Here is a 230,686-nt window from a genome sequence, read left to right as displayed (position 1 = left end):
CTACCACAAGCGCTTCCAGAAAAAGCAGCAACTGAAAGGCCACCGCGGGGTTATCAAAGTGGGTCGCCCCCAGGTGACGATGCCTAAACACTAGAGCCTGTTCTGTACTCTAGCTAAATTTGGGCATGGCAAAAGTAGCGCATTACCCGAGCGACATTTCCGATGATGAATGGGCCTTTGTGTGCCCCTATTTGTGTTTGATGCGCGAAGACGCACCTCAGCGGGAGCATCCCTTGCGGGCGCTGCTCAACGGCTTGCGCTACCTGGCCCACACGGGCTGCCCCTGGCGCTACCTGCCCGGCGACCTGCCACCCTGGTCGGCCGTTTACCAGCAATGGGAACGCTGGCGCGATGCTCGCGTGTTTGAACGTATCGTACAAGATTTGAACGAGTTGCAGCGCGTGCTGCTGGGGCGGTCGGCCACGCCCACGGCCGTTATTTTCGACGGGCGGACCCTGCAAAGCACGCCAGAGAGCGGGCACCGGGCGGGTTACGACGGCGCAAAGAGGCGCAAGGGTAGCAAGGCCCACATCGCCGTCGACACCCTGGGCCAGTTGCTGAGCGTCGTCATCACGCCAGCCAACGAACAAGAGCGGGCGCAAGTGGGCGAGTTGTGCCGGCAGGTGCAGGAGATTACGGGCCAAACCGTGCAGGTAGGCTTTGGGGACCAGGGCTACACGGGGGAAGACCCGGCATACGAGGCCGCCGTGCATGATATTGACTTACAGGTCATAACCAAGCCCGAAGGTCAGACGGGTTTCGTCCTGTTGCCCCGTCGCTGGGTGGTCGAACGCAGTTTTGCCTGGTGCAGCCGCTTCCGGCGACTGGCCCGCGACCACGAACGCTTGAGCCAGACCTTGCAACAGCTGCATTTTGTCGTTTTCGCCTGTATTATGCTCGCTAGGCATGCTAATAGTGCATAACAGGTTCTAGCCAGGCTTCACGCTCGGCTTGGCTCCCCGAAAAAGCCCCTGGATGTAAGTAGCAGAACCTTACTACTTACATCCAGGGGCTTTTTTTGGTGCCGGCCTGGTATCCACGTAATTCCTAGCGGTCGCTCAGGTGCTCGGCTTTCCAGCGCATGGCCGATTGCACGCGGGTACGCCCGCTGGGATGGTCGAAGAAAATCATTTCTTCGAGCGGGGTTGGGGCTATTTTGCGGTATTCGGAGAGCTTCATGGCTACTGCCGCAAAGCCGTCGGGCTGGCGCGCGGCATTCAGGCCAAACATATCGGCTTCCTGCTCACTCGTGCGCACGATGGTATTGGTTAGCGGCGTAGCCAGCAGGCTTGCCACCGAAAACAGGGCTACCAGCAGCGGCAGGCTGCCCACGTCGGCCAGCCCGGCAATGCCCCACCGTGGCCCATAGCGCGCCACCAGCCAGCCAAACGCCCAATCGACCAGCCGGAAGGCTACCGCCAGCAGCACGATGAAGAATACCAGCATTTTGGGAATGTGGTTTAGCACGTAGTGGCCCAGCTCGTGGCCCATTACGGCTTGTATCTCAGCCGGTGTGCAGCGGCGCAGCAGGTTGTCGTTGAGCGATACCCGAATAGTGCTGCCCAGGCCGCTGACATTGGCACTGATGCGCTTGCTTTGCTTGGAAGCGTCGAAATAGTAGACGTTATCGGCAGGCACGCCGTCGGCGCGAGCCATAGACAGAATACCCTCGCGCACGGGCCCGGCCGGCACCGCCGTGTATTTATTGAACAGTGGGCTGATAAACACTGGCCCCACCGCCACCGAGATAACCAGAAAAGCGCCCACAATAGCCGTGCCCCACAGCCACCAGCTGCGCCCGGTGCGCCGGATGGCTGCATACAAGGCCACTACCAGCAGACTGCCAAATACCACCGACAGCGCCAAGCTGGTTAGTGTTTCGCCCAGCCAGGCCCCGAAAGTCAGATTGGAGAGGCCGTAGCTGTGCTCACGCACGTAGCCTTCGTACACCGTCAGGGGCAGGCTAAGTACGAAAGAGGCCAGCAGATACAGCGCCGCGTACGCCCAGGTACGCAGCCACGGCCGGGGCAGCCGCCCCACCAGCCCGCGCAGGTGGCGCGACAAGCCCAAGCCCAGAAATATTCCCGCCACCCCCAGCGCATATACCACGTTCCAGAGCTGCAGCCAGTAGCCGCCTTCAAAATAAGCGTCGGACCTCGCTTTTTGGGCCGGCGTCAGGGTATCGAGGTAGTGCTGGGTGGCGGCCTCTACGTTAAAGGCGGGCCGGGCACGGGCCGTATCGGCCGGAGACGCCGCCCGCGCCGTCATAACACTTAGCACTAAGGCCAGCATTAGTAGCAGATTACGCATAGAAGCAGAAAGCATTAGCTAAAAGCGGCCCACCGGGCTTCACGCCGCAAGCTACTGCCAGCAGCTATATTTCCTACAGCTTTAAAGCATTGTGTTTTCTATATATTCTCGTTAAAAAAGCCGCCGCCCACTAATGGGCGGCGGCTCAATCAAGGTGCAGTTGGTGCCCCGTTGTTAAACTGCTGCGGGTCAGCCTACCACGAGCCGCTGTTGTCGTCGGTGCTATCGAAGCCACCACCGCCGGTGTCGCCCGATGAAGTATCATCATACGACGAGTTATCGGAAGAAAAGTAATCGCCCGACGAGTTAGAGTCGTTGCCCGAGAAATAGTCTGGGGCGTTACTCGTGCTGTCATTATTATCGCCTCTCGACGAGAAATAATCGCCGGCCGCGCCGGTGCCGGCGGCTCCGGCTGCAGTACCGGCTGCGCCGGCACCGCTTGTATTATCGAAGCCGTGCCCGATTCCGCTGCCCGACTCGTGGCCCGAAGCCATGCGGTTGCCGAGGTAAGCACCAGCGGCCGCGGCCGCGCCGGTAGCCAATATGCCGCCCATACCGCTGCCGCTGCTGCCCTGGGCCGGTGCGCCATAGCCTGGCCCGGCATTACCGCCCTGGTTAGGAAAAAAATTAGGCTGATTCGGCTGGGCGGGCCGGTTGGGCTGATTAGGGTAAAAGTTGGGGGTGCCGCCGTTAGTAGCTGCCGGGGCGCTGTTGCGCCGGAACAGGCGCAGCAAAAACCACAGGATGCCGCCAACTACCAATGCCCCGATGAGCAGCGTGCCCATACCGAGGCCCGACGAAGCCGACGTCGTTGTTTCGGTTTGCTGCACGCCGGCCGGGTCGGGGGCCGAGGACGTCTGCATGGCTGAGGCCGTATTGGACGTGTTGTCGGTCAGCTCGCCACTGGTGGCCGCCGCTGCTGCACCCGTCGAAGCCGGGGCTGTGCTAGCCGTACCGGCCGTTTGCTTGCGCGGGTCCGAGCTTGGGTTGGCGGTTACCATCAGCGTGTTGAGGCCCGCCCGCAGGCCGGCAAAGTAATTGCCCTGCTTGAAAGCCGGCGTCATTTGCTGGCTGATAACGCGGTTTACCACCTCCGGCGTGATGGAGCTGCGCAGGCCCGAGCCCGGCTGAATACTCACTTTGTGGTCCTGGGCGCTGAGCAGCACTACCAGGCCGTTATTTTTATCGCGCTGGCCCACGCCCCAGGCCGTGCCCAGCTCGCGGGCATAGTCGGCGGCCGGGCGGCCGCCCAGGCTCGGCACCGTTACCACCACCACCTGGGTACCGGTTTTTTCGGCGTAGCTGCGCAGGCCGCCGTCCAGCTTTTTAGCATCAGTTGCGCTCAGCAGGTTGCCCTGGTCGGTCACGAAGGTAAAGGGCACCGGCCGGGCCGGCAGTCCGCTGGTAGCTTGGGCCGAGGCCTGCTGGCCCAGCCCCGCGCCCACTAGCAGCAGGGCAAACAACAAAAAGCGATACATGGCAGGAAAGAAAAATGGTGAGAACCTTGGCCTTCTACGGCACAACCCGCCACTTGGCTGCCTGCCGATAAGCTGAACCACCAACGCGAGCAGCGGCAAACTACCCAACGCCATTCTGCACTTACTGCCGGGCTTTGCCGTTGTAGGTTTGCAGCAAAGTAGCCAGCCGGCCAATCCCATCGGGCCGGCAGCTGCGTATCTGCCTTCCGGAAATTTGGCTTATGCAAGGTGCAGAAGTCCGCTGTAGCTGCCCTTTGGTGATGCGGCCCCGCTCCAGCGGCCGTTTCGCTGCGAGTAACCAGTTGGTTTTCTCTCCTTTATGCTCCTTCCCAAATTTGCTCCTCCGCGTACCTTCCACGCCGAGCTGAAGCGCCGTACCACGCAGTATTTTCAAACCACCGGCAAGGCCCAGACCGGCAACGGCGCCCTGCTGGGCAAGGCGCTGCTGCTGGTAGGCAGCCTCATAGCCCTGTACATTCACCTGGTTTTCTTTACGCCGCCGACGGCCTGGGCCCTGCTGGAATGCGTGCTGATGGGCACCGTGCTGGCCCTTATCGGCTTCAATGTGATGCACGACGGGGCGCACGGCAGCTTTAGCCGACATGCCTGGCTCAACCGCTTTGCCGCCTTCACCCTCAATGTACTGGGTGGCAGCAGCTACATGTGGGATGCCAAGCACAACACCGTACACCACATGTACACCAACATCGATGGCGTCGACGATGACCTCGACATCCGGCCCTGGATGCGCCTGACGGCCGAGCAGCCGCGCCACCGCGCCCACCGCTTTCAGCACCTGTACTTTGGGTTTTTTTACAGCCTGCTGTACATTTCCTGGATTTTTATTACCGATTACCAGAAGTATTTCTCCCGCCGCATCGGCAGCGTGGCCCTCAAGCCGATGACGACCAACGACCACCTCATTTTCTGGGGCTTTAAGCTGCTGAATCTGGGTCTTTACGTTGCACTTCCACTATATACTGTCGGACTTATGCACTGGCTCGTCGGCTTTCTGATTATGGCGGCAGTAGCCGGCTTTGTGCTCAGCATTGTATTTCAGCTGGCGCACACCGTGGAGCAAACCGCTTTCCCGACGCCGCACGAAACTACCCGCAAGCTTGAAGACGAGTGGGCCATTCATCAGCTGCGCACCACGGCCAACTTTGCCACCGACAACCGCCTGATTAGCTGGCTGGTGGGCGGGCTCAACTTTCAGGTCGAGCACCACCTGTTCCCCAAAATCTCGCACGTTCACTACCCCATGCTGAGCAAAATCATTCGGCAAACCTGCGAAGAGTTTGGGCTGCCTTACCAGGAATATCCTAAGATGCGCTACGCCGTGGCCTCGCACGTAGCGTTCCTCAAACAGATGGGCCGGGCGTAAGAGGCGCCGCTATTTATTTTTTATCGCCGCCATCATCCTGCCCAGGTCGGCGCGCTGGTACACCTTGCCGCGCGCCACTACGGCCACTATTTTCTTCACGTTGGCGATGTTAGTCAGCGGGTTGGCGGCCAGCAGCAGCAAGTCGCCGTCTTTGCCTTCGGCTACGCTGCCGCTGCGGGCGGCCACGCCCATAAACTCGGCGCCATTGAGCGTGGCGGCCCGCAGGGCCTGGGCGGGGGTGAGGCCAGCCTGCACCAGCAGCACCAATTCATCCTGCAGCGAAGCGCCGGGGTAAGTAAACGAGTTGAACGGCCCGCTGTCCGAGCCGGCCAGAATTGTAACTCCCGCCGCCTGCATCTGCGGCACCAGGGTCATAAACCGGGCTTCCAGCTTTTGGGTAAATGCCCGGGCCGCGGCCGACTGCTGCCGGGCGCTACCCAGGCGCTTGGCATACGTAGCCTGAATTTTGGGGTCGATGTAGGCCAGCAGCGAGTCGTGGGCATGGTTGTTCTCACCAAGTTCGGCCAGCGTTTTGCCGATGGCCAGTGTAGGCACGGCCGCCGTGTGGTGGCTGGCCATGAGCCGGAAAATGCGCTGGGCCGCGGCCGGACTATACGTATCGTACACGGCCGGCAGCATCGCAAACAGCCCCAGCGGCTTGGGCGTACTCAGGCTGTTGCGCACCAGCGCGGTGAGGCTGTCTTCCTTACTTGAACAGGACTTGAACACATAGTACAGATGCTCGGTAGCATCGAGGCCCCGGTTTACCGCCTCGACCAGCGTAACGGAGTACGGCATGTGGCCGGTGGTTTTCATGCCCCGCTTTTCAGCCTGCGAGATAGTTTCGAGGTAGGCATCGCCCGAAATCTTGCTGTCGTAAATCTTTACAAAGTCCACCCGCAGCTTTTGCAGCGAGTCGAGCGCCCGGCTCACCTGCGCGGGCGTCACCACTTCGAGCGAGCCGGGCCAGGTGGCGCCGGGGCCATCTATTTTGGGGCCCGAGGTGAAGATACGCGGCCCGGCCAGCGTGCCGGCGTCTTCCTCACGCCGCCACTCAAAAATGCGGGGCGTGATATCGCCGCCGCAGTCGCGCACCGTGGTAATGCCGTGGGCCAGGTACAGCGTGAGGCTTTTTTTGTTGGCCGCCGCCAGGCTGTCGCCGCCCCGGAAGTGGACGTGCATATCCCAGAGGCCCGGCAGCAGGAAGCGGCCGGTGCCGTCCAGCTTTTTCCGGGCCTGGTAGCGGGCCTGGCCCGCCGGCCCCACCCGCACTATTTTGCCGGCCTTTACGGCTACCGTTTGGTCGGGCCGCAGCTGCCCGGTGGCCACGTCCACCACATTTACGTGCTCGATAAGCAGGTCGAAGGTTTCGGCCGGAGCCGGCCGGCGGGCTATGCCCGCCAGCAGGGCCGCTACGGGTAAGCCCAGCAATAAGTGCGTGAATCTCATGGCGCGAAAGTAGGCTACCCGCCAATAACACGCCTCAGTTCTTGCCTTCGCTCAGCTTCTGCGCCAGGGCCTGCGGCACCCCCGCGCTGTTGAGCAGACCACTTACCAGGGCCTGGCGCCACAGCACAAACACGGCGAAGCGCAAGTCGCGGTTGGTGCGCAGGCGGCCGGGCGCCAGCCGCCCATTGGCGCGCGGGTTATTTGCACGAATAACCAGGGCATTGGCCACGCCCGACTCCAGCCGCGTCAGCAGGTTGGTTTTGATACCGGTGGGCTGGCTTTTGACAAATTTCAGGTGCAGGCCCGAATACTCGGCCCACATGGTGCCATCGGCCTTTTGCAAGTCGGCGTGCAGGGTAAAGCGCATCGTTTTCAAATCGCCGCTGCCAAACTCGAACAGCCGCGTCGGGCCAATCATAGGGTTGAGAATGGCAAACGGCGCGGCCCCGAACGTGCCCGTTACCTCGTGGCGACCGAGCGGGTCGAGCAGCGGAATCCGCAGCTGCAGCTGCAGCTTACACTGCCCCTGCAGGTAGGCCGTGGCCGTGCCCGTCAGCGGCTGGCTGCTAGTCATGCGGCGCGGGTCGTTGCTGAGGTTATGCAGCTCGCCGCTCATCTGAGAGATAATAATGTGACCTACCACGGGGCTGCGCGGACTGCGATAAGGCGTGCTGATAGTACCGGCATCTACCTGCACCTTATTGATACTCACCAGCAGCGGCACGCGGCGCACGGCCAGCGGCGTGAAGACAGATGGTTGCCGGGGCAACGGGGCGCGGCCGTCGCTGGCAATCTCCACCCAGGGCCGCTCCGCTACCAGTGTGCCAACCAGCAGCTCATGCTGCCGCAGCAGCCGGCCAAAATCAAGCCCCAGCAGGCGCAGGGCAGGCAGCTTTACGGTGAGGTGTACCGATTGCTCGCCCTTGCGCCGGTCCAGGTCGGCCGCCGATACGGTGGGCTGGATAGCCAGCCCCCGCAGGCTCAGCTGCTGGCGGCGGGTATCCAGCCGCAGGCCCTGACAAGCCAGCTGGTAGAAGGGAGCATCGTAGGTAGCCGTGATAAGCCCCGTGGCCGCCCGCCACGCCCGCGCATAGGCCAGGCGGTGCGGGTCGCGGGCGGCAGCGGCATCTACGCGCAGCTGCTGGGCCTCCAGGGTAATATTGCGCACCGTAGGGTTGAGGCCGGCGCCCGCCGCCTGCACCTGGCCGGCCTGCACCCGCAGGCTGGCCAGGTCGGCCCGGCGCAGATAGGGTGCCAGCCGCTGGTACAGGGGCTGGGCCGCAGAGGCGGGCACCGGCCCCTGCACCAGCGGCCGGTAAAGCGTCAGCGAATCGGCCAGAAAGCGCTGCTGATGCTGCAGCACCGCCGTTTGCCAGCCGCTGAGCGCCAGGTGGGGCAGCCACAAGCTGGTTGGCTGCCGGCCACCGGTAACCACTCGCACGGAGTCGAGCAGCAGTCGGCCAGCCCGCAGCCGGCCCTGCGTCAGCTCGGCGACGGTGCCGGGCAGCCGCAGGGCCGCGCCGCGCACCTGGGCGGTAAGGCTGGCGGCGTAGGCAGTGCGGCGCGCATCGGCAGCACCGGCGGCACTCAGCAATACATTGCGGGCCAGCAGGGTGGCGCTATTTACGTCGGCCAGAGTATCGGGGCCGGCGGCGTAGCGGGCCCGCAGGTGGCGCACGGCCACCAGCCCCAGGCGCAGGCCCGCTAGCTGCTTGGGTAAGTAGGCATAAAGCGGCTGCTTATCGGCTACCATTTGCCGGGGCAGGCCAGCCGGCAGCTCCAGCGATACGTCACTTACCACCAGGCTGTCGATGGGCACCACGCTGCCGCGCAGCAAAGCCAGTATGCCTACGCCACTCAGCTGAATATCAGCCGCCGACAAGCTTACGTGCGGCAAGCCGGGTGGCCACCCGCCGGGTTTTTCAGGAGCTGGCACCAGTTGGGCGCGATGAATTCTCAGGCTCCGGCTCCACAGCCCGACGCGCAGCTCGCCGATGCGCAGCCGATAGGCTCCGTGGCTTTGCCGGCTTACCTGCTGCCCAAGCTTACGCACCAGCCAGGGGTCAAGCAGCCGGGCCGCCACCAGCCCGGCCAGCAGCAGGCCACCGGCCAGCAGGGCGGCCCAACGCCAGAAGTGGCCGGGGGCAGGCCCACGCTTGGTGCCGGGCGATTGAGTGGAGACGAGCATAAGGCGGCGAATAGACTGCCCCTACGCTAACCCGGCCGCCGTGGCCGGGCGAGCAAGCCAAATTTTGCTTTTTTACCTAAAAATCCGGTTTTAAGCAGTTTTGCGCCGCTCAGGCCGGCTGCTCCACCACGGCGGGCTCCACGCTACGCTCGAAGCGCAGACGGCCGTTCACATCGGTTCCTACCGACGCAAACCCATTGCGGAGCAGCACCTTTTGGGAGGTGAGGTTTTCGGGGGGCGTGTGGGCTACCAGCTGGTGCACCAGGCCGGTTGCGGCGGCCTGGTGCACCAGGCCCGCCACCAGCTCGCTGCCCAGGCCCTGCCCGCGCCAGTCGGCAGCGATGGAATAACCCAACTCAACTACACCGGCCGCATCGGGCGGGCCCATAAAGCCGCCCGTGCCTACCAGCGTGCGGGGGATGTCGCCTTCGGCTTTGCGCAGCGCGTACCAGTTGTACCAGCCCGCCGCATCGCGGCCCCCGGCCGTAAGCTTTTCCAGAAAATACTCCATCGCGTCGCGGTCGTACTCGCCGGGTGGCCAGTCGGTAGGCAGCGCGGCCCCCAGCAGGGTTGGAAAATACTGCGGCTTGTGCAGCTCGGCCGTGAGCAGGGCCCGGCTCGCGGCCAGAATAAGCAAGCGGGGCGTGTGGGTGATGAGGGGAATCATAGCCAGCCTATACGGCAGGCCCGGCCGCAGCGGCTACGTAGCCGCCGCGGCTAGTCAAACATATAGCGACTGCGATATTCCGGTGCCGGTGGCAGCGCTTCGCCGGCCAGCTCGAGCAGGGTAGCTTCTATCATGTGGCTCATAGTATTCAAGGCCAGGTCGTTGGGGCCAGTGCCAAAGGGCTCCTCAATCTCGCGCATAATGGCATCGAGGGCCATAAACGTATAGGCTACGAACACTACGATGAGCGGCGTGAGCCAGCCCGTACTATCTACCAGCCCAAACGGCAGCAAAAAGCAGTACAGGTACACCGTGCGGTGCAGCATGACGCTGTACGTGTACGGAATGGGCGTGCCGGCCAGCCGCTCGCAGCCGCCCACAATGTCGGAGAGCTGGTTAAAGTTGTGGTCGAATGCCAGCTGGGTCGTGGTGTCGAGCTGCCCGGCCTTGCGACCCTGCTGCACCCAGCGGCCCAGCTCCAGCAGCAGCAGCATGGGCCGATAGGTGGCCTGGTGCACGGCCTGCGCCAGCGGCGCGGGCAGCAGGCGCGTCAGGTCGGGCGCCGGGTCGGTATGCCGCAGCTGGTGCTTCAGAGCGTAGGTAAAGGCAATGAGCAGCCGCACAAAAGGCCGGGCCGCCGGCTCGCCGCCCGGCGGGCTGCTCAGCGTGAGCGCCTGCCGGGCCAGCGAGCGGGTTGTATTCAGCAGCGCGCCCCACTGCTTGCGGCCTTCCCAGAAGCGGTCGTAGCTGGCATTGTTGTAAAAGCCCAGAAAGATGGCCAGCGTAACCCCAAACAAGGTAAACGGCGCGGCCGTGAGCGGCACCTTGTAGTGCATTAGCTGCCCGTGGCCCAACACTACCCCCACCGAAAGCACCAGCAGCGCCAGCAGGCGCGGCAGTATCTGGGGCAGCACCGAGCCGTGCCACACGAAAAGCAGCCGCAGCCAATTGTCTTTCTCACGAATTATCATGGTGGAAGCCAAGCAGTTAAGCCATCCCGAACCAGCACTGGCTTTGCAGGGCGCAGGCAGCTTTGCGCGGCTACGCCACCGACGCTTTATCGCCGAGCGAAAATTGGCGCAGCCAGCTCCGGGCCTCCTCGATATCAGAAAACACTTCTGCTTTGAAGGCGGTCAGCTGCTGATAAAACTTTATGGCCGATAAATCAGCCATCGACTCGGGGGTGCTAACCATCGCAAAATGGGTAAGACCCGCTGCTGCCGCCTCAGGGGCCCAGGTATTCACCACCCAATCCATGGAGTGCTCCCAGGGGCCCAGCACCGAGCGCGTATCGTTGAGCACCGCGTGGTAGCCCCACTTGGCCAGGGCCGCGGTGTAGGCGGCGGCACCAGCCTGAATGCTCTGGCTGGTAAGGTAGCCCATCCAGTTTACGTCAATCCAGCGGTTGAGAGGGTCGGGCTCAATCACCAGGTACGTCCGGCCCAGAGGGCTCTTTAATTCTTGGCGCATACTTAAATTAATTCGGATTAGGTGCCGTGGCCAGTACTTCCTTAAGCCACTCCTTGGCCTCCTCCAGGGTGGGTACCGCGCGGGTATAAAAAGTATACTCGGTACTCTGCATGACGTTGGTTACGTACTGCTGCGCCGAAATTTTACCGAACACACTCTCCGCCTCTACGATGGCAATGTAGCGTACGCCCGCCGCATAGGTACGGGGGTTCCAATCAGTGTGCAGCCACTGCTGGTCGTTGGGCTTAATGGCCCCGAGGCCGCGCGAATCGGCTATCCAGCCCAATGGGCCGGGCCGATGCCGGCACTCGGCAATATAGTAATCCAGCGTTGCATTCATCAGGTAGTGCAGCTGCTCGCTATTGGCAAAGCCAAACCACCGGATAATGATGCAGGGAACTTCAGAGTCTAAATAAATAGCTCCATACGATTCCGTTTCAAGCGCAATTTCACTCATATGGTATCCGTATACGGGTTTCCTTCATCAAAGATGGGACTTGATGCGGTCGACCCAGTTACCCGGCCTGCGGGCCAGCACAAAATTAGCCAAGCACCCAGGTATCTAATCCAGCCAATCAGCTTATTTCCACCAGCCCGGTGGCTGACTATGTCGGTAAGCACCGGCATGAGTAGCGGAGCTTTCAGCCAGAAATTCGTCGCGCACGCAGGACTGGCCCGCGGCAGCAGACAAATAAAGCGGCCGGGCAGGCTGGCATCGCCATACTCACCAAAGGTGCCGACCTGCTGCGCTTGCTCGACCGCTTTGACTCGTCGCCCCAGGTACTGTAGCTTATCTGGGGTAATACTTCAAACGAGCGGCTGCAACGAGTGCTTCTCCCGGTACTGAGTGCGCCCTACCCGCCAGCCCCAAAACCCGCCAGCCGCTACCGGGGGCGGCAGCGGCTGGGTTTTTAGTGCGATTCGCCGCCCTGGCTACCAGGGGCTAATGCCTGTTTCCGGCGCGTTATCGTCGCTGAAAAACTGGCTGGTGGGCCCATCGGGGCCCAGCGTGGCGGCTTTTACCAAGCGGGCGGCGGCGGCCTGCACGCTGCCGGGGCCGCTGTGGTGGTTGAAATCGGTGGCGGTATAGCCGGGATCCACGGCATTCACCTTGAACGGGGTATCGCGCAGCTCGTAGGCCAGCATGATGGTGTAGGCGTTCAGGGCAGCCTTGGAGGGCTGGTAGGCGGCACCCTTCACCGGGTAGTATTTCCAGCTCGGGTTGGTGTGCAGCGTGAGCGAGCCCAGGCCCGATGTGACGTTGACGATGCGCGGCGCGGGCGACTGCCGCAGCAGGTCGAGAAACGCCTGCGTCACCCCGATTACCCCAAATACGTTGGTGTCAAACACCTCCCGGATGGTGCTGAGGCTGGTGCTCGAAGCCGGCTGCACCATGCCGCCCAAAATGCCGGCATTGTTGATGAGCACGTCGAGCACCGGCGTTTTCTGGCCCAGGGCCGCGCGGGCAGCGGCAATGGAGTCGCTGCTCGTTACGTCGAGTTGGATGGGCTCGACCTGGGTGAGACCTTCGGCCTTGAGCTGGTCGACGGCCTGCTGGCCGTTGTGGGTGTCGCGGCTGCCCAAGTACACATAGTAGCCTTGCTGGAGGAGCTGCCGGGCGGCTTCGAAGCCGATGCTTTTGTTGGCGCCGGTAATGAGAGCGGTTTTCATGGTTGCTGTTAGTCAAATAATTAACAGCACAAAATTACCCTACCCTGGCGGCGCGGCTGGCACCCATTTCGCGGTACTACTGGTACATTTTGCGGATGCTGACCCGGTACTCGGCCGGCGTCTGGCCGGTTTCGCGCTTGAAAAAGCGGTTGAAGTACGAGGCATCCGAAAAGCCCAGGTCGAAGGCCAGCTCTTTGAGCGACTGCGGCGTGTAAAACAGCAGGCGCTTGGCTTCCAGCACCAGGCGCTCGTGCAGGTGCTTGATGGCCGACTTCCCGCTCTGGGCCTTCACCACCTCGCTCAGGTGCCCCGCCGAAATGTGCAGCAGCTCGGCGTAGGCACCCACCTCGTGCAGTTCGCGGAAATTTTCCTCGATATGGGCCTGGTAAGCTTTTAGCAGCCGCTGGTCGGCCGAGGGCTCGCCGCCCGGAAACTGCTCCGTGTACAGCCGGCTCAGGTAGGTGAGCAGCACCAGCAGGTAGGCGCTCAGCAGCTGGTGCTGCCACTCGCCGGGGCGCTGGTACTCGGCTTCGAGCTTCAGCAGCAGGTCGTCTACCACGGCTTCATCGGCCGCGGGCAGGCGCAATTCGTGTCCGTGGTGCGGGTTCTGGATGAGTGGCAGGCTGCGCAGGGCCGCGTTTTGCTGCAAGGCCAAAAACTCCTTCGTGAACTGGAGCCGGGTGCCCCAGAAGGGCGTCGGCTCCTCCTTCACCAGCAGCTGGCTGGGACTCGAAAAGTACAGCGCGTGGTCCTGGCGCACGTAGGGCACGGCATCGACCCAGTGCCGGCCGCGCGTACGCTTCGTAAATACCAGCATATAGTAGGCCTTGCGGTGCGGCAGCAGCACGTCGGCCTCGTAGGGCAGCTCACCTTCCGAGCGCACGAGGGAGAAGCAGCTGCTCCCGCTTAGCTCGTCTGGCTCAAACGGGTATATAGGTATCGGCGGCCGGCTAGTGAGCGTCTGCATAGCCCAAATGTAGGGCCGATGCGGCTGGGCTAGTCGCGGCGGGCGCTTTGCCCACCCGGCCCAGGTGCGTATCCTGGAAAGCGGTGGCGTATTTGAGGCCGTAGCCCAGCAGCCGGTCGAAGGCGCTGTGAAACAGCAGCACCGTGCCGGCCAGCACCAGTAGGGGCAGCCCCAGCAGCCACCCCGCTACGCCTACGGCTATTGCCGTGGCCTTGTGATGCACCAGGTTGTAGCTGGCGGCGCCCACCCGCGGGCCGGCCAGGTAGCCCAGCATGCTCAGGTCGGGCAGCAGAAAAGTGGCGGGCAGCACCCACCAGGCAACGGGCAGGTGGGCGAACACAAACCCGGCCAGCAGCATTTCGGCCAGCTCTTCAAGTTTCAGCAGCGATTTCATGGGAGTAATCGGGGGAATTGGATGGTGAAAATCAATACCCAAAATTCCGCCCCTCGCTAGCCCCCCGACGATAACAAAAGCTAAGAAAATCCAGCGCCCCACCCCTAGCGCCCCCGCGCCACCCGCGCCCGAATGCGGCTCAGCGACACGGGCGTGACGCCGAGGTAATTGGCCACCAGGTGCTGCGGAATGCGCTCCAGAATCTTGGTTTTGCCGCTGGCCAGCAGCGCCCGGTAGCGCTCCTCGGGCGAGAGTATCAGCTGCTCGGTGAGGCGGGCATCGGTGCCCAGCAGGTGGTACTCGGCCAGCACCCGGCCAAACCGCTCGTAGGCCGGGCACTCGTCGTAGAGCTGCCGCAGCACCGCGTAATCGAACACCACCAGGTCCGTATCGGTCAGGGCCTGAATGTTGAGCTGGCTCGGCTGGCCCAGCAGGCAGCTCAGGTAGTCGGCCAGCAGGTGGTTTTCGAAGAAGAAATAGGTGGTGCGCTCCTCGCCACTCGGGCGCAGGTAGTACAGCCGACAAGAGCCCTGGAGCAGCAGGGCTATTTCGGGCCGGTAGTTGCCGGCCTGCACAAAGTGCTGGCCCCGCGCCACGTGGGCCGGGCGCACGGCCCCGGCTAGCAGTTGCCACTCGGCCTCGGTGAGGGTGGGCACGAAGCGGCGCAGGTAAGCAAGCAACGGGTGCATAGGCAGGCACCAAAACTACTGCGCGGGTAAATAACCAAATCTCAATGGCTCCCGATGGCGCGGGGCTCTGCCCCATGCCATCGGGGCGCTAAACCAGGCGCCACAGCTACTGCGTGGGTAGGCGGCCAAGGCTGGTGCTTGCTAGTACTTACCCCACTCTCCTACTCCCATGCAAACACTCCAGCCGCTACCAGACATAGCAACGGCTAGCCGCAGCTCGCTGTTGTGGTATGGCTTAAACAGGCTTCAGCGGCTTCCCCGCAAAGGGGTTGGGCTGTTGAAACTTCTCTTTCAGCTTCGCATTGGCCTGCTTGGTCACGGGGCTGCCGTGCCCAAAAACGGCTTGGTCAAACGAAAACCCGGCAGCTTTCAAAATGCTCTGCCGGCCCAGCGCCATATCCTCGTACACGGTGCTGTAGGCCAGCCCCGACATATTGGCGCAGATATCCCCGGCAATCAGCACCCCATCCTGCTCCAGCAGCAAGGCGATGTGCCCCGCGCTGTGCCCCGGCGTATGAATGACGCGCACGCCGCCCGCCACCGGAATCACGTCGTTGTCAGCCACCCGCTCGTCTATTTTCACGGCAGGAATTGCCCGCGCCACTTTCTTAATAAAGATGTTAAAAATCAGCCAATTCCTTACGCCTGGGGTCAGGTAGCGGGGCCGCTCGGCTCCTCCTTGCTCCAGGGCGGCTGCCTCATCGGCGTGTGCATACACGCGGGCCCCCAGGCGCTGTTTTAGGTCGGCCGCGCTGCCGGCATGGTCGGGGTGCCAGTGCGTAAGAATAATCTGCTTGATGGCGTCCGGATTTTTACCTCCCTTGCGGATAGCCGCAAACAGCTTCTCGGTGCTGCCCGGCACGCCGGTATCGACCAGTGTCAAGTCCTTGTCTTCGATTACAAAGGCATTGGATGCGCCCAGGCTGATTTGGTAGAGCTGCTTGCTAATCTGTTTCATAATAGCGGGTAGTTACTGGCTTTCTGGCAGCTAAGCTAAGAGCGACTAAGGTATAAAGTGCGCCCGGCCCGCTAGCCCCCAAAAACACGCCAGCCGCTGCCGAGGCGGCAGCGGCTGGTGAGGCAACCAATAATTAAGCTACGAAGCCTGCTTGTACTCGGCAGTTGGTGGCAATTTGCCCATCTTCTTCAAATAGGCAAATAGCTCGCGTTTAGTAAGCGGCCCGCTGATGCGGCCCGCTTCCCATTCTTCGGGGGTTTTGCCATTCATCGAGAGCTCACTCGGTTTCTTCGGCGAGTCGTCGGAGGATAACGTCTTGGATGGTTTCATAACTAGGGAGGTTTACGTCATCGACAACGAGCTGCTGCCCGGTGATGGGTAAAATAACGGAAATAAACTTGCGGCGGTTCGTGTAGCCGGTTACCTCAATTTGCCCATTGGCCTGTAGATACGTTTGGGCACGCTCCGATACTTCTATCAGGTTGGTTATCTCATCTAGCTCAATACTGACGCTATGTAGCCAATTCAAATTGAGCTTACCAAAGTCAATATCGTAGTTCGTGAACATAGCGCAAAGCTACCATCCTACTAGCCCACCGCCGAAGCCGGAGTTTCCATGCGGCTAAGTTACCAAGTGCGCCTTGCCCGCGAGCCCCGAAAACACGGCAGCCGCTACCGGGGGCGGCAGCGGCTGAGAAACTTAAGAATTCAGATGCGGATTAAGCAACCTGCCGCCACGGCTGCGCGATGGCGGCCACTTCAGCGGCGGGCAGAGTTAGCACAGCTTGCGTGTGCCCATCAAGGCCAATAAACTCTACTTCGTAGGCCTCGCCTTGGGCATGCACTAACACAACTGTACCAAGCGCGCCCGCTGCCAATCCACATTCGAGGTGGTCTTTTTGCAGCTGCACAGTGTCTAGTTCAACGAAGGGTTTCATCAGCGGTCTAGTAAGTGGGCGGTGATTAGCAAAACGTGGATACCCGGTGATTGTTCCATCCACACGGTTCGGATGGGGTACTCTCGGCCGTTGGGGGCTAGCAGCGGGCCATCTACCACAAACTTAACGCCGTAGGGCGACGCTTTTTCCTCCGTCACGGTACCGCTGTGGCCGTGCGCTACCAAGTCGGCTATCAGTTGCTCGTAGTGCTGCCGCGAATACCCTATACCTAGGAAGAACCGCGCCTTGGCCCCGCCAACCGGGTGGTCAGGATTCAGCAAGTAATCCTGCACCTTATTGGGTGCCCCAACTAGCGGCTTGTCGTGAAGCGTCATGCGGCAAAACTACCGCCCCGCTAGCCCGCCGCCGAAGCCGGCGTTTCCAGGCGGCTAAGGTACCAAGTGCGCCCCGCCCGCTAGCCCCAAAAACACGGCAGCCGCTACCGGGGGCGGCAGCGGCTGGGGATGCTTAGTGTTACTGCCACAAGGCTTCCTGTTCCCACCCCACTGGAAAACCCATTGCCTGCACAGGTACGGAGGCAAACGTGCTGAATAGTGCCTTCATTTCCTGTATAAAAGCAGTACCCTTTTGCTCATCAACTGCCCGCAACAAGTAAACAAGACATGCTAGCAGACCATACAGATTGGCATTCGTCTGAGGAACGGCAGTTAGCCAAGTGTTTGCTGCCTTTATAGATAGCACTGGCTTTACAGTCAGCTTACGGTTCCAGGTGCGGCTGTGGTGTGCGCAGCGATTACGCAAGCTGCATAAAGCCGTTATCCAACTCACCAATACTGGCTGGCCCACGCCAAAAAATCGAGCTACATCGTTGGTAATAGCCGGGCGCAAATGACTGAGCACTTTTGAGAGTGTACCGAACGAAACCACCTCAAACACCATCCAGGCAGGTGGAAGCGCGGGCGACGAATACGTATGATAGTAGTGCTGAATAAACGTTTCGCCCGAGCGCTTCACTTCCTTACGAATGTGCCGGATGTTGCCGTTGTGAATATCCTGGCCCTTATGGTCGCGCCGGCCTAGCGTATACTGCCGGTCCTTGTACCAGAACGGCCCCGCTTTCAGTGCCCCCTGATAAGCCAGCTGCGCACGTAGCGCAATTTCAATCGGCACTATTCCCTTGAAGAGCAGAAGGCGCAACGCCTCATCGAAATGGTCAAGGTCCAGTACTTCTTCCAGCGTAGTGCCTGCCCGAAACTGGTGCCCAGCACCCCCTTGAAAGTAAAGAAAGTACCCCGCTAAGCGATAGTAGCTCAGACGTCCCAGTTCCCGCTCGGCAGCGCCTACATTGGCAATCTGCAAGCCTCGGCTTACCAACAGACTCACTTGGTCAGTTAGCGTCAGCGCGGGCTTTCTATACTTCATAAAAGGGCAAAAAATAACCCGCCTGGTGCGCGTAAGTCGTGAAACCTAGAGGCGTGGCGGGTTTTGTTGTTGCAAATATAGAACGGCTGGCCACGAAAACAAGTTTCGCCCCACCCGCTAGCCTCCAAAAACACGGCAGCCGCTACCGGGGGCGGCAGCGGCCGGGAAAACTTACGATGCTTGCTTTAGTGCGGTACCGGGTGGCACCTTACCAGTTTTTAGCAAAAATGCCAGAAACTGTTCCCGCGTAAGGGGGCCGCTTACGTGCCGACGCTCCGCTTCTTCTACCAACTCGCCTCGGCTAGTGTAATCAGCTGGCCTAAGCGGCGAGGAATTGATTAATGACGACTTCTCTAATTCGGCCATAGCTGGGGAGATTTACGGATTCAACTACTACAGTGTGTTCGGTCAGCGTGAAGGTAACGGTCACGAACTTATGCAGCTTCGTGTAGCCAGTGATTTCATACTCGCCGCCTTCGCTTATATACAGCCAGGCTTGGGCTGATAATTCCAATAGCTCGTTCAATTCCTCCAACTCAATACGGACGTTGTGCGCCCAGTTGAGGTTGACTTTGCCGAAATCGACTTCGTAGCTTTCAAACATATACAAATGTACCGCCCCGCTAGCCCGCCGCCGAAGCCGGCGTTTCCAGGCGGCTAAGGTACCAAGTGCGCCCCGCCCGCGAGCCCCCGAAAACACGTCAGCCGCTACCGGGGGCGGCAGCGGCTGGGGATGCTATTATTCAAGTCTTGGATAAATACTACTTTGAGCAGAAGTAGACCTTGTCCATACCAGAAAGTTTTTGGCTCTTTAGCCGCGACTTTTCTGATTTGCTCACTAACTCTTCGATTCGCTGGTTAGCAATTCTAATTTTCGCTGATGGGTCGAGAAGTAACAGCTCGCTCAAGATTGTCTGTTTTGCCGTGGTTTTCATGGTTCTTCTCCTTAGTTATCTTCCTTTGCGAAGTTGGTGGCGGGACAATTGGTGGGACAATATTAACAGATTTTTCGTTTACAAACGACTCCCCTGGCAAAATGTTGTCACCTCCCTCAGCTTCCCCACTCCCTGCTTCGACAGGTTCCTCCTCTTGAGCGGGTGCTTCTACAAAGCCAACATAGCTTGTCCTGTCACCAGAAAATACCATATCGATAAGCAGATTAGACAGCTCTGTAAGCTTCTCCCGGTAGTCAGGACCTAGTTCTTCGGAAGCAACTACCACTTGAGGAAGCAAAAGCTTCATTATGTCGTAGTCGATGACATAGCCGTGGTCAGGGCAACTATCGACTAGATAGTCGGTCAGTTGATACGCTTTTTCTGGAGTAATACCAGGACTGAACTGGGCAAGAATCTTTTTAGCGTACTGACCGCCAATATCAAGAATTCTCCTTTTTTCGCCAAGGCGATACGGGTCAATCTGCTTTAACAGCGGCAGATAGAAAGTACTTGCATTTTGCAAGAGTTGCTTGGCCAACTCTATCTTATTAATTCTAATCTTGCTGTGTTCGTACAACCTTAAATAGGTAGTTTCGAACAGGTTCTTAAACCGCGTTTCTATACGGCTTAACGAGTGCTCATCGTTTAACGCACTTTCAGTCAGCATTTCTGGACTATCATCGCGCTCCTTAGCAAGTTGAGCATCCAGCGGACCAAATTCGCCGAATTCGTCCATAATGATTCTCGTCCCACCCAACGAGAGCAATGTAGCCGCGCTCTTAGCCCAAAATGGTACGACTATATTAACCGTTTCAAAATTCTTCCTCAAGGTCCGAATTATGCGGTAAGCAGCATCTGCTAACCCACCAGGTGAGTTAATGATAAAGTCGATTTCTTTTACCGAGGGATTAAAGCTTTTAAACTCAATGACCGCTCGGCGCACATCCATCATGCTACTATGGTCCACCCCATCTAGGAACAAGAACTGTGGAACTTGACGTACCTGGCCTAATTCAAGAATCGCCGTGAAAATTGCTTCCATTTTTACCGCCTTTAGATTGTATTGCAAAAATACTATTTAAACTCCTGATATACTCTTCCCCTACGACCCGCAGGCCTCGCAGGCGTCCGGGTTATCTAGCGAGCAGGCCATGTCGCTTTGGTTCTGGGCGTATAGGGGCTCCAGGGTTTCGGCGGCTTGCTTTTCCACCGTGAACTTGATGGCGTCGGCGGCGGCTTTGGTGCGCAGGTAGTACATGCCGGTTTTGAGGCCGCGCTTCCAGCTGTGGAAGTGCATGCTGGTGAGCTTGCCGAAGTTCACGTTTTGCACGTGCAGGTTCAGGCTCTGGCTCTGGCAGATGTAGGCGCCCCGGTCGGCGGCCATGTCGATGATGGTGCGCTGCGAAATCTCCCACACCGTCTTGTACAGGTCTTTGATGTGCTGGGGCACCCTAGCGATGTTCTGCACCGAGCCATTGGCCGCGATGATGTCCTGCTTCATCTGCTCGTTCCAGAGGCCCAGCTTCACCAGGTCCTTCAGCAGGTGCTTGTTCACCACCATAAACTCGCCGCTGAGCACGCGCCGCACGTAGATGTTGCTGGTGTAGGGCTCAAACGACTCGTTGTTGCCCAGAATCTGGGCGGTGCTGGCGGTAGGCATGGGCGCCACCAGCAGCGAGTTGCGCACGCCGTGCTCCATTACCTGGGCGCGCAGCGTGTCCCAGTCCCAGCGGCCCGACTGCGGCGTCACGCCCCAGAGGTCGAACTGGAACTTGCCCTGGCTGAGCGGCGAGCCGGGGAAGGTTTCGTAGTGCCCGTCCTTGATGGCGAGGTCCTTCGAAGCCGTCATAGCCGCGAAATATATAGTTTCGAAGATATCCGTGTTCAGGCCCTTGGCCTCGTCGCTCTCGAAGGGCATGCGCAGGGCGATAAACGTATCGGCCAGGCCCTGCACGCCCAGCCCGATGGGCCGGTGGCGGAAGTTGGAGCGCTCGGTTTCGGGCACCGGGTAGTAGTTCACGTCGATTACCTTGTTCAGGTTCAGCGTGGTCTGGTAAGTCACCTCAAACAGCTTGTGGTGGTCGAAGGTCACGTTGCCATGGCTGTCTTCCACCAAATAGCGGGGCAATGCCAACGAGGCGAGATTACACACGGCAATCTCATCCTTATCAGTATATTCCATTATTTCCGTGCAGAGGTTGCTCGACTTAATCGTGCCTAGGTTCTGCTGGTTGCTCTTGCCGTTGGCGGCATCCTTGAAGAGCATGTAGGGCGTGCCCGTCTCGGTCTGGCTTTCCAGAATGGCAAACCACAGCTCCTGCGCCTTGATGGTGCGGCGGCCGCGGCCCTCGCGCTCGTACTTGGTGTAGAGCTTCTCAAACTCGGGGCCCCAGGTGGTGTCGAGGCCGGGGCACTCGTGGGGGCACATCAGCGTCCAGTCGCCGTTGGCCTCCACGCGCTTCATGAACAGGTCGGGCGTCCAGAGGGCGTAAAACAAGTCGCGGGCGCGCATCTCCTCCTTGCCGTGGTTCTTTTTCAGGTCCAGGAACTCGAATACGTCGGCGTGCCAGGGCTCCAGGTAAATGGCGAAGGCGCCCTTGCGCTTGCCGCCGCCCTGGTCCACGTAGCGGGCCGTATCGTTGAAGACCTTCAGCATCGGCACCAGGCCGTTGGAGTTGCCGTTGGTGCCTTTGATGTAGGAGCCCGTGGCGCGCACGTTGTGCACGGCCAGCCCGATGCCGCCGGCCGACTGCGAAATCAGGGCGCAGTCCTTCAAGGTGTCGTAAATGCCCTCAATTGAGTCGTCCTTCATCGTGAGCAGGAAGCACGACGACATCTGCGGCTTGGGCGTGCCGGCGTTGAACAAGGTCGGCGTGGCGTGGGTCATCCAGCGCTCCGACATCATATTGTAGGTCTTGATGGCCGACTCAATATCGTCCTTGTGAATGCCCACCGACACGCGCATCAGCATGTGCTGGGGCCGCTCCACCACCTTGCCATCGAGGCGCAGCAGGTACGAGCGCTCCAGGGTCTTAAAGCCGAAGAAGTCGTAGTTGTAGTCGCGGTCGTAGATGATGGCCGAGTCCAGGGTGTGGGCGTGCTTGTGAATGACCTCCCACACGTCCTTGGCAATCAGCGAGGCGTTGTCGCCGTTCTTGGGGTCTTCGTAGGTATACAGCCGCTTCATGGTGCTCGAAAACGACTTCGAGGTCACCTTGTGCAGGTTGCTCACCGCGATGCGCGCCGCCAGAATCGCGTAGTCCGGGTGCCGGGTCGTGAGCGAGGCGGCGGTCTCGGCCGCCAGGTTGTCCAGCTCGATGGTCGTCACGCCGTCGTAGATGCCGTCGATGACCTTTTTAGCCACTTCAATCGGCGACACGAAGTTTTGATTCAGCCCGTAGCAGAGCTTCTCAATACGGGCGGTGACTTTGTCGAACTTGACCGACTCGCGGCGGCCATCGCGTTTGATTACGAGCATATTATCTAGGGTGCTAGGGTGAGCAACGAATACTAAATAGAAGCTGCCGTGCTAAAGGCAGTGGCTTTCAAAGCTGGAAATTAGTTCCTAAGTTTCGGGACACAAAGGGAAAAATTTAGAAGTTTTCCACACAGCCTGAAAATGAGGGCGCGGGGCCGTTTTTCGGGAAAACAGCCAGGTAGCGTCTCGAATTATGCAAGTACGATGACGTATATTCTAGGCGCTTTACTAACCAGTGGTTGGGGCACATCATCGCCGAAGAATCCAGTTCGAAAGCTTTGCACAAGCAGACTCCGAATAGTGCATTGCTCTTCTTCACGTACATTAGCTGCAATTGACATCTATACAACCTGCAAATGACTGCTATCCCTTTCCAAACTACTACTGCCACTATGGTTACCCTACTCGGCGGCCCGTCGATGATGCCGCAGCCCGTGCGCAACAGTCTCGACTTGATGCGCGCCGCTGTAGCTGGGGTACCCGTGGCGGCAGTGCGGCATTTGCAGCGGCACCTGCGCTTTACCAACCGGGAAATGAGCGAAGCACTTTCCATCTCAGAAAGTACCCTAGCCCGGCGCGAGCAAGCTCACCGCACTCTGACCCGCGATGAGGCAGAGAAAGCCATCCAACTTTCGGCCGTAGTAGCCAAAGGCCTCGCCGTATTTGAGAACGAAACAGACTTCCACCGCTGGCTTCAGCTCGAAAACCCAGCACTGGGTGGCGAACGCCCGCAGGCACTGCTAGCGTCAGCGCTGGGCCGCGAACAAGTACTGGAAGTGCTGGGCCGGATTCAATGGGGAATTTTCTCTTGATAATGCTTTATCAAAGAAGTAGCTGGCTACCGCTGCTTTGTTTTGTAGTATCAGCCAGCACCACACACCCTTTTCCTGCCTGGCACCCATACCTACAATGAAGCTCTATCGCTTCGGCAAGCAGCCTTACATCCAAGATACCACCGGGCAGGGCGGACTCTATCATAGTGGCCGTTGGCACCGGCAGGGAACACCCATTCTCTACACTGCTGAACACCTGTCGCTGGCTAAGTTGGAGATGCTGGCCAATTCGCCCATATTGCCAGTCGATTATTCGGTGCTAACGCTGGAAATACCGGCTACTGCCTCTATAAAGCTGCTTGAAGCCGCCGACTTACCTGCTGACTGGTACAGCCTCCCCTATCCGCCTGAGTTGGCTGCCATTACCGAAGCGTGGATTAAAGAAGGAAAATACTGGCTCCTACGCGTGCCCTCAGCACAGTCGCCCGCCGAGCATAACTACCTGCTCAATCCATTGCATCCTGAGCACCAGAATTTGCGAGTGGTGTCAATAGAGCTCCACCCGTTTGATGCGCGGCTGAAGTAAGACTTTAGCGCGGATTCTGGGTCAGTATACACATTTTGCCAGCCTGGCTCCCCCTCTCCTTTTCGGAGAGGGGGCCGGGGGTGAGGCGAACGCAAGAACAGAACCCGTACACTGACCCAGAATTCGCGCTAAAGTCTTACTTACAGTATTTCCTAATTGCCTCATAAGCTCCTGCATAGCCCAGTTCTCCTGACCTGCTAAAAGCTATACAGCTCTCTTGTCCCATACCTAACTCACTTTCAGCAAGACCTATTTGGTAATAAGAAATTGCGTTCATTTCATTTGTAAAATATTCAATATCCTTACTCCAATAAATTTTACTGGTAACCACTTTAATACTTATTGATTTCACTAAATCAGCGATACCACTTTGACGGTCACCTAATTGAATCTTTAATTGACCACGATTTGCGTAAGAAAAATGAAGTTCTGCAGAGTTCTCTTTACACATAGAAATGGCTTGTGTATAGTAGGCAACTGCCTTTACCAAATCACTTTCACTGGTCGCTAACTTTTCAGTGGTTATAGCCAGTCTGTAATAAGTTGTGTCACTTTTTTGTGCATTCACAATAAGTGGCACAAATCCAAGCAGACCGAGTAGAATTTTTTCCATAGTTGCTGGCTCACAAGTATTGCGAAATGCAGCGAATAACTAGACTATCAGAAATTCCCTAAAAATCCTCGTCGAGCGAAAACATGTTGTCGGCCCGCTCGCTCATCACCCCCGACTTCTGGTACTCGGCCACGCGCTTCTCAAAGAAGTTGGTTTTGCCCTGCACCGAAATCATCTCCATGAAGTCGAAGGGGTTAGATGAGTTATAAATCTTGGCGCAGCCCAGCGACACCAGCAGGCGGTCGGCCACAAACTCGATGTACTGGCTCATGGTGCGGGCGTTCATGCCGATAAGGCTCACCGGCAGCGCGTCGGTCACAAACTCCTGCTCAATCGTCACCGCGTCGCGGATAATAGCCTGCACGCGCGCCTCGGGCAGCTTGTGTTGCAGGTAGCTGTAGAGCAGGCAGGCGAAGTCGCAGTGCAGCCCCTCATCGCGCGAAATCAGCTCGTTCGAGAAGGTAAGGCCGGGCATCAGGCCGCGCTTTTTCAGCCAGAAAATCGAGCAGAACGAGCCCGAGAAGAAGATGCCTTCCACGGCCGCAAAAGCGATGAGGCGCTCAGCAAAATTCTCTGAGTTAATCCAGGTCAGCGCCCACTGGCCCTTGCGCTGCACGGCGGGCACCGTTTCGAGCGCGTTGAAGAGGTAATCCTTCTCCTTAGGGTCTTTGATATACGTATCAATCAGCAGCGAATAGGTCTCACTGTGAATGTTTTCCATCATAATCTGGAAGCCGTAGAAGCAGCGCGCCTCGGGCATCTGCACTTCCTGCATGAAGTTGATGGCCAGATTCTCATTCACGATGCCGTCGCTGGCCGCGAAGAAGGCCAGCACGTGCTTGATGAAGTGGCGCTCGTTGTCGTTCAGGCCGTTCCAGTCTTTCTGGTCTTGCGAGAGGTCGATTTCCTCGGCCGTCCAGAACGAGGCTTCCGCCTTTTTGTAAAACTCCCACACCTGCGGATTCTGGATGGGAAAGAGGACGAAACGGTTGGGGTTTTCGGCGAGGAGAGGCTCCATAAAACGTAACGGTTTGCGGGGTTAAAAGGCAAGCAAGCTAGCGGGCTAACCGAATCCACTGGCGGTTGTTCAGCCCCCGCCCGGCTGGTTTCCAAAGATACCCGTGCAACCTCATAGCTAAAAGCAGCGTTTATACTTCCCTGCTTTCCGTCAGCTGTCCAGCTCAGGCTGAGTAACGCATGAACCAAACGCGTTAAAACAGCCGATTCATAGCTAGTTATCCACATTATAAGTGTGGATAAAGTCAGTTGTCCACAAAAACAGGAGCACATCAGGCACTTTCTTGTTTTCAGCTACTTAGCTACTAAAGTCTAAAAAGTACTTTAAGCAGCGCCATTTTTAGGGAGTTAATGAAGATTAACGACTTAGACTTGCTTTTACCGAAAAGCTACCGTACTTTTGCGTTCCCTTTTGAGAAACCACCAGCGGAAATAAGATGTACGCCATTGTCAATATCGCCGGCCAACAGACTAAGGTTGAGGCTAATAAATTTGTTTACGCCCAGCGTCTGGCCGGCAATGTCGGTGACTCGGTAGAGTTGGGCAATGCCCTGCTGACCGATGATAACGGCACTATCAGCATCGGCGCTCCCGAGCTGAGCGTTGCTGTAAAAGGCACCATCATGGCCCACGTCCAGGGCGACAAGGTCCTGGTATTCAAGAAGAAGCGCCGCAAGGGTTACAAGAAGCTGAATGGCCACCGCCAGCAGTTCACCAAAGTAATGATTAACAGCATTGGCTAAGGCCAGTTAAAAATTAAGAGTTAGAAATAGACCCTGCAATAGCGGGCCAGCCTATTTTAAATTCATGATTTTTAATTTTTCAATATCTCAACAACATGGCACACAAAAAAGGCGTCGGCTCGTCTAACAACGGCCGTGAATCGCATAGCAAGCGCCTCGGCGTGAAAATCTTCGGTGGTCAGTCGCTCATCGCCGGCAATATCATCGTGCGTCAGCGTGGTACCAAGCACCACCCCGGCATCAACGTCGGCATCGGCAAAGACCACACGCTGTTTGCGCTGGTCGATGGCACGGTGCAGTTCAAGAAAGGCCGCGACGAGCGTTCGTTCGTATCGGTAGTACCGGCCGCTACGGAAGCCGCTGCTGCTTAATTGCCGCTTCGTTTACCGAAAAGGGTTGCTTCGTCAGAAGCAGCCCTTTTTGCGTTGGTGCTGACTCGGCCAGGCTCTTTCTGAAGTCAGTACCCATGGAGCAGCCAGCCGGCAGCGCAGCAAACGCCTGGCTTTCAATTGCCAAAGTAGAGCCGAATATTTACCTGACCGCCCAGGTTCCAGTGGCTGGTGCCGCCAAGGCGCTCAAAATTATAGTAGGCCGGAGCCAGCATCCCCGCCCCGGCATTGAGGTCATACAGCAGGTGCGGGTGCAGGCGGTGCTGCACCCCCCAAAGCACATACACGCCGGGCGTAAGCGCAGCGGGCGTGCTGCGCCTGCGGCCACCGCCCATAACCACCACGCCGGGAGCCGCCAGCTGTTCCCAATCGGCGCTGCCTTCCAGGGTCAGGTAGCGGCCAAATACGGGCGCCGCCTGATGCGCGTGGCCGTAGTAGTAGCGCACCCCTATGGCCAGCGAGGCAGCCGGCAGGCCCCCACGCTGGCCGCCCCGCCGCCGGGCAGCAGTGTAAGTAGTTAGCATATCGGCCTCAAACTGCGTGTAGAAGCTGGCGCGGGGTGCCACCCGATACTCGGCACCAAGGGAAAGCGGCAGCAATAATTGCCACGACTGGCTATCGTGCGTGTAGCGCAGGTGGGTAAGGCGCAGACCGGCCTTTAGAAGCAGCTTCGGGGGGTGCTGCACCGAATCGGCGGCCGGCTGCTGCGCCTGGCCGCGAGCGCCCGTAGCCAGTAGCAGGCCACTACCTAAGATGGTCGTCAGTAAAAAGTAGCGTTGCCCCATCAGCTTATAAAATAACGGGTTATAATTGCCGCTAATTTACTGATTTATACTTGGAAAGCACACGGGCCGGCATTTTTTATTTACGGCTGCGCCAGCTCATTCAGTATGCGGCTCACCTGGGCGGCGTGGCTAACGATAAGAAAATGCCCCGCGCCGGCCAGCTTAAAGTCGACAGGGGCGCTCCCGGCCGGCAGCAGGTGGTCGCGGGAGCCGTGCAGGCGCACTACGGCCGGCAAGCCGGGCCCGCGCCAGGCCAGCAGCTGCGCAGTGGCCCAGCGAGCGAAGCCGGGGTCGGTATCGCGCAGTATCTGGCGCAGCAGCCGAAACTCGCAGCCATCCCGCGCCCCAAAAAACCACTGCGCCAGCCGGGGCAGGCGCCCGAGCAGCCCGAAGGGCACCAGTCGATGCAGGCCCGTGGCCCCGGCCAGGCGCAGCAGCAGTGGCAAATCGGTCGGGCTGCCGAGGCTGGAAATGAGCACTACCCGCGCCAACGGCCGCAGGCGGCCGATTTCCTGGGCCAGCAGGCCCCCAAATGATACGCCCACGACCCAGCACGGCTGCCCAGCCGGCACGGCTTCGGCCAGGCGGGCGGCGTAGTGAGCCAGCGGCTCAGTAGGAGTTTGCGGTGGCAGCCACTGGAGCACCCGGCTAGGGGCCTGCAGCCGCAAGCGCCGGAAAACCCGCTCGTCGGCGCCCAGGCCGGGGATAAGATACCACATTGGCTGCTTGGGGGCCAGCTGTCATTGCGAGGGCCACGACCAGCCGACTTATCGCGGGCTACGAGTTGAGGCGGGCGTAAATACCTTCCAGATAGAATATATTGTGCGGCTGGGGGTCATCGGCCTCGTCGGCATCGGCCGGAAAAGTGACTGCCAGCTTAAGCGCCACGCCGGGCAGCAGCACGGGGGGCGACTCCTCGGTCGTGTATTCGAGCAGGCAAGGCCACTGCTCGGTGGAAGCCAGCGCATCGGCCACTTCCTCGGCCAGGGCCTCGGCGCGGTCGCCGGCTACGCGCAGCAGCGTGTCGAGGTCGTGGAAAGGCAGGCCGAGGTGAAAAAAGTGGTCGTCGTCTTCGCGAAACGTAGTTGCCCACACGGTTACGTCGTCGGTATTATCGAAGACAATGGCCGTAATGTGGACCTGCTCCACAAAAAAGTCGTCGTTACTAACCAGGGCATCGCTCAGAAGCTTCACGGCTGCGCAGGGGAATTTAAGGTGCAAAAGAAAAGCGGCGGCCCGCCCGGCTGCCGCCGCAAGCTACACTACGGGGGCCGGCACATCGGCAAACAGCGCCAGCGTAATGTGGTCGGCCAGCAGCTTGCCGGCATCGGTCAGGCGCAGCACATCGCGCTCCAGCGTGGCCATGCCCTGCGCGGTGAGGCTGGCCAGGTAGTCGGCCCGCCCGGCCAGCAGGTTGAGGTCCAGCACGTCGCGTAGGTAGGCCAGGTCGCAGCCCCGGCTGGTGCGCAGGCTGGTGAGCAGGTACTCGTTGGCCTGGTCTAGCGGCGAAAGGATTTCTACGGTGAGCGGCACTTCGCCGCGCTCCAGCACGGCGGCCACGTACTGGGGGTTGCTGGCCACGGCATATTGCCGGCTGCGGCCGTCAAACGAGTGCGCGCTCGGGCCCAGGCCCAGGTAGGGCACGCCGCGCCAATAGTTGGCATTGTGGCGGCTCTCGCGGCCGGGCTGGCAGAAGTTGCTGATTTCGTACTGCTCGTAGCCATGAGCGCGCAGCTGGCCGAGCATTATTTCAAATTGCCGGGCCACAAACTCCTCGGGCGGGGCCACGAAGGTTCCCTTTCTGAGGCGGCGGCCGAAAGCCGTATCGGGCTCAATAGTCAGGGCATAGGCCGAAACGTGCGGCACGCCCAGCTCAAAGAGCCGCGCCAGGTCTGCTTCCCAGATGGCGTGGCTGGCGGCAGGCACGCCGTAAATCAAGTCAACTGAAATGTTCTCAAAGCCGGCCGCCTGGGCCTGCCGTACGGCCTGCCCCGACTCCCGGGCCGAGTGGGCGCGGTTCATCAGGCGCAGATGTGGCTCGTGGAAGCTCTGCAGCCCAATACTGAGCCGGTTGATTGGCGAGGCCGCCAGCTCGGCCAGCTTGGCGGCGGTGAGGTCGTCGGGGTTGGCTTCGAGGGTGATTTCAGCTCCGGATAATATAGTAAAATTACTATTTATTGCCGCAAAAATCCGTCGCAGCTCCTCCCCCGTCAGCAGAGAAGGCGTGCCACCCCCAAAATAAATTGTTTCAAGCGGGGCATCGGGGTCGGGCAGGTAGCTGCGCCGCAGGGCCATTTCCTTGAGTAAAGCTTCCACAAACTGCCCTTTCAGCCCCATTGAGGTGCTGAAGTGGAAATCGCAGTAGTGGCAGGCCTGCTTGCAGAACGGAATGTGGAGGTAGAGGCCAGCCATATGCGGAAGGGAAACGCGACTTTTGCGGGGCAACAACCGTCGCCCGCCCATGATTCAACAAAAATCGGGCTTCTGAAATTAAAATCGGGCCGGTGCGTTTGCTTTTCGACGATGGCCCGACTCGCTACCCTTCTTTGCTGGTGCTGCTGGCTGGCGCTGGGTGCCGGGCCGCTGGGGGCTCAGACGCCGGCCGGCGCGCCTGGCGTAGCTGTGCCCAATGTGCCCCCGCTGGCCTCGCCCCCACTGCCCCCTGCGGCTCCGCCGGCCGCGCCAGCCGCTACGCGCCGCCCAGGCAATGTGCGCGTGCTCAAAATTGAAGCCGAGCCGGCCGGGCGGGCGCTCGTGCGCCACCTGCACCCGCGGGCCACGGTGCCCGACTCGCTCACCGCCCTGCGCACGGTGCGCGAGCTGGTGCTGGCCCTGCAGGCCGATGCCTATCTCACCGCCTCGGCCGACAACATCCGCTGGGGCCGCGACACGGTGCGCGTGCGCCTCTACGTGGGCGAGCAGTTTCGCTGGGCCTACCTGCACAACGGCAACCTCGGCGATGGTCTGCTGACCCGCGCCGGCTACCGCGAAAAGTTTTTTCGCCGCACGCCCTGGCGGCCAGCCGATTGGGTAGCCTTGCAGGAGCGGGTGCTGACGGAGGCCGAAAACCAGGGCTACCCGTTTGCCACGGTGGGGCTGGATTCGGTGCGTTTCAGCGGGCATGACATTGCCGGGCGGGTGGTGCTCAAGCGCGGGCCGGTGGTGTATTTCGATTCCCTGCAAGTCATTGGCACCAGCAAAACCAAGAAGCGGTTTCTGACGCAGTACCTGCAGATACCACCCGCCACGCCCTACAGCCAGCAGCGGGTAGACGCTATCAGTGCCCTGCTGCGCCAGCTGCCCTACGTGCGCCTGCGCGCCGAGCCCGAAGTGCGCTTTGCCCGCAACCGCGCCCGGGTATATCTGCTGCTCGACGAGCGCTCGTCGAGCCAGTTTGATGCCATTGTGGGCCTGCTGCCCAATACCGACGGTACCAGTGGGGTGCAGTTTACGGGCGACGTAACCATTGCCCTGCGCAATATGCGGGGCGGCGGCAAGCAGGTAGCTTTGCAATGGCGCAAAACCGATGCCCTCTCGCAGCTGCTCGATGCCAGCTACCTGCACCCCAATATTTTTGGTACGCCGCTGGAAGTCGGCGGCACCTTTAATCTCTATAAGCAAACCGGCAACTACCTCACTATTAAGCCGCGCGTGCAGGTGAGCTACCCCACGGCGCGGGCCGGGCGACTCTCCTTCTATGCCGAGCAGCAAAGCTCGCGCCTGCTGCTCGACAGCCTGGGCTATGTTGCTATCAATAACCAGAACGTGCTGCCCACTTACGTCGACTCCGGCTATAACTCTTATGGCATTGGCTACTCGCGGGCCAACCTCGACGACCTGTATTTTCCGCATCGGGGCCTGTTTTTTAGCGCGCAGGGCGGCGTAGGCACCAAAACCGTGCGCCGCAACGCGTCTATTAGCGAAAGCCTATATAATGGCCTGGCCCTGCGCTCGACCCAGTACAGCTTTGGGGCACGGGCCGAGCACTACTGGGCCCTGAGCCGCCAGGCCGTGCTGCTGGTGCGCCTGCGGGGCGAGGGCTTGTTCAATCAGCAGCTTTTTCTCAACGACCTCTTCCGGCTGGGCGGCCTCAACTCGCTCAGGGGCTTTAGCGAAAACCAATTCTATACCAATGCTTATGGCGTGGGCACGGTCGAGCTTCGGCAATTTACCGGCCCCGAGGGCTACGTATTCGTTTTTGCCGACCAGGCGCTGCTGCAAGCCTACAGCTACCAGGCAACGACCCTGGGCGCTCACACCCCCGATACCCCAACCGGCCTCGGCGCGGGCCTGAGCTTTCGTACGGCGGCCGGGCTCTTCCAGTTTGTGTACTCGGTGGGGCGGTCCGGCTTTCTCAACACCGGCTTCTCACTCGCCAGCTCCAAGATTCATTTTGGCCTGACGAGCCGGTTTTAGCAGTTCCGAAAGTACTCGGCATGCCACCTACCCTGCCACTTAGGCGGCTTTTCGGCCAGCGTGGCAGAGGCAGGCTAACCTACTGCGTAAAAAGTAGCCATATCGACTGAACAGCAGCGGAGTTAGCCCGTTTTAGAAGCTGGTACGGGGTTTGAGTTAGTCAGGCCGAAGCCACCTAATAAGGCTGCCCGTTATGAAACTTATCAGCCGCGAATTTATCCGTACTATCGCCCCTCAGCTCGACTTGCTCAATACCATCGGCGGCGGCGTGGCGCAGCCCAAGCTGCACGTAAACAAGCGGCCCAAAGGCGTGGTGCTGCACGTAGCCATGCCCAGCGTGCCGGCCGAGAGCTTTCACGTCGTACTAAAAGACAGTCAGCTTACCGTGTATGGCGAGTATAAGCATGGTCCCGAAGACCGGCTGGCCGCCCCACTCTTCGTGCAAACCCTCGACTTGCCCCGCAATCTCGACCTGGCCAGCATCAATGCCAGCCACGAAAACGGCGAGCTGCGCGTGGCCATCCCGTTCCGGGATGCCACCAGCCGGGAGATTGACATTCAGCCGGGCAGCTAAGGCCGCCTGGCGCGTTGATACGGCCGGGGCCGACCGGCCACTCCTCCCCGTCTATAACGCCGGGACCGACCGGCGCCCGTTGGTTTTTCTACGAAAAAGCCTCTGCGATGAGCAGAGGCTTTTTTATGCCAGGCAAGACTAATATTCACCAAACAAGATATTAAAAACCCAATTCGACCTCCTTAACAACTTGGGTATGTTAAAATAATTTATAAAATTATAAATAACATTTTTAATATATTAATATTAATAAACGTCAGTAAAACAGCGGAATAAGCAGCCCGAACCCAACCAGCAGGCTCAGATAAAACCAGCCCATTACCTGGCCGCGGTAGCGACGCGGCAGCTTATTGCTGAGCACCAGCACCGCCGCGATAACCACTGCCAGGTGCAGTACCAGAAAAGCCACCGTTTTCACCCAGTTGCTGACGATGGTATTTTCGGGCTGATACTGGTCGGCCTCGCCCAGCCCGGATGTGAGGAATTTCAGCAGCTGAAACGCCGCCGTTTCGAAGATAAGGAAGCTGGCAAAGCCAACCAGCAACGCCAGGGGGCCGGATTTTTCGCGCAGCTCAGCCATAGGCCAGACAGAATATAGAATGGGCGAAAACCTAGGGTAACGGCCGGTTCAGCACTTCGGCGGTGCGCAGGCGGATGTACAAATCCTCCACTTTGGCCCGCGCCCAGGGCGTACGGCGCAGGAAAGTCAGGCTCGACTTCACGCTCGGATTAACGGCAAAGCAGTTTAGTCGCAGGCGCTCGTCGAGGCCCGGAAAGCCGTAGTGGGCTACCAGATAGTCGAGGATAACGGCCAGCGTTACGCCGTGCAACTCGCGGATAAGGTGGCCGTTAGCATCGCGGGCATCGGGCATAGGAATAGCAGCTAAGGGGAACCAGCAGGCCACCGGTTGGCATTGCGGCTGCAAGCTACGGCACCCGCCGGCATACGCGCAGCCGGCCGGCGTACGTTATTTTTGGCTCGCTGCCCATGCCCGACCCTGGTTCTCCCCTGCTTGCTGCCCCGGCCCTGGTGCCGCGGCCGGCCCCGCGCCGGCCCTGGCGTCGCTGGGTGCTGGCGGGGCTGCTGCTGGGGCTGCTGGGCAGCAGCGCCTACTATCTGCGCCATCAGCGGCAGCTAAACCGCTACGCCCGCCGGGCCTGGGCCACGCTCACCATGCGCTACCTCACCGGCCACGAAAGCACTCCGCTGCTGGCGGGCTATTCGGTGCACGGGATTGACGTATCGGCCTATCAGGGGCATATCGACTGGCCCAGGGTGGCGCAGCAGCAGGTGCGGTTTGCGTTTATTAAAGCCACCGAGGGGGCCACGCTCCGCGATGCCCGCTTTGCCCGCAACTGGCGCGAGGCACGGGCGGCGGGCATTCTGAGCGGCGCGTATCATTATTTTCAGCCCAACCGCGACGGCGGCGAGCAGGCCGATTTATTTATTGACACGGTTCCGCTGCGGCCCGGCGACCTGCCGCCCGTACTCGATGTGGAGGCGCCCCGCTTTCACGACGTGGCCGAGCTGCGCAGCGAGATACGCCAATGGCTGGAAGCGGTTGAGGCGCATTATAAAGTGAAGCCCATCCTGTACTCCAACTACGCCTTTTACCGGCGCTACCTGGCCGGGCATTTCGACGATTACCCGCTGTGGCTGGCCCACTACGAGGTTGAGCGCCCCGCACTCCCGTCCGAGCGCTGGATTATCTGGCAGCACTCCGATGAGGCCTACGTGCCCGGTATTCGCGGCACCGTCGATTTCAACGTGTTTCAGGGTAGCTACGCGGCGCTGGAGGCGCTGCGCATTGCTCCGCCCGCCCCGCCACCCGCCAAAAAAGCCGCCCGGCCCAACAGCTTTCGCAAGCTGCTGAACCGGGCGGCCGAATTAGTAAGGCGCTAGCCTAAAACCTACATTTTGGTCTTCGTCTTCTCGTCGGTCATCTTAGTTTTCTGCATCTTGCCGTGCATTTTGCCTTCCTTCATCTTGCCGTGCATTTTGGTGTCGGCCATCTTGCTGTCAGCTGCAGGCGCAGTCTGGGCAGCCGGAGCAGGCGTAGTCTGGGCATGAGCAGAGAAAAAAAGACCCGACAGCGCGAGGCCAGCAGCGAGTTTCAACGTATTGTTCATAATAGGGGGGAAAGAAAAAAGGTGAAAACTTGGTTTCGCCTCAAAGATGAGCTTTTATTTTCATTCCTCAAGTGAAGTCTGCATGAAGGATATAATTATGCTTTCTCCCTTTCGCATGCTTTCAGGCAAACTTCTCGCCTTTAGCATCTTATTGCTAGGGATTTCCGGCTGCGGCAGCAGCAAATCGGCCTTTACCCAAACCGGTGAGGGCTCGTACTACGCCGATAAGTTCGCGGGCCGGGCTACGGCCAGCGGCGCGCCCTACCGGCCGGGCAAGCTCACCGCCGCTCACAACACCCTGCCCTTCGGCACCAAAATAAGGGTAACGAATGTGCGCAACGGCCATTCGGTGAAAGTGGTCGTCACCGACCGCGGGCCGCATGCCAAAGGCCGTATCGTGGACGTATCGAAGCGCGCGGCCCGCAAGCTCGACCTCATCGACGCCGGCGTGGTACCCGTGAAGCTCAAAGTGCTGCGCATGGGCCCGGTGGCGCGCAGCAAATAATTTATTTATCATATATAATTACTATCAAATAAAAACGGCCCCTGCCGGGTGGCAGGGGCCGCTGGGTGCCATCTTCGCAGCATGAATATTCGCAAGCAGCTAATTTGGGCTCCGCCGGTCGGGGCCAACCGCTTTACCGCCCTCAACAGCTTTGTGCACGCCGCCGAGGACGAAGGCTGGACCGAAGCCGAGGTGCAATTCGTCATCGACGAAGTAGTGGAGGCCACCGACGACGCCGCCGGCCTGGAAGTGCTGCTGAGCTACACCCGGCGACCTTAGTGACCGGCTTTTGCTTTGGCTTTAGCAGCTTCCTTTTCGGCTTTTTCGCGCTCTTTCTCTACTTTTTCACGGGCTTTTTCCAGCTCCTTGCGCTTGCCGGGGTGCTTCAGGTCGTAGGCCACGAGCTTGCGCACGCTGTCGGCTTCCACCATCTCGCGCTTGCTGGTGAGGCGGCCGGTGAGCGACACGTAGTCGCCTTCGGCCATTTGCGAGGTTACGCCTTCCACATTGGTAATCTGACCTTTAGTAGTAATCAGGGTACCATTCACCAAGCGCTTGTCCTGCTCAATGGGCGCGGTGCGGCCCAGTTCCGTCAGAATAACCTGGCCATTCTGCATGGTGAGGCCATCCTTGGCCATTACTCCGCTCGTTTTGGGGCGGGCAGTGGGCGCAGCGCCCGTATGGCGCGGCGCTACCACCCGGCGCGGCGCTACTGCGCGGCGCAAGGGGTCGGTATCTGGCGCGGCGGGCGCGGCCGGGGCAGGCGTAGCAGTGGAGGCTGCCGGGGCAGGCTGCGTCTGGGCCTGGCCCGCACGAGCCAGCAACAGCGCACCACCAAGCAGCAGGACTTGCGTAACTACTTTCATCGGATTTAAAAAGTATTGTAGGAGAAAAAGGCAGTGTGCGCGGGCAAACAGGAAAAGTGCCATGTTATGCAACGCAGCAGCTAAGTACGTTTTTTGGTTGCGGCTGGCTTTTACCAGAATACTGAAAAGATGCTGGCTATTTGCAAAATGCAAATTTACTCCACACCCCACACTTTTGCGAGTCCCAACACAAGCAGCCTCGCCTACGTTCAACTAAGGCAGCGGCCACGCATCTTGTCCTGACCTTGCTTTTTCTATAAAATGGACTATAAAGATTATTACAAAGTATTGGGCGTTGACAAAACCGCAACGACCGAGCAGATTAAAAAAGCCTACCGCAAGCTGGCCCGGCAGTATCATCCCGATGTGAACCCGAACGATGCCACGGCCGAGCAAAAGTTTAAAGAAGCCAATGAAGCCAACGAGGTGCTTTCGGACCCCGAAAAGCGCCAGAAGTATGACCAGTTGGGGGCCGCCTACCAACGTTACCAGCAGGCGGGCGGCGGGCGCGGCCAGGGCACCGGCGGCTTCGACTGGAACCAGTATGCGGCGGGTGGCGGGGCCGGGGGCTTCGCTGGCAGCCAGTTTGGGGGCGAGGGCGAAGATTTTTCTGATTTCTTCAGCTCGCTGTTTGGCGGTATGGGTGGCGCGGGGGGGCGCAGCAGCCGGCCCGGCGCGGGCTCCGACTACCAGGCCGAGCTGGAGCTGACGCTGGCCGAGGCCTACGCGGGCGGGCCGCGGACGATTACCGTTAACGGGCGCAATCTGCGCCTTACCATTCAGCCGGGCGTGGCCGATGGGCAAACCATCCGGCTGCGCGACCAGGGAGCCCCCGGCCGCAATGGCGGCCCCAATGGCTCCCTGCTAATCACCTTTCGGATTGCTCCCGATGCCCACTATGCCCGCACCGGCGACGACCTTACCCAGGATGTGCCCGTGCCGCTTTACCGGGCCCTGCTCGGCGGTGAGCAAACGGTTGAGACGCTTGGTGGACCAGTCAAAATCAAGCTTAAGCCCGAAACGGCCAACGGCAGCCGCCTGCGCCTGCGCGGCAAAGGCTTTCCGGTATACCGCGAGGCCGGCAAGTTTGGCGACCTCTACCTGCGCCTGAACGTGCAGCTGCCCACTAATCTCACCGACGAGGAGCGGGCGCTTATTCAGCAGCTGGCCAAGCTGCGTTCTATAGAATAATTTTACTATATATATTCGGACTAATTTATTCACAGAAGGCATTCTGACAATCAGCCACCGACACTTAGCAACTCTATGGAAACCCGCGTTTTGCTCCTTACTTATCAGGAATGTGACACTCGCTATGGCCTGGGCCGCGCCGAGCTGCACCAGTTCGTGGAACTGGGCCTGCTGCGCCCGGCCCCAGCCCCCGATACCCTCGAAGTAGAGGAGCCCGACGAACTGCTGCCCCGGCTGGCGCGCCTGCACCACGGCCTGGGCCTGGCTCCCGAAGCCATCGACCTGGTGCTGCTCATGCGCCAGCGTGTGTTGGGCCTGCAGGCAGCCCTGGCCCGCGAAACCGCCCGCGCCCGCGAGCTGGAGCATTTCCTGCGCGGCCTGGGGCCAATAGAGGAATTGTAATAGTGGCCAGTCCGCCTCGTCCGCTGACTTGGAAACCGCTCTATATTGCTTGTCATCAGCGAATATACCGGCTTTTACCGCAAATCAACCCCATGCAGCAGCGCAGATTTGTTACGTGGCGCTCACCGCCAGCGCGAGCAGCAGGCCGCCCAGCGTAGCGCCTAGCTTGGGCCAGTTGAGGCGGTGCTCGGGGCTGGTTTCAAACAGGATTGTGGTCGAAACGTGCAGAAACGTGCCGGCTACGAAGCCCAGCAGCGCTGCATAAATACCACTGCCCAGCAATTGCTGAAGCACTATATAATTGCTGAATACCAGCCCGGCGGGCGAGGCCAGCGCAAACACCAGCAGCCACGGCCAGGCCCGCCGGAGCGAGCCCAGGCGCAGGCGTAGCAGCGTAGCCAGGGCCACCGCCGCCGGCACGTGGTGCAGCGCAATGCCCAGCACCAGCGCGTAAAAGTGCTGCCCTACTTCGCCGCTGCCAGCCCCACGCACCAGAATGCTGCCCTCCAGCAGGGAGTGCACCACCAGTGCCAGCACCAGCAGCAGCGGCACGCGGCCCCGTTCCGTGGCATCCGGCGCATGTACGTGGCCGTGCTCGATGCCCTGTGAAAGCACTTCCAGCAGCAGCTGGCCAAAAAAACCCGCCAGCACCCAGTAGCCTACGCGCTGCGGCGCCTCGGGCAGCAGCGTCAGGGCCTCAGGCAGCAAATGCGTGATGGTGAGCGTGAACAGATAGGCCCCGCTAAATGCCAGCAGCGGCTTAACCCACTGCCCGGTGCGCACGGCGGGCACCAGGCTCACCATTGCGCCAGCCACCAATACGGTCGCCGCTAATAAAAGTACTGCAATCCACATAGGGCCATTAAACAGAAACTGTTGCAGCAATGTTGCGAATTAATTCGCAACATTGCTGCAACAGTTTCTGTCGGTTGATGTCAACCGTCGGCACTAGCTTAGCACCTGACTGGCTTACTGCGCCGGAGCGTTAGCCGGGCCCTCACCGGGGTTGGGATTAAAGCTTGGGTCGGCTCGGCGGGTAGCTTCGCTACCACCTTTTTTCACGGCAGTGCCTTCCTGGGTATCGGCCGTCATGGCAGCACCAGGAGCCGGCGGAGCCTGCTTTTCGAGGTCCGTACCCGAGCTAACGGGGCGGCTGATGGCTGCGCCCTTTTCCTGGCTGGGCGCATAGGCCGTATTCTGGTCGAAGTTGTCGCTGACGCGGGTTCCGGGAGGAACCATATCGAGCGATACCTTATTCTCGGGGCGCCAGTCAGACGGCTCACTGCTGCACGAGGCAAGTAGCAGAACGGCAGCGGCGGGAGCCAGGTAGGAAAGCAGCTTTTTCATACGGGGAAAATTCTTACGGAAACTAAAGATTGTAACGTCAGAAGGGCCTGTATACGGTCGTTATCAGGCCTTGGGGGTATCAGCCAGCAGACCTTTGCGGCGCAGCAGCGCCTCAAATAGCTTGCGGTCGTTGTCGTTGTTGAACAAACGCAGCGGCAAATGTAGAAACACCGGCACGTCAAACGTGCTGGCAATCCAGCGGCGCCAGGGTGCCAGCTCGGCAGGTGGTGCGGCGGGCTTCAAATAGAGCAGAAAGGCATCCGGGTCGCGGCGCACCCGCCCAATCTGGTCCCAGGGCAGCGCCATGGCCCGCTGCTCACTCTGGCGCAGAATCAGCTGGCGCTGGTCGGCCTCGTAGTTCATGCGCTCAAACAAGGGCTTGCTTTGCTCCATCTGCGTTACGCCGGTTACCAGCGACGAGCGCACCAGCACAAACAGCGCGGCCAGCACCACGCCCAGCAGCAGCCACCACCACGAATGCCAGATGGCCGCCGGTAGCACGCCCAGCGCAAACGGAATAAGGGCATACCACCACTGCTTGCGCCACACCTCGCCCATCGCAATCCGGGTGTAGGTATTGGGGTCAAATTGATATTTCTTGGTCTTGATGGTGCCGGGCAAAGACTGCGGCGCCTGTTGCTGGCGATAGCCGCTGCCACCGCCGCGTTGGTTGGGTTGATTCATATATACTGGTTAATTTAATATTGGCTAATGGTCAATTATGGGCAAGAGCTACGTCGAATATCAAGGCATTAACCATTAAGCAATTAATTATTAACTTAATAGGCTTTCAGGCTCAGGTCCAGGATGCTGGCCGAGTGCGTGAGCGCCCCTACCGAGATATAATCGACGCCCGTAGCCGCTACTTCGGCAATGGTTTGCTCAGTGATGCCGCCACTGGCCTCGAGGGGCAGGCGGCCGGCTACCAGCGCCACGGCCTCCCGCAGGGCCGGGGGCGGCATGTTATCGAGCATAATGCGGTCGATGCCGCCAGCGGCCAAGGCCTGCTCTACCTCGGTCAGGGTGCGGGTTTCGACTACGATGGGCAGTTGGCGGCCGGTGCGCCGCAGGTAGTCGTGCGTGGCCGCAATGGCCGCGGCTACGCCGCCCGCATAGTCGACGTGGTTATCCTTGAGCATTATCATGTCGAACAGCCCGTAGCGGTGGTTGACCCCGCCGCCAATGAGCACAGCCCATTTCTCGCAGATACGAAAGTTGGGCGTCGTCTTGCGCGTGTCGAGCAGGCGCGCTTTGGTGCCGGCCAGCTGCGCCGTCAGGTTTGCCGTGTAGGTAGCAATGCCGCTCATTCGCTGCATACAGTTGAGCACCAGGCGCTCAGCGGTCAGAATACTGCGGGCCGGGCCCTCCACGGTAAAGGCAATATCGCCGTGGCGTACCCGCGCGCCATCTTCGAGCTGCACGGTGAGGGTAAGGCCGGCATCTACCTGTTTAAAAATCAACCCTGCGAGCTGCACGCCGGCCAGTACGCCTTCGGCTTTCACCAGTAGCTTGGCGCGGTTGCGGGCCTCGGCCGGAATGGCGGCCAGGGCCGAGTGGTCCCCATCGCCCACATCCTCGGCCAGGGCCGTGCGGATAAACGTGGTGAGTGCTTCGGACGTGAGGTAAGGGGCGGTAGTAGCTGACACCCCGCAAAGGTACGCCGGCCGGCCGGCGCATAAAAAACCCCGGTTGCCAGCAGCAACCGGGGAAAGCCCGATTATTCTTTGGTGAAGTCGAGTGTGTCTATCGTGGGCGTGCTCTGCTTGGGCTTGAGCTTGATAAACACCTGATAGTTGCCATTGCGGCCTACGTAGTGGCCGATAGCGTAGGGAATACCTTCGTTGCTGGCTCCCTGATGCACAATATCGAAGCTGGCCGGCGGGTTTTTGGTGAAGAAATTCTTCATAACCAATTCGGTTTGCGTGGCGTTGTAGCTCTGCTTGTCGCCATCGAAGCCCACTTCCACGGAAGGGGCCAGGTATTGCGCCAGGCTACGCGACGAGCCACTGGCAATAGCCGAGCGCACGGCGGGCAGCTGGTCAGCCGCCTGCGCCTTGCCACTCAGCACAAAGGCCATAAACAGGAAGCTAACTAAAAATACTTTTGTAAAAATTATTTTCATAAAAACAAGCTTCGCGAGCAGGTCGGAGGCGCTTGGTGAACAATAAGCCAAAACTATGCCAGCCGCAGCTAATTTGAAGACATTCTGAAGTTGTAAGCCTTGGCCGGCCCTACTACGATAAGAAGAGGCATTAGGGTGCGGGGCGTACTTTTGCTGGCATGAACAAGCAGGTGCTATTAGTTATTCTGGATGGGTGGGGCATCGCCCCGAACGCGGAGGTTTCGGCCGTTGATAAGGCACAGACGCCTTATTTTCACGAGTTGTTGCAGCGCTTTCCGCATAGCACGCTGCAGGCCTCGGGCGAGGCCGTGGGGCTGCCGGAAGGCCAGATGGGCAATTCCGAAGTAGGCCACATGAACATTGGCGCGGGCCGCGTGGTAGACCAGGAGCTGGTGCGCATCGGCAAGGCCATTCGGGAGCGCAAGCTGGGCCAGATACCCGCCCTTAAGGAAGCGCTGGACTATGCCCGCCTCAACAATAAGCCACTGCATCTAATTGGCTTACTGTCGGATGGCGGTGTGCATTCGCACATTGAGCACGTAAAGGCGCTGTGTACTATTGCCCACGAGGCCGATGTGCACAAGGTATTTGTGCACGCCTTTACCGATGGCCGCGACACCGACCCCAAGAGCGGCGTGCACTTTGTAAACGACCTGGAGCAGTACAACGAGCGCACGGGAGCTAAAATCGCGTCTATTGTGGGGCGCTACTACGCCATGGACCGCGACCAGCGCTGGGAGCGGGTCAAAATCGCCTACGACCTGCTGGTAAACGGCGTGGGCACGCCTTCGCAAAACCTGATTCAAAGCGTTCAGGAGCAGTATAAAGAAGGGGTTACGGATGAGTTTCTGAAACCAATCGTGAAAATAGGGGCCGACGGCCAGCCGCTGGCCACCATTCAGGAGGGCGACGTGGTGCTGTGCTTTAACTTCCGCACCGACCGGGGCCGCGAAATCACGGAGGCGCTTACGCAGCAGGATTTCAACGCCTACCAGATGCACCGCCTGAACCTGCATTACCTCACCATGACGAGCTACGATGCAACGTTTGTGGGCGTAACGCCGATTTTTGAGAAAGACAACCTCGATAACACACTGGGCGAAGTGCTGGCGGCGCATCATAAAACGCAGATTCGCATGGCCGAAACGGAAAAGTATCCGCACGTAACCTTCTTTTTCTCGGGCGGCCGCGAAAAGGAGTTCGCCGGCGAAACGCGCATCCTGCGGGCCTCGCCCAAAGTGGCGACCTACGACCTCGCCCCCGAGATGAGCGCCTACGAGCTGCGCGACGCGCTGGTGCCCGAGCTGCAAGCCAACTCGGCCGATTTTATCGTCATCAACTTCGCCAACCCCGATATGGTGGGCCACACCGGCGTGTTTGAGGCCGTGGTACGCGCCGTGGAAACGGCCGATGCCTGCGCGCATGATGTGGTAGAGGCCGCCCTGGCGGCCGGCTACGCCACTATCGTGATTGCCGACCACGGCAATGCCGAGTTTATGCGCAACGAGGATGGCTCGCCCAACACGGCGCACACCACCAACCTGGTACCCTGCATTCTGGCCGATAACAGCTACCACGGCACCCTGGCCAGCGGCAAGCTCGGTGACATTGCCCCAACCATTCTGGAGCTGATGGGGGTGCCCCAGCCTGCTGACATGACCGGCCAGAGCTTATTGCGGCCGTAACAAACGGGCGGCTTTTTTATTTTACGCAGCATCCCGCCGTGTTGAAACGCCGCGTTTGGCGGCGGTCTTCACGGCGGGATACTTCTTTCTATGAGTTGTAAAACGAGCTTCTTTTTTGCTGCTGGCTGCTTGCTGGTGCTGGCCGGCTGCGGCCAGGGCACCACGGCTACTGAGGAAGCCGCGCCGGGAGCGGCCCACTTGAAGGGGCCTTATTTTGATATGCGCGGCTTGCTCGATGCGCAGGCCAGGCAGCTGGCCACCCAGCACCGGGGCGTACAAAAGCAGGTGAGCCTGCGCGGGGGCGCTACCGAAACCGTGCAGGTGCCTGAGGTAAAATGGGCCGATGAGCTTCAGATTTTTTATCAGGCCGACATCAACAAAGCCGCCCTGCGCGGGGCGTATGCCGTCGACTCGGCCCGCCTGCCGGGTGGCGAGGTGCGTCATAGCTACCAGCTGCGGCCGGGCCACGACAACGCGCCCGTGCTGCGCCTCGACGTAACGAGCCAGGCCGGGCAGCCCCAGGCCATTCGGGCTACGCTGCGGCAGGATAACGCGCTGTTTTTCGGGCAAAAAGACCTGCGGCTGACGTTGCAAAATGGTCAGCTGAGCCAGTACAGCGCCCAGGGCGTGCAGAAGCTGCTGCTGTTCGATACCCTACGCTACCAGACGGCGGCACGGGTGCTTTAACCGCCCGCCTTGGGCTGCTTAGGGAGGCTCGCCCGACGGCTGCGCGGGCTACTCGCCCAGCAGCGTGGCAACCACCCAGCGGCGGCCACCGTGGCGGCGGTGCTCGCCCAGGCACACACCCTGCCAGGTGCCCAGCAGCAGCCGGCCGTCGGCGATGGGCACCGTGACCGAATTACCCAGCAAGGCGGCTTTGAGATGGGCCGTCATGTCGTCGGGGCCTTCGAGGGTATGCTGAAAATAAGGCGCGTTATCGGGGGCCAGGCGGCGAAAATACTCCTGAAAATCGCGCCGCACGGTGGGGTCGGCGTTTTCGGTGATGAACAAACTGGCCGAGGTGTGCTGAATAAAGAAATGAGCGGTGCCCACGCGCATAGCTTCCAGCTCGGGCAGCTCACTCAGCAGCAGGTCGGTGATGAGGTGAAAGCCTTCGGCCACGGCCGGCAAGCGTAGTCTTTTTTGAATATATTTCATACTCACTATTTAGCCTGCTTACTTGGTAGCCCGGTAGGCTCCCAGGTCGGGCGTGCTGGCGTTGCGGGGCAGGTTTAGCAAGTCGCGGGGGATGAGCGGCGGCACGGCATTTTTGCTGGCCAGGGCGGGAGAGTTTATGCCCAGGCGATAGTCGTTGCTGGATACCGTATTGATTCTCACAAACATCGGGTCCTTATTCAGGATATTACCTAGCCCCGTCTGGGCCAGACCAGGCGCATTAGCAGCATCGGTGCTGGCTTTGTAAAGCTGGGTTTTGAGCAGGGAGTTTTTGATAGTTACCGCTGCTTTGTAATCGGCATAGTTTTCCAGAAAAAGCTCATCGTCAATCGAGCCCCACACGATGGAGTTAACTACGGTAAGTGTTTGCCCATTGGTATATTTTACCGTGCCATCCAGCGACATGTTGGTAAAAGCCAGCGAGGCGGTTTTGCGAACTGCCGACACAGCCGGGTAATTAGCTATCGTGCAATAATTCAACGCGATGGAGCTGGCCCCATAGCCGAGCACGGCATACTCGTAGCAGTCCGACAACAGCGTATTTTCCAGCGTCACATCGCCCGATACACTCAGCACGCCCGCGCCCGACAGGCCCAGGTTGCTGGCCGCCGCCGCCGCACTTACCCCCGCGCCGGAGATATAGCGGATAACCGAATTCTGAATCGTCACATCGGGCCGGAAGCTCTGGCTCTGCGGTGTTGGATTATACAGGAAAGCGCCAAAAGTCGCATTCTGAATGAGGGCGTAGCGAATGACATTGCCCCGGCTGCTGGCGTCAAACTCAATGCCCGTCCACTGGCCGGGCGCGGTGGCGTACTGCGTTTCGCCGCTCCGGTCGCCCATAAAGCGCACGATGTTGGCGTTGGTCGCCTTCACCGTGTCGGTGGGGCCGGTACCGGGCATGTAGTCGGCGGTGCTATTTACCAGCAGCGTGCCTTGCACAATCAGCCGGGCCCCGGCGTGGGCATAGACGCGCGTGCCCGGCTTAATGCGCAGCGTGCAGCCGGCCGGCACCACTACCTGGCCATAGAGTACGTGCGGCCGGTCGTTGGTCCACACCTCACCGCAGGGCAGCGCGGCATCCTGGTGCAGGTAGATATTCTGGCCGAATGAGCGCAGCAGCACGTGCTGGTCCTGGCCGTTGGTGCGGAAGTTCAGGTTTTCCTGCACCACCAGGTTTTTGGCCAGGCCGTTCTGGCCGTTATCCTTGAGTAGTGCCCGCACTAGGATAAGCAGACTATCGTTGCCCCGAATAAACAGGTTGGTAGCCGTCTGCTTCAGGTCGCCGTTGATGAGGAGCGTGTAGGGTGAAGTGGCCGGGCTATCGAGGCTCACCAGGTCTACGTTTACCGCTTTGGGGTTGCGGTTGTACACCCACAGGCGTTTAGTAACCGTGCGGATGGTCGTAAAAACCGTGTCGAACTTCACCGTATCGGCCGAAAAAGCCAGCCCGCCGGTGGTTTGCAGCTCTTCCTCGCGCGGCTTGCAGCCGGAGATAGTCAGGCTGGCAATACCGCTAAGCAGCAGGAAGACGGGCAGTAGGTAGCGAATTTTAAGCACGATAGGGTAACGCGGAAAAGTCGTCTGTCAGTACGAGCGCAGCGAAGCAATCGCATCAGAACAAGCTAAGCGAACGACGGGCGCGGCGTTCGTTCGGGGGCGATTGCTTCGCTGCGCTCGCACTAACAGACGGCTTTTCGCTTTTACGATACGCCTACTTTCAGGCGCTCGGCACTTTCGGCCAGGCGCAGCTGCTCCACAAAGTCGTCGATGTTGCCATCCATCACGTTGGGCAGGTTGTGCACGGTGTAGCCAATGCGGTGGTCGGTCACGCGGCCCTGCGGGTAGTTGTAAGTCCGGATTTTATCGGAGCGGTCGCCGCCGCCAATCATACTCTTGCGGATAGCGCCTTCGGCTTCGTTTTTCTTAGCCAGCTCAATCTCGAAAATGCGCGAGCGCAGCACGGCCAGCGCTTTATCAAAGTTTTTGAGCTGCGATTTCTGGTCCTGGCACTGGGCCACGATGCCGGTCGGCAAGTGCGTGAGGCGCACGGCCGAGTAGGTCGTGTTGACCGACTGACCGCCGGGGCCGGAAGACATAAACAAGTCCTTACGGATATCATTCATATCCAGGTCTATATCAAATTCCTCCGCCTCCGGCATTACTACGATGGAGGCGACCGAAGTGTGGATGCGGCCCTGGGTTTCGGTGGCCGGCACGCGCTGTACGCGGTGCACGCCGCTCTCAAACTTGAGCTTGCCGTACACATCTTCGCCCTTCACGGCCAGCACAATTTCCTTGTAGCCGCCGGCCGTGCCTTCCATGGCATCTACCAGCTCCATTTTCCAGCCCTGCTTTTCGGCAAAGCGCAGGTACATGCGCTGCAGGTCGCCGGCAAAGAGCGAGGCTTCGTCGCCGCCGGCCCCGGCCCGGATTTCCATAATCACGTCTTTGGAATCGTTGGGGTCTTTCGGAATCAGCAATTCCTTGATAGCTACCTCCATGCGGTCGGCCTCGGGCAGCAGCTCGTCGAGCTCAGCCTTGGCCATCTCCCGAAAGTCCTCGTCCTTTTCGGTCGACACGACCTGACGGGCGCCTTCTATATTACTGAGCACCTGCTGGTAGGCGCGGTACGCAGTCACAATTTTACCCAGTTCCTTGTACTCCTTATTAAGGGACTTGAAGCGCTTCATGTCGCTCATCACCTCGGGCTGCATCAGCTCGTGGTTCACGGTTTCGTAGCGCTCGCGGATGGCTTCGAGTTTATCCAGCATTTTGTGGTCGGAAAAAATAGTCAGTAGTTTGCAAAGATACGGCTTGGTAACAACGTCCTTTGCGGTCGGCGTTCCGCGCCAAATTCTTTACGCTGCCTGGGGTTGTCTTTCCCACCCATCCTATGCCTCCCTCCTACTGCGCAGCCAGCGGCCAGCCAGCCGCGCGTTCGACCCCTGTTGAGTATGCAAGTTTTGAAGTTTGGGGGCACATCGGTAGCCTCCGCCGAAAACATTGGGAAAGTGATTGCCATCGTGACGAGCGCGCTGGCCCAGGGGCCGGTGGTGCTGGTTGTGTCGGCGCTGGGCGGCACTACCGACGCCCTCATCAGCGCAGGCCGCACCGCCGCCGCCGGCGATGAAACCTTCCGCCAGACGCTGCGCCAGCTCGAAACCCGCCACCTCACCGCTGCCGAGGCGCTACTACCCACCGCCGAGGCCCAGACCGCTATTCAGCCCTGGCTCACCGCGCAGTTTACCGAGCTGGCCCTGCTGGCCGACGGCATTTTTGCCCTGGGCGAGCTGTCGCCGCGCACCCTGGATAGGCTGATGAGCTATGGCGAGCTGCTGTCGTCGCGCTTGGTAGTGTCCGCTTTTCAGGCGCGCGGCACATCCGCCGCCTGGGCCGACAGCCGGCAGCTCATCCGCACCAACTCGCGCTTCGGCACGGCGCAGGTAGATGAAGAAATCACCCGGCGCCAGGTTACGTATTTTCAGCAGGAAAACCCAGCCAGCCTGTGGGTAGCGCCCGGCTTTATTGCTGCTGATGCCGAGGGCCACACCACTACCCTGGGCCGGGGCGGCTCCGACTACACGGCCGCCCTCCTGGCCGCGGCGCTGGGCGCCTCAACCCTCGAAATATGGACTGATGTGAGCGGTATGCTCACCGCCGACCCGCGGCTGGTGCGCTCGGCGCGGCCTATTCCGCACATCAGCTATGAAGAAGCAATGGAGCTATCGCACTTCGGGGCCAAGGTGCTGTATGCGCCCACGGTGCAGCCCGTGCGGCAGCGCGGCATTCCGCTTTGGATTAAAAACACCTTTGCGCCCCAGGATTACGGCACGCTGGTGGAGGTGGCCCCGCCGCGCAGCATCGGCGTGGTGCGCGGGCTGTCGAGCATCGGCCACTTGGCCTTGCTCAACCTCGAAGGCAGCGGCATGGTGGGCGTGCCGGGCTTTTCGGCGCGGCTGTTTGCGGCCCTGGCCCGCGCCTACATCAACGTGGTACTCATCACCCAAAGCTCTTCGGAGCACTCCATCTGCGTGGGCGTGAGTGAGGGCGACGTGCCGGCCGCCCGGGAAATAGTAAATGAAGAGTTTGCCGGCGAAATTTCGGCCGGCCGCCTGGAGCCGCTGCGGCCCGAAACGGGACTAGCCATCGTGGCGCTGGTGGGCGACAATATGCGCAACCACCCCGGCATCAGCGGGCGCTTGTTTAGCGCGCTGGGGCATAATGGGGTCAATATCCGGGCCATTGCCCAGGGCGCGAGCGAGCGCAATATCTCGACCGTCATCCGGGCCGATGATGTGCGCAAGGCCATCAATGTGCTGCACGAGGAGTTTTTCGAAGCCACCTACAAGCAGGTGAATCTGTTCATCCTGGGCCCCGGCAACGTGGGCGGCAAGCTGCTGGCCCAGCTGGCGCAGCAGCAGGCGTATCTGCGCGACAAGCTGGCGCTCGACCTGCGCGTGGTGGCCATTGCCAACAGCCGCCACTGCCTCGTCAGCGAAGAGGGCGGCCTCGACCTACGCACCTGGCCCGAAGATTTAGATAAAGCTGCTAAGCTCTCGCTGGCTGAGCTGACGCAGCTCATTATTGACAAAAATCTAAGAAACTCTATATTCGTCGACGTCACGGCCAACCCGGCTGCCGCCGGGCAGTACGCGCCGCTGCTGGCCAAAAGCGTGGCCGTGGTGGCATGTAATAAGGTGGCCGCCTCGGCCGACTATGCCAGCTACCGCCAGCTCAAGCAGCTAGCCCAGGATTTCAACACCAGGTACCTGTTCGAGACCAACGTGGGTGCGGCGCTGCCCGTCATCGGCACGCTCGGCGACCTCACCCGCAGCGGCGACGTGGTGCGCCGGATGCAGGCCGTGCTCTCGGGCACGCTCAATTTCGTATTTAATAACTACGATGGCACCCGGCCCTTTGCCGAGGTAGTGCGTCAGGCCCAGGCCGAAGGCTATACCGAGCCCGACCCGCGCCTCGACCTCAATGGCTCGGACGTGGCCCGCAAAATCCTCATCCTGGCCCGCGAGGCCGGCCAGCCGCTGGAAATGAGCGATGTAGCCAACGAAAGTTTCCTGCCCGCGAGCTGCCTCGAAGGCGACGTGGCAGCCTTCTACGCGCAGCTGGCAGTGCACGAGGCGCACTTCGGCGCCCTCTACGACGCGGCGGCCGGCCAGGGCAAGCGCCTCAAGTTTGTGGCCCAGTACGCCGACGGCCAGGCCTCAGTGGGCTTGCAGCAGATTGCGCCCGGCCACGACCTCTACGAGCTGCGCGGCAAAGACAACGTGGTGCTTTTCTACACCGACCGCTACCCCGAGCAGCCGCTGGTGGTGAAGGGCGCGGGGGCCGGGGCGGAAGTCACGGCGAGTGGGGTGTTTGCGGATATTATTCGCGCGGCACGGCTGTAGCGTGGACTATGGGAGTCCGCGCGTGAGTCGGTTTCCCGCACTAGCTGCATAGCAATTGTCTGATTGTTTACTCGCGGACTCGCAGAGTCCACGCTATAAGTTTATGCCCCTCCCCTCCTCCGTCACCGTTCACGCCCCCGCCACCATTGCCAACGTCGGCTGCGGCTTCGACGTGCTGGGCCTGTGCCTCACCGCGCCCTACGACACCGTACGCCTAACGCGCCGCGACCAGCCGGGCCTGACCATCCGGCACCTCGACGACTACGACCTGCCCACCGACCCCAGCCGCAACGTGGCCGGCGCGGCGCTGCTGGCGCTGCTGCGCGCCGTGCCCGAGCCGCTGGGCTTTGAGGTGGAGATTACCAAGGGCATCCGGCCGGGCAGCGGCATTGGCAGCAGCGCGGCCAGCGCGGCGGGCGCGGTAGTGGCAGCCAATGCCTTGCTGGGCAACCGATTCAGCCCCACGGAGCTGATTGACCTGGCCATGTACGGCGAAGCTGTGGCGTCGGGGGTGCGCCACGCCGATAATATAGCTCCTGCCATATATGGTGGCTTTACCCTGGTGCGGGCCGTGCTGCCCACGCTCGACGTGGTAGCCCTGCCGGCCCCGCCGCTGTGGGTGGCCGTGGTGCATCCGCAGTTTGAGGTGCAAACCAAGGAGGCCCGCGCCGTGCTGCCGGCTACCGTGCCCCTGGCGCTGGCCGTGCGCCAGTGGGCCAATGTGGGTGGCCTGGTAGCTGGTCTTTTAACCACTAATTGTGAGCTGATTAGCCGGGCCCTCGAAGACTACATTGTGGAGCCGGCGCGGGCCGCGTTGCTGCCGGGCCTGGGCGAAGCCAAACGGCGCGCGCTGGCCGCCGGCGCGCTGGGGGGCGGCATCTCGGGCTCGGGACCGTCCATTTTTATGCTGAATAAAACCGAAGCTACCGCCCACGCCGCCGCCGAAGCGCTGGGTAGCGTGTACCGCAAAATGGGCATCGATTTCCACCTGCACGTGGGGCCGATAGCCAGCCAGGGCGCGCGGGTAGTAGCTTAAATGTGAAATATAGTAAATGTGAAAATGTGGCTGACCTACACCTGCACCTCAAAAACCCAGCTGCCCTTGAGGCTTAGCCAACGCCTCAATTTTCACATCCAGCACATTTTCACATCTCCACATTATTAAATTATGCAGTACTATAGCCTTAGCCGCCAGTCGCCGCCCGTTGATTTTCGCACGGCCACCATTGCCGGGCAGGCTCCCGACGGCGGCCTGTACTTCCCCGAAGCCATCCCGCGGTTTTCGGCTGACTTTCTGCAGAGCCTGCCGGCCCACTCGCGGGCCGACATTGCCTACACCGTCATGCAGCCCTACGTAGGCGCTACCATCCCGGAGGCCGACCTGCGCCGCATCTGCGCCGAAACGGTCGATTTTGACTTTCCGCTGGTGCCAGTGGCGGAGCGCATCGGGGCGCTGGAGCTTTTTCATGGCCCCACGCTGGCGTTTAAAGACGTGGGGGCGCGGTTCATGAGCCGCTGCCTGGGCTACTTTTCGCGGGGCGAAACCAAGCCGGTGACGGTGCTGGTGGCCACCTCTGGCGATACGGGCGGGGCGGTGGCGCACGGCTTTTTGGGCGTGCCGGGCGTAGAGGTGGTTATTCTTTACCCGGCGGGCCGGGTGAGCCCGCTGCAGGAGCTGCAGCTCACCACCCTGGGCCAGAATATTACGGCCCTCGAAGTGCAGGGCAATTTCGACGACTGCCAGCACCTGGTAAAGCAGGCGTTTCGGGATGAGGAGCTGACCCGTCGCCGCCCGCTCACGTCGGCCAACTCAATTAATGTGGCGCGCTGGCTGCCGCAGCAGCTCTATTATCTTTTTGCTATGCAGCAATGGCCGCCCGCCGCGCCCCCGGTGGTAGCAGTGCCCAGCGGCAACTTCGGCAACCTTTGCGCCGGGCTGCTGGCCCACGCCTCGGGGCTGCCGGTGGGCCACTTTATCGCGGCCTGCAATGCCAACGATGCTGGGGCCGAATATCTGCGCACTGCGATATTTACACCCCGGCCCGCCGTCGCGACTATCTCTAACGCGATGGACGTTGGCCACCCCAGCAATTTTATCCGGATTCTCGAGCTGTTTAAGCATGAGCACGCCGCCCTGAGCCAGTTGCTGAGCGGCTACACGGTAAGCGATGCCGACACCCGCGCCACCATTCGGCGCGTGGAGGCCGAGCACCACTATCTGCTCGACCCGCACGGCGCGGTGGCTTTTTTTGCGCTGGAAAAATACCTGGCCGAGCACCCGGCCGCCGCGGGCTTCCTGCTGGCGACGGCGCACCCGGTAAAATTCCCGGAAGTAGTTGAGCCGCTCATTGGCCGCAAAATCGACCTGCCGGATTCCCTGCATTATCTACTGGCGAAGCCTAAGCACAGTGTTTTGCTGCCACCCAGCTACGCGGCGCTGCGCGGCTGGCTGCTGCGCTAGCGCAACCTTCAGCCCGCCAAAGCAGTTGCCGAAGTATGGTTGTGTCGAAACTCAAGCTCCTTCTCCCCGTCTTCCTGGTACTGGCAGCCTGCCGGCCCGACCAGGTAAAGCACCTGCCCGGCACCAAGCAGATAGCCGAGGAAACTGCCAACTGGGAGGCTATCCGTATTACCCCCACCGACTTGCTGCACGCCACGCGCTGGGCCGGCGACTCGCTCACGGCCTACGCCGATACGCTGCTGCGCCGCACCCTGGCCCGCGAGCTTAAGCGCGGCAGCCTGAGTCAGGCCGCCAGTTTTTGCCATCCGCAAAGCTACCCGCAGGTCGATTCGATGGCCCGCAAGTGGCAAGCCCGCCCGCGCCGGGCCGAGTGGCAGACGACGAATACAGCGCCTGCGGCCGCCATTGCCGCGGCGGGCCTGCGCCCCGACACCATGCGCCTGATTGGCCGCCCCGCCGTCGATACGTTTTTCTACCAGCGGCCCATCACCCTAAACAATAACCTGTGCCTGCGCTGCCACGGCCGGCCCGGCCACGACCTCACCGCGGCCGAAGCGGCCCTGCTGCAACAGCAGCACCCCGGTCTGAAATCGGTCGGCCGCCAGCCGGGCCAGGTGCTGGGCGCGTGGCAGCTTACCCTGGAGCGCAGTGGCGTGGCGGAGTTTTACACCATGAAAACCCGCAAGAAGTGGAAAGAGCACAAGATGCCCAAGCTGTTTTAAGCGCGGCATCCACGCGTGTACCGGAGAAGCTGGCGATATTTAACCTACAGTACCGCCATATAGCATTCCGGAACATGCAACACTTCAACTGTAAGTATTTAATTATCAAATCCCTGGTTAGCAGTATCCTTTGGCTGCCGGGTGCGGCCTGGGCGCAGGCCCCCGTGGGTCCAGCCGCAACCACCGTAGCCCTGACCGAGTGTGTTAAGGTTATTAAAGGCGACAGCATGGCGTTGTACTATGACAAAAGCTACGTGCTTACGCCCATTGCCTGCGCCTCGGTATGCCGCCTCACGCGCATCGACCCCCAGGGCAATTTTGACGGCGAAGTGCGCGACTATACCGGCCCTGGTAACAAGCTGCGGTACCGTCAGCATTACCGGCATGGGCAGCGGGAGGGCGCTTACGAAAGCTTTTATCTCAATGGCCAGCCGGCTATCCGGGGTGCTTTTACACAAGGGCAGCCAGCTGGCACCTGGGTATTCTGGTACGCCAACGGTCAGAAGCAGCAGGAGCTGGAATGGCTGAGCCCGAGTGAGCCCCGCCTGCGCATCGTAGCCTATTGGGATTCGACTGGCCAGCAGCTGGTAACCGCTGGCAACGGCCGCTGGAGCGGCATCATGCCCGACCTGCACCGCCAGGTTTCGGGACCCGTGGTGAATGGCCTGGCAAACGGCATATGGGAAAGCCGCGACCCGGCTACCAAGCAGCTGCTGACTACCGAAGTTTACCAGAATGGGGTGTTTAAGAACGGTAAAGCGCTCGATGGCAAATACCCTGGCCCTTATAAAGACCAGGCGCTGTTGCGCCCGAGGCTCAGCGACCCCACCGGCCCGGCCGAGCAATTTAAGGTAGGAACCAGCTGCGCCGCCCGGCTGGCCAGCTACCAGCAGAATATGGCTTTGCGCAATATGGTGCTGGTGCCGCCCAAGCCGCCCGGCGATGGCAACACGTACCTCAGCCGGCTAATGACCAAGCTGTCGGAACAAAATCAAATGCTTCAGAATATCCTGCGCGATGATGCTTACCGGGCTACTATCGAAGCCGATATAACCGAGCTGGGCGTACTTACCGGCTTCGAAGGTACCGACCCGTTTATCCGCGGCGTGTTTGCCAATACTGTCCCTGCACTGGGCAACTGGAGTGCTGCCACTGCCAACGGGCAAGCTGTTCCGGGTCGCGCTACCTTCGAAATCAGCGTATATAGCAATCAGCTGCAAGTGCGTGCTCATTGGAATATCAAGCAGCCGCTGCCTGCAAAAATGCTTACGACTTCTAAATGATATTTTTATTATACAATAAACATATTCAGAAAACGGCAAACCTAACAAGCAACGACATGTCCATGTGACGTTCATATTAACCTAGAGCAGTTTCTAAATCCGGGTATTAGGCGGGCTGCCGGCCCAAAACCGGCAGCCCGCACCAGCCAAGCTGTACCCGGACCTGAAATTTGCGCTAGATGGACTTCCTAAATAGCTTCAGTATCAGTTCCCCCTTTTTACGCTAGCAGGCAGACTGCCTTTATTTTATTATGCCTAGTGCTACTTCTCCCATTATCATTATCGGCGCGGGTATGGCCGGGCTGGCCTGCGCCAACTGGCTGCACCGCGCCGGCCGGCCGGTACTCGTGCTCGAAGCTGCGGACGCCGTGGGAGGGCGCGTGCGCACCGACATCACGCCCGATGGGTTTCGGCTTGACCGCGGCTTCCAGATTTTGCTGGCCAACTACCCCGAGGCCCGCCGCATGTTCGACTATGGCGCGCTGAACCTGCGGGCTTTTCGCTCGGGGGCAGTTATCCGCCTGGCCGACGGGCGGGAAACTACGCTTGAAAATCCGCTTCAGGCACCGTTGCGGGCGTTTGAGGCGCTGGCCTCCCCCATCGGCACGCTTAAGGACAAGCTGCTGATTGGCAAGCTGGCCTCGCAGCTGGCGGGCCGCTCACCCGAATTGCTGCTGGCTCGGCCCAGCCTGACCACACTGGATTACCTGCGTCGCTTTGGCTGGAGTGAGCAGATTATCAACTCCTTCTTTAAGCCCTTCTTCGGCGGTGTATATCTTGACCGCGAGCTGAACACCGCCAGCAACTTCTTTGAATTTATTTTTCAGCAGTTTATGCAGGGGCCGGCTACGGTGCCGGCCCTCGGCATGCAGCAGCTGCCCGAGCAGCTGGCGGCCCGCCTGCCGGCCGGCAGCATACGCCTCCAAACACCCGTAGCGGCCGTCGCGGATGGTGGCCGCCTGGTGCACCTGGCCAGCGGCGAAACCCTCGCTGCCGCGGCAGTAGTACTGGCAACCGATGGTCCGTCGGCCGCCCGCCTGCTCGGAACCCCTGCTTCGGCTGTGCCGGCTGCCCGCCTCACTACCTGCACGTATTTTGCTACTGCGGGCGCGGCCCCCAGCCACGGCCGCCGCCTGCTCCACCTCAATGCCCAGCCCCGGGCCCTGGCTCACAATGTAGCCTTTCCGGCTGAAATCAGCCCGGCGCTGGCTCCCGCCGGGCAGGGACTGGTATCGGTAAGCACCCACGGCGAGCATGGTCTTTCAGAAGAAGAGCTTACGGCGCGCCTGCGCCAGGAGCTGGCCGCCTGGTTTGGGCCGGTAGCCAACATGTGGCGACACCTACGCACCTACTACATTCCGCAGGCGCTGCCAGTATATAGTCCTGGCCAGCCCGCCCAACAGGCCTTACAAGTAGGCGATGCGCTGTTTCGCTGCGGCGACTGGGTCAGCTACCCTTCGCTGAACGCGGCCCTGGGTACCGGCCGGCAGGTAGCGGAATTACTAACGAGTTCTTCTTAATTCCAAACTTGCGCTATACCAGCGCCACCAGCGCTTGCAGCAGCGGCGCCGGCCGCTCGGCCAGCCAGGCTACGCACTGCGTGAGAACGACGTTTTCGCCGCCCGGCACGCGTAGCGGCCGGGCGACCACGCCCGGCACTTGGCTCAGGTCGAAAAACGAGGGCACGAACGCCACACCCAGCCCCAGCCGGACGAGGTTGCTGAGCAGTTCCAACGACGAAACTTCCTGCACGATGGCCCCGCGCCGGCTGAAGCCGGCCTGCTGGCAGAGGTGCTCAATCTCGTCGTACACCGGGTGCAGCGGCCGGCTGATTTCCACCCATTTCTCGTGGGCCAGCGCTTCCAGCGGCACTTCGGCCAAGCCGGCCAGCGGGTGCGCCACGGGCAGCGCCACCGCCAGGCCGCCCTGGCCGAAGGGCCGGGCCGCCAGTTCGGGGTGCAGCAGCGGCAACATGGTCAGGCCCAAATCGATGCGCCCGGCCACCAGCGCCTCCTGCACGGCCCGGAACGTGGGCAGCTCGTGCAGGTGAAACTGCACGTCGGGAAAGCTCTCGTTGAAGCGCTGCACAATGCCCACCAGCCGGTCGGGCCGCAGCAGCTGGTAATAGCCCATCTCCACCGTTTTTTGCTGCGAGCCCACGCGGCGTACGTTTTCGACGGCCTGCCGGCTGAGGTGCAGCAGATGCTGGGCCTCGGCCAGAAACGCCGTCCCGGCCTCGGTGAGCACTACCCGGCGCTGGCGCGTACGCTGCTGATGGTCGAATAGCTCCACGCCTAACTCGCTCTCCAATAGCTGTATCTGCTGACTTAGCGCGGGTTGCGATACGCACAGCTTCTCGGCGGCGCGACCATAGTGCAGGGCGGTGGCAACCTCGGTAAAGTAGCGCAGCTGACGTAGTTCCATGCGGCAAATCTCCATAAGAAAATCTTATTGGCAACATAAGGAACCGATATTGGACAAGCGGGCTAACGGGCGTTAGTATTGTGCAGTCAATAAGCATCTTCCCACCCCCTTATCTTCTTATGGAAACCCTCGTCGCCCAGGAGCTGCAACAGCGCGCCACCACCGATTTCCTGCCCTTGCTGGGCACCGACTACCTCGAATTTTACGTCGGCAACGCCAAGCAGGCCGCGTACTACTACAAGGCGGCATTCGGCTTCCAGACCGTGGCCTACGCCGGCCCCGAAACCGGCGTGCGCGACCGCGCCAGCTACGTGGTGCAGCAGGGTAAAATCCGGCTGGTGCTCACCACCGCCATGCACTCCGACCACGAGATTTCGCAGCACGTGCGCCAGCACGGCGACGGCGTTAAAATTCTGGCCCTGTGGGTTGATGATGCCTACGAAAGCTACGAGAAAACCATGAGCCGCGGCGCCCGCAGCTACCAGGAGCCCCGCACCCTCACCGACGAGTTTGGTGAGGTGCGCACGGCCGGCATCTATACCTACGGCGAGACGGTACACCTGTTTGTAGAGCGCAAGAACTACCACGGCGCCTTTCTGCCCGGCTACGTGGCTCAGAAATCGGATTTCAACCCCGGCGAGGTAGGCCTGCTTTACGTGGACCACTGCGTGGGCAACGTGGGCTGGAACCGCATGAACGAAACCGTGAAGTGGTACGAGGACGTGATGGGCTTCGCCAATATATTAAGCTTTGACGATAAACAAATCACCACCGAGTACTCGGCGCTCATGAGCAAGGTGATGAGCAACGGCAACGGCTACGTAAAATTCCCTATCAACGAGCCGGCCGAGGGCAAGAAGAAGTCGCAGATTGAGGAATACCTTACCTTTTATGAAGGCGAAGGCGTGCAGCACATTGCGGTGGCTACCAACGACATTATCAGCACGGTGCGCGAGCTGAAAGCGCGCGGCGTGGAGTTTCTGAACACGCCCGATAGCTACTACGACAACCTGCGCGCCCACGTCGGCAACATCGACGAAGATGTGGAGGCGCTGCGCGCCCTGCGCATCATGGCCGACCGCGACGAGGAAGGCTACCTGCTCCAGATTTTCACCAAGCCGGTAGAGGACCGCCCCACGGTATTCTTCGAAATTATCCAGCGCAAGGGGGCCAAGAGCTTTGGCGCCGGCAACTTCAAGGCCCTGTTCGAGAGCCTGGAGCGCGAGCAGGACCGCCGGGGCAACCTTTAATAATGGTTAATTACTCAATGGTTAATGAGTAATTTCTTTGTTTAACAGGCCGCTAGGCTGCGGAACGAAAGAACTACTCATTAACCATTAATCATTAAAAAATTAACCATTAAAGAAATGCCTATCTACCACAAGCTTGGCCGGTTGCCGCACACGCGCCATACGGTGTTTGAGAAGCCGGGGGGCGGCTTGTACTACGAGCAGCTGTTCGGTACCATCGGCTTCGAGGGAATGTCGTCGCTGATGTACCACCTGCGCCGGCCTACCACGGTAAAGGAAATCGTGGGGGAAACTGACCTCACGCCCAAAATCGCGGTTGAGAAAAGTATCAAGGCGCGGCTGCTGAAGGGCTTCGAGGTACCGCCGCAGGACGACTACCTGGCCGCCCGCACGCCGGTGCTGGTCAACAGCGACGTGCACATTGTGCTGGCCGCGCCCCGCCACTCGCTCACGGCGTATTTCTACAAGAACGCCGATGCCGACGAGCTGCTGTTCATTCACCGGGGCACCGGCAAGCTGCGCACGCAGCTCGGCAATATCGCGTTCGAGCCGGGTGATTACCTGCTGATTCCGCGTGGCATTATCTACCAGATTTCGTTCGACTCGGAGGATAACCGCCTGTTCATTGCTGAGTCGTTTCACCCCATTTATACGCCCAAGCGCTACCGCAACTGGTTTGGCCAGCTGCTGGAGCACGCGCCCTACTCGGAGCGCGATTACAAGCTGCCCACCGAGCTCGAAACCCACGACGAAGAGGGCGACTTCACGATTAAAATCAAGAAGCAGGGCGTGCTGCACGAGCTGGTGTACCCCTCACACCCGTTCGACGTAGTGGGCTGGGATGGCTATAATTATCCCTACGGGATGAATATCCGTGATTTTCAGCCGATAACCGGCAAGGTGCACCAGCCGCCGCCCGTGCACCAGCAGTTCGAGACCAAGGCCTTCGTGGTGTGCTCGTTCGTGCCCCGGCTGTTCGACTACCACCCGCAGGCCATTCCCGCGCCCTACCATCACTCCAACATCGACTCAGATGAGGTGCTATACTACGTGGATGGCAACTTCATGTCGCGCAACAACATTGCCCAGGGCCACATCACGCTGCACCCCGGCGGCATTCCGCACGGCCCCGCGCCGGGCGCCTACGAGCGCAGCATCGGCAAAACCGGCACCGACGAGTGGGCCGTCATGATTGATACCTTCCGCCCGCTCATGCTCACCGAAGCTGCGCTGAAGCTCGACGACGGCCAGTATTATAAGTCGTGGCTGGAACCCGCCACCGCTCCGCCCGCGGGCGAAGGCCAGCGCCTTGAACGCATTGAATAACAACGCTTTTTGCCTTTTCCACTCCGCAGCGCGGGCCGGCCGGACAGGCCGGCCCGCTTTTTAGCTTTTTAGTAAGTGCCTGATTACATGAAAGATTTACTCGCTCAATTCGAGCAGAAACGCCCCGAAATCGTTTTTGAGTGGCAGGACCCCGAAACGGAAGCCGAAGGCTGGGTGGTGATTAACTCGCTGCGCGGCGGGGCGGCCGGCGGCGGCACCCGCATGCGCAAGGGCCTCGACAAGCGCGAGGTCGAGAGCCTGGCCAAAACGATGGAAGTGAAGTTTACTGTCTCCGGCCCGGCCATCGGCGGGGCCAAGTCGGGCATCAACTTCGACCCGCAGGACCCCCGCAAGCGCGGCGTGCTGGAGCGCTGGTACAAAGCTGTCATTCCGCTGCTGAAAGCCTACTACGGCACCGGCGGCGACCTCAACGTGGATGAGATTCACGAAGTAATTCCGCTTACCGAAGACTACGGCCTCTGGCACCCGCAGGAGGGTGTAGTAAATGGCCACTACCGTGCCACCGAGCCCCAGAAAATTCAGAAGCTCGGCCAGCTGCGCCAGGGCGTAGTCAAGGTGCTCGAAGACGCTACCTACACGCCCAGCCTGGCCCGCAAGTACACCGTGGCCGACCTTATCACCGGCTACGGCGTGGCTGAAGCAGTCCGTCATTACTATACCCTCTGGGGCGGGCGCTCAGTGGCGGGCAAGCGCGTTATTATCCAGGGCTGGGGCAATGTGGGCGCGGCGGCGGCCTACTACCTGGCCAGTCAGGGCGCGCGCATTGTGGGCATCATCGACCGGGCCGGCGGCCTGCTGCGCCCCGCAGGGCTGAGTCTGGAAGAGGTGCGGACGCTGTTTCTGGGCCGCGACGGCAACGCGCTGCACGCGCCCGACTTGCTTTCTTTTGAGGAAATAAACCAGAAAGTCTGGACCACCGGGGCCGAGATTTTCGTGCCGGCCGCTGCCTCGCGCCTCGTGACGCAGGCGCAGGTCGAGGCCCTGGTGAGCGCCGGCCTCGAAGTAATATCGTGCGGAGCTAATGTTCCCTTTGCCGACCCGGCCATCTTCTTCGGCCCCACCGGCGAGTGGGCCGACGCGCACTGCGCCGTCATCCCCGACTTCATCGCCAACTGTGGTATGGCCCGCGTGTTTGCCTACCTCATGGAAACGGGCGCCGAAATCACAGACCAGGCCATTTTCTCTGATACCTCGCGCATCATCGAAGCCGCCCTGGCCCGCACCCGCCAGCAAAGCGCCGAAACTACCGGCATCGCCCAGCGCTCATTCGAGATGGCCCTGCGGCAGCTGGTGTAGTTTTGCTTGATTTTTAATTGTCTGTCATGCTTGGTTCGTCAGCATGACAGACAATTTTATTTCGGACTCCTAAGCATTTATTGAATGGATAATCCTCCCGCCCTTCGCACGGTCGAAGTGACCCGCTACATCACGCCCCTGCGCGAAGGCGGCTCGCTGCCCGCGCTGGTCGAGGCCGACGACGGCTTCCTGTACGTGCTGAAGTTCCGGGGCGCGGGCCAGGGCATCAAGGTTCTGATAGCCGAGCTGCTGGTGGGCGAGCTGGCGCGCACACTGGGCCTGCGCGTGCCCGAGCTGGTATTTGCCGAGCTCAGCGAAGCTTTCGGCCGCACCGAGCCCGACGAGGAAATTCAGGACTTGCTACGCGCCAGCACCGGCCAGAACCTGGCGTTGCACTTTCTCTCCGGCGCCAGCACCTTCGACCCGCTCGTAACGACCGTGGACGCGCACCTGGCCTCGCTCATCGTCTGGCTCGATTGCCTTACCCTGAACGTGGACCGCACCGCCCGCAATACTAACATGCTACTCTGGCACAACGAATTGTGGCTGATTGACCACGGCGCGGCACTCTACGTGCACCACACCGGCCCCCAATGGGTGAAGTCGGCCACCCGGCCCTTTCCGCAGGTAAAAGACCATGTCTTGCTGCCCCAGGCCACCGCGCTGGCAGCCGTCGATGCTGAATGCCGCGCCCGCCTCACGCCCGCCGTGCTCGCCGGCCTTATCGCTGCTATCCCCGACGAATGGCTCCAGGAGCCCGACCTCACGGCCGCCGAGCAGCGCGCCAACTACCAGCAGTTTCTGGAAGCGCGCCTGGCCGTTTCTGCCACCTTTACCCAGGAAGCCGACCATGCCCGCCAAGCACTTGTTTGAGTACGCCGTGCTGCGCGTGGTGCCCCGCGTCGAGCGCGAAGAGTTTTTAAACGTAGGGGTTATTCTATATTGTGCCGGTCAAGGCTTTTTACAAGCCACTGGCGAGTTGAACAGCGCTCGCCTGCAAGCCTTCTCCAACGCGCAGCTCGACCTGGCCGACCTGCGCGAGCGCCTGCGCTCGTTCCAGCGCATCTGTCGGGGCCGCGCCGAGGGCGGGCCCATCGGGCAGCTGCCTATTGCCTCCCGCTTCCGCTGGCTCACGGCGCAGCGCAGCACCATTGTGCAAACCTCTCCCGTTCACCCCGGCCTCTGCGAAGAGGCCGCTGCTACCCTAGCCCGGCTGCACGCCGAGCTAGTCCAGTAATCCAGCCTATCAGCTAAATTTCACCTGTTCAGCAGCTTAGCTGCCAGCCGCCGTCCGCCACCACCGAAATTCCAACTGCCTCCCCGACGCTTGCAGCTACCGAGCCAACCCACACCCGCACCACATTGTCCGGCAGTTGGACCTCCACTTCGTAAAAGCTGCCAAAAAAGCGTATCGCCCGCACCTGCCCCGTTACCCCGCCAGCAGCCGGCACTAGGCGAAACTGCTCAGGTCGCACCAGTAATGGGCCGGCTCCGCGGGCGTGGGGAGCCAAAAGCAGCTTGTCAGCTCCATTTATGAGATTGTAATCGCCAAAAAGCCCGGCCGTGTATTCATCTACGGGCCGCTGGTATACTTGCTCGGGCGAACCCTCCTGTACTACCTGGCCCCGACGCAACACCATAATTTTATCGGCCCAGGAAAGTGTATCGGCAGCATCGTGCGACACCAGCAGGCAAGTAATACCCAACTGCTGCCCTACCGCCTCCACAATGCGCTGCATTTCCTGCTTGTGCCCCCGGTCGAGGTTAGAAAAAGGCTCATCCAGTAATAATAGCCGCGGCTCTCCCACCAATAGCCGGGCCAGCGCTACCCGCTGCTGCTCGCCCCCCGATAGCTGGTCGGTGCGCCGCCCCAGCAACTGGTCGATACGACATAGCTTAAAAAGCGCCTGTGTTTCAGCTCCTGGCCGCTTGCTGGCATACTGCAGCACCTGCTCCACGCGCAGAAATTTGGGCAAATCCGACTTTTGCGATAGATACGCTACCCCCGGATGCCCCGGCACCAGGGCCACGGCCGGCCCACGCACCTTGCTGCCCGCAATGCGCACTTCCCCGGTACTAGGCTCCACCAGCCCCGCTATTATCTGCAATAAGGTGCTCTTGCCAGCCCCGCTTTCACCGGTCAAGGCCAGCTTCTGCCCCATCGGCAGGCTAAAGCTCAGCGTAGACAGTACAGTAGCTCCCCGCTCCTCCAGACTAATACCTGCTACCCGAACCAGCTCCATATAAAAGAATTACCATGCTAAACCACCTGTTCCGTACTCAATTGCCACCGTTGGCAACCTACCTACTCACCAAAAGTAGGCCCCGGCTAAGTAGGCGCCCAGCCAGCATTTATACAACCCACTCATTCCCTAGCACCACCTCACTAATAGCCCTACCCGAAGCTACTCCAGGCCTAGCCCGCAGCCGACACCTTATACCTTATCACTACTCACCTCCCTGGATTCAACAGTGCCTCTAGCAAACAGCGCAACTTTCAAAAGTTTCTCACCCAGCTTTCAGGCACTTAGCGTAGCCTCGGGCAAAACTTCGTTGCCACAAGCTGCCCAGCCCGCTAAAAGCAGTACCTTTGCAGTCCCAAACGGCAACCGGCCCACTGGGAACGCTCAAAAGCAGCCGCCTCAGAAAAATCTTTCTCTGCAAAGGAACTCTGGAAAAGGCCGAGATGTCTGCTTTACCGGACCGCAAAAACAGCCACCGCAAATTTATTTTTGCCCAAGCTGTAAGAATCTAAAAAAAGCTTCTTACCTTTGCACCCCGCTTTAAAAGGAAGTAGGCAAGATTTAGAAAAACAAAAGTAAAAAGCAATAATTTTTTACTTGAAACTTGGAAAGTCAGAAAAAATAGCTACCTTTGCACTCCCAATTAAAACAGGGTCTTGCAAACGACAAGAAAAGGCTTGGTAAAACCAGCCGCCGAGTTACTTCAACAGGAAGTAACACATGTTCTTTGAATGTTGGAAATAGACAAAATAGGTAGGCGCTTGCCTGTTATGCGTTGCTTCGGCAAAGCAACAGGGGCAAGCAACTAAGCTAAACGAATTAGATTACAAACGTCAAATAGAGCACAGGGCAAGCACTCGACAACGTCCCTATTTAGGTAGTGGATTAGGAATATTTTACAATGGAGAGTTTGATCCTGGCTCAGGATGAACGCTAGCGGCAGGCCTAATACATGCAAGTCGAACGGGGTGTAGCAATACATCTAGTGGCGCACGGGTGCGTAACACGTAACTAACCTACCCACATTTGGGGGATAGCCCGCCGAAAGGCGGATTAATACCGCATGATACATGTACCCGGCATCGGGTGTCTGTTAAAGATTTATTGAATGTGGATGGGGTTGCGGGTCATTAGCTAGTTGGGTGGGTAACGGCTGCCCAAGGCGACGATGACTAGGGGAGCTGAGAGGCTGGTCCCCCACACGGGCACTGAGATACGGGCCCGACTCCTACGGGAGGCAGCAGTAGGGAATATTGGGCAATGGGCGAGAGCCTGACCCAGCCATGCCGCGTGCAGGACGAAGGCTTTCTGAGTCGTAAACTGCTTTTGACAGGGAAGAATAAGCACTACGTGTAGTGTGATGACGGTACCTGCAGAATAAGCACCGGCTAACTCCGTGCCAGCAGCCGCGGTAATACGGAGGGTGCGAGCGTTGTCCGGATTTATTGGGTTTAAAGGGTGCGTAGGCGGCTCTTTAAGTCCGGGGTGAAAGCCCGCTGCTCAACAGCGGAACTGCCCTGGATACTGGAGAGCTTGAGTACAGACGAGGTTGGCGGAATGGACCGAGTAGCGGTGAAATGCATAGATACGGTCCAGAACCCCGATTGCGAAGGCAGCTGACTAGGCTGTTACTGACGCTGAGGCACGACAGCGTGGGGAGCGAACAGGATTAGATACCCTGGTAGTCCACGCCGTAAACGATGGATACTCGCTGCGGGCTAAAGATTGTCCGTGGCTTAGGGAAACCGATAAGTATCCCACCTGGGGAGTACGCTCGCAAGAGTGAAACTCAAAGGAATTGACGGGGGCCCGCACAAGTGGTGGAGCATGTGGTTTAATTCGATGATACGCGAGGAACCTTACCTAGGCTAGAATGCGCGTGACCGGCTCAGAGATGAGCCTTTCCTTCGGGACACAAAGCAAGGTGCTGCATGGCCGTCGTCAGCTCGTGCCGTGAGGTGTTGGGTTAAGTCCCGCAACGAGCGCAACCCCTATGGTTAGTTGCCAGCACGTAATGGTGGGGACTCTAGCCAGACTGCCTGCGCAAGCAGTGAGGAAGGCGGGGACGACGTCAGGTCATCATGGCCCTTACGCCTAGGGCGACACACGTGCTACAATGGACGGTACAGCGGGTAGCTACTGGGCGACCAGATGCCAATCTCGAAAAGCCGTTCTCAGTTCGGATCGGAGTCTGCAACTCGACTCCGTGAAGCTGGAATCACTAGTAATCGCGCATCAGCCATGGCGCGGTGAATACGTTCCCGGGCCTTGTACACACCGCCCGTCAAGCCATGAAAGTCTGGTAGACCTGAAGCTGGTGCTCCGCAACGAAGCCAGTTAGGGTAGAACAGGTAATTAGGGCTAAGTCGTAACAAGGTAGCCGTACCGGAAGGTGCGGCTGGATCACCTCCTTTCTGGAGCTGCCTTGTGCTCGACGTTTGTTAAGTTAACTTTAGTAGCTAACAGCTGCTTATTTTGTCTATTTCCTCCATTCAATATTATTAGAATTATAGGCCAAGCCTATAATTCGCCTCACTACCAATTGGGTAGTAGACGTTCTTTGACGTAAGGGAAAACAAGAGAGAGAAGTACAAAGCGGGCTGTTAGTCACAGACTAGCAGCAGTTCTTCTACACGTCGAGTGTAGAGAATCGCAAGCGAGAAGTAAGTAAGAGCACACGGGGGATGCCTAGGGTCTCAGAGGCGAAGAAGGACGCGATAAGCTGCGATAAGCTCGGGGGAGGGGCACATACCCGTTATATCCCGAGATGTCCGAATGGGGCAACCCCACTGGTTGAAGACCAGTGACTCTTCTTTTCGGAGAAGAGGGCAAACGTTGGGAACTGAAACATCTCAGTACCGACAGGAACAGAAAATAACAATGATTCCCCAAGTAGTGGCGAGCGAACGGGGAGGAGCCCAAACCAGGGCGGTTACGGCCGCTCTGGGGTTGTAGGACCACGCCATGTGATTAAATCGAGTTAGCTGAAGTGTGTGGGAAAACACGCCAGAGACGGTGAGAGCCCGGTAAGCGACAATTCTGATTTACGCTAGTGGTATCCTGAGTAGGGCGGGGCCGGAGAAACCCCGTCTGAATCCAGCGGCACCATCCGCTAAGGCTACATACTCCTGAGACACCGATAGTGAACCAGTACCGTGAGGGAAAGGTGAAAAGAACCGCGGATAGCGGAGTGAAAAGAACCTGAAACCGTGTGCTTACAAGCAGTTAGAGGACTTTTGTAGTCTGATAGCGTGCCTTTTGCATAATGAGCCTACGAGTTACTCCTCCCTGGCAAGGTTAAGCGCTTGAAGGCGCGCAGCCGCAGCGAAAGCGAGTCTGAACAGGGCGCGTAGTCAGGGGGGGTAGACGCGAAACCTAGTGAGCTACCCTTGAGCAGGATGAAGGAGCGGTAACACGCTGTGGAGGTCCGAACCAGTTTCCGTTGAAAAGGATTTGGATGACTTGAGGGTAGGGGTGAAAGGCCAATCAAACTAGGAAATAGCTCGTACTCCCCGAAATGTATTGAGGTACAGCGTCGTGGTTAGGTTTGTTGGAGGTAGAGCTACCAATAGGACTAGGGGGTGTCAGAGCCTACCGAATCCTGATGAACTCCGAATGCCAGCAAATTCATACACGGCAGTGAGGCCTGGGGTGCTAAGGTCCCCGGCCGAGAGGGAAAGAACCCAGACCCGCCGCTAAGGTCCCTAAGTTCTAGCTAAGTTGAACAAAGGAGGTCCAGTTGCTTTGACAGCCAGGAGGTTGGCTTGGAAGCAGCCATTCCTTTAAAGAGTGCGTAACAGCTCACTGGTCGAGCGACCGGGCATCGATAATACGCGGGCATCAAGCTAGGCACCGAAGCGCGGGATTTACACTTTGTGTAAGTGGTAGGGGAGCATTCTGGTTGCGGAGAAGCCGTCCTGTCAGGGCATGGTGGAGCGTCCAGAAAAGCACATGTAGGCATGAGTAACGATAAAATAGGTGCGAAACCTATTCGCCGATAGACTAAGGTTTCCAATTCAACGCTAATCGGAATTGGGTTAGGCGGGACCTAAGGGAGAGCCGAGAGGTGTACCCGATGGCAAGCCAGTTGATATTCTGGCCCCCGGACTAGGAAGTGATGCAGGGACGCAGGAATGAAAGCAGCGCGAGCGGACGGAAGTGCTCGTTAAAGCCCGTACCTAATGACAGAGTAGTGAAGTACGCTCAGTTAGGGGAAAGGTGATAGTACCACACGGCCTTCGGGCCACGTGGATAGTCTGCCTAAGGACTGCCAAGAAAAGCTGCTAAACGTTGTATCCTAGCTCGGCCCGTACCGCAAACCGACACAGGTAGTCAAGGAGAGTATCCTGAGGCGCTCGAGTGAATCACGGCCAAGGAACTCGGCAAAATGGTCCTGTAACTTCGGGAGAAGGGACGCTTCCTCTAGTAATAGAGAAGCCGCAGTGAAAAGACCCAAGCGACTGTTTAACAAAAACACATGGCTTTGCTAACGCGTAAGCGGACGTATAAGGCCTGACACCTGCCCGGTGCTGGAAGGTTAAGAGGGGAGCTTAGTCGCAAGGCGAAGGCTTGAATCGAAGCCCCAGTAAACGGCGGCCGTAACTATAACGGTCCTAAGGTAGCGAAATTCCTTGTCGGGTAAGTTCCGACCTGCACGAATGGTGTAACGATTTGGGTGCTGTCTCAGCCGTGAGCTCGGTGAAATTGTAGTCTCGGTGAAGATGCCGAGTACCCGCCACGGGACGGAAAGACCCCGTGCACCTTTACTATAGGTTGCCATTGGTGATGGGTTCAGTATGTGTAGCATAGGCGGGAGGCGTCGAAGCGGGGGCGCTAGCTCTCGTGGAGCCAACGTTGAAATACCGCCCTTACTGTGCCTGTTGCCTAACTCTAGGTTTCTTAGAGAACAGTGGCTGCTGGGTAGTTTGACTGGGGTGGTCGCCTCCAAAAGAGTATCGGAGGCTTTCAAAGGTCCGCTCAGTACGCTTGGTAACCGTACGTAGAGCGCAATAGTAGAAGCGGGCTTGACTGTGAGACTGACTAGTCGAGCAGGGTCGAAAGACGGATATAGTGATCCGGTGGTTCCGCATGGAAGGGCCATCGCTCAAAGGATAAAAGGTACGCCGGGGATAACAGGCTGATCTCCCCCAAGAGCTCATATCGACGGGGAGGTTTGGCACCTCGATGTCGGCTCGTCACGTCCTGGGGCTGGAGAAGGTCCCAAGGGTTCGGCTGTTCGCCGATTAAAGTGGCACGCGAGCTGGGTTCAGAACGTCGTGAGACAGTTCGGTCCCTATCTGTGGTGGGCGTTGGATGATTGAGAGGACCTGACTTTAGTACGAGAGGACCGAGTTGGACCAGCCGCTGGTGCGCCGGTTGTCCCGCCAGGGGCAGCGCCGGGTAGCTACGCTGGGAGCAGATAAGCGCTGAAAGCATCTAAGTGCGAAACTCACCTCCAGATGAGTCATCCCAATGAAAGGTTCGTGGTAGACGACCACGTCAATAGGCCGCAGGTGTAAAGCTGGAAACAGCACAGCTGAGCGGTACTAAGGAACCGAGAACTTACGCTTGGCCCACTCAGTCTTTCTACTTCTTTCTCTTTTCCCTTATGTCAACGGTATTGCTGCCTGTCCCTGAACCCGACAGGCAACGCCAGCAATGGTGGCTTTAGCCCGGGTGTTCACCTCTTCCCATTCCGAACAGAGTCGTTAAGCCCCGGTGCGCCTATGGTACTGCCTTCACCGGTGGGAGAGTCGGTCGCCGCCAACTTTATAACCCAAGCCCTGCTTACCCCGCTTTCCCCAGCGCGTAAGCAGGGCTTTTGCGTGTGTACCCTTTACTACAGCCCGCCCTGGCTACTCCCTACTATTGACGCTAAGGTTGGAATTTGAGGCCTGAATATAGTATAGCGGAAGTGGAGTAGCTGCTGTTGAAGCGGGCTGCCTGCCCTATACATTCACTATGGCTTTGCCCAGCAAGTGAGGCGGGCGAAATGGCCCATATGGAACCGTCGGATACGTAGAGGGCCGATGACAACTATACAGAGAGGCCAGCCACGCGGCCTATAGCCACGCGCTTTCTGCCAGCTACACGGCCTGCTGCCATAGAGCGCTTATGAATGCGCGTTCGTACCTTTGCTGCATCAATTCCTTTTGTCAGAAAGGATTGTTTTTATAACGAGGCGCGGAGAGACAGGCTCGATGAAACGCCGGCAACCTTGGCTTGTGCCAAACGGTGCCAACCGAAGGCTGGCGCACTACGCGCCGGCAGTATAAAAACAACACGCCGTGCGCTCCCTTCTCCCCTACCCCGCCCCGCTTCGCAACTTAGCCCGCCACTCGTGGGGCTGTTGTAGCTGTGGCTATTAAGCAGGCTACGCGACACTGCCGGCCGCCGACTGGTTAAACTGTCGGCACCTTACTCAGACGGATTAATCGCATAATATATTAAATTTAATATATTATAGCTCCGAACCTGGACCTTCCCGGGGCTGTTGCTGCCGTAACCCCGCGCGTGCGCGGCCTATTGGGCTTTTGCTTTGTTCCCTCTCACTTTTTTCTTGGTTATGTCGCTTACTTCCAAGCCGATTGGCATTTATTATGAGCACCCCGAGTGGTTTAAGCCACTGTTTGCGGAGCTGGACCGCCGGGGGTTGCCCTACGAAAAGATTGACGCTGCCCATCATCTGTTTGACCCTACGGAAGCCGAAAGCCCTTACGCGCTCGTTGTGAACCGGATGAGCTCATCGGCTTATCTGCGCGGGCACGGGCAGGGTATTTTTCATACCGCAGGCTTCGCCACGCACCTTGAAGGGCTGGGCGTACGCATCATCAACGGCTCGGTAGCTACCAGCATCGAAACCAACAAGGCCAGGCAGCTGGCGCTGTTTCGGTCGCTGGGCTTGAAATACCCTAACTCGCGGGTAGTAAACCACGCCTCCCGGGTACCTGATGCGGCCCGCGAGCTGCGCTTTCCTATTGTGGTGAAGGTAAATATCGGCGGCAGCGGCGCGGGTATCATTCGCTTCGATACTATTGAGGGCGTCGAGGCTGCTGTAGCAGCAGAGCAGATTGACCTGGGTATTGACCAGACGGCCCTGGTGCAGGAATACGTGACGCCCCGGGGCGGCCATATTCACCGCGTAGAAACGCTGGATGGCAAGTTTCTGTACGCCATGAAGGTGTACACCACCGGCGAGAGCTTCAACCTGTGCCCCGCCGAGATATGCCAGATTCCGGAAGCACCGTCGGCTGATTTCTGCCTGACGGAAGCGCCTAAGAAAGGTATTCAGGTAGAAGCCTTTACGCCACCGGCCGAGGTAATTGCTGCGGTGGAGCGCATTGTGGCTGCTGCCAAAATAGACGTGGGCGGCGTAGAGTACCTGATTGATGACCGCACCGGCGACGTGCTGTTTTATGATATCAACGCCCTGTCGAACTTCGTGGCCGACGCCGTGAACGTAGTGGGCTTCGACCCGTACGCCCGTTTCGTGGACTATCTCGAAACGCAAGTACCGGCCGCCCCGGCCGCCGTATCTGCTCACGCTGAAACCGCCCTGGCTGTCTAGTTATGCGTTATGGTTATTGGATGCCCGTGTTTGGCGGGTGGCTGCGCAACGTCGAAGACGAAAACATGCGCGCCGACTGGGACTATGTGAAAACGCTGGCCCAGCGTAGCGAAGAGCTAGGCTACGACCTTTCGCTCATTGCTGAGCTGAATCTCAACGACATAAAGGGCGAAGAGGCCCCATCGCTGGATGCGTGGAGCACGGCGGCGGCCCTGGCGGCCGTTACCAAAAAGATTGAGCTGATGGTGGCCGTGCGGCCAACCTTTCACTCACCGGCTTTACTGGCCAAGCAGGCCGCCAACATCGACCACATCAGCAATGGACGCCTGTCGCTCAATGTTGTGTCGTCGTGGTGGCAGGATGAGGCCAAAAAGTATGGTGTGCACTTTGAGCAGCACGACGACCGCTACGCCCGTACTGCGGAGTGGCTGCACGTGGTAGATAACCTCTGGAAGCAGGACCACTTCACCTTTGAAGGCAAGTTTTATAAGGTGACGGATTCTATTCTTCAGCCCAAGCCGCTGTCGCGGCCGCGGCCGTTTTTGTACGCGGGGGGCGAATCAGAGGCGGCTAAGAATCTGATTGCCAAGCAGTGCGATGGCTACGTGATGCACGGCGACGACCCCGCTGCCATCGGACGGCGCATTCAGGACCTGAGCGAGCGCCGCGAAAAGCTGGGTTTGCCGCGTATGCAATTTGGGGTGGCCGCCTATTCTATCGTGCGAAACACCGAGCAGGAAGTAAAGAAAGAGCTTGACCGCATTACGAACGTGCAGGGCTCGGCGGCAGGCTACAAAAACTACCAGCAGTGGCTGGCCGGCACCCAGCTCGAAAACCAGGTGTCGCTGCAAGACTATTCGGTGTCGAACCGGGGCCTGCGCTCGGGCCTCACCGGCACGCCGGCGCAGGTGGCCGACCGTATCGCGGCTTTTGAGGCGGTAGGCGTCGATTTGTTTTTGCTGCAATGCAGCCCGCAGCTGGAAGAGATGGAGCGCTTTTCAGAAGCTGTCATTCAGGTGCTGGCGTAAGCGGGCCATAACATACAATTTTATATATATTCACAAAGCCTTCGGAACTTCCCTTCCGGGGGCTTTGCTGCTTAACGCAAGGGGTAGCCAGCAACGCCTCCCCTACCGTGCGTAGCGGGGCAAGCAACCTACAAACTGGTGGAAAAGGATGCCGAGCAGGCTGTTTTTATAAATAATTAGCAGCGTTTCGCCAGTGCAAACGTTTGCGACAACCTACGGCTGCCAATGCGCAGAAAGCCTTGCTTAATATTGACCCCGGTAATGACCGCGCCAGACTGGTGCGGGCTGGCCGGCTGGCTTCTTCTCTGGCCGGAGCCTGGTAAAAACCCTCAAAAAGCCCTTAGTGGACATGACTAAAATTAAAGTAGCCAACCCCGTAGTAGAGCTCGATGGCGACGAGATGACGCGCATCATCTGGAAGTTTATCAAAGACAAGCTGATTACGCCGTACCTGGACCTCGACATCAAATACTATGACCTTGGTATTGAGCACCGTGACCAAACCAATGACCAGGTAACCATTGACTCGGCCAATGCCATTAAGCAATACGGCGTGGGCATCAAGTGCGCTACCATCACCCCCGATGAAGAACGCGTGCAGGAGTTTGGCCTGAAGCAGATGTGGAAGTCGCCGAACGGCACTATTCGCAACATCCTGGATGGCACGGTTTTCCGGGAGCCGATTGTGATGAGTAATGTGCCTCGGCTGGTTCCGAACTGGACGGCGCCCATCTGCATTGGCCGCCACGCCTTCGGCGACCAGTACCGCGCCACCGACTTCGTAACCAAGGGCAAGGGCAAGCTCACCATCACGTTTACGCCCGAGGATGGCGGCGACGTGCAGTCGTTTGAGGTATTTAACTTCAAAAACGACGGCGTAGCCCTGGCCATGTACAACACCGACGAGTCGATTCGGGGCTTTGCGCACGCCTGCTTCAACCAGGCCCTGATGAAAGGCTGGCCGCTGTATTTGTCTACCAAAAACACCATCCTGAAGAAGTACGATGGCCGCTTTAAGGACATCTTTCAGGAGATTTACGAGCAGGACTACCTGGCTAAGTTCAAAGCCGCCGGCATCACCTACGAGCATCGTCTGATTGATGATATGGTGGCTTCGGCCCTGAAATGGCACGGCAACTTTGTGTGGGCCTGCAAAAACTACGACGGCGACGTGCAGAGCGACACCGTAGCGCAGGGCTTCGGCTCGCTGGGCCTGATGACCTCCACGCTCGTAACGCCTGATGGCACCGTGATGGAGGCGGAAGCCGCGCACGGCACCGTAACGCGCCACTACCGCGACCACCAGGCCGGTAAGCCCACTTCGACTAACCCCATCGCTTCTATCTTCGCCTGGACGCGCGGCCTGGAGTTTCGGGGTATTCTGGATGGCAACCAGGAGCTTATCGACTTCTGCAAAGCCCTCGAAGCCGTGTGCATCGAAACTGTAGAAAGCGGCAAAATGACCAAGGACCTGGCCGTGTGCATTCACGGCAACAAGGTGGAGCACGGGCGCGACTACCTCTACACCGAGGAGTTTCTGGAAGCGCTAAACGAAAATCTAAAAATTAAACTGGGCAAGTAGGCGGCCGGTAGCTCCGCCTGTAAGCTATCTGAAACCCAGATTGAGCATCCGGCCCAGCTTACCGGAGTACGACGGGCTTTAGACGAAGAACACTCTTTTCGGTTAAGGTCGGCAGATTTGTCCTTCCCACGAATGCAGAAAGCGTCGGCCAGCAGGTCGGCGCTTTTTGGGTATTTGCCTGCCCGTTGTAGTATCCGCGCCTGCTCCGGGCAAATTATTGAGCTTGCTGGCGACCCGGCTGACTTGGAAGCCGGGTAAGAGCTTTCTTATTGAGGCAGTCCGACGTGGGGAAGCGTTAGTTTTGTGCAGTAGTCGCCATCAAGACGAGGACTACTGCTATGATAAGAGGCAGCTGCCTGATGGCACGCTGCATATCAGTCGGCTATTTCTCGAATAAGCAAAACTTTCCCTCAACACAAAGGTAGCTTTCATTATTTAACTGCAGGTTAAGCAATTATCACCTTATTGTTGCTTTTTTAATACGAAACTCCCCCCTCCTTGATTGCCTCTTTTAAAAAATGGGCGCTGCCCGCAGCCTTGTTACTGAGCGCCGAAGCAGCGCGTGCACAAGGTGCGCCGGTGGCAGTGCCGGCTAGTTTGAAGGACGGCTTGAAAATGTACCTCACCGCCGACAGCGCTACGTTCCTGAAGCTGAACTTTGTGGCGCAGGTGTGGGCTCGCTACAACGACAGCAACCCGGGCACTACCGTAAATGGTGAGCTGGCCTCTTCTACAACCGATGTCGGGATTCGGCGGGCGCGGCTGGTGCTCAGCGGGCAGCTCACTCCGCGGGTGTATATGTTTGTGCAGTTTGGTCAAAACAGCTTCTCGTACCTGTCGCCCCGCAAGGCGGGAGCTTTTTTTCACGACATTACCGTCGATTATGCGGTGGTGAAAAAAGCCTTGAGCCTGGGCGCGGGCCTCAATGGCTGGAACGGCCCGAGCCGCTACGCCAATTCGAGCGTCAGCAGCCTGCTGACACTGGACACTCCCTTGTTTCAGGAAACTACCAACGATGTGAATGACCAGCAGGTCCGTAAGCTAGGGGTATATGCGAAGGGCAAGCTGGGCAAGCTGGACTACCGACTCGCCATTGGCAAGCCGTTTGTAACGCAAACCGCCTCGCCGGCACCAGACCCGCTGGGCCGCAACTCGACGTTTTCGACGTTAAACCCGCACGCCGAAACCCACGGGTACCTGATGTATCAGTTTCTGGACCAGGAAAGTGATGCTGCAGCCTCCAACGTAGGGTCTTACCTGGGCAGGAAGCGGGTATTTAACATTGGGGCTGGATTTGTGCACCAAGGCAATGCCATGTGGCACACAACTGCTACCGGCGATACCATCAGCCAGGCTCTCAACCTGCTGGCAGCGGACGTCTTTTATGACGCCCCCGTTAACGCGGCCAAGGGCACGGCCGTGACAGCCTATGGGGGCTATTATCACTACGACTTCGGCCCTGGCTACCTGAAAAATGCCAGCGCGATGAACCCGGCCAACGGGGTCAAAAGCAGCGTGGGCTCGTTTAACGGCCCCGGCAACAGCTACCCCTCACTGGGCACCGGTCATGTGCTGTACGCACAGGCAGGGTACCTGCTGCCGCGTGGCCTGCTGGGCAGCTATGGGACGCTCCAGCCTTATGCATCAACCCAGTATGCCCGCTACGACCGCCTCGCCGACCCCATGGTACTCACCAACCTGGGGGTCAACTGGCTGCTCTACGGCAATACCAGTAAGCTTACTTTTAATTACCAAAACCGCCCGGTATTTACCGCCCAGCACAACGGAGACATTACGGCTACTGACCGCAAAGGAGAATATGTGCTGCAGTACCAGGTGGCGTTTTAGCGAAAACGCTAAAACCAGCGAGGAGGTAGGTATTGCCGACCAGACATGAAGTCAGCGCCTCGCGCCTACTGCATCACATTGCGCGGGTCGGGCACGGGCTTCATTTCGTAGTCGTGCGGCGGCTGGGCACCCGCCAGGTTCTGCACAAAGTAGTCCCAGCGGCGGCGCGTCATGTAAGGCGAGTAGACGCCGTAGCCGTGCGCCGCGTTTGGAAACACCACCAGGTCGTAGCTCTTGTTGGCTTTGGTGAGGGCCTCTACCACGAGCATCGTATTGGAGGAAGGCACGTTGTCGTCCATGAGGCCGTGGGCCAGCATCAGCTTGCCTTTCAGGTTCTTGGCGAAGATGGCGTTGGCCTGGTTATCATAGTTGGTGGTGCCGTCGGGGTTGGTTTTTAGCAGGCCGATATAGCGCTCGGCCCAATCGTCTTCGTAGTTGCGGTTTTCATGGTTGCCCGACTCCGAAATGCCCACTTTGAAGAAGTCAGGGTAGCGGAACATGGCCGCTGCCGTGGCGTAGCCACCACCCGAGTGCCCCCAGATGCCGGCCCGCTCCAGGTCAATATACGGATACTTTTGCGCCAGCTGCCGCATACCAGTCACTTGGTCTGAGAGCGTGTTTTCGGCCATATTGCCGTAGCAGGCATCGTGGTAAGACTTGGAGCGCAGCGGGTTGCAGCTGCCCTCAATCACCACTACCACAAAGCCCAGCTCGGCCAGCGCCTGGTTGTCGCCGCGCGCGGCCGAAAACGACCAGCTGCCCACGCCCCCACCCTGCGGACCGGGGTAGATATAGTTTATAATCGGGTATTTTTTGGCCGGGTCCAGCGTCGTGGGCGTAAACATCAGGCCGTAGAGGTCGGTCTGGCCATCCTGAGCTTTCACCGTGATGGGAACGGGCGCTTTCCAGCCGGTGGCCGTGAGGCGCGAAATATCGGTTTTCTCTACCGGTAAAACCAGCTTTCCATCGGCCCCGCGCAGCACGGTTGCGCCCGGCTTGTCGGGCTGCGAATAGGTGTCGAGAAAGTAGCGGCCCGAGGGCGCCAGCGCCACCTGGTGGTTGCCGGCCTCGGGCGTGAGCAACGTCAGGTTCTGGCCATCGAGCCCAATGCGGTAGAGCTGGGTGAAATACGGGTTGCCCGGCTCGCGCCCATCGGCCAGGAAGTAAAGCTGGCACTTGGCCTCGTCTACTCGCAGCAGCTGCGTCACCACAAAGTTGCCCTTGGTAATCTGATGCTTCAGCGTGCCGCTGCCCGCGTCGTAGAGATACAGGTGTCCCCAGTTATCACGCTCCGAGTACCAGATAACCTCCCTGGTTTTGGGCAGGTAGCGCCAGTTGATGGCATGCTGGCCCGATTCGTACTGCGTGGCCACGGTTTCGGCAAATACGTCGCGCACTGCGCCGGTGGCGGCATCGGCCACGCGCAGCTTTTCCTGCTTGTGGTCGCGTGAGGTCGATACAAAAGCCAGCTGGCTGGCGTCGGGGCTCCAGTCTACGTCGTCGAAGGTACCGCTGCTCGAAATATCATCCGACAGCGACCCACGGTGCGGGTCCGGGGCTACTTGCAAGCGCACCACCTTGGGGCTGTTCACTTCAATAATCACCCGCTCAATCAGGGCAATGTCCTTGTCGCCGGCCAGCGGGTACTTCCACGTTTTCAGCGTGGGGTGGCCTACGTTGGTAGTCACCAGGTACATGTCGCCCACGGCGCGCTGGTCTTGCCGGAAAGTGGCGATTTTGCGCGAGTCGGGCGACCAGCGCAGCACCGGCTGGTCGCTGTGGGTCCAGCCGGCATTGTCGGTGGCGTAGCCGTAGTCCCTGGCGCCGTCGGTGGTGAGCTGGGTGGCCTGGTTGGTTTTCGTGTCGCGGACCCACAGGTTGTAGTCCTTGATGTAGGCGGCCAGCCGGCCATTGGGCGACTCTACTTCGTTCTGCGCGTTGGGGCCGGGCTGGGCATCGCCGGGGCTTAGCTGGCCGCTGCCGAGGTTGTACTGCCAGCTTTTACCGGCGGCAGTGAAGGAAACCGACTTTTCATCGGGCGAAAAGGCAAGGTCCCGAACCGGCAGCCGGCTGGCCTCATAGGTTTTGCCGCTGGCCTTAGATAGCGCCGCGGCCAGCCTGGCGTGGTCGAAAGCGGCCGTGCGGGTTTTGCGGACCGGGTCAACCAGCACAAACTCGCTACCCTTGGCCGTCAGTACGCGGTACCAGAAGCGGTCGCCCGGCAGCCAGTGGGGCTGGCCGGGGCTGCCATCTACCAGGGCCTGGGTATTGTAGCCCATAAAGCGCTCCGCGCGGGCATAGTCCTGGTCCGTAAGAACGGGCCGCTCCTGGGCCGTAGCCCCGGCAATACTAAAAAGCGTGGCGGCCACAAGGCCCGATACGTACTTAAACATAAGCTTGGCATAAGTTGCGGGCGAAAGGTAGCACGGCGCTCCCCACCTGGCCGGGTGACTGCCTCGCTACCGGGTCTTTCCTGGAGCTGGCCGGTGCCCGCCGGCCGCTACCTGCGGCAAATAGTCGCCTGCGCGGCAGCAAGCGATGCGCCCGGCTGGCTTCGGTATTATAGTATATTTATTATATATTAAATAAATTATATTAACACCTTGCTGACAGGCTACTGAGCAGTTTGGTACAGGCTTTCCGGCAAGCCATGTTGGGTCTTATCACCCGTCAGCTCCCAGAACATGACGCCGCCGAGGTGCTTTGCCCGCGCGTACCGGGTTTTAGCCGGATGGACTGCGCATCGTCGAAGGAAGCAAATTCCTGTTGGCGGGCGCTATAGGCATAGGGAGCCTGGGCCACGCCATTGCGGTAAGTGACGAAGCCCCGCGCCGGCGACAGACTATCGGCAAAGTCCTTGTAAGCAATTGTTGTCCTGAATTTACCGGCTTGCCACAGGCCCTGATTGGCGGATGCGACCCCGCCAAACACCCGGCCGTAAAAGGCGGCCCCAATAACAATCTTGCCTGGCGCTACGCCAACCGAATCGAGGTAGCGGACGCCGTAATCAACCGATGCGCGCTGCTGCGGGGTAGCATAAAGGGCTCACTCTTCAACGGGCGATGGGGCCGGCGTTTCTGCTACGTCGGGCTGGGCAGGTACCTCCTGAGCCAGCGACTCCCGGATAAAGCCTTGCTTGAGGTGCTCATAGAGGGAGTGCGGGTCGACTAAGGCGGCGACCGCCTGAGCCAGCATAGCCCCGAGCAGCAATTGAAAAATAGCCGAGTGCCGGTCTGTCATCTCCAGCACCAGGATAGCGGCCGTGAACGGCGAGCGGACCACCCCGGTCAGAAAGCCGACCATGCTGACCAGGATGAGCAGGTTGCGGTCGAGCACCGGCACCCCGGCCAACCGCGCCAGGCCATCGCCCAGCAGTGCCCCCGCGCTCAGCGAGGTGGCAAACACGCCGCCGGCCCCGCCGCCACTATAGCTGAGCACCATGCCCACAAAGCGCGCCGGAAACAGGTAGCCGGGGGTAACGCCGCTGTTTTGAAACAACAGCTGATTGATAATCGGCTTGCCCGTGCCGATTCCTTCGCGGCCGACCAGGTAAGCCAGGCCGCCCATCAGCACGCCACAGCCCAATACCCAGCTTAGTTGCGCCGCCAGGGTTGTGAAGCGGCGGCGGTACTGCCCCACGGCCAGCAGCGCCTTGGCAAAAAGCGCCCCCGCCAGCCCGCAGGCCAGCGCACAGCCCATAGCCAGCACCTGAAACCAGCCGCCCGGAGAGGTCACCTTCGGAAAGCCCAGGTAGAGGTAGGAACCCAGAAACTGCTGAGCCGTGAGCCCGGCGATAATAACGGCCGCGAACACAGCCAGGCGAAAGCGCGACAAGTGAATCTGGGTGAGCTCCTCAACCACGAACACGATGCCCCCCAACGGGGTATTGAAAGCGGCCGCCAGGCCCGCTGCCCCGCCCGTTACCAGCGCAATCTGGCGCGAAAGGTGTGGCCAGCTGGCCGGCTGCAGGCGGTTGATAGTGCGGAATATAGCGGCCGATATCTGGATAGTGGGGCCTTCGCGCCCGATTACGCCCCCACCCAGCAGCAGCACGACGCTGCTCACAACCTTGACGGCAGCAACCCGCAAACTCAGCAAATACTCGGTGTGCCGGTGCTGGGCGGGGTTGGATAGCTCGATACCGGCCATGACCTGCGGGATACCGCTTCCCCGCGCCGCAGGTGCCAGGTAGTACACCAGCGCCCACGAGAGCAGAAAGGCCAGCGGCGTGAGCACAAAGGCCAGCAGGGGCACGCGGCCCAGCCAGTCAAAGCTGAGTTGCTCGGCCCAGACAAATATCCGCTCATACCCTACGGCTACCAGGCCGGTTAGCAGGGAGGCAATCCAAAACGGCAGACTTTGCAAAATGAGGCGCCGCACCCGCGGGGTATACAGCCGGCGAATCAGGTGCTGGTCGAGCCAGGCAAGCACGCGCGCGTAGTGAGAGTGTGGGATAGAATCGGACATAAAAGGGATAAGTGCCGCGGGGCTGTTGGCAGCCCGCACGGGCCAGCGTGGGCTTTAACGGGTGCATACGTAAAGTAGCCAGCCCAAAACGGACAGTTTCCGATTTCCTACTTTTTATGAGGTGCCTGAAGCAGCCAGCGCCAGATGATGCAGCAGCTGTAGCAGAGTGGTGCCTGAGATTGGTAGAGCTGTATGGTTTGCGGGAAGGCTCCCATTGAACGCGACTTCAAACCGACGTATCTTATCAGACTGTCCGTTCTTTGTCTAACTTCTAACGCACCCCCTTAGCTGGAGAGCATCAAAAAGTGTGGAGCAGCGGTCAATGGCCGGGCTTGCGCTAGCAGGGAGCAAAAGGCCGGCGACCCCAACTGCTCCACACTTTTTGATGCTCTCAAGTGTGCGGCCTTGGTTAAAAGTTTGGAGAGGTTACAGCAGTCCAGCCAGCGAATTGCCACACAAGCATGAAGCATAAAAAGGAGGCGTTCTGATGCCGGCTACCCACTGCCTTTTAGTGGCTGCTCGCCCGACAAAACGCGGTATCCGAAACTCATAGGGGCAATTGAGGTACCCGGTAGGCACTTTTGGCAGCTTGCGGATACCCTGAATCGGGGGTGCAGGCCAACCCTATAACAGCTGTACCAAACTTTTTCCCAAGGCCAGCGCTGCAAGCCGCCGCTAGTGCTCAATAAATCAATTGATTATCCTATTAGCATGTACTCCGCCCTGTATGCGGCGGCGTGCCGCGTTCTACTTCTGGGCCTGCGTGTCTGCGCCCAGCAGGCGAGCCAGCTGGGCTTGCATAGTGAGCAGGCTGGCGTGGTCGGCCGCGTTTTGCTGCTGCAAGGCCGCATTGCGGGTTTTGAGGGTTTCGACCTCCGCGCTCAACTCCTGTACGGCCTGCACCAGCGGCATCACAAACTGGGAGTAGGCCAGCGAGTAGTGGTCGCGGGCATCAGTGGGGACGTGCACCCCGTCGAAGCGGTAGCCCAGGCCGTGGGCGGCCCGCTCCACCTCCTGCGCCAGGAAGCCGGTTTGCACGGCGGCGGCACTGTCCGGGGTACAGCCGGTGGACAGCACCCCGGTGCGGGTGAAACGCTCGAGTTTAGGGCTATCGAAGCGGTAGGTAACGGGCCGCAGGCGGTTGATAAAAGCTAGGCCGGGCACATTGGCCTGCACCTGATACTTGAAGCGGGCATCGGAGGGGAAGGAGTAGGCCACCTGCCCCTCAATGGTGGTAACGGCCGTGTTGCCGAGGTGCACGGTGTTATTGGTTGAGGCAATGGCGCCGTTGCCCAGGGCTGTAGTGTTGACAAGATTGCCACTACCCGGGCCGGCACCATAGCCCAGGGCGGTGTTACTGCTGCCTGTCGTGTTGTAATTGCCGCTGCTGGAGCCGCTGAACACGTTGTTGGTGCCGGTGGTGTTGCTCACGCCGCTGGTGGAGCCGCTGAAGGTGTTGTTGATGCCGGTGGTGTTGCTCACGCCGCTTTGGTAGCCGCTGAACACGTTACCACCGCCCGTCGTGTTGCTACGGCCGCTGAAGGTGCCGCTGAAGGTATTGCCAAAGGCCGTTGTGTTGCTTGTGCCGCTTAGGTAGCCGGTGAATACGTTGTTGGTGCCGGTGGTATTGCTCGCGCCGCTGCTGCTGCCGCTGAAGGTGTTGTTGATGCCGGTGGTGTTGCTGGCCCCGGCCTGGTAACCGACGAACAGGTTGGCGTGGCCCGTGCTGCTTTGCCCCGCCTGGTAGCCCAGAAAGACGCTATTGCCACTCGTGTTCTGGCCCAGATTCAGCCCCCCGTCAGCCCGCACACCCACGCCCACCACGGCGCCTACATCGGCCCCGCTGCCCGTGAGCGCGCCGCCCACGGCCAGTCCGCCGCCCACCGTGCCGTTGCCGTCCACGTTGAAGCTGGCCCCCGCCTGCGGGTTGGGTTGGTTGCGCACGAAGCTGCCGCTGCTGGCTGGCACGAGTTGCTGCCAGGCGGCGCCATCGTAGTAATAGAACCCCGCCGGACTACCCGTCTGGTACACCACCAAGCCCGTAGCGGGACTATTCACGTTACTGGTGGCGGCCACGCGCGGCAGCAGCAAGCCCCTGCTCGTACTCACGATGTCGAGGGCGGCCGAGGCATCAGGCAGGGTAGTGCCGATGCCCACCGAGCCGGTCTGGGCCTGGGCGGGGAGCAGGCAGGCGCCGCTTACTGCTAGCAGGAGCAGCAGGCGTTGGAGGAAACAAAAGAAGAAATGCTTCATAGAGCGTTCGCTGAGGTACCGCGTCGGAATGGGTAGGGTGGTAAATTCTCGCAATTTACCTGCTGACAGCTTGCTAACCGGCGTGGCCGGCCGAAGTAGCTCCGCTTGATATGGTCCGTAAGCTTAGCGCCGTCCAGCAAACCTGCGTAAAGCTGAGGTAGATGTTTTCCCTCTTTATTCAGCCACACCTTAAGGGAGATTACTACGCTAGGTAGGACCTCTACTGGGGGAGTCATGCGCTTGACCTGCTGACCTCCTCCCATTTACTGGGCCGGTTGAAAGTAGAGCATCAGTGTACGCTTCCCCATTCGATAAGCCAGTGGTAGGCAGAGGTTAAGCCGCTTGTTTAAATTCGATAGGGGTCATAAAATTCAAGGCTTGGTGGGGCCACTGGGTATTATAGTCGTGCCGCCACTCGTCGACCAGCTGGCGCACATGGGCCAGCGAGCGAAATAGGTGGGCGGCGAGCAGTTCGCGGCGAAACGAGCCGTTGAAGCGTTCGATGTACGCATTCTGTGTCGGCTTGCCCGGTTGAATCCAGTGCAGGATAATGCCCTGCTGCTCACACCAATCACTCAATTTGGTGCTGATGAATTCAGGGCCGTTGTCGGTGCGCAGCTGCGTGGGGCAGCCATGGCACTCGACTAAGCGCGTCAGTACCTGCACGACGCGACTAGCCGGCAAGGAGAAGTCAATTTCCACGCCCAGCAGCTCGCGGTTGTAGTCGTCGAGCACGTTGAGCGTCCGGAACCGGCGGCCATCGGTCAACACGTCGCTCGTAAAGTCGAGCGACCAGCACACGTTAGCTGCTTCGGGCACCGCCAAGGGCTGCTTGACGCGGGCTGGCACCCGCTTTTTCAGGCGCCGAGGCAGGTTAAGGGCCAGTGCCCGATAGATGCGTAACGTACGTTTATTGTTGATTACCAGTCCGTTTTTGCGCAAGCGGTGATGCAGCTTCCAGAAACCCCAGCCTGGATGCCGCCCACTTAACGCCCGCAGGGCCTGCTGCACGGGCTCGTCGTTACGCCCGTGCCCCACCGGGTGATAGCTACCACGGGCGAGTCCCACCAGGGCACACGCCCGGCGCTGGCTCCAGCCTTTATCTACTAAGCCCTGCGCTGCTTGGCGTCGCGCCGCAGGGCTACTTACTTTTTTCGCAGTATCTCCTTGATAGCCTGGTTTTCTAAGCTCAGGTCGGCGAACAGCTGCTTAAGCTTGCGATTCTCCTCTTCCAGATGCTTGAGCCGGGTAAGCTCTGCCACGCTGGCCCCGGCATACTTGCTTTTCCAGGCGTAGAATGTCGCTTCGCTCAACCCGTGCTCGCGCACGATTTGCGCTACTGTCTGCCCGCTGGCTTGCTGTTGCAGAATGGCCACAATCTGGGCCTCGCTGAATCGTCCCTTTTTCATTTCTCAGTCGTCAGGTAGTGAAAGTTACGCCTTTCTTTGCTCACAACTGGCTCATTTATCCGGGAAGCGTACACCGGCACGAACTGCAAAGCATATCGCTAATGATAGGTCGGCCGTCAATTGCTACCACGAATTCCGGGCAGGTGCGCTACCGGGCTACAATAGGCGTGGCCCGCGACCGGCCACCACGTAAGCGGTATCTTACCCCACCCGGTTCTTCTTGAAATTTTCAGCCTGCCCGAAAATCTCCCCATACACCTCGTCGCGCTCCACAGGCGGGTAGCCAAACTCATCGAGCAGTAAAATTAAGCCCACCTTCAGGGCTGATTTGATGTCTTCGCGCTTATTCCAGTCGGGAAAGCGGGCTTGCTCATCCAATAGGGCTTTGATGGCTTTGGCCAGCGAGATTAGCTTTTCCTCGGGGTAACGGAAATCGTATTTGGCGCACAGGGCAAGCAGGATGTCGTAGAAGGCTTTTTCCTCGAAGTCGATACCCAGGATGTCGCCGGCTGAAAACTCGTTCTGGACTTCCCAAATCAGATTGGTGAGCTGCTCGGCTATTTCCTCGTAGACTTCGCTGCGCAGGATGTCGTTTTCGTCGCGCTCGTTGTAGCGGGCTACCAGGGCCTGCATCTTCTTGGTGAAGTCGATGCCTTTCACCTGATTCACCTTGCGCATCTGGCCGATAACGCGAGCTAGCAGCTGCTGAAGCAGCTTTATCTTGGTGTTAGGCAGCTTGATTTTTTCGATTTTTGCCAAGTAATCGGCGTCGAAAATATCCTGCTCGGTGTCGCCGTCAGTCCCAAGCTTGATGATTTCCTCCACGCCGTCGCTAGCCAGGGCATCCTGAATCATCTTGCGCACCTGGGCGCTCATCTGGGCCGTGTCGGGGGCGTCGCCTTTGGTGAGCTTGAACACGATGGAGCGGACCGCCAGGTAGAAATGCGTCAGGTCGCGCTGGGGCTGGGTGAGTTTTTCGCTGCCGGCGCAGATGTCGTAGGCGGCTTTCAGGCGCTTTACCAGGCCCATGAAGCGGGTTTCCTGCTCCTTGGTCAGCTGCACGAACTCGGCGGCCATATTGAGCGTGTGCAGCTGCTGCAGCGCGGTGCCGGTGAAATACTTGGTGCTGTCGAAGCGGTGGAACAGGCGGGCCAGTAGGTCCAGATGGTCGCGGACCACTACCAGCGACTGGTCAATTTCTTCGAAATTCCGCTCGTCGCCCTTGTTGTACTTAGCCAGCGCCAGACCCATCTGACTTTTGAAGCCGATGTAATCGACCACCAAGCCCTTGTTCTTGCCCTCATAGGTGCGGTTTACCCGCGAAATGGCCTGAATCAGGCTATGCTGCTGAATGGGCTTGTCGATGTACAGGGTATCGAGGAAGGGCACGTCGAAGCCAGTGAGCCACATGTCCACGATGATGGCGATTTTGAAGTTGGACTTCGCGTTTTTGAACTGACGGTCCAGCTCCTTGCGGTACTCCTTGGTACCCAGCAGGTCGTACATGTCCTTGGGGTCGTCCTTGCCGCGGGTCATGATTAGCTGAACCCGCGCCATGGGCTTCAGCTCACGCTTTTCCTTGTCGGTCAGCTCGGCCCCTTCTTCGGCGGCCAGCACTTCGGCCCAGGCCGGGCGTAGGGCGATGATGTTCTGGTACAGAGCGTAGGCGATTTCGCGGGAGCTGCACACGAACATGGCTTTGCCCTTCACGGTGGCGCCTTCGCTCACGCGCTTTTCGTAGTGCTGCACGAAATCGGCAGCCAGTACGCGCAGACGCTTGGGGTCGCCGAGGATGGCCCGCATCTGGGCGGTTTCTTCCTTGCTTTGCTCGATTTGGTAAGCGTTGGCCCCGTCTTCGGCGGCTTGCGCGTAGTAGCGCTCTATCTTTTCCAGCTCGTCGTTGTGCAGGGCTACTTTGGCGGCGCGGCCTTCGTACACGATGCGCACGGTGATTTCGTCCTTCACCGATTCGGTCATGGTGTACTCGTCCACCACCGGGCCGAATACGTCGAGCGTGGCATCTATCGGGGTGCCGGTGAAGCCCACGTAGGTGGCTTGCGGCAGCGAGTCGTGCAGGTACTTGGCGAAGCCGTAGGTTTTGGTGACGCCGGCGGCCGTCACGCGCACCTTCTGCTCTAGGTTAACCTGGCTGCGGTGGGCTTCGTCGGAGATGCACACGATGTTGGCGCGGCGGCTCAGCAGCTCGGTACCTTCCGTGAACTTGTGGATGGTGGTGAGGAACACGCCGCCGCTCTGGCGGCCGGCCAGCAGCTCGCGCAGGTGTTCGCGGCTTTCCACGCTCACCACGCTCTGGTCGCCGATGTAGCGCTTGGCGTTGGTGAACTGGCCGGCCAGCTGGTCGTCGAGGTCGGTGCGGTCGGTGATGAGCACCACGGTGGGGCTGGCAAAGTCCTCGCTGCGCATGAGCAGCCGCGTGAGGAAGAGCATAGTGTAGCTCTTGCCGCAGCCGGTGGCCCCAAAGTAGGTGCCGCCCTTGCCGTTGCCGGCGGGCTTACGGGCCGCCCAAATCTGGTTGTACAGCTTGTGGGCCGCGTAGTACTGCGGGTAGCGGCACACCACTTTCTCGTTCCGCTTCGAGCTGTCGGGCAAGTAAATGAAGTTGCGGACGATGTCGCGCAGGCGGGTGCGGTCGAGCATGCCCTCCACCAGGGTGTAGAGGGTGTTGATGCCGTCCACGTCCTGGGCCAGGCCGGCCACGCGCCGCCAGGCGTAGTAAAACTCGTAGGGAGCGAAGAAGGAACCAGCCTTGTTGTTCACGCCGTCGGAGATGACGCAAAAGGCGTTGTACTTGAACAGCTCCGGGATGTCGCGCTCGTAGCGCACCGTGAGCTGCACGTAGGCATCATGAATGGTGCAGTCGGGCTGAATGGCCGTTTTGAACTCGAACACCACCAGCGGCAAGCCGTTGACGTACAGAATGCCGTCGGGAATGCGCTTCTCGCTGCCCACAATTTCGAGCTGCGTCACGAAGCGGTAGATGTTGTTATCGGCCGCGGCGGCGTAGGCCGGCGCGGCAGCCTCGGCGGCCAGGTGGGGCAGCTGGTCGAGGGCGGGCTGCTGCTGGCGCGTGAGGCCGGCGTAGTCGAGCAGCTGCACCCAGATGTCTTTCTGGTCGGGGTTGTCGCGCTTGAGGATGAAGCCATCGGCCAGCAGCCGCATCACGGCCTTATTGCTCTCGTAGAGGTCGGAGGCGGGCAGGGCGCGCAGCTGCTTCACCACGGCCTGGGCCTCGGCCGGGTTAAGGCCTTCGGCCGCGTAGTGCTTCAGCAGAAACGCCCGCAGGTCGGCTTCGAGCAGCACCTCCTCGGGGGCGCGAGCCAGGGAGTAGCCCAGCTGGTGCGGGTAGCCCTGCTTCTCCAGCAGCTCGCAGAAGGCTTCTTCCAGCTTGGCTTCGATAAATTTCATCTCAGGCGAAGGAAAGGGCTAGCTGCGCGGGACCGGTAGCGGCGGGCTTGGATGCGGATGGCGCGGTTTCGATGGTGGCGAGCTTGGAAAGGAGGAGGTTAGCCAATGTATTCAATAGAGAATTCTGTTTTGTCAGATTTTCCCTGTTGTCTACAATGATTTTTAACTCGGTCCGCTCCAGTAATTGATGGGCAGGATTTAGAATCGAAATTTTTTCGATAAAATTCTTGCTCAGATTTTCCTGCGCCCCGCCAATTGCCTGACTGCTTATAAATTCTTGATTATGCAGCAGGTGATAATACAGATAAGCCGAATGAATGGGATTTTCGCAAATCATCCCACAACAAGCTTGATTGGTTGCAGATACAAATTTCAGTAGCCCAATGTCGCCAGCATTAACACCATACATTGACATCAGTACCGTGTCTTTAGGGAGCAGTTTGGCAGAGCTATTTTTCAGCCCATCGGTCGATATATATTCTTCAGCAGCTAGAAGAATATTGTTCTTTATCTCACCGGTTTTTAGCCAAGGAACATCATTCCTATCCCAATATGCGTCAATGTCCCGGCTAGGCGTACCACCTGACTTCATATCAACGCAAAATTGCTTTACGTTGATTACCTCCCACCCCTTCGGAATTTCCCCCAGCTCACTATCCTCCATTTCGCCGCCGCTGCTTTTGTAGGGCTGGCCGGTTTCATTTGGAAACTCAAACTCCACAAACCACTGCTTATAAATGGCCTGGGCCGTGGTTTCGAGGGTTTGAATGAGCTGGTTGTTGAGGGCAATGCGGTTTTGAATGGTGTGATATTCAGCGACGATTTCCCGCTGCTTGGCAATAGAGGGCACTGGCAGCCTCAGGTTTATAAAATCCTCCCATTCGAGGCTGCCGCGCACACCCCCTACGGCGTGAAAACAAGCTTCGCGGTCAAATTCCTGACGTGTAAACCACATCATCAGATATTCGGGCAGCAGCTCATTTTCGTCAATTACCTCAAAAACCGGGTACGCCTGCGAGATAATGGCTTCATCCACCTCTTTGAGCAAGGCAACAGGCATTTTCTTGTCCCGCCGCACCTGCATAGTGCTGCACGCGAACTGGTTTTTGCGGATGATCTTATAATTCTCCATATCGGTGCCGATAATGTTGGCCACCGATGGAATGAATTGCTTGGAGATGCTGAGGCCCAACAGTTGCGTTACTCTCAGCCCTCTGTTGCGCACATCTACCAAACGGATAAACTTCCCAATGGGCTCATAGTTCGATTGCATAGCCCAGCTCTTTGAATACGTTCAACAGGTCTTTTTTCGATTGGGCTTCGGCTTGCAGCAACGTGGCAAACTCGGTTTGCAGCCCGGCCATCTGCTCCTCAAAGTCGATGTATTCATCCCGGTTCACGAACGGAATGTACTTGCTGGGGACCAGCGAAAAGTCTTTGGCGGCTACTTCGGCGGCAGTGGCGGCGTAGCAGTATTCGGACACGTTCTCGTAGCCTTTGTCTGTCTGCTGCCAGTTGTGGTAGGTGGTGGCAATATCCGTGACGTGCTGTGGGGCAAACTGGATAAACTTCTTCTCGAACGGCTCGCCAATCTGCCGCAGGTCCATGAACAGGATTTCACCCGTACGGTCACGGTAGTGGCGGGTCTCATCGCCCACTTCACGGGTACGCTCCCGCTTGTTCTTGTTCAGAATCCAGACTGTAACGCTGATGTTGGTGGTGTAAAACATGTCCTGTGGCAGAATCACAATGGCCTCCACCAAGTCATTATCAATAAGCTTGCGGCGAATCTTGTATTCCTCGCCGCCGCCGCTTAGCGCGCCGTTGGCCAGGATGAAGCCGGCCACGCCGTTGTCGGAGAGCTTGGCGGCTATGTTCAGAATCCAGCCGTAATTGGCATTGGAGCGGGGCGGCACGTCGTAGCCCAGCCAGCGGGCATCGTCGGTAAGCTCCTTTTCGCCGCGCCAGTCCTTCTGGTTGAAGGGCGGGTTGGCCATGATGTAGTCGGCCTTAAGGTCGGGGTGCTGGTCCTGGCCGAAGGTATCGGCCGCCTTTTCGCCCAGGTTGGCCCCGATGCCCCGGATGGCCAGGTTCATCTTGGCCAGCTTGTAGGTAGTATTGGTGTACTCCTGCCCGTAGATGGCTACCTTCTGCTTGTTGCCGTGGTGGCTCTCGATAAACTTGATGCTCTGCACAAACATACCGCCCGAGCCACACGCCGGGTCGTAGATGATGCCCTCGTAGGGCTCAATCATCTCGGCAATCAAGTTTACGATGCTGGCCGGGGTGTAGAACTCGCCCTTGCCCTTGCCCTCGGCCAGCGCAAACTTGCTCAGGAAGTACTGGTACACCTTGCCCACCACGTCCTGCTTCTTGTCCTTGAGCGTGTCGATGTTGCTGATTTCATCCACCAGCGCCGCCAGCTTGGTGGGGTCCAGCCCGAGGCGCGAAAAGTAGTTGTCGGGCAGCGCGCCCTTCAGGGCCTTGTTGTCCTTCTCAATGGTGTGCAGCGCCGTATCGATGATGAGCGCCAAATTACCCTGCTTGGCATTATCCTGTATTTCTTCCCAGCGCGATTCCTTTTTCAAAAAGAACACGTTGTGCATGTTGTAGAACTCAGGCATTTCGAGGTACTTCTCGGGGCGGCCCTCGTCGATGAGCTGCTGGCGGCGCTCGGCAAACTTGTCGGAGGCAAACTTGAGGAACACTAGCCCCAGCACGACGTGCTTGTATTCGGCCGGCTCCACGGAGCCGCGCAGCTTGTTAGCCGATTCCCAAAGAGATACTTCGATGGCTTTTTCTTTGGCCGGTTTTTTCGGTGCTTTTTCTCTTTAGCCATTATAGGGCTGAATAGGTAGTTATTGCTAAAAGGGAAGAGGCTCCAGCTAATGACTGGATGCTTATTTCGGAATGAATGCCGTGATTTAGACTCCGCTCAGAAATTCCTGCCCGCGCTGGGTAGTCTGGTAGCGTTGATTGGGTGAGCTAGGAATATCAGGTAGCGTCAGCGCTAACAGGCCGCGCTGAATGAGCGCATCGGTATAAGTAGTCTTGAACTTGCTGCGGCTGCTAAATCCTAGCAACTGCATCGCCTCGGCCAGTGGCTTAGGCTCTAGGCACACGAAGAGGGTGGCCGCAAAATGCCGCATTTTTACGGAAAGCAGCCTGTTCCCTTTTTGGGGCGGGCTTGTATCCTGCCATTCGGCAAAAGTGGGTATTTCGTCATCTGGGCCGGTTTTATCTAGGTTTAGCCTGTGCCCTTTTCTCATCCAGCCTGTACCCAATTCGTAAAATAATCGTTCGGGGTCGTCAAGATGAGAACGTAGTGATTCACCCACGGCCAGCTGCCGGGCGGCTTGCTGGTCGGCCTCGGCCACCCGCAGCTGCAGGCGGTCCAGCCACAGGTCGGCAACTATCCCGAGGGGATACACCGCCAGCGGTAGAATAGTCTGAAACACGTTGCCATCGACAAAGCGGGGCACTGCACCACGCACATATTGCGGCAAATATCTGGTGACGTTGAGAATGCCCGAGCCCAGCTCATCAACGCGCCCCAACTGCAAGAAGAACTTGGCAATGCTAGGGTTTTTTGGGTAAGGAGCAAAATTGTCAAGCTGGACGGGTCCTGAACCGTGGTGCGGGACGTTGGCATTTTCAGCCTCCACCCGGTCAGCGTAAATAACCAAGGTAGTAGGCCGGGCATTGGTGTACTCGCGATGCACCAGGATATTGGCCACCACTTCGCGGAATATCTTATCGCGCAAACTAACCCGCGTAGTGCCTTCCAAATGAAAGGAATCGGGCAGATGCTTGCCGATGAACTCCATCACTTGCACGTAGGTCTCAATCAGGTTGGTACGCACGTCGAGTCGGTCATCGTAACGCTCCACGTTCTGGCGACGCACCAATACATCGACGCGGTGATGCGGCACAATCTGCGTAATCACCTCATCTTGGCCAAATAGGAGCGCTGCTGCTAGCGTATAACCTTCTTTACCGGTCTGGTAATCGCGCTTAAAAAGGCCAGCTTTAGCAAGCATTTGCTGGTCGCCGAGCGCCAGCCATGGGTGTTCCGGGTTGCGGTTAGCCATCAACCGGCGCACTTTAGGAAACAAGTCAGCCCTCAAGTCTTCAAAGCGCAGGTGCTCGTAGAGAGTGCCTTCGGTATAGAAGAGCTTTTTACGATTGTAAAGCTCCGCAATCCGGGCGGGGTCGGAAACACGAAAGTCGCCATCCTCACTGCGGTCGTATACAGCTCCCTTGGTCCGGTGCAACTGCGAATCGGCTACTACTTGGACGCACAACACTATTTTGCCTTCGACCACTGCCTGCGTAGGGAACAGTACGCAAGCAGGGTCCAGCTTTTCAGAGTTGTTAGATTGGGTTGCGATGTTATTTCGGATAGCTTCTACTGCTTCCGGCTGTACTCCGAGGATAGTACCATCGTTTTCTACACCAAGCAGAATCGTACCCCCGTCACGGTTCAGGAAGGCACAAGCGGTTTCGAAAAACGTCTCCGGTAGTGCGTAGGCAGCCTCCTTAAATTCTAGGTGAATACTCTCGCCCTGCGCAACAAGCCGACGTACTTGCTCAATAGTCATTAGAAGATAGAAGGTCCTGGTAGAAGTAGCGTAGCTACAGTCGCAAGGTACTGTTAGAGCAAACTTCAGGTTTGTGTACAGGCTATAACGTACATTCCGTTCATGAAAGCTTATTCTACTGACTTGCGCGAACGCGTGGCGGCCGCTTGCCAGCAAGGTAGCCGCACGATTGGCGAAGTGGCCGCGCAGTTCAGCGTGTCGGATTCGTTTGTGCGCAAGTTGCGCCGACGCCAGCGCACGAGCGGTTCCGTGGCTGCTTTGCCGCAACGCAGTGGGCCAGCGCCGTTTCTGAACGCGGCGGCCCAAGCGCAGCTGGCGGCCTGTTTGCGCCAGGAGCCCGATGCCACGTTGGCGGAATTGTGTATTTGGCTGGCCGCCATCGGCGGTCCGGCAGTGAGCCAGACCACACTCTGGCGGGCGGTGCAGGCACTGGATTGGCGGCGAAAAAAAAGAGCGTCCATGCCGCCGAACGCGACACGCAACGGGTGAAGGAGCTGCGCCGAGCTTTTGTAGAGGCGCTGCAAGCCGAGGATTTTACCTGTTTTAAGTTCGTGGACGAGACCAGCACTAACCTGACGTATTGCCGCCGCTACGCCCGGGCCGAAGGCGGGCAGCGCGCCCGCCAGGCCACGCCCCTGCACGGCGGGCCCAACGTGACGCTGGTGGCGGCGCTGACGCCGAACGGGTTGCAAGCGGTCATGACCCTGAGCGGGGCCGTCAACGGGGACGTGTTTGCCGCCTACCTCGACCAGGTGCTCGGCCCCACGTTGCGGCCCGGCGACGTGGTCGTGCTCGACAACCTGCCGGCCCACAAAGTGGCCGGGCTGACCGAGCTCGTCGAAGCCCGCGGGGCCCGCCTGCTGTATTTGCCGCCCTACTCGCCCGATTTCAATCCCATCGAACTCGCCTTCAGCAAGCTCAAAACCTGGCTGCGCACCGCCCAGGCCCGCACCCGCGAGGCCCTGGAAAGCGTCATTCACGACGCCACCAATTGGATAACTGAGCTCGACGCGAAAAACTGGTTTGACCACTGTGGTTATCATGTACACTAACCTGAAATCTGCTCTAAATGTTACCCAATTTGGTAGAAAGGGAAAGTAGTTGAACAGCTATTTTAACACAAGACAGTAACTCAATCACCGCAAGCTGCAAATAGCTTGTTTAAACCAAAACCAAAACAGCCACTCAGACTTTCATCTAAGTGGCTGTTAATCAATGAGCGAGAAACGAGGCTCGAACTCGCGACCCTCAGCTTGGGAAGCTGATGCTCTACCAACTGAGCTACTCTCGCGGGGTGTTTGGTAGGGCAAAGGTAGGAAAGAGGCAGCGAATCGCAAGCGCGGGAACATCGCGCGGCGGCCGGGGGTTTAGCTACTGCTTATGCCGCGTCGTCCGCCTTCCCGTCGTATTCTTTCGCCTGCTTCGCGCCGTGTGGTCGCCGGGCTGCTGATTGCCGCCGGCATCTTGTTATTTCTGGGGGAACTGCTGCGGCTTTACGTCTTGCTCTACGACTGGCGGGCGCTCGGCGTGCTTGGCGCCCGGCCGCTGGCGGCCGTGCTGCTGGGGCTGGGGGCGGGCGTACTCACCAGCTATGCCGGCTGGCGCGTGGGCACCAGCCGCTAGCCGTGGCGGCGGCACAACTGGTCGGGCGGCTGCACCTTTGCAGCCAGTATGTCTTCTCCCCTGCGCATTTCCGTGGCTAAAGCCAACCTGGCCACCGCCACCCGGCTGGCCGAGCTGGGCCGCCAAACCTTCCAGGAAACCTTCGCGGCTACCAATACGCCCGCGGATATGGCTGCCTACCTGGCCGAAACCTATAGCCCCGCATTGCAGCTGGCCCAGCTGCAAAACGCCGATAATACCTTCCTGCTGGCCGAGATGCAGGGCCAGTTGGTGGGCTACGCCCTGGTAGCAAAAAACTCGCCCCTGGGCCTGAGTGCCGCAAGTGCGGCCACGGCCCGGCAGCTCGAAATCAAGCAGCTTTACATTGTGGAAGCATGGATTGGTACCGGCCTGGGCGCGGCCCTGATGCGGCGCTGCCTCGACCTGGCGCAGGCCGAAAGCTGCACGGGCGTGGTGCTGGGCGTGTGGGAACACAACGAGCGGGCCAAGGCTTTTTACCAGCGCTTTGGCTTTCGGGAAGTGGGCGAAGTGGCCTTTAAGCTAGGCCAGGATGTGCAGCGCGACCTCATTTACCGTAAAGGGCTGGCCGGGCGCCCAAGCTAAACCCGTTGGCCAGGCCGACACAGCATATGGCGAAGCGCAGAATTATATTTTATTATTTATTTTTATGCATGGCGTGGGTAGCGGGCTGCCAGAGCCGCTCCGACCATCCCAGCCGCACCGCCGCGCTGCCCCTGCCTACCGGGCACTTTGTGGGTAGCCTGCAAGCCCCAGGCCACCCCGAGCTACGCGCCGCGCTGGAGCTGCGCCACCCAAGCCAGGGCCACTACGATGCCGAATTGGTTTTGCCCGAGCTGCCCAACCTGAGCTTTGTAGCCGATACGCTGACTTTTGACCACGACACCTTGCAGCTGGCACGCCCTGGCTTGCCCGGCGAGGCGCTGAAGCTAATCAGGCAGGGCGATTTCTGGCGCGGTACGCTACGCCTCGACTCGGCCCGCTACCCCCTGCTGCTGGTACGCCGGGGGCCGCCCGAGCCGGCCGTGTACCGCGTGCGGCGCGATGAGGTGGCCGGCACCCAGGGCCAGGCCCTGCTGTTCAGCCCCGCCGACGAAAGTCTGCCCGGCCTGGCGCTGGCGTTTTTCCCGACGCCCGCCACGGCGGCTACCGCGCCGGGTTGGGCCGATGCCCTGGCCCGGCAGGGCCATACCGTACTGCTGCTGCCGGCGGCCGATACGCTCACGGCGCCGGCGCTGGCCAATGCGTTGGCCCTGCTGCGCCGCACGGCGGGCGTCGATACCGCCCGCGTAGGAGTTTGGGTAACCGGGCGGCGGGCCAGCAGACTACCCGAGCTGCTGGCCGAAAACTCAGCTTCGCGCCCTTCCTTCCTGCTTATTCAGAATATGCCGGTGCCACCGCTGGCCACGCGCCGCGACTGGCGGGCGCAGGCCCAGCGCGGCCGCTTGCTGGCGCTATACGACCCGGCGCTGCCCAGGGCGGTAGTAGCCGGGGGCCGGGCGCTGCTCGGCAGCCAGCGCGTGCGGCAAGGGCCGGAGGCTTATCTGCAAGCGCAGGTAAGCGCCTGGCTGCGCGACCGCTAGCGCTTAAAGCAGCAGCAACCCCTTCTCGCGTAGCTGCTGCCAGGCCGGGCTTTGCAGGAAGTCCTCCCAGCGGCCGGCCCCGGCGGGGAAATCGGCCGCCGCTTCTTTAAGCAGGATTTTCGTTTCATAGCCAGCGCTCAGCTTCGTTAGGAGCTGATGCAGCCAGGGGCCAATGGCTTCGGTGGTTTTTACCTCAAAGTCTTCGGCCTGTTCGTAAAAAGTGAGGACGGCCCGCGTGGCTTTTTTATCCTGCCGGCCGGCGGCCGCCTGAGTGTCGAGGCGAAGCTCGGGCGCGTTGCCGAGCCAGAACAGGCGCCGGTTGGGCTGAGTAAAATCAGACTTGGCTGCCGCTGACTTTTGGCTGCCGGGCTCGCTGAGCGCCTGCTGAATAAGCTGACGCGGCACCGTGGGGCGCGGCACCTTAAAATCGAACCAGAAGCTCAGCGGCTCGCGCAGGGCCACGCCGTGCATATAGTTGTAGAGGCTTTTAGCCAGGCCGGGGCCGAAGCTTTCATGGTCGGTGCCCAAAGGGTCGTCGTGCCAGAGGTCGTTCCAGGCGAAGGGGCCGGGCTCGGGGCCGATAGCCGCCACCTGGTACTTGGCGGGGTTCTTTCCCACGGGCGAATGGGCGGTCATGGAGAAGCGATGCCAGTAGCCGCTTTGTACAATGCCGGCTTCAAACAGCTGCCGCACCACCTCCAGCGAATCCACTGTTTCCTGCGCCGTCTGGGTCGGGAAGCCGTACATCAGGTAGGCATGCACCAGCACGCCCGCCTGGGTAAAGCCCTGCGTAACGCGGGCGACCTGCGCGATGGTCACTCCTTTTTCCATCAGCGCCAGCAATCTATCCGAGGCTACTTCCAGCCCGCCGCTGATGGCAATGCAGCCCGAGGCGGCCAGCAGGCGGCACAGGTCGGGCGTGAAAGTTTTCTCAAACCGAATATTGCCCCACCAGCTGATGCTCACGCGGCGGCGCAGCAGCTCAATGGCCAGGTCGCGCAAAGCCAGCGGCGGGGCAGCTTCGTCCACAAAGTGAAAGCCGGTCTGGCCGGTCTGGGCCACCAGCTGCTCAATTCGGTCCACCAGCAGCGTAGCCGGCGCCGCTTCGTAGCGGCCAATGTAGTCGAGCGTCACGTCGCAAAACGAGCAGCGCTTCCAGTAGCAGCCGTGCGCTACGGTCAGCTTGTTCCAGCGGCCATCGCTCCAGAGGCGGTGCATGGGGTTCAGCACCTCAATCACCGACAGGTAGTCGCCGAGCTTGAGGTCGGAGTAGTCGGGCGTGCCCACCTCGGGGTGCGGCACGTCGGGGTGCGGGTGGTTAATGTATTCAACCTGGCCCGCCTCATTTCTTAAAAACGTGCGCTGCAACAGCTCGCGGCCATCCATCTGCTTCTCAGCACGGTGCTCGTTTTTATGCTGCAGATACTCAAACAGGCGCAGCCAGGGGCCTTCGCCATCGTCGAGCGTCAGATAGTCGATGTAGTCAAAAAAACGGGGCTCCTTCAGCCCGCGCAGCTCGGTATTGGGGTAGCCGCCGCCCATTACGGTTACGGTTTGGGGGCTGACTTCCTTCGTGCGCCGGGCCAGCCGCAGGGCGGCGTAGAGGTTGCCGGGAAAGGGCACGGTAAAGCCCACAATATCGGGCTGCACCTCGGCCAGCAGCTCATCGAGCAGCTCCAGCAGCAGGGTATCGACGAGGTTGGGCGCCGCTTGCAGGGCTTCGTGGAGCGGGTCGAAATGAGTGGCCGACATGGCCAGGCTTTCGGCGTAGCGCGAGAGGCCAAACTGCGGGCCCACGGTTTCCTTCACGAGGTCGGCCAGGTCTTCCAGATACAGCGTGGCCAGGTGCCGGGCCTGGTCGGTGAGGCCCATCGTGCCGAAGGCCGCTTCGAGGTCGGCCACGTTGTCGAAGCGACTGGCTTCGGGTAAAAACCGGCCGTGGCAGATGCGGGCCGCCAGGGTAAGGTCGCGGTTTTGCAAAAACCGGATGGCCGGGCCGATAGTGGCCTCGTAGCGGTGGCGCAGGCGCAGCATCCGGCGGGCATTATCGCTGAGGTGGTAGTCGCCAGCTTCGATTTGGTTGAATATGCGCGCCAGGCCAGCCTTCGAAAAAAGCCGGAGCACCAGTTCCAGGCTCAGGTCGGCCTGCCGCACCTGGTAGCCGCGCCCGCCCAAAAACCCCTTGATGTAGGCGGTGGCTGGGTAGGGCGTATTCAGCTGCGTGAGCGGCGGAGTAAGAAGCAGCAGGCGAAGCGGGGACGTTGGCACGGGACTACAAACCTACGGCAGGCCGCAGAGGTTCGGCCGGGCTCCTGCCGCAGCGGGCTCGGCAGCCGGGGCTGGTTAAATATAAATAATTTACTATATTCAACCAGCCGCCTCCGCCAAAGGTTTTTACCCGGCCACCGTTTGCCAAAGCAGAAAAATATTCAGCCCGATAATCAACCCGGCTACCGCCCAGGCCAGCAGGCGCACCCAGGGCTTGTTCACAAATACGCCCATCTTGAGCTTGTCGCTCGTGAAGAGCACCAGCGGCACCACCGCAAACGAGAGTTGCAGCGATAGCACTACCTGGCTGAAAATCAGCAGCTGGCCGGTGCCTTTTTCGCCGTAGAGCACGGCCACCACCAGCGCCGGCACCACCGCCACCAGCCGCGTAATGAGCCGCCGCACCCAGGGCTTAAGCCGCAGGTTCAGAAAGCCTTCCATCACAATCTGACCGGCCAGGGTGCCGGTGAGCGTGGAGCTTTGGCCCGAGGCCAGCAGGGCAATGGCAAACACGACGCTGGCCGCCCCTGCCCCGAGCACCGGGGTCAGCAGCTTGTGGGCATCGGCAATGTCGGCCACGTCTTCGTGACCTTTGCCATGAAATGCCGCGGCGGCCGTCACCAGAATAGCCGCATTGACAAAAAACGCCAGAAACAGCGCCACCGTCGAGTCGATGGTCGCAAACCGGATGGCCTGGCGCTTGCCAGCCTCGGTGGGCTCAATCTGGCGCACCTGCACAATGCTGCTGTGCAGGTACAGGTTGTGCGGCATCACGGTGGCTCCCAGAATGCCGATGGCTACGTAGAGCATGGCCGGGTTGGTGACGACTGCGCGCTGCGGCACCAGGCCACGGGCCAGGCCCAGCCAATTGGGATGCGAGGCGAGTATCTCGTAGAGAAAGCAGACGAATATTAAAAAGATAAGCCCGGCCACCAGGCTTTCAATTACCTTGAAGCCTTTGTTTTGCAGTAATAAGACCAGTAGCACGTCGAGCGTAGTAAAGGCCACGCCCCAGGGCAGCGGCAGGCCAAAGAGCAGGTTGAGCGCAATGGCTGAGCCGATAACCTCGGCCAGGTCGCAGGCGGCGATGGCGATTTCGCACAGCACCCACAGGCTGATGGCAACGGGCCTGGAATAGTGGTCGCGGCAGGCCTGGGCCAGGTCGCGGCCGGTTACGATGCCCAGCTTGGCCGCCAGGTGCTGCAAGAGCATGGCAAACAGGTTGGAAACCAACACTACGCTCAGCAGCGTGTAGCCAAACCGGGCCCCGCCGGCCAGGTCGGTAGCCCAGTTGCCGGGGTCCATGTAGCCCACTGCTACCAGCAGCCCTGGCCCCCAATAGGCCCGAAACCGCTGCCAGAAAGTAGCCCCGGCGCCCGGCATTACGATGCTGGCATGTACCTCACTCAACGAGTTGCTGCTGCGGGCGTGGCGCCAGCCGGGCTCGGGCCGGGCCGGGCCGGCTGGCGTGCTAACGGAAATATCGACGGGTAACAACGCGTGGTAATTCGAAGAGTTAAACAAAGCTAAAAACCATTTTTAGGCTAGTCTAAAAATATTTTTAAACCAATCTAAATACTGTTTCCCGCCTAAAAAGTTGCTGCCGGGCTGTGGTGCCGGAGGCCATGCACCGGGCTACTCTGCATGGGCGTGCCGACCTTTACGGCGGCTGTTGCCCCCAACTCTGCTTTTTATGTCCGCATCTCCTGGCCTCAAGCGCCGCCTGGGCCTGCTCTCGCTCGCGGTGAGCGTGGTGCTGGTACTTACCAAGTTTTACGCCTACCGCCTCACCCACTCGCAGGTGGTGCTGACGGATGCGCTGGAGAGTATTATCAACGTATTTACCAGTGGCTTTGCGCTTTACAGCCTCTACCTGGCCGACTTGCCCAAGGATGAGAATCATCCTTACGGCCACGGCAAGGTAGAGTATTTATCGATTGGGTTTGAAGGAGCGCTGATTTTTATTGCCGGCGCATTTATTCTCTATAGCGCTGGCCTGGGCTTGCTGCATCCTCACCCCGTGGCGCGGCCCGACTGGGGCGTGGCGCTGCTGGCCAGCACTTCGCTTGTCAACTTCGGCCTGGGTTTGTGGCTGATACGGGCCGGCCGGCGCGTGCAGTCGGTAGCCCTGGTGGGCGATGGCCAGCACCTGTACGTCGACGCGCTCACGAGCATCGTTTCGTCGGCGGCGCTGGTGCTGGTGCATTTTACCGGCATTATTCGCTTCGATGCCGGCGCGGCGCTGGGGCTGGGCGGCTTCATTCTGTTCAACGGCTATAAAATGCTGCGCAGCGCCGTGGGCGGCCTGATGGACGAAAGCGACATTGCCACCGTGGCCGAAGTTATTGCCGAGCTGCAGCGCCTGCGCCGCCCCTGCTGGATAGATGTCCACAACCTGCGCGTGCAGCGCTACGGCGCCAACCTGCACATCGACTGCCACATGCAGATGCCTTATTACTACTCGCTGGAGCATATTCACCGCGAGCTGCACGAGATTGAGGAGCTGATTCGGGCCCGCTTTGCGGCAGTCGAAGTAGAGATGTTTGTGCATGCCGACCCGTGCTCCTTTGCCGCCTGCTCGCTGTGCCACATGCCCGACTGCCCGGTGCGCCACCACGCCTTCGAGCACGAAGTAAGCTGGGACGTACACAACGCGGTGAAAGACGAGCGGCACCACCTTTTAGGCGCGTAAGGGGCGCACTTTGAGTAGCAGAAGCTCACCTGGCCGGACTGGTCCACTTACTGTCTTTCAGGCGAAAGCGCCAGGGCAGCGCCACGGCTTCGGGGCCGGCATACTCCAGCCCCACGCGGGAGCTGGCTATAATAGCTTCTTTTTCATATAGTATACCCGCGTCTTCTATCCAAAGCAGAGGGCCGCTGAGGGGTTCGCCGTTCAGGGCGGGCGTGAGGCCCAGCGCCTGGCTGAGCAGCGCCGGGCCAGCGGTAAGATTGCGGGCCGGCCGGGCCAGCCCCCGGCGGCGCAGCATTACGTCGATTCCGGTGAGCGGCTCAATGGCCCGGATAAGCACCGCGTCGGGGTGCGCGGCGTCGTGGGTGGTGATATTAAATAGCGCATGAATGCGATATACATTGTATAAATACGCCTGGCCGCCAGGCTGATACAATGCCAGTGCCTGCTTGCGCTTGCGCTGCAGGTGCAGCGTAAGCGACGGGTCGCCCTCGTGCCGGTAGGCCTCCGTTTCGACGATGCGGCCGGTAGTCAGCTCGCCGTCGATGCGGGTGCAAAGGTGTTTGCCCAGCAGCTCACGGGCAATGCTGAGCACATCGGGGCGCTGATAAAAAGTGCGGGGAAGTACCAAGAGTGGGCCGGTAAAGCGCCGGCTGGGCTGCCGAAGAAAAGACGCTGCGAAGCCTGGGTATGTACGCAAAACGCCACCAGCCCGGCGGCAGCCCGGCCAGCCCCACGCACTTTCCGGGTGCAAAGCACTTATCTTTGCCCCGCCACGGTGACCAGACTCCTACCCACGGAGCGAGGTTGAAAAGGGAATCCGGTTCGATGCCGGAGCTGTCCCCGCAACTGTACGCGCTACATCGGGGTGGGCACCCCAAGCCACTGCCGGCGTTGGTTATCAAGTTGATAATCAGCGCAGCGGGAAGGCCGCCCACCCGGCAGCGCAAGCCAGGAGACCTGCCAGGGCACTCACAGGTTCAGCGCTCGCGGAGGACGAGCGGAGACAGAGAGCGACTGCTCGGCGCGGCCCCTGGGGAGCCGCGCGGCGCAACGGCTTTCGGCCTCAGCCCCGGCGTGGTTTTTGGCTTCGGCCCAAAGTTTCGACAGGGTTTTGGACTGAATTTTCAGCTGAAAATTTAGTTCGTGTTAATTTTTAACTTTCTTTCTGCCAGTAGCCCTGGTGGGCGGTGCCGGTGGCAGGCGTGCGCGCTGGTAGCGCTGGCGGCCAACGCCAGCACCGCTTACTGCCAGACCGCCCCGCGGGCCGACACCCTTACCACGCGGCGGCACCGGCTGCCCGAGGCGCAGGTACGCGGCGTGCGGCCCGAGCGCTTTGCCGTGGGCAGCCGGCGCCTGGAGGTTGATTCGGCGGTGCTGGCGCAGTACAGGGGCGGCACAGCGGCCGACGTGCTGGGCGCACGCGAAGGGCTGTATATCAAGAATTACGGGCCGGGGCAGCTGGCAGCCATCTCGCTGCGCGGCACATCGGCCCAGCACACGGCCGTGCTCTGGAATGGCTTGAATATTACGCTGCCCACGCTGGGGCAAAACGATTTGGCGCTGCTGCCCGTCAGCGGCACTACCCAGCTGGCGGTGCAGGCCGGCCCGGCGGCAGCGCTCTACGGCAGCGGCGCGGTGGGCGGGGCCATCCTGCTGCGCACTGACCCCGACTGGCGGCCCGGCCTGCGGGGCAGCGTGCAGGCCGATGCGGGCAGCTTTGGCCTGCATGGCGGTAGCCTGGAAGCCCGCACGGCCAGCGCAGGGGTGGCGGTGCGCGTAGCGGCCAGCTACCGCCACGCCGATAATAACTACCCCTACCTGCTGCGCGAGCCCGCCGGACTGGTGCGCTACACCATGCAAAACGCGGCCCTGCGGCACCAATGGAGCTTCAGCCCCGACCTGGCCTGGCGCGTGGGCGCAGCCGGCGAGCTGACCGCGACCGTGTGGCTGACCGATACCGACCGCGAGATTCAGCAGGGCACCGGAGTAGCGGGCTCTAATGCCCGTGAGCTCGACCAAAGCCACCGCCTGGTGCTGGGCTACCGGCGGGCTACCACGGGTGGTGGCCAGTGGAGCGTGCGCGGCGCATGGTTTGAGGATATTATCAATTACTCCGACCAGGGGGCGGTCAGCAACTCGCGGGTGCGCACCACCCAAAGCCAGGCGGAGTACACGGCCCCGCTGGGCCCGCGGGCCAGCCTGCGCCTGGGCCTGGAGGCGCAGCACTTTGCGGCCGTGGCCGATGGCTACGGCCCCGAGCCGATAACCGAAAACCGGGCCGCCGCTTTCGCGCTGCTGCGCTACGACCCGCGCCCGGCGCTGCGCTTATCGGCCAACCTGCGCCAGGCGGCGCTGCCGGCCGGGCTGGCTCCGCTCGCGCCTACCGTGGGCGCCGAGTGGGACCTCTACCAGGCAGCCGCCACCGACTCACTGGCCGCCACCCGGCCGGGCCTCACCCTGAAAGCCAGCGCCTCGCGCACCTACCGCGCCCCTACGCTCAACGAGCGCTACTGGCAGCCGGGCGGCAACCCCGATTTGCGCCCGGAATCGGGCATGGGCTACGAGCTGGGCCTGCGCCACCGGGCGCGGCTGGCCCCGGCACTGGCGCTCGAAACCGAGCTGACGGCTTTTCACCAGCTCGTTGATAATTGGGTGCAGTGGCTGCCGCTGGGGCCGGGCGGCACTTATTCGCCGCGCAACCTGCGCCAGGTGCGCAGCCAGGGCCTCGAAGCCAGCACGGCGCTGCGGCTGCGCCGGGGCCGCTACCGGGCAGCCGGCCGGCTGGCTTACAGCTTTACCCAAACCCAGAAAACCCAGGACGTAGCCGCCGACACCGACCCCACCGGCATTCAGCTGGCCTATGTGCCGCTGCACCGGGCCACGCTCACCACCGACCACCAGTGGCGCGGCTGGCTGGCCAGCGCGGCCTACACCTTCACCAGCTACGTGTACACCGATGCCTCGGGCGACGGCTTTCTGCCGGCAGTAGGGCTGCTTAGCGCTACGCTGGGCCGCAGCATGGCGCTGCCTGGCCGCACCAGCCTCACGCTGCTGCTGCAAGGCACCAACCTACTCAACCATAGCTACGAGAGCTACCCGGCGCGGCCCGCGCCGCCGCGGGCCTGCACGGTATCGCTACGGCTTAATTATCACTGATTATCAATTCCTTACTTTTTCTGGCCGATTACTTCCGGCACTTTTTTTTATGAAAAAATCTTTGCTCGTGCTTTTGCTTGGTGGCCTTGCGCTGGCGGGCTGCGACCCCAAAAGCAACCCCACCCCCGCCGTGCCGGCTACTACCGGCGTGTATATTCTTAGTGAAGGCCAGTTCCAGAAAGGCGACGGAGCAGTCAGTGCGTTCGACAAATCGACCAAAACCCTGGCCGTCGATGCTTTCGCCAGTGCCAACGGCGGGGCCAAGCTTGGCGACGTGGTGCAGGATATGGGTATCGTGGGCCAGCGCGGCTACATCTGCGTGAATGCCTCCAACAAAGTAGAGGTCGTGAGCCTGCCCGATTTTAAGTCCGTAGCCACGCTGCGCAATATTCGGCAGCCACGATATTTCGCCGCTACTTCGGCCACGCGGGGCTACGTTAGCTCGTGGCGCGGCCCCTACACCGGCTACCTGCCCGGCAAGGTGATGGTGCTCGACCTGACCAGCAACACGGTTATCGACAGCATTACGGTGGGCCGCTGCCCCGAGCGGCTGCTTGCCCTCAACGGCCTGCTCTATGTGCCTAACAGCTACGACAATACCGTATCGGTTATCGACGCAACAACCAACAAAGTAACCTCAACTGTGACCCTCACAGCCGGACCGAAAACGGTGGTAGCCGACCAGGCCGGCAACCTCTGGGCCCTGTGCTCGCAGCCCTACGGGGCCAGCAGTACGCCACCGGCCGCGCTGGTGCGCTTCGCACCGGGCAGCACCACGGCGCAGCTAACGCTGCCCTTTGCCAGCAGCGGCCCGGCCCAGCTGCGCATCAGCCCCGACAAAACCCAGCTCTACTACAGCTACAACGGAGCTGAGTACCAGCTAAGCACCACCGCCACAGCCTTGCCCGCCACGCCCTTCATCCGGCGTAATTTCAACGGCTTTGGCATCGACCCCCGCGATAACACTATTTTCGGCGCTATCTCAACGGGCTATACCACCAACGGCCGCTTTCTGCGCTACCCGGCCGCCGGCGGCGCACCCATCGACTCGTTTGAGGTGAAGGTGGGTCCCAACGGCTTCGTATTTAATTAACCCAGCTTAGCCGGCAGTCTAAGCAAAAGCGGGTCGCCCCACCGGGGCGACCCGCTTTTGCTTAGGCGGCAGTCAAGGGGCATGTTAATCTGCCACTCCGTCGCGGTTGCGGTCGGTCGAGCGGCCCGACTCCTTATAGAGCTGCTTACCAGTGGGGTAATGCGTGGTATCGCGGCTGAGGCCGGCCGCGAGCGAGTCGCCATTGGGCGTGCCCTGGTGCGGACTGGCATACTCTCCTTTAACGGACCCCATCTCGACATTGACAGACCCCGGTTTGGCCTTATCGCTACAAGCGCTAAGCAACGAGGAACAGGCCAGGGCCAAACCCAAAAGGCGATAAGTGCGGCTATTCATAAAGTCTTAAATACTAGGTTGGCTGCTCAGCAAGCAGCCGGCAGTGAGGAAAAGTGGCGCGCTAAGGTAACACCTGAGTTAAAATACACCGTCATTTGGGCCCCGGCCCCCCATAAAAACCGGACTCGCGGCAGGTGCCCACGCGATACTAGCGACCGCCGTAATAAATTTGTGGCCTCATGGCCCGCTCCGCTCCTGCTCCCCTACCGCTGTCTCAACGCCTGCGCCGCCGCCTGGGTGCCTATAACTGGCGGCGGGTAGGCATCCTGGCGGCTATCAGCTTTGTATTGAGCAGCAGCCTGATAGGGTACTTATTCGGAGTAAGCGACCGTTTTTTTGGGCGGCTTGGTGCAGCCTTTTTTCTGGGATTTTGCCTGTTAGCCATTACTTTTCTGGCCATAATTCCGTTTATAGGCTGGGCTACTACGCACTGGTTTGGCAAAGGCTGGTCGGGCGGCCCTACCCCACCCCCGGCGCGTCGGACCAGTCTGCCGGCTCGTCGGCCGTCGGCACCACGCACTTCTACCACTTTACCCTAATTCTATTCCGTGAAAACCACCCTGCTGCACATCAAAAACATGGTTTGCCCGCGTTGCGTTGAGGCGGTTCAGAGTCTGCTGGTTAAGGCCGGCTACGAGCCCACCGATGTCACGCTTGGCCGCGCCCAGCTAGCGCCCAGCACCCCCGTCGACCCCCGCGTGGTAGCCCCGCTGCTGCGCGAAGCGGGCTTCGACGTGCTGCTCGACCGGGCCGAGCAGCTGACCGAGCAAATCAAAGCTGTGTTGCAGGAGTACCTGGAGCACCTGCGCACCGCGCCGGCGCCCCTCACCACGTCAGCCTTTCTGGCCGACCGCTTTGCTACCACCTACTCGCATCTGAGCAAGGTATTCTCGCGCACGGCCAACCTGACTATCGAGAAGTACCTCATTCGCATGAAGATAGAGCGCGTGAAGGAGCTGCTCAGCTACGGCGAAATGACGCTGGTGCAGATTGCCGACCAGCTGCGCTACAGCTCGGGCCAGCACCTGAGCAACCAGTTCCGGCAGGTGACCGGCCGCTCGGTAAGCGAGTTCCGCCGCATGCTCCAGCCCGAGCGCCTGTCGATGGATGCGCTAGGGTAGGCTTGTGCATGCACTACCAAAAAGGCCTTGCTTGCACAAGCAGGGCCTTTTTGGTAGGTGACAGCTTTGATGGAGACAGGCGCTAGGCTGCGTAGGCGCGGCAAGCTTCCAGGCACTCCTGGCAGGCCTGGGCGCACTGCTGGCAGTGGCTGTGCTGGTGCTTGGCGCACTCATCGTGGCACTTCTGGCAAAGCTCGATGCACTCCTTGATAATGTGCGGGGCGTGGGGCGAATTGCGGGCGATAAAAGCGGCCGTGAGCCGGCAGATATCGGCGCAGTCGCGGTCGGTACGGATGCAAGGCACCATCACCTGAATGTTATCTTCGCCCAGGCAGGCATCGGCACAGTATTCGCAGGCAGCTACGCAGCGGGCCAGGGCATCGAGCAGGGAGCGGTAATCGGCAGGAGCGTTTTTCATAAAACAGTGGGGTAAGTAGCCGCTGGCCTTCGTGGTCAGCGCGTGTCTGTTGTACGACGCAGGCTAGCCCGATGGTAGTATAAGGTACGGGCCTGGCACGTGCAAAATCCGGGGCTAGCCGGGTGTACGCCCGAATTGAGGGCCCCTTCTGCCCTAAACCTTGCCGGGTGGGCAGGCTGCTACGGGCAGGGCTTTGCCGTTATAATGCGTAGTTGATTACGCGCACTCAGAGGAGAAAAGCTGCTTACTTAGCGGCAGAGGCGCCAGCCCTGGCCCAGCATACCCCACGGCCAACGCCGTGCCGCCCGCCGCGCCACAGTGCTCCTAGCCAGCTCCACCACCAATACCAGCTACGCGCACCACATGGCCGGCATGGCTATGAGCGGAGTGCCCGGCATGGCCATACCCGGCATGAGCCGCGCCTACTCGCGCAGTCGGTGCCGAACGCTGGGCGGCCCCAGGCTAAGCGTAGGTGGCCAGCTCACGGGCCAATTTGCATGAGCGCTATTACTGCGCCTTAGCGCAGATTCGGGGCCAGTGCACATATTTTACCAGACTGGCTTCCCCTCTTCTTTTCATTCCGCGCATCAAGCAGCGTAGGGGCTCGTGAGCGAACGCAAAAACAAAATCCGTACACTGGACCCGGATTCCGCCTTAGGCGGGACGGCGGGCTACGGCAGCAAGCAAACAGCTTCCCCTGGCCTCGGTGTACGCGCAGCCTGGCGCGCCGCGAATGAAGGCGTTGTAGATACTCCCTGCTCTACGCATGCGTGATGGCGGGCAGTATGCAAAAATATCCCAGCTTACTCTACCACTATTCGCTGAGCCTGCGTGCCGCTGCGCACCAGGTACACGCCGGCCGGCAAGCCGGCCGGCAGCGACACCTGGCCGGTGCCGCTGGCATCGGCCGATGCGCGCTGCACGAGCTGGCCCGTCACGTTATAGACCTCAACTGCGGCCTGCGCTGCGATGCCGGTAACGGTAAGCTGCGCGGCTGCGGGGTTTGGTGATACTTGCAGCCCGCCCGGCCAGAAGCCTGGCTCGACGGCCCGCACCGGTGAATAAGCCACGCGCCCCCCGATATCTACCTGCCGCAGCCGATAATAGACCACGGGGCTACCGGCAGGCAAGGCGGCATCGGTCAGGGCGTAGGTATGGGGCAAGGCACTGCTGCCGGCACCAGCTACCTGCCCAATCTGGCTGAATAGCTGGCCGTCGCGGCTGCGTTCCACCACAAAATAGTCATTGTTCAGCTCGGTAGCCGTTGTCCAGCTTAGCTGCACGGTGGCAGCACGTTGGATGGTAGCCGTAAAGCTGACCAGCTCCACAGGAAGCGGGGAGCTGCTGCCAGTCAGGTAAAACTCGGAAAAATGGTCGGCTACTGTTACGTTGGCCACAAACCAGGGGGCTCCGCTGGGGATGCTCGCCGGAGCGGACAGGGCCCGGAACTCACCCGTGGCGCTATTATTGCTCAGGTCACAATCTTCATTGGGGCCGCTGTATTGGGTGGCATGAAGGCTCGCCAGCGTTACGGTGGGGTCGGCAGCCTGCAAACGGGCAAACTCACTGTTCAGCCCGAAGAATCGCAGCGCTACCGTGCGGCCATCGAAGCGCCCGCCACTGGCCGTGAGGTGAAAGTTGCGGTCCAGATACTTGCGGCCCTTGGCATCCTGGCGTACGGGCGCGGCTGGGTCAGCAGCCAGCATATCGACGGCCAGGTTGCCGAGCGAAGCGCCGGTATAGCTGTAGGCCAGCACTACCTCCCCCGAAGCGGTAAGCAGATAATGCCACTGCCCATCGTTGGTACTGGCCGTGGCGGGTACTACCGATGCGCAGGTAGCCAGCAAGCTGGGGGTATACACATTCAGCACCGTAAAAGCCGGCGCACTCGCGCTTACGCCGCTACTTGTCCCAACGACTACGCTGCTGCTACCCGCGGCCAGACTACCCGGCACGGTTACCGTGAGCGAAGTGCTGGAGTTGAAGACCACGTTGGTGGCCGCCACCCCCCCAAACGACACGCTGCTAGTAGCCGCGAAGTTGGTGCCGGTGAGCGTTATGGTAGCGCCCGGCAGCTCGGCGCCGGGGCTGATGGCGGTAAGGGCCGGGGCCAGCGCCAGCTTAAAGATGCGCAGGGTATTGTCGTTACACGTCACGTAAGCATAGCTGCCGACGACAGTAAGGCCCGCCGGCGTGGCGCTCGTGCTGATGCTACCCACCGAAAACGGCGCGTTGGGATTGCTGAAATCCAGCACCTGAAGCGTGTTGACCGAACCTTGGTTGAGAACGTAGCCGAAGTGGTCGTCTACCATCGTCAGCACCCCGGCCGAGGCATCCAGCGTCAGGCTTCCTTTCAGCACGGGCGTCGGGCTACTGATATTGAGTACCTGGAGCAGGGGAGCCGATGGCGTATTGAAGTTCAGCACTGCGCCCAGCGTGCTGCCCACGGCAACCGCCCGGTTGCTGTTCGGATAAATATCTGTGCCAACCAATACTTCCCCACGCTTGGGGGCCGTGGTTGGCGTCAGGGTCATCACGTTTACCGGCGCGTAGCTGCTGCTGGCTGCGAGGGCGACACTCCCATTCACGGCAAAGGCAGTGGGGGTGTAGTGTCCGGTACTCGAATTTTGCCTGAGCACGGGGCTGGCCGGGGCGCTCAGGTCTACCACGGCTACCGTCCCGGCGCCACCGCCGAAGTTATCGCTCAGGGTGTAGGCCGTAGTACCCGTCATCCCCAACCCCGCCACATTATTACCCGGAATGTTAATGCTGCTTAGCTGCGGCAGCGCGGTAGTTGGTGTAGTGGCATCATACGTTGCCAAAGTCGATACCTGCACGCCATTGCGTCCGTACTGCTCGTTCAGGTTTAATACCGTAACCAGGTTGCCGGCCGCCGCCAGGTAGTGTGGGTAGGTGTTATCTGGTAAAGCCGTAACGGATGCCAGCGCCGGTGCGGCCGGAGTACTGATATCGAAAGCCAGGATGGCACCCCCATTAGTACCACCCTTACTGTTAAGCACATAAGCATAATTACCGACAACCGCCACACTGGTCGGGCTATTGCTGCTCACCGGGCTGGTAGTAGCAGTCGTACTACTCCCTACCAGTGTCAGCGGCCCGGCACTGGCGGTCAGGCGGGCCGGGTGCGCGGCTGCCGCAAGGGCAGGGAGGACGGTGGGCACGCTGGCCTCCACCCTTGCGATAGCCGCGCCGGGAAGTGCGCCAGCCCAGGCAAGCAGCCACAGGCTGGCACCCAGGACGAAGCGGGTTCTAAAAGTAGACAGGCTCCGGGCTGCCAGTTGGGCGTAATTGTAAAGAGGCACCATGCAGAAGATGAAGAAATAAAGAAGCATACTACGTCCCTTCTGCAATAATTGCGCAAACGGCGGTATTACTCATTGCAAAGATAATCAAAACAATGCGCGGAGGTTATTGCCCTGGTATTTATATAATAACATTACAATGCAAACTTTTATAATATTATTATATAAATACTGGCTTACCTGCTCAACCGATTTTCAGAAGCAAGCCGCCCGGCTGCGCAAGTGTGGCAGGGCGGCTTGGGCTACTAATTCAGGCAATGCGCTACACCAGCCCTTTGGCCACCAGGTACTCGGCAATCTGCACGGCGTTGGTGGCGGCCCCTTTGCGGAGGTTGTCAGCTACCACCCACATATTGAGAGTGTTGGGCTGGGTTTCGTCGCGGCGCAGGCGGCCCACCAGCACGGCGTCGCGGCCGTGGCTGTCTTTGGGCATGGGGTACACGTTTTGCGCGGGGTCGTCTACCACCTCCACGCCCGCAGTGCGACCCAGGATATCGCGCACTTCGGCGAGGTCGAAATCCTGCGCAAACTCTATATTCACCGACTCGGAGTGGCCGCCCATCACGGGCACGCGCACGCAGGTGGCGGTGACGCGGATACTATCGTCGCCCATGATTTTCTTCGTCTCATTCACCATTTTCAGCTCCTCTTTGGTGTAGCCGTTGGGCTGAAACACGTCGATATGGGGCAGCACGTTCAGGTCGATGGCGTGCGGGTAGGCGGGGCTGGTCACGGTCTCGCCCGCCCGCTCCTGCAGGAGCTGGTCAACGGCTTTTTTGCCGGTGCCGGTTACACTCTGATAGGTGCTGACGACGATGCGCTCGACCTTATATTTTTTGTGCAAGTCGTTGAGCGCCACTACCAATTGAATAGTTGAGCAGTTGGGATTGGCAATAATTTTATCTTCCTGGGTAAGCACCGCCGCGTTTACTTCGGGCACTACGAGCTTCTTGGTGGGGTCCATGCGCCAGGCCGAAGAGTTATCGACCACCACGGTACCTACCTCCGCAAACCGGGGCGCAAACTCCAGCGACACGCTGCCGCCGGCCGAGAAGATGGCAATGGCTGGCCGGGCCGCGATGGCCGCTTCCATGCTCACCACCGGGTAGTCTTTGCCTTGAAAATGAACCAGCTGGCCCACCGATTTGGCCGAAGCTACCGGCAGCAGCTCGGTTACGGGAAAGCGGCGCTCGGCCAGCACTTTCAGCATTTCGGTGCCCACCAGGCCGGTGGCACCCACGACAGCAATCTTCATGAGGGTAGCAGTTAATCAGCTCGTTAGTCGGGCAGCTGCGCGCCGGCCGCTAACGGGCAAATGTCGGAATAAATTCGTTACTTAGGCGCTAAAATTCAATTCGACTATTTTTTAATGAAGCAGCTTTACACTCTAGTACTTAGCCTATTTACCTTATTGCCGCAAGCCGGCCAGGCCCAGCTCGCCGAGACGTTTGCCGATGGCAATTTCACCCACAACCCGGCCTGGAGCGGCGACGTGGGCAGCTTTATAGTGACCAGCCAGACCCTGCAAAGCAACGGTCCGGCCGTTACGGGCACCCAGCTCCAGCTCGTGACCCCGTGCCAGGCCAGCATCGGCACTACCTGGGAATTCTGGGCCAATCTGAAGCTGGTCACCTCGTCGGGCAACCTGGCCGATGTGTGGCTGCTGGCCTCGCAGGCCGACCTCCGGAGCCCGGCCACCAAAGGCTACTTCGTGCGGCTGGGCGGCACCGGGGGCAAGGTCAGCCTGTTTCGCAAAGACTCGGCCCGCACGGCCGTGGCGCTTATCGACGGGCAAAGCGGCAGCCTCAGCACTACCAACAACCTGGTGCGGGTGCGCGTAACCCGCTCGGTGCAAGGGCAATGGACGCTGGCCCGCGACCTGAGCGGCGGCCGCAGCTTCGGGGCCGAGCCCAATTCGCCGGCCACCGACAACACCTATCAGCGCAGCGCCGCGGTAGGCGTGTCGCTGCTGTACTCGTCGGCCAATGGCCGGAATTTTTACTTCGACGATTTTTTTGTGACCGATACCACGCCGCCGCTGCTGGTACGGGCCGTCGCCGTGGATGCCCGCACCGTGGACGTGGTTTTTAACGAAGCCGTAGACTCTGCGGCCGCCAGCCAGCCGGCGCACTACCGGCTGGCTACGGGCGCAGTACCGGCCACGGCCCAGGTATCGGCGCTCAACCCGGCCGTAGTGCGGCTGACTTTCATGACAGATTTTTTCAGCACTAACCGGCTGGAAGTGCAGCAGGTAGCCGATTTGTATGGCAACCTCGCGGCGGGGCCGCTGGCGGCGACTTTTGCGGGCGTGCCAGTGGCCCCCAAGCCGGGCGAGCTGCTCATTACCGAGATAATGGCCCGCGAAACGCCGGTGGTGGGCCTGCCCGCGTCGGAGTTTGTGGAGCTTTATAATAATACGCCCGGCAAAGTACTGAGTCTGCGCGGGGTGCGCCTGCTGAAGCCCGGCAGCAGCACGGCCGCCGTGCTGCCCGATACCGCCCGGCTGCTGCCCGGCCAGTACGCCGTGGTGTGCGGCAGCACGCGCACCGCGCAGTTTGCGCCCTATGGCAAGGTGTATGGGCCGACCAACTTCCCCTCGCTCACTAATGCCGGCGACCAGCTGGTGCTGCGCGGCCGCGACGGCACTACCCTGTTTGAAGTAGCCTACGCTGATACCTGGTACCGCGACCAGCGCAAGGCCGCCGGCGGCTGGACCCTCGAAATGCTCGACCCCGCCAACTACTGCGGCGGGGCCGAAAACTGGCAGGCCAGCCAGGATGCCAGCGGCGGCACGCCTGGCCGCCGCAACAGCGTAGCCACCGCCAACCCCGACCGCACGCCGCCCACGCTGCTGCGCGCCGTGGCCCTCACCGCCAGCACCATCCGGGTGTATTTTGGCGAGAAGCTGGACAGTGTCGCGGCCGCCAACCCAGCCCTCTACGCCGTGCAGGGCAGCGCCAGCACGGTACCGGCTGTGCGCCGCGCTGCGCCGCTCGGCCCCGATTTCCGGGCCGTTGACCTGGCCGTGAGCCCCGCCCTGCAACCCAGCCAGCCCCTGACCGTGACCGTAGCCCGCGCCACCGACTGTGCCGGCAATGCCAGCGGGCCGCTCCGCGCTGCCAACGTGGCGCTGCCCGAGGCCGCCCAGCCTGGCGATGTGGTAGTAAATGAGGTGCTGTTCAACCACGCGCCCGGCGGCGTGTATTTCGTGGAGCTGCTCAACCGCTCGCTGTGCTACCTCAACCTGCAAGGCTATCAGCTTACTAACCAGAAGGCTGCCGGCACTGGCACGGCCGTTATCAGCCCAAATAGCCCGTACATACTGGTCCCCGGCCAGCTGGTGGCGCTCACTTCTGCTCCCGATATTCTGCAAGCGCAGTACCCCACGAGCAGCGACGCGGCGGCGCTGCTGGCCGTAAGTGGCTTTCCGGCCCTGGACAATAGCGCCAGCACTATATCGCTGTACGACCAGCGCGGCACCGAGCTCGACCATTATGAGTACGCTAAAAGCCAGCACCTTAGCCTGCTAAGCTCCCAGGTGGGCGTGTCGCTGGAGCGCATTCGGGCCGCCGGGCCGAGCCTGGCTGGCAACTTTCACTCGGCGGCCAGCGCGGCGGGCTCGGCCACGCCCGGCCGCCCCAACTCGCAGGCCCAGGATGCGGTGGGCAACGGCCAGGAGCTGAGCCTGGTGCCCGAGCTGTTTACGCCCGACGACGATGGCCAGCAGGATTTTACTACCCTCAACTACCAGCTCGACCAGCCCGGCTACGTGGGCTCCGTAACGGTGTATAATGCCCTGGGCCAGCTCACGCGCCGGCTGCTGCGCAACGAAAGCCTGCCCACCGCCGGCTTCGTGCAGTGGGATGGCCTGGATGAGCGCGGCCGCAAGGCGGCCATCGGATATTATATAGTATTTATTGAATTATTCAGACCCGGCGGCGAGCGGCGCGAGTATAAGAAAACCGTGGTGGTGGGCGCGCGGCTGTAACGGCCAATGAATAGCACGGATGCCAGCGCAGCTCCCAGGTTGGTCTACGGCTTGCGCGTCATCGCTTTTTTATTCAAATACTGGCATTAATTAACTTATTTGCAAAGCCTGAAAATAAACTGTATATCTTTTTGATTATCAGTATTTTTATGAGCAGAAAAACACCGTAGTAAAGTCTGATTGCGACAACTATTTAGTTGGCAGCAGCACTGGCGTATGGTAGGTTTGGCTCATTGAATTCAGCTGGCTGCCGCCTGCGCTGTTTGCGACCGGGTGAGGCCGGAGTAACGGCGGCAGTTCGGGGCGCTGCTGACCAATTGTCTCTTTTTCCTTTCACCTTTTCTTTTCCCCTTTTCCACGCATGAAAAAAAGATTATTGTGGCTACTCGTACTTATCGGAGCCCTGAGCGGGGGCACTACCCGCAGCTGGGGCCAGGCCAGGCGGCGCTCCCGCAGCAATTGCCGAATGCTGACGTGGGCAACCCGTGGAAGGAGCTTTGGGCTTCGCTGGCGGGCCTCAACCCGGACCGTATTCCGACCGGGGTGCTGCTCAACCGCACGGTTCAGCTTAGTAACCCGCACCGCTACGCCGGGCTAGGCGACACGGTGGCTTCCTATAGCACATTTGAGCAGCAGTACTGGCAGTTTTTTCACTCTGCGCTTGACACTACGCAGTTGACTTCGCTGGCCTCCTTACGCCAACGCGTAGCCCAGCGCACCCAACAAGGGGGCCTACCGCTACTGATGCTGAGCTACAGCTATAATGAGCTGACTGGCACGGCCGCTCGGGATAATCTTATTACCATCGACTCGGTAAACGGCCGGGTGTTCGACGGACCCGACATGAGCCGGAGCCCGTATACCAGCGGGCAGTTCTTTTCCGTCGCGCTGCCTACCCCTACTGCTACCGGTACTTTCAGCCTGTATGTGGGGCCCGAGTTCTGGCTGGGCAATACGGCGGCTCCAAGCTCCGTGCTTCTGGATTTTGGCGATGGGTGGGGCGCCCGGACCGTTGCGATGGGCAGCACGATACAGGTGCAGATTCCGACTGATACTCCGGTTAACACCACTCCGCAGCGGGTGCGGACTAACACCGGCATCTTCCCTGCTGACCCCATAACGCCCATTCAGATTCCGGCTCCCACCCTGGCCAGTGGAAGCCCCTTGCAGGTAACTAACCCGACTACAAGCGCCAGCGCTGCCGGAAGCTTTATATGGGGACCGCCCAATATTCCGAGCCTGCTGCCCGACCTGGCGCTGGGCCTGGTAGCGCAGCGTGCCTGGCCGGGGTATGTTTCCAATCACGGCGTTCACTTCCTGGACAATACTGGCACCCGCGCCACAGCCATTGCCTGGATAAAATACGCAGCCGGCAACACCAGCGGCAAGCTGCGCCGCCCGCTGGTATTTGTGGAAGGTATTGACTTCGACAGCTACCGCAATGGCCATCACTTCGCGGGTAACCAGCCTATTGCGCAGACCGGGCCTATTCCGCTCAGCCAGTTTACTACGTACCCGCTGTCGGCCGGTGGCTTTCGCAACGGGGCAGCCGGCTGGAACGAGGTGACGGACTACAACAAGGACTATCCTTCTCTGGAGAAATTTCCGGACCTGCGCGCGCAGCTACAGGCCTCGCAGGCGCTGCCCGATGGCTCCCAGGCCCCTGGCTATGACATTATCTACCTCGACTTCTCGGACGGAGCCAGCCTGATTCAGGACAATGCCATGGTACTGGTAGAACTATTGCAGTGGATAAACCAATCGACTAACCGCACCCCCGACGCCGAGGAGACGATGGTGATAGGGGCCAGCATGGGTGGCCAGGTGTCGCGCTTTGCCCTGGCCTGGATGGAGCAGCAGGGGCTGTGCCACAACAGCAAGCTCTGGATATCATTCGACTCGCCCCACCGGGGAGCAAATATCTCGCTGGGTATTCAGCACATGTTCGACCGCCTGCAGGGTATCTGGATTGGGAGCAGCAGCGCCGAAGACGTAGTGCAAAATAAGCTGTTGCGGGAAGCTACCGAGCAGATGGTCTTATTCCACTTTAGCCAGGATGCTACTACTTTGCGCCAGCAGTGGCAAAGCTGGCAAACCTCGGCCGGCAGCTATCCCTCACTGCTGCGAAAGGTAGCCATTGCTAACGGTAGTGGCCAGGCTGTGCCGCAAGCCGGCATGTACCCCGGCATCCTGCTGTTAAGTACGTCCCAGGCGGTTAGCACCTTTCTGACCGGACCAAACTTTGCCTACGCCCTGCCGGGCACCAGCAGTCTGGGGCACGACAACGTGGTGTTTCGCTACCACAAGCCCTATACGCTCCACGATAACTACCGCTACACGTACTGCGACCCTACCTGGAGCTACTTCGACCAGGCCCCCGGCTCCTTCCGCAGCACCTCGACCGATGCCGAACAGCAGTCGGACGGCGACCTGGTGTCCGAGTTTCCCTCCCAAACCTTCATGGCTACCATCAGCGCCCTCGATATTCAGGATGCCGGCGGGTTTAACCGACCGAATCTGGCGTACAATGTCCAACAGGAGATTCCCCTTAGCAATCTTCCAAATCGAGCCAAATACGCTTTTGATGCCTATTTTGCAGCAGGAGGTACCAACGAGCCGCACATTCAGCTAACCAACGGCCAGCCCTCGACGCAAGGCAACCCCTCGTACACGACCGACAACAGCACCTGGATTCAGAACGAGCTGCGCGAGTCGGCGCACCGGATGCCCGCCACCCTTACCGGCCCCTACAACTACGGCAGCCCCTACCGGCACCTGCTGCCCTCGGTGCAGGTGAACAGCGGCGGCCGGCTTTACCTCAATAACCCCGCCCTGCCCGCCAGCGGCGGCACTACGGCCACCCAGACAAGCCCTACGGCCGGCCTCTTTGAGGTGTATACCTCCAACTGCGCCACGGTGGTGCAGGTGAACAATGGCGGGCAGGTGCTGGTGGGCAACACCAGCACCTACCCGGCCCGGCTGGGCATGGCGGCCAACAGTCTGCTCGACCTGAGGGCCGGCAGCCGCCTCGACATCGGGCCGGGCTCGATGCTGCGCATCGCGGCCGGGGCTACCCTGGTGCTGCGCGCCGGCACGACCCTGAACCTGAACGGCCTGCTGGTGGTAGATGCCGGCGGCTACGTGTGCATCGAGAACCCGGCCAGCCTCGTAACCGGCCCCACCGGGCAGCTGAGCCTGAGCCCGCAGGCCAACTTTTTTGCCAACCCCGCCCTGAACCTGACCGGCCTGGCCTGCCAGGCCTGCCTGACCCAGGGCTACCTCACCCTCAACGACGGCAGTACCCCAGCGGCTACGTGCGCCCCCACCAGCGCCGTGTTCAGCATCAGCGCCAGCCAGGGCACCCAGGGCCCCTACACCTGGCAGGTGAGCCAGGGCACCATCGACTCGGGCCAGGGCACGAGCCAGATTACCGTCTCGGGCCTGCCCTTCCAGGCCTACACCCTGCAAGTGCAGGTGAGCGCGCCGGCCTCCTGCGCCGGGGCCGCCGACCTCACCCAGCAGCTCAGCCAGAGCTACTACACGCGCAGCCCCGACGGGAGCTTCTGCACCAACGACGGGGCCGACTTTGCCGCCCTCTACCCCAACCCCGCTACCGATGCCGTGGAGGTACACCTGACGGCCGCCACCACGACCAGCGCCGCGACCGCGCCCCTCACGGCCCGCCTCTTCGATGCTTACGGCCAGCCCAGGGCCGAGCAAACCAGCCACGGCGAGGCCGTGCTGCGCCTGAGCACCCGGCAGCTGCCGGCCGGTCTCTACTTCGTGCATCTGGTGCGCAAAGGCACCGTGATAGGCCGCCAGCAGCTCCGCATTGAGCGCTAAACGCAGGCTAGTAGTCAGGCCGGGCAACCCCAGCCTGACTACTACAATATCTTCTTCTCTTATTTCCACTCAGCTTACGCTATATGAAACGTCATTCCTTTTTCTCGTTCGGCTGCGGCCTCTGGCTATTGTGCCTATTGCTCACCGGCTGCCACAGCACCGACCCGACTACCGGCACCACTACGGTAAGCGGGCAGGTGGTGACGTACCAAACCAACAAGCCCGTACCCAACGCCACGGTGCAGGTCTATCACCTCAGTTCGGGCGGCGGCTACGTGCCCGTGGGCACGGGCTTTCCGGCTGATAAGCAAGGGCATTTCGCCTTCGACTTCAACGCCGACAACAAGTTTGGCTATTTGCTTATGGCTTCTGCGCCTCCTGGCTATATCACCGACTGGGGCCGGGCACCCAGCCTCACGGCTGGGCGTGCTAACGGAGACATCACTATCCCAACTTATGCCCCAGCCTGGTTTAAGCTCCAGCTTATGAATACCTCACACTTAAAAAGGTATTCTATTACCATACAAGGCTATTCAGGCTCTGGCGAGTTAATTTATAACCCTAAAGATACTGTCCTAATTCGTCCCACTCAAGCTATTGGAGTTAAGACATCTGTCGCGTGGGGAATCATAGACCAAGCAACCGGCAGTTCATCGCAAGGTTATCAAGAGGTAAAGCCTGGTCCGCTCGACACTGTGGCCGTGCAGATTCCCTTCTAACCGATGCGCTCCCTCCTTCCCCTCTGGCTGCTATGCCTATTGCTGGCCGGCTGCCACAGCACGGACCCGACCATCGGCACCACTACGGTAAGTGGGCAGGTGGTGACCTACCAGACCAACCAGCCCGTACCCAACGCCACGGTGCAGGTCTACCACCTCAGCTCGGGCGGCGGCTATGTACCCGTGGGCACTCCCTTCCCCGCCGATAAGCAGGGCCATTTTGCCTTCGACTTCAACGCCGACAACAAGTTTGGCTACCTGCTCATGGCCTCTGCGCCCCCCGGCTATATCACCGACTGGGGCACCGCCCCCAGTCTCACGGCTGGGCGTAGCAATACGGACGTGTTGCTCCCCGTGCTTGCCCCCGCCTGGGTTAGAATCCAATTGGTCGATGAACCGCCAAAGAGTCAGGTAGTAGTTCATACTCAAGGTTATGAGGGCTCTGGGGATACATTTTATTATCCAAAAGACACAACTGTGGTTCGTCCACTTTTTGCGGGCTCTGATTCTGCGGTATTCTGGTGGATTGATGAACAAGGACAGATAAGGTCTGATAATAAACATTTTCAATCCAAAGCCCTCGACACGGTCACAGTTCGCATTCCCTTCTAACCGATGCGCTCCCTCCTTCCCCTCTGGCTGCTATGCTTACTGCTCGCCGGCTGCCACAGCACGGACCCGACCACCGGCACCACTACGGTAAGTGGGCAGGTCGTGGAGAACCAGACCAACAAGCCTGTGCCCAACGCCACCGTGCAGGTCTATCACCTTAGCTCGGGCGGCGGCTACGTGCCCGTGGGCACTCCCTTCCCCGCCGATAAGCAGGGGCATTTTGCCTTCGACTTCAACGCCGACAGCAAGTTTGGCTACCTGCTCATGGCCTCTGCGCCCCCCGGCTATATCACCGACTGGGGCCGGGCGCCCAGCCTCACGGCTGGGCGTACGAACAACAATATTACTATCCCAACCTACGCCCCCGCCTGGGTCAAGCTCCAGCTTGTCGATGAGCCTCCTAAAAGTAGAATAAGCATTTACTTGTCCGGCTATGAAGGGAATGGTGATAGATTGTATTACCCACGCGATACTACCTTAATCCGGCCGAAACTCGCAAGTTTACCAGGGGAAATAGTTTGGGCGATAACAGAGAATGGTATGGACCGGCAGTCTTCGCAAGTCATCAACCCTGGTCCCCTCGACACGGTCACGGTACGCATTCCCTTCTAACCGATGCGCCCCCTACTTTCCCTCTGGCTGCTGTGCTTACTGCTCGCCGGCTGCCACAGCACGGACCCGACCACCGGCACCACTACGGTAAGCGGGCAGGTCGTGACGTACCAAACGTAGTAGTTCCCAGGTTAGGGAGCGGGGCGAAAAGCCAGCAGCCCGCCCCGCTCCCTAACCTGGGAACTGTTTTATTGCTTTTTGCAGCTAGTACCACGGCGGCTGGCTGCTCCATTAAACCTTGGCCGCTGATTAGCCTCCAACTGCCATGAACGCACAGCAGCTCCAGCATTTGTATTGGCGGGCCGGCTTCGGGCCGCGCCCCCAGGATGTGGCCGCCGGCCTCAGCCCCAGCAAGGCCCTGCGGCAGCTGCTGCACGAGGCCCGCACCTACGAGCCCATTACGAGCGCCGCACTTTCCTACAACGACCCCCAGGGAGCCGTGATGGCCGTGCCGGCGGCTCCGGCTACCTTGGCAGCCGGGCCGGCAGCGGCAGCGCCCGCGCCCGCCAGCTCGGCGCAGCCGGGCACCCTGAGCCCGGCCCGGATGGACGCGCCCCCGGCGGCCGTAGACGCGCTGCGCCCGCGCTCGGCGCTGGCCCTGCGCCGCCAGGGCGTGCCGCAGCTGCGCCGGGCCGACCTCACCCCCGAGCAGCGCAAGCTGCAAAATGAGGCCATCCGGGATGCTTTTATTGGCATGAGCACGGCCTGGATGGATAAGATGGCGACTTCGCCCGGCCAGCTCCGCGAGAAGGTAGCGCTGTTCTGGCACGGGCACTTTGCCTGCCGCACCCGCCGCCCCGACGACAGCCTGGCCCTGCTCAATACCATTCGGGAAAAGGCGCTGGGTAAGTTTCCCGACCTGCTACTGGCCGTGAGCCAGGAGCCGGCCATGCTGCAATTTCTGAACAACCAGCAAAACCGCAAGGAGCATCCCAACGAGAACTTCGCCCGCGAAGTAATGGAGCTCTTTACCCTGGGCCGGGGCAACTACACCGAAAACGACGTAAAAGAGGCGGCCCGCGCCTTTACCGGCTGGAGCTACGACGCGCAAAGCCGCTTCACGTTTCGGGAGCGCCAGCACGACGCCGGCCCCAAAACCCTGCTGGGGCAAACCGGCAATTTCGGGGGCGAAGACGCGCTGCGCATTATTATGCAGCAGCCGGCGGCGGCCACGTTCCTTGTGACGAAGCTGTACCGCTTCTTCGTGAACGACGTGCCCAACCCGGCCCACATCGAGCCGCTGGCCGCCGCTTTCCGCAAAAGCCACTACGACATCGGCGACCTGCTGGAGCGCATGTTCTCGGCCGACTGGTTTTACGAGCCGGCTGCTATGGCCACCATTATTAAGTCGCCGGTGGTGTTGGTGGCGGGCCTGCGCCGCACCCTCAACCTGAAGGTAGACAACGACAGGCAGCTGCTGGGCTACCAGAAAGCACTGGGCCAGACGCTTTTTATGCCGCCCAACGTGGCGGGCTGGCCCGGCGGCCGCGCCTGGATAGACTCGTCGTCGCTGCTGCTGCGCCTGCAGCTGCCGAGCATTCTGTTTAAAAATGCCGAGTTTGCCGTGCGCCTCAAAGACGATGAGAACGACATCACGCCCCAAACCACCGGCAGGGAGCGCACGGTAAAAACCACCGAGACTACCCACCTGCCGCTGGCCCCCATTCAGCAGCTGCTGGGCGGGGCACCACCGGAAAGCCAGCCGCAGCTGCTGGCCGATTTTCTGCTGCAAGCCCCGCTGCGCCCCGAAAACCTGGCCCTGGTGCAGCAGGCCGCCGCCAAAGCCGCCACGCCCGAAGAGCGCCTGCGCAATACGCTGGTGAGCTTGCTGAGTCTGCCCGAGTATCAGCTGGCATAGCAATGTTTTGTCGCGCTGTCAGTGCGTGACTGTGAAGCCTTAAAGGGTCGCTTTTAAAATATTAATAATATAGTATATTATGCAACGCCGCGACTTCCTCCAAGCCTCTGCCCTGGCCAGCACCTTGCTGTTGGTGCCCAAGTTTTTGCACGCCCTCGACCGGCCCGAGAACCAGCTGGCGGCCCGCCTGCGCGATGCGCCGGGCGGCGCGGCGCGGCGACTGATTGTGGTGCAGCTCGGCGGCGGCAATGATGGCCTGAATACCATCGTGCCGTTTCGCAACGACCTGTACTACAAGGCGCGGCCCACGCTGGCGCTCCGCGAAGCCGATGGCCTGCTGCCCGTGAGCGACGAGCTGGCGCTGCACCAGTCGATGAAGGGCCTGAAGGGCTTGTTTGACCAGGGGCAGCTGGCCATCTGCAACGCCGTGGGCTACCCCAACCCCGACCGCTCGCACTTCCGCTCGATGGACATCTGGCAGAGCGGCTCGGGTTCGGAGCAGCTGCTGAGCACCGGCTGGCTGGGCCGCTACCTCGACAGCAACTGCGCCGGCGGCGCGCCCGCCTACCAGGCCCTCGAAATAGACGATACGCTGAGTCTGGCGCTGAAGGGCGCGCAGCGCAACGGCCTGGCGCTTAAGAATCCAGGCAAGTTTCATCAGCTTACCCAAAGCCGCTACCTCAGCCGGCTAAGCCAGGAGAAGGCGGCCGCGCCGGCGGGCTCGGAGCTGGATTACCTGTACAAGACGCTGGCCGAAACCGCCTCGTCGGCCGACTACTTATACGAGAAGTCGAAAATCCACAACAGCACGGCCACCTACCCGAACACCGACTTTGGCCGCAACCTCAAAACCACCGCCGAGCTTATCGGCTCGGGCGTAGAGTCGCGGGTGTACTACCTGGCCTTATCGGGCTTCGACACCCACGTGGGGCAGCACGGCCGCCAGGCCCAGCTGCTGGGCGAGCTGTCTGATGGCCTCGCGGCCCTGGCCGCCGACCTGCAGAAAAGCAGCGAGTGGAACAATACCCTGGTGATGGTTTTCAGCGAATTTGGCCGGCGCGTGAGCCAGAATGCCAGCAACGGCACCGACCACGGCACCGCCAACAACGTGTTTCTGCTGAGCGGCGCGCTGCGCAAGCCCGGCCTGCTCAACCAACCCGCCAGCCTCCAGGACCTCGACCAGGGCGACCTGCGCTACCAGCTCGACTTCCGCAGCCTCTACGCCAGCATTCTCACCGATTGGCTCGGCGCCGACGACAAGCTCGTGCTGGGCCCCGGCATTGAGAAGCTGGCCGGGCTGGTTTAAAAGAGTTGTGAGTTATGAGTTAAAAGTTATGAATCAGGGGATAAGCTGGTCTTACCAACTCATAACTTTTAACTCATAACTCTTTTAAATCGGCACGTTAAACCCGAAGCCGTAAATCAGCTGGCCCGAGCCGAAATGGTGCGTAACGCGGCCCAGCCGGTCGGCCCCGATGTAGCTGTTGGTGTAGTTAGCAAACGCGCCCTGAAAGTCGGTATTCAGGAAAAAATAGCGGTAGAGCTCCAGGCGCAGGCCGCCGCTGGCCCCTACTACCCAACCTTCGTAGTGAAAAGGCCCCTCGGCGTGGCTGGTAAATATAGAGGAAATGGTATATGATATCATGGGGCCGCCGCCCACCTTGCCCACGGCGCTCAGGGTTACGTGGCGGCCGGCCGTGAGTTCGTGGCGCTTTACCAGGTTCACCATCAGGTAGTTGTTGCCATTGGTATGCTGCAAGTGCACAAAATTGGGCGTCACAAGCGTGTCGCGGTCGAACTTAAAGCCCCGGATTTCACCCGACACGCGCATCACCTGGTTGTCATCGACCACGTACTTGAGGTGGTTCCAGCTCACCTCGATTCCCAGGTCGTGCTTGTCGTGAAACATGTAGCCCACCGTGAGGTCGTACTGCGGCACGGTCAGGTTGTTGAGCTTCCAGAAGTCGCTCATACTGGGATGGTCGTGCGCTACGGCGTTGTGAAAGGTAAAGTCATAGTCATCCGACTTATCATTCTTAAAGCGAATATCCGATTTGGTATACCAGTCGCGGTTGTAGCTCCAGTTGAGGTATAGGCCGCCGTGGTCGCCGGGCAGCGCCGGCACGCCGGCCAGCGTAGCAGCAGGGCTAACAGGCGTAGTTGAAGCACCCTGGGCCTGGGCAACCGCTGCGTTGCTTAAGCCCAGCAATAAGGCTAGTGACAGTAAATAAGTAGTCATTAGAAATCAATCAGTAAACCGGAATTTATAGTTAAGGCCATACGAAGTTACTGTCGAGGCAGCGTATAGCCGAGGCTATGCCGGTAGACTGCGCCGCACAACCCGGTTTATTCGGGCCGGCATATGCTTAGCGCTGGGGCTGCATGAACTTGCCTAAGCTATATTGGGCCACGACTATTCACCAGCTATGCGGCATTTTTTTATTCAGCGGCTGTGCCGCCAGACGGTGGCCTGTTTCTCAGTCCTCTTTTGGGGGCTGGCAGCCTTTACCACACGTGCGCAAACGGCACCGGCCATGGCCCTGCTTGGCAACGACCCCACCGCTACGGCCTACACCGGCCCTCGCTTTCCGGGTGGACCCGACTCGTTGCAGGCTCTGCTCACGCGGGTGCAGCGCCAGGCCGGCCCGGCGCTGACTGGCGAGGTTTTTCTTCGCCTGGAGCTGGACGACCAGGGGCGGACTCAGAAATCTTATTTTTTGATGCCGCCCGCCGGCTCACCGGCTTTCGCCCTCACTTCTATGCCGGCAGTGCAGGTACTGGCCAGCCAGCTGGAGCAGCTGCTGCCCGCCTGGCAGCTCGGTACCGGTGCACCCGGCCAGAATAAATCAGCTCCCACTACCGTAGCGCTGCCTTTAACCTTTGGACCGGCTTTGGTGCCTCCGGCGCTCAATTACAGCGAAGAGAGCCCTACATTTCCGGCCCAGAAATTTCAGGGGCGGCCGGTATCCAGCCTTAGCTATTACGTGCAAACCCAGGTACGCTACCCCGTCGACGACCTGCGGCACGGCCGCCAGGGGGTAGTGTTCGCCTATTTTGAGGTGAGCGAGACCGGCGCACTGGAGCGGCGCCGCATCGTGGGCAGTGTCAGCCCCACCCTGGATGCGGAAATCCTACGCGTGCTCAACTCCCTACCCAATGCCCTGACCCCACCCCGCCAACAAGGCCGCCCGGTACGGGTAGGCTACGTGCTGCCTTTTACTTTCAGGATTCAATAGGCCACCTCCTTCACGCTGCAAAAACCGCCCCGGCCAGCGCCAGCACGGCCTGGCGGGTGGCCTCGGGCTGCTCCAGGTACGCCTGGTGGCCGCTGCCTTCCAGGAAGAGCGCCGCGCCCGTGGGCGCCAGCGCCGCTTGCGCAATAGAGTCGGCCAGAGGCACGGCCACGTCGTGCCTGCCAGCCACCAGCAGCACCGGAAAATGGGCCGTACGCAGCACGGCCGTGCGGTCGGGGCGGGCGGCCATGCCGCGCAGCGCTCCGGCAATAGTTGCTCCGGGCGTGGCCTTGCCAATGTCTTCGAGCAGGGCCAGGGCTTCGGGCAGGCGGTCGCGGTTGGCGGGGGCGAAGAGCGGGCGCACGAAGCTGTCCATAAACTTTTCAAGGCCGTGGCGCTCCACGAAGCCGATGTTTTTCTCGCGGTTCTGGCGCTTCTCGTCGGTGTCGGCGTAGGCCGTGGAGTTGAGGAGAGCCAGGCCGGCCACGCGGTCGGGGTAGCGCTCGGCCAGGGCCAGGGCCACGTAGCCGCCCATGCTGTGGCCCACCACCAGCACCGGGCCGGGGCAGCCTTTCTGGTCGAGGTAGCTGACTACGTAGCGCGCCTGGGCTTCCATGCTGAAGTCGGACACGGCGGCACGGTTGGTGCCGTGGCCCAGCAGATTGGGCGTGAGCAGGCGGTAGCCGGCCGGAAAAGGCCGGGTGAATTCCGTCCAGACCTCGCGGCTTTCGCCGAAGCCGTGCAGGAACAGGATGGTGGGCGGCGGAGCAGTAGACATAGCAATACTACCTTGCGAGCGGCAAGACTTGAGGCCAAAACTACGGTATGATTTCACGGCAGCGCTACCCGTTACTATTCGCCATTGGGCTGGGGCTGGTTTATGCGCTGGTTACCCACTGGCTATTTGACCCAGGCCATATTTACCAGCTCTTCGCTAACACCCCCTAAGCCTGGCCTTTCTGGCCGTAATTTCCCCGGGGCCTGAGGGCCGTTTCTGGCCGTGCTTAGCTTAGGCTTCATTATAAGCGAGCTTCGGCAGCGCATTTTGCCGGTGCTGAATCACCGCGGTGAAGTACGGAGCTAAGCGCGGCCCCGCGCAAGCCCCCATTTTCACCTGCCTCGTGGCATCGTTCCTATATGCTTGCTACCCTGCTGCGCTTTCTGCACAAACGCTTTCTGCTGACCGAAGACATGGCCGACCCGGCCGAGATTCGGACCTACGTGGAGACAGGTATTCCGTTTCAGGGCACCAACCTGTGGGTACTGCTTTTCGCCATACTGGTGGCTTCGGTGGGGCTGAACGTGAACTCGACGGCCGTCATTATCGGGGCCATGCTCATCTCGCCGCTCATGGGGCCCATCGTGGGCATTGGCTACGGCGCGGCCACCATGGAGCAGGCCCTGATTCGGCGCGGCCTCAAGAGCCTGCTCACGGCCACGGTACTGAGCCTGGTGGTGTCGGCGCTTTACTTTCGCCTCACGCCCCTTACCGACGCCGGCTCCGAGCTGCTGGCCCGCACCCAGCCCTCTACCTGGGATGTGCTCATCGCCTTGTTTGGCGGAGCCGCCGGGGCGGTAGGCCTTACCCGGCGCGAGCACAGCAACGTGATTCCGGGCGTGGCCATTGCCACGGCGCTCATGCCGCCGCTATGCACAGCCGGCTACGGGCTGGCCACCGCGCACTGGGCCTACGCCGGCGGCGCACTGTACTTATTTTCAATTAACTGCGTATTCATCAGCCTGTCTACTTTCCTGGTAGTGCGCATTCTGCCAGTACCCCGGCACACGTTTGACAGCCCGCGGCGCACCCGGCGCGTGCGGGTCATCATCTGGGGGCTGGCCCTGCTCACGGCCGCACCCAGCGTGTACCTGGCTGTTGGCATTGTGCGCGATGACACTTTCACCCACAACGCCGAGCGCTTTGTGGACGAGCAGCTGAATCAGCCCGGCACCTACGTGGTCACGAGCCGCATCTTGCCCGGCCCGCGCACCATCAACGTACTGCTGGCCGGCCAGCACCTCACGCTTGGCCAGCTCCGCGCCGCCCGTGCCCGGCTGGCCACCTACCGCCTGCAAGGCGTGCAGCTTACGGTGCGCCAGGGCCTGGCACGCGTCGACTCGGCCGATGCGCAGGCCATGCGCTCCAGCCTGCTCGAAGACCTGCGCAGCCGTAATGAGCACACCCTGCTGACCTACGAGAGCCGCCTGGCCCAGCTGCAACAGCTGCTGGCCAACCGGCCCGATACCCTGGCACCCCGCCTGCCAGCCGCCGCCACGCTGCTGCGCGAGGTGCAGGCTCAGCACCCAACCGTGCGCCAGCTGGGCCTGAGCTACCTGGTGCGGCCGGCCGCCGACTCGCTGCGCGCCGACACCACCGTGGTGGTGGCCCTGGGGGTGCGCCACCCACTGCCTGCCCCCGAGCAGCAGCGCCTGGCCGCCTGGCTGCGCGTGCGGCTCGGGGGCCGCCAGCCCGTGCAGCTGCTGACCACCCCCGAGCCGCCGGCCCATTAGCCCGCCCGCTGGCGCAACCCGCCGCACCTTTACTTGACTTTTACCGAAAAGTGGGGTCAGGCCCAACCTTCTCCCACTAGTTGCAGTTGGGGGAAGTGCTGACTGCAAGCTTTTCTTCAATCCTTTATCTCCTCGCCTTATGCGTTTCTTTTCTCCCCGCTACCTGCTGGCCGTGCCTGCTCTGGCCGGCAGCCTGGCGCTGCTCGCCAGCCAGACCAACGTCACGGTAGCCCCCGACCCCGACAATGCCGGCCTGAAGCTGCCCGCCGGCTTCGGCGCCCTCAAAGTGGCCGAAACCGGCGGCCGGGCCCGCCACATCGCCGTCACGCCCCAGGGAATTATATATGTAAAGCTGAATAAAGTAAAAGACGGTAAAGGCATCCTGGAGCTACGACCCCAGGCCAATGGCAAAGCCACCGTGACGGGCGGCTTCGGAGACTACGGCGGCACGGGCATGTACGAGAAAAACGGCTACCTCTACGCCTCGTCCGACCACGCCGTGTACCGCTACAAGCTCGACGCCAAGGGCGAAGTGACCGACCCCACCAAGCCCGAGCTGCTGGTGCGCGGCCTGAAAGTGGGCAGCCAGCACGAGTCGAAATCCATCGTGCTCGATAACGCCGACAACCTCTACGTCAACATCGGCGCCTACGCCAACGCCTGCCAGGAGCAGGACCGCACGCGCGGCTCGAAGGGTATTCCGAACTGCCCCATTCTGGACTCGGCCGGGGCATCTGGCAGTTTAAGGCCGATAAGCTCAACCAGCGCTACCCCGATGGCATCCGCTACGCCACCGGCCTGCGCAACGTGGTGGGCCTGGATTGGAATTCGCAGGACAACCAGCTCTTCGTGATGCAGCACGGCCGCGACCAGCTCTCCGATAACTGGCCCCAGTTCTACACCGAAAAGCAATCAGCCCAGCTGCCTGCCGAGTGCCTGTACGCTCTCAAGAAAGGCGACAACGCCGGCTGGCCCTACCTCTACTACGACCAGCTGCAACACAAGAAGATGCAGGGCCCCGAGTACGGCGGCGATGGCAAAAAAGAGGCTACCGGCAACTACATCGACCCGGCGGCGGCCTACCCTGGCCACATGGCGCCCGATGGGCTGCTCTTCTACACCGGCACGATGTTCCCGGCCAAGTACCGCAACGGCGCCTTCATCGCCTTCCACGGCTCCTGGAACCGTGCGCCCGAGCCGCAGGCCGGCTACTACGTGGTTTTTCAGCCGTTTAAGGATGGCAAGCCCAGCGGGCAGTGGGAAGTATTTGCCGATAACTTCTCGGGCTCGGCGGAGAAAACGGCCAGCGGCCGCGCCGACCACCGCCCCTGCGGCCTCGCCCAGGGTCCCGATGGCTCTCTTTACGTGAGCGACGACCAGAAAGGCACCATCTACCGCATCGTGTATACCGCTAAGAAATAATGACTTTCAAATCAGCTTTCCTGGCGCTAGCCTTGGCCGGCGGCGTGCTCTCGCTGCAAGCCCAGCACCGCCCGGCCCCGAAGAAAACCAGCACCAAAGCCAATCCGGCAATGGCCGCGTCTCTCACACGTGGCGCGGTGGTGTATAAGAACGTGTGCATCACCTGCCACATGGCCGATGGCGGCGGCGTACCCAACATGAACCCACCGCTCAGCAAAACCAGCTACGTGCTCGGCGACAAGGCCAAGCTGGCCCACATCGTGCTCGCCGGCCTGGCCGAGCCCATCGAAATCGACGGCAACGACTACAAGCAGCACATGCCCGCCCAGAACTACCTCACCGACCAGCAGATAGCCGACGTGCTCACCTACGTGCGCAACAACTTCGGCAACAAAGCCAGCGCCGTGCAGGTGGCCGACGTGAAAGCCGTGCGCGCCACGCTGCCCAAATAACTTATTTTTCGAATATTTACGCGGCGGCTCCGGCAACGGGGCCGCCGCGTTGTAGTTTTGGGCCTATTAACTAATTATCAACCTAAATTGATTCCTGATGCTTGAGAAAATCACAATCCGCAATTTTCTCCGCCTATCGGAATTTCATTTATCCAACGTAGGCAATATTAATTTAATTATTGGGGAGAACGATACGGGTAAAACGGGTGTGCTTCGACTATTATATGCGGCTAGCAAATCACTAGAAATTGTTAGTCGTAGTCGTTACGCAACCACTAAATCACCACTTTTCAAAAATACTTTCAGTGAAAAGCTCGATACCGTTTTTCAGCCTCGCGTTACCACTGGCATTGGTTCTCTTGTAACCAAAGGAAGTAAGGAGAAGCTTAGCTTAGAGCTAACTTTTAGTACAGTTGATGGACTTAAGCCACACTTAGTCGCTTCGTTCACAGAGTCGGCGCGTACTACTGTAGCTGATGTCAATGAGCATTTGGAATTGGCTGATGCTAGTTTCAATGCCCTTTTCATACCGGCTAAAGAAGTCTTAACTGCCTTCCGAGCTATTCGGTTCACCCGTGACCCAAACGATTTATTAGGATTTGATGACACTTACCTCGACTTAATCAATAGCCTAGATGTGCCAACTGGTCGGGGTGACTATGCCCAGGCATTGAAGCGCGTTAATACTGCATTAGAAGAATTATTTAGTGGTGAAATCCGTCAAACTGAAAAAGAGGAGAGGTTCGTTTTTTTCAAGGGCAAACAGGAATTCCCAATGGCTCTCACGGCAGAAGGCATCAAGAAAATTGGTATCTTGACTACGCTCATCCGCAACCGCCAGCTTCATAAAGGCACCATTCTATTTTTAGACGAACCCGAAACTGCTCTTCACCCTAAAGCCATCCGCGCCCTAATGGGTATGCTGGTAAACTTGGCAGAAGCTGGCGTACAGATATTCCTCACTTCGCATAATTACTTCGTGGCCAAACAACTTGTCATTTGTGCTCAGCAAAATCCTAAGCTTAGTATGCAATGCTGTTCGCTAGTACCACAAGCTACAGATGGCCTAGTACAACCTATGTTTTCTGATTTACGGGATGGCTTACCGGCTAATCCTATTGTAGATGCGGCGCTTGAAATGTTTGACCAGGAAATAGCTGCCGCACTGAGCAAATGAAACAAAATTTCACCATGCCATTTACCGAGTCAGCGATTACGCTTGACCTGACCGGCTATGAATATTTTGCTTTTGAAAATTGTGTTGGCTACCAACGCCGCTCTGCTCATAACCTAGGTGAAATGGATATAGGCTGGTATGAGCCTAGCAACCAACATCTTTACATCGCTGAGCTAAAGGACTATTCTGTTTGGCTGCAAGCCACCGAACCTAAACTAGGCAACCGGGCGGTTGATTTATTTCATAAATCTCTATCGGTCATTGCGATGCTTACTGCCGTGCGTACTGCCCTCGCCTCTAGCCTAGATATTGACGCATGTTTACCACCATCTTGGCCGCGGTCTAACCCTGCACACTTAATTCATATAATCCACTGTGCGCCAGCCGACGAAATAAAATTATCATTCGTAAATGACAAGCTTAAGGAGATTATGCGCCCCCAGTATCTAGAGCTTTTCAATATTGTTAATTGCCTTGTAATCTCTCATCGACAGGCGAAGACTGCGTTCCCGGACATCATTAGCTAGCGTAGCACACCATAACCTTTCGCCCCGCCCCGGCTTATAAAACCTGCACTCACCCCGCATTTTATCTGCTAATGGCCGCTCCCTCCTTCCGCCGCGTTTTCCAGGTTATTGATGGCAACAAAAAAGCCGTTGGCGACGGCTTCGACGTGACCAGCCCCATGCCGGGGCCGCGCATCCGGCAGCTGAGCCCGTATTTGCTTATCGACCACATCGGGCCGATGCAGATTGCGCCCACCGACACGCCGCTGGGCTCGCCGCCCCATCCGCACCGGGGCTTCGAAACGGTGACCGTGGTGTACGATGGCTACCTCGCTCACCGCGACACAGCCGGCCACGATGGCACCATCGGCCCCGGCGACGTGCAGTGGATGACCGCCGGCGCCGGCCTGCGCCACGCCGAAATGTACGACCGCGACTTTGCCCGGCGCGGCGGCACCCTCGAATTGTTGCAGCTGTGGGTGAATATGCCGAAAGCCGATAAGCTGGTAGCACCCAAGTACCAGGAGCTGCGGGCGGCCCGCATTCCGAGCGTGCCGGTGCCGGGCGGCCAGGGCAGCATCCGCGTTATTGCGGGCAGCTATGGTGGGGCGACTGGGCCAGCCAGTACGTTTTCGCCCCTCACGCTTCTCGATTTGCAGCTGAGGAAAGCCGATGACTTCGTGCTGACGCTGCCCGCCGCCTACAACGTGGGCCTCTACGTGGTGCGCGGCGCGGTGCTGGTCAACGGCGACCGGCCCGCCCACACCCACCAGCTCGTGGTGCTGGGCTGGAACTCGGCCGACGTGCAGCTCACGGCCACTGAAGACAGCCTCGTGCTGGTGCTGGCCGGCGCGCCCATCGAAGAGCCGCTGGCTACCTACGGGCCGTTCGTGATGAATACCAATGAGGAGCTGATGGCGGCCATTGCCGACTTCGAGAGCGGCAATATGGGCAAGTTTCCGGAGGACGAGTAAAGGCGTTTTCACTCGGCCTACGCGTAATCAATAATGAAAAAAGAACGTCATGCTGAGCTTGTCGAAGCATCTCTACCGCACCGCTTCCAATGACGCGATAGAGATGCTTCGACAAGCTCAGCATGACGCTTTTTTTAATGGCTGATAATTATAACCCGCCCAACTAAGCCCGACGTAACCTGCTCACCAGGCCAGCGGTATGCTGAAAGACCCTTTCTCTTTTCCGCATGACTACCGACCGGCTGACTTCTGCTTCTTCCCGCCGCGATTTCCTGCGCAGGCTCTCGCTCGGCGCGGGCGCTACGCTGGCCGGCACTTCAGTGCTGGCCAGCCCGCTCACTTGGCTGGCGCCCTACCGCAAGCTGGGGGTGGCGCTGGTGGGCCTGGGCAACTACAGCACCGGCGAGCTGGCCCCGGCCTTGCAGCAAACCAAGTACTGCCAGCTGGCGGGCGTGGTTACGGGCTCGCCGGCCAAGGCGGCGCAGTGGCAGAAGCAGTACGGTATTCCGGCCAAAAACTGCTACGACTACCAGACCTTCGACCGCATGATTGACAACCCGGCCATCGACATTGTGTACGTGGTGCTGCCCAATGCCTTGCACGCCGAGTACGTGGTGCGGGCGGCGCAGGCCGGCAAGCACGTCATCTGCGAAAAGCCAATGGCGACCTCAGTGGCCGATGCCCGGCGCATGATTGCGGCGATGGAAAAGGCCGGCAAGAAATTCAGCATCGGCTACCGGCTGCACTTCGAGCCGCACAACCAGGCCATGATGCGCCTGGGCCAGACGCAGGCGTATGGCAACATCACCCGCCTGGCGGCCGACAACGGCTTCAAATTCAACAACGGCACACCCTGGCGGGTAAATAAAAAACTTAGCGGCGGCGGCCCGCTCATGGACATGGGCATCTACTGCCTGCAAGGCTGTCTCTATACCAAAGGCCAGGTGCCGGTTTCGGTCACGGCGAAGTTCACTCCCGAAACCGGCACCGGCTACTTCAAAGAAGTGGAGGCCGGCGTGAGCTGGCAGATGCGGTTCGCCGATGGCACGGTGGCCGACTGCCGCACCAGCTACACCGAAAACATGCAAGGCCGCCTGCGGGCCGACGCGGCGAATGGGTGGTTTGAGCTGGAGCCCGCCTTCGGCTATGGCGGACTAGCTGGCCGCACCAGCAAGAATGATGGGCTGCTCAACCTACCCAACATCAACCAGCAGGCCGCCCAGCTGGACGATTTTGCCCAGTGTGTATTGCTGAACAAGCCCACCCGCGTGCCCGGCCAGATGGGCCTGCGCGACGTGCAGCTGCTCGAAGCTATCTACCGCGCTGCCGAAACCGGCCATTCGGTTTCAACCAAAGACGTGGTGCAGCTCATCGACCGCACCAACACCCACTAGCGCGTCGGCACCGGAAACTTCCTGAACAGCTCGGCCACGCCCTCGTCAATCTGCCGCGCCGACTTGCTGGTGTTGCGCGAGAGCACGCGGGTGGTAGTGCCCTGCCACACCTGCTCTTTGCGGGCGGCATCCACCAGCTCGATGGTGGCGGTGCCTTCCTGGTACTGGCCCGTCACGACTTCCTGCGCCTGCCAGTGGTAGTTGCGCTGGCCGATGTACTGCGGAGCTCCGTCGGTGCGGAAGTCAGTTTGTCGGGTCTGGTCTTTCTGCTGGGTTACGATGCCAATATTCACCCACAGGTCGGGCTGGGCAGCCCGCCGAAAGCCCCGGCTTTCCAGCTCGTGCGCCACGGCCCGCTTTAAATCAAAAATACCCGAGCCCGAATGCTGAAAAGCAGAATCGTTGCGGGCCGTTTCGTCCATAAAATTGTACGTCTGGTAACTCGCCAGATTAACGCCTGTTTTCTGGTCGGTCTGCGTCAGCTGCTCGGCCGAGCAGGCGCCGAGGCCCAGCGCCAACGCCAGCAAGGGCATTTTAAGAAACTTTGGGAGCGTACGCATAGCAGCTTGCCTAAGAGGAATGACAAAAGCCGAGCAACATAGTTTTTAGTGAATATTCAGCCAATGCCTCATCTATTCAACAAACCCTATGTTGCCCGGCTTTCTCTAACGCGCATCGGCGCTTTGGCGTTACGCCGCCTTTAGCTTGTCGAGGGCCGCCATGTCTTCGGCCGAAAGCTGAATATCAGCAGTTTTCATATTCTCTTCCAGATGTTTCACCTTTGAGGTGCCGGGAATGAGCAGGATATTGGGCGAGTAGTGCAGCAGCCAGCTCAGGGCAATCTGTTGCTGAGTAGCACCGTGCTTTTGGGCTACGTGGTCGAGCGCGGCCAGGGCCTCGGCGTTGCCGCCCGCCAGCGGAAACCACGGAATGAAGGCCATATGCTGCTCGCGGGTGTAGTCGAGCACGGCTTCCCACTTGCGGTTGTCGACGCTGTACATATTCTGCACCGACACGATTTCGACGAACTCCCGCGCTTTCTTAATCTGGTCCACATCGACTTCCGAGAGGCCAATGTGTTTAATCAAGCCGTCTTTCTGAGCCTTTTGCAGGAAGCGCAGCGTATCCTCAAACGGCACCTTGGGGTCGACGCGGTGCAGCTGGTATAAGTCAATCTGGTCGAGCTTGAGGCGCTTGAGGCTGCCGTGCAGCACTTCTTCGAGGTGCTTGGGGCTGGCATCCATTGGCCATTGGTCGGGGCCGGTGCGCAGCAGCCCGCCCTTGGTACCGATAACCAGGCCCTGCCGGTAAGGATGCAGCGCCTCGGCAATCAATTCTTCCGACACGTTCGGACCGTAGCTATCGGCAGTGTCGATAAAATTCACGCCCAGTTCCACGGCGCGTTTCAGCACCCGGATAGACTCGTCGTGGTCCTGGGGTGGGCCCCAGATACCTTTGCCGGTGATGCGCATGGCCCCGTAGCCGAGGCGGTTCACAGTAAGGTCGCCGCCAATGGTGAACGTGGCGGGGTAAGCAGTGGTAGTAGCCATTAGTGGAAAAGGAAGTAAGTATGAACGCCACCAGCCGGCCGAGGCCCCGCTGGTGGCGTTCAGTAAGACAATTCCAATCGGGCTATTGTTTGGCCTGGCAGCCGGGCAGCCAGCTTCAGCAGAGGCCAGGGGTATGGTCCCGGAGGATGGTGGGGACGCGAATAAAGTTACCAGGATTTTTTCGCCATTCAGCATAAACAGTTTCGTTGGGGGCAGGTAGGAGGCCTTGTTCTGCCGACGGCCGCCGCTGGTGCGCCGAGCCGGCGGCTGACCGGTCAGTGCCGACACTCCTGCAAAACAACCTCTTTATGTGCTGGCGCCGGGTAAGACCGGGGTAGCCCTGTGCCCTGTCATTCCGCATCGCCCCCGCCTTTGGGGAAGCGCAGGCTCCAGTGGGGATGCCCTACCCGGATACCGCTACGCCCAGCCTGGATTTTACGGTGTTCTTGATGACATCTTTAGAGTCCGCGCGTCTAGGCCATCGCATGTTTATGCGATACCGCCGCGCTGAAAGGGCCGGTACCTTTGTCGGGTTGTTAGGTGGGAAGCGTGATTTCGGGGCCGGGCGCCGACCCCGTTGCGCTTTTCCGCGCACCTGAAGCACCCGGCCACCCCCTAAGCCAGGCACTTGCTCCTTATCCACCACTACTGTACGCTTTATGACTACTTTCTCTTGCTGGCTTGTCGCAACGTTGCGCCAATGTTTTCTTGGCCGGCCGGTTGGGCTAGCGGTACTGCTGCTGGTATCCCTGGTCAGCCAGGCCGGACTGCCGTCGGCCCGCCGCCTGCCGCCCAACGGCCAGCTTGCCGCAGGCAGCGCCCACTCGCTGCTGGTGAGGCCTGATGGCAGCCTCTATGCCTGGGGCGCCAACGGCAGCGGCCAGCTCGGCAATGGCAGCACCACCACCAGCAGCACGCCAGTGGCTGTGAGCTCGGGGGCTATGCCCACCGGCACCCGCCTGGTCCAAGTGGCGGCCGGCAAACTGTTTTCGCTGGCCCTGGCCGCCGATGGCACCGCCTACGCCTGGGGCGACAATGCCAGCGGCCAGCTAGGCAATAGCACCACAGCCTCCAGCCAGGTACCCGTGGCGGTGAGCTTGCCCACGGGCGGGCGCTTCGTGCAGGTAGCCGCCGGGCAGCTGCACGCCCTGGCCCTGGCCGCCGACGGCAGCCTCTACGCCTGGGGCGGCAACACCAGCGGCCAGCTCGGCAACGGCACCACGGCCCCGAGCACGATACCGGTGTCGGTGAGCCAGGGCGCCGCCCCGGCCGGCACTCGCTTTGTGCAGGTGGCGGCCGGGGCCACGCATTCGCTGGCCCTGGCCACCGATGGCACCCTCTACGCCTGGGGCGATAACACCAGCGGCCAGCTCGGCAACACCTCCAACACCAGCAGCAGTACGCCGGTGGCCGTGAGCCAGGGCGCCGCACCGGCTGGCACCCGCTTTGTGCAGGTGGCCGCCGGGCAGGGCTTCTCGCTGGCCCTGGCTGCCGACGGCACGGTCTATGCCTGGGGCCTGAACAGCGCTGGCCAGCTCGGCACCACTACCCCCGCTTCGAGCAACGCCCCGCTGGCGGCGGCCATGCCGGCCGGCACTCGCTTTGTGCAGGTGGCGGCCGGGGCCATGCATTCGCTGGCCCTAGCCGCCGACGGCAGCCTCTACGCCTGGGGCGACAACGCCAGCGGCCAGCTGGGCACCAACAACGCCCCCACCGGCAGCCCGGTGCCGGTGGCCGTGAGCCAGGGCGCCGCCCCGGCCGGTCTGCTCTTTGGGCAGGTGGCGGCCGGCAGCCAGGCCGCGCACTCGCTGGCGCTGGCGGCCGACGGCATGCCCTACGCCTGGGGAACCAACGGCAGCGGCCAGCTGGGCAGCGGCTCGACCACGCTGGCCACCACGCCGGTGGCGGTAGCCGGGCTGGTCCAGCCGCGCGGCTACGTGCAGGCCGCCGTGGGCAGCCGGCACACGGTGGCCGTGCAAGCCAGCGGCGTTCTGGGCGCCTGGGGCAGCAATACCCACGGCGAGTTGGGCAATGGCACCACCAACAGCACCGCCAATAGTACGCCCGTGGCCGTCGGGCAGGGCGCCATGCCTGCGGGCACGCGCCTGGTGCAGGTAGCGGCCGGCGACTTCACCACCATAGCCCTGTCCGCTAGCGGCACAGCCTACACCTGGGGCTATAATAACTTCGGCCAACTAGGTAACGGCAGTACCACCAGCAGCAGCACGCCGGGGGCAGTGAGCCAGGGGGCCATGCCCACGGGCACGCGCCTGGTACAGGTGGCGGCTGGTCCCTCGCACATGCTGGCGCTGGCCGCCGATGGCACGGCTTATGCCTGGGGCTCGAATAGTAGTGGCCAACTGGGCAACGGCACTACCACCACCAGCAGCACGCCGGTAGCCGTGAGCCTGCCGGCCGGTGTGCGCCTGGTGCAGGTGGCCGTCGGCAGCAGCTACTCGCTGGCCCTGGCCGCCGATGGCACCGCCTACGCCTGGGGCTTGAATAGTAGTGGCTACCTGGGCAACGGCAGCACCACTAGCAGTAGCACGCCCGTGGCCGTGAGCCAGGGGGCAATGCCCACGGGCACGCGCCTGGTGCAGATAGCGGCCGGCAACTACCACGCGGTGGCGCTGGCCGCCGATGGCACTACCTACGCCTGGGGCCAGAACATCTACGGCCAGCTGGGCAATGGCACCACCACCACCAGCACCACGCCAGTGGCCGTGAGTCAGGGGGCACTGCCGGCCGGCACCCGCCTGGTGCAGGTGATGGCCAACAACTACATTTCGCAGGCCCTGGCGGCCGATGGCAGGCTCTACACCTGGGGCTATAATACCTACGGCCAGCTGGGCATCAACTCAACAACCAATAGCACGACTCCGGCGGCCGAATACAGCGGCCTGACGCAGTGGCGTGGGCTGGCGGTGGGGCCGGGGGCCAACCACGCACTGGTGCTGGGCCAGAGCGCGGCGGTCTTTATGGCTGGTTACAACAGTCTTGGTCAGCTTGGTGATGGCACGACCACCAACTCACTGGTCTACATTCGCAACCAAGCCCCGCTGCCGGTGGTGCTTACCGCCTTCACGGCCACGGCCGCCGGGCCGGCGGCCGTGCGCCTGGCCTGGGCCACGGCTTCGGAGAAAAGTAGCGATTTCTTTGAGGTAGAGCGCAGCCCCGATGGCACCAGTTTCGCGCGCATCGGCACGTTGGCGGCCGCGGGCAGCAGCAGCAGCCCCCACCACTACGAGCTGCTTGATGCCGCTCTGCCCGCTGGCGCGGGCACCGCCTACTACCGCCTGCGGCAAGTAGATATCGATGGCACGCTCAGCTACTCGCCGGTGCGGGTAGTGACGCTGGCTGCCCAAGCCGGCCTGGCCCTGTACCCCAACCCGGCCACCGCGCCGGGGGCCACGCTCAGGGGCGCGCTGCCCGGCACGGTGGTGATGATGTACGACGCGCTGGGCCGCCTCGTGGCCTCGGCCCCGGCCGATGCGGCGGGCACGGCCGCGCTGGCGCTGCCGACCGGGCTGCCGGCCGGCGTGTACGTGGTGCGCGCCGGCGCTCATGCCCTGCGCCTGGCGGTAGAGTAGCCGCTGCGACCGGTTAACCAAAACTGCCACCGGCGGCGTGTAAAGCCGCAAGCAGGGCTCACCCTTGTGGCACTTAATGAAGCCTCTGGCCGCATGGCCAGAGGCTTTTTCGTGAATGTTATAATGTTATAAGAGGGGTACTTGCGCCATGCTTCCCCGTTGCAGCGGTCAATCTTTGTTGTGCGACACGCGCCAAACCCGGCAGAAGCAGACGCAGTAAGTTCAGGCCGCCTGTAGCTCGTCCGCGCGGTAGCAATCACAATAGCCGTTATCGAGGTAGTAGACGTTGATGCGGTGGACCAAGCCAGGGGGCTACCTTCGGGTGGGAGGTGCAGTACCGCTACCAGTTTGCACCTCCCGGCAACCCGCAAGGCAACTACCAACAGCGCCAATGGGGCTGGTTGGTACCCGGGTCGGTGTACGGCTGCAACGCTACCTGGCTGCTTCAGGGGTGGTTTGTCGAGGCAGGCTTGTCGGCACGCTCGTACACCTGCTTGCCCCCAAACATGCCTTCCCCGGTCAGCTGCACCAGGCCACGCTCGCGCGAAATCACGAATTCGCGCCAGAACTCATAGTCGCTGACGCCATAATAATCTTCCTGAAAAGCCAGCACGTACAACAGCTCGCCAGCGTCCGTGCGCTTTATTTCGCGCAGCTCAGTAGTTACGGTATTCCACTTGTGCGCCCAGCTGTAAGAAGATAAACACGTCCACTTGGTGCCGACGGCCGCGCCGAAGCGAAAGAAAGTGCCTTCCAGCCGCCCTGAGCCGAGGCTATCGAGCAAACGGGCCCGGCAAGCCGCTGGCACGAAGTCGTATACCACGAGGGGCATGAGCAGGCTATCGCCAGCCAGCCGCAACCGGAATGGCAGCGGGCCGCTTCCAGCAGGCTTTTTGCCCATCTTCTCTTCGAAGGCAGTATAGCTTTTCCCGTTCACTTGCGCCTCTTGCCGGGTAATGACCAGCGGGCTGAAACTCCCTCGAAAATGCGGACGACTACCTATCACCTTAAATCGGGTAACAGGTGCCATCTCCGGAAAAACCAACGGAGCAGCCTGCCCCCACGCTGCTCCGCAACTCATTCCGAGCAAAAGCCCAAGCCACCAGCGGCACTTGGGCTGTTGTAGGGTCGGGCAGGCTAGCGGCATTAGACCATTACGGACTCGCGGGCCACCACCTGGGCGCCCAGCTCGCGCACGGCCTGGGCAATACCCTCAGCATCGAACCCACACTCTTTATAGAGCTGGTCCTGGGTGCCGTGCTCCACCACGCGGTCGGGGATGCCGAGGCGGCGCACGGGCAGGTGCTGGCCGTGGTCGGCCAGAAACTCCAGTACTGCCGAGCCGAAGCCGCCTTGCAGGCAGCCATCTTCCACCGTTACAATGGCGCGGTAGCGGCGGGCCACGGCCAGCAGCATTTCCTCATCGAGCGGCTTGCAGAAGCGCAGGTCGTAGTGGCCCGCGCTGAGGCCTTCGGCGGCCAGCGCCTCGGTGGCCTTCACGGCATAGTTGCCGATGTGGCCGATGCTGAGGATGGCCACGCCGCCCGCCTCGCCTTCGCGCACCACGCGGCCCGTGCCGATGGCCACCCGCTGCAAGGGCGTGCGCCACTCGGGCATTACCCCTTCGCCACGCGGGTAGCGAATGCTGAACGGGCCGGCATTTTCGGGCAGTTGGGCCGTGTACATCAGGTTGCGCAGCTCCTGCTCATTCATGGGAGCCGACACCACGATGTTAGGGATGCAGCGCAGGTAAGCCAGGTCGTAGCAGCCGTGGTGGGTGGGGCCGTCGGCGCCGGCAAAGCCGGCGCGGTCGAGGCAGAACACCACGTGCAGATTTTGCAGCGCCACGTCGTGCACCACTTGGTCGTAGCCGCGCTGCATAAACGACGAGTAGATGTTGCAGAACGGCACCAGGCCCTGCGTAGCCAGGCCGGCCGAGAACGTCACGGCGTGCTGCTCGGCAATGCCCACGTCGAAGGCGCGCTCGGGCATGGCCGCCATCATAATGTTCAAGGACGAGCCGCTGGGCATGGCCGGCGTCACGCCCATTAGCTTATCGTTGGCCTGGGCCAGCTCGACGAGGGTATGACCGAACACGTCCTGGTACTTCGGTGGCTGGGGCTTATCAGGGGTTTTACTATATATTTCGCCCGTAATTTTATCAAACAAGCCCGGCGCGTGCCACAGCGTCTGGTCTTTCTCGGCCAGCGCGTAGCCTTTGCCCTTCACCGTTACGCAGTGCAGCAGCTTGGGGCCGGGAATACTTTTGAGGTCGTTGAGTACGGCTACCAGGTGCTGCACGTCGTGCCCGTCCACGGGCCCGAAGTAGCGGAAGTTCAGCGCCTCAAACAGGTTGCTTTGCTTGAGCAGCGTAGCCTTCATGGCGGCTTCTACCTTGCGGGCAATCTGCTGGGGGTTGGGGCCAAACTTGCTGAGCTTGCCCAGCACGTTCCAGAGCTCGTCGCGCACTTTGTTGTAGGTGCGCGAGGTCGTGATGTCGGTAAGATACTCCTTGAGCGCGCCCACGTTGGGGTCGATGCTCATGCAGTTGTCGTTGAGCACCACAATCATGTTGTTGCGAATAGCTCCAGCCTGGTTGAGCGCCTCAAAGCTCATGCCGGCCGTCATGGCGCCATCACCAATCACGGCAATGTGCTGGCGGTCAAACTCCTTTTTATAATCGGAAGCCACCGCCATGCCCAGCGCCGCCCCGATGCTGGTGCTGCTGTGGCCCACCCCAAAGGCGTCGTACTGGCTTTCCGACATTTTCGGGAAGCCCGACATGCCCCCGTAGCGGCGGTTGGTAGGAAAGCGGTCGCGCCGGCCGGTCAGGATTTTGTGGCCGTAGGCCTGGTGGCCCACGTCCCACACCAGCTGGTCGTAGGGGGTGTTAAAAACGTAGTGCAGGGCCACCGTGAGCTCGACCACGCCGAGCGAGGCGCCGAAGTGCCCGCCGTAGATGCTCACCGTGTCGATGATAAAGTCGCGCAGCTCGGTGCTTACCTGCACTAACTGCTCGGGGGCGAGCTTTTTAAGGTCGTCGGGCGAGGATATCGCCGCCAGGAGCGGGCCGGGTTCAATTATCATCGGGGCAGGCAGAAGAGAGAGCGCAGTAGCTAACCGCTAAGCAGGCTAAAAGATTGGCCCGCCGCCCCCAAAGGTACGACAAGGGTGCGCGGGCGGTTCTTACGGACCGACCTTTGCGCCAGCCTTTGGTCGGGATAATACTCGTTCTCGTCGGCGAATCAACAAAAACCGGCTGCCAGGTGCAACCATTTCTGGTTAATTACGCACTTTGGCCGTTATGAATTTTATGAGCAAGAATACGCTACCCACAGCTGGGTTCCTTACCGCTGTTTTATTAGCCAGCCCCTTGCTGGGCTACAGCCAGGCCGGCGGCCGGCCGGCCACAACGGCCGCCGCGCGCAGCACGGCGGGCCGGCTCTCGGGCACCGTAACCGATGCTGCTACGGGCAAGCCGGTATCGTACGCCACCGTGAATGTAATCAACCCCACCACCAATAGCCCCGTGAACGGTGGCGTGGCGGGCGACGATGGCAAGTTTGTCCTGCCCGTGCCGGCCGGTACCTACCGCGTGGAGGTAAGCTTTATCGGCTACCAGACGCAGGTCCGCAACAACATAGTGGTTCCGGCCAGCGGGGGCAACGTGGCCCTGGGCACGGTAGCGATGGCCGCTGCGGCCCAAAAGCTGGGCGAAGTAGTGGTAACCGGCAAAAAGCCGCTCATTGAGGAGCGCGTAGACCGTACCATCTACAACGCTGATGTGGACAAAACTACCGCCGGCGGCGATGCCACCGATGTGCTCAAGCGCGTGCCGCTGCTGAGCGTGGACCTGGATGGCAACGTGAGCCTGCGCGGCTCAAGCAATATTCGGGTACTGATTAATAACAAGCCCTCGACCATCGCGGCCAGCAGCGTGGCCGACGCGCTGAAGCAGATTCCGGCCGACCAGATTCAGACCGTGGAGGTGATTACCTCGCCCTCGGCCAAATACGATGCCGAAGGCTCGGGCGGCATTATCAACATCGTTACGAAGAGTGACAACCTGCGAGGCGGCTCGCTGGGCATCAATACCAGCGCGGGCATGCGGGCCAGCAACCTGGGCCTGAACGGCAACTACCGCAACGGCAAGTTTGGCGTCTCGCTGGGCGGCTTTGGGCGCACCAGCTACAATCAGCCGGGCAGCTTCGAGAACACTCAGAATAGCATCAGCCTGACCAATGGCGACCGCACCACGGTGGAGCAGTCGGCCGATACCCGGCGCCGCGATGCCTTTGGGCGCTACACGCTGGGGCTGACCTACGACTTCGATAAGCATAACTCGCTGGCCGGCTCGCTGGCCTACGGCGTGCGCAACTCCGACAACTACCAGGATGGGTTGCTGAGCCGCATTGGCACTAACGGCGGCTCGCTGACCGCCAACTCGCTGCGCGATGTGGTTTCGACCAATCAGTCGAACACCATTGATGCTAGCCTCAACTTTACCCACACCTACCAAACCGAGCAGCGCGAGCTGAGTATACTGACACTGTTTAGCCGCAACAATCAGACGAACAACTTCACCAACAGCGTATTTGACCCCAGCGACCTGTCGAAAGGCAAGTATCTCGGCCAGCTGGGCAACGACAACAACAGCTACAACCAGGAATCCACCGCCCAGCTCGACTACCAGACGCCCACCGTCAAAAATCAGCTGCTGGAGCTCGGAGCCAAGGACATCGTCCGGCGCGTGAGCAGCGACTACAGCTACTTCTACGACCCGTCGTTGCAGCCACCTGCCGGCAGTGCCTCGCTCAACAACTCGTTTCTCTACCGCCAGAACATAACGGCCGCCTACGCCACCTACACCATCGGGCTGCCTAAAGGCTTTACCCTGAAACCGGGCGCGCGCTTCGAGTACACGACCATTTCGGCCGACTTTACCAATAACAAAGGCGTGCTCACCAACACTGCTATTCCCAACTACGGGGTGCTGGTGCCGAGCGTCAACTTTTCGCGCAAGCTGGAAAACGGCAACGTGCTGAAGCTGTCGTACAACCGCCGTATTCAGCGGCCATCGCTGCAGTTCCTCAACCCCAACGTGCAGGCCAGCAACCCGCTCAACGCCTCGGCCGGTAACCCCACGCTGCGGCCCGAGTACACCAACAACTACGAGCTGGGCTACAGCACCACCGTAAAGCAGAAGGTGAATCTGAACCTGACGGCCTTCATGCGCAATACCACCGGCGCTATCCAAACCGTGCGGGTGCCCCTGCCCGACTCACTCAACCCCAACCACATCCAGGGCGCGCTGCTAAGCACTTTCCGCAATGCGGGCACCGAAAACGCTTATGGCGGCAGCTTCTTCGCGGGGGCCAACTCGGGCAAGCTCTCGCTCAATGCCAGCACGGATGTATACTATGCCGTGCTGCGCAACAACGATGAAAGCAAGCTCTATAACTCCAGCAACCAGGGCTTTGTGATAAATGCCCGGGCCTTCGGCTCCTACGACCTGGGCAACAGCTATTCGCTGCAGCTCTTTGGCTTTTACCGGGGCCAGCAGGTGCAGCTCCAGGGCTACCAGAGCGGCTTTGGTATCTATAGCCTGAGCTTGCAGAAGAGCTTTGCCGAGAAGCGGGGCAGCATCGGCTTCGGGGCGGAGAACTTCTTCACCGGCCAGATTCGCATCCACACCGACGTTTCGACGCCTTATGTCGACAGCTACGAGTACAACGGCACGAACGTGCCCATCAACGGCCCGGTGCTGACCCAGAACAGCACCAACGTTATTCATAACCTGAACTTTAAAATTAACTTCAGCTACCGCATTGGCAAGCTGACGGCCGGCGACACCGGGCGCCGCGGCAAGGGCGTCAACAACGACGACCTGAAAGAAGGCGGCGATACGGGTGGTGGCCTGGGCGGCGACCTGGGCGGCGTCGGCGCTGGTGGTGCTGGTGGTGCCGGCGGCCAGGGAGGCGGCCGGCCAAACGGCCAGGGTAGCGGACGCCCCGGTGGTTATCCGGGCGCCGGGCAGCGGCCCGGCGGCGGGGGCCGTCCGGCCAGCGCTACCGACTCCACGCGCCGCACCATTCCGGCCGACTCGCTCCAGCAGTTGCGTAACCAGGCGGCCTACCCGGCGGGCACTACCGGCCGCCCGGCTTCCGCCGCGCCCGGCGCTACAACTCCGGCCAGCCCTGGCCTGCCCGCTACCCAGCAGCCCGCCGACAGCTCGGCCGTGAAGCCCCGCACGCCGGCCGCCGCGCCCGTCAACAGCACGCCGGCCAATGCGCCCTCGCCGGGCACTACCTCGCCGGGCGGCATCACCCCGGCGGGTAGTCCAGGCGGGCGCCCGTAGCCGGCCACTTGCTTTAATGCTCTGATTAAAAAGCCCTGCCGCAGCACTTGCGGCAGGGCTTTTTCAGGAGCCGGCAAGCGGGCCGGGCAAGCGGCAGTATTTTTGCCCGACCTTTCCCTGCCTATGCTGCCAGCCTCGCCTACTCCGCCCCCAGCCCATGCCCGCCAGGAAGCCGACTTAATGCGGCAGCTTCGGCCGTCGCGCATTGTGCTGCCGGCGCTGATTGGGCTGAGCGTAGTAGCCTTTCTGTTTTGGCGCTCCTACAAGCCCGGCGACCTCGCCCCGCTGCTTCATGCCAAATGGCAATGGCTCTTTATCACGCTGCTGGTGCTCTGGGCCCGCGACCTGGGGTATATATATAGAATACGCAGCATCTCGGAGCGCGAGCTAAGCTGGCGGCAGGCCTTTTCGGTAATTGTAGTCTGGGAGTTTGCCTCCTGCGTGCTGCCTTCGGCCGCGGGCGGCACGGCGGCCGCGCCGGTCATTCTCACCCGCGAAGGCATTCCGCTGGGCAAAGCGCTGGCCTACACCATCGTAACGGCTTTCCTCGATAACCTCTACTATGTCCTGATGGTGCCCCTGGTGGTGTGGCTCGCCGCCGATGGCCTGTACCCGCACGGCCTGCAGTCGGCATTTGTGCAAACGCTACGGGTACTATTCATTTTCAGCTATGTAGCCGTGTCGGCCTACGCGGGCCTGCTTCTTTACGCCTTGTTTGTGAATCCGCATTCGGTGCGGCGGTTGCTGGTGCGGCTTACTTCCCTGCGGTTCATCCGGCGGTTTCGGCGGCTGGCTTACCGCCAGGGGCAGGAAATGGTTAATGCCTCGGCCCAGCTGCGCGATGCGGGCGCGGCCTACTGGTGGCGGGCCTGCCTGAGCACGGCTTTTGTGTGGACGGCCCGCTACGCCGTTATCGGCTGCCTCATCGCCGCTTTCGCCCCCATGACTACCGGCACCTTTCTGTTCATCTTCGCCCGCAACATCACCTACAAAGTTATTCTGCTGCTGGCCATTACGCCGGGAGGCGCGGGCATTGCCGAAGGCGCATTTCCGACGTTCTTCGGCCGCTTTATGGGCACGGCTGCCATGACGAGCTTCCTGGTGCTGCTCTACCGCATCGTGACGTACTACTTCTACCTGGCGCTGGGTGTGGCCTACCTGCCCCGCTGGCTCGCTGGCCGGGGCCATAAAAAAGGCCCCGCCCCGATAACGGAGCGAGGCCAATAGGCGGGCATAAGCCCTTCGTAATCAGCCAGTACGTGCTACTTTGCTTTCAGCATCAGCTTGGCCCCGCTGGTGCCTACCAGCGTCAGCTTGCTGTCGGTCAGGGTTTCTACGTTAAACGTGTTGCTGGTAGGGCTGCCCTCAGGAGTGAGGGTAATGGTTTTGGCGGCCTGGTCGAATGTGTACTTGCCGCTTTGCGTGCCGGCATACGTGCCATTCGAGGCAAAGCTTATCTCCATGTCCTGGGCAGCGGCATCCTGCTTCACTTTATCGCCGGCGGCATCGGTCTGCTTGTCGGTTACCCACACTTTGCTGCTTGAGCCGTAGAGCATGCTCACGCCCTCCACTTTGCCTTTATCGCTGCCACAAGACGAAACCATAACTAGCAAAGCCAGCACACTCAGCAGCGAGGCAAAATAAGACCGGAAAGAAACGGGTGAAAGATTCATGAGAAAAGGGGAAAGGGTGTGAAGAAAAGCGGCGTTGGTATGGCTGTGCTTACGCATCCTTATTTTTTTAGTTATCCGTGGTAACCCTATCAGTCCGCCGCCGTAAAAAGCTCACCAAGGCACCCTGCCCGCCTGGGCATTCTGTTCTCTTTCACACTCATTTAACTGCACTTGTCGCATGGGCCTGCTCGATTTTTTAAATAATGAGGGTGACAAAAAGCCCGCTGCCCCCGCGCAGCCGGCTGCTGGCACCGGCGCTGGTACCGACTTTTTCGGTAACAACGCGGCTGGGGTTACCCCTGCCGCTGCGGGCACTACCTACACGGTTGTAAGCGGCGACTCGCTCTCCAAGATTGCTAAAAACCACTACGGCGATGCCGCCAAGTGGCACCAGATATACGAGGCCAATCAGGCCATCATCGGCAGTAACCCCGACCACATTGAAGTGGGCCAGGAGTTAACCCTACCTAGTATCTAGGTACTTTTTGCAGAAAAAAGGTGAGAAAAGCCACTCCAGCATTGGGGTGGCCTTTTTGTTTATAAACGACCCCGGTCTTCCCGGCCCTGTTTCGGATGTTCGCCGGCTTTTCAGAATTATTCCGCAGCTTTCAGCAAAAAAATTTGCGCAACCGGTCGCTGCCCCTATCTTTGCGCTTACCAAACCGGTACTCCCCCGCAGCAGGCGGGGCAGTTATTGTAAGTTTTATACAGAAGCGGCGAGAGATTAGGCTCCCTGACCCGCTGGCAACCTTCACTAGCTGAAAGGTGCCAATTCCTACCCCGGCAGCTGCCACGCAGCCCGGGGGGCTATAAATCGAGTACCATGCCACACGCATTCTCCTCCGCTGTCTTCCCCGCTTCCGGCACTTTCGTGCGCGGCCGCGGCCACCGTTCCCCTTCTGCTTTGGCCGGCTCTGGCAGCCCCGCCCGGCGAATGCGAATGTGCTGTTGTTGCCAAGGCTAAGCCTTTCGGCCCGGCACTCCCTTTCCTTCTTCGCGGGTACTAATTACTGCGGGCCGTGCGTGAGCAGGCCGGCACCGGGGCGCGCTGCGCCACACACCGTTAGTTATGCGCCTCATAATCAGCTTTTTGATTACGGAAGAAGTTTTCCGAAAGTAGTAGCCAGGCTTTCTCTACCTGATTTCCAGCTTACTCACTTTTTAATTTCTTCCCCCTCATGGCTACGCAGAAACTGCATTTCGACACCCTTCAGCTGCACGCCGGGCAGCAGCCCGACCCCACCACTGGCTCGCGGGCAGTGCCCCTGTACCAGACTACCAGCTACGTGTTTAAGAACGCCGAGCACGGTGCCAACCTGTTTGCCCTGAAGGAGTTTGGCAACATCTACACCCGCTTGATGAACCCTACTACCGACGTATTCGAGCAGCGCATTGCGGCGCTCGAAGGCGGCGTGGCGGCGCTGGCCGTGGGCTCGGGGCAGGCAGCACAGTTTATTGCCCTCAACAACATTCTCCAGGCCGGCGACAACCTGGTTTCCAGCTCGTTCCTCTACGGGGGCAGCTACAACCAGTTTAAGGTGGCTTTCAAGCGCCTGGGCATTGAGACGCGCTTTGCCGACGGCGACGACGCCGACAGCCTGGAAGCACTCATTGATGAGAAAACGCGCGCTATCTATGTCGAAACTATTGGCAACCCCAGCTTCAGTGTGCCTGATTTTGAGCGCATTGCAGCCGTGGCCAAAAAGCACGACCTGCCGCTGGTAGTTGATAATACCTTTGGGGCGGGCGGCTACCTGTTCCGGCCCCTTGAGCACGGCGCCCACATTGTGGTAGAGTCGGCCACGAAGTGGATTGGCGGGCATGGCACCAGCATTGGGGGCGTGATTGTGGACGGCGGCACCTACGACTTCGGCAACGGCAAGTACCCGCAGTTTACCGAGCCCAGCGAAGGCTACCACGGCCTGGTTTTCAACGATGTGTTCGGTAAAAACGGACCGTTTGGCAATATTGCCTTCATCATTCGCGCCCGCGTGGAAGGCCTGCGCGACTTCGGCCCGGCTATTAGTCCGTTCAACTCCTTTTTGCTGCTGCAAGGCGTCGAAACCCTGAGCCTGCGCGTGGAGCGCACCGTAGAAAACGCCCTGAAAGTGGCGCAGTGGCTGGAGCAGCACCCACAGGTGGCCAGCGTCAACTACCCTGGCTTGCCCAGCAGCCCGCACCATAAAAACGCGGCCAAATACCTGAAGCGGGGCTTCGGCGGCGTGCTGTCGTTTGCGCTGCACGGCAGCAAGGAAACTGCCTCTGCGCTTATCGACAACCTAAAGATTATCAGCCACCTGGCCAACGTTGGCGATGCCAAGACGCTCATCATTCAGCCTTCGGCTACCACCCACCAGCAGCTGAGTGAGCAGGAGCAGCTGGCCTCGGGCGTGACGCCGACGCTGCTGCGCCTATCGGTCGGCATCGAGCACTTCGAAGATATTCGGGCCGACCTGGAGCAGGCCATAGCCGCCGCTACCAAGGCCGCCCCGCAGGGCGAGGCCGACGAAGCCGCCGCTGTTCCGGAAGCGGTAGCCGAGCACGCCCAGCCGCTGGAGGTGTAGCCCGAGTTGCTGGCCCGCAGTGGGCACGGAGGCTTCTGAAAAAGTCCCCGTGCCCGCTGCGGGCTACGTTATTTTGTTAGTATATGAAAAATAATATATTATTACTACCGGACCCTTTCCCTCTGGAAAGCGGCGCGACGCTGGCCGGCGCTCGGGTAGCCTACCGCACCTGGGGCCAGCTCAACGCGGCCCGCGACAACGTGGTGTGGGTGTGCCACGCCCTTACGGCCAACGCCGACGTGCTGGACTGGTGGGCCGGCCTATTCGGAGCAGGCTGTTTTTTTGACCCGGCTAACTGGTTTATCGTGTGTGCCAACGTGCTGGGCTCGTGCTATGGCAGCACTGGCCCCCTCAGCCCCGACCCCGCTACCGGCGCCCCGCGCTACGAGGAGTTTCCTTTGCTCACCATCCGCGACCTGGCCGCCGCGCATGAGGCGCTGCGCCAACACCTGGGGCTGGCCCGGATTCATACGCTCATCGGTGGCTCGCTGGGCGGGCAGCAGGCGCTGGAATGGGCCGTTGCGCAGCCCGAGGAGATGCAGCACCTGGCCGTTATCGCTACCAATGCCCGGCACTCGGCTTGGGGCATTGCCTTCAACGAAGCACAGCGGCTGGCCATCGAAGCCGACCCTACGTACCTGGCGCACGCTGAGCAGGGCGGTAGCGCGGGCCTGCGCGCAGCCCGCGCTACCGCCCTGCTCAGCTACCGTGGCTACGAGGCGTACAGGGCCACCCAAACCGATGAGGCCGACGACCCTCGCCTGCGCGACTACCGCGCCAGCAGCTACCAGCGCTACCAGGGCGATAAGCTCGTGGCCCGCTTCGATGCGTATAGCTACGTCGCCCTTAGCCGGGCCATGGATACGCACCACCTAGGCCGCCAGCGCGGTAGCGTGGCCGCCGCGCTGGCCCGCATCCGGGCGCGCACGCTGGTTTTGGGGATTACATCCGATGTGCTGTTTCCGCTTAGTGAGCAGCGCGAGCTGGCAGCCGGTATTACCGGGGCCACCTACGGCGAGTTGGACTCTGGCTACGGGCACGACGGCTTCTTACTGGAAGTCAACCAGATAGCCCAGCATCTGGAACACTTCTATGCCGCGCAGCTCGCGGCGGCTGAGTAAGCGGCACCGGAAATCCAAAAGGATTTGAGTGGGGAAAAGCACGAGGCTTTATTCGCCGCAGCTACTCGAATACCACCCGCGTGGGAGTTTGCCCGGCAAACCGCAGCGAGTAGATACCGGGGGCCAGACTGCCGCGCAGCAGCTGCAGCTGCTGGGACTGGGGCTTCAGCTGCTGCACTACGCGGCCGGTCAGGTCGATTAGCTGCGCTTCGCCGAGGTCGCGCCAGTTTTCGGGCAGGGCAAGCTGCACCGCGTCGCGGGCGGGCGTGGGATAGGCGAAGGCAATAGGCACCGCCGGACTGGCCGTACGCGTTGCCAAAGCCGTACCGGGCAGCCGCAGCAGCGGCCGTAAAAAGTCGCGCACGGTCCAGAAAACCGTGTCGGCGTAGGCGGCATTGGTTTCAAAAGGAACGTGGTCGGCCCCTTTTAGCGGCCGCAGGGTATTGCGGATGCCCACTGCCGTAGCGCGGGGGTTGAGGCGACCGCTGCCATACACATACTTAGGTGGCAGCAGCGAGCCAATGCGGCCCTGCAAATACGGAACCGTCGCATCGCGGGTGCCGTGTACGCTGCATAGCGGCGCGTTACCGGGCTCTATGATGTTCGGGCTTTCGGTAGCGCCGCTTAAGCTGAGCACGGCGGCCACGGCGTTGCTGTAGCCGGGGTTGCCGCTGGTGCCATCCACGCCCCCCAGCGCCGTGAGGTCGAGGTAGCTGGGCACTTCGCTGGCTTTATCGAGATAGCCGGTTTCGAGGGCCGCAAAGGCGCCGGCCGACGAGCCGCTCACAATAATGTAATTACTGAATACTCGATACATACGCGCCGTGGCGGCATCTTTGCGAAAGAACCGCACGGCGGCTTTCATATCCTGGGCTCCCCGCAGGGCGGCCTGCGCAATCTTGGGCGTATCGGCCGGCGCGGCAAAGCCCGTGAAGGCAAAACCAAGTCGGTATTCGATGCTCGCCGTCACGTACCCCAGCCTGGCCAGGCGGGTGCAAAAAGCTACCGGGTAGCTATCCATTTTGCTGCCCGCTACAAAGCCGCCGCCGTGGGCAAAGATGATAAGCGGCCGGCGCTTTACGGTATCGCCGGCGGGCTCATAGATGTCCATCATCAGCTGCTGGGTAGTGCCATCATACTTGGTAGCCGAGCCGTAAGCAACGTTGCTCGTGACGGTTACATTCGAAAAAACCGGCCGGTAGTAGCGCCCGCCGGTGGTGTCGATGGGTGCCAGCTGGGCCGAAGCCAGGCGCGGGGCTGCCCCCAGCAGAAAAGTCAGTAAAAAGTAGAGCAGTCGTTTCATAGAGATAAATGTCGCCGCTGCGCGACCAGCCTGAGCGTGAGAAGAGTAAAAAGGTCCGTAACTGCCAACGGACGTTTTGTACGCAAGGTTGGCCTGCTGGCTAGGGTTTGTGTATGAACTTTGGCCCCTCAGCTTCTACGACGTGTTTATGCCCTCAATTGCTCCTCCTTTTTTGCAAGCCGGCCAGCGCGTGGCCATCGTGGCCACGGCCCGCAAAATCAGCACGGCCGAGGTCAGCTTTGCCCGCCAGCTACTCACCAGCTGGGGCCTGGAGGTAATATTGGGCGAGAGTATTGAGGCTACCCACCACCAGTTTGCCGGTGAGGATGCGCTGCGCCGCCGCGACTTGCAGCGCCAGCTCGACGACCCCGGCATTCGGGCCATCTTGTGCGCCAAAGGTGGCTACGGCACGGCCCGGCTGGTCGATGAGCTGGACTTCAGTCGCTTTGCCGAAAGCCCGAAATGGCTAGCCGGCTTTTCGGATATTACCGTGCTGCACAGCCATTTACTGCGCCTGGGCTACCAGAGTATTCACAGCGTGATGCCGGGGCTGTTTGGCCAGGCCGGGGGCGAGGCTGCTGTGCAAAGCCTGCGCCGCGCGCTGTTTGGCGAGCCGCTTCGCTACGACGCTCCGGCGCACCCGCTTAACCGGGCCGGCACCGCCCAGGGCGAGCTGGTAGGCGGCAACCTCAGCCTGTTGCATACGCTCACGGGCACTTCTTCGCAGGCCAGCTTCACGGGGCGCATCTTATTTCTCGAAGACCTGGATGAGTACCTCTACCACATCGACCGCATGCTGCTGCACCTACACCGCAGCGGGCAGCTAACTGGCCTGGCCGGACTGGTAGTCGGCCATTTTTCGCAGATGCGTGACAACGCTATTCCTTTCGGCCAGACGGCTTATGAGATTATCGACCACTACGCCCAACGCTATAGTTTCCCGGTAGGCTACGGCTTCCCTACCGGCCACGAAGCTGATAACCAGGCCCTGATAATAGGCCGGGCCGCCACCCTCACGGTAGGCTCCACGGGCAGCCACCTGCTTCAATAGACTTTTTCCTATATTATTTGCGCGCCTTCCGCAGGGCCTGGGCCACGGCACCGGCTACCAGCCCACCAAAGGTGTACCAGGCTACGGTCATGGCCTGGGTTTGGGGCGTGCGGTTGCTGGGGGCCTCGCCCAGGCCCAGTGGGCCGGGCAGCAGCACGCCTCCCACCCCGGCCGCTGCGCCCAACAGCAGCCCGCGCCGCAGGCTATGCCTGCCACTACCTACTACGGTGTAGTATAACCCGTTGCTTACTATATCGCCGAGCATAGTGGCCGTGTAGAGCGTACCGCCGTCGGGCTGGGGCAGGTCGGCCAGGCCCAGTACTTTGCGCAGGCCGCGCTCGCCGAGCACATCCATGCGTGGCGCATCCTGGGGACGCAGGCGGCGGGCGGTTTCGTGCAGCAGCGTAAGCGCGGCGGCCCCGGCAAAGCCGGCCGCCAGAGAAGGCAGCATTTTCATAGAGGTTATGTAAGGAGTTTCCAGTGTCAGACGTACCACAGGCAGCGGGGTTGCGTAAAATTTCGGCAAGGGTTGCGCCGCGACCAGCCGGCACCCTATATTTGCAGCCCAAACGGCGCAGGCCGGCCCAGGGAAATGCCGATTTAGCTCAGCTGGTAGAGCAGCTCATTCGTAATGAGCAGGTCGTTGGTTCGAGTCCAATAATCGGCTCACATAGCAAACCCGGAAAGCAACCTTCGTTTAGAAGCTGCTTTCCGGGTTTTTGCGTTTGAGTCATTTGGCACGAACAGGGGTGCATAAGGTGCTTATTTCTCGGCGTCACGACACCGTTGACAAACCATATTTCTTGAGAAAATTAAAGTTTTATTATGCTGAATACTAATTCCGAAAAACGTGTTTTCAGCAGCAGCTATACTTTTACTGAATTTGGCGGCCAACTGGTATTTAAGTAAAAACATGCCTAAAATAGCTGACTTCCGGCCTTTTACTCGGCTAGTCAGCTAGCAGAGCCATTATTTCAACGATAATTCAGGAGTTTTGAGCGAGAAACAGCAACGCGCTCGCTTGGCGTTTGCGGCTTGGGTGTATGTTTGTAACCTGAAAAGGTGTTCCCACCCCATCCTGTTTTCTTTCTATTCTTTTTTGCACTCCTCCCGTGTCAATCGAACTAGAACTCGCCTCTGCTCTGGCCGCTGCTCCCGGCTTTTCGCCCGCCAGCCGGCCCGCTCCCACCCGCCCCAGCTACGACCAGGTTGTGCTGCCCGGCGATTACCCCGACCCGACCGTTTTTAAGGTGGGCGATACCTACTGGGCCAGCGCTACTACGGCCGAGTGGGGTGCCATCTTCCCCCTGTTTACTTCTAAAAACCTACTGGACTGGGAGCTGGTTGGCCACGTTTTCCCCGATAAGCTTCCCGATTGGGCGGGCTCCAACTTCTGGGCCCCCGAGTTTTACCAGGAAAACGGCCGCTTTTACGTGTACTACACGGCCCGCAAGAAAGGCGGGATGCTGTGTGTGGCCGTGGCCAGCGCCGACCGCCCCGAAGGGCCTTACCACGACCACGGCCCGCTGGTGGGCCAGGAAGCCGGCTCTATCGACGGCTTTGCCATGCCCGATGAGCACGGCGACCTCTACCTCATCTGGAAGGAGGATGGCAATAGCATTCAGCAGGATACGCCCATCTGGGCGCAGCGCCTCAACGACGAGCGCACCGCCCTTATCGGCGAAGCTACCGAGCTGTTTGGCAACGACGCCAGGTGGGAAGGCCCGCTGGTAGAAGGCTCGGCGCTGGTGCGCCACCAGGGCTGGTTCTACATGTTTTACGCCGGCAACAGCTGCTGCGGCAAGGGCTGCAACTACGCTACCGGCGTGGCCCGCTCGCGCCACCTGCTGGGGCCCTGGGAAAAATATTCGCAAAACCCTATATTAAGCAGCAATACCACCTGGAAATGCCCCGGCCACGGCACAGTAGCCGAGCTGGATGGCCGCTGGTTTTTGCTGCACCACGCTTATTTTGCCCAGAGCCACGAGTTTGTGGGTCGGCAGGGCCTGCTTAGCGAGTTTACCTGGAATGCCGACGGCTGGCCCGAGTTTGTGCGGCGCAGCCCGCAGGCCCTGCCCATTACCGATATGGGCCGCCTGCATATTGCCGAAGAATTTGCCGGCGCAGAGCTGGGCCTCGAGTGGCAATGGCCGCTGGGGGCAGCGCGCCCGCGCACTGCCGTGCACCAGGGCCAGCTGCGGCTGGGGGCGAGCCCGGTACGGCTGGGGGCGGTGGTGGCGCGGCGCACGCACGTAGCCTCTTATAAAGCCGCTACAACCCTCCATTTTGCCGATTTGCCGGCTGATACCTTCGCGGGCCTGGCCGCGGTCGGCGACCCTTACAACGCCCTGGCTCTGATGGCCGGCAACGGGCAGCTGCAAGTGTGGCACCTCAAAAGCGGCAAGCAGCACTGCCTGGTGCAGGAATTTGTGGCGCCCTGCGCCACCATTACCCTGCGCCTCGAAGTGTGGGGCGGGCAGCGCTACCGCTTCGCTTACAGCACCGATGGCGCTACCTGGCAAGCCCTACCCACCGAAAATTTTACGGTTAATGGCACCTACCTGCCGCCCTGGGACCGGGGCGTGCGCGTGGCGCTGGTAGCCCAGGGCGCCGAGGACAGTACGGTAGTATTCAACAACTTTATCATGCGCAGCCAGCGCTAAGCTGGCTGCGCATGAGCTTGCCTTTTAGAATGCGGCGCGCGTAATGCCCAGCTCCAGGCCGCGCAGCTCGGCCAGCCCGCGCAGGCGGCCGATGGCCGAGTAGCCGGGGTTGGTTTGCTTGTGCAGGTCATCGAGCAGCTGGTGGCCGTGGTCGGGGCGCATGGGCAGGCGCACCTGGCGCTGCTGCATCACGGCAATCAGCTCGCGCATCACGGCGTACATATCTACATCGCCTTCCAGGTGGTTGGCCTCGTAGAAATTGCCCTCCGCATCGCGCTGGGTGCTGCGCAAGTGAATAAAGTGAATGCGGCCGGCAAACTGGCGCACCATGGCGGGCAGGTCGTTGTCGGGCCGCACGCCAAACGAGCCGGTGCAAAAGCACAGCCCATTGCGCACCGAGGGCACCGCGTCGAGCAGGGCCTGCACGTCGGAGGCGGTGCTTACCACCCGCGGCAGCCCCAGAATGGGGTAGGGCGGGTCGTCGGGGTGCAGGGCGAGGTTCACGCCCACCTCCTCGGCCACCGGCACAATAGCCTGCAAGAAAAGTATTAGATGGTGGCGCAGCCGGGCGGCATCCATGCCCTGATAGGTATCGAGCGCCGTCTGAAACTGGGCGAGCGTAAAGCTTTCCTCGCTGCCCGGCAGGCCGGCAATCACGTTGCGCTCCAGCTGCTGGCGCTCGGGCGCGCTCATGGCCGCCAGGCGCGACTCGGCGCGGGCCAGCTCGGCGGCGGAATAGTCGTGCGCGGCGCCCGGCCGCCGGAGCAGCAGCGCATCGAAGGCGACGAAGGCGGCCTTTTCAAAGCGCAGCGCCCGCGAGCCGTCGGCCACCGGAAAAGCCAGGTCGGTGCGCGTCCAGTCGAGCACTGGCATAAAATTGTAGGTAACCGTGTAGATGCCGCAAGCCGCCAGGTTACGAACAGACTGCTGGTAGTTCGCAATGTAGTGCTGGTGGTTGCCGGTGCGGGTCTTGATGTTTTCGTGCACCGGCACGCTCTCGACAACGCTCCACGTCAGCCCGGCCTGGCGAATAATCTCCTGGCGCTCACGGATATCGGCCACCGGCCATACTTCGCCATTCGGGATATAGTGTAAAGCAGATACTACGTCGGTTGCGCCGGCCTGGCGGATATCGGCCAGGCTTACCGGGTCGTTGGGGCCAAACCAGCGCCAGCTTTGAAGAAGAGGCATGAGGAGTATGCGTATGTTTAATCGACCGTCCGGCTTGCCTGGTCAGACCAGCAATCTTAGTTAGCGTCGTATTTCAGGGCCTGCTGGCGGTAATATTCCTGCAAGACAAAAAACGCTTTCTTCTTCGTGCCATCACTGGAAATCAAGCCTTTCCGATTGAAGCCCTGCTGAAACACCGGGTGCTGCCGGCGGGTGGCCCGAAAGTCGGCCAGAATCCAGGGCGTCATGCCGCGCAGGCCAGGGATGCCACTCAGCATTCGGAGCTGATTTACGTAGAGCGCTTCCTGGTACTCCTCGCTCCAGCGGGTGTCGGCATCGCCGTGGTAGCCGGCCAGCGCATCGCCCCCAAACTCGCTGATGATAACGGGCTTATCGTACTTAATAGCGAACTTGAACTGGGTAATCTCGCTGGGCTTGCCGCCCCAGTACCAGCCGGCATACTCGTTGAAGCTGGTGAGGTCCAGCTCGGCCCCGAGCGGGTCGTCCACGGTCACGGCGTAGCCATCGCGGCGCAGCTCCAGCGCCGCCGACACCAGGCGGGTATCGTCGAGGCTGCGCGCTTTGTGCACCAGGCTGGTCATAAACTTGAGGCGCGGCGCGCTGGGCGGCGTTTCATTGCCCACCGACCACACCCCGATGCTGGCGCGGTTTTTTCCCACCGAGATGAGGTCAGTGAGCTGGGCTTCGGCGTTCTGGTAGGTGGCCGGGTTTTCCCAGGCAATGGTCCAGTACACCGGCACTTCGGCCCACACCAGCAGGCCCATCTCGTCGGCCAGGCGCAGCATAATTTCGTTGTGGGGGTAGTGGGCCAGGCGCACGTAGTTGCAACCCAGCTCCTTGGCCCAGGTCAGCAGCATGCGCAGGTCGCCCTCGCCCCGCGCCCGGCCCGGAATGAGCGGGTTCTCATCATGCATCGAAATGCCGCGCAGGAATATGGGCTTGCCATTAAGCAGAATATCCTGGCCCCGCGTCTGGATGGTGCGGAAGCCGATGCGGTCCTGCACCACGTCGGGGCCACTGGCCAAGCTCACGGCATAGAGCTTCGGGCGCTGGGGCGACCACCGCTGGAGCTTTTTAGCCGGCACGCGAAACGTGGCACGGCCGTCGGTGTCAGTTTTGAGAGTTTGCCGAAGGCCGGCCTCGGCGATGGTGAGCGTAACCGTCTGGCCGGCCCGCTCATCGCCAGCGAGCTGCACGTAACCGGCCAGCGTGGTCGGGTCATTTTTGGCCAGCTGCACCTGGTAGTCGGCAATGTACGTGGCCGGCGTTTCGGCAATAAACACCTCGCGGGTGATGCCGCCGTAGTTCCACCAGTCGGTATTGATGGTTGGCACGGCGTCGGCGTGGCGGGTATTATCGGCCTTGACAATGACGAAGTTATCACCCGTCTGGCTCAGCTTATCGGTGATGTCGTACTGAATGGGCGTGAAGCCGCCCCGGTGCATACCCAGCTTTTTGCCATTCAGGTAGATATGCGCCTCGTAGTTGACGGCCCCAAAATATAGAAAATACCTTTTATTTGCCTTCGGAGTCAGCGTAAAGCTCTTTTTATACCAGATGGTGCCTTCGTAGTACAGCAGCCTGGAGTCCTGCGAGTTCCAGTCGCCGGGCACCTGCAGCGTGGCCGCCTGGTCGAAATCATACTCAATCAGCTCGGGCTGCTGCTTCGAGCTGGGCTTTTGGTTGTCGTAGTAGCCGCCCTTACCCGAGGGCGACTGGTCGAAGGCCTCGCGGCGGTAGTCGTAAAACCCTGTCTCGTACGGGTCAATGATGTAGTTCCAGCGTCCGTCGAGGCTGAGCACGCTTCGGCCGGAAGCATGCTGGAGCAGTGGAGTCTGGGCCCGCAGGGGGCGGCCCGTGAAGGTGCTGGCAAGCAGCAGTACTGCGGTGGCCGTCCTTAGCAGGAAAGAGTAAGTCATGGAAAAAAAGGCGGGCAGTGACAGGCAGTTCCGGTATCTCCTCAGCACCGATGGCTGGCCTTGTATGGCAGAAAGTTGTTTAAAATTAAGGGCTGGGCTTTGCCAGGAGCGGCAGAGCTGTTTTCTTTACCCCATGTCAATGCCTGAAATTACTTCTTCTGCTGGCTTCAGCCGGGTGCCGGGCTTGCTGGTGCTGGCCGGGCTTTTGCTGATTACCACCGTCCGGGCCGTGCCGCCGGGGGCGGTAAAGGTCGAAATCAGCCATGCCAATGGCCGCTACCAGCTCCTGCGCGCGGGCAAGCCTTACTTTGTGCGCGGCGCGGGCGGCAGCCAGTTCCCGGAGCGCATTGCCGCCTACGGCGGCAACTCCATCCGCACCTGGAGCACCGCCGAGGCCCCGCAGGTATTGCAGGCCGCTCATGCCAATGGCCTGACCGTGATGATGGGCCTCGACGTGGCCCGCGAGCGCCACGGCTTCAACTACGACGACCCGCAGGCCGTGGCAGCGCAGCTCCAGAAGGTTAAGGCCGAAGTACTTAAGTACAAAGATGACCCGGCCGTGCTGCTGTGGGGCATCGGCAACGAGCTGAACCTGGAGTACACCAACCCCAAGGTGTGGGACGCCGTGAACGACATCGCCCGCATGATTCATGAAGTCGACCCCAACCACCCGACTTCGACCGTCCTGGCCGGCCTGAATGCCCGCGAGGTAACCCGCATCAAAGCCCAGTGCCCGGCGGTTGATATTTTGTCTATCAACACGTACGCGGGCCTGGCCGCCATTCCGCAGCAGGTGCGCACTACCGGCTGGACCGGCCCCTACCTCGTAACCGAGTGGGGGCCCACCGGCCACTGGGAAAGCCAGCAGCTGCCCTGGAAAGCCGCCGTGGAAGAAACCAGCAGCCAGAAAGCGGCCGTCTACAAAAGCCGCTACGAGGCTTCTGTAGAGCAGGACAAAACCCAGTGCCTGGGTACTTACGTGTTTTTGTGGGGCCAGAAGCAGGAGCGCACGCCCACCTGGTACGGCATTTTTACGGAAGACGGGCAGGAAACGGAAGTGGTCGACGTGATGCAGTACCTGTGGAGCGGGCACTGGCCCCGCAACCGCGCCCCACACCTGGCCTCCCTGCGCCTCAACGGCCGCCAGGCCGCCGATACCGTGTACCTGAAAGCCAGCCAGCCCTATCCGGCCGCGGCCGTCGTCACCGACCCCGATAAGGACCCGCTGACGTATCGCTGGGAGCTGCTGCCCGAAAGCACCGACCTCAAAAACGGGGGCGACCGCGAGAGTCGCCCCGCCCCGATTGCGGGCTTGCTGTCGGCCGAAAGCGCCGGCAAGGCGCAGCTGCAAGCGCCGGCCAAGGCCGGCGCCTACCGCCTGTTTCTGTACGCGTCGGATGGCCACGGCAACGTCGCAACCGGCAATATTCCTTTTTATGTAAAGGCGCAATAAGGCTGCGCCAGGTTTCTTCCATCCGTACCGAAAGCCGGCCGGGCCCAACCTCGCCCCACCCGGCGCGTACATAGGGGCTTCCTATGTCAGCATCCTCTTCTTCCAAGCTCTCCCTTTATGGCGGTATTGCCGCCAACGTAGCCATTGCCGTCAGCAAATTTGTAGCGGCCTACCTCACCGGCTCGTCGGCGATGCTCTCCGAAGGAATTCACTCACTGGTTGATACCGGCAACGGTGGCCTGCTGCTGTATGGCCTGAGCCGCAGCCAGCGCCCGGCCGATGAGCAGCACCCATTCGGCCACGGCAAAGAGCTGTATTTCTGGGCGTTGATTGTGGCTGTGCTCATTTTTTCCATTGGCGGCGGCATGTCTTTTTACGAAGGCATCCAGCACCTGCGGCACCCTGAGCCGCTCGAAAACCCACTGTGGAACTATATAGTACTGGGGGTATCTATTTTTTTTGAGGGCGCCGCGGCGTGGCTGGCCATTCGGGCCCTGCTGGAAAAGCGGCTGGCCGGCAGCAGCTTCTGGCACACCCTGCGCACGAGCCGCGACCCGGCCGTGTTTGCCTCGGTGCTCGAAAACGTGGCGGCCGTAGCCGGCCTGCTCGTTGCCTTGCTGGGCGTATACCTGGGGCACTTGCTCCGTAACCCCGCGTTCGACGGGGCGGCGTCCTTGGTCATCGGCCTGCTGCTGATGGGCGTGGCCGTATTGCTGGTGTCGCGCACCAAAGCGCTGCTGGTGGGCGAAGGCATCACTGCAGAAGCCGCGCAGCAGGTGCTGGCGCTGGCCCGCCAAACGCCCGGCGTAACGCTGGTGCGCCCGCCCCTGACGATGTACCTCGCCCCCGACGATGTGGTGCTGGCGCTCGACGTGGAGTTTGATGACCACCTCACGGCCACCCAGGTTGAGGGGGCGGTAGAAGCCGTGCAGGACGCCATCCGGACTGAGTTTCCGGAGTTTAAGCGCATTTTTATTGAAGCCAAGTCGCTGGCCGGGCGCGTATAGCGCGGGTGGTTTCCAGCTCCCTGGCCTCTATTCATTCTTTTGTATATGAAACCATTACGAACAGAAACACCCTTTAAATCCTTTTGGTGGGGCGGCTACGAGTGTACCGACCAGCTCAACGCCTTTGGCAACCGGGTCGACTTTCTGCCCCTCACCGGCCACCTGCCGCTGCTCGACGAAGACTATGCCGACCTGGCGCAGTTCAACGTCAAGACCGTGCGCGAGGGAATTCGCTGGGCGATGATTGAGAAAACGCCCTACCAGTACGACTGGAGCACGGTAAAAGTCATGCTTGATGCGGGGCAGCGCCACGGCATTCAGCAGGTGTGGGACTTGTGCCATTTCGGCTACCCCGACGACCTGACGCCGCTGCACCCCATGTTTGCCCGGCGCTTCGCGGCGCTCTGTCGGGCATTCGTAGACTTTTACCGCTCGGAGCGGCCCGAGGGTACGCTCATCGTGACGCCGATTAACGAAGTAAGCTTTATGTCGTGGCTCGGCGGCGACGCCCGGGGCACCTCGCCCTACTGCGTGGGCCAGGGCTGGGAGGTAAAGTACGGCCTGATGCGTGCCTACATCGAAGGCAGCTGGGCCCTGCGCGAGGCCGACCCCGGCATTCGCTTTCTCAGCACCGAGCCCCTCATCAACATCGTGCCCCCGCCCAACCCCTGGCTGAGCCACCAGCGCGAAGCCAGGCGTATGCACCGCGACCAGTTTCAGGCCACCGACATCCTGGCGGGCCGCCTGTGCCCCGAGCTGGGCGGCCACGAAAGCCTGCTCGACATCGTGGGCTTCAACTACTACTACGACAACCAGTGGCAGCTGCATCCGCACCGCCACCTGGGCTGGAACGACCCCGTAATGGACCCCCGCTGGGTGCCGCTGAGCGAGCTGCTGGCCCAGGCTTATAAACGCTACAAGCGCCCTTTCGTGGTAACCGAAACCAGCCACCCGGGCGTAGACCGTCCCCTGTGGTGGCAGATGATTGGCCGCGAGTGCGCCAAGACCCTGAGCAAGGGCCTGCCGCTGCTCGGGGCTTGTATTTACCCCATCATAGACCGCCCCGACTGGGATTTCCTGGACAACTGGCACCGCTCGGGCCTCTGGGATGCTGAGCTGCGGCCCGATGGCCCACCCCGCCGCGTGCTGCACGAGCCCAGCGCTGAGGCACTGCGCGCCGCCCAGGCGATGGTGCAGCAGGCGCAGCCCACTAGGGTGAAAGCCGCCCAGCTCGTGCTGGGCTAAGAAGCCAAAACACTCTTTTTCAGGACTTACATAAGATTACCTGCTGGGCGGGCTATTTTGTGTAAGTCCTGTTTATTTCTACGCCTCCTCTTGCCTTACCTTGCGGCCTTATGGACGCGCTCGCCTATCTGCACTCTCCCATTGGCACGCTGGCCCTGCACGCTTCCGATGCGGGGCTGCACGCCGTGCAGTTTCTTGACCCGGACGCGCACGCCCCGACGCCCGCCGCTGGCCTGGCGGCTTGCCTGCAAGAGCCCTACCGCCAGCTGCAAGCGTATTTTGGCAGGGAGCTGCGCGAATTTGACCTGGCCTGCGCCCCGCGCACCGGCACCGATTTTCAGCGGCAGGTGTGGGCCGCGCTGGGCAGCATTGCCCACGGCCGCACTGCCTCATACCTCGACATAGCCCAACGCCTGAACAACCCGAAATCGGTGCGGGCCGTGGGCGCGGCCAATGGCCAGAATCCGCTGGCTATCGTGTGGCCCTGTCACCGCGTTATCGGGGCCGATGGCTCGCTTACCGGCTACGCGGGAGGGCTGGCGCGCAAGCGCTGGCTGCTGGCCTTCGAGCAACCTCAGCGCCAGGGCGCACTCTTTGGCTGACAATTGTTTTCGGGCTTTTTTGTGACTGTCTTTTACAAACGCAGCACAGCAGTTGAGTTTCCTCTTTCCCTTTTTTCTATGAAATACCTTTTCCCGACTTTCGCGCTTGCGCTGCTGGCCGCCGGGCCGGCCGTCGCGCAAACAGTAGCTACCATCAAGCCCCTGCCCTACCCACAGACGCGCAAGGTGGATACCGTCACGACGTACTTCGGCACCAAGGTGGCCGACCCCTACCGCTGGCTCGAAAACGACCAAGCGGCCGATACCAAAGCCTGGGTGCAGGCCGAAAACCGGGTGACGCAGGATTATCTGGGTAAAATCCCTTACCGCGAGGCCATCCGCGAGCGGCTCACCAAGCTCTGGAACTACGAAAAATACTCTTCGCCTACCAAGGAGGGCAAGTACACCTATTTCTCGAAGAATACCGGTCTGCAAAGCCAGTACGTGCTGTATAGGCAGCTCGGCGCGGGCGCGCCGGAGGTGTTCCTCGACCCGAATACGTTCTCGAAAGACGGCACCACTTCCCTGGCCGGCATCGAGTTTACGCACGACGGCAGCCTGGCCGCCTACCAGATTTCGGAAGGCGGCTCCGACTGGCGCAAGGTTATCGTGCTGCGTACCGCCGATAAGCACATCGTGGGCGATACGCTCAAGGACGTGAAATTCTCGGGCCTGGCCTGGAAGGGCAACGCCGGCTTTTACTACAGCAGCTACGACAAGCCCAAGGCCGGCAGCCAGCTGGCCGGTAAAACCCAGATTCACAAGCTCTACTATCACCAGCTGGGCACGCCGCAAAGCACCGACAAGCTGATTTTTGGTGGTGAGAAAAGCCCGCACCGCTACATCGGGGCGCACCTCACGGAGGACGAGCGCTTCCTCGTCATCACCGGCGCGAATACCACCAGCGGCAACGAGCTGTACGTGCAGGACCTGAGCAAGCCCGGCAGCGCCATTGTGAGCGTAGTGCCCGACGAGCAGAGCATTTCGCACGTGGTGGAGAACGTGGGCAGCAAGCTCTACATCTACACCAATTACAAAGCGCCCAACTTTCGGCTCGTAACGGTGGAGGCCACCGCGCCCAGGCAGGCCAACTGGCACGACCTCATTCCGGAAACCAAGAATGTGCTCAGCGTATCGACCGTGGGCGGCAAAATTTTCGCTACTTACCTCAAAGATGCGACCTCGCTGGTGGAGCAGTACGATATGAGCGGCAAGAAAGAGCACGCCATTCAGCTGCCCGGCCTGGGCTCGGCCAGCGGCTTCAACGGCAAGAAGGCCGAAAAGGAGACGTATTACACGTTTACGTCTTACATCTATCCGCCCACCATTTTTAAGTACAACATTGCCACGGGCACATCGAGCGTGTACAAAAAGGCCGGCGTGGCCTTCGACCCCAGCAAGTTTGAGTCGAAGCAGGTGTTTTACACCTCCAAGGACGGCACCCGCATTCCGATGCTGCTTACCTATAAAAAGGGTCTTGTGCTGAACGGCAAAAACCCCACGCTGCTCTATGCCTACGGCGGCTTCAATATCAGCGTCACGCCCAGCTTCAACACGTCCAATATCATTTTGCTCGAAAATGGCGGCGTGTATGCCGTGCCCAACCTGCGCGGCGGCGGCGAGTATGGCGAAACCTGGCACCTGGCCGGTACCAAGCTCCGGAAGCAGAATGTGTTCGACGACTACATAGCCGCTGCTGAATATTTAATCAAGAATAACTATACCTCGAAGGACTACCTCGCCATCTCGGGCGGCTCGAACGGCGGCCTGCTCGTGGGCGCTACCATGAGCCAGCGGCCCGAGCTGTTTAAGGTGGCTTTCCCGGCCGTGGGCGTTATGGATATGCTGCGCTACAACCAGTTTACGGCCGGCGCGGGCTGGGCCTACGACTACGGCACGGCCCAGGACTCGCCCGAGATGTTTCAGTACCTCTACAAGTACTCGCCCTACCACGCCCTCAAGCCGGCCGTGTACCCGGCCACGCTCATCACCACCGCCGACCACGACGACCGCGTGGTGCCGGCGCACTCGTTTAAGTTTGCTTCGCGCCTGCAGGAAGACCAGCAGGGCCCGGCCCCGGTGCTCATCCGCATCGAAACCAAAGCCGGCCACGGCGCGGGCCGCTCCACGGCCCAGGTTATCGGCGAGCAGACCGACAAGTGGGCTTTCCTGTTCGAGAATATGGGCCTGAAGTACCCCATGGCCCAGTAGCGCACGGCTGCGAAAGCGCCTATTTTTAAACCTCATGCTGCGCGGTGCGCAGCATGAGGTTCTTTTTGGGGCCTTACTGAGCTAATCTTTCCAGCTCGGCATACAGCTGGTTTTTCTCAAACAAGAGCTGCGTCACCATCCCGATATGCTTCTTGCCGGGCAGCACGGTGTAGCGGGGTGCTTCGCCCAGCTGCGCCAGCCGCTGCCGGAACTTCTCGCCGCTGCTGCTAATACTTGGGTACGTATCGCCGCCGATATATATACTAAACGCCGGAGCCCCGGCCCGCATATGGTAGAGCGCCGAAGCCTGCCGCCACACCGCCGGGTCTTTGCTGAAGGGCACCAGGTACTGTGCATCATTAGGATACTGCATCTTGGTGAGGTAGTCGAGCATGTCGAGGCCGGCCGGGTCGTCGAGCAGCACCGCGTGGGCGGCGTGGGCGGGCAGGCCGTGCCGGGCCAGCAGCGTATCGGAGCCCGTGGCCAGCAGCGCGGCCAGCCCGCCCCCGGCCGAGTGCCCCATGAGGACGATGCGGGCCGGGTCGCCGCCATACGCGCTAATGTGCGCCACCGTCCAGGCCAGGGCGCGGGCACAGTCGTCGGCCTGCTGCGGCACCAGCACCTGCGGCGCAAGCCGGTAGCTGATAACCACGCCCACAAAGCCCCGGCGGGCCAGCCGCCGGCCAATAGCCCGGTACAGAATATCGTCTTTGCTGCCGCTGTTCCAGCTCCCGCCATGAATAAAAAGTACCACCGGCCGGGCCGCCGCGGCTTTTTTGGTAGGCTGGTAAATATCGAGACGGTGGCGCCTGGCGTCGAAATCGGGGGCGGAGGCCGCTACGTAGGGCACATCGGCAATGCGGTGGCTGCTGCGAGCCACGGCCCACTCGTTGGCCAGCAGCAGGGTTACGGTAGCCAGCAGCAGGCCCAGCGGCGGTAGGGCGAGCCGGCGAAAAGAAAGCTTCATAAAGGGCTGAAAAGCCGGCACGGCCGGGTGGTAACCAGGCACTCTTAACACGCCGGTAATAGTAGTTGTCGGGCTTTCTACGTAAATTACATAATTCGGCCCTTTTTTACCAGCCTTCCTCTCCTATGCGACCCTATACCTCCTCTCCCACGTCGACCGTTACCACTGCCCGCACGCGCACCCACGAGCTTCAGCTCTGGACGCCCTGCTTCACGGCCGTAGCGGCTGGCACCAAGCCTTTCGACGTGCGCGAAAACGACTGCGACTTTCAGGTCGGCGACGCCTTGTTAATCAGGGAATATGACCCCGACACTCACATTTACAGCGGCCAGACGCTCCTGCGCTGGGTTAGCTACGTAATGCCCGGCGGCGCCTTTGGCGTGGAAGCCGGCTGGTGCGTGCTGGGCCTGGGCAGCATAGCGCCGCTGCCGCCCGGCATCACCGACACCCGCCTGTGGTAGGCAAAGCGCGCCGGCAGGCAGTGGCAGGCGCCCTTGCCGCCGGTGCCTGCGGCGTCCTTTTCCTACTTCCTTCGCTTCGCCTTATTTTTGTCTGGCCCCGGCTTAGCCGTTTTCCTTTTACCAGACTTTCTAACTAGCTATCTACGTGTTTTTTTGGCTAACTCCCGGTGCCCGGCGCGGCGCGGCTCTCCTCTTGTTATTAGCGGCGCTCGGGCTGCCGGCCCACGCCCAAAAAGGCAGCAAAAACACCCCGCCACCGGCGGGACCGCAGCGCTTGCAGCCGCTTTTTGGGGGCCTCACGCTGGCCCAGGCGCAGCAGCTGGTGGGGCCCGCCGTGCTGGCCGATGTAGACCGCAGCTTTCCCTCGCGGCCCGAAGCCAGCAAGTTTTTCAGCCAGAAGGGCTATGAATATCTACAGGAAAACCAGCCCGATACAGCAGTAGTGCGCTTTAACCTGGCCTGGGTGCTCGACCCCAAAAACCCCGAGCCTTACCGGGGCCTGGCCGTGGTGCTGAGCCAGCGGCCCAATACCCCTACCGAAGCCATTCAGGCCCTGGTGCTGCAAGGCCTGGCCGTAGCGCCCACCAACCCGCTGCTGCTCACCGATGCCGCCAATACCGCGCTGGGCCGCTACGAGCAAACCAAGAAGAAGAAGGAGCTGACCCAGGCCAGCGACTACGCCCAGCGGGCCCTGCTGGCCGACTCTTCCAATGCCAACGCCTGGCAAACGCAGGCGCGCGTGCGCTACTACCAGGAAAACTACGCCGGGGCCTGGAAAGCCCTCCATAAAGGGCAGAATCTCAGCCTATCCAGCCTCGATTTTCAGTTCCTGACCGAGCTCATGGCCAAGCAGCCCGACCCGGAAGGGAAGTTTAAGTAATGGTCAATGGTTAATGTTGTTCTGTAATCCCTAGGTCCAGCACAACACTAACCATTGACCATTAAGTCATTAATCATTAAAACAGTCCGGCTGCTACGCGGCGAATAGACTCCGCTTTGCCCATTGAGTAGTAGTGCAGGCAGGGTACGCCGTGGGCCATCAGCTCGCGGCTCTGGTTGAGGCACCACTCGATGCCGACCTCGCGGGCGGCGGCGTTGTCTTTGGCCTGGTGAATGGCCTCGGCCAGCGCCTCCGGAATGCTGAGGAAGAACGCGCGCGGCAAGCCAATAAGCTGGCTTTTAGTGGTTAACGGCTTGAGGCCCGGAATGATGGGTACCGTAATGCCCGCCGTCCGGCAGCGCTTCTCAAACTTGAAGAATTCCTCGTTGTCGAAAAACATCTGGGTCACGATATAGTCGGCGCCCCGGTCTATTTTTTCCTTCAGGAAACGAATGTCCGAACCCATATTGGGCGCCTCGAAATGCTTTTCCGGGTAGCCGGCCGTGCCAATGCAGAAATCGGTGCACAGAATCGGCTCCGCGCCTTCGGGCTGGTACTGCTCGTCGTGGTCGTGGTAGCGGCCGTGGTTGAGGGCCGCAATCTGGCTGATGAGGTCGCAGGCGTAGGTGTGGCCATCGGGGTGCGGCTGAAAGTGGCCTTCGCTCTTAATTGGGTCGCCGCGCAGGGCCAGCACGTTATCAATGCCCAGAAAGTGCAGGTCAATCAGCGCGTTCTCGGTTTCTTCCTTGGCAAAGCCGCCGCAGATAAGGTGCGGCACGGTATCTACATCAAAGCGGTTTTTGATGGCCGCGCAGATGCCCACCGTGCCCGGCCGCTTGCGCACGGCCTTGCGCTGCAACAACCCGCCCGGCCGCTCGCGCAGCACAAACTCCTCGCGGTGGTACGTGACGTCAATAAATGGCGGCTTAAACTCCATCAGCGGCTCGATATTCGCAAACAGGCTGTGGATATTTTCGCCCTTGCGCGGGGGCAGCACCTCAAAGGAAAACAGGGTTTTGCCGTTGGCACGGCGCAGGTGTTCAGTTACTTTCATACACGTAGCGCGGACTCTGCGAGTCCGCGCGTAATAACGTTCGGGTGATGACACGCGCGGACTCGCCGAGTCCGCGCTACATTAGGCCGGGTCGTAGTTCAGGTTCGGCATCAGCCAGCGCTCCAGCTCGGGCAGCGGCATTTTTTTCCGTTCGGCTATATCGGCCACCTGGTCGCGCCCGATTTTGCCGAGGCCAAAATACCGGGCGGCCGGGTGAGCGTAGTACAGGCCGCTCACGGCCGCCGTGGGGTACATGGCCAGGTTTTCGGTGAGCGTAATACCCGTCTGCTTCTCAGCGTCGAGCAAGCGGAAAAGCGTAATTTTCTCGGTATGGTCGGGGCAGCCGGGATAGCCGGGCGCCGGCCGGATGCCCCGGTACTCCTCCTTAATCAGCGCCTCGCCGCTCAGGTTCTCATTGGGCGAATACCCCCAGAACTCTTCCCGCACGCGCTGATGCAGGCGCTCGGCAAAGGCTTCGGCCAGGCGGTCGGCCAGGGCCTTTATCATGATGCTGGAGTAGTCGTCGTGGTCGGCCTCGTACTGCTCAATCAGCTTCTCGATGCCCAGGCCGGCCGTTACGGCAAAGCCGCCGAGGTAGTCGGCCCGGCCGGTTTCTTTCGGGGCTAAATAATCAGAAAATGCTATATTATGCACGCCGGGCGCCTTTTCGCCCTGCTGGCGCAGGGTAAAGAACTCGTCGCGCACCTGCTGGCGGGTATCGTCCTCGTACACCTCGATGGTATCGTAATCGACGGTGTTGGCGGGCCAGAAGCCCAGCACGGCGCGGGCCGTGAGGCTCTTGTTGGCAATGACTTCGGCCAGCATCTTCTGGGCATCGTCGAAGAGGCGGCGGGCGGCCTCGCCCAGGTTCTCATCGTCCAGAATGCGCGGGTAGCGGCCCTTCAGCTCCCAGGTATGGAAGAAGGGCGTCCAGTCGATGTAGCGGGCCAGCTCGTCGAGCGGGTAGTTATCCAGCACCTGCGTACCCAGGAAGCTGGGCCGGGTGATGGGCGCCGTTTCCCAGTCGGCCCGGAAGCCGTTTTGGCGGGCGGCTTCGATGCTGAGGTAGCTTTTCTCGCGCTGGCGGCTGGCGTGGTCTTCGCGCAGAGCCTGGTACTCGTCGCGGATGGTCTGGGTATAGGCCGCTTTGCCCGAGCCGAGCAGGCTGGCCGCCACACCTACTGAGCGCGAGGCATCGTTTACGTAAACCGCTGAGCCCGAGTAAGCGGGCGCAATCTTCACGGCCGTGTGCAGGCGCGAGGTCGTGGCCCCGCCGATGAGCAGCGGCACTTGCAGCCGGCGCTTTTCCATCTCGCGGGCCACGTACACCATCTCATCGAGCGAGGGCGTGATGAGGCCGCTCAGGCCGATAATGTCGGCCCCCTGCTTCTGGGCTTCGTCCAGAATGCGCTCCAGCGGCACCATCACGCCCAGGTCCACGATGTCGAAGTTGTTGCAGGCCAGCACCACGCCCACGATGTTCTTACCGATGTCATGCACGTCGCCTTTCACGGTGGCCAGCAGGATTTTACCGGCCGTCTGGCGCTCCTGGCCGCGCTTGTCGGCCAGCAGGTAGGGCTCGAGGTAGGCCACGGCTTTTTTCATCACGCGGGCCGATTTCACCACCTGCGGCAAAAACATCTTGCCGGCTCCGAACAGGTCGCCGACCACGTTCATGCCGGCCATCAGCGGGCCCTCAATCACATCGAGCGGGCGGGCCAGCTGCTGGCGCACCTCCTCGGTGTCCTGGTCGATAAACTCGGTGATGCCGCGCACCAGGGCGTGCTGCAGGCGCTCGGCCACGGGCAGGCTGCGCCAAGCATCGGCCACCACTTCTACTTTGCCTTTCTGCTTCACCGTTTCGGCAAAGTCCACGAGGCGCTCGGTGGCATCGGGCCGACGGTTGAGCAGCACGTCTTCGCACAGCTCCAGCAAGTCTTTCGGAATCTCGTCGTACACCGCCAGCTGGCCGGCGTTCACGATGCCCATATCGAGCCCCGCCCGGATGGCGTGGTAGAGGAAGGCCGCGTGCATGGCCTCGCGCACCACGTCGTTGCCGCGGTACGAGAAGGAGATATTACTCACACCGCCGCTGGTGCGCACGCCGGGCAGGTTCGCCTTTATCCACTTCACCGCCGCGATAAAGTCGAGCGCGTAGTTGCGGTGCTCTTCCAGGCCCGTGCCCACGGTCAGGATGTTCGGGTCGAAGATGATATCCCCGGCCGGGAAGCCTACTTCCTGGGTCAGAATATCATACGAGCGCTGGCAGATTTCAATGCGCCGCTCGTAGCTGTCGGCCTGGCCGTTTTCGTCGAAGGCCATCACCACCACGGCCGCGCCGTACTGGCGCACCAGCCGGGCGTGGTGCCGAAAGCGCTCCTCGCCCTCTTTCAAAGATATGGAATTTACTATACTCTTGCCCTGCACGCACTTCAGCCCGGCCTCAATCACGCTCCACTTCGAGGAGTCAATCATGATGGGCAGGCGGGCAATGTCGGGCTCCGAGGCGATGAGGTGCAGGAAGGTCGTCATCACGGCCTCCGAGTCGAGCATGCCCTCGTCCATGTTGATGTCGAGCACCTGCGCACCGTTTTCTACCTGGTCGCGGGCCACGGCCAGCGCCGCCTCGTAGTCGCCCGCCCGAATGAGCCGCGCAAACGCCCGCGAGCCCGTCACGTTGCAGCGCTCGCCGATGTTGACAAACAGGCTCTCGGGCGTGATGTTGAAGGGTTCGAGGCCGGCGAGGCTAAGCGACGTATGCGGATTGAGCGTCGCCCCATCCACGAGGCCATCCACCGACACTTCAACACTTTCGGAGGCCACCGTCCGCGCCGGGTACTTAGCGGCCAGCTTTTTCAGCTCGGCAATGTGCTGGGGCGTGGTGCCGCAGCAGCCGCCCACCACGTTGAGCAGGCCTTCCCTGAGGTAGTCCTCGACCAGCGCCGCAAATTCCTGGGCGCTCTCGTCGTAGCCGCCGAAGGCATTGGGCAGGCCCGCGTTGGGGTAGGCCGACACGGGCACGTCGGCCAGGCGGGCCAGCTCGCGCACGTACCCCTTCAGCTGGTCGGCGCCAAGCGCACAGTTGAGGCCCACGCTCAGCAAAGGCAAGTGCTTGATGCTGTGCCAAAAAGCCTCCACCGTTTGGCCGCTCAGGGTGCGGCCCGAGGCATCGGTGATGGTGCCCGAAATCATAACCGGCACCACCCGGCCGCCCTCGTTGAAAAACTGCTGCACCGCGAAGAGCGCGGCCTTGGCGTTGAGCGTATCGAAGATGGTTTCGATGAGCAGCGCATCGACGCCGCCTTCCACAAGGCCGCGCGCCTGCTCCAGGTAGGCGGTAGCCAGCTCGTCAAACGTCACGGCCCGGAAGCCGGGGCGATTCACATCGGGCGAGAGCGAGGCGGTGCGGTTGGTAGGGCCGATGGCGCCGGCCACGAAGCGCGGCTGCCCCGGTGTGCGGGCCGTAAACTCGTCGGCCACCTCGCGGGCCAGGCGCGCCGACTCGTAGTTCAGCTCATATACTATGTGCTCCAGGCCGTAGTCGGCCTGCGCAATGGTAGTGCCCGAGAAGGTGTTGGTTTCGACCATATCGGCCCCGGCCTCAAAATATTCGGCATGAATGGCCCGGATAATGTCGGGCCGCGTCAGGCTCAGCAGGTCGTTGTTGCCGCGCAGCGGGCGCGGATGGTCGGCAAAGCGGGCACCCCGAAAGTCTTCTTCTTCGAGCGGGTAGCGCTGAATCATGGTGCCCATGGCACCATCCAGCACGAGCAGGCGCTGGCGCATAAGCGCAGGCAGCGGAGAAACAGCGGTAGAGTCTGGGGCAACAGCGGCAGCGGCGGACATATTCTTTCTGAAAGCAAAACAGGTGCAAGCAGCTCCTATCCAGAAAGAAAGCCGCGCCGGGCGGCGCAGGTTCCGGCTGATATCTTCTCCGGCCTAAGTGACTGGCCGAACAGGAGTTGGCACCTACTCGGGGTAGGTTGCCAAGACGTCATCGGGCCTGGTCCCTCGGTCTTTCTGGATAGCAGCGACTACGAAGATAAGCACGCGGCGCGAAATGCCGACTATCGTAGTCCAGCGCGGTTTCGGCCTCCGTGCATGGCCGGGCAGTAGCGCGGGCTTTCAGTCCGCGAGTACCCCAAGCCTCCCACAGCAAAGTAGGGCCCTGTAGAGACGCATCCTTGCGTCTCGGCGTTGAACGACCAGAGCTGCGCTTTCAACAACGCCCAGACGCTGCACCCGGCTATATATTGCTCCCTGATTTGCTTTAACTCGCGGACTAAAAGTCCGCGCTACCGGAAAGCTACCAAGCAGCTACCAACCCTAAAAAAAGCGCCTCCAGTTCGGGAGGCGCTTTTCAGTCAGCTTCAATACCGGAGCTACAACTTAGGGCAGCAGCACGCCCCGGTAAATGTTGGGGTCCAGGCTCGGGATAGTTGAGCCGTAGTAATTGTTAATTACCCGAATCCACTCGTTGGCCACTACGGCGTAGCCGCGGGGCGTGGGGTGCACCCCATCGAGGGAGAAAAGGTTGCCGGTCACGAAGGCAGCCGAGTTGTTTACGGCATTGGTCGTAATACCCCGCGTGGCAATACTGGTAAAGAACGTGCTCATATCTACAACCGGCACTTTAAAGCGCAGGGCAGTTTTAGCAATAATCGTGTTGAGCTGCGCCGTGCGCGCTACTACTGCGGCAGCTTCCGTAGCATCGAGCACATACTTGCTGGGCAGGGGGTTGGCCTGCGTAGCCGAATAACCCACGCCCACTGGGAAAGGGTTAGTGGTGCTGGGCGTACCAATAACGGACTGGGCCGGCAGCGTCAACAGGTCGGCCGAGGTAGCCTCACGCACGGTGCCGGTGCCCGTGGTGATGTACAGGCTGGCGCCCGCTGCATTGGGCAGGGCCGGGTTGGCCTTGATACCGGCAATTACTGTGGCAACCGGCACCGTGGTGAAATACGGAATATTCGTCACGTTCGGGATATTCGCCACCGCACCCTTCACCGTACCAGCTTTGGTAATGGTAGAGAGAATATCGCGGTAGCCCCGCCCGAAGCTGGTGGTATCGGTCATGTTGCTGAACGGGTTGGCCGGGTCTACCACGCCGCCATTGGTGGCGTAGGTAAGCACGTCGTTATTACCCAGCCAGCAGGTGAAAAAAGTCGGATTTTTCTGCCCGATGTACGTCACGTAGTCCTTGCTGCCCCGGTCGGCCGGCGGCAGCAGGCGCTGGTAAAAGTTATTGAGGGTGCCGTAGGCCTGAGCAGCCCCGGCTATCAGGGGCACCGTAGAGGCTTTGGCACTGGCGCTTAGCACCGAAATACCGGGCACTCCCAGGTTGTCGGGCTGGTTGCCGGTATAGGCTTCCAGCTCAGACGGGAAGGTAGGGTTAGCCCCCGTGTAAGCTACTTGCTCACCTAAGTAGCTATTGGCAGCCGACGGCACCACCGGAGCCAGCGCGCCATTTACCACTTGCAGCTTAATGTAGCCCGAGCCATCTTTTTTGGCGCTCGAAAAGGCGGGCTGCACGAAGTTGGCCGGGCCCTTGCCGGTAGTGCCAAACTGCTGAGCCAGCAAAGCCGGGTAAGAAACGGCCTGCACTTCGTTGTAGAGGCCACCGTCGCTGTAGCCCGAGGTGAGCGAGTTGCCGATTGCTACGTAGCTCGTGAAGTCGAGCGGGCCGGCCGAAGCAGCCGGGGCAGTTGCGTCCAGGTTAGACTGGCAGCCGGCCAGACCCAGGCCCAGGCCTAGTAGCGCCAGCGCCGGCCGGGCAGTTTTATGCAGAGGGAATAAAGTCGTCATGGGTAGGAAAATGACAGGATTAGAATTTCATGTACAGCCCTACGCCGGGCACGCTGATGGTCGTTTTGTAGGTGCCGGCCACGCGGTCGGTCGTACCATTGCTGATGAGGTCATCCTGCGTCTGGCTGCGCTTCATAAAGTCTTCGAACAGGAAGGAGGCATCGAGGCCAAAGCGCTGACCGAAGGCGTACGTGAAGCCGGCAGTCAGGCCCAGGCGGTCGGCATCGGGCGTTTCGGGCGTTACGAAGCCGTCCCGCACGCAGCTCATGTCGTAGAAGGTACCGGCCCGCACTGTAAAGTTGTCGGTAATCTTGTACTGCGCTCCCACCCGGAAAGCCAGGGCGTCCTGGTACTCGCGCTTGGAAGAAGAAGTAGCGGCTCCTCCCAGCACCCCGCCGGCGTACGTAAAGTCGAGCGACTGGTAGCGGCTCCAGCCCACGAGGTTGGCGTCGAAAGCCAGCGTCAGCTTATCGTTGGGGCGGATACCCAGGCCTACGCTATATACATCGGGCAGGGGCAGCGTCACGTCGAAGCTGGTTGCCGAGAAGTTGCTGCGGGCCGAGGCCGGCAGGTTGGTCAGTGTAATGTCGCCGCTGCCCACGTGCGCATCAATAGCCGAGCGGTAGCTGATGCCCAGGCTTAGCTTTTCCGATGGCTTAAACAGAATGCCGGCATTATAGCCCAGCTTGTGGTCGGCATTGCCGGTGAGCTGCGCGTGCGCCGGCGTCGTGCTGCCCTGCGCCTGCAGGGGTATATCACGCTGCAGGTCTACGCTGCCCATAGCCAGCATCACGAGGCCCGCGCCCACGCTCACCTGAGGCGTGATGGCATAGGCCGCCGTAGCCTGCACAAATACCGAGCGCAGGTTGATGTCGGTGAGCGCATAGCGCCCTTCCCAGCCCGGCTGGTAATGCACCTCGCTGCCAAAAGGCGTGTACACGCCGGCCCCAAGGCGCCATTTGCCTTCCTTCGGGCCGAAGCCGATGAAGCCGCTAAAGGGGAATACATTGGTATTCTGCAAATTACGCTGCCCCTGGTCGGCCGCATCGGGCCGAAAGGAGATGCGCGGAATAGCCATGTTGCCGCCCACCTGAAAGCCGGTAGGCGCAAACGCAAACGCGCCGGGGTTGTAAAACTGCGAAGCCTGGTCGAGGTACAAGCCAGTACCGGTGCCGCCCATAGCCACGTTCTTCTGGCCGGTGAGGCCTACCTGGAAGCCGCTGGCCTGGGCTCCCGATGAGGCTGCCAGCAGCGCCCCCCCTGCGAGGAGTATAGATTTGACTTGCATAGAATGCAAAAAGTTAGGTGGGGAAGAATGAGGTGCTAAATGTAATGCGGTTTTTTAAATAAAGTAGTAGGCGCGCCTACTACTTTAAGCTTAATCCAGCACGAATCTACACGATTTACGCTACTCACCCGAGCCAGCGCAAAAAAGTAAGCAATTTGGAAACAGTAAGGCCGCATGAATATAAGGTGAAAAATACTATTTTTGCCGGGTAGTAAATCCATCAGCTGTTCACCTTCTTTCCTCTGTTTCCACATGATGAAATGTTTCCGCTCTTTTGGCCTGGCCGGCAGCCTGCTGCTGGCTGCGCTTGGGGTCAGGGCCCAGGCTACGCTTGGCACCAGCCCCTACGTCGAGAATTTCGACAATTTATCGCGTGGCTTACCAACGGGCTTCAGCGTATACACCAATGCGTCGGCTACCAGCCTGGGCACGGCGCCCACCGCGGCGCAGCTTATCCTCACGCCGGGCACCACCACGGCCTGGACGGCTACCGGCGCAGGCTTCAAGAACTTTGCCTCGGCCACGGGCCTGGGTAGCGCCGCCACCATTGCGGCCCAGACGGCCGCGCCCAACCGCGCCCTGGGCGTGCGCCAGACGGGCTCGTTTGGTGATGGCACCAGCACGGCTACCCCGCCCACGGGCGCCGGCCCGGCCTTTGTGTTTCAGGCCGCCAACACGACCGGCAAAACCGACTTCTCACTGACTTTTAAGCTGCAATCGCTGGACAGCACGTCTACCCGCACGGCTACCTGGCAGGTTGACTATGGCCTGGGTGCCGCCCCAACCTCGTTTACCCCGGTAGCCTCAAGCACGGCCACTACCGGCAATGCGACGTTCTCCAACAACACCGTAACCGTCAGCTTCGACACCCAGCTCGACGACCAGAGCGGGCCGGTAACCATCCGCATTATCGCTCCCAATTCCACCATTGGCTCGCTCAACCGCCCCAGCTCGGCTATCGACGACTTTTCGCTGAGCTGGAACACGCCTTCCGCCACTACGCCCACCCTCAAGGCTACGCCCAACACGCTGGCCTTCGGCAGCCAGAACATCACGACCTCGTCGGCGGCCCAGACCTACCAGCTCACCGGCGCCAACCTGACGACGGCCACCACGCTGACAGCTACCGGGCCATTTACGCTTTCCAAAAACAACACTACCTACAGCGCTTCGCTGAGCTACACCCCCGCCGAGCTGGCTACTGCCCAAACGGTGTACGTGAAGTTTGCGCCTACCGCCGTGGGTACCACCACGGGCAGCATTACCCATACCAGCACCGGGGCCGTTACGCGCACCGTTACGCTGACCGGTATCGGGGCCGACCCCAACCAGACGCTGTTTGAGTTTAATACCTGCGCCACTACGCTCACCGATGGCTGGAGCCAATACAGCGTAACCGGAGCCCAAACCTGGAGCTGCACCAGCTACGGCCGCGACCCGCAGGCCCCGGCCGGCGCCGCGCCGGCCCCCTACGGCGTGCAGATGAACGGCTACGCTTCGGGCAATATTGAGAACGAAGACTGGTTTATCTCGCCGGCTTTCGACCTTACCAGCTACCCCTACCCGCTGCTCTCGTTCTGGAGCCGCACCGCCTTCAACGGCCCCGGCCTGAAGCTGCGCGTATCGACCAACTACAGCGGCACGGGCGCGCCCAGCGCCGCCACCTGGACCGACCTCAACGTGCCGTTCCCGGCCATGGGCTCCGATATCTGGACGCAGACCGCCAACATCAACCTGGCAGCCTTTAAAGGGGCCAAAGTCTATGTAGCGTTCGTGTATGCTTCGACTACGTCGGCCGCCGCCCGCTGGACGCTTGACGATATTTCGCTGACCAAATCGGCCACGCCGCCTGCCCCCACGGTGCTGACCGACGTGAACCGGCTGGCCTTCGGCTACCAGGCCGTGAGCACCAGCAGCACCCAGACGGTGAACGTATCGGCCAACGACCTTACCGGCGACGTAACCCTCACCGCGTCGAACGCCGGCTTCACGCTCTCCAAAGACGGCACCACCTTTGCCAGCACCCTCACCCTGACCAAAGCCGAGGTGAATGCCACCAGCAAGCCCGTTACGGTGCGCTTTCTGCCCACTACAGCCCAAACCACCTACAGCGCTACCCTTACGGTGACCACGGCCGGGGCAGCCGCGCCAGCCACCGTAGCCCTGAGCGGCGACACGTATGACCTGAACAAGACCCTGGAGCTGGTAAACTGGAACGTGGAATGGTTTGGCTCAGTAGTAGCAGGCCACGGCCCCACCGATAAAGCCCTGCAGCAAACCAATATTGCAAAGGTGCTGACCACGCTCAACGCCGACGTGTATGCGCTGGCCGAAGTAGTAGATACCGTACGCCTGCAAAATGTGGTAGCCCAGCTCTCGACGGCTACCGGCCATCCGTATAGCTTCCAGGTATCGCGCTACGGCTCCTACGGCGACAGCCCCTCCGACCCCGACTACGTGGACGACCAGAAGCTGGCTTTCGTGTACCGTACCGATGTCGTGAGCAACCCCACTTTTATGGGGATGCTGCGCTGCACTGAGGTGCAGGCCTGCCCGGCCTACAATGCCTGGGCCGGCGGCCGCTTCCCGTACAAGATGACGGCCAACGTTACGCTCGATGGCGTAACCAAGAAAGTAAATTTCATCGTGATTCATGCCAAGGCCAATGCCGCCAGCACCTCGCCCAACGACTACGCCCGCCGCAAGCTGGCCTCGGAGCTGCTGAAGGCCGAGCTGGACACAAACCACGCCAATGAGAACACTGTTATCGTGGGCGACTACAACGACGTGCTCAACGGCACCATTGCCACCGGGGTAACGCCGGCCGTTTCGTCGTACAACAATTTCATGGTCGATGCCAGCTACCTGCCCATCACGCTGCCGCTGGCCCAGGCCGGCCTGCAATCGACGGCCAGCTTCAAAACGGTGATTGACAACGTTATCGCCAACAAAAACATGGCTCCGTACTACCTCAATGGCACGGCAGCCGTGCGCACCGATGTAGCGGCCCAGATTGCCGGCTACAGCACGACCACGTCGGACCACTACCCGGTTTTCTCGCGCTATACCTTCACCGGCAACGCGCTGGCTACCCAGGCCGCGCGCACCGTCTCGCTGGGCCTGTACCCCAACCCGGTAACCAATACCCTACGCCTGGAGGTACCTGAAGCCGGTACCAGCCTGAGCCTGAGCGTGTATACCACCACGGGCAGCCTCGTGCTGAAGGGCACCGGCTCGGTCGAGCAGCTTAGCCAGCAGCTCAGCCAGCGTGTGGGCAGCCTGGCCGCCGGCCTATACGTGGTGCGCGTTATCGGCACGCAGCAAACCTATACCAGCCGCTTCCAGAAGCAATAGCAGTTATCAGCAGCCTGCCCAAGGGCTGCGACAGCGATGAAAAGGGTTCTGACCTGGCGGTCAGAACCCTTTTTTATGCATTTTTTACCCGCCGGCCGGCACTTGCCAGGCAGCTGTGCAACGATTGCAGGCCAGCGCTCTACCTTGCAGCCTCCACGCTTACCGCCACGGCTATGCAGTTGCAAAATATATTTAAAAACGTATACCTCCCCCGCCTTTGCCAGCCTTTGCTGCTAGTGCTGCCAGCCGTGGGGCTGGCCGCCCCGCCGGCGGCGCTACCCTCGTTTTCGGAGCCGGGTATCTCGCCCGACCGCCAGGAAATCGCTTTCGTATCGGGCGGTGATATCTGGACGGTGCCGGTGGCCGGCGGCGAGGCCCGGCTGCTGGTGGCCCACCCCGCCACCGAGAGCCGCCCGCTGTATGCGCCCGATGGCAAGTCGCTGGCGTTCATCTCGACGCGCACCGGCAACGGCGACATCTACCTGCTCACCTTCGCCTCGGGCGAGCTCAAGCGGCTGACCTTCGACGACGGCCTCGACCAGCTCGACGGGTGGTCGGCCGACGGCAAGTATCTGTACTACTCCTCGACCAGCCGCGATATATCGGGCATGAACGATATTTACCGCGTGCCGGTAGGCGGCGGCACCCCCACGGCCGTATCGGCCGACCGCTACGCCAATGAGTTTTTTGCCGCTCCCAGTCCGGATGGCAAAACGCTGGCTTTTGCGGCGCGGGGCGTGGCCTCCGGCCAGTGGTGGCGGCACGGCCACAGCCACCTCGACGAGTCGGAAATCTGGCTGCGACAGGAGGGCAAGAGTGGCCCCACCTACACCGGCCTCACCCACGGGGGCTTTAAGGCTCTGTGGCCCATGTGGGGCCCGGCCGGCCAAAAGCTGTTTTTCACCAGCGACCAGGGCGGGGCGGAAAACATCTGGACCATCGGCCTGGATAAGGTGGCCTCGCAGCCGGTAACAAATTTCAAGGATGGCCGGGTGCTGTGGCCCAGCATTTCGGCCGATGGCAAGCTCGTGGTATTTGAGCGCGACTTCGCCATCTGGACCCTGAATACGGAGAATGGCCAAGCGCAGCCGGTGGCCATTCGGCGGCGGGGCGCGCCGGCCAGCCCGAGCGTGGAGCGCCAGCGCTTCACCGACCGCCTGCAGGAGCTGGCGCTCTCGCCCGATGGCAAGAAAGTGGCCTTTATTGTGCACGGCGAGGTGTTTGCGGCCTCGGCCGCCGACGGCGGCGAGGCCACCCGCCTCACCACGACCGTGACGGCCGAAACCGACCTGGCCTGGACGCCCGACAGCCGCCGCCTGGTGTATGCCTCGGCCCGCGACGGGGCCCGGCATTTGTACAGCTACACCTTCGCCACCGGCCAAGAAACCCGCCTTACCAATGCCGCCAAGAACGATGCGCAGCCCCGCTTTTCGCCCGATGGCAAGCTGCTGGCCTTCGAGCGCGACGCCAAAGAACTGCGGGTGCTGGACCTGGCCAGCAAGCAGGAGCGGGTGGTAGGCACCGGCCGCTTTGGCCGCCCGCCGCTGAGCGCCGAGCGCTCGTTCGTGTGGTCGCCCGATGGCCGGTGGCTGGCCTTTGCGCCGGCTGGCGCCCGAGGCTTCACCAACGTAGAAGTGGTGCCCGCGGCCGGCGGCGCAGCCCGCCCGGTGAGCTTTTTGGCAAATACCAATAGCAACTCGCTTTCGTGGAGCCCCGATGGCAAGTACCTGCTTTTTGATACCGGCCAGCGTACTGAGGATGCCCAGATAGCCCGCGTCGACTTGCAGCTGCGCACGCCGCGCTTCCGCGAAGACCAGTTCCGCGACCTGTTTAAGGAGCCGGTGCCCGGCCCCGTTTCTCCCGATAAAAACCAGAATCCGCCCGCCAAGCCCGCCGCGCCGGCTACCCCGGCTCCCCTGCCAGTGGCGGCGGCCGACTCGGCAAAGCCAGCAAGCCGCGCGACTGCCAGGGCCGGCAAAGGCCGGAAAGGTGCGCTGGCTACCGCCGGCACTCCGCCGGCCAAACCGCCCGTTACTATCACTTTCGACGATATTCGGCGCCGGCTGAGCCTCGTGCCGGTGGGGGTCGATGTGCGCTCGCAGCGCATCAGTCCGGACGGCAAGTGGCTGCTGCTCACGGCCACGGTGTCGAACCAGACCAATCTTTATGTTTACCCGCTCGATGAGCTGAGCAAGGAGCCCACCACCGCCCGCCAGATTACCTCTACGGCCGGTCCCAAGCGCGAGGCCCAGTTTTCGCCCGACAGCAAGGAAGTCTATTTTCTCGACCAGGGCCGCATTCAGGTGGTGCCTGTGGAAACCGGTAAGGGTACGCCCCGCGCCGTGGCCGTGGCAGCCGAGCTGGACGTGGACTTTGAGCAGGAGAAAAACGTGGTGTTTGACGAAGCCTGGACCTACCTGCGCGACTTCTTCAACGATGCTACCTTCAACGGCACCGATTGGCCGGCGCAACACGCGAAGTTCGCGCCCTACATCGCCGGGGCCCGCACCCCGGATGAGGTACGCCGCCTGGTAAACCTGATGATTGGCGAACTCAATGCCTCGCACTCGGGCATGGGCCCGGCGGCGCCGCCCACCGGCACCGTAGCTCCGGCCACGGGCCGCCTGGGGGTGCGCTTCGATGCTACCGAATACGAGCAAAACGGCCGCCTGCGCCTCACTACCGTGCTGCCGCTGGGCGCGGCGGCGCTGGCGGGCCTCAAGCCCGGCGACGTGCTGCTGGCCGTGGATGGCCACCCCCTCACGGGCACTACCAACCTCGACGAGTTGCTGCAATACAAGGTGGGCCGCCGCACCACGCTGCGCGTTTCGGCGGCCGATGGCAAGGAGCGGGAGGTAGTGGTGCGCCCGCTCAGCCGCGAGACGGAGAAGGCCCTTGACTACCGGCAGTGGGTAGAAGAGCGCCGCGCCTACGTGGCCCAGGCCAGCGGCGGCCGGCTCGGCTACGTGCACATGTTCGATATGTCGGCGGCCTCGCTCTCGCAGCTCTACCTCGACCTCGATGCGGAAAACATGACCCGCGACGGGGTAGTGGTAGACGTACGCAACAACAACGGCGGCTTCGTGAACGTGTACGCCATTGATGTGCTGGCCCGGCGCAGCTACCTCAGCATGGCCAGCCGCGACATGGCCACGCCCGTGCCGGCCCGCAGTGCCCTCGGCCAGCGCAGCCTGGAGCTGCCCACGGTGCTCGTCACCAACCAGCACTCCCTGTCGGATGCCGAGGATTTCAGCGAAGGCTACCGGGCCTCGAAGCTGGGCAAAATCGTGGGCGAGCCCACTGGCGGCTGGATTATCTTCACCTCCGGCACCACCCTGCTCGACGGCTCCTCGCTACGCCTGCCCACCAGCACCGTGCGCTCGACCCGCGACGGCAAGGTGATGGAAATGAACCCCCGCCCCGTCGATGTGCCCGTAACCCGTCCCATCGGCGAGAGCTACACCAGCCACGACTCCCAGCTCGATACGGCCGTGAAGGAATTGCTGGGTCAGCTTGGCAAGTAGTTTACATAGTTATTTTTTAATATTTACTAAATTCAAGACGGCATCCTGCTGAACTTGTCGAAGCAGGATGCCCTCTTAAATTCAGTAGTCCTAAACCGCTTCATTAACTAAAAATCATTTCACAACATCAACCGCGGCCTCCCCACTGCTGGCCGCTACGGGCGGCAGCTGCACATCGAACGCCACTTTTGCCGCAAGCGGCAGCTTGGGCAGCAGCACGTAATACACAACGTTGGTAGCGGTGCTGCCTCCGTCGGAGGCCAGCTTGACGGTGTAGATGTAGCCGGTGCAGGTCTGGGTTACCTGCTGCGCCAGCAAGTGGCAGCCGGCGGGCGTCCGGGTTTTGCCGGCCAGTAGGGTATGGGTCGTAAAATCTATCGCGGGCAGCTTTTTGCAGGCAAAAAGCGCCTGGTACTCGGCTTTGGAGTTGATAATGTACTCGTTGGTTTGCCCCACGTTGGGTACGGGCTCGATAATGTTGAGCTGCAGGCCGGTCACCTGGGCGGTCGTCACGTCGGCCGAGGCATTGCAAGGCACCACATCGTCCTCTTTTTTGCAGCTGTTGCTCATCGTCAGCAGGCTAAGACTACCGAGCGCAAGGAGTTGACTTACTTTCATAAACGGGCAACCTCGGGTGAGAAAGGGAGAGCGGGCAAGAAATATAGCAGCCAGCGCGCGAAAGTCAACCCCTGCGTAAAGTGACACTCGGAGCAGCCCTGCCGCCCTGCTTTTACGCGGCAGGGTTTGAAAGAGCGACAGCAAGCCCGGAGCAAAGAATTTTTAAGCTAATTCGGCAGCAGGAGCAAGCCGGGGCTGCAACGTGCCAGCAGGCAGGCTGTCTTTTTCGTGAAAAAAATGCCATCTTGCCGGCCGGTTTTTGTCGGCTGCCTTTAATTTATTTTCCGCTTTGAAACGACGCGATTTTGTGGGCCTTACTGGCCTTGCCACCGGCGCGCTGCTGCTGCCCAATTTTCCCGGCTTCGGCGGCACGCTGGTTGACCCCGCCCGCCTGCTGGAGCCCGGCCTCGATGTGGCTCAGAAAAAGCGCCTGGCCGACGTGGCCCTGAACGCCGCCAAAAGCGCCGGCGCCAGCTACGCCGACGTGCGCATCGGCCGCTACCTCAACCAGAGCATCTTTACCCGCGAAAAGCAGGTGCAGAACATTGCCAGCGGCGAGAGCTTCGGGGCCGGTGTGCGCGTGATTGCCAGTGGCAGCTGGGGCTTCGCCGCTACCAACAACGTGAGCGACGCTGGCCTGGCTCAGGCCGCCCGGCTGGCCGTAGCCATGGCCAAAGCCAACGCCAAAACTCAGAAAGAGCCGGTAAACCTGGCTCCGCAAAAGGGCTACGGGGAGGTAAGCTGGAAAACGCCCATCAAACAGAATGCCTTTGAGGTGCCGGTAGCCCAGAAGGCCGACCTGCTGCTGGCCGCCAACGCCGCCGCGCTCGGCAACGGGGCCAACTTCGTCAATTCTTCGCTCTTTCAAATTAATGAGCAGAAGTACTTTGCCAGCACCGACGGCTCGTACATCGACCAGGATGTGCACCGCATCTGGCCCACGTTCTCGGTCACGGCCATCGACCGGGCCAGCGGCAAGTTTAAGACCCGCGACGCGCTGAGCTCGCCCATGGGCCTGGGCTACGAGTACCTCGCGCCCCAGGCCGCCGACAAGGTAGCCGGGCCCGCCGGCACCGGCCTGGTGGGCTACCGTAACAGCTACGACATTTTGGAAGACGCGGCCCTGGCTGCCCGCCAGGCCAAGGCCAAGCTTACGGCCACCTCGGTGCTGGCCGGCAAGTACGACCTCGTGCTCGACCCCAACCACCTGGGCCTCACCATTCACGAGAGCATCGGCCACCCGCTGGAGCTCGACCGCGTGCTGGGCTACGAGGCCAACTACGCGGGCACCAGCTTCGCCACGCTCGACTGGAAGAAGAAGAATATCCCCTACGGCTCGAAGAACGTGACCATTGTAGCCGACAAGCTGCAACCCGGCTCGCTGGGGGCGGTGGGCTACGACGACGAGGGCGTGAAAACCAAGGAGTGGACGCTCATCGACCAGGGCAAGCTGGTGGATTATGAGAAAATCCGCGACCAGGCGCACATTGTGGGCCAAACCGCCTCCGACGGCTGCTGCTACGCCGACTCGTGGGGCACGGTGCAGTTCCAGCGCATGCCCAACGTGAGCCTGCGCCCCGGCGCGGCCAAAATGAGCGTGGATGAGTTAATCAGCAAGGTTGACAAAGGCATCTATATTGCCGGACGCGGCTCTTACTCCATTGACCAGCAGCGCTATAACTTTCAGTTTGGCGGTCAGGTGTTCTACGCCATCGAAAAAGGCAAGATTGCCGGTATGCTCGACGACGTAGCCTACCAGGCCAATACCCAGGAGTTCTGGAACTCGTGCGCGGCCGTGTGCGACCAGAGCGACTACCGCTTGTTCGGCTCGTTCTTCGACGGCAAGGGCCAGCCCTCGCAGGTATCGGCCGTGAGCCACGGCTCGGCTACCTCGCGCTTTAATGCGGTGAACGTCATTAATACGGGGCGCAAGATTGGATAATTTTAAATGTGAAAATGTGGCCGATGTGGAAATGTGGGAAATGAGCTGCTTGGTACCGACTATCGTTTCAGCTACTCCCACAACTATTATACTGCTCATTTTCAAGTTTTTACATTAAAATATTTTCTACATTTACTCCCTTTCCCTTGAACAGACGCGACTTTACCGCCCTCACCGGCCTCGCCGCCGGAGCCCTGTGGCTCCCCGGTTTTCCGAGCCTGGCCGGCAACCACGTAGACCCGGCGCAGCTGCTGGAGCCAGGCCTCGATGTGGCCGCCAAAAAGCGAATGGCCGATGTAGCCCTGAACGCCGCCAGGGCGGCCGGCGCTACCTACGCCGACATCCGCATTCAGCGCACGCTCAACCAGAGTATTTTCACCCGCGAAAAGCAGGTGCAGGGCATTGCGAATATCGAGAGCCTGGGGGTGGGCATCCGGGTGATTGCCAACGGCACCTGGGGCTTTGCCTCGACCAATAACATGACCGACGCGGGCATCGCCAAAACAGCCCAGTACGCGGTAGCCATTGCCAAGGCCAACTCGAAGGTGCAGAAGGAGCCCGTGAAGCTGGCCCCCCAAAAGGGCTACGGCGACGTGGCCTGGAAAACGCCGATTGAGAAAAATGCTTTCGAAGTGCCCATCAAGGAGAAGGCCGATTTGCTGCTGGCCGCCAACGCGGCCGCTACCGACAACGGCGCCTCGTTCGTAAACTCAGCGCTGTTCCAAGTAAATGAGCAGAAGTACTTTGCCAGCACCGACGGCTCATACATCGACCAGGATATTCACCGCATCTGGCCCACGTTTGGGGTAACGGTGGTAGACCGGGCCAGCGGCAAGTTCCGCTCGCGCCAGAGCCTGAGCGTGCCGATGGGCATGGGCTACGAGTACCTCACGCCCAAGGCCGCCGACAAGATTGCCGGCCCGGCCGGCTCGGACGTCATCGGCTACAAAAACAGCTACGATATCCTGGAAGACGCCACCCGCGCCGCCAAGCAAACCAAGCAGAAGCTGACCTGCAAGAGCGTGGTGCCGGGCAAGTACGACCTCATCCTGGACCCGCACCACCTGGGCCTGACCATCCACGAATCGGTGGGCCACCCCACCGAGCTCGACCGCGTGCTGGGTTACGAGGCCAACTTTGCCGGCACCAGCTTCGCCACCCTGGAGTGGCGCAAGAAGGGCATTCCCTACGGCTCGAAAAACGTGACCATCGTGGCCGATAAGCTCCAGCACAACTCGCTGGGCGCGGTGGGCTACGACGACGAAGGCGTGAAAACCAAGGAATGGACGCTCATCGACCAGGGCAAGCTCATCGACTACCAGAAAATCCGCGACCAGGCGGCCATCGTGGGCCAGAACGCCTCGGATGGCTGCTGCTACTCGCAGTCGTGGCGCGATGTGCAGTTTCAGCGCATGGCCAACGTGAGTTTGCGCCCCAGCGCCACCAAGCGCAGCGTGGATGAGCTGGTGAGCGGCGTCGACAAGGGAATCTACATTGCCGGCAACGGCTCGTTCAGCATCGACCAGCAGCGCTACAACTCGCAGTTTGGCGGCCAGGTATTCTACGCCATCGAGAAAGGCAAAATCACCGAAATGCTCGAAGACGTGGCTTACCAGACCAACACGCTCGAATTCTGGGGCGCCTGCGCCGGCTCGTGCGACCAGAGCGACTACCGCTTCGCGGGCTTCTTCAACGACGGCAAGGGCCAGCCCTCCCAAAGCTCGGCCGTGAGCCACGGCTCGGCCACCACGCGCTTCAACGGCGTGAATGTGATTAATACGGCGCGCAAAATCGGTTAAATTTTAAATGTGAAAATGTGGAAGATGTGAAAAATGTGGGTGTTGACTCAGCTATGCTGGAAGGCGAATGGCTAGTGGCCGAAACGAGCCTGCCCGTTTATGGCAGCGACAACGCGGTAGTCCGTCTTTCTTTTCAGTTGGCGCTAACGGTACTGGCTTATGTAAGCGAACTGGAAGGCGCTCGCCACTACGTGGTAGCCCGACAATTAGTACGCTGTGGCACCTCGGTAGGCACTAACGTGCGCGAAGCGCAGCACGCGGAGAGCCGAGCAGATTTTATCCATAAGTGTAAAATCGCCGCTAAGGAAGCCGAGGAAACGGGCTATTGGCTGCAGCTCTGTACCCACGCGCCCAACTACCCCACGCCGCCCGTCTCACTCACCGATACCCTGCTGAGTGTGCGCCGCCTGCTAGCGCGTATCATCATTTCCAGCAAGGCGAAGGCCAGCAATGCCACCGCAGGCAGCTGACCAGAAGCATTTTCACATCTGCACATTTTCAAATCTCCCCCATTAATATAGTATGGCAATCCTCTCCCAAACCGAAGCCCAGGACATTCTCAAGAAGGTCATCGGCTTCAGCACCGCCGACGAGTGCGACGCGACGCTCAACGGCAGCCTCGAAGGCAACGTGCGCTCGGCGCGTAACTCCATCAGCACGGCCGGCGCCGTCGACAACGTGTCGCTGGCCGTGACCTCGTACTTCGGCAAGCGCTCGGGCACCGCTACTTGCAACCAGTTTGACGACGCCACCCTGCGCCGCTGCGTGCAGCGCGCCGAAGAAATAGCGCGCCTCGCCCCCGAAAGCCCCGAGTACATGCCGCTGCTCGGGCCGCAGACGTATCAGTCGTCGCCGCTGTCGTTTGCGGCCAGCACGGCGGGCATTACCCCCGACTACCGCGCCAGCCAGATGGCGGCCAGCATGCAGTACTGCGACAGCAAAAAGCTGTCGTCGGCCGGCTTTCTGAACGACCAGGCCGGCTTCGTAGCCAAGCGCAACTCCAAGGGCCTCGAAGCCTACCAGCGCACCACCAACCTCGATTTCAGCATCACCGTGCGCACGCTTGATGGCCTGGGCTCGGGCTACGCGGCTACCGACTTCACGGATATCAAGAATTTCGATGCGGCGCGCCTCACGGCGGTGGCGGCCAGCAAAGCGTCGTCGTCGGTGGGCGCCAAGGCGATTGAACCGGGCAAGTACACCGTCATTCTGGAGCCCAACGCGCTGGTATCGGGCTCCGATGCCTCGCTGCTGGCCGCGCTCATGCGCTCGTTCGACGCCCGCGCCGCCGACGAAGGCCGCAGCTTCCTGAGCAAGAAGGGCGGCGGCAATCGCAAGGGCGAAAAGCTGTTTGATGAGCGCGTTACGATTTATTCGGACCCCACCAACGCCGAGGTGCCTGACCTGACTTTTTCGGGCGATGGCCGCCCGCAGCAGCGCACCACCTGGATTGAGAAGGGCGTCGTAAAAAACCTGTACAGCTCGCGCTACTGGGCGCAGAAATCGGGCATTCCTGACCTGCCCAGCCCCGGCGGCTTCATCATGGAAGGCGGTACGCAGAGCACCGCCGACCTCATCAAGAGTACGGCCAAGGGCATTCTGGTCACGCGCCTGTGGTATATCCGCCCCGTCGACCCGCAAACGCTCCTGTTTACGGGCCTGACGCGCGACGGTACGTTCTACATCGAAAACGGCGCTATCAAGTTTCCGGTCAAGAATTTCCGCTTCAACGAGAGCCCGATTATTATGCTCAACAACCTGGAGGCCATCGGCCGCCCGGTGCGGCTGGCCGGCAACCTGGTGCCGCCGCTCAAGATTCGCGACTTCACGTTTACCAGCTTGTCGGACGCAGTGTAGACAATTTAAATAATATCATATTCTATATATTTAAAAACCTCTTCACCTTCCCGGTGCGGAGGTTTTTGCTTTCTGCGCGCACTACATTGAGCAACGCTTTGTGCCCGACTCACATCTGTTAGCAGTGGTACCCGGCTTTTGAAGGCATAACTCTGCCAAGTTTTGCCTAACTAGCAGTGGATTCCACTGCCTCCTTCATTTTCTCCTTTTCTCTGCCATGAACCGACGTGACTTTGTGGGCCTCACCGGCCTGGGCGCCACGGCCCTGCTGCTGCCCGGCCTGCCCGGCTTCGGCGCCCAGCGCGTGGACCCCAGCCGCCTGCTGGAGCCCGGCGCCGATACCATCCTGAAAAAGCGCCTGGCCGACGCCGCGCTGAATGCCGCCAAGAGCGCCGGCGCCAGCTACGCCGACGTGCGCATCGGCCGCTCGCTCAACCAGTACGTGTTTACCCGCGAAAAGCAGGTGCAGAACATTGTGAGCACCGAGAGCTACGGCGTAGGCATCCGGGTGCTGGTAAACGGCTGCTGGGGCTTCGCCTCCACGAGCGTGGTAACTGAGGCCAGCCTGGCCGCCACTGCCCGCCTGGCCGCCGATATTGCCAAGGCCGACCGCCTCGTGATGAAGGAGCCCGTGCAGCTGGCCCCGCAGCAGGGCTACGGCGAGGTGAGCTGGCGCACGCCTATCCAGCAGAGCGCCTTCGAAGTGCCGGTGAAGCAGAAGGCCGACCTGCTGCTGGCCGCCAACGCGGCGGCGCTCGACGCCGGGGCCAGCTACATCAACTCGGCCCTTTTTCAGGTGAATGAGCAGAAGTACTTTGCCAGCACCGATGGCTCGTACATCGACCAGGACGTGCACCGCCTCTGGCCCACCTTCAACGCCACGGCGGTCGATACCAAAACCGGCAAGTTCCGCTCGCGCGAGGCGCTGAGCGCGCCCGTGGGGCTGGGCTACGAGTACCTCACGCCCAGCGCCAATGAGCAGGTGTACGGCCCGCAGGGCACCGATACGGTGGGCTACAAGCTGCGCTACGACATCCTGGCCGATGCGGCGCTGGCCGGCAAGCAGGCCAAGGCCAAGCTGGGCATGAGGTCGGTGACGCCCGGCAAGTACGACCTCGTGCTCGACCCCGGCCACCTGGGCCTGACCATTCACGAATCGGTGGGCCACCCCACCGAGCTCGACCGCGTGCTGGGCTACGAGGCCAACTTTGCCGGCACCAGCTTCGCCACCCTGGAGTGGAAGGCCAAGAACCTGCCCTACGGCTCGCCGCAGGTCAACATCGTGGCCGACAAGCTGCAACCGGGCGCGGTGGGCACCGTGGGCTACGACGACGAGGGCGTGAAAACCAAGGAGTGGGACATCATCCGGGCCGGTAAGCTGGTCGACTACCAGAAAATCCGCGACCAGGCGCACATCGTGGGCCAGAAGGCATCCGACGGCTGCTGCTACGCGCAGTCGTGGGAAGACGTCCAGTTTCAGCGCATGGCCAACATCAGCCTCAGGCCCGGCCCCGCCAAAATGAGCCCCGACGAGATGATAAGCAAGGTTGACAAGGGCATTTACATTGCCGGCGCGGGCTCGTTCAGCATCGACCAGCAGCGGTTTAACTTTCAGTTTGGCGGGCAGCTGTTTTTCGCCATCGAGAAGGGCAAAATCACGGAGCCGCTCGAAGACGTAGCCTATCAAGCGAATACCCAGGAGTTTTGGGGCGCCTGCCAGGGCTCGTGCGACCAGAGCGACTACCGCCTCTTTGGCACCTTCTTCGACGGCAAAGGCCAGCCGGCCCAGGTGTCGTCGGTGAGCCACGGCTCGGCCACTACGCGCTTTAATGCAGTGAACGTGATTAACACGGCCCGCAAAGTGTAGGAAATGTGTGCAATATGATTGCTGTACTGGCTGTGAGAATGAATTGTTGAAGACGAAGGAAGGCGGCTGTCAGAGCGCCAGCTACGCCATTTTCACATCTTTTGCATTTCCCACGGCCGGCTTATGCTTTCAATACACATTCTCTCATGCTACACATTTCCACATTATAAAAATCAATGGCCATTCTCTCCCAAGACGAAGCCCAGGCTTTACTGCAGAAAGTGCTCACGTACAGCACCGCCGATGAATGCGCGGTATCGCTCAACGGGCGCACCACCGGCAATATCCGCTACGCCCGCAACAGCGTGAGCACGGCCGGCGCCCAGGACACTATTTCGCTGGCCGTGGAGTCGCGGTTTGGCAAGCGTGCGGGCATTGCCACGTGCAACGAGTTTGACGAGGCCACACTGCGGCGCTGCGTGCAGCGCGCCGAAGAGATTGCCCACCTGGCCCCCGAAAGCCCGGAATACGTGCCGCTGCTCGGCCCCCAAACGTATTTGAGCCCGCCTTCGGCCGTCACTACCCTGCTCACGCCCGCCACCCGTGCCCAGGCCGCGGCCGACAGCATGACGCTGTGCGCGGCCAAAAACCTGGCATCGGCCGGCTTTTTGGATGGTGGGGTGCGGTTTCAGGCCCTGCGCAATTCGAAAGGGCTGGCGGCGTATCAGCAATCGACCAACACCGACTTCTCGGTGACGGTGCGCACGGCCGACGGCCGCGGCTCGGGCTACGCCATTGCCGACGTAACTGACCCCGCCAAGCTGAATACCAAAGTCTTAACGCAGCGCGCCGCCGATAAAGCTATCGGCTCGGTGAATGCCAAAGCCATTGAGCCCGGCAAGTACACCGTGATACTGGAGCCGGCCGCGCTCATGGCCGGCGACGACCTCTCGCTGCTGGGCGGCCTGCTCGGCGGCCTCGACGCCCGCTCGGCCGACGAGGGCCGCAGCTTTATGACCAAAAAGGGCGGCGGCAACCGCAAAGGCGAAAAGCTGTTTGACGAGCGCGTCAACATCTACTCTGACCCGCTCAATGCCGAGGTTCCCGGCAATGCCTTCGACAACGAAGGCCTGCCCACGCAGCGCCTGAGCTGGGTGGAGAAAGGCATAGTAAAAAACCTATATTACTCGCGCTTCTGGGCCGAGAAAAACAAGGTGGCCCCCACGGCCTACCCCAGCGGCTTCGTGATGAGCGGCGGCACCCAAAGCACCGCCGAGCTGATAAAAGGCACCGCCAAGGGCATTCTGGTAACGCGCCTGTGGTACATCCGCGAAGTTGACCCCCAAACGCTGCTCTACACCGGCCTCACGCGCGACGGCACGTTCTACATCGAGAACGGCGCCATCAAGTTTCCCATTAAAAACATGCGCTTCAACGAGAGCCCGATTATCATGCTCAACAACGTGGAAGCCATCGGCCGCCCCGTGCGCCTGGCCGGCTGCCTGGTGCCGCCCCTCAAAATCAGGGATTTCACCTTTACCAGCCTTTCCGACGCTATTTAGCGTTTAGCTGAAAAATACGTTCTTGCTAAAAAGGCCGCCATGCTGAGCATGACGGCCTTTTTAGGTTTCGGATAGCTTCTTAGCCGGCGCTAAAAAGCGGTTGTCAGTGCGCCGCTATGCTCGCAACGACAACCGGTTTATGCGACGAAAGCCTTTAAACGGCTGCTTTACAGCTTAGGCAGCTGGAAAGCGGCGTAGAGCTGAAACACCTGGTTTTGCTGGCGCAAATCGGTTACACCCTGCAAAAACTGGATATTGTTGATATCGTTGAGGCCGGCTACGAAGCGCACGCCTACCCGGGCCGAAGGCGCGAGTTTGAGGCCAACTCCGGCACAAAGCGAATAGTCGGAGGGCTTGTAGTTGTCGGTCGATTTCTGGTTTACTTCGCCAAACAGTACGGTGCCGCTCGAGCTACGCGTTTGCACGCGGCCATCTTCGTTGGCATATAGTAGCCGGCCAAATTGCGGGCCAACCTCTACGAACACTGGCCCGAAGGTAGCCTTAATCAAGATGGGCACGGTGATGTATTGAAGCTGGGTAGTGTAGTCCGTATTTGTCGCAGCCGACGTGCCCTTCATCGCTGCGCCTTGCATGGAGTACAGCACCTCGGGCTGTATCGAAATTGGCCCGAATATTTTATACTCATAAAAAACGCCCGCGTGAAAATAAGTTTTGTACGAAGCGTCTTCCCCGGCGCGACCGGTGAGGACAGATTCATTAACGCCCGCTTTTACGCCAAATTGGGCATGGGCCTGTGAGGCCAGCAGCAGTAGCATAACCGCCAGTGCAAAATTTTTCATGGTAACTGATAGTGAGTAGATTAACGCAAGGAACTGCTGCCCAATCGGTCGGTAGCGAGTACCCCACGCCTGGTAAGGTGCTTTTAGGGGGGCAAAGGTTGCAGCCGCAAGGTTGCCACAGCCCGGTGAAAGCGCTGTGAACCGTTTGGGTGCAACCTTGCGGCTTCGTTTGCCGCCTTTTTTGCCTATGCCTGCCCCGTTTACGTTTGTGCGCCTCAGCTACCACTCCGGCGACTGGGATGCCGTGGATGAGCGCATGCCCGCCAACCTGCTGCACTCGCTGGTGCAATACACCACGGTGCCGGTCGAGCCCAAGGAAAAAGTGGTGGCCCTCGACAGCCCCGACTTGTTCAACTACCCGTTCTGCTACCTTTCGGGCCACCGGCTGGTGCAGTTTTCGGCCCAGGAGAAAAAGAACTTCACGCAGTACGTGCGCAACGGCGGCTTCGTGTTTGTCGACGACTGCAACCACGATATCGACGGGCTGTTTGCGCGCTCGTTTGAGGAGCAGATGCGGGTGTGCTTCGGCCCCAACGCCCTGCAGAAAATCCCGAAGACGCATCCGCTATATAGCCAATTCTTTACGTTTAAAGACGGCCCGCCCAACACCGGCTTCGAGCTCAATGGCTGGGGCGACGACCTGGTGCACGACTACCTCAAGGCCGTGGAGATTAAGGGCCGCATCGGCGTGCTGTATTCCAATAAGGACTACGGCTGCGAGTGGGACTACGACTTTCGCAACAAGCGCTTTCTGGCCGAAGACAACACCAGGTTTGGCGTTAATATTTTGCTCTATGCGCTCTCGTAGGGGCGCGTCGCACGCGCCCGGCTTAGTCCCATTGCTTTTGCCACTTGTTTTATGCCATCTCTCAATAACCCGTCGTTAGCTAATCCGGTACCGCCGGGCGCGTGCGACGCGCCCCTCCAATATGACCGAACAAGACGTTAAAACCCTTCTGGCCAAGCTGCCGACCCTGAAGGCCGAAATCGGCAAGGTCATCGTGGGCCAGAGCCAGGTGCTCGACGAGGTGCTGGTGGCCCTGCTGGCCGGCGGCCACGCCCTGCTCGAAGGCGTGCCGGGCCTGGCCAAAACCCTGCTCGTGCGCACGCTGGCCCAGGCCACCGATTTGCCGTTTCGCCGCATTCAGTTCACCCCCGACCTCATGCCGACCGACATCCTTGGCACCGAGGTATTGGAGGAAGACCACGGCACCGGCCACCGTTCGTTTAAGTTCAACCCCGGCCCCATCTTCGCCAGCCTGGTGCTGGCCGACGAGATAAACCGCACGCCGCCCAAAACCCAGGCCGCCCTGCTCGAAGCCATGCAGGAAGGCCACGTAACCTACGCCGGCCAGGAACACGCGCTGCCCAAGCCGTTCTTTTTGCTGGCCACCCAGAACCCGATTGAGCAGAGCGGCACTTACCCGCTGCCCGAGGCCCAGCTCGACCGCTTTTTGCTGTACGTGCGCATCGGCTACCCCACCGAGCAGGAGGAGATGGCCGTGCTCAGCGGCACCACCGGCACGGCCCGCGCCGAGGTGCAGCCTATAGTAGGTGGTGACGATATTCGGCAGCTTCAGCAGCTGGTGCGCCAGGTGAGCCTCAGCCCCGAGCTGCTGAGCTTCGTGAACCGGCTGGTGCGCGCCACCCGCCCGGCCACCTCGGAGGTCAAGTTTATCCAGGACTACGGCCGCTGGGGCGCCGGCCCGCGCGCCGGCCAGGCGCTGATACTCTGCGCTAAGGCGCGGGCGCTGCTGCAAGGCCGCTTCGCCGCCACGCTCGATGACATCAAAGCCCTGGCCCCGCCGGTGCTGCGCCACCGCGTGCTGCTGAATTTCAACGCCGAAGCCGAAAATCTGACGCCCGATGATGCCGTGCGCGAGCTGCTGAAAGCCGTAGCGGTATAGCGTGGACTCTGCGAGTCCGCGCTTGCGCCGTATGTTTTTATCGAATCGTTCTACGCGCGGACTCGCAGAGTCCACGCTACTGCTCACATGCTAAGCCCCGAACTCCTTTATGCCCTGCGCAACCTGCCGCTGGCCGCCCGCCAGGCGGCGGAGGGTTTTTTGGCCGGCGCGCACGCCAGCCGGCGCCAGGGCGCGGGCATGGAGTTCAGCCAGTACCGGCCCTACCAGCCCGGCGACGACCTGCGCCGCCTCGACTGGCGCCTGGCCGCGCGCTCGGATAAGTACTTTTTGCGCGAATCGGAAGTCGATACCAGCCTCGTAGTCAACCTCGTGCTCGACGCCAGTGCCAGCATGAACCACCGCGACGACAACGGCCTCACCAAGCTCGACTACGCCCGGCTGCTGCTGGCGGCCCTGGCCTACCTGGCCCAGAAGCAGGGCGACGCCGTGGGGCTGACCATCCTGCGGCCCGCTGGCTTGCAGCACTTTCCGGCCCGCGCCGACACGCGCCAGCTGCCGCGCCTCTACCACGCCCTGGAGCAAGCCCAGGCCACCGGCACTTTCCCCGACACCGCCACGCTGGCTCCGCTCACGGCCCGGCGCCAGCGTGCGCTTACGGTGTGCGTGAGCGACCTGTACGAAGCCGATGACGAGATAAACCACCTGCTGGCCCGCCTGCGCGCCGTGAGCGGCGACGTGCTGCTGCTGCACCTGGTAGCCGGCAACGAGCTGAATTTTAGCTACAAAGGCGCCATCACGATGCGCGACCTCGAAACCGGCCAGACCATCCAGCTTAATGCCGACGAGCAGCGCCCGGCCTACCAGCAGCAGCTGCGGCAGTGGCTGCGCGACACCGCGCAACGAGCCCGGCAGCAGGGCCTCGACTACCAGCAGCTCAGCACGGCCGAGCCGCTGGACGCAGCGCTGCGCGAGTTTTTGAAACGCCGACACCTGATGAGTTGAATTTGACTACAGCTTTTTTAATCGTTTGCCCTTGCGAGCACGGCAATCGCCCCAGAACGATACCTGAACGAGCTAGCAGAACGACCGGCGCGCGTATTGTTCGAGTGCGCTTGCTGCGCTCGCAAGGACAACGAAATTCATAATCTATAATTACTAGTTGCTCACCCTCACCACTCCTCCTGCGCTACTAGCCCTACTTGGCCTCCTCGTGCCGCTGGCCATCCACCTCTGGAACCGCCGGCCGGGCCGCGAGGTGGCGGTGGGCAGCCTGCGCTGGCTGGCCGCCGGCGCCAACCGCCGCCTGCGCAACCTGCGCCTGGAGCAGGTGTGGCTGTTGTTGCTGCGGGCTGCGCTGCTGGCCGGGCTGGCGCTGGTGCTGGCAGGCCCCAGGTGGCGGCAGCCGCAGCCGCCCGGCCGCGGCCAGGTGTTGGTGAGCCCCGAGCTGGCGGGCCACGGCACCCTGGCAGCCGTGCGCCCCACTATCGATTCGCTGCGGCGGCGCGGCTATACGCTGCGCTGGCTGGCCGCCGGGCTGCCCGTAATCACGGCCGCCGAGTGGCGCGCCGACTCGCTGGGACAGGGCAAACGAGTCGATTCCGAATATTCAATAAATACTATGTACTGGGCGCGCCTGCGCCAGGCGGCCGACGCATTTCCGGGCCAGCCGCTTTATGCCCTCACGCCCACGGCGCTGCCTGGCTTTGGGGGCCCGCACCCGGCCCTGCCCGCTACCCTTAGCTGGCAAACTATCCCGACCCGGCTGGAAACTACCTGGCTGCAAGCCGCGGCGGCCACTGCCGACAGCCTGCGCCTGCTGCTGGGCCACAGCGACGAAACCCAAACGACATTCCGGGTAGTGCGCGTAGCGCGGCCCCAGCCGGGTGCTTTACTGACGGTGACAGGCTTGCCGGCCCTGCGCTACGAGGTGAGCGGGAGCAACAGCTTGCTGCGCCCGCAGCCTGGTGCCCGCGATTCGACCCGCCAGCCGGCCGTGCCGGTGCGCACCGCCCCGGTGCGGGCTTGGCTGTACACTACGGCCGGCTACGGCGAAGAGGCCCGTTATCTGCGGGCGGCTCTGCGGGCCGCCTCGGTGGGCCTGCCGGCCCCGCTCGCCCTCACGGTCAGCCCCGGCTTACCAGATACCGCCCAGGCGCCCGACTGGCTTTTCTGGCTGAGCGATAGCCAGGTGCCGGCAGCCTGGCGCCGCCAGGTGCCGCGGGGCCTGCACCTGTGGCAGGAAGCAGCAGGGCCAGGCACGGCAGATACGGCCGCGCTGACTACCACCGACCCTGGCGCAGCCATTCGCATTGGGCGCCGCGGCCGGCAGCCAGTGGAGGCCCACAGCCTGAGCCGCTGGGCCGATGGCCAGGGCCGGGCCGTGCTGGCGGCCAGCCCCCAGGGGCGGGGCTGTTTTTACCAGTTAGCTACCCGGCTTGGCCCCGGTTGGAGTACGCTATCGGAAAGCCCGGCGCTGCCGGCACTCCTGCTGGAGGTGCTGGCGGCCGAGCCGCAGCTGGGCGTCGATTCGGCGCTCACGGCCCACGACCAGCGCCGGCTCGACCCGGCCCAGCTGCCCGCCCGCCCGGCCCGGCTGGCCACGGGCGCCGCGCAGCCGGTAGCTGCTTATCGCTTCACCGACCTTCGCCCCTGGCTTATTGGGTTAGTAATCCTGCTTTTTGGCTTGGAGCGCTGGCTGGCGCAACGGCGGCCTAACGCTACTTTACCAGCCTAAACCTTGCACCCAGCCTCCGAAAACCCCGATTTATGACCCAGGTAGCTTTTCGCGCAGCAACGGACTTGTGGACCGCTCGCCAACAGCTGCGGGCGGCGGGGCGCAGCTACCTGGGGCGGCGGCTGACCACCGTAGTAGTGCCAGCTATGCTGGGCCTGCTGCTGCTAGGCCTGTTGGCTATCCGTTGGCCCGCCGGGCGCCCGGCGCTGCTGGCGGGCATGGCACTCCTGCTGGCGGTAGCTGCCTGGCAGCTATGGCAGCGGCGGCTGGCCGGGCTGGCCGACGTAGCCCGGCAGCTCGACCGGCTTTTTCCGGAGCTGGAAGATAGCAGCGGCTTATTACTACAAGAGCCTGAGCAGCTGCCTTTTCTGGGGCAGCTGCAGCAGCAGCGCATAAGCCAGCGCCTCGCCGGGCTGGCAGCCCCGCCAAGCCGGCTGCTACCGGTTTCCTTTAAAAACAGCTTGTTAGTCAGCGGCTTGCTACTTATTGGCTGCGCCCTGGCCTGGTGGCTGCCCACGCCGCGGGCCAGCGCACTGGCTCCGGCAGCCGTAGCCATGCATTTTTCTTCCGATGCAAGCCAGCCCCTGCCGGCCGCCGCGCCGCGCATCACGAAGGTCGCCCTGCTGGTGACGCCGCCGGCCTACACGCGGCTCGCGGCCTTTGTGCCCGCGGCCGCCACTTTCCAATGCCCGCAGGGGTCACAGGTGCGCTGGCAGGTGCGCGTTAGTCGCACCACGGGGGCCGCGCCGGTTCTTGAAATCGGCGGTCAAAAACTGCCCTTAACGCCGACAAAGGGGGTAGATAAGCAGTTTGAGCTGGTGCTGACAGTTGCCGCTTCCACGCTCTACCGCCTACGCTACGCCGGGCAAACCTCCGACGACTACGCCCTTGATGTACGGCCCGACCAGGTGCCCGTCGTTCGCATTCAAACCCCTAAGCCTTATACGCTTATTGCCGCAGTGGGCACCCGGCCCGAGGTAGCCGTTAAGGCCAGTCTGCACGACGACTATGGCCTGACCCAGGCCGAGCTGGTCATTACCGTGGCGCAGGGCCAGGGCGAGGCGGTGAAGTTTCACGAAGTGCGCCGCGACCTCAGCGCCGGGCTGGGCGGGCAGCCCGCCGAAGCTACGGTAACCAGCCAGCTGAATTTGCCCAAACTGGGCCTTACTTACGGCGACGAGCTGTATTTCTACGTGCAGGCCCGCGACAACAACGGCCACGCGGCCCGCTCAGACGCCTTTTTGGTGCAGTGGCAGGACACGGCCGCCGCCAGCAGCGCCCTCGACATGGGCATGGGCGTGAATACCGCGCCGGCTTACTTTCGCAGCGAGCGCCAGATAATTATCGACACCGAAAAGCTATTGGCCGAGAAGAGCAAGCTGACGACGGCCGAGTTTAGCAATCGGGCCAATGCGCTGGGCTTCGACCAGCAGGCGCTACGCCTGCGCTACGGTAAGTTTCTGGGTGAGGAAGCCGAAAAAGGCCTGGGCGTGACCGCCGGGCCGCCCACCGCCGACGAGCCCGCTTCGCCTACCGCCGACGCGCCCGCCGCCGACCCCAAACCGGCCGCACCTACCGCCGAGGCCGAAGACCACGACCACCACGCCGAGGCGCCCACCGGCCGCAATGCCTCGCCCACCGCCGCCACCGATGCGCTCATGGACCCCTACATGCACAAGCACGACGACGCCGAAACCGCCGACTTCCTGGAGCCCGCTGTGAAGGCTAAGCTGCACGCGGTGCTCGACGAGATGTGGGCCGCCGAGCTGCGCCTGCGCACCGGCCAGCCCGCCGCCGCCCGGCCCTACGAGTACCGCGCCCTGCGCCTGCTCAAGCAGGTGCAGCAGCAAACCCGCGCCTACGTGAAAAAGGCCGGCTTCACGCCCCCGCCCCTGCCCGAAGCCACGCTGCGCCTCACCGGCGAGCTGAAGGGCGCCGCCGCCCCGCGCCTGCAAGCTACGGTGCCCGCCCCGGCCACGCAGCCCACCGTGCGCGCTGCGCTGCGTTGGCTGGCCCTTGCCCAAAGCCTGCCCACGCACCCGGCTCGCCCCGCCGATGCGACCCCGCTCGAGCAGGCCGGCACGGCGCTGGCCCAGGCTGCTTTGCAAAAACCTGGCTTGTATCTGCCAGCCCTGCGCGGCCTGCGTCAGCTCGCGGCCGATGCGCGGGCCGGCCGCATTCCCTGCGTTTCCTGCCTGGCGCTGGCCCAGCGCGCCCTCACCGACTTGCTGCCGGCACCTGTACCCACAGCTGCCCCCGCCACTACCCCCGACCGACTAGGCCAGCGCTACTTCCGGGAGTTAGCTCAATGATTATTAAGTATTTTATTTTAAGTATATATTTTTAGCATACCACTGCCTTATCCACCTTGTTACCTGCTCCCTACTCACTGCTTATCGCACTGGCCTGCGGGCTGCTAGCGCTGGGGCTGGCCTGGGCTGCCTGGCATCGCCCCGACCGCCGTCGGCTGGCGGGGCGGCTGGCCGCCAGCCTGGCGGCCCCGTTGGCCTTTTGGCTAATGGCCTACCCGCCGCTGCGCGCCGTACCCGCTGCCCGGGCCGAGGCCATTGTGCTTACCCCTGGCTACCAGCCCGATACGCTAAAGCAGCTGCTGCGACACCTGGGAGCCGGCACGGCAGTTTGGACCTACGGCACCAAGCCGGTGGCTCACTCCAAAGCGCTGGGTAGTCTGCTTACACTCGCTGAGCAGCGGCCGGCCCTGCACCGGCTGCATTTGTTGGGTGAAGGCCTGCCGGCAGCCGAGCTTGCCCTGCTGGGCCGGCTACCCGTAGTGTACCACGCGGGGCCGGCCTCCGAGGGTTTTCGGGCAGCTGCCTGGAGCCGGCAGCTTAGCCTGGGCCAGTATGCGGAGGCCGAGGGCAGCGTAGTCGCCACCCAGGCCGGGCCGGCCTGGGTGAGCCTCTGGGCCGAAGGCGCGGGGCGCGACTCCGTCCGGCTGCCAGCTGGCGCGGGCAGCTTTCACCTCCGCTACCAACCCAAAACGGCCGGACTGGCGCGCTACGAGCTACGACTGCGCCGCAGCGGTCACCTGCAGGCCAGCGAGCCCCTGCCCTTAGAAATAAACACGGCGCCCCTGCCGCCCGTGCTGCTGCTGGCGGCCGTGCCGGGCTTCGAGTTTAAGTTTCTGAAAAACGCCCTTGCGGCCGCTGGACGGGCCGTGGCCCTGCGCACCACCGTTAGCCGGGGGCTGGTGCAAACTGAGGTTCTCAACCAGGCCGCGCAGTCGCTCGACCATCTTACGCCCAGCCTACTTAGCCGCTACGCCGTGGTAGTAGCCGACGCTGCCACCCTGGCTACGCTCCCGGGCGCCGAAAGCCAGGCCCTGCACGGCGCCATCCGGGAAGGCCGGCTGGGCCTGGTGGTGCTGGCCGATGCTGCGCCCCTGCCAGCAGCTACGCCCGCCCGCGCCGACTTCGTAGTGCAGCCACTGCCCGTAGCCGGGGCTACTTCGCAGCTTCTTAGCTGGCCCTATGCTCCTACTGCGGTACGGGCCATGCAGCCGGCCCAGCTTCGGGCCAGCGCCGCCCGCCCGCTGGTGCTGGCGCACGGCTCGGCACCGGTGGTAGCTGCCCGGCGCTTCGGGCTGGGTGCCGTAGTGGTATCAGTAGTACCCGAAACTTTTCACTGGGCTTTGCAGGGGCAGCAGGCAGCCTATAACTCATTCTGGAGCCAACTGCTCACCTCCGCCACCCCGCCGCCCGCCCCGGCTGCCAGCTGGCAGGTGCTCGACCAGTGGCCCCGGACGCAACAGCCGCTTACGTTGCGGCTGGCAGGGCCCCGGCCGACTAGCCTGCCCACCGTGCAGCCGCTGGCAGGCGGCCCCGTCGTGCGGCTAGCCCTCGCCCAGGATACCCGCCTGCCCGAGTGGAGCACGGCACAGTATTGGCCCGCCACAGCGGGCTGGCATTCGGTACGCGGACCTGGTCACACCACGCACAGCTTCTACGTGTACGACCCGGCCGCCTGGCGCGGCCCCGAGCTAGCTGCCCGGCAGCAGGCGCTGGCTGCCCGCACTACGCCACCTGGCGCCAGCCAGGGTGGCCAACCGGCCATGACTACGGTGCAGCAGCCGTGGCCGGCGGGTTGGTTCTTCGGGTTGTTTCTGTTGGCAGCTGGCTTTTTATGGCTGGAGGAGAAGGTTTGAATCACGGTATAGAAGAGTTCCTGTCGTTTTAATTCATAGAAGCGGTTTCGGAAGTCGGGGCCGAAGCGGGCCGCCGGCTTTTTCGCCGGCTGTCCGCTCGTTAACCGAACGATTTTGAGCGGCATCGCCGGCCGCCCGCCGGCAATGCCGCTCAATTCTTCTTCCGAAACCGCTTCTATAAATTAAAACGACAGGAACTCTTCTACGCTGTGTGTCTTCATAGTTTCACATGACCCTAATACGCCCGGGCAAACCAGGCCCGGCGCGGGCTGGGCCGGCCCGTCACGATGCAGACGCCTTCCTCGTCGGGCTCGTTGAGGGGCAGGCAACGCACGGTGGCCTTGGTTTCCTCCTTAATGCGCTCCTCAGTTTCGGACGTGCCGTCGTAGTGCGCTACTACAAAGCCACCCTCGCCATCGAGCACGGCCTTAAACTCGTCGTAGGTTTCGACGCGGGTGGTGTGCCGAACCCGGTACTGCTGCGCCTTAGAATATATATTAAGCTGAATATCATTCAGCAGGCGGTCCACACTGTCCACTACGTCGGCCAAAGGCAGCTGGAGCTTTTCTTTCGTGTCGCGGCGGGCGGCTTCTACGGTGCCGGCGTCGAGGTCGCGCGCGCCGATGGCCAGGCGCACGGGTACGCCCTTCATCTCCCACTCGGCAAACTTGAAGCCGGGGCGCTCGGTGTCGCGGCTGTCTACTTTCACCGAGATACCGCGCTGGGCCAGCCCCTGCTGAATGGGCTGGATGCGCTCGAGCAGCGCATCCAACTCGCCGGTCTTATAAATTGGAATAATGACCACCTGAATCGGGGCCAGTTTGGGTGGCAGCACCAGGCCCTCGTCGTCGGAGTGGGCCATCACGAGCGCGCCCATCAGGCGGGTGCTTACCCCCCAGCTGGTGCCCCACACGTGCTCACGCACGCCCTCCTTGTTGGCAAACTGCACGTCGAAGGCTTTGGCGAAGTTCTGGCCCAGAAAGTGGCTGGTGCCGGCCTGCAGCGCCTTGCCATCCTGCATCAGCGCCTCGATGCAATAGGTGTCTTCGGCGCCGGCAAAGCGCTCGTTGGGCGTTTTTACGCCCTTCACCACGGGCAGGGCCATATGCTCCTCGGCAAACTCGGCGTACACATCGAGCATCTGGCGGGTTTCGGCCACGGCCTCGGTGGCGGTGGCGTGGGCGGTGTGGCCCTCCTGCCACAAAAACTCGGCGGTGCGCAGAAACAGGCGCGTGCGCATCTCCCAGCGCACCACGTTGGCCCACTGGTTGATGAGCAGCGGCAGGTCGCGGTAGCTCTGAATCCAGTTTTTATACGTGCTCCAGATAATGGCCTCCGAAGTGGGGCGCACAATCAGCTCTTCTTCGAGCTTGGCGTTGGGGTCGACGCGCAGCTTGCCGGGGCGGTCGGGGTCGGTCTGGAGGCGGTAGTGCGTTACCACGGCGCACTCCTTGGCGAAGCCTTCCGCATTTTTTTCTTCGGCCTCGAATAAGCTCTTGGGTACGAACAGCGGGAAGTAGGCGTTATCGTGCCCGGTGCGCTTAAACATGTCGTCGAGCTGGCGCTGCATCTTCTCCCAAATGGCGTAGCCATAGGGCTTAATGACCATGCAGCCGCGCACGGCGGAATTTTCGGCCAGGCCGGCGCGCTTCACCAGCTCGTTGTACCAGGCCGAATAATCTTCCTGGCGGGTAGGCAACTTTTTACTCATATGACAGTCTAAAAACCAGTTTTCGGCTCCGGCTACGAGCCAGACGATTCTGGTATAGGTTTTGTGACAGTAACTTTAATTAAACGGCACCGTTTTGGGGCGAAATTACGTTATAGTAGTGCGCGCCGACGCGAATGTTGTAGCTTTAAGCAGTTGTTTTCAGGCCAGGCCATCCGGCTGGTCTTCACTTAGCTTCCATTCGCGAGGACTTTATTTTACTAACTCATTCAGCAGCTCGCTGATTTCTCATTTTTTCAGTCATGAAAAACCTGCTCACCGCTACTTTGCCGGCTTTGGCGCTGCTCGCTTTGGGCGGGTGCGCCACGTCCGGGGCGCTGACGAACTCCACCGAGAACGACGGCGTCTATTATTCTTCTAAAGACCGAACGACGCCCATCAGCTCGTCGAATTCGGTTTATAGTGGCAATGGCACTACGCCGGCTACCGCTACCCAGGCACCCGCTAGTGTAGCCACCACGGAGGACGCCAACCCGGACTACCAGGGCGGCACCCAGCAAAGCGCCAATACCAATGGTACTGACTACTACAGCAACAACTACTCGTCGTACAACGCCAGTGGTTTTGGCCAGCCCTATACCGGGCCGGGCGTAAGCTCCTACAACTACACGCCGAGCTGGTCGGTGTCGCCCTCCTTCTATGGCTCTCCCTTCGGCTACGGCATGGGGCTGAGTATCGGGTACGGCTACTCGCCGTTTGGCTACGGGTATTCGCCCTTCGGCTTTGGGGGTTATCCCTACGGCGGGTTCTACGACCCGTTCTACTCGCCTTTTTACTCGCCGTTTGGCTACGGGATAGGCATCGGCCTTGGGTTTGGTTACGGCTACCCCTTTGGCTATGGCTATCCGTATGGCTACGGCCGGTACGGCTACAGCGACTTCGGCTACGGCTATAGCCGGGCAGCAGTTTACCCAGGTGCCGTGGGTGTCAACTCTGGCTTGGTAGGGCACCGCAGCATGCGGGGCGGCTCGGTCCTGAACGGGGTGGCCCCTACCTCTACAACGGTTAACGGCGCTACCGGCGGGGGCGGCTGGCGCAATGCCGGCGTTTACTCCACGGGCGGCGCGGTAGGGCCGGGCACTACGGTTAATGGCGCCACTGGCCAGCCAGCCGGCATGACTATGCCCACGCGCCGCGATGGCGGCGGAGGCGGCAACGTAGTAGGCCAGCCTACTTACTCGACGCCGGGCGCCACGGCCAGCCGGCCGAATGCAGTTGCTCCGCAGGGGCAGAGCACGGCGCGGCGCGGCTTTTTCAGCGGCTTCTTTGGTAACAACAATGCCGGGACTGCCGGCAGCGTTCGGCCGGCTGCAACTCCCAGCGCTAGCCAGCCGGCCATGCAGGGCCGCGGCTTTGGTGGCCAGCCGCAATACAATACCGGTAGCCAGCCGAGTCGCAGCTACAGCCAGCCCAGCTACAGCCCCAGCCGCAGCTTCGGTGGCGGCGGGTATGGCGGCGGTGGTGGTCGCAGTTTTGGGGGCGGCGGTGGAGGAGGCGGTCGCCGGGGTGGCCGCTAGGGTCACCCACTCACTTAGTCATAATTTTATATAGTTACAGCTTGATTTACCCGAGCCGGTCCCTCGGACCGGCTCTTTTTTGCCCCAATTTTTTCTGTATGAAGCACGTATTTAGGAGCCTGGCTACGGTGCTGGGCAGTTTTCTGGGTCTTGCCTATTCGGCGCAGGCACAAGGCAGCTACGTAGACGACGCGCTTTTATACTCGCGCCAGGGTCCCGCCGGTACTGCCCGGGTGCTGGGGCTGGGAGGGGCCAACGTCTCGCTGGGCAGTGACTTCAGTAACCTGAGCAGCAACCCGGCTGGCCTCGGCTTTTTCACGAAGTCGGAGGTGAGCTTTACGCCCGGCGTGGGCTTTGGCAGCGCTAGCTCGGCTCCCATTGCCAATGCCGCCAACACGGGCAACCTGGCCGCCCTCAACCAGACGGCCAATAGCTTCCACGTAGCCAGCCTGGGCGTAGTGTTTGCCAACCGGCGGCCTGACACTGACAATAGCAGTGACTGGCGCGGTGGCTCATTTGCCCTGGGCTTTACCCGGCTGGCCGATTTTAACCAGGCGTTGAGCTATAAGAATCAGACCGACGAGCAGCACTCGTTTATGCAGTATCTGCGCGAGCCGGGTGGCTATAGCGACTACACGTCGGCGGGCTATCAGAATGCAGTACAGGATATTGCTAACCAGTTTAACAGCGGCAGCTATACGGATATAGACGGCCTGGCGGCCGCCGGCTCCCTGACGAGCACCAACACCATCAAAAACCCAGCCGACCCTACCCATCCCTTTTACCAGGTTGTAACGCCCGTGCGCACTGGCCCCGTAACTCAGCGCGAGCAGGTACTCAGCAAAGGCTCCCTTTCGCAGTTCGACCTCGGCTACGGGGCCAACTACCGCGACAAGCTTTACATTGGCGGGGGCATCGGCATTGTGTCAATGAACCGTACGCGCACCAGCACCTTCAGTGAGAGCACTAACGGGGGAGAAGACTTCAACTTCGTAGAAACACTGAAAACTACCGGCACGGGCATTAATGCGCGCCTGGGTCTTATTTACCGGGTGGTAGATGCCGTGCGCCTCGGAGCCTCGGTACAAACGCCCACGTATATCCACCTCACTGATACGTACGGTACTACGCTTACCTCACAGTACTCGCCGCCAAATCAGCCGAATGTATTTTCTACTTCCATCCCAGGCTACGACTACAGCATTACCACGCCCTTCCGGGCCAACGGCGGGGTTACCGTACTGCTATCGAAATACGGCTTCCTGACCGGCGATGTGGAGTACCTCAACTACAGCGCCTCGCACTTTAATACCACCGATGGCTCGACCGACCCTTACCTGGATAATAGCAACGCAGTCATTGCCAGTGGCTACCGCAGCGTAGTAAACCTGCGCGTAGGGGCCGAAGGCCGCCTCGATATCTTCCGGGTGCGGGCCGGGTACGCCCGCTATGCCAGCCCCTATGCGGGAACGGCCTCGTACAACCGCGACCAGAACTACTTTACCGGCGGCCTGGGCATTCGCAGTAAAAGCTTCTTTGTGGATGTGGCCGGGGTTTACCTGGCCTACAAAGACCGCTACTCACCCTATACGCTGGTTAGCAATGAGGTAGTGCAGCCTACCCCGGCCCCCGCGACACCGGTTGTCCGCGCGGCCCCGGTTATTGCCAGCGACTACAGTCGCTTCACGGTAAGCGTGACGGGCGGCCTTACTTTCTAATCTTGCCGCCGACCACTAAAAAAGCCCCGACCTAAGCAGGCCGAGGCTTTTTTAGTGGTCGGCGGCTACTGCCCCAGCGCGTGCTTGGCTACCCGCACGCGCAGCTGCAGGCCGGCCGTGGTGCCGCTGGGCAGGCTGTATACGTGCAGCAGGCCGTAATAAGGCTTTGCATCAGCCGTGCGAAAGGCATACACCTGGTTGAGTGCCAGGCCCGATACCAAGGACAGCGTGCCGCCGGCAAACTGCTGCCGGATGGCAATGGTATCCTGGGTGTTGTCGAAGCCGGTCTTGTCCATGGCAGTGAGGCGAAAGCGGGTAGCCCGCCGGGCTACGGACCACTTACTCATGCTTAGCTTGAGGGAGGTCTCGTCGGGCGAGGCGAGGCGCTGGCCGTCGGCCAGCAGAATGACATCAATCTGACTCTGCACGGCGGGGTTGGGTACGCTGCCCACTACCGAGTAGGCTGGGTACGCAATGCCCGATTTCAGCTCGATAAAGCGGCGGGCTCCCGGACTATAAGAGGTGGCGGGCAGGTTGAACTGGTAGTCGTGGTAAACAGCCGTAGAGTCGCTCCGGCGCACCGACAGCGTAAAGGTGCGCGACGAGGTATTGCCATCTTTATCGGTAGCCGTAAACAGCCAGCGCTCGGTGCCTGAGGTGGTACGCGCCCCGAAAACGGTAGTATATAAGAAATCGGTTGGCGCGCCGGCCGGGGAAGTCAGCGTAGAGTCGAGGTAGGTAATCAGCGAATCTTTGGGCAGGGCGCTGTAGTTGAAACCCAGCACCGTGGAAGGGTAGGCAAAAGGCACCCGGCTTGGCGAATACGCCACCGTCACCCGAAAGCTTTTCAGGGTATTGCCAGTGGCGGCTGTGGCGTAGAGGCGCGTGGCCAAGGTATCGCCCGGCCCTACCACAGAGCGATTGCCCGATGTAAAGCGATTGGCGCTGATAAAATAGAGCTTGAGCGGACCGCTGGATTTGGCGCAGCTCGCCAGCGCACCACCACTCCCCAGCACCAGCAACAGCCGCCTAAGCAGGCTACGAAAAACTACCATAACAACAAAGGTCGGCAAGCGGGCGCAGTCGCGCCAGTCGCCGGTAGCTGCCCCAACGCTCGGAGGCCGCCGCTTATTCCCTGACTGCTGCCAGGCCGGTCAGTTTTTCGGCCCGACCTGCCCCGTTAAGTAGTGGCGCGGCCAGCCGCAGCAACCCGGCCGCCGCCGGCGAAAGCCTGGTCGTAATGTGCTGCCTGCAACTGGTTTTATTTAAGCTAACCGGCAAGTTCAGCAAGCTATCACCTGGCTTCGGCTACCTTTGGCCCGCAATGGCGCCCGTGTTTTCCCCCACTGTTATTTTTGAGAATGCTGCCGGCCGGATACTCACCGACCCCGGCAAATTTCTGCGCCTGCACTGGAAGCCCAATGCCCGCACTCTGGCCGACACCCAGGCCCTGATGCAGCACCTGACCCAGGCCCTGCAGCAATACGGCTGGGGCAAGGTGCTCGGCAATCAGGTTGAGATACTTCCCTACTCGCCCGAGGAGCAGGCCTGGATTACCACTACCTGGCTGCCGCACGCCGTGCAGCACGCTGGCTACCGCGTGGGGGCCATTCTGGTATCTGTCAATCTGTATGCCCGCCTGGCCACGGCCTACATCACGACCAATGTACAGGGCCTTTCCATCCGCTTCCGCTCCTTCGACAAAGAGGCCGAGGCCGAAGTCTGGCTCCGGCACCAGGAATAGCACGCCAGCCCAGACATATTACTTTAACTATATAAAAACCCCACCTTCACCCAGGCAGCCAGGCTGTCTGAGCGAAGGTGGGGTTAACAGGCTAGAGCCGGCCTTACGAAGCCTTTGTCAGGGCCGGGTAGTCGGTATAGCCCTTGGCACCGGGCACGTAGAAGGTATCCTTGTCGGCCGGGGCGAGGGGCGCGTGCTGCGCAAAGCGCTCCACCAGGTCGGGGTTCGAGATGTAGAGCGTGCCGAAGGCTACGAGGTCGGCGTCGCCATCGGCCAGCACCTTGTTGCCTTTATCCTGGGTCATGCCCGCGTTGATTATTAGCGTTCCGCTATATAAGGGGCGGTAGCGCTTGGCAATGTGCTGCTCGGCGTACGGAATAGCGCTCACATCGGTAAAGGGCTCGGTGAGGTGCAGATACGCCAGGCCATAGTCGTTGAGGCGCTTCACGATATAGTCAAACGTCGGGATGGTTTCGGCGTCGAGCGTCATGCCAAAGAGGCCGTTGAGCGAGGGGTTGAGGCGGACGCCCACCTGGCCCAGGTCAATACCGGCCGCCTTCAGCGCATCGAGCACTTCGAAGAAAAAGCGGGCGCGGTTTTCTATCGAGCCGCCGTACTCGTCGGTGCGGTGGTTGGCAGTGCCGTTGAAAAACTGGTGAAACAGGTAGCCGTTGGCCGAGTGAATCTCCATCCCGTCGAAGCCCGCCGCCAGCGCGTTTTTAGCGGCCTGCACGAAGTCGGCCACGGTTTGCTTGATTTGGTCCACCGTCATGGCCCGGGGCGCCACCGTGTCCTTAAAGCCGGTGGGCGTATACACCTGGCTGTGAGGGTTGAGGGCCGAGGCCGAGAGCGGCAGGCGGCCGTCGAGCAGGTCGGGGTGCGAGATGCGCCCCACGTGCCAGAGCTGCACGAATATCTTGCCGCCGTGCGCGTGCACGGCGCTGGTTACCTTTTGCCAGCCTGCTACTTGCTCGGGCGTATAGATGCCGGGCACGTTGATGTAGCCCACCGCGTCGCGGCTCACGTAGGTGCCTTCCGATACGATGAGGCCCGCCGAGGCGCGCTGGGTGTAATACTCCACCATCAGGTCGTTGGGTACGTTGCCGGAGTTGTCGGCGCGGCTGCGCGTCATGGGCGCCATCACGACGCGGTTTTTCAAGCTCAGCTTATCGGAGTGGAATGCCGTCAGGAGCGGTTGCTCAGTCATTGTCGAGGAGAGATAAAAGGTAGAAGAGCTGCCCGTAGGCAAGCGACTACAAACCCTGTAGCTACACGATTTGTTTGCCGCCCCTAGCGCCGCACGGCCCGCACAAAGCGCGGCCGGCCCAGAAAGTCGGCCAGCACGGCCACCTGCTCAAAGGTCGCCGCCGAAAAAAGCGCGGCGGTTTCCGGCCCCAGGCGCTCGTTGATTTCCAGCCAGATACTACTGCCCGGCCGCACCAGTACTGCGGCCAGCCCGGCCAGCCGACGGTAAAAAACCAGCGGGTCGCGGTCGGGCACAAACAAGGCCGTGGCCGGCTCCCAGGCCAGCACATTTTCGCGCATCAGCGCCCGCTCGCTCTCGCATACGTAGGGGGGGTTGCTCACCAGCACATCGAGGCTGCCGGGGGCCAGTGCAGCCGGGCTAGCGTGCAGAATATCAAGCTGCTCGAACTCTACACCGGGGGCGTAGCGGGCGGCATTCTGCCCGGCCACCGCCAGGGCATCGGCCGAAATATCCACGGCCAGCACCTGGGCTCCGGGCAGCGCACGGGCCAGCGCAATGGCCAGGCAGCCGCTGCCGGTGCCCACATCGAGCAGGCGCAAGCCCGGCCGCCCGGCGTGGGCACGGGCTATCAGCTGCACCAGCTCCTCGGTTTCGGGGCGCGGAATAAGCGTGGCGGGCGTCACGGCCAGCTCCAGGCCCGCGAAGTGCGCCGTACCCAGCACATATTGCACCGGCTCGTGGGCCAGCAGCCGCGCCTGCAGCGCCGGCAGCTGCGCCAGCACCGCGGCCGGCACGGGTGCGGCAGCCTGCATGCGGCGCTGCAAGGGCGAATAGCCCAGCAGGTGCTCAGCCACCAGCGCCGCCAGCGCCTGGGCCTCCGGCTCGGGATAAATGGCCCGTAAGGCGGCGGCAAGGCTAGTGGTAAGCTGCTGGGTCGTTGTCATGGCAGCTGCAAAGATGGCGGCCCGGTAGCGAGAGACTGCCAAGCCGCCGGCACTGCCCGGTAGTTGTTGCTCATCGCCAGCTGCTTACTGTGCGCTGGCTACTTTACTTTGTTAGTCAACTTCTTATCTACCCCGAGCAACGAATAACAACCGCCGAATAGCGAACAACGGGCGGCCGGCGAATAGCTTTACGCCAGCAACCCGCTCTGCCCCTGCCTTATGCCTGTGCCCGATGACTCGCTTTTTATGCGCCGCGCCCTCGACCTGGCGGCGCTTGGCCTCGGCTACACGCGCCCCAACCCGATGGTGGGCTGCGTAGTAGTAGGCCCGGATACTACTATTCTGGGCGAAGGCTTTCACCAGCAGTACGGCGGCCCCCATGCCGAGGTAAATGCGCTGGCCAGCGTGGCCGACCAGGCGCTGCTGCGCCAAAGCCGGGTATTTGTGACCCTGGAGCCCTGCGCGCACCACGGCAAAACGCCCCCCTGTGCCGACCTGCTCATCGCCAAAGGCGTGCCCGAGGTTATTGTCTGCAACGACGACCCCAACCCCCTGGTGGCCGGTCGGGGCCTCGACAAGCTCCGCGCCGCCGGCGTGCGCGTGAGCACCGGCCTGCTGGCCGAGGCTGGCCGCCAGCTCAATCGGCGCTTCTTTACATTCCAGGAGAAAAAGCGCCCTTACCTGGTACTGAAATGGGCCGAGTCGGCCGATGGCTTTTTGGCGGGACCCCACTTCCAGCAAGTGCAGCTAAGCGGCCCCCAGGCCCAGCTGCTGACGCATAAATGGCGCACCGACGAGGCCGCTATTCTGGTGGGCACCCGTACCGCCCTGCACGACAACCCCCACCTAAGCGCCCGTGAGTGGCCCGGCCCCCAGCCCACGCGCATTGTACTTGATAAAAACCTGGCGCTGCCCCCCACCCACCATGTGCTCGACGGCTCTCAGCCCACCCTCATCTACACGCATCGTACCCGCTCCGGCACGCCTAACCTCGACTACGTAACGCTGCCCTTTGCCGCTGCTGGCGAGGCGCCCTCGCCCGACCTGCTGCCCGCCGTGCTGGCCGACCTGCACGCCCGCGCTATTCAGTCGGTGCTGGTCGAAGGCGGCCCGACCGTGCTTACGGCCCTGCTCAACAGTAACGTGTGGGACGAAATCCGCATCTTCCGCAGCCCGAAACGACTCGAGCGCGGGGTAGCGGCCCCGCGTATGGGCCTGCGCGGCTGGCACAGCCGCGAGAAAGTAGGTCCCGATGACTTGTTTATCTACGTAAATAACTAAAGAATAATCATTTGCACTGGGCTGCCTCAAATTACCAGCCACAATCAAGAAGCCGCGCAAAATATATAATTAATTCTATATTTTGCGCAGCTTCTTGATTGTCGTCAGGCCAGCTTAGCGGCCAAACAGGCCGCCGAGCAGCCCACCGAGGCCACTACCCATGATGCCGCCGCCACCCGCGCTGGCGGGCTGCGAGTTGGGCTGCCCGCCCAGGCCGCCCAGCACCGACATAATGGAGCCGAGGCCGCCGCCCATCGAACCCTGCTGCGGGTATTGGCTGGCCTGGCTGTTGCCGCCGCCAAACAGGCCGCCCAGCATCCCGCCGCCGAGCAGGCCGCCCAACATGCCGCCCAGCGAGCCTTGGCCCCCCAGGTTGCCCATTGCGCCGCCCAGCAGGCCGCCCAGGGTGCCGCTCGGCTGGCCCTGGCTGGTGCCCCCGCCGCCAATTACCCGCGAAATGACCATAGGGGCCACCACGCCGAGCAGGCCAGCCATCAGCGCATTTTTGGGAATGCCTACGCTGCTCAGCTTGTCGCCGAGGCCGCTTAGGAAGCCCTGCTTGCTGGGGTCCTGGGGGTCGTGCGGCACGCTGGCGGCCTGGTCTACTACGTTTTCGAGGGCCTGCTTCTGGTCGGGGTTTACGCCCAGATAAGCCGCCATTTTGCCCACCATCTCTTCTTCACCGGGCGAGTAGGTGCCATCGACGCGGGCAAAGCTGATGAGGTCGGTTACGAGAGAGTAGCGCAGGTCGCTGCTCTTAAGCTGGTCGAGGCTCTGCTGCACCGTCTGGTTATTGGGGTCTTGTGCGGCCTGAAGCACCTGCTGAGCCGAGCCGGCCGATAAGCCGGCCTGCTGGGTCAGATGCTGCAAAAACTCTATCTGGGTAGAAGTGGCCTGGCGGTCGGCCGTAGCCAGCGAAGCAATAGCCGAGAGGTAAGCCGTTTTTTCAGGCTCCGAATAGTTTTGCAGCAGCTGCGTTTCCATGAAAGAAAAGAATTGAGTGGTAAAAGATGAAAGAAAGCTTCTCCCTGTCGGCAGAAGCCCGGCCCTGCTAACGGCTACGCGCCCGTAGCGTTGCCGAACCTGGGCTGCTGAACCATACCAGCGCATTTTTTATTTTTTTTATGGCTGATTGCTAATTTTTTACCCCATCCAGCTAGCCTGACTGCCCACTTTTTTTAGCGCCGGGTTTGGTCAATCCAAAAAAGTCCCCCATCTTTGTACTCCCAAACGGGCACAACCACTCGGGAGATTAGCTCAGCTGGTTCAGAGCATCTGCCTTACAAGCAGAGGGTCACTGGTTCGAACCCAGTATCTCCCACAATTGAGAAACAGCCACTTAGTAGCGATACTGAGTGGCTGTTTTGCTTTTGGTTTACACGGTGGTTTACACAGGTCATCATAGTGCCCTACGGCTTCTGATTAATTTCAAGGCTGATTGTGCCTGTGTTAGACTTAGTCTCGTTCCACACTCACCCGAGCATCATTTTTCTGAGTTCTATACTACATTTGCCATACCCTGCCGATTGGGGCAGGTGGCACTAAGTTTTGGCCCCATGTTTAGTTCCGCAACACCGGCGGTATGCGCATACCGCCTGCGTCGCGAACCTAACCACGGTGAGCATGAGATGAAGGACTGTGCCTAGTTCGGCGATTTGCTGAAGGACTGGTTGCATGTCTTGAATACGTTATCAGAAGGCATGGGCGAGAGTCATCTTTCCCAAGACAATAGAATGTGTGCTGGGGCAATGCGAGTGGCCTATCTCCGCCTCAGCCTATGATTTAATGCTTGTATTTCCCACTGTGCAATTATGGCAGATGATGCACTCTTTGTACGGTGGGAAAAGCAACTCCTTCACCGGCAGCGAAATCAAGCATTATACTCTCCCAAAGTAGAGCCATCCTCTTCGGGTAAGCAATACCTGCACTTTGACTTTGCTATTTCCAAAGATGAACTAGACGAATGGAAACCCTTCCTGCTCGACCCAGAGCATGTGAGGAAACGAGCGTTCTACCCATTTTTGAAGATGGTGAAGTTGCGTAAACGGTATAAAAAAGGCGATGATGGGGTGCGTCGTCCAGCGCCGCCGAAACCACGCGAGATTTGCTATGCATCTCACCACGATGCACTTTTCTATTCTTGGTATGGGTTTCAGTTAGAAGACTTACTAGAAACTCGATTGCAGGAAGCAGGACTGGATGAATGTGTATTAGCCTATCGCGGGAGCAAGGGCCGTAATAATCTGCACTTTGCCAAAGAGGTATTCGACTATGTTGCAGCGCAGCCTTGCTGTGTTGCCCTTGCGTTCGATGTGACTAAGTTTTTTGATACACTCAACCATCGTATTCTGAAAGATGCTTGGCTGGATTTGCTGATAAAGCCAGAGCTTCCTCGTGACCATTACACCATTTTCAAGGCCATGACGCGCTTTCGGTTCATCCAAGTGGACCAACTAAAGGCAGTGCTGGGGGAAGAGTTCAAACGTTGTAAGAAGAGAAAGCGTCTAGTGTACCCAAAGCAGTTTCGTAAGCAGTTGCTGCCTCTGCAAGAAACCAACGACGCTAAAAAAGGCATCCCTCAAGGCGCACCGCTAAGTGCAGTGCTCTCCAATCTCTACATGATGCAGGCCGATATGGTGCTGCAAAAGTTCGCCAAGGCCAATCACGGTATTTATAGACGCTACTGCGATGACCTGCTGTTGGTTTTGCCTATCGGCACTGAGCACACAGCCGAGGCGCTGGTGCGGGCAGAATTGACCAAACTAGACTTAGAACTAAACGAAGGAAAAACAGAACGGCGCTTTTTCACCACGACCTTCGCAGGTGAACTAGAGTGCCGAGATGAAAAATGTGACTTCCTTCCATTACAGTACCTAGGGCTAGAGTACTGTGGAAAAGACATTCGGATACGAGCCTCAAGTTTAGCTCGTTATCACCAGCGTATGCGACGTGGAGTTCGAAAGGCTGTCAGGAAAGCAAAAGGACCCGGCGGAAAAAATGGAGGCAAGGTCTATAAGCGTAAGCTCTATGAGCGTTTCACACACCTAGGCGAATCCAACTTCATTACTTATGCACAAGGAGCCTACAAAGTGACGAAGTCCGAAGCATTGAAGCGGCAATGTAGTGGGAGTGTTGAGCGGGTACATCAGGTAATCCAAGAAGAAGAAGCAAGGCACCGTACCCGCCGAAGTAGCGGCGTTCTTGGAGGTGCTGGTCACCGACGTGTAGGATTTAATTAAACTACAAATTACTTGGAAAGTATTGATTAATAGACAATCTGTTAATCTGGCGCTTGCAAAGTATCTACCCGCTCCATAATGCGCCGGTAGACCTCGCCCGATAAATACTGCTCAGCCGCCCAGCGCAGTTCGGCATCGCCGAACACGCGGGAGAATACCTCCTCGTTGCCTTCTAGGCGCTCTACGAAGAAGCTCTCAAATATCTTGCGGAACGCGAACGCGAAGTTCTACTGGCTGTTGACCTGAGCTACGTCCTGGAGTTGGGCATTGAGGCACGAGAGGCAGGCGAGCCACCAAGAAAACAGGCGCATCGGGGTTAAATGTAGAGCCGGTTGGGGCGGCGCCTAGTAATCGGTGTGCGAGGCTGGGAGTTCAGTGGGGTAGCAGCGGCCGTCGGATGCCAGTTGTACTACCATACCAAAGCAACGAGACTAACTGGTCGAGCATCACGCCCGGCCAGTTAGTCTCGTTGCTTTGCTTGTTGATTCTTAATGCATTAGGTCCAGGTCTCTCAATAACAACGGTAAATAACGAGGGTCAAAGCTTGGAGCAGCTTCAAAATCAGCCTGTCTAGTAGGGTCTTCAAGTAAGTTGTGTAGAAAGCCCCGCAGTGGACCAAATACGTTGATTAGCTGACAATAGAAACCAGTGTGTAAGTCAGTTGCATCAAATACCATCTCTAATAAAATACTGTCACCCAATGAAGCGCGGGCAACCCATATGTACTTTGGTAGCAGGGTTTTGAGGAGCCTATTAAGGTGAGAATAGTTACTATGCCTTTGTTTACGAAGTTCCTCTTTGTATGTATTGCTGTAGCTCAGATGTATATCCCACAGAAGGTCTTCACCTTCGGGTATGAAGTCATGAAGCGCTTGGTCAAAAAGGGCCACTTTTTCGTAAACCTGTTCATATTCAATGCGGATGTCTGGAATGATTGGCACTGAAACGGCATCAAGTACAGCTTTTTTGCAATTCTGCCAATCGCTTCCAGTTGGCCACGCCGTTTCTAGACGACCATCATGTGTGAATCCGACGCGAGCGAACGGGCCAATCTGGTCATCATGAACATAGAGGCGTTCAATACGGTCAGAAAGTAACGAGATATTGATTGACCGGAGTGGAACAGCCTCGGCCTCACGATAGCCAGTAATGGTGACGAGGTGACCGCCCAAATTCTCTAACTGAATGAACAAAAGAATAGGTAAGCCCATGCGCAGATATGCATGGATAAGGCCCTTTGCTTCCTGCATTTGGGACTCAGCCGCTTGCCTGCACAACTCGGGCCACCTCGAGGGGTCGGGCTGCTGCTCAGCTGGTAAGCTTTGAATCTGCTTCAATGCCCGCGCGTGTAGTTCTGATGGAGGCTGATAAAGCCGCAACTCGGACACTAACCCTACGGACTCAATAGCTTTCCCTACCTGATATAAATCAAGGCCTTTATTCGGAAATACTCGGCCAGTGCTATTAAACAGGTTGCCCGTAGAGGCAGTAATCTGATAAGGTGAGGGTAGAGGAGTTTGAAAAAGGGAAGCTGTTTTATGAAATGCCATCCACAGTGCTGTTGTCGCACAGGCACTTACATTAACATCTTGCTCTTGAAAAGCTAATGTCTCGACACTCAGTTGCTTACCTAGTAGATTAAGTTTGTATAGCCGTTGTACTGGGTAGTTCCGGAACTTGGCTAGCCCGTTGCCATAAGGCTTGAGCAAGGTAGCACCAATAGGAGTGGCAGGCAATGGTTTGATGACGATGTACCCGAGGTATGAGTGCCACAAGGCGGCTTGACTTAGGTCGGTGAGCGCTGCTTCGAGGGCAGGCTGGTCAAAGCCCTGACTAAAAAAATGCACTCGCTTGCAATAGCGAGGGTAGTCGGCAAAACCGCGAGAGTAATAATCAGCATAGTCAGCTTGAAAAGAGGAGCTGACGTAGGGATGCTCGATGAGGATGGTACGAGCTGCTAAGCCATCATTGGTAGAGCCAAAATATTCGCAGAAGTAGCAGAAGTGATGCTTCTTACGCACCTCGGAAGGTAGCACATAGTCGTTGCTAAGGGCGTAAGCTAGATTACCTTCTGTGTAAGGAAGTAGTTCGTAGCCAATAGACTTAGTAAGCATAAAAGACCGGATGCAAAAAAAAACAGCGCCCCATAAGAAATGGGACGCTGCTAATAAGGTGAGTAGAAGCTAGAAGCGAGCACGGGCTTTGAGCCGGTCGCGGTCAATAACTGTCTTTTCCTGCAAGGAACGAACGTCGGTCATTACTTGCTTGATGCGGTCGTGATAAGCCTGGCTTTGAAAGTCAGGGCGTGCATCACGAAACACGAGGGCAGTCTTCGGGGAGCTGTTCTTTGTTTGCATGAGCTAAACCGTTAGATTTTGGGAGTGCAAAGGTACGCACTTATTGCGTTAAAACCCTTCGGCAAATATGCGTACACTTACGACAACAACAACCTTTCGGTGCTACTTTTCGCAAAAAAAGTTACGTTTTGCCATTTCATTACTAAGCGATGGCATAGGATAAAACAAGAGGAGCGGCCGTTCCTTATATTAAAAACCTGTCAGCAGATACCATGCGGTTGCCCAAAAAGCTAAGTCCACACCTTTTGCTGGAAACATTCGTGGAAGTGCACTTCGAAACGCACTTACCAGCCGAAGTAGCATTTGGGTCTTTTTATCAAGCCTTAACCCAACGCTATACTTATGTACCTGGTCAGGCGCAAACGTTAGCTGTCCCAAATGCACACGAGTCATTGCAACTACGCACCCAGCGAGAGTCCATGTTTTTGGGGGAAGAAACGGTTCTTCGCATCCGTGATGGACATATTTCCTTTAATAGTGTTGATGGGCAGTACTTAGGGTGGGAGCGCTACAGCCAAGTGATTCAATGGGTGCTGACACAACTCTATGGAACCGGCCAGATAAAGCATTTCACGCAGGTGGGAGTTCGCTACATCAACGGGTTGCCTTGGCGGCCATTTAATGAACAGCTACGAGTTCAGCTTTTAAGCTTACCTGGACAACCTGAACCGGAACGAACGCACATCCAAACCAGCTTGCGTGCACCGGATGGCTTGCTGGTGAACCTGACCGTAACTGACCAGCAACCAGTTTTTAATCAGCGCGAGCGGCAGACCCTATTTGATGTTGATGTAGTATGGCAGACGCACACGCCGACAACTGGCTTAGCAACACTGATTAAGCAGTTAGAGCATGTACACTTGCGGGAAAAAGAGGTTTTCTTCGGCTTGCTCAACGAAGACTTTTTAGCGACGTTAGACCCGGAATACGAATAAGTTAATACCTTTGCCTATAACATGGCTACCTACTCTATCCTACCCACCCCCAACCAATCTACTACTGCCTATACCCGTCAATATGGCTTCCGCCAGGCGCCAACGTTGCCGTTACGCAGCACACCTAATTCGGTGTCGGGTCGACTGATTCTGGGTGACACATCTGCTAAGCTGCAAGAGGGCCGTGACAGCCGCTTGTATTCGATGTTGCTGCAAGAGTTTGCCCAGAAGCAGTCATATTTTCCAGGTGTGACTAAAGAGGCTGTTTTAACACTTGCTACGCAGTTGTTGGCTTCGGTACGTCCGCTTGGGGTGCGCACAGTAGTGTTGGGGCTGACCTACGACCAGGGGCTGAATCTGCGAGCAGAGCTTGAAGATGAATTAGGTACCTTGCACGTAGAGGTAGCGATAGGCCCAGATGCCGATGCTGACGAAGATACATTTGTGTCGTTGCGACATGCTGGCAGTGAGCGCTGGGGGGCTAGCGGAGCATTACGAGCACTGCTACCACGCTTGGCCGAGTTGAAACTAGTGACAGAGGCCCGCTAATAGGGCTATGATTGTAGGAAGTGGCTTCAACTTACCCGGCGCGGTTGCTGCCGCAGCCCAGCTATGTACTCGTTGGCGGAGACCAGGTACTGAGTGGTGTCGTAGCTCGCCGTACCCCTACCTTTTTGCCCTTGCTAGGCGAGGATGGTAAAATTTTAGTCGGGCAGCTAAGTTCACCTACAGAGGATATTGCGCGGGGATTTTCGGTCAACCTGTTAGGACAATTTCAGATTGAGGATATTGGTTGGCGCCCTCTGGTGGCCACGCTGTATGCTTATTGGCAAGAGGGAGAACAAGGCCTACTGCCACAAGAGGAAGAGGCTGAATATAAAGAGTCAGGCACCTGGAATTACTATTGGCTTGATATTCGGGACTTGCACGGAGTATCATTTTTGGGTGCAGGTAAGCAGTATACTTGCTGCGTCTGTCACAAGCCCACACGCTGCAATTACTGGCATTTTGAATTGCATTTTCATGATGAAACCGGCGTAGCGGTTGCTCAAATGTCGAGAGGCCAGATAGATAAGGCAGCTCGCCGTATTCGCCCATGGTTAATAGAGCAGGTGAAAACATCCCCGCCAGAATCGGTCCCGATATATGGTTCCTGGCAAAGCTCTTTATACTCTTCTACATCCTAGCTCGCTATTTTTAGGCCGAAGATTAGTGTGGTGGTTAATCTAGAAAGAATAGAAAAGCCCGACTACATACATAGCAGCCAGGCTTTTCTATTCTTTAGCTTCAAGAGGCTATACTTTTTTAAGCACCGCCGGGTCGATGTAGAAGCCCTGGGCAGATAGCTCATTGGCAAGGCGGCGCTTCCAGCCACCGGCCTTGTCGTAGGACTCATAAACGACGCCGTGGAAGTCGCTGGGCTGCTCCAAGCCAGAGCCAGCTACCAGCACGAACACGTTTTTGCGGCCGAGTAGCGCCACGAAGTATCCGAGCTCAAGCACCACATTTTGGCGGGCGCGGGGCGAGAGTTTCGGGGCAGTTTTGCCGACCCGAAGGCCACCCATGTCATCGGGACTGAATAGGACGACGGCATAGCCACACGCGCGAGCTTCACGGTCAAATTTTTCGATGATGGTTTGGCCCTCATTGATTTCTTCGTGCAACACAATACCCTCGATGCCGAAGCGGTTGAGGGTGGCCTGGGCCTCCTTGCGCATGGCTTCGTCGCGGCCGTGCACGATAAACACCTTGCGGCTTTCGGCATCGACAGCTTTTAGAATACGCAAGAGGCTGGCGCGGGCAGTGCTTAGCGCGGCTAGGGGTAGCCGGACGGGGCCACCGAAGCCGTTACTGCTGGTAGCCTTGAGCTGGTCGGCTAGGGCGACGAGCTTCTTCTGGTGGGCCGCCCCACGCGCTAGCTTGGCTTTGTTGAGCAGGCCAGTAGCGGTGGTGGCCGCCGCAGCCAGGGCCTTTTGGGCGGCCTCATCGTGGCTAGGGCCTGAGTGGTAGCCCTGCATGGCAGTAGACACCTTGGGCAGTGAAATGGCCTCCACTTTTTCGCGCAGGGCAAGCAGTTTTGTACGGTCCATGAGGTTGCAAGGGGCGCGTTAGGAGCGGCTGGCCCGAGCCTTTTTGGGGGTGGTGCCTAGCACGGGGGCGCTGAGCTGCTGGTAGAGGCCGAAGAGAAATTCGAGGCGGGCCAACTCGGTGCTGAACGGCTGCGGGCGATAGCAGCGGTCTACGGCGCGGTCGAGGGCCTGGTGGGCGCGGGCTAGCGCGGGTGGCATGGTGCTAGGGTCGTAGAGGGCAGCTAGGCTTTCGGTGGGGAAGGCGGCGCGGGCGGCTAGCACAGCTTCGGCGGCGACGGCGACAGCTTGGCGTTGAGCCTCGGTGGGCGCGGACGGGAAGGGGTAGTTGTTGTAGACGAGAGTGCCGGAGTAGCGGAAGTCGGACTTCAATCGGCCGCAAACCTGCTTTACCCAAGCCATGTGCATTTCCGAAGTGAGGATGCCGAATAGGTACGGTGTGGCGTTGGGGACCAACATAATTTGGTCGTTGCCCACTATCTCGGCGGGCATGAAGCCGATAGGAATGTATTTCCGTCGTTCAGAAGAAACTCGCGGGACTAATAGGTATTCGCTCTTAGGCTGTCGGACTTCGCCGAATAATGTGGGAAATGCTGCAAGGGCTTTAGTGGTGCCTCTGGTACTGGCTAGGCGCACTTGCTGCACTTGCTTCACCCGCGCCATAACCTGAGGCATCTTTTGTAACTGGGAAGGCGATGCGCTCTCCAGCCAGAGGCAATACCGCACCTTATTATTAATAAAGTCGTCGCCTCCCGTGTAACGCCTTATGAATTGCGCGGCTTCTGGCTCTGCCGCAACAATAGTTTCTTTTTCTTCTTCAGACAATATGAAATGCCCGCCATCATTTGGCATTGAACCAAAAATCATGGGCGGCACATTACTTAACGGCTTGCTTCTTTTCACCACTACTACCTCCGGCCCATCCACCAAATAGGCATTGATACTTTTAGCCGGGATTTCCTGCGGGGCGCTGCGCGGGGTGGGATAGTCAAACAGGCGCGGGCTAGGCAGCTTGTCGGCCCCGTAACCCACGATGATACAATACACGGCGGCATTGCCCCGCGCCTCGTTGCTCCATCGGAAGGTGCGGTGGGCAAACTGAATGTGGCAGCGGTAGCGTGTTAGAATCTCGCCCCAGAGCAGACCTACCTGTTCACCCTGCGTCACAGAATTAGTGCTCACGAAGGCTACCCTAAGCGTACGAAATTGCTGAACCATTTGCGCGCCCTTCAAGTACCAGGCCGCTACATAATCGAGCACGCCGGCTCCTTTGAGCTGCGTCCCTGCCACGGCTAGCAGGTCGCGCCGTTGCGGCTCGGCCATGAGCTTGGAGCCAATAAATGGAGGATTGCCGACGACATAGTATTCCGCTGTGGTCCCGCGTGGTCCCGCGTGGTCCCGCGTGGTCCCGCGTGGTCCCGCGTGGTCCCGCGTTTTTATTATTCACCGCGTCATTCGCGTCTTCAGCAGCTTCCGAAAAAGAGTGCAAATTCAGCATCTTAGCCCAATTTTCCAAGAGGGAATTTCCAATTTTGATGCGGGTCCCGCCCGTGAGGGGCAGGCGCACGTAGCGCTGGTCGAAGCGGGCCGACAGGGCCAGGTTGAGCTGGTGGTCCATGAGCCAGAGGGCGACCTCCGCGATGCGGGCGGCAAACTCCTCCACCTCGATGCCGGCCACCTGCTCCACGCGCACTTGCTGGTAGAGAGCTAGGTTGAGGCTGACGCCGCCTGTCGAGCCGCGCTCGAAGAGGCGGTCGAGCACGGCGTGCTCCACGAGGCGCAGCTCGCGGTAGGCCACCACCAGAAAATTGCCGCAGCCGCAGGCGGGGTCGAGCAGGCGCAGGCTAGCCACGCGCTGCTGCAAGCGGGTGAGGGCCGCACGGTTGGTGCCGGCGGCGGCCAGCTCCTGACGCAGGTCATCGAGCAGCAGCGGGTCGAGCACCTTAAGAATGTTGGGCTCGGAAGTGTAGTGCGCGCCCAGAGTGCGCCGCTGCTTGGGGTCGGCGATGGACTGAAACAGCGAGCCGAACACGGCGGGCGAAATGCGGCTCCAGTCGAAGTAGGTGCAGTCGATGAGCCGCTGCCGGGTGGCCTCGGTGAAGGACGGCGGCCGGAAGTTTTCCCGAAACAACGCCCCGTTTACATAGGGGAAGTTGGCCAGGTGCGGGGCCAAGGCACGGGCGCGCTGCTCCTTAGGCGTGTCGAGTACCGCAAACAGCTCGCCGAGCTTAGCGCCGAGGTCGTGGCCATCGGGGGCAGTGTGCTCTTCCAGCAAGGCCCGGAACTCGGCCGTGTCGAAGATGGCCGTGTCTTCGGCAAACAGACAGAAGAGCAGGCGCACCAGCAGCACCTCCAGGGGGTGGCCGACGTAGCCATCGGCCAGCAGCGCATCGTGGAGCTGGGCCATGAGCTCGGCGGCCTCGGCATTGGCGGGGTCTTCGGGGCGCTGGGTGCCGGCGGGCCGGTAGCCGGTGAGAAAACCGAATAGATGCAGGTGCTCGGGCAGCTCGGCCAAGGCAAAGTCGTGGCGCAGATTCTGGTCGAGGTCGTAGAGGCGCAGGCGCGCAAAGTCGCTGACGAGCACGAAGCCGGGCAGGTGGGCCTGGGGCAGGCGGGGCAGGTAGTCGAGGGCCTGTTGATGGGCAGCGTCGAGGTCGCGGTCCCGGCTTTTCATTTCCACAAGCAAGGTGCCGGGCCACAGGGCATCGATGTAGCCTTGCGAGCCATCGGGCTTCTTCACGCGGGTTTCGAAGCGAGCGCGGCGGTGACCCTGGGGGGTGAACACGTCGAAGAAGTCGCGCAGGAAGGTCTGGGCCTGGGATTTTTCGTCGTAGTCGTCGGCGTGCTGGCGCACAAAATCAGCGGCGCGGTGGCGTAGCTCGGCAAGAGAAAAGGGCATGTGGTCGAAGGTAGAAGAGGCGGGACGGCCAGCAAGTTAATCGTCGCATAATTCCGCAGTTATGATGAGGTGGTAGTGGGCGTAAATGAGCCGCTAGCGACGAGCTAGACGACCTCAATGGCACTGGCCGCTTGGCTCAAACCGAAGAATTAAACGCTGTAGTGAGTCCGTATTAGGGGTTAGCTCATATCCATAGGAGGGTGCGGACGCGGCAGAATTTTTCCATTTTGCTTCCGCAAGTCAAAGAGTAGTGAGTCACTGAAGACGACTAGCAAAGCGTTTTTTCAAGACCCATTTTGCTAAAGATTATTAGGGGGCAATTTTGGTCAGGGCCCTGGTGCGTGCATGTGCACAGACGCGCCCAATTTTTCTCAGCTGTCCTATAGGTAGCAGCCCCCTCGCCCAGATACCTAGTCCGGGTGGCACCTACATACCGGACATCGAACAACGTGCGCACTAGCGTACTCTGGACGCCCGAAAAGGTCGATTCCAGGCAGTAGGCGCACTTTTGGTTATTCTTATCAAGAATGGCCGTGCCGCTTAGACCAGGATTTTGATTATAGTAGCGTCTACCCGAACTCTCTAACATCAAGTCAATTTTGAAAAAATAGGAGGCTTGCGGTACGAGGGGTACCCGGTTTAGGAATCGCGTTTCTTTCCTAAAAACTCCCCCCCCGTCCTTCTTAGAGCTGCTCCAAAAGGTCGAATAGCTCGGTGTTTTGAAGAAACCTCAGACATTTAGGCTGAGAGGAATTTATCACTATCTATCACTCCTAGGAGACAGCTTTTTTTAATCTATTTCCAGGCTCACTCACCTTATGACGTAAACATACGGCGCGTTATGCCGTATGTTTACGTCATAATCATTCCGCTCGTCGTGACCTACTCCAAAACTGCTGCCTTTACCGCTGAGCAACAGCAGCTAGCCAGGGTGGCAAAAGCATTAGCTCACCCCGCTCGCATAGCCATTATTCAGTTTTTGGCCAGCAAGACCACTTGCATCTCGGGTGACATCGCGGCGGAGCTGCCCCTCGCGCGCACCACCGTCACTCAGCATTTACAAGAATTGAAAGCTGTAGACCTGATTCGCGGCGAAATCGAGGGAGTAACCGTCTGCTACTGTTTAAATACCGAACTATTACACCGTGTTCAGCAGCAGTTTTCGGCCTTTTTCATTGAGGCCACTAGCGGCGGTCCGGACACCACTTGCGTGTGCTAAGTATCCATCCACCTTTTAATTGTCACCCCATGAAAATTGCAGAAATGAAAAGGGCGTTGCCTGAGTTAGACGCCATTAACTTTCGCCTGCCCGACGGCACCTACCTGCCAGCCCACTTCCACGTTACGGAAGTAGGTTTGGTGAGCAAGCACTTTATCGACTGTGGGGGCGTGGAACGCCGGGAGACGGGGGCTAATTTCCAGCTTTGGGAGGCTGGGGACTACGACCACCGCCTAGCCCCGCAGAAATTTCTGCACATCTTACAACTATCGGAGAAAATTCTTGGCAGCGAAGACCTTGACATTGAAGTAGAGTACCAACAAGCTACCATCGGTAAGTTTGGTCTAGCTTTCGACGGTACCGATTTCGTGCTCACTCCCAAACAAACGGCCTGCTTAGCTCAGGACGCCTGCGGTATTCCGGCCGGCCAGTTTGCGCTGCCCCAGCTGCAACTTGCGGGCTCCGGCTGCACGCCTGGCGGCGGGTGTTGCTAAGCCTAGCTCCTGCTCGCCGAATACGTTATCCTACTGCAAAAATACTGCTAACCTGCCTTACTGATGACCATTCAGCCCCTGTCTGCGGCACATTGGCCCGCCGTGCGCGCCATCTACGAGCAAGGTATTGCTACCGGCAATGCCACGTTTGAAACTCAGGCACCCGGATGGGATGCCTGGGACCGGGCGCACCTACCCCACAGCCGCCTGGTGGCCGTCGATGATACTGATACCGTGCAGGGCTGGGCGGCCCTCTCACCAGTATCGAGTCGCTGCGTGTACGGCGGCGTAGCCGAAGTCAGTATTTACATCGCTGCTGGAGCCCGCGGCCAGGGCGTGGGCCGTCAGTTGCTGCAAAACCTCATTGCGGAGTCAGAAGCCCAAGGCATCTGGACACTACAGGCCGGAACCTTCGAAGAAAATACGGCTAGCATTGGCCTTCACACGCGGGCGGGCTTCCGCATAATTGGTCACCGCGAACGCATTGGTCAGCACCACGGAGTATGGCGTAACACGGTGCAAATGGAGCGGCGTAGTGCCACCGTCGGAGCCATGTAGCTAACACCCGTGGTAGAATAGCCCACCCGTAAATATCATTAGCGGCGCTGGCCTACGTTACAATCTTCTTGTATCTAACCCAATGTCTAACCCGAAAAACGTGCTGGTGCTCTGCACCGGCAACTCCTGCCGTAGCCAATTACTGCACGGCTACCTTCAGCAACTACTGGGCAACCATGCAACCGTCTACAGCGCCGGCGTGGAAGTGCATGGTGTCAATCCGAAAGCCATTCAGGTGATGCGCGAAGATGGTGTGGATATTAGCCAGCACACGAGCAATCACGTGGACGAGTATGCCGCAGTGCCGTTCGACTACGTGCTGACCGTGTGCGACCACGCAAATGAGGTGTGCCCGGTATTTCCCTCGTCGGCGAAAAAACTGCATCATAACTTTCCAGACCCAGCCAAGGCCACGGGCAGTCCGGAAGAGGTTATGCGGCAATTCCGCACCGTGCGCGACCAAGTGAAAGCCTATGCCTACGACTTCGTGCGGGCAACTGGCCTGGCCTCCGTTAGCTGAACGGACGTTACCAGAAATTCTCACTATTGCCCAGCAACTTTTCCTGTATAGTTGAGTCGATTACTATAGGAAGTCAAATGCTAGTAGCTCAGCTCCACCAACGGCCCGGGTAGGGTGGGCCGCTCGGGTACCTTACCATCGGGGCGAGCCCAGAGCTCCAGGGGGGCTAAGGGCAACGTTAGGAGTTGGGCTACGGTCTGGCCGGCCGGGTCGGGATAAGCGGGCACGCCGATGGTAAGGGCCTGCTGTGGCACATTCAAGCGTAAGGTCTGGTGTAGGCGGTCCCACAGGGTGAGCACAACGCCAAAATTGCTTTGCGATTCGCGGTGCACCACCGAGTGGTGGATGCCGTGGGCGCGTGGGGTCACGACCAGCCGGACCAGCTGGCGCTCCACGGCCAGCGGCAGCCGCCAGTTGCTATGATGAAAAGCCGTGCCGGCCTCAAATACCGCCTCGTAGGCCAGCACCGTGGCCGGTCGGATGCCCAACAGCGCCGGTAACCCTGCCCGGTAAGGGATGCTGGCCAGCATCTCGCCAAAATGGAAGCGCCAAGCCGTAGTAATGTCCATGTCGAGGTCATTGTGATGCACGCGGTGCAATCGCCACAGTAGCGGTGAGTGCAATAGCCGGTGCCAACTGTAGCCTAAGTAGTCAAGCACCAGTACTTCCAGGACCAGGCGTAAGGGGGCTGGCAAGCGAGCCAATTGCCGGGCGGGGTAGCGCGGGGCCGCCAGTTGCGCCAGGCCCACCATCGCGGGCAACAGCGTGAGGCGAGCAGCGGGTAGCGAGGGGCCAGCTAACAGGGTATTGCGTCGCCAACGCTCCAGGCGGGGGCGCGTGCGCCGCCGCAGCGAGTAGCGGGTTTCGAGCAGTAGTAGCCCCAAGCCCACGAGGGCTAGGGTCGGCGCGGCCCACTGGTCGAAACGCTTGAGGAGGGGGTGCGAAACCGGGAAAAGCGGCATGAAGGCTACGTAAACAAGTAAAGAACAACGCACAATCGGCAAGCGGGCGACTTGGCTGCACAACGTGCCGCCGGCCCCGGCGTATTTACCGGCTCTGGGCAAACCGTAGGTATTGTTGAGCCTGGCGGGTATACGTATGTTTTTTCCCTTGGCGCTAACCGGAACTAGCGTAAGCCCTGGCTACCCCTCAATTACCAAGCTAACGGTCAGCATCATCATTCCGACTTACAATGAGGCAGCCGCTATTACTGCCCTATTAGGCTACCTTGGCCCAGCGATGGCTGGCGAGCCGGCGCTGGAAGTTTTGGTTGTGGATGGGGGAAGCACCGACGCAACCGTGCTACTGGCTCGGCAGGCCGGGGCTACCGTGCTCGCTAGCCCCTACAAGGGCCGCGCCGCCCAGCTCAACTATGGTGCGCAGCAGGCACGGGGCGAGGTGCTATATTTTCTACATGCCGACTCCTACCCACCGCCCGGCTTTTTGACCGATGTGCGGCGGACTGTAGAGCAGGGTTATGAGGCGGGCTGCTACCAGCTGGCTTTCGACCATCCGCACTGGTTTTTGCGGTTCAGTGCCTGGTGCACCCGGCTGCCCTGGACGGCCGTGCGCTTCGGCGACCAAAGTCTGTTTGTGCGCCGCGAGTTATTCGAGCGCGTTGGGGGTTACCGCGAAAACTTGCAGCTAATGGAAGACCAGGAAATCGTGGGCCGCCTGCGCGCCCACGCCCGGTTCCGGGTGCTGCCCCGCGCCGTGACTACCTCGGCGCGTAAGTACCTAGCCAATGGCGTTTTTCGGCTGCAAGGCATCTTCACGCTCCTCGTGGTGCTCTACTATTTAGGCGTATCGCAACACCGCCTGGTGCAATTGTACCGGCGACTCATCCGACAGGGCAAGCTCTAACAACCAGCCGAGGTAGCGAAGTTAAACGTAGCTTGCCACTCGCAATTTTCACGCAACCTGCGCCCGTATCATCTATGCCGCCTGCTGCCCTGCCTGCTCCTCACCTGTTAGTCTTCGCCCGGGAGCCGGTGCTGGGGCGCGTTAAAACCCGCTTGGCGGCGGGTATCGGGGCTGAGGCAGCACTCGCCGTCTACCGCGAATTGCTAGCCCTGACAGCGGAGGCTGTGGCAGCCGCCCAAGTGCCCGCCACGGTCTGGCTGGCCGAAGCGCCAGCCGAAGGCAACCCAACTCAGCCCAGACCTGAATGGCCCGGCCTGCCCTGGCGGGTGCAACCTGCCACTGAATCGCTCGGTGCGCGCATGGCGCAGGCCTTCAGCGAGGCCTTTGCGGCGGGCGCGGGCCGGGTAATTATTATTGGCACCGACTGCCCTGGCCTGAGCGCGGAGTTGCTGCGGCAAGCCTTTGATGAGCTGCTGAACTACGAGTTGGTAGTAGGGCCGGCCGACGATGGCGGTTACTACTTGCTCGGCATGAATAAGCTGGAAGCAGCACTATTCGCCAATAAAAACTGGAGCACCGCTACCGTGCTATCCGATACCCTAGCCGACGCCGCTCGCCTGGGTTTGCGCGTGGCCCAGCTGCCTACCCTGCACGACGTAGATTCGGCCCAGGACCTGGCTACTTGGCGCGAGCATCAGGCGGCAAGTGGCGGGCAGTAGCAAGAGGCCACTTAGCTTGGCCCCTGTAATATTCTGCGGCGGCCCAGGCCAGTACTACGCCATATTCAATGGTTAACAATATGCCGCTTTCGGTATAGGCCGGCGTGCGGTAGGCCGAGTACGAAAGCACTGCCAGCCCCGCCCACACCAATGGATAGCGCAGCGACGAAAAGCAGCTTAGCGCCACCAGCGGCACCAGGTACCAGGGGTGCACAATGGTGGCCAGCGCAAAGTAGCCGCTGAGCGTGAGCAGCAGCCAATGCGGCACTGCCGCGAGCGGGAGGCGCCCCGCCCGCCGGGCCAGCTGGAAAGCCAGGTAGATGGCCCCCGCGCCCAATAATGGCCCTAGCCCGCCCACCAAGTCGTGACCAGTGAGCCATTTGCCTACTGCCCACAACACGTAGAACACGCTGGCATTGAACTCGAAACTTTGAAAATATAGGTCCAGACTAAGACCGATGTGTAGCAATAAGCTCCACGACAGGAAAGGCAGGAAAAGTAGCCCCAGGCTACCCACTAACATACCCAGAAACTGGCGCAAGTGCCGACGTCCCAGCTGCCGGGCCAGCAGCGGCAGCGCCAGTAGCGGTAGCAGCTTGGTAGCTACGGCCAGCGCGAGGGTCCCGGCCGCCAAGCGCAGCTGGCGGCGGACCAGCAGCGCCCCAGCCAACAGCAAAAAGCAAACGACTACGCCCTCCATGTGCACGTTACCCATTACTTCGACTACTACCAGGGGGTGCAGTAGGTAGGCCAGCGCGCGGCGGGCCGGCCAGCCGGCTCGGGGCAGCAGCCACAGCAGCAGCAGCGCCGTCCCTACATCGGCTAGCAGCAGCGCCAGACGCACCACCACCAGAAACCCAGTTTGGGAAGTAGGAAAAGCCTTTGCCGCCGCGCCATACAAGGCCTGGCACACGGGTGGATACACCGAATAGTACGCCGGTGAATTAAGCCGAGGCAGTAGGCGGCGCAGCTCGCGCAGCGGTAGGCTAGCCGAGTCGGTGGGTGGGGCAGCTAGCAATTGCCGGGGCGTTTCAGCAAAGGGATTGTGGCCGTGACTCACGAGGAGTCCATCCCAGCGAAAGCGGTAAAAGTCGTCGCTCAGCGCGGGCGTGGCTGGTAGCCACAGCAGCCGAAACAGTAGCGCAGCCGCTAGCCCCCAACGTAGCGACAGCCGCGTGTGCAACAGCCAGGCATAGGCCGCACCCGCGACCACAAACAGCCCGAGCAGCTGCCCAAAGTGCGGGCGCGGCGTAGCGTAGGCCAGCCCCCAATAGGAGGCTCCCATCAACAAAAGTGCCCCTAGGTGGCCAGCGCGCAGCCAGAAGGAAAGAGGAGACGAAGTAGGCACCGGAAGAACGTAGGAGGTTACCAGTACTTAAAAATGGTCCACAGGATTTTGTAGCCCGCCCCGAGCGTGCCGCGCACCGTGCCGGATACCTTACTTACGCCAATGCGGCGGCGGTAGCGCACAGGCACCTCGGCTACGCGCAAACCCAAGCGCGCGGCCTTAACCTGCATTTCCACCGTCCAGCCGTAGTTAGTGTCAACCATACCTAGGCGGACCAATGCCTCGGCCTGGATGGCACGGAAGGGTCCTAGGTCGGTGTGGGTGCCGCCGTAGCGCAGGCGCAACAAGCGCGACGCCAACCAATTGCCGAAACGCTGCTGCGGCAGCAGGGCGCCGCGCTCGCGCTGGCCCAGCGCCCGCGAGCCAATCACCATTTCCGCCGCTCCGTTTAAAATCGGGGCTAGCAGGGCGGGCATTTCCTCGGGGAAATCGGAATGGTCGCCGTCAAGAAACACGATGATTTCGGGCGTGCGCCCGGCCGGCTGGGCCGCGTAGTAGGCTAGCCCGGCTAGGCAGGCCCGGCCGTAGCCGGGACGGGGTTCCGCTATGACCGTCGCCCCGGCAGCGTGGGCGGCGGCGGCGGTGTTATCGGTTGAGGCATTGTCAACCACCACCACTTCCTGCACTAGGCCAGCCGGAATTTCGCCCAGCACCAGCCCGATGGAGCGGGCCTCGTTGTGGGCCGGAATGAGCACACCAATGCGCGGGAGAGTAGGCAAAGTGAATAACGGAGCAGGTTACGGATGTAAAAGAACGATTGGGGCGGCGCAATCGGCTGGCCGGGCTAGCTACGTACATGCGGGGGCGGCCTACCACCGCGCTTTAGCGTTCATTTGCAACTTATGCACTTCGTTATCATCGGCAATGGCATTACAGGGGTCACGGCAGCTATTACGGCGCGGCGGCTGGCGCCCGATGCCCGCATTACGCTGGTAGCGGCCGAAAGCGCCCACCACTACTCGCGCCCGGCCCTCATGTATTTGTATCTAGGCCACTTGCGCTACGCCGATGTAAAACCCTACGAAGACTGGTTTTGGGCGGAAAACCGCCTGGAGTTGGTGCACGCCGAAGCCACCGGCGTGGATACCACCGCCCGCACAGTGCAGCTGACTACTGGCCAGGCCTTGGACTATGATTACTTGCTGTTAGCCACGGGCTCGGTGGTGCGCACAGCCAGCTGGCCCGGCCAGCAGCTGGGCGGCGTACAGGGGTTCTACGGTTTGCCCGACCTGGAAAAGATGAGCCAGGCCACCCAGGGCATCCGGCAAGCCGTGGTGGTGGGCGGCGGCCTTATTGGCGTGGAGTTGGCTGAAATGCTCCATTCGCGCGGCATCCGCGTGATGTGGCTGGTGCGCGAGCCGCGCTATTGGCAGTCGGTGCTGCCACCCGAAGAATCGGCCCTGCTAGCGGCGCACATCCGCAGCTACGGCATTGATTTGCGGCTAGCTACCGAGCTGCGCGAAATACTGGGCGACGACCAGGGCCGCGTGCGGGCTGTTGTTACCACCGCCGGCCAAGAACTACCGGCCGAGTGGGTAGGCCTGGCCACCGGCGTGCAGCCCAACCTGGCCCTAGCCCGCGCCGCCGGCCTTGAAACCGACCTAGGCATCTTAGTTAACGAGTTACTCGAAACTAGCGCGCCCAACGTGTATGCGGCCGGCGACTGCGCCCAGCATCGCCAGCCCGCCCCTGGCGAAGTAGCCGTGGAGCAGCTCTGGTACACTGGCCGGATGCAGGGCGAAACTGTGGCCCACACCATCTGCGAACAGCCCACGCCCTACCGGCGCGGCCAGTGGTTCAACTCCGCCAAATTTTTCGCTCTCGAATATCAGACCTACGGCCGCGTGCCCGCCCAGCCGGCGGCCGATACCGCCAGCTTCTGCTGGCAGCACCCCACGCGCAAGCACTTATTGCGCATTAATTTCCGCCGGGCCGACCACGTCGTGACGGGCGTCAATGCCCTGGGGCTGCGCCAGCGCCAGCCGGTGTGGGAACGCTGGCTAGGCGAGCAAACTCCCATCGGCGTTGTGTTAGCCCAGCTAGCTGTGGCCAACTTCGACGCGGAGTTTTCGCGCCAGCACGAGCCAGCCATCCGGCGCGAGTTCGCCCGGCAGTTTCCGGACATTGTGCTGCCCGCGCCGCGCCGCAAAGGACTCTTGGGTGCCTGGTAGCGCGGGCGCGACAAGGCCATTAGTTGTTTTATAGACTATTCATGATGAATGACCTTTCTGCCCCCTCACTGGGCTTTTCGCCGCCGGCCGCCGCCACACCCCCCGGCGAAAAGCCAGTGCTGGCCGCCGTGGCCCTAGGCCTACTGGCGTTAGTAGCCGCTGCGGCCGATGCTGACGCGAGCCGCGCTCGCCTGACCTTATACCTCGCGGTGGCGCTGCTGAGTGGCGGCGCGCTGGGCTGGGCCTGGCTCACCTTTGGGCGCTCGGCGGCCGACTGGCACCCCCATGATTTGTGGCGGCGTTCCAGTACCAGCCGGGGAGCCGTGGCATGGGCTACTGGGGTGGCGCTCACGGGCTTTTACGTGGTGCTGTATTGGTTTCCGTGGCTGCTGGAAAACCTTATCCGTGCCCTCGACCCTGCTAGCCAGTGGCTGCGCCACCGGGTGGCCGACCAGTGGTTTCTCTACGGCACGTTCTATACGCTGGCGGTGCTGGTGCTGGGCGTTCGAGCCCTGTGGAAGTATCGGTTTTCGCGCTACCACTTGGCGCGTACCATGTCGGTGATGTTCTTTCAGCTGGGGTTCGGCTTTCTACTGCCGGGGCTGCTGCTGGCCTTGCAACGGCCCGAGTACTACTTCACTTACTTCTGGCCTTTGAAGTATGACTACCTGTTTCCAGGCACGGTAGCGCAACTACTGCATGGCGGCGGACTAGGAGTGTTCATGGTGTTTTGGGGCGTGGTAATGTCCTTCGTGGCCACGCCAGTGCTTACCTACTTCTTTGGCAAACGCTGGTACTGCGCCTGGGTGTGCGGCTGCGGGGGCCTGGCCGAAACCGCCGGCGACGCCTATCGCCACCTCTCAGATAAAAGCCGGCAGGCTTGGCGGTGGGAAGTGCGCCTCATTTA

General features: G+C 60.6%; 187 protein-coding genes, 3 tRNA genes, 3 rRNA genes, 2 pseudogenes and 4 riboswitches (2 of these 199 cut by a window edge). Of the genes and pseudogenes, 107 read left to right on the top strand and 88 right to left on the bottom strand.

Translation table 11 applies throughout. From position 1 onward, the window contains the following. Window positions 1-94: the 3' portion of a hypothetical protein gene (locus tag F6X24_RS06345; protein WP_151087206.1), read on the top strand. The gene continues 170 nt to the left of window position 1, outside the view; 94 of the gene's 264 nt are visible here — the last part of the coding sequence; its start codon lies beyond the left edge, outside the window; its stop codon occupies window positions 92-94. A gap of 31 nt (window positions 95-125) precedes the next feature. Next, window positions 126-923, top strand: a complete 798-nt coding sequence (locus F6X24_RS06340) for an IS5 family transposase (RefSeq protein WP_151087205.1) — start codon at window positions 126-128, stop codon at window positions 921-923. 124 nt (window positions 924-1,047) lie between these two features. Here the strand turns inward: F6X24_RS06340 and F6X24_RS06335 are convergent, their stop codons facing one another. Both F6X24_RS06335 and F6X24_RS06330 read right to left on the bottom strand, forming a co-directional pair. Then, window positions 1,048-2,310: a M48 family metallopeptidase gene (locus F6X24_RS06335; RefSeq protein WP_229725393.1), complete on the bottom strand. Its 1,263-nt coding sequence runs from the start codon at window positions 2,308-2,310 to the stop codon at window positions 1,048-1,050. Window positions 2,311-2,504: 194 nt separating this feature from the next. Further along, window positions 2,505-3,788: a TPM domain-containing protein gene (locus F6X24_RS06330; RefSeq protein WP_191906480.1), complete on the bottom strand. Its 1,284-nt coding sequence runs from the start codon at window positions 3,786-3,788 to the stop codon at window positions 2,505-2,507. Window positions 3,789-4,107: 319 nt separating this feature from the next. Here F6X24_RS06330 and F6X24_RS06325 point away from each other — a divergent pair, with 319 nt between their 5' ends. Continuing rightward, the gene (locus F6X24_RS06325; RefSeq protein ID WP_151087203.1) at window positions 4,108-5,172 is read left to right on the top strand and encodes a fatty acid desaturase family protein; all 1,065 of its coding nucleotides are present in this window, start codon (window positions 4,108-4,110) and stop codon (window positions 5,170-5,172) included. Window positions 5,173-5,181: 9 nt separating this feature from the next. Here F6X24_RS06325 and F6X24_RS06320 read toward each other — a convergent pair whose 3' ends face one another. From F6X24_RS06320 to F6X24_RS06235, 19 genes are all read right to left on the bottom strand, one after another. Then, on the bottom strand, window positions 5,182-6,621 hold the full coding sequence (locus F6X24_RS06320) for an amidohydrolase family protein (RefSeq protein WP_151087202.1): 1,440 nt from the start codon (window positions 6,619-6,621) through the stop codon (window positions 5,182-5,184). 34 nt (window positions 6,622-6,655) lie between these two features. After that, complete coding sequence (locus tag F6X24_RS06315; protein WP_151087201.1) at window positions 6,656-8,809, bottom strand: hypothetical protein; 2,154 nt, start codon at window positions 8,807-8,809, stop codon at window positions 6,656-6,658. 109 nt (window positions 8,810-8,918) lie between these two features. Beyond that, window positions 8,919-9,476 carry a GNAT family N-acetyltransferase gene (locus tag F6X24_RS06310; RefSeq protein WP_151087200.1) on the bottom strand — a complete coding sequence of 186 codons (558 nt, stop codon included), beginning with the start codon at window positions 9,474-9,476 and terminating at the stop codon, window positions 8,919-8,921. A 50-nt stretch (window positions 9,477-9,526) separates the two neighbouring features. Beyond that, window positions 9,527-10,447 (bottom strand): bestrophin family protein, encoded by a 921-nt coding sequence (locus F6X24_RS06305; protein ID WP_151087199.1) that lies wholly within the window; start codon window positions 10,445-10,447, stop codon window positions 9,527-9,529. A 70-nt stretch (window positions 10,448-10,517) separates the two neighbouring features. Then, window positions 10,518-10,946, bottom strand: coding sequence for an STAS/SEC14 domain-containing protein (locus F6X24_RS06300; protein WP_151087198.1), 429 nt, complete (start codon window positions 10,944-10,946; stop codon window positions 10,518-10,520). Window positions 10,947-10,953: 7 nt separating this feature from the next. Continuing rightward, window positions 10,954-11,403, bottom strand: a complete 450-nt coding sequence (locus F6X24_RS06295; protein WP_151087197.1) for a hypothetical protein — start codon at window positions 11,401-11,403, stop codon at window positions 10,954-10,956. Between the two features lie 476 nt (window positions 11,404-11,879). Continuing rightward, the gene (locus F6X24_RS06290; RefSeq protein WP_151087196.1) at window positions 11,880-12,617 is read right to left on the bottom strand and encodes an SDR family oxidoreductase; all 738 of its coding nucleotides are present in this window, start codon (window positions 12,615-12,617) and stop codon (window positions 11,880-11,882) included. Window positions 12,618-12,693: 76 nt separating this feature from the next. Further along, window positions 12,694-13,584: an AraC family transcriptional regulator gene (locus tag F6X24_RS06285; RefSeq protein ID WP_151087195.1), complete on the bottom strand. Its 891-nt coding sequence runs from the start codon at window positions 13,582-13,584 to the stop codon at window positions 12,694-12,696. After that, window positions 13,568-13,978 carry a DUF4260 domain-containing protein gene (locus tag F6X24_RS06280; RefSeq protein WP_151087194.1) on the bottom strand — a complete coding sequence of 137 codons (411 nt, stop codon included), beginning with the start codon at window positions 13,976-13,978 and terminating at the stop codon, window positions 13,568-13,570. Before F6X24_RS06280 ends, F6X24_RS06285 begins: the two co-directional genes overlap by 17 nt. A gap of 104 nt (window positions 13,979-14,082) precedes the next feature. After that, window positions 14,083-14,667: a Crp/Fnr family transcriptional regulator gene (locus F6X24_RS06275; protein ID WP_151087193.1), complete on the bottom strand. Its 585-nt coding sequence runs from the start codon at window positions 14,665-14,667 to the stop codon at window positions 14,083-14,085. Between the two features lie 235 nt (window positions 14,668-14,902). Beyond that, a complete protein-coding gene (locus tag F6X24_RS06270) occupies window positions 14,903-15,625 on the bottom strand; it encodes an MBL fold metallo-hydrolase (RefSeq protein WP_151087192.1) in 723 nt (240 codons plus the stop codon). A gap of 138 nt (window positions 15,626-15,763) precedes the next feature. Further along, on the bottom strand, window positions 15,764-15,895 hold the full coding sequence (locus F6X24_RS19265) for a hypothetical protein (RefSeq protein ID WP_262714511.1): 132 nt from the start codon (window positions 15,893-15,895) through the stop codon (window positions 15,764-15,766). A gap of 7 nt (window positions 15,896-15,902) precedes the next feature. Beyond that, on the bottom strand, window positions 15,903-16,193 hold the full coding sequence (locus tag F6X24_RS06265) for a hypothetical protein (protein WP_151087191.1): 291 nt from the start codon (window positions 16,191-16,193) through the stop codon (window positions 15,903-15,905). A gap of 151 nt (window positions 16,194-16,344) precedes the next feature. Continuing rightward, on the bottom strand, window positions 16,345-16,563 hold the full coding sequence (locus F6X24_RS06260; RefSeq protein WP_151087190.1) for a DUF4926 domain-containing protein: 219 nt from the start codon (window positions 16,561-16,563) through the stop codon (window positions 16,345-16,347). After that, entirely contained in the window at window positions 16,563-16,898 is a 336-nt protein-coding gene (locus F6X24_RS06255; protein WP_151087189.1) for a DUF6883 domain-containing protein, read from the bottom strand. Before F6X24_RS06255 ends, F6X24_RS06260 begins: the two co-directional genes overlap by 1 nt. 139 nt (window positions 16,899-17,037) lie before the next feature. Continuing rightward, window positions 17,038-17,946 carry an Abi family protein gene (locus tag F6X24_RS06250; RefSeq protein ID WP_151087188.1) on the bottom strand — a complete coding sequence of 303 codons (909 nt, stop codon included), beginning with the start codon at window positions 17,944-17,946 and terminating at the stop codon, window positions 17,038-17,040. Between the two features lie 319 nt (window positions 17,947-18,265). Continuing rightward, complete coding sequence (locus F6X24_RS06245; protein ID WP_151087187.1) at window positions 18,266-18,550, bottom strand: hypothetical protein; 285 nt, start codon at window positions 18,548-18,550, stop codon at window positions 18,266-18,268. A gap of 263 nt (window positions 18,551-18,813) precedes the next feature. Further along, window positions 18,814-19,950 carry an SDH family Clp fold serine proteinase gene (locus tag F6X24_RS06240; RefSeq protein ID WP_151087186.1) on the bottom strand — a complete coding sequence of 379 codons (1,137 nt, stop codon included), beginning with the start codon at window positions 19,948-19,950 and terminating at the stop codon, window positions 18,814-18,816. A gap of 33 nt (window positions 19,951-19,983) precedes the next feature. Then, window positions 19,984-22,359 carry a ribonucleoside-diphosphate reductase subunit alpha gene (locus F6X24_RS06235; RefSeq protein ID WP_151087185.1) on the bottom strand — a complete coding sequence of 792 codons (2,376 nt, stop codon included), beginning with the start codon at window positions 22,357-22,359 and terminating at the stop codon, window positions 19,984-19,986. 356 nt (window positions 22,360-22,715) lie between these two features. On the opposite strand from F6X24_RS06235, the gene parS reads away from it, so the two are divergent. Together parS and F6X24_RS06225 are read left to right on the top strand one after the other, a co-directional pair. Next, a complete protein-coding gene (gene parS, locus F6X24_RS06230; RefSeq protein WP_151087184.1) occupies window positions 22,716-23,171 on the top strand; it encodes a type II RES/Xre toxin-antitoxin system antitoxin in 456 nt (151 codons plus the stop codon). 97 nt (window positions 23,172-23,268) lie between these two features. Continuing rightward, the gene (locus F6X24_RS06225) at window positions 23,269-23,718 is read left to right on the top strand and encodes an RES family NAD+ phosphorylase (protein ID WP_151087183.1); all 450 of its coding nucleotides are present in this window, start codon (window positions 23,269-23,271) and stop codon (window positions 23,716-23,718) included. 136 nt (window positions 23,719-23,854) lie between these two features. On the opposite strand, the gene F6X24_RS06220 is transcribed toward F6X24_RS06225, so the two are convergent. Beyond that, window positions 23,855-24,331 (bottom strand): tetratricopeptide repeat protein, encoded by a 477-nt coding sequence (locus F6X24_RS06220; protein WP_151087182.1) that lies wholly within the window; start codon window positions 24,329-24,331, stop codon window positions 23,855-23,857. Window positions 24,332-24,389: 58 nt separating this feature from the next. Next, on the bottom strand, window positions 24,390-25,349 hold the full coding sequence (locus F6X24_RS06215; RefSeq protein ID WP_151087181.1) for a ribonucleoside-diphosphate reductase small subunit: 960 nt from the start codon (window positions 25,347-25,349) through the stop codon (window positions 24,390-24,392). 436 nt (window positions 25,350-25,785) lie between these two features. On the opposite strand from F6X24_RS06215, the gene rplU reads away from it, so the two are divergent. Beyond that, complete coding sequence (gene rplU, locus F6X24_RS06210; RefSeq protein WP_151087180.1) at window positions 25,786-26,091, top strand: 50S ribosomal protein L21; 306 nt, start codon at window positions 25,786-25,788, stop codon at window positions 26,089-26,091. A gap of 95 nt (window positions 26,092-26,186) precedes the next feature. Next, window positions 26,187-26,462, top strand: a complete 276-nt coding sequence (gene rpmA, locus F6X24_RS06205; protein ID WP_151087179.1) for a 50S ribosomal protein L27 — start codon at window positions 26,187-26,189, stop codon at window positions 26,460-26,462. Between the two features lie 134 nt (window positions 26,463-26,596). Here the strand turns inward: rpmA and F6X24_RS06200 are convergent, their stop codons facing one another. The 4 genes from F6X24_RS06200 to hemW form a co-directional block, all read right to left on the bottom strand. Continuing rightward, entirely contained in the window at window positions 26,597-27,265 is a 669-nt protein-coding gene (locus tag F6X24_RS06200; RefSeq protein ID WP_151087178.1) for a hypothetical protein, read from the bottom strand. A gap of 80 nt (window positions 27,266-27,345) precedes the next feature. Further along, on the bottom strand, window positions 27,346-27,984 hold the full coding sequence (locus F6X24_RS06195; RefSeq protein WP_151087177.1) for an alpha/beta fold hydrolase: 639 nt from the start codon (window positions 27,982-27,984) through the stop codon (window positions 27,346-27,348). Window positions 27,985-28,042: 58 nt separating this feature from the next. Beyond that, a complete protein-coding gene (locus tag F6X24_RS06190) occupies window positions 28,043-28,486 on the bottom strand; it encodes a hypothetical protein (RefSeq protein WP_151087176.1) in 444 nt (147 codons plus the stop codon). 36 nt (window positions 28,487-28,522) lie between these two features. Next, window positions 28,523-29,677, bottom strand: coding sequence for a radical SAM family heme chaperone HemW (hemW, locus tag F6X24_RS06185; RefSeq protein ID WP_151087175.1), 1,155 nt, complete (start codon window positions 29,675-29,677; stop codon window positions 28,523-28,525). A gap of 111 nt (window positions 29,678-29,788) precedes the next feature. Between hemW and F6X24_RS06180 the strand changes: the two genes are divergently transcribed. Together F6X24_RS06180 and F6X24_RS06175 are read left to right on the top strand one after the other, a co-directional pair. After that, a complete protein-coding gene (locus tag F6X24_RS06180; protein ID WP_191906479.1) occupies window positions 29,789-31,681 on the top strand; it encodes a BamA/TamA family outer membrane protein in 1,893 nt (630 codons plus the stop codon). 193 nt (window positions 31,682-31,874) lie between these two features. Further along, on the top strand, window positions 31,875-32,255 hold the full coding sequence (locus tag F6X24_RS06175) for an Hsp20/alpha crystallin family protein (protein WP_151087173.1): 381 nt from the start codon (window positions 31,875-31,877) through the stop codon (window positions 32,253-32,255). Between the two features lie 256 nt (window positions 32,256-32,511). Here the strand turns inward: F6X24_RS06175 and F6X24_RS06170 are convergent, their stop codons facing one another. After that, on the bottom strand, window positions 32,512-32,835 hold the full coding sequence (locus F6X24_RS06170) for a hypothetical protein (RefSeq protein WP_151087172.1): 324 nt from the start codon (window positions 32,833-32,835) through the stop codon (window positions 32,512-32,514). A 31-nt stretch (window positions 32,836-32,866) separates the two neighbouring features. After that, on the bottom strand, window positions 32,867-33,127 hold the full coding sequence (locus F6X24_RS06165) for a VF530 family protein (protein ID WP_151087171.1): 261 nt from the start codon (window positions 33,125-33,127) through the stop codon (window positions 32,867-32,869). Window positions 33,128-33,243: 116 nt separating this feature from the next. Between F6X24_RS06165 and F6X24_RS06160 the strand changes: the two genes are divergently transcribed. After that, entirely contained in the window at window positions 33,244-34,158 is a 915-nt protein-coding gene (locus F6X24_RS06160; RefSeq protein ID WP_151087170.1) for a glycoside hydrolase family 25 protein, read from the top strand. Window positions 34,159-34,166: 8 nt separating this feature from the next. Here F6X24_RS06160 and F6X24_RS06155 read toward each other — a convergent pair whose 3' ends face one another. Further along, entirely contained in the window at window positions 34,167-34,385 is a 219-nt protein-coding gene (locus F6X24_RS06155) for a hypothetical protein (protein WP_151087169.1), read from the bottom strand. A 97-nt stretch (window positions 34,386-34,482) separates the two neighbouring features. Between F6X24_RS06155 and F6X24_RS06150 the strand changes: the two genes are divergently transcribed. Then, entirely contained in the window at window positions 34,483-34,890 is a 408-nt protein-coding gene (locus F6X24_RS06150; RefSeq protein ID WP_229725391.1) for a septal ring lytic transglycosylase RlpA family protein, read from the top strand. 81 nt (window positions 34,891-34,971) lie between these two features. Beyond that, the gene (locus F6X24_RS06145; protein ID WP_151087168.1) at window positions 34,972-35,169 is read left to right on the top strand and encodes a hypothetical protein; all 198 of its coding nucleotides are present in this window, start codon (window positions 34,972-34,974) and stop codon (window positions 35,167-35,169) included. Here F6X24_RS06145 and F6X24_RS06140 read toward each other — a convergent pair. Beyond that, the gene (locus F6X24_RS06140) at window positions 35,166-35,756 is read right to left on the bottom strand and encodes a DUF6799 domain-containing protein (RefSeq protein ID WP_151087167.1); all 591 of its coding nucleotides are present in this window, start codon (window positions 35,754-35,756) and stop codon (window positions 35,166-35,168) included. The two genes, F6X24_RS06145 and F6X24_RS06140, sit on opposite strands and share 4 nt — an antisense overlap. Window positions 35,757-36,017: 261 nt before the next feature. Here F6X24_RS06140 and F6X24_RS06135 point away from each other — a divergent pair, with 261 nt between their 5' ends. Both F6X24_RS06135 and F6X24_RS06130 read left to right on the top strand, forming a co-directional pair. Further along, complete coding sequence (locus tag F6X24_RS06135) at window positions 36,018-36,947, top strand: DnaJ C-terminal domain-containing protein (RefSeq protein WP_151087166.1); 930 nt, start codon at window positions 36,018-36,020, stop codon at window positions 36,945-36,947. Between the two features lie 75 nt (window positions 36,948-37,022). Further along, window positions 37,023-37,349 carry a hypothetical protein gene (locus tag F6X24_RS06130; RefSeq protein ID WP_151087165.1) on the top strand — a complete coding sequence of 109 codons (327 nt, stop codon included), beginning with the start codon at window positions 37,023-37,025 and terminating at the stop codon, window positions 37,347-37,349. A gap of 111 nt (window positions 37,350-37,460) precedes the next feature. Here F6X24_RS06130 and F6X24_RS06125 read toward each other — a convergent pair whose 3' ends face one another. The 5 genes from F6X24_RS06125 to F6X24_RS06105 all read right to left on the bottom strand — a co-directional run bounded on the left by F6X24_RS06125 (window position 37,461) and on the right by F6X24_RS06105 (window position 40,818). Next, complete coding sequence (locus F6X24_RS06125) at window positions 37,461-38,204, bottom strand: ZIP family metal transporter (RefSeq protein WP_151087164.1); 744 nt, start codon at window positions 38,202-38,204, stop codon at window positions 37,461-37,463. 114 nt (window positions 38,205-38,318) lie between these two features. Next, window positions 38,319-38,696, bottom strand: a complete 378-nt coding sequence (locus F6X24_RS06120) for a hypothetical protein (protein ID WP_151087163.1) — start codon at window positions 38,694-38,696, stop codon at window positions 38,319-38,321. Window positions 38,697-38,759: 63 nt separating this feature from the next. After that, window positions 38,760-39,380 carry a YcxB family protein gene (locus F6X24_RS06115; RefSeq protein ID WP_151087162.1) on the bottom strand — a complete coding sequence of 207 codons (621 nt, stop codon included), beginning with the start codon at window positions 39,378-39,380 and terminating at the stop codon, window positions 38,760-38,762. Between the two features lie 95 nt (window positions 39,381-39,475). Then, the gene (gene nadC / locus F6X24_RS06110; protein ID WP_151087161.1) at window positions 39,476-40,342 is read right to left on the bottom strand and encodes a carboxylating nicotinate-nucleotide diphosphorylase; all 867 of its coding nucleotides are present in this window, start codon (window positions 40,340-40,342) and stop codon (window positions 39,476-39,478) included. Window positions 40,343-40,413: 71 nt separating this feature from the next. Then, complete coding sequence (locus tag F6X24_RS06105) at window positions 40,414-40,818, bottom strand: DUF4783 domain-containing protein (protein ID WP_151087160.1); 405 nt, start codon at window positions 40,816-40,818, stop codon at window positions 40,414-40,416. A gap of 158 nt (window positions 40,819-40,976) precedes the next feature. On the opposite strand from F6X24_RS06105, the gene gpmI reads away from it, so the two are divergent. Next, window positions 40,977-42,503, top strand: a complete 1,527-nt coding sequence (gene gpmI / locus F6X24_RS06100) for a 2,3-bisphosphoglycerate-independent phosphoglycerate mutase (protein WP_151087159.1) — start codon at window positions 40,977-40,979, stop codon at window positions 42,501-42,503. Window positions 42,504-42,593: 90 nt separating this feature from the next. Next, window positions 42,594-43,190, top strand: coding sequence for a hypothetical protein (locus tag F6X24_RS06095; RefSeq protein ID WP_151087158.1), 597 nt, complete (start codon window positions 42,594-42,596; stop codon window positions 43,188-43,190). 48 nt (window positions 43,191-43,238) lie between these two features. Here F6X24_RS06095 and F6X24_RS06090 read toward each other — a convergent pair whose 3' ends face one another. From F6X24_RS06090 to prfA, 3 genes are all read right to left on the bottom strand, one after another. Beyond that, window positions 43,239-43,661: a secondary thiamine-phosphate synthase enzyme YjbQ gene (locus tag F6X24_RS06090; protein ID WP_151087157.1), complete on the bottom strand. Its 423-nt coding sequence runs from the start codon at window positions 43,659-43,661 to the stop codon at window positions 43,239-43,241. An 18-nt stretch (window positions 43,662-43,679) separates the two neighbouring features. After that, complete coding sequence (locus F6X24_RS06085; RefSeq protein WP_151087156.1) at window positions 43,680-45,239, bottom strand: hypothetical protein; 1,560 nt, start codon at window positions 45,237-45,239, stop codon at window positions 43,680-43,682. A gap of 143 nt (window positions 45,240-45,382) precedes the next feature. After that, window positions 45,383-46,453 (bottom strand): peptide chain release factor 1, encoded by a 1,071-nt coding sequence (gene prfA / locus F6X24_RS06080; protein WP_151087155.1) that lies wholly within the window; start codon window positions 46,451-46,453, stop codon window positions 45,383-45,385. A gap of 183 nt (window positions 46,454-46,636) precedes the next feature. Between prfA and thrA the strand changes: the two genes are divergently transcribed. The 6 genes from thrA (at window position 46,637) to F6X24_RS06050 (ending at window position 55,073) form a co-directional block, all read left to right on the top strand. Beyond that, on the top strand, window positions 46,637-49,087 hold the full coding sequence (gene thrA, locus F6X24_RS06075; protein WP_151087154.1) for a bifunctional aspartate kinase/homoserine dehydrogenase I: 2,451 nt from the start codon (window positions 46,637-46,639) through the stop codon (window positions 49,085-49,087). A 103-nt stretch (window positions 49,088-49,190) separates the two neighbouring features. After that, window positions 49,191-50,123, top strand: coding sequence for a homoserine kinase (locus F6X24_RS06070; RefSeq protein WP_151087153.1), 933 nt, complete (start codon window positions 49,191-49,193; stop codon window positions 50,121-50,123). Window positions 50,124-50,255: 132 nt separating this feature from the next. Continuing rightward, complete coding sequence (thrC, locus tag F6X24_RS06065; protein ID WP_151087152.1) at window positions 50,256-51,548, top strand: threonine synthase; 1,293 nt, start codon at window positions 50,256-50,258, stop codon at window positions 51,546-51,548. Window positions 51,549-51,589: 41 nt separating this feature from the next. Beyond that, complete coding sequence (locus tag F6X24_RS06060) at window positions 51,590-52,270, top strand: c-type heme family protein (RefSeq protein ID WP_191906478.1); 681 nt, start codon at window positions 51,590-51,592, stop codon at window positions 52,268-52,270. A gap of 74 nt (window positions 52,271-52,344) precedes the next feature. Then, window positions 52,345-53,553: a toxin-antitoxin system YwqK family antitoxin gene (locus F6X24_RS06055; protein WP_151087150.1), complete on the top strand. Its 1,209-nt coding sequence runs from the start codon at window positions 52,345-52,347 to the stop codon at window positions 53,551-53,553. Window positions 53,554-53,804: 251 nt separating this feature from the next. After that, on the top strand, window positions 53,805-55,073 hold the full coding sequence (locus F6X24_RS06050; RefSeq protein WP_151087149.1) for a protoporphyrinogen/coproporphyrinogen oxidase: 1,269 nt from the start codon (window positions 53,805-53,807) through the stop codon (window positions 55,071-55,073). A gap of 13 nt (window positions 55,074-55,086) precedes the next feature. Here F6X24_RS06050 and F6X24_RS06045 read toward each other — a convergent pair whose 3' ends face one another. Further along, entirely contained in the window at window positions 55,087-55,992 is a 906-nt protein-coding gene (locus F6X24_RS06045; RefSeq protein ID WP_151087148.1) for a LysR family transcriptional regulator, read from the bottom strand. Window positions 55,993-56,096: 104 nt separating this feature from the next. Here F6X24_RS06045 and hppD point away from each other — a divergent pair, with 104 nt between their 5' ends. From hppD to F6X24_RS06020, 5 genes are all read left to right on the top strand, one after another. Next, a complete protein-coding gene (gene hppD / locus F6X24_RS06040) occupies window positions 56,097-57,227 on the top strand; it encodes a 4-hydroxyphenylpyruvate dioxygenase (RefSeq protein WP_151087147.1) in 1,131 nt (376 codons plus the stop codon). A gap of 117 nt (window positions 57,228-57,344) precedes the next feature. Further along, on the top strand, window positions 57,345-58,553 hold the full coding sequence (locus F6X24_RS06035; protein ID WP_151087146.1) for a homogentisate 1,2-dioxygenase: 1,209 nt from the start codon (window positions 57,345-57,347) through the stop codon (window positions 58,551-58,553). Window positions 58,554-58,640: 87 nt separating this feature from the next. Continuing rightward, window positions 58,641-59,870 (top strand): Glu/Leu/Phe/Val dehydrogenase dimerization domain-containing protein, encoded by a 1,230-nt coding sequence (locus tag F6X24_RS06030; protein ID WP_151087145.1) that lies wholly within the window; start codon window positions 58,641-58,643, stop codon window positions 59,868-59,870. 84 nt (window positions 59,871-59,954) lie between these two features. Beyond that, entirely contained in the window at window positions 59,955-60,743 is a 789-nt protein-coding gene (locus tag F6X24_RS06025; protein ID WP_151087144.1) for a HipA family kinase, read from the top strand. Next, entirely contained in the window at window positions 60,721-61,107 is a 387-nt protein-coding gene (locus F6X24_RS06020; RefSeq protein WP_151087143.1) for a DUF3037 domain-containing protein, read from the top strand. The genes F6X24_RS06025 and F6X24_RS06020 overlap by 23 nt, the downstream gene beginning before the upstream one ends. 28 nt (window positions 61,108-61,135) lie before the next feature. On the opposite strand, the gene F6X24_RS06015 is transcribed toward F6X24_RS06020, so the two are convergent. After that, window positions 61,136-62,113 carry an ABC transporter ATP-binding protein gene (locus F6X24_RS06015; RefSeq protein WP_151087142.1) on the bottom strand — a complete coding sequence of 326 codons (978 nt, stop codon included), beginning with the start codon at window positions 62,111-62,113 and terminating at the stop codon, window positions 61,136-61,138. Window positions 62,114-63,011: 898 nt separating this feature from the next. Between F6X24_RS06015 and F6X24_RS06010 the strand changes: the two genes are divergently transcribed. The 7 genes from F6X24_RS06010 to F6X24_RS05980 all read left to right on the top strand — a co-directional run bounded on the left by F6X24_RS06010 (window position 63,012) and on the right by F6X24_RS05980 (window position 74,138). Continuing rightward, window positions 63,012-64,527, top strand: a 16S ribosomal RNA gene (locus tag F6X24_RS06010). 242 nt (window positions 64,528-64,769) lie between these two features. Continuing rightward, a 23S ribosomal RNA gene (locus F6X24_RS06005) occupies window positions 64,770-67,683 on the top strand. An 87-nt stretch (window positions 67,684-67,770) separates the two neighbouring features. Then, a 5S ribosomal RNA gene (rrf, locus tag F6X24_RS06000) occupies window positions 67,771-67,882 on the top strand. The 16S, 23S and 5S rRNA genes sit together here, the layout of an rRNA operon. A 399-nt stretch (window positions 67,883-68,281) precedes the next feature. Next, window positions 68,282-68,391, top strand: a riboswitch (SAM riboswitch). Window positions 68,392-68,678: 287 nt separating this feature from the next. Next, window positions 68,679-69,680: an ATP-grasp domain-containing protein gene (locus tag F6X24_RS05995; RefSeq protein ID WP_151087141.1), complete on the top strand. Its 1,002-nt coding sequence runs from the start codon at window positions 68,679-68,681 to the stop codon at window positions 69,678-69,680. 2 nt (window positions 69,681-69,682) lie between these two features. Further along, window positions 69,683-70,708 carry an LLM class flavin-dependent oxidoreductase gene (locus F6X24_RS05990; RefSeq protein ID WP_151087140.1) on the top strand — a complete coding sequence of 342 codons (1,026 nt, stop codon included), beginning with the start codon at window positions 69,683-69,685 and terminating at the stop codon, window positions 70,706-70,708. Between the two features lie 349 nt (window positions 70,709-71,057). After that, a complete protein-coding gene (locus F6X24_RS05985; protein WP_151087139.1) occupies window positions 71,058-72,290 on the top strand; it encodes an NADP-dependent isocitrate dehydrogenase in 1,233 nt (410 codons plus the stop codon). A 615-nt stretch (window positions 72,291-72,905) separates the two neighbouring features. Continuing rightward, window positions 72,906-74,138, top strand: coding sequence for a hypothetical protein (locus F6X24_RS05980; protein WP_229725492.1), 1,233 nt, complete (start codon window positions 72,906-72,908; stop codon window positions 74,136-74,138). Window positions 74,139-74,203: 65 nt separating this feature from the next. Here F6X24_RS05980 and F6X24_RS05975 read toward each other — a convergent pair whose 3' ends face one another. The 9 genes and pseudogenes from F6X24_RS05975 to F6X24_RS05935 form a co-directional block, all read right to left on the bottom strand. Further along, complete coding sequence (locus F6X24_RS05975; protein WP_229725389.1) at window positions 74,204-76,531, bottom strand: S9 family peptidase; 2,328 nt, start codon at window positions 76,529-76,531, stop codon at window positions 74,204-74,206. Between the two features lie 277 nt (window positions 76,532-76,808). Beyond that, window positions 76,809-77,120 (bottom strand): annotated as a pseudogene (locus F6X24_RS19405) (glycosyl hydrolase family 18 protein); the annotation flags it as partial. A gap of 63 nt (window positions 77,121-77,183) precedes the next feature. Next, entirely contained in the window at window positions 77,184-78,605 is a 1,422-nt protein-coding gene (locus F6X24_RS05965) for a chloride channel protein (RefSeq protein ID WP_151087138.1), read from the bottom strand. Between the two features lie 747 nt (window positions 78,606-79,352). Beyond that, window positions 79,353-80,858, bottom strand: a complete 1,506-nt coding sequence (locus F6X24_RS05960; RefSeq protein WP_151087137.1) for a tail fiber domain-containing protein — start codon at window positions 80,856-80,858, stop codon at window positions 79,353-79,355. A gap of 333 nt (window positions 80,859-81,191) precedes the next feature. Continuing rightward, window positions 81,192-82,267 (bottom strand): IS3 family transposase gene (locus F6X24_RS05955; RefSeq protein ID WP_229725387.1). Its coding sequence is split into 2 segments (ribosomal slippage): window positions 81,192-82,018 and window positions 82,018-82,267, totalling 1,077 coding nucleotides; the frame shifts between segments, so codons are not numbered across the junction. 201 nt (window positions 82,268-82,468) lie between these two features. Then, window positions 82,469-85,693 carry a type I restriction endonuclease subunit R gene (locus tag F6X24_RS05950; RefSeq protein ID WP_151087135.1) on the bottom strand — a complete coding sequence of 1,075 codons (3,225 nt, stop codon included), beginning with the start codon at window positions 85,691-85,693 and terminating at the stop codon, window positions 82,469-82,471. A 1-nt stretch (window position 85,694) separates the two neighbouring features. Then, window positions 85,695-86,966 (bottom strand): restriction endonuclease subunit S, encoded by a 1,272-nt coding sequence (locus F6X24_RS05945; protein WP_151087134.1) that lies wholly within the window; start codon window positions 86,964-86,966, stop codon window positions 85,695-85,697. Beyond that, the gene (locus F6X24_RS05940) at window positions 86,950-88,440 is read right to left on the bottom strand and encodes a type I restriction-modification system subunit M (RefSeq protein ID WP_229725385.1); all 1,491 of its coding nucleotides are present in this window, start codon (window positions 88,438-88,440) and stop codon (window positions 86,950-86,952) included. The genes F6X24_RS05945 and F6X24_RS05940 overlap by 17 nt, the downstream gene beginning before the upstream one ends. Window positions 88,441-88,617: 177 nt before the next feature. Then, complete coding sequence (locus tag F6X24_RS05935; RefSeq protein WP_151087132.1) at window positions 88,618-90,294, bottom strand: RNA-binding domain-containing protein; 1,677 nt, start codon at window positions 90,292-90,294, stop codon at window positions 88,618-88,620. Window positions 90,295-90,396: 102 nt separating this feature from the next. Between F6X24_RS05935 and F6X24_RS05930 the strand changes: the two genes are divergently transcribed. Together F6X24_RS05930 and F6X24_RS05925 are read left to right on the top strand one after the other, a co-directional pair. Then, entirely contained in the window at window positions 90,397-90,783 is a 387-nt protein-coding gene (locus tag F6X24_RS05930; protein ID WP_191906309.1) for a transposase, read from the top strand. Further along, window positions 90,729-91,346, top strand: coding sequence for an IS630 family transposase (locus F6X24_RS05925; RefSeq protein ID WP_191906310.1), 618 nt, complete (start codon window positions 90,729-90,731; stop codon window positions 91,344-91,346). The genes F6X24_RS05930 and F6X24_RS05925 overlap by 55 nt, the downstream gene beginning before the upstream one ends. A gap of 166 nt (window positions 91,347-91,512) precedes the next feature. Here F6X24_RS05925 and F6X24_RS05920 read toward each other — a convergent pair. Next, window positions 91,513-91,585: transfer RNA gene (locus tag F6X24_RS05920), tRNA-Gly, on the bottom strand. Between the two features lie 89 nt (window positions 91,586-91,674). On the opposite strand from F6X24_RS05920, the gene F6X24_RS05915 reads away from it, so the two are divergent. The 3 genes from F6X24_RS05915 (at window position 91,675) to F6X24_RS05905 (ending at window position 93,518) form a co-directional block, all read left to right on the top strand. Beyond that, entirely contained in the window at window positions 91,675-91,917 is a 243-nt protein-coding gene (locus F6X24_RS05915) for a hypothetical protein (protein WP_151087131.1), read from the top strand. A gap of 48 nt (window positions 91,918-91,965) precedes the next feature. Beyond that, complete coding sequence (locus tag F6X24_RS05910) at window positions 91,966-92,520, top strand: GNAT family N-acetyltransferase (protein WP_151087130.1); 555 nt, start codon at window positions 91,966-91,968, stop codon at window positions 92,518-92,520. A 68-nt stretch (window positions 92,521-92,588) separates the two neighbouring features. Beyond that, window positions 92,589-93,518: a hypothetical protein gene (locus F6X24_RS05905; protein WP_151087129.1), complete on the top strand. Its 930-nt coding sequence runs from the start codon at window positions 92,589-92,591 to the stop codon at window positions 93,516-93,518. 3 nt (window positions 93,519-93,521) lie between these two features. Here the strand turns inward: F6X24_RS05905 and F6X24_RS05900 are convergent, their stop codons facing one another. Both F6X24_RS05900 and F6X24_RS05895 read right to left on the bottom strand, forming a co-directional pair. Next, window positions 93,522-95,786 carry a B12-binding domain-containing radical SAM protein gene (locus F6X24_RS05900; protein WP_191906477.1) on the bottom strand — a complete coding sequence of 755 codons (2,265 nt, stop codon included), beginning with the start codon at window positions 95,784-95,786 and terminating at the stop codon, window positions 93,522-93,524. 126 nt (window positions 95,787-95,912) lie between these two features. Further along, a complete protein-coding gene (locus F6X24_RS05895) occupies window positions 95,913-97,169 on the bottom strand; it encodes an Nramp family divalent metal transporter (RefSeq protein ID WP_229725490.1) in 1,257 nt (418 codons plus the stop codon). A 310-nt stretch (window positions 97,170-97,479) separates the two neighbouring features. Between F6X24_RS05895 and F6X24_RS05890 the strand changes: the two genes are divergently transcribed. Further along, window positions 97,480-98,478: a cation diffusion facilitator family transporter gene (locus tag F6X24_RS05890; RefSeq protein WP_151087128.1), complete on the top strand. Its 999-nt coding sequence runs from the start codon at window positions 97,480-97,482 to the stop codon at window positions 98,476-98,478. 25 nt (window positions 98,479-98,503) lie between these two features. Here the strand turns inward: F6X24_RS05890 and F6X24_RS05885 are convergent, their stop codons facing one another. Beyond that, window positions 98,504-99,106, bottom strand: coding sequence for a DNA-3-methyladenine glycosylase (locus F6X24_RS05885; RefSeq protein WP_151087127.1), 603 nt, complete (start codon window positions 99,104-99,106; stop codon window positions 98,504-98,506). A 128-nt stretch (window positions 99,107-99,234) separates the two neighbouring features. After that, a riboswitch (cobalamin riboswitch) is annotated at window positions 99,235-99,457 on the top strand. Between the two features lie 164 nt (window positions 99,458-99,621). On the opposite strand from F6X24_RS05885, the gene F6X24_RS05880 reads away from it, so the two are divergent. Together F6X24_RS05880 and F6X24_RS05875 are read left to right on the top strand one after the other, a co-directional pair. Further along, window positions 99,622-101,634 (top strand): TonB-dependent receptor, encoded by a 2,013-nt coding sequence (locus tag F6X24_RS05880; protein ID WP_151087126.1) that lies wholly within the window; start codon window positions 99,622-99,624, stop codon window positions 101,632-101,634. A gap of 49 nt (window positions 101,635-101,683) precedes the next feature. Further along, a complete protein-coding gene (locus F6X24_RS05875; protein ID WP_151087125.1) occupies window positions 101,684-102,727 on the top strand; it encodes a YncE family protein in 1,044 nt (347 codons plus the stop codon). A gap of 84 nt (window positions 102,728-102,811) precedes the next feature. On the opposite strand, the gene F6X24_RS18905 is transcribed toward F6X24_RS05875, so the two are convergent. Continuing rightward, complete coding sequence (locus F6X24_RS18905; protein ID WP_173246066.1) at window positions 102,812-102,979, bottom strand: hypothetical protein; 168 nt, start codon at window positions 102,977-102,979, stop codon at window positions 102,812-102,814. A 281-nt stretch (window positions 102,980-103,260) separates the two neighbouring features. Between F6X24_RS18905 and F6X24_RS05870 the strand changes: the two genes are divergently transcribed. Continuing rightward, window positions 103,261-103,620, top strand: coding sequence for a hypothetical protein (locus F6X24_RS05870; protein ID WP_151087124.1), 360 nt, complete (start codon window positions 103,261-103,263; stop codon window positions 103,618-103,620). 9 nt (window positions 103,621-103,629) lie between these two features. After that, complete coding sequence (locus tag F6X24_RS05865; RefSeq protein ID WP_151087123.1) at window positions 103,630-104,202, top strand: helix-turn-helix domain-containing protein; 573 nt, start codon at window positions 103,630-103,632, stop codon at window positions 104,200-104,202. Between the two features lie 82 nt (window positions 104,203-104,284). Here the strand turns inward: F6X24_RS05865 and F6X24_RS05860 are convergent, their stop codons facing one another. From F6X24_RS05860 to F6X24_RS05850, 3 genes are all read right to left on the bottom strand, one after another. Continuing rightward, window positions 104,285-104,620: a four-helix bundle copper-binding protein gene (locus F6X24_RS05860; protein WP_151087122.1), complete on the bottom strand. Its 336-nt coding sequence runs from the start codon at window positions 104,618-104,620 to the stop codon at window positions 104,285-104,287. A gap of 803 nt (window positions 104,621-105,423) precedes the next feature. Then, window positions 105,424-107,946, bottom strand: coding sequence for an IPT/TIG domain-containing protein (locus F6X24_RS05855; protein WP_191906476.1), 2,523 nt, complete (start codon window positions 107,944-107,946; stop codon window positions 105,424-105,426). A gap of 259 nt (window positions 107,947-108,205) precedes the next feature. Then, on the bottom strand, window positions 108,206-109,198 hold the full coding sequence (locus tag F6X24_RS05850) for an aspartate-semialdehyde dehydrogenase (protein ID WP_151087120.1): 993 nt from the start codon (window positions 109,196-109,198) through the stop codon (window positions 108,206-108,208). 114 nt (window positions 109,199-109,312) lie between these two features. On the opposite strand from F6X24_RS05850, the gene F6X24_RS05845 reads away from it, so the two are divergent. From F6X24_RS05845 to F6X24_RS05815, 7 genes are all read left to right on the top strand, one after another. Then, window positions 109,313-111,931 (top strand): lamin tail domain-containing protein, encoded by a 2,619-nt coding sequence (locus F6X24_RS05845; protein ID WP_151087119.1) that lies wholly within the window; start codon window positions 109,313-109,315, stop codon window positions 111,929-111,931. A 378-nt stretch (window positions 111,932-112,309) separates the two neighbouring features. Further along, complete coding sequence (locus tag F6X24_RS05840) at window positions 112,310-115,774, top strand: T9SS type A sorting domain-containing protein (protein WP_151087118.1); 3,465 nt, start codon at window positions 112,310-112,312, stop codon at window positions 115,772-115,774. Between the two features lie 83 nt (window positions 115,775-115,857). Continuing rightward, entirely contained in the window at window positions 115,858-116,493 is a 636-nt protein-coding gene (locus tag F6X24_RS05835) for a carboxypeptidase-like regulatory domain-containing protein (protein ID WP_151087117.1), read from the top strand. Between the two features lie 3 nt (window positions 116,494-116,496). Beyond that, window positions 116,497-117,105, top strand: a complete 609-nt coding sequence (locus F6X24_RS05830; RefSeq protein ID WP_151087116.1) for a carboxypeptidase regulatory-like domain-containing protein — start codon at window positions 116,497-116,499, stop codon at window positions 117,103-117,105. A gap of 3 nt (window positions 117,106-117,108) precedes the next feature. Continuing rightward, window positions 117,109-117,717 carry a carboxypeptidase-like regulatory domain-containing protein gene (locus F6X24_RS05825; RefSeq protein WP_151087115.1) on the top strand — a complete coding sequence of 203 codons (609 nt, stop codon included), beginning with the start codon at window positions 117,109-117,111 and terminating at the stop codon, window positions 117,715-117,717. 265 nt (window positions 117,718-117,982) lie between these two features. After that, window positions 117,983-119,575, top strand: coding sequence for a DUF1800 domain-containing protein (locus F6X24_RS05820; protein WP_151087114.1), 1,593 nt, complete (start codon window positions 117,983-117,985; stop codon window positions 119,573-119,575). A gap of 79 nt (window positions 119,576-119,654) precedes the next feature. Next, on the top strand, window positions 119,655-120,881 hold the full coding sequence (locus F6X24_RS05815) for a DUF1501 domain-containing protein (protein ID WP_151087113.1): 1,227 nt from the start codon (window positions 119,655-119,657) through the stop codon (window positions 120,879-120,881). An 84-nt stretch (window positions 120,882-120,965) separates the two neighbouring features. Here F6X24_RS05815 and F6X24_RS05810 read toward each other — a convergent pair whose 3' ends face one another. Next, window positions 120,966-121,814: a hypothetical protein gene (locus tag F6X24_RS05810; RefSeq protein WP_229725383.1), complete on the bottom strand. Its 849-nt coding sequence runs from the start codon at window positions 121,812-121,814 to the stop codon at window positions 120,966-120,968. Window positions 121,815-122,001: 187 nt separating this feature from the next. Here F6X24_RS05810 and F6X24_RS05805 point away from each other — a divergent pair, with 187 nt between their 5' ends. Next, on the top strand, window positions 122,002-122,811 hold the full coding sequence (locus tag F6X24_RS05805) for an energy transducer TonB (RefSeq protein ID WP_151087112.1): 810 nt from the start codon (window positions 122,002-122,004) through the stop codon (window positions 122,809-122,811). 10 nt (window positions 122,812-122,821) lie between these two features. Here F6X24_RS05805 and F6X24_RS05800 read toward each other — a convergent pair whose 3' ends face one another. Further along, complete coding sequence (locus tag F6X24_RS05800; protein ID WP_151087111.1) at window positions 122,822-123,586, bottom strand: alpha/beta fold hydrolase; 765 nt, start codon at window positions 123,584-123,586, stop codon at window positions 122,822-122,824. 359 nt (window positions 123,587-123,945) lie between these two features. Here F6X24_RS05800 and F6X24_RS05795 point away from each other — a divergent pair, with 359 nt between their 5' ends. From F6X24_RS05795 to F6X24_RS05765, 8 genes are all read left to right on the top strand, one after another. After that, window positions 123,946-125,319: a DUF389 domain-containing protein gene (locus F6X24_RS05795; protein WP_151087110.1), complete on the top strand. Its 1,374-nt coding sequence runs from the start codon at window positions 123,946-123,948 to the stop codon at window positions 125,317-125,319. Between the two features lie 139 nt (window positions 125,320-125,458). Continuing rightward, window positions 125,459-126,172 carry a hypothetical protein gene (locus tag F6X24_RS19100; protein WP_229725381.1) on the top strand — a complete coding sequence of 238 codons (714 nt, stop codon included), beginning with the start codon at window positions 125,459-125,461 and terminating at the stop codon, window positions 126,170-126,172. Beyond that, window positions 126,127-126,741, top strand: coding sequence for a PQQ-dependent sugar dehydrogenase (locus F6X24_RS19095; RefSeq protein WP_229725379.1), 615 nt, complete (start codon window positions 126,127-126,129; stop codon window positions 126,739-126,741). Before F6X24_RS19100 ends, F6X24_RS19095 begins: the two co-directional genes overlap by 46 nt. After that, the gene (locus tag F6X24_RS05785; RefSeq protein ID WP_151087109.1) at window positions 126,741-127,193 is read left to right on the top strand and encodes a c-type cytochrome; all 453 of its coding nucleotides are present in this window, start codon (window positions 126,741-126,743) and stop codon (window positions 127,191-127,193) included. Before F6X24_RS19095 ends, F6X24_RS05785 begins: the two co-directional genes overlap by 1 nt. Before the next feature lie 97 nt (window positions 127,194-127,290). Further along, a complete protein-coding gene (locus F6X24_RS05780; RefSeq protein WP_151087108.1) occupies window positions 127,291-128,370 on the top strand; it encodes an AAA family ATPase in 1,080 nt (359 codons plus the stop codon). Beyond that, on the top strand, window positions 128,367-128,897 hold the full coding sequence (locus F6X24_RS05775; RefSeq protein ID WP_151087107.1) for a hypothetical protein: 531 nt from the start codon (window positions 128,367-128,369) through the stop codon (window positions 128,895-128,897). Before F6X24_RS05780 ends, F6X24_RS05775 begins: the two co-directional genes overlap by 4 nt. 71 nt (window positions 128,898-128,968) lie before the next feature. Beyond that, a complete protein-coding gene (locus F6X24_RS05770; protein ID WP_151087106.1) occupies window positions 128,969-129,850 on the top strand; it encodes a pirin family protein in 882 nt (293 codons plus the stop codon). Between the two features lie 227 nt (window positions 129,851-130,077). Then, window positions 130,078-131,244 (top strand): Gfo/Idh/MocA family protein, encoded by a 1,167-nt coding sequence (locus F6X24_RS05765; RefSeq protein ID WP_151087105.1) that lies wholly within the window; start codon window positions 130,078-130,080, stop codon window positions 131,242-131,244. Here F6X24_RS05765 and F6X24_RS05760 read toward each other — a convergent pair. Then, the gene (locus tag F6X24_RS05760; protein WP_151087104.1) at window positions 131,241-131,804 is read right to left on the bottom strand and encodes a DUF4136 domain-containing protein; all 564 of its coding nucleotides are present in this window, start codon (window positions 131,802-131,804) and stop codon (window positions 131,241-131,243) included. The genes F6X24_RS05765 and F6X24_RS05760 overlap by 4 nt on opposite strands. 129 nt (window positions 131,805-131,933) lie before the next feature. Next, window positions 131,934-132,794, bottom strand: coding sequence for an aldo/keto reductase (locus F6X24_RS05755; protein WP_151087103.1), 861 nt, complete (start codon window positions 132,792-132,794; stop codon window positions 131,934-131,936). A gap of 659 nt (window positions 132,795-133,453) precedes the next feature. Between F6X24_RS05755 and F6X24_RS05750 the strand changes: the two genes are divergently transcribed. Beyond that, the gene (locus tag F6X24_RS05750; RefSeq protein WP_151087102.1) at window positions 133,454-136,384 is read left to right on the top strand and encodes an RCC1 domain-containing protein; all 2,931 of its coding nucleotides are present in this window, start codon (window positions 133,454-133,456) and stop codon (window positions 136,382-136,384) included. A gap of 445 nt (window positions 136,385-136,829) precedes the next feature. Here the strand turns inward: F6X24_RS05750 and F6X24_RS05745 are convergent, their stop codons facing one another. Together F6X24_RS05745 and dxs are read right to left on the bottom strand one after the other, a co-directional pair. Further along, window positions 136,830-137,414, bottom strand: a complete 585-nt coding sequence (locus F6X24_RS05745; protein ID WP_151087101.1) for a hypothetical protein — start codon at window positions 137,412-137,414, stop codon at window positions 136,830-136,832. A 116-nt stretch (window positions 137,415-137,530) separates the two neighbouring features. Then, complete coding sequence (gene dxs, locus F6X24_RS05740; protein WP_151087100.1) at window positions 137,531-139,471, bottom strand: 1-deoxy-D-xylulose-5-phosphate synthase; 1,941 nt, start codon at window positions 139,469-139,471, stop codon at window positions 137,531-137,533. A gap of 226 nt (window positions 139,472-139,697) precedes the next feature. Between dxs and F6X24_RS05735 the strand changes: the two genes are divergently transcribed. Then, on the top strand, window positions 139,698-142,742 hold the full coding sequence (locus tag F6X24_RS05735; protein ID WP_191906475.1) for a TonB-dependent receptor domain-containing protein: 3,045 nt from the start codon (window positions 139,698-139,700) through the stop codon (window positions 142,740-142,742). 102 nt (window positions 142,743-142,844) lie between these two features. Beyond that, window positions 142,845-143,969, top strand: coding sequence for a lysylphosphatidylglycerol synthase transmembrane domain-containing protein (locus F6X24_RS05730; RefSeq protein WP_229725377.1), 1,125 nt, complete (start codon window positions 142,845-142,847; stop codon window positions 143,967-143,969). 35 nt (window positions 143,970-144,004) lie between these two features. Here the strand turns inward: F6X24_RS05730 and F6X24_RS05725 are convergent, their stop codons facing one another. After that, entirely contained in the window at window positions 144,005-144,415 is a 411-nt protein-coding gene (locus F6X24_RS05725; RefSeq protein ID WP_151087098.1) for a copper resistance protein NlpE, read from the bottom strand. 178 nt (window positions 144,416-144,593) lie between these two features. On the opposite strand from F6X24_RS05725, the gene F6X24_RS05720 reads away from it, so the two are divergent. The 3 genes from F6X24_RS05720 (at window position 144,594) to metX (ending at window position 148,100) form a co-directional block, all read left to right on the top strand. Beyond that, on the top strand, window positions 144,594-144,893 hold the full coding sequence (locus tag F6X24_RS05720) for a LysM peptidoglycan-binding domain-containing protein (protein ID WP_151087097.1): 300 nt from the start codon (window positions 144,594-144,596) through the stop codon (window positions 144,891-144,893). A gap of 222 nt (window positions 144,894-145,115) precedes the next feature. After that, a riboswitch (SAM riboswitch) is annotated at window positions 145,116-145,231 on the top strand. Between the two features lie 362 nt (window positions 145,232-145,593). After that, window positions 145,594-146,979 carry an O-acetylhomoserine aminocarboxypropyltransferase/cysteine synthase family protein gene (locus F6X24_RS05715; protein ID WP_151087096.1) on the top strand — a complete coding sequence of 462 codons (1,386 nt, stop codon included), beginning with the start codon at window positions 145,594-145,596 and terminating at the stop codon, window positions 146,977-146,979. A gap of 83 nt (window positions 146,980-147,062) precedes the next feature. Beyond that, window positions 147,063-148,100: a homoserine O-acetyltransferase MetX gene (gene metX, locus F6X24_RS05710; protein ID WP_151087095.1), complete on the top strand. Its 1,038-nt coding sequence runs from the start codon at window positions 147,063-147,065 to the stop codon at window positions 148,098-148,100. A gap of 61 nt (window positions 148,101-148,161) precedes the next feature. Here metX and F6X24_RS05705 read toward each other — a convergent pair whose 3' ends face one another. Further along, window positions 148,162-149,403: a carboxylesterase family protein gene (locus F6X24_RS05705; RefSeq protein ID WP_151087094.1), complete on the bottom strand. Its 1,242-nt coding sequence runs from the start codon at window positions 149,401-149,403 to the stop codon at window positions 148,162-148,164. Window positions 149,404-149,551: 148 nt separating this feature from the next. On the opposite strand from F6X24_RS05705, the gene F6X24_RS05700 reads away from it, so the two are divergent. Next, window positions 149,552-150,454 carry a S66 peptidase family protein gene (locus F6X24_RS05700; RefSeq protein WP_151087093.1) on the top strand — a complete coding sequence of 301 codons (903 nt, stop codon included), beginning with the start codon at window positions 149,552-149,554 and terminating at the stop codon, window positions 150,452-150,454. Window positions 150,455-150,467: 13 nt separating this feature from the next. On the opposite strand, the gene F6X24_RS05695 is transcribed toward F6X24_RS05700, so the two are convergent. Then, complete coding sequence (locus F6X24_RS05695) at window positions 150,468-150,905, bottom strand: hypothetical protein (protein ID WP_317132522.1); 438 nt, start codon at window positions 150,903-150,905, stop codon at window positions 150,468-150,470. Between the two features lie 143 nt (window positions 150,906-151,048). Between F6X24_RS05695 and F6X24_RS05690 the strand changes: the two genes are divergently transcribed. Both F6X24_RS05690 and F6X24_RS05685 read left to right on the top strand, forming a co-directional pair. After that, window positions 151,049-151,121 (top strand) — tRNA-Thr (locus F6X24_RS05690). Window positions 151,122-151,566: 445 nt separating this feature from the next. Continuing rightward, window positions 151,567-153,117 carry a family 43 glycosylhydrolase gene (locus F6X24_RS05685; protein WP_229725375.1) on the top strand — a complete coding sequence of 517 codons (1,551 nt, stop codon included), beginning with the start codon at window positions 151,567-151,569 and terminating at the stop codon, window positions 153,115-153,117. A 24-nt stretch (window positions 153,118-153,141) separates the two neighbouring features. Here F6X24_RS05685 and uxuA read toward each other — a convergent pair whose 3' ends face one another. Together uxuA and F6X24_RS05675 are read right to left on the bottom strand one after the other, a co-directional pair. Next, entirely contained in the window at window positions 153,142-154,308 is a 1,167-nt protein-coding gene (gene uxuA, locus F6X24_RS05680; protein ID WP_151087091.1) for a mannonate dehydratase, read from the bottom strand. Window positions 154,309-154,364: 56 nt separating this feature from the next. After that, window positions 154,365-156,227, bottom strand: a complete 1,863-nt coding sequence (locus F6X24_RS05675) for a glycoside hydrolase family 2 protein (RefSeq protein WP_151087090.1) — start codon at window positions 156,225-156,227, stop codon at window positions 154,365-154,367. A 133-nt stretch (window positions 156,228-156,360) separates the two neighbouring features. On the opposite strand from F6X24_RS05675, the gene F6X24_RS05670 reads away from it, so the two are divergent. The 5 genes from F6X24_RS05670 to F6X24_RS05650 all read left to right on the top strand — a co-directional run bounded on the left by F6X24_RS05670 (window position 156,361) and on the right by F6X24_RS05650 (window position 162,745). Beyond that, window positions 156,361-157,680 (top strand): glycoside hydrolase family 2 TIM barrel-domain containing protein, encoded by a 1,320-nt coding sequence (locus F6X24_RS05670; protein WP_229725373.1) that lies wholly within the window; start codon window positions 156,361-156,363, stop codon window positions 157,678-157,680. A gap of 83 nt (window positions 157,681-157,763) precedes the next feature. Continuing rightward, complete coding sequence (locus F6X24_RS05665) at window positions 157,764-158,687, top strand: cation diffusion facilitator family transporter (protein WP_151087089.1); 924 nt, start codon at window positions 157,764-157,766, stop codon at window positions 158,685-158,687. A 45-nt stretch (window positions 158,688-158,732) separates the two neighbouring features. Beyond that, a complete protein-coding gene (locus F6X24_RS05660) occupies window positions 158,733-159,932 on the top strand; it encodes an amine oxidase (RefSeq protein ID WP_151087088.1) in 1,200 nt (399 codons plus the stop codon). Window positions 159,933-160,042: 110 nt separating this feature from the next. Continuing rightward, entirely contained in the window at window positions 160,043-160,534 is a 492-nt protein-coding gene (locus F6X24_RS19310; protein WP_151087087.1) for a methylated-DNA--[protein]-cysteine S-methyltransferase, read from the top strand. Between the two features lie 78 nt (window positions 160,535-160,612). Further along, entirely contained in the window at window positions 160,613-162,745 is a 2,133-nt protein-coding gene (locus F6X24_RS05650) for a prolyl oligopeptidase family serine peptidase (protein ID WP_151087086.1), read from the top strand. Window positions 162,746-162,818: 73 nt separating this feature from the next. Here F6X24_RS05650 and F6X24_RS05645 read toward each other — a convergent pair whose 3' ends face one another. Next, window positions 162,819-163,712 carry an alpha/beta hydrolase gene (locus F6X24_RS05645; protein ID WP_151087085.1) on the bottom strand — a complete coding sequence of 298 codons (894 nt, stop codon included), beginning with the start codon at window positions 163,710-163,712 and terminating at the stop codon, window positions 162,819-162,821. A gap of 125 nt (window positions 163,713-163,837) precedes the next feature. Here F6X24_RS05645 and F6X24_RS05640 point away from each other — a divergent pair, with 125 nt between their 5' ends. After that, window positions 163,838-164,173, top strand: a complete 336-nt coding sequence (locus tag F6X24_RS05640) for an ASCH/PUA domain-containing protein (RefSeq protein WP_151087084.1) — start codon at window positions 163,838-163,840, stop codon at window positions 164,171-164,173. Between the two features lie 145 nt (window positions 164,174-164,318). Next, the gene (locus F6X24_RS05635) at window positions 164,319-165,053 is read left to right on the top strand and encodes a tetratricopeptide repeat protein (RefSeq protein ID WP_151087083.1); all 735 of its coding nucleotides are present in this window, start codon (window positions 164,319-164,321) and stop codon (window positions 165,051-165,053) included. Window positions 165,054-165,129: 76 nt separating this feature from the next. Here F6X24_RS05635 and metF read toward each other — a convergent pair whose 3' ends face one another. The 4 genes from metF to F6X24_RS05615 form a co-directional block, all read right to left on the bottom strand. Next, entirely contained in the window at window positions 165,130-166,107 is a 978-nt protein-coding gene (gene metF / locus F6X24_RS05630) for a methylenetetrahydrofolate reductase [NAD(P)H] (protein ID WP_151087082.1), read from the bottom strand. A gap of 81 nt (window positions 166,108-166,188) precedes the next feature. Beyond that, window positions 166,189-169,953, bottom strand: coding sequence for a methionine synthase (gene metH, locus F6X24_RS05625; protein ID WP_151087081.1), 3,765 nt, complete (start codon window positions 169,951-169,953; stop codon window positions 166,189-166,191). A gap of 76 nt (window positions 169,954-170,029) precedes the next feature. After that, window positions 170,030-170,138, bottom strand: a riboswitch (SAM riboswitch). A gap of 358 nt (window positions 170,139-170,496) precedes the next feature. Further along, entirely contained in the window at window positions 170,497-171,912 is a 1,416-nt protein-coding gene (locus F6X24_RS05620) for an SGNH/GDSL hydrolase family protein (RefSeq protein WP_151087080.1), read from the bottom strand. 19 nt (window positions 171,913-171,931) lie between these two features. Beyond that, window positions 171,932-173,200: an OmpP1/FadL family transporter gene (locus F6X24_RS05615; protein WP_151087079.1), complete on the bottom strand. Its 1,269-nt coding sequence runs from the start codon at window positions 173,198-173,200 to the stop codon at window positions 171,932-171,934. A 252-nt stretch (window positions 173,201-173,452) separates the two neighbouring features. On the opposite strand from F6X24_RS05615, the gene F6X24_RS05610 reads away from it, so the two are divergent. Next, window positions 173,453-176,554, top strand: coding sequence for a T9SS-dependent choice-of-anchor J family protein (locus tag F6X24_RS05610; protein WP_151087078.1), 3,102 nt, complete (start codon window positions 173,453-173,455; stop codon window positions 176,552-176,554). A gap of 236 nt (window positions 176,555-176,790) precedes the next feature. Then, entirely contained in the window at window positions 176,791-180,078 is a 3,288-nt protein-coding gene (locus F6X24_RS05605; protein WP_229725488.1) for a S41 family peptidase, read from the top strand. A gap of 114 nt (window positions 180,079-180,192) precedes the next feature. On the opposite strand, the gene F6X24_RS05600 is transcribed toward F6X24_RS05605, so the two are convergent. After that, entirely contained in the window at window positions 180,193-180,696 is a 504-nt protein-coding gene (locus F6X24_RS05600) for a hypothetical protein (protein ID WP_151087076.1), read from the bottom strand. 289 nt (window positions 180,697-180,985) lie between these two features. Between F6X24_RS05600 and F6X24_RS05595 the strand changes: the two genes are divergently transcribed. The 6 genes from F6X24_RS05595 (at window position 180,986) to F6X24_RS05570 (ending at window position 189,663) form a co-directional block, all read left to right on the top strand. Then, a complete protein-coding gene (locus tag F6X24_RS05595) occupies window positions 180,986-182,638 on the top strand; it encodes a TldD/PmbA family protein (RefSeq protein ID WP_151087075.1) in 1,653 nt (550 codons plus the stop codon). A 146-nt stretch (window positions 182,639-182,784) separates the two neighbouring features. Continuing rightward, window positions 182,785-184,437, top strand: coding sequence for a TldD/PmbA family protein (locus F6X24_RS05590; protein ID WP_151087074.1), 1,653 nt, complete (start codon window positions 182,785-182,787; stop codon window positions 184,435-184,437). Between the two features lie 17 nt (window positions 184,438-184,454). Next, window positions 184,455-184,907 carry a four helix bundle protein gene (locus F6X24_RS05585; protein ID WP_229725371.1) on the top strand — a complete coding sequence of 151 codons (453 nt, stop codon included), beginning with the start codon at window positions 184,455-184,457 and terminating at the stop codon, window positions 184,905-184,907. A gap of 52 nt (window positions 184,908-184,959) precedes the next feature. Then, complete coding sequence (locus F6X24_RS05580) at window positions 184,960-186,294, top strand: TldD/PmbA family protein (RefSeq protein ID WP_151087073.1); 1,335 nt, start codon at window positions 184,960-184,962, stop codon at window positions 186,292-186,294. Window positions 186,295-186,511: 217 nt separating this feature from the next. Further along, complete coding sequence (locus F6X24_RS05575; RefSeq protein WP_151087072.1) at window positions 186,512-188,161, top strand: TldD/PmbA family protein; 1,650 nt, start codon at window positions 186,512-186,514, stop codon at window positions 188,159-188,161. A gap of 176 nt (window positions 188,162-188,337) precedes the next feature. Then, entirely contained in the window at window positions 188,338-189,663 is a 1,326-nt protein-coding gene (locus F6X24_RS05570; RefSeq protein ID WP_151087071.1) for a TldD/PmbA family protein, read from the top strand. A gap of 167 nt (window positions 189,664-189,830) precedes the next feature. On the opposite strand, the gene F6X24_RS05565 is transcribed toward F6X24_RS05570, so the two are convergent. Continuing rightward, the gene (locus tag F6X24_RS05565) at window positions 189,831-190,463 is read right to left on the bottom strand and encodes a porin family protein (RefSeq protein ID WP_151087070.1); all 633 of its coding nucleotides are present in this window, start codon (window positions 190,461-190,463) and stop codon (window positions 189,831-189,833) included. A 187-nt stretch (window positions 190,464-190,650) separates the two neighbouring features. Between F6X24_RS05565 and F6X24_RS05560 the strand changes: the two genes are divergently transcribed. The 6 genes from F6X24_RS05560 to F6X24_RS05535 all read left to right on the top strand — a co-directional run bounded on the left by F6X24_RS05560 (window position 190,651) and on the right by F6X24_RS05535 (window position 199,230). Further along, window positions 190,651-191,271, top strand: a complete 621-nt coding sequence (locus F6X24_RS05560) for a DUF4159 domain-containing protein (RefSeq protein ID WP_151087069.1) — start codon at window positions 190,651-190,653, stop codon at window positions 191,269-191,271. Between the two features lie 121 nt (window positions 191,272-191,392). Further along, window positions 191,393-192,370: an AAA family ATPase gene (locus tag F6X24_RS05555; protein WP_151087068.1), complete on the top strand. Its 978-nt coding sequence runs from the start codon at window positions 191,393-191,395 to the stop codon at window positions 192,368-192,370. A gap of 87 nt (window positions 192,371-192,457) precedes the next feature. Continuing rightward, window positions 192,458-193,333 carry a DUF58 domain-containing protein gene (locus F6X24_RS05550; protein WP_151087067.1) on the top strand — a complete coding sequence of 292 codons (876 nt, stop codon included), beginning with the start codon at window positions 192,458-192,460 and terminating at the stop codon, window positions 193,331-193,333. Between the two features lie 208 nt (window positions 193,334-193,541). After that, window positions 193,542-195,065: a BatA domain-containing protein gene (locus F6X24_RS05545; RefSeq protein ID WP_229725369.1), complete on the top strand. Its 1,524-nt coding sequence runs from the start codon at window positions 193,542-193,544 to the stop codon at window positions 195,063-195,065. A 32-nt stretch (window positions 195,066-195,097) separates the two neighbouring features. After that, window positions 195,098-197,377 (top strand): hypothetical protein, encoded by a 2,280-nt coding sequence (locus F6X24_RS05540; protein WP_151087066.1) that lies wholly within the window; start codon window positions 195,098-195,100, stop codon window positions 197,375-197,377. A 56-nt stretch (window positions 197,378-197,433) separates the two neighbouring features. Next, window positions 197,434-199,230 (top strand): hypothetical protein, encoded by a 1,797-nt coding sequence (locus F6X24_RS05535; protein WP_151087065.1) that lies wholly within the window; start codon window positions 197,434-197,436, stop codon window positions 199,228-199,230. 235 nt (window positions 199,231-199,465) lie between these two features. Here F6X24_RS05535 and proS read toward each other — a convergent pair whose 3' ends face one another. Continuing rightward, the gene (proS, locus tag F6X24_RS05530) at window positions 199,466-200,941 is read right to left on the bottom strand and encodes a proline--tRNA ligase (RefSeq protein ID WP_151087064.1); all 1,476 of its coding nucleotides are present in this window, start codon (window positions 200,939-200,941) and stop codon (window positions 199,466-199,468) included. 260 nt (window positions 200,942-201,201) lie between these two features. Between proS and F6X24_RS19305 the strand changes: the two genes are divergently transcribed. Continuing rightward, window positions 201,202-202,476, top strand: coding sequence for a hypothetical protein (locus F6X24_RS19305; protein ID WP_151087063.1), 1,275 nt, complete (start codon window positions 201,202-201,204; stop codon window positions 202,474-202,476). A 98-nt stretch (window positions 202,477-202,574) separates the two neighbouring features. Next, entirely contained in the window at window positions 202,575-204,194 is a 1,620-nt protein-coding gene (locus F6X24_RS05520) for an OmpP1/FadL family transporter (protein WP_151087062.1), read from the top strand. 65 nt (window positions 204,195-204,259) lie between these two features. Here the strand turns inward: F6X24_RS05520 and F6X24_RS05515 are convergent, their stop codons facing one another. After that, window positions 204,260-205,249 (bottom strand): hypothetical protein, encoded by a 990-nt coding sequence (locus tag F6X24_RS05515; RefSeq protein ID WP_151087061.1) that lies wholly within the window; start codon window positions 205,247-205,249, stop codon window positions 204,260-204,262. A 269-nt stretch (window positions 205,250-205,518) separates the two neighbouring features. On the opposite strand from F6X24_RS05515, the gene F6X24_RS05510 reads away from it, so the two are divergent. After that, the gene (locus tag F6X24_RS05510; RefSeq protein WP_151087060.1) at window positions 205,519-205,938 is read left to right on the top strand and encodes a hypothetical protein; all 420 of its coding nucleotides are present in this window, start codon (window positions 205,519-205,521) and stop codon (window positions 205,936-205,938) included. Between the two features lie 103 nt (window positions 205,939-206,041). Here F6X24_RS05510 and F6X24_RS05505 read toward each other — a convergent pair whose 3' ends face one another. Both F6X24_RS05505 and prmC read right to left on the bottom strand, forming a co-directional pair. Further along, window positions 206,042-207,145 (bottom strand): alkene reductase, encoded by a 1,104-nt coding sequence (locus F6X24_RS05505; protein ID WP_151087059.1) that lies wholly within the window; start codon window positions 207,143-207,145, stop codon window positions 206,042-206,044. An 83-nt stretch (window positions 207,146-207,228) separates the two neighbouring features. Continuing rightward, the gene (gene prmC / locus F6X24_RS05500) at window positions 207,229-208,089 is read right to left on the bottom strand and encodes a peptide chain release factor N(5)-glutamine methyltransferase (RefSeq protein ID WP_151087058.1); all 861 of its coding nucleotides are present in this window, start codon (window positions 208,087-208,089) and stop codon (window positions 207,229-207,231) included. 219 nt (window positions 208,090-208,308) lie between these two features. Here prmC and ribD point away from each other — a divergent pair, with 219 nt between their 5' ends. After that, a complete protein-coding gene (gene ribD / locus F6X24_RS05495; RefSeq protein WP_151087057.1) occupies window positions 208,309-209,370 on the top strand; it encodes a bifunctional diaminohydroxyphosphoribosylaminopyrimidine deaminase/5-amino-6-(5-phosphoribosylamino)uracil reductase RibD in 1,062 nt (353 codons plus the stop codon). A gap of 114 nt (window positions 209,371-209,484) precedes the next feature. Here the strand turns inward: ribD and F6X24_RS05490 are convergent, their stop codons facing one another. Next, window positions 209,485-210,354, bottom strand: coding sequence for a TerB family tellurite resistance protein (locus tag F6X24_RS05490; protein WP_191906474.1), 870 nt, complete (start codon window positions 210,352-210,354; stop codon window positions 209,485-209,487). 262 nt (window positions 210,355-210,616) lie between these two features. Here F6X24_RS05490 and F6X24_RS05485 point away from each other — a divergent pair. Both F6X24_RS05485 and drt2 read left to right on the top strand, forming a co-directional pair. Next, a tRNA-Val gene (locus F6X24_RS05485) sits at window positions 210,617-210,691 on the top strand. A 490-nt stretch (window positions 210,692-211,181) separates the two neighbouring features. Then, complete coding sequence (gene drt2 / locus F6X24_RS05480) at window positions 211,182-212,609, top strand: antiviral reverse transcriptase Drt2 (protein WP_151087055.1); 1,428 nt, start codon at window positions 211,182-211,184, stop codon at window positions 212,607-212,609. 488 nt (window positions 212,610-213,097) lie between these two features. On the opposite strand, the gene F6X24_RS05475 is transcribed toward drt2, so the two are convergent. Further along, on the bottom strand, window positions 213,098-214,723 hold the full coding sequence (locus tag F6X24_RS05475; protein ID WP_151087054.1) for a hypothetical protein: 1,626 nt from the start codon (window positions 214,721-214,723) through the stop codon (window positions 213,098-213,100). A 488-nt stretch (window positions 214,724-215,211) separates the two neighbouring features. On the opposite strand from F6X24_RS05475, the gene F6X24_RS05470 reads away from it, so the two are divergent. The 3 genes from F6X24_RS05470 to F6X24_RS05460 are packed head-to-tail and all read left to right on the top strand — an operon-like array spanning window position 215,212 to window position 217,088. Then, complete coding sequence (locus tag F6X24_RS05470) at window positions 215,212-215,901, top strand: TIGR04255 family protein (protein WP_191906473.1); 690 nt, start codon at window positions 215,212-215,214, stop codon at window positions 215,899-215,901. Window positions 215,902-215,922: 21 nt separating this feature from the next. Next, on the top strand, window positions 215,923-216,450 hold the full coding sequence (locus F6X24_RS05465) for a hypothetical protein (RefSeq protein WP_151087052.1): 528 nt from the start codon (window positions 215,923-215,925) through the stop codon (window positions 216,448-216,450). Between the two features lie 20 nt (window positions 216,451-216,470). Then, entirely contained in the window at window positions 216,471-217,088 is a 618-nt protein-coding gene (locus tag F6X24_RS05460; RefSeq protein ID WP_151087051.1) for a hypothetical protein, read from the top strand. A 108-nt stretch (window positions 217,089-217,196) separates the two neighbouring features. Here F6X24_RS05460 and F6X24_RS05455 read toward each other — a convergent pair whose 3' ends face one another. From F6X24_RS05455 to F6X24_RS18900, 3 genes and pseudogenes are all read right to left on the bottom strand, one after another. Beyond that, window positions 217,197-217,991 carry a TIR domain-containing protein gene (locus F6X24_RS05455; RefSeq protein ID WP_151087050.1) on the bottom strand — a complete coding sequence of 265 codons (795 nt, stop codon included), beginning with the start codon at window positions 217,989-217,991 and terminating at the stop codon, window positions 217,197-217,199. An 18-nt stretch (window positions 217,992-218,009) separates the two neighbouring features. Next, window positions 218,010-219,311, bottom strand: coding sequence for a type IIL restriction-modification enzyme MmeI (locus F6X24_RS05450; RefSeq protein WP_317132521.1), 1,302 nt, complete (start codon window positions 219,309-219,311; stop codon window positions 218,010-218,012). 220 nt (window positions 219,312-219,531) lie between these two features. Then, window positions 219,532-220,887: pseudogene (locus F6X24_RS18900) on the bottom strand (type IIL restriction-modification enzyme MmeI); the annotation flags it as partial. A gap of 841 nt (window positions 220,888-221,728) precedes the next feature. Between F6X24_RS18900 and F6X24_RS05445 the strand changes: the two are divergent. The 4 genes from F6X24_RS05445 (at window position 221,729) to F6X24_RS05430 (ending at window position 223,678) form a co-directional block, all read left to right on the top strand. Further along, window positions 221,729-222,106, top strand: coding sequence for an ArsR/SmtB family transcription factor (locus F6X24_RS05445; RefSeq protein ID WP_229725367.1), 378 nt, complete (start codon window positions 221,729-221,731; stop codon window positions 222,104-222,106). A 29-nt stretch (window positions 222,107-222,135) separates the two neighbouring features. Continuing rightward, window positions 222,136-222,600 (top strand): DUF6428 family protein, encoded by a 465-nt coding sequence (locus tag F6X24_RS05440; RefSeq protein WP_151087049.1) that lies wholly within the window; start codon window positions 222,136-222,138, stop codon window positions 222,598-222,600. Window positions 222,601-222,663: 63 nt separating this feature from the next. Then, window positions 222,664-223,158, top strand: coding sequence for a GNAT family N-acetyltransferase (locus tag F6X24_RS05435; protein ID WP_151087048.1), 495 nt, complete (start codon window positions 222,664-222,666; stop codon window positions 223,156-223,158). A gap of 82 nt (window positions 223,159-223,240) precedes the next feature. After that, window positions 223,241-223,678 carry an arsenate reductase ArsC gene (locus F6X24_RS05430; protein WP_151087047.1) on the top strand — a complete coding sequence of 146 codons (438 nt, stop codon included), beginning with the start codon at window positions 223,241-223,243 and terminating at the stop codon, window positions 223,676-223,678. Between the two features lie 80 nt (window positions 223,679-223,758). Here the strand turns inward: F6X24_RS05430 and F6X24_RS05425 are convergent, their stop codons facing one another. After that, window positions 223,759-224,640, bottom strand: coding sequence for a sterol desaturase family protein (locus tag F6X24_RS05425; protein WP_151087046.1), 882 nt, complete (start codon window positions 224,638-224,640; stop codon window positions 223,759-223,761). Window positions 224,641-224,776: 136 nt separating this feature from the next. On the opposite strand from F6X24_RS05425, the gene F6X24_RS05420 reads away from it, so the two are divergent. Both F6X24_RS05420 and F6X24_RS05415 read left to right on the top strand, forming a co-directional pair. After that, the gene (locus tag F6X24_RS05420) at window positions 224,777-225,541 is read left to right on the top strand and encodes a TIGR04283 family arsenosugar biosynthesis glycosyltransferase (protein WP_151087045.1); all 765 of its coding nucleotides are present in this window, start codon (window positions 224,777-224,779) and stop codon (window positions 225,539-225,541) included. Between the two features lie 74 nt (window positions 225,542-225,615). Beyond that, window positions 225,616-226,260, top strand: coding sequence for a TIGR04282 family arsenosugar biosynthesis glycosyltransferase (locus tag F6X24_RS05415; protein ID WP_151087044.1), 645 nt, complete (start codon window positions 225,616-225,618; stop codon window positions 226,258-226,260). On the opposite strand, the gene F6X24_RS05410 is transcribed toward F6X24_RS05415, so the two are convergent. Together F6X24_RS05410 and F6X24_RS05405 are read right to left on the bottom strand one after the other, a co-directional pair. Beyond that, a complete protein-coding gene (locus F6X24_RS05410; RefSeq protein WP_151087043.1) occupies window positions 226,220-227,545 on the bottom strand; it encodes a hypothetical protein in 1,326 nt (441 codons plus the stop codon). The two genes, F6X24_RS05415 and F6X24_RS05410, sit on opposite strands and share 41 nt — an antisense overlap. 80 nt (window positions 227,546-227,625) lie before the next feature. Beyond that, entirely contained in the window at window positions 227,626-228,327 is a 702-nt protein-coding gene (locus F6X24_RS05405) for a glycosyltransferase family 2 protein (RefSeq protein ID WP_151087042.1), read from the bottom strand. Between the two features lie 123 nt (window positions 228,328-228,450). Here F6X24_RS05405 and F6X24_RS05400 point away from each other — a divergent pair, with 123 nt between their 5' ends. Together F6X24_RS05400 and F6X24_RS05395 are read left to right on the top strand one after the other, a co-directional pair. After that, window positions 228,451-229,779: an NAD(P)/FAD-dependent oxidoreductase gene (locus tag F6X24_RS05400; RefSeq protein WP_151087041.1), complete on the top strand. Its 1,329-nt coding sequence runs from the start codon at window positions 228,451-228,453 to the stop codon at window positions 229,777-229,779. A gap of 41 nt (window positions 229,780-229,820) precedes the next feature. Next, window positions 229,821-230,686 carry the 5' portion of a 4Fe-4S binding protein gene (locus tag F6X24_RS05395; protein WP_229725365.1) on the top strand. 487 nt of this gene lie beyond the right edge of the window, so the window shows 866 of its 1,353 coding nt (coding positions 1-866); the start codon lies at window positions 229,821-229,823; its stop codon lies beyond the right edge, outside the window.

Source organism: Hymenobacter baengnokdamensis, assembly GCF_008728635.1.
Classification (GTDB): domain Bacteria; phylum Bacteroidota; class Bacteroidia; order Cytophagales; family Hymenobacteraceae; genus Hymenobacter; species Hymenobacter baengnokdamensis.
Note: the sequence above shows the minus strand (reverse complement) of the source record. Positions and strands in the feature narration are given on the sequence as shown.

Bases quoted from the DNA above. Each gene is read 5' to 3' on its own strand.
- drt2 (WP_151087055.1), top strand. From the start codon at position 211,182: ATGGCAGATGATGCACTCTTTGTACGGTGGGAAAAGCAACTCCTTCAC.
- F6X24_RS19310 (WP_151087087.1), top strand. From the start codon at position 160,043: ATGGACGCGCTCGCCTATCTGCACTCTCCCATTGGCACGCTGGCCCTG.
- F6X24_RS06200 (WP_151087178.1), bottom strand. From the start codon at position 27,265: ATGGGGCAACGCTACTTTTTACTGACGACCATCTTAGGTAGTGGCCTG.
- F6X24_RS05550 (WP_151087067.1), top strand. From the start codon at position 192,458: ATGCTAAGCCCCGAACTCCTTTATGCCCTGCGCAACCTGCCGCTGGCC.
- F6X24_RS06025 (WP_151087144.1), top strand. From the start codon at position 59,955: ATGGATAATCCTCCCGCCCTTCGCACGGTCGAAGTGACCCGCTACATC.
- F6X24_RS05490 (WP_191906474.1), bottom strand. From the start codon at position 210,354: ATGGAAACGCAGCTGCTGCAAAACTATTCGGAGCCTGAAAAAACGGCT.
- uxuA (WP_151087091.1), bottom strand. From the start codon at position 154,308: ATGCCTCTTCTTCAAAGCTGGCGCTGGTTTGGCCCCAACGACCCGGTA.
- F6X24_RS05850 (WP_151087120.1), bottom strand. From the start codon at position 109,198: ATGAAGATTGCTGTCGTGGGTGCCACCGGCCTGGTGGGCACCGAAATG.
- F6X24_RS06275 (WP_151087193.1), bottom strand. From the start codon at position 14,667: ATGCACCCGTTGCTTGCTTACCTGCGCCGCTTCGTGCCCACCCTCACC.
- F6X24_RS06030 (WP_151087145.1), top strand. From the start codon at position 58,641: ATGAAAGATTTACTCGCTCAATTCGAGCAGAAACGCCCCGAAATCGTT.
- F6X24_RS05540 (WP_151087066.1), top strand. From the start codon at position 195,098: ATGACCCAGGTAGCTTTTCGCGCAGCAACGGACTTGTGGACCGCTCGC.
- parS (WP_151087184.1), top strand. From the start codon at position 22,716: ATGACTGCTATCCCTTTCCAAACTACTACTGCCACTATGGTTACCCTA.
- F6X24_RS06215 (WP_151087181.1), bottom strand. From the start codon at position 25,349: ATGGAGCCTCTCCTCGCCGAAAACCCCAACCGTTTCGTCCTCTTTCCC.
- F6X24_RS05430 (WP_151087047.1), top strand. From the start codon at position 223,241: ATGTCTAACCCGAAAAACGTGCTGGTGCTCTGCACCGGCAACTCCTGC.
- F6X24_RS06150 (WP_229725391.1), top strand. From the start codon at position 34,483: ATGCTTTCTCCCTTTCGCATGCTTTCAGGCAAACTTCTCGCCTTTAGC.
- F6X24_RS05725 (WP_151087098.1), bottom strand. From the start codon at position 144,415: ATGAATCTTTCACCCGTTTCTTTCCGGTCTTATTTTGCCTCGCTGCTG.
- proS (WP_151087064.1), bottom strand. From the start codon at position 200,941: ATGAGTAAAAAGTTGCCTACCCGCCAGGAAGATTATTCGGCCTGGTAC.
- F6X24_RS05750 (WP_151087102.1), top strand. From the start codon at position 133,454: ATGACTACTTTCTCTTGCTGGCTTGTCGCAACGTTGCGCCAATGTTTT.
- F6X24_RS05650 (WP_151087086.1), top strand. From the start codon at position 160,613: ATGAAATACCTTTTCCCGACTTTCGCGCTTGCGCTGCTGGCCGCCGGG.
- F6X24_RS06315 (WP_151087201.1), bottom strand. From the start codon at position 8,809: ATGCTCGTCTCCACTCAATCGCCCGGCACCAAGCGTGGGCCTGCCCCC.
- F6X24_RS05870 (WP_151087124.1), top strand. From the start codon at position 103,261: ATGGCCCGCTCCGCTCCTGCTCCCCTACCGCTGTCTCAACGCCTGCGC.
- F6X24_RS06250 (WP_151087188.1), bottom strand. From the start codon at position 17,946: ATGAAGTATAGAAAGCCCGCGCTGACGCTAACTGACCAAGTGAGTCTG.
- F6X24_RS05410 (WP_151087043.1), bottom strand. From the start codon at position 227,545: ATGGGAGCCTCCTATTGGGGGCTGGCCTACGCTACGCCGCGCCCGCAC.
- F6X24_RS06300 (WP_151087198.1), bottom strand. From the start codon at position 10,946: ATGCGCCAAGAATTAAAGAGCCCTCTGGGCCGGACGTACCTGGTGATT.
- F6X24_RS06180 (WP_191906479.1), top strand. From the start codon at position 29,789: ATGGCCCGACTCGCTACCCTTCTTTGCTGGTGCTGCTGGCTGGCGCTG.
- F6X24_RS05700 (WP_151087093.1), top strand. From the start codon at position 149,552: ATGCCCTCAATTGCTCCTCCTTTTTTGCAAGCCGGCCAGCGCGTGGCC.
- F6X24_RS05775 (WP_151087107.1), top strand. From the start codon at position 128,367: ATGAAACAAAATTTCACCATGCCATTTACCGAGTCAGCGATTACGCTT.
- F6X24_RS18905 (WP_173246066.1), bottom strand. From the start codon at position 102,979: ATGGGGTCCGTTAAAGGAGAGTATGCCAGTCCGCACCAGGGCACGCCC.
- F6X24_RS05945 (WP_151087134.1), bottom strand. From the start codon at position 86,966: ATGCAATCGAACTATGAGCCCATTGGGAAGTTTATCCGTTTGGTAGAT.
- ribD (WP_151087057.1), top strand. From the start codon at position 208,309: ATGCCTGTGCCCGATGACTCGCTTTTTATGCGCCGCGCCCTCGACCTG.
- F6X24_RS05435 (WP_151087048.1), top strand. From the start codon at position 222,664: ATGACCATTCAGCCCCTGTCTGCGGCACATTGGCCCGCCGTGCGCGCC.
- F6X24_RS06155 (WP_151087169.1), bottom strand. From the start codon at position 34,385: ATGAACAATACGTTGAAACTCGCTGCTGGCCTCGCGCTGTCGGGTCTT.
- F6X24_RS05935 (WP_151087132.1), bottom strand. From the start codon at position 90,294: ATGACTATTGAGCAAGTACGTCGGCTTGTTGCGCAGGGCGAGAGTATT.
- F6X24_RS05510 (WP_151087060.1), top strand. From the start codon at position 205,519: ATGGCGCCCGTGTTTTCCCCCACTGTTATTTTTGAGAATGCTGCCGGC.
- F6X24_RS05450 (WP_317132521.1), bottom strand. From the start codon at position 219,311: ATGGCCGAGCCGCAACGGCGCGACCTGCTAGCCGTGGCAGGGACGCAG.
- F6X24_RS05570 (WP_151087071.1), top strand. From the start codon at position 188,338: ATGGCCATTCTCTCCCAAGACGAAGCCCAGGCTTTACTGCAGAAAGTG.
- F6X24_RS05720 (WP_151087097.1), top strand. From the start codon at position 144,594: ATGGGCCTGCTCGATTTTTTAAATAATGAGGGTGACAAAAAGCCCGCT.
- F6X24_RS06265 (WP_151087191.1), bottom strand. From the start codon at position 16,193: ATGTTCACGAACTACGATATTGACTTTGGTAAGCTCAATTTGAATTGG.
- F6X24_RS05915 (WP_151087131.1), top strand. From the start codon at position 91,675: ATGCCGCGTCGTCCGCCTTCCCGTCGTATTCTTTCGCCTGCTTCGCGC.
- F6X24_RS06290 (WP_151087196.1), bottom strand. From the start codon at position 12,617: ATGAAAACCGCTCTCATTACCGGCGCCAACAAAAGCATCGGCTTCGAA.
- F6X24_RS05425 (WP_151087046.1), bottom strand. From the start codon at position 224,640: ATGCCGCTTTTCCCGGTTTCGCACCCCCTCCTCAAGCGTTTCGACCAG.
- F6X24_RS05990 (WP_151087140.1), top strand. From the start codon at position 69,683: ATGCGTTATGGTTATTGGATGCCCGTGTTTGGCGGGTGGCTGCGCAAC.
- thrC (WP_151087152.1), top strand. From the start codon at position 50,256: ATGCAGTACTATAGCCTTAGCCGCCAGTCGCCGCCCGTTGATTTTCGC.
- F6X24_RS05555 (WP_151087068.1), top strand. From the start codon at position 191,393: ATGACCGAACAAGACGTTAAAACCCTTCTGGCCAAGCTGCCGACCCTG.
- F6X24_RS06055 (WP_151087150.1), top strand. From the start codon at position 52,345: ATGCAACACTTCAACTGTAAGTATTTAATTATCAAATCCCTGGTTAGC.
- F6X24_RS05735 (WP_191906475.1), top strand. From the start codon at position 139,698: ATGAGCAAGAATACGCTACCCACAGCTGGGTTCCTTACCGCTGTTTTA.
- F6X24_RS05770 (WP_151087106.1), top strand. From the start codon at position 128,969: ATGGCCGCTCCCTCCTTCCGCCGCGTTTTCCAGGTTATTGATGGCAAC.
- prmC (WP_151087058.1), bottom strand. From the start codon at position 208,089: ATGACAACGACCCAGCAGCTTACCACTAGCCTTGCCGCCGCCTTACGG.
- F6X24_RS05600 (WP_151087076.1), bottom strand. From the start codon at position 180,696: ATGAAAGTAAGTCAACTCCTTGCGCTCGGTAGTCTTAGCCTGCTGACG.
- F6X24_RS06330 (WP_191906480.1), bottom strand. From the start codon at position 3,788: ATGTATCGCTTTTTGTTGTTTGCCCTGCTGCTAGTGGGCGCGGGGCTG.
- F6X24_RS06195 (WP_151087177.1), bottom strand. From the start codon at position 27,984: ATGTGGTATCTTATCCCCGGCCTGGGCGCCGACGAGCGGGTTTTCCGG.
- F6X24_RS05835 (WP_151087117.1), top strand. From the start codon at position 115,858: ATGAAACGTCATTCCTTTTTCTCGTTCGGCTGCGGCCTCTGGCTATTG.
- F6X24_RS05975 (WP_229725389.1), bottom strand. From the start codon at position 76,531: ATGTTTAAGTACGTATCGGGCCTTGTGGCCGCCACGCTTTTTAGTATT.
- F6X24_RS05825 (WP_151087115.1), top strand. From the start codon at position 117,109: ATGCGCTCCCTCCTTCCCCTCTGGCTGCTATGCTTACTGCTCGCCGGC.
- F6X24_RS05805 (WP_151087112.1), top strand. From the start codon at position 122,002: ATGCGGCATTTTTTTATTCAGCGGCTGTGCCGCCAGACGGTGGCCTGT.
- F6X24_RS05785 (WP_151087109.1), top strand. From the start codon at position 126,741: ATGACTTTCAAATCAGCTTTCCTGGCGCTAGCCTTGGCCGGCGGCGTG.
- F6X24_RS19100 (WP_229725381.1), top strand. From the start codon at position 125,459: ATGCGTTTCTTTTCTCCCCGCTACCTGCTGGCCGTGCCTGCTCTGGCC.
- prfA (WP_151087155.1), bottom strand. From the start codon at position 46,453: ATGCTGGATAAACTCGAAGCCATCCGCGAGCGCTACGAAACCGTGAAC.
- F6X24_RS06320 (WP_151087202.1), bottom strand. From the start codon at position 6,621: ATGAGATTCACGCACTTATTGCTGGGCTTACCCGTAGCGGCCCTGCTG.
- F6X24_RS06145 (WP_151087168.1), top strand. From the start codon at position 34,972: ATGAATATTCGCAAGCAGCTAATTTGGGCTCCGCCGGTCGGGGCCAAC.
- F6X24_RS06165 (WP_151087171.1), bottom strand. From the start codon at position 33,127: ATGCCCGATGCCCGCGATGCTAACGGCCACCTTATCCGCGAGTTGCAC.
- F6X24_RS05905 (WP_151087129.1), top strand. From the start codon at position 92,589: ATGGCGTGGGTAGCGGGCTGCCAGAGCCGCTCCGACCATCCCAGCCGC.
- F6X24_RS06325 (WP_151087203.1), top strand. From the start codon at position 4,108: ATGCTCCTTCCCAAATTTGCTCCTCCGCGTACCTTCCACGCCGAGCTG.
- F6X24_RS05705 (WP_151087094.1), bottom strand. From the start codon at position 149,403: ATGAAACGACTGCTCTACTTTTTACTGACTTTTCTGCTGGGGGCAGCC.
- F6X24_RS05910 (WP_151087130.1), top strand. From the start codon at position 91,966: ATGTCTTCTCCCCTGCGCATTTCCGTGGCTAAAGCCAACCTGGCCACC.
- F6X24_RS05420 (WP_151087045.1), top strand. From the start codon at position 224,777: ATGTTTTTTCCCTTGGCGCTAACCGGAACTAGCGTAAGCCCTGGCTAC.
- F6X24_RS06125 (WP_151087164.1), bottom strand. From the start codon at position 38,204: ATGTGGATTGCAGTACTTTTATTAGCGGCGACCGTATTGGTGGCTGGC.
- metF (WP_151087082.1), bottom strand. From the start codon at position 166,107: ATGAAAGTAACTGAACACCTGCGCCGTGCCAACGGCAAAACCCTGTTT.
- F6X24_RS06095 (WP_151087158.1), top strand. From the start codon at position 42,594: ATGAGTTGTAAAACGAGCTTCTTTTTTGCTGCTGGCTGCTTGCTGGTG.
- F6X24_RS06335 (WP_229725393.1), bottom strand. From the start codon at position 2,310: ATGCGTAATCTGCTACTAATGCTGGCCTTAGTGCTAAGTGTTATGACG.
- F6X24_RS06295 (WP_151087197.1), bottom strand. From the start codon at position 11,403: ATGAGTGAAATTGCGCTTGAAACGGAATCGTATGGAGCTATTTATTTA.
- F6X24_RS06310 (WP_151087200.1), bottom strand. From the start codon at position 9,476: ATGATTCCCCTCATCACCCACACGCCCCGCTTGCTTATTCTGGCCGCG.
- F6X24_RS06280 (WP_151087194.1), bottom strand. From the start codon at position 13,978: ATGAAATCGCTGCTGAAACTTGAAGAGCTGGCCGAAATGCTGCTGGCC.
- F6X24_RS05400 (WP_151087041.1), top strand. From the start codon at position 228,451: ATGCACTTCGTTATCATCGGCAATGGCATTACAGGGGTCACGGCAGCT.
- F6X24_RS19305 (WP_151087063.1), top strand. From the start codon at position 201,202: ATGAAAAACCTGCTCACCGCTACTTTGCCGGCTTTGGCGCTGCTCGCT.
- F6X24_RS05890 (WP_151087128.1), top strand. From the start codon at position 97,480: ATGTCCGCATCTCCTGGCCTCAAGCGCCGCCTGGGCCTGCTCTCGCTC.
- F6X24_RS05875 (WP_151087125.1), top strand. From the start codon at position 101,684: ATGAAAAAATCTTTGCTCGTGCTTTTGCTTGGTGGCCTTGCGCTGGCG.
- F6X24_RS06270 (WP_151087192.1), bottom strand. From the start codon at position 15,625: ATGAAACAGATTAGCAAGCAGCTCTACCAAATCAGCCTGGGCGCATCC.
- hemW (WP_151087175.1), bottom strand. From the start codon at position 29,677: ATGGCTGGCCTCTACCTCCACATTCCGTTCTGCAAGCAGGCCTGCCAC.
- F6X24_RS05755 (WP_151087103.1), bottom strand. From the start codon at position 132,794: ATGGCTACTACCACTGCTTACCCCGCCACGTTCACCATTGGCGGCGAC.
- F6X24_RS05440 (WP_151087049.1), top strand. From the start codon at position 222,136: ATGAAAATTGCAGAAATGAAAAGGGCGTTGCCTGAGTTAGACGCCATT.
- F6X24_RS05660 (WP_151087088.1), top strand. From the start codon at position 158,733: ATGAAACCATTACGAACAGAAACACCCTTTAAATCCTTTTGGTGGGGC.
- F6X24_RS05985 (WP_151087139.1), top strand. From the start codon at position 71,058: ATGACTAAAATTAAAGTAGCCAACCCCGTAGTAGAGCTCGATGGCGAC.
- F6X24_RS05520 (WP_151087062.1), top strand. From the start codon at position 202,575: ATGAAGCACGTATTTAGGAGCCTGGCTACGGTGCTGGGCAGTTTTCTG.
- F6X24_RS06105 (WP_151087160.1), bottom strand. From the start codon at position 40,818: ATGAAAATAATTTTTACAAAAGTATTTTTAGTTAGCTTCCTGTTTATG.
- F6X24_RS06135 (WP_151087166.1), top strand. From the start codon at position 36,018: ATGGACTATAAAGATTATTACAAAGTATTGGGCGTTGACAAAACCGCA.
- F6X24_RS06285 (WP_151087195.1), bottom strand. From the start codon at position 13,584: ATGCAGACGCTCACTAGCCGGCCGCCGATACCTATATACCCGTTTGAG.
- F6X24_RS06260 (WP_151087190.1), bottom strand. From the start codon at position 16,563: ATGAAACCCTTCGTTGAACTAGACACTGTGCAGCTGCAAAAAGACCAC.
- F6X24_RS06090 (WP_151087157.1), bottom strand. From the start codon at position 43,661: ATGAAATATATTCAAAAAAGACTACGCTTGCCGGCCGTGGCCGAAGGC.
- metX (WP_151087095.1), top strand. From the start codon at position 147,063: ATGAAAAATAATATATTATTACTACCGGACCCTTTCCCTCTGGAAAGC.
- F6X24_RS06130 (WP_151087165.1), top strand. From the start codon at position 37,023: ATGGAAACCCGCGTTTTGCTCCTTACTTATCAGGAATGTGACACTCGC.
- F6X24_RS05760 (WP_151087104.1), bottom strand. From the start codon at position 131,804: ATGCGTACGCTCCCAAAGTTTCTTAAAATGCCCTTGCTGGCGTTGGCG.
- hppD (WP_151087147.1), top strand. From the start codon at position 56,097: ATGGAAACCCTCGTCGCCCAGGAGCTGCAACAGCGCGCCACCACCGAT.
- F6X24_RS05895 (WP_229725490.1), bottom strand. From the start codon at position 97,169: ATGCCGGGCGCCGGGGCTACTTTCTGGCAGCGGTTTCGGGCCTATTGG.
- F6X24_RS05575 (WP_151087072.1), top strand. From the start codon at position 186,512: ATGAACCGACGTGACTTTGTGGGCCTCACCGGCCTGGGCGCCACGGCC.
- F6X24_RS05565 (WP_151087070.1), bottom strand. From the start codon at position 190,463: ATGAAAAATTTTGCACTGGCGGTTATGCTACTGCTGCTGGCCTCACAG.
- F6X24_RS05860 (WP_151087122.1), bottom strand. From the start codon at position 104,620: ATGAAAAACGCTCCTGCCGATTACCGCTCCCTGCTCGATGCCCTGGCC.
- F6X24_RS05765 (WP_151087105.1), top strand. From the start codon at position 130,078: ATGACTACCGACCGGCTGACTTCTGCTTCTTCCCGCCGCGATTTCCTG.
- F6X24_RS05810 (WP_229725383.1), bottom strand. From the start codon at position 121,814: ATGACTACTTATTTACTGTCACTAGCCTTATTGCTGGGCTTAAGCAAC.
- F6X24_RS06050 (WP_151087149.1), top strand. From the start codon at position 53,805: ATGCCTAGTGCTACTTCTCCCATTATCATTATCGGCGCGGGTATGGCC.
- metH (WP_151087081.1), bottom strand. From the start codon at position 169,953: ATGTCCGCCGCTGCCGCTGTTGCCCCAGACTCTACCGCTGTTTCTCCG.
- F6X24_RS05745 (WP_151087101.1), bottom strand. From the start codon at position 137,414: ATGGCACCTGTTACCCGATTTAAGGTGATAGGTAGTCGTCCGCATTTT.
- F6X24_RS05610 (WP_151087078.1), top strand. From the start codon at position 173,453: ATGATGAAATGTTTCCGCTCTTTTGGCCTGGCCGGCAGCCTGCTGCTG.
- gpmI (WP_151087159.1), top strand. From the start codon at position 40,977: ATGAACAAGCAGGTGCTATTAGTTATTCTGGATGGGTGGGGCATCGCC.
- F6X24_RS05845 (WP_151087119.1), top strand. From the start codon at position 109,313: ATGAAGCAGCTTTACACTCTAGTACTTAGCCTATTTACCTTATTGCCG.
- F6X24_RS05620 (WP_151087080.1), bottom strand. From the start codon at position 171,912: ATGACGACTTTATTCCCTCTGCATAAAACTGCCCGGCCGGCGCTGGCG.
- F6X24_RS06255 (WP_151087189.1), bottom strand. From the start codon at position 16,898: ATGACGCTTCACGACAAGCCGCTAGTTGGGGCACCCAATAAGGTGCAG.
- F6X24_RS05560 (WP_151087069.1), top strand. From the start codon at position 190,651: ATGCCTGCCCCGTTTACGTTTGTGCGCCTCAGCTACCACTCCGGCGAC.
- F6X24_RS05670 (WP_229725373.1), top strand. From the start codon at position 156,361: ATGTCAATGCCTGAAATTACTTCTTCTGCTGGCTTCAGCCGGGTGCCG.
- F6X24_RS19265 (WP_262714511.1), bottom strand. From the start codon at position 15,895: ATGAATGGCAAAACCCCCGAAGAATGGGAAGCGGGCCGCATCAGCGGG.
- rplU (WP_151087180.1), top strand. From the start codon at position 25,786: ATGTACGCCATTGTCAATATCGCCGGCCAACAGACTAAGGTTGAGGCT.
- F6X24_RS05820 (WP_151087114.1), top strand. From the start codon at position 117,983: ATGAACGCACAGCAGCTCCAGCATTTGTATTGGCGGGCCGGCTTCGGG.
- F6X24_RS06220 (WP_151087182.1), bottom strand. From the start codon at position 24,331: ATGGAAAAAATTCTACTCGGTCTGCTTGGATTTGTGCCACTTATTGTG.
- F6X24_RS06020 (WP_151087143.1), top strand. From the start codon at position 60,721: ATGCCCGCCAAGCACTTGTTTGAGTACGCCGTGCTGCGCGTGGTGCCC.
- F6X24_RS06070 (WP_151087153.1), top strand. From the start codon at position 49,191: ATGCCCCTCCCCTCCTCCGTCACCGTTCACGCCCCCGCCACCATTGCC.
- F6X24_RS05675 (WP_151087090.1), bottom strand. From the start codon at position 156,227: ATGACTTACTCTTTCCTGCTAAGGACGGCCACCGCAGTACTGCTGCTT.
- F6X24_RS05950 (WP_151087135.1), bottom strand. From the start codon at position 85,693: ATGAAATTTATCGAAGCCAAGCTGGAAGAAGCCTTCTGCGAGCTGCTG.
- F6X24_RS05715 (WP_151087096.1), top strand. From the start codon at position 145,594: ATGGCTACGCAGAAACTGCATTTCGACACCCTTCAGCTGCACGCCGGG.
- thrA (WP_151087154.1), top strand. From the start codon at position 46,637: ATGCAAGTTTTGAAGTTTGGGGGCACATCGGTAGCCTCCGCCGAAAAC.
- F6X24_RS05645 (WP_151087085.1), bottom strand. From the start codon at position 163,712: ATGAAGCTTTCTTTTCGCCGGCTCGCCCTACCGCCGCTGGGCCTGCTG.
- F6X24_RS06045 (WP_151087148.1), bottom strand. From the start codon at position 55,992: ATGGAGATTTGCCGCATGGAACTACGTCAGCTGCGCTACTTTACCGAG.
- F6X24_RS05665 (WP_151087089.1), top strand. From the start codon at position 157,764: ATGTCAGCATCCTCTTCTTCCAAGCTCTCCCTTTATGGCGGTATTGCC.
- F6X24_RS05415 (WP_151087044.1), top strand. From the start codon at position 225,616: ATGCCGCCTGCTGCCCTGCCTGCTCCTCACCTGTTAGTCTTCGCCCGG.
- F6X24_RS05800 (WP_151087111.1), bottom strand. From the start codon at position 123,586: ATGTCTACTGCTCCGCCGCCCACCATCCTGTTCCTGCACGGCTTCGGC.
- F6X24_RS06035 (WP_151087146.1), top strand. From the start codon at position 57,345: ATGCCTATCTACCACAAGCTTGGCCGGTTGCCGCACACGCGCCATACG.
- F6X24_RS06245 (WP_151087187.1), bottom strand. From the start codon at position 18,550: ATGTTTGAAAGCTACGAAGTCGATTTCGGCAAAGTCAACCTCAACTGG.
- F6X24_RS06170 (WP_151087172.1), bottom strand. From the start codon at position 32,835: ATGGCTGAGCTGCGCGAAAAATCCGGCCCCCTGGCGTTGCTGGTTGGC.
- F6X24_RS05980 (WP_229725492.1), top strand. From the start codon at position 72,906: ATGTACCTCACCGCCGACAGCGCTACGTTCCTGAAGCTGAACTTTGTG.
- F6X24_RS05515 (WP_151087061.1), bottom strand. From the start codon at position 205,249: ATGGTAGTTTTTCGTAGCCTGCTTAGGCGGCTGTTGCTGGTGCTGGGG.
- F6X24_RS06175 (WP_151087173.1), top strand. From the start codon at position 31,875: ATGAAACTTATCAGCCGCGAATTTATCCGTACTATCGCCCCTCAGCTC.
- F6X24_RS05475 (WP_151087054.1), bottom strand. From the start codon at position 214,723: ATGCTTACTAAGTCTATTGGCTACGAACTACTTCCTTACACAGAAGGT.
- F6X24_RS05695 (WP_317132522.1), bottom strand. From the start codon at position 150,905: ATGCTGCCTTCTCTGGCGGCCGGCTTTGCCGGGGCCGCCGCGCTTACG.
- F6X24_RS05640 (WP_151087084.1), top strand. From the start codon at position 163,838: ATGCGACCCTATACCTCCTCTCCCACGTCGACCGTTACCACTGCCCGC.
- F6X24_RS05960 (WP_151087137.1), bottom strand. From the start codon at position 80,858: ATGAAGCATTTCTTCTTTTGTTTCCTCCAACGCCTGCTGCTCCTGCTA.
- F6X24_RS05780 (WP_151087108.1), top strand. From the start codon at position 127,291: ATGCTTGAGAAAATCACAATCCGCAATTTTCTCCGCCTATCGGAATTT.
- F6X24_RS05830 (WP_151087116.1), top strand. From the start codon at position 116,497: ATGCGCTCCCTCCTTCCCCTCTGGCTGCTATGCCTATTGCTGGCCGGC.
- F6X24_RS05615 (WP_151087079.1), bottom strand. From the start codon at position 173,200: ATGCAAGTCAAATCTATACTCCTCGCAGGGGGGGCGCTGCTGGCAGCC.
- F6X24_RS05445 (WP_229725367.1), top strand. From the start codon at position 221,729: ATGCCGTATGTTTACGTCATAATCATTCCGCTCGTCGTGACCTACTCC.
- F6X24_RS06225 (WP_151087183.1), top strand. From the start codon at position 23,269: ATGAAGCTCTATCGCTTCGGCAAGCAGCCTTACATCCAAGATACCACC.
- F6X24_RS06305 (WP_151087199.1), bottom strand. From the start codon at position 10,447: ATGATAATTCGTGAGAAAGACAATTGGCTGCGGCTGCTTTTCGTGTGG.
- F6X24_RS05965 (WP_151087138.1), bottom strand. From the start codon at position 78,605: ATGTCCGATTCTATCCCACACTCTCACTACGCGCGCGTGCTTGCCTGG.
- F6X24_RS05855 (WP_191906476.1), bottom strand. From the start codon at position 107,946: ATGGTGCCTCTTTACAATTACGCCCAACTGGCAGCCCGGAGCCTGTCT.
- F6X24_RS05795 (WP_151087110.1), top strand. From the start codon at position 123,946: ATGCTTGCTACCCTGCTGCGCTTTCTGCACAAACGCTTTCTGCTGACC.
- F6X24_RS06340 (WP_151087205.1), top strand. From the start codon at position 126: ATGGCAAAAGTAGCGCATTACCCGAGCGACATTTCCGATGATGAATGG.
- dxs (WP_151087100.1), bottom strand. From the start codon at position 139,471: ATGATAATTGAACCCGGCCCGCTCCTGGCGGCGATATCCTCGCCCGAC.
- F6X24_RS05580 (WP_151087073.1), top strand. From the start codon at position 184,960: ATGGCAATCCTCTCCCAAACCGAAGCCCAGGACATTCTCAAGAAGGTC.
- F6X24_RS05505 (WP_151087059.1), bottom strand. From the start codon at position 207,145: ATGACTGAGCAACCGCTCCTGACGGCATTCCACTCCGATAAGCTGAGC.
- F6X24_RS05465 (WP_151087052.1), top strand. From the start codon at position 215,923: ATGGCTACCTACTCTATCCTACCCACCCCCAACCAATCTACTACTGCC.
- F6X24_RS06160 (WP_151087170.1), top strand. From the start codon at position 33,244: ATGCCCGACCCTGGTTCTCCCCTGCTTGCTGCCCCGGCCCTGGTGCCG.
- F6X24_RS05995 (WP_151087141.1), top strand. From the start codon at position 68,679: ATGTCGCTTACTTCCAAGCCGATTGGCATTTATTATGAGCACCCCGAG.
- F6X24_RS06115 (WP_151087162.1), bottom strand. From the start codon at position 39,380: ATGAATCAACCCAACCAACGCGGCGGTGGCAGCGGCTATCGCCAGCAA.
- F6X24_RS06015 (WP_151087142.1), bottom strand. From the start codon at position 62,113: ATGGAGCTGGTTCGGGTAGCAGGTATTAGTCTGGAGGAGCGGGGAGCT.
- F6X24_RS06235 (WP_151087185.1), bottom strand. From the start codon at position 22,359: ATGCTCGTAATCAAACGCGATGGCCGCCGCGAGTCGGTCAAGTTCGAC.
- rpmA (WP_151087179.1), top strand. From the start codon at position 26,187: ATGGCACACAAAAAAGGCGTCGGCTCGTCTAACAACGGCCGTGAATCG.
- F6X24_RS05930 (WP_191906309.1), top strand. From the start codon at position 90,397: ATGAAAGCTTATTCTACTGACTTGCGCGAACGCGTGGCGGCCGCTTGC.
- F6X24_RS06120 (WP_151087163.1), bottom strand. From the start codon at position 38,696: ATGAAAAAGCTGCTTTCCTACCTGGCTCCCGCCGCTGCCGTTCTGCTA.
- F6X24_RS05815 (WP_151087113.1), top strand. From the start codon at position 119,655: ATGCAACGCCGCGACTTCCTCCAAGCCTCTGCCCTGGCCAGCACCTTG.
- F6X24_RS05455 (WP_151087050.1), bottom strand. From the start codon at position 217,991: ATGGACCGTACAAAACTGCTTGCCCTGCGCGAAAAAGTGGAGGCCATT.
- F6X24_RS06140 (WP_151087167.1), bottom strand. From the start codon at position 35,756: ATGAAAGTAGTTACGCAAGTCCTGCTGCTTGGTGGTGCGCTGTTGCTG.